The organism is Terriglobia bacterium, assembly GCA_020073085.1.
GTDB lineage: Bacteria > Acidobacteriota > Terriglobia > JAIQFV01 > JAIQFV01 > JAIQFV01.
The window spans coordinates 57,672-242,978 of the sequence record JAIQFV010000013.1 but is presented as its reverse complement, the minus strand read 5'-3'; the positions used below and the strand labels follow the sequence as shown (position 1 = coordinate 242,978).

General features: G+C 56.2%; 138 protein-coding genes, 3 tRNA genes, 3 rRNA genes and 3 pseudogenes. 52 read left to right on the top strand and 95 right to left on the bottom strand.

The window, feature by feature from the left end; translation table 11 throughout:
• Positions 1 to 128: 128 nt before the first annotated feature.
• From LAO21_15050 to rpiB, 10 genes are all read right to left on the bottom strand, one after another.
• Entirely contained in the window at positions 129 to 833 is a 705-nt protein-coding gene (locus tag LAO21_15050; GenBank protein ID MBZ5554031.1) for a hypothetical protein, read from the bottom strand.
• Positions 834 to 1,325: 492 nt separating this feature from the next.
• A complete protein-coding gene (locus LAO21_15045; GenBank protein MBZ5554030.1) occupies positions 1,326 to 1,559 on the bottom strand; it encodes a cold shock domain-containing protein in 234 nt (77 codons plus the stop codon).
• A gap of 587 nt (positions 1,560 to 2,146) precedes the next feature.
• Positions 2,147 to 2,263, bottom strand: a 5S ribosomal RNA gene (gene rrf, locus LAO21_15040).
• A gap of 97 nt (positions 2,264 to 2,360) precedes the next feature.
• Positions 2,361 to 5,306 (bottom strand): 23S ribosomal RNA (locus tag LAO21_15035).
• A gap of 163 nt (positions 5,307 to 5,469) precedes the next feature.
• A tRNA-Ala gene (locus LAO21_15030) sits at positions 5,470 to 5,545 on the bottom strand.
• Between the two features lie 96 nt (positions 5,546 to 5,641).
• Positions 5,642 to 5,718: transfer RNA gene (locus tag LAO21_15025), tRNA-Ile, on the bottom strand.
• 183 nt (positions 5,719 to 5,901) lie between these two features.
• Positions 5,902 to 7,429 (bottom strand): 16S ribosomal RNA (locus tag LAO21_15020).
• Together the 16S, 23S and 5S rRNA genes with 2 tRNA genes alongside form the textbook arrangement of a ribosomal RNA operon.
• A 366-nt stretch (positions 7,430 to 7,795) precedes the next feature.
• Positions 7,796 to 8,551 carry a rhomboid family intramembrane serine protease gene (locus tag LAO21_15015; protein MBZ5554029.1) on the bottom strand — a complete coding sequence of 252 codons (756 nt, stop codon included), beginning with the start codon at positions 8,549 to 8,551 and terminating at the stop codon, positions 7,796 to 7,798.
• 19 nt (positions 8,552 to 8,570) lie between these two features.
• Positions 8,571 to 9,848: a serine hydroxymethyltransferase gene (locus LAO21_15010; protein MBZ5554028.1), complete on the bottom strand. Its 1,278-nt coding sequence runs from the start codon at positions 9,846 to 9,848 to the stop codon at positions 8,571 to 8,573.
• Positions 9,849 to 9,980: 132 nt separating this feature from the next.
• Positions 9,981 to 10,451: a ribose 5-phosphate isomerase B gene (rpiB, locus tag LAO21_15005; protein ID MBZ5554027.1), complete on the bottom strand. Its 471-nt coding sequence runs from the start codon at positions 10,449 to 10,451 to the stop codon at positions 9,981 to 9,983.
• Between the two features lie 214 nt (positions 10,452 to 10,665).
• Here rpiB and LAO21_15000 point away from each other — a divergent pair, with 214 nt between their 5' ends.
• The 18 genes from LAO21_15000 (at position 10,666) to panC (ending at position 33,097) form a co-directional block, all read left to right on the top strand.
• Positions 10,666 to 12,306 carry a GWxTD domain-containing protein gene (locus tag LAO21_15000; protein ID MBZ5554026.1) on the top strand — a complete coding sequence of 547 codons (1,641 nt, stop codon included), beginning with the start codon at positions 10,666 to 10,668 and terminating at the stop codon, positions 12,304 to 12,306.
• A 5-nt stretch (positions 12,307 to 12,311) separates the two neighbouring features.
• The gene (locus tag LAO21_14995; protein MBZ5554025.1) at positions 12,312 to 14,177 is read left to right on the top strand and encodes a carboxypeptidase-like regulatory domain-containing protein; all 1,866 of its coding nucleotides are present in this window, start codon (positions 12,312 to 12,314) and stop codon (positions 14,175 to 14,177) included.
• Positions 14,178 to 14,189: 12 nt separating this feature from the next.
• The gene (gene ruvB, locus LAO21_14990; protein ID MBZ5554024.1) at positions 14,190 to 15,206 is read left to right on the top strand and encodes a Holliday junction branch migration DNA helicase RuvB; all 1,017 of its coding nucleotides are present in this window, start codon (positions 14,190 to 14,192) and stop codon (positions 15,204 to 15,206) included.
• 75 nt (positions 15,207 to 15,281) lie between these two features.
• Complete coding sequence (locus tag LAO21_14985; protein ID MBZ5554023.1) at positions 15,282 to 16,916, top strand: hypothetical protein; 1,635 nt, start codon at positions 15,282 to 15,284, stop codon at positions 16,914 to 16,916.
• A 91-nt stretch (positions 16,917 to 17,007) separates the two neighbouring features.
• Positions 17,008 to 17,505: a 2-amino-4-hydroxy-6-hydroxymethyldihydropteridine diphosphokinase gene (gene folK, locus LAO21_14980; GenBank protein ID MBZ5554022.1), complete on the top strand. Its 498-nt coding sequence runs from the start codon at positions 17,008 to 17,010 to the stop codon at positions 17,503 to 17,505.
• A 583-nt stretch (positions 17,506 to 18,088) separates the two neighbouring features.
• On the top strand, positions 18,089 to 19,450 hold the full coding sequence (locus LAO21_14975) for a porin (GenBank protein MBZ5554021.1): 1,362 nt from the start codon (positions 18,089 to 18,091) through the stop codon (positions 19,448 to 19,450).
• Between the two features lie 203 nt (positions 19,451 to 19,653).
• Positions 19,654 to 19,743, top strand: coding sequence for a K(+)-transporting ATPase subunit F (kdpF, locus tag LAO21_14970; protein MBZ5554020.1), 90 nt, complete (start codon positions 19,654 to 19,656; stop codon positions 19,741 to 19,743).
• 1 nt (position 19,744) lies between these two features.
• Complete coding sequence (gene kdpA / locus LAO21_14965) at positions 19,745 to 21,544, top strand: potassium-transporting ATPase subunit KdpA (protein MBZ5554019.1); 1,800 nt, start codon at positions 19,745 to 19,747, stop codon at positions 21,542 to 21,544.
• Positions 21,545 to 21,555: 11 nt separating this feature from the next.
• Positions 21,556 to 23,619 (top strand): potassium-transporting ATPase subunit KdpB, encoded by a 2,064-nt coding sequence (gene kdpB / locus LAO21_14960; GenBank protein ID MBZ5554018.1) that lies wholly within the window; start codon positions 21,556 to 21,558, stop codon positions 23,617 to 23,619.
• 12 nt (positions 23,620 to 23,631) lie between these two features.
• A complete protein-coding gene (gene kdpC / locus LAO21_14955; GenBank protein MBZ5554017.1) occupies positions 23,632 to 24,222 on the top strand; it encodes a potassium-transporting ATPase subunit KdpC in 591 nt (196 codons plus the stop codon).
• Between the two features lie 118 nt (positions 24,223 to 24,340).
• On the top strand, positions 24,341 to 26,206 hold the full coding sequence (locus tag LAO21_14950) for a HAMP domain-containing protein (protein ID MBZ5554016.1): 1,866 nt from the start codon (positions 24,341 to 24,343) through the stop codon (positions 26,204 to 26,206).
• 2 nt (positions 26,207 to 26,208) lie between these two features.
• Positions 26,209 to 27,372 (top strand): universal stress protein, encoded by a 1,164-nt coding sequence (locus LAO21_14945; GenBank protein ID MBZ5554015.1) that lies wholly within the window; start codon positions 26,209 to 26,211, stop codon positions 27,370 to 27,372.
• Between the two features lie 28 nt (positions 27,373 to 27,400).
• Complete coding sequence (locus LAO21_14940; protein MBZ5554014.1) at positions 27,401 to 27,622, top strand: hypothetical protein; 222 nt, start codon at positions 27,401 to 27,403, stop codon at positions 27,620 to 27,622.
• A 50-nt stretch (positions 27,623 to 27,672) separates the two neighbouring features.
• The gene (locus LAO21_14935; GenBank protein MBZ5554013.1) at positions 27,673 to 29,229 is read left to right on the top strand and encodes a DUF4118 domain-containing protein; all 1,557 of its coding nucleotides are present in this window, start codon (positions 27,673 to 27,675) and stop codon (positions 29,227 to 29,229) included.
• A 116-nt stretch (positions 29,230 to 29,345) separates the two neighbouring features.
• Positions 29,346 to 30,053, top strand: a complete 708-nt coding sequence (locus LAO21_14930; protein MBZ5554012.1) for a response regulator transcription factor — start codon at positions 29,346 to 29,348, stop codon at positions 30,051 to 30,053.
• 132 nt (positions 30,054 to 30,185) lie between these two features.
• A complete protein-coding gene (locus LAO21_14925) occupies positions 30,186 to 30,860 on the top strand; it encodes a deoxynucleoside kinase (GenBank protein MBZ5554011.1) in 675 nt (224 codons plus the stop codon).
• Between the two features lie 553 nt (positions 30,861 to 31,413).
• The gene (panB, locus tag LAO21_14920; GenBank protein MBZ5554010.1) at positions 31,414 to 32,283 is read left to right on the top strand and encodes a 3-methyl-2-oxobutanoate hydroxymethyltransferase; all 870 of its coding nucleotides are present in this window, start codon (positions 31,414 to 31,416) and stop codon (positions 32,281 to 32,283) included.
• A complete protein-coding gene (gene panC, locus LAO21_14915) occupies positions 32,249 to 33,097 on the top strand; it encodes a pantoate--beta-alanine ligase (GenBank protein MBZ5554009.1) in 849 nt (282 codons plus the stop codon). Before panB ends, panC begins: the two co-directional genes overlap by 35 nt.
• Positions 33,098 to 34,149: 1,052 nt before the next feature.
• On the opposite strand, the gene LAO21_14910 is transcribed toward panC, so the two are convergent.
• From LAO21_14910 to LAO21_14900, 3 genes are all read right to left on the bottom strand, one after another.
• Complete coding sequence (locus LAO21_14910) at positions 34,150 to 34,842, bottom strand: CPBP family intramembrane metalloprotease (GenBank protein MBZ5554008.1); 693 nt, start codon at positions 34,840 to 34,842, stop codon at positions 34,150 to 34,152.
• A 1,410-nt stretch (positions 34,843 to 36,252) separates the two neighbouring features.
• Entirely contained in the window at positions 36,253 to 36,534 is a 282-nt protein-coding gene (locus LAO21_14905; GenBank protein ID MBZ5554007.1) for a hypothetical protein, read from the bottom strand.
• 140 nt (positions 36,535 to 36,674) lie between these two features.
• Positions 36,675 to 39,263 (bottom strand): hypothetical protein, encoded by a 2,589-nt coding sequence (locus LAO21_14900; GenBank protein MBZ5554006.1) that lies wholly within the window; start codon positions 39,261 to 39,263, stop codon positions 36,675 to 36,677.
• A gap of 156 nt (positions 39,264 to 39,419) precedes the next feature.
• Between LAO21_14900 and LAO21_14895 the strand changes: the two genes are divergently transcribed.
• The gene (locus LAO21_14895; protein MBZ5554005.1) at positions 39,420 to 39,749 is read left to right on the top strand and encodes a PilZ domain-containing protein; all 330 of its coding nucleotides are present in this window, start codon (positions 39,420 to 39,422) and stop codon (positions 39,747 to 39,749) included.
• 82 nt (positions 39,750 to 39,831) lie between these two features.
• Positions 39,832 to 40,170: a hypothetical protein gene (locus LAO21_14890; GenBank protein ID MBZ5554004.1), complete on the top strand. Its 339-nt coding sequence runs from the start codon at positions 39,832 to 39,834 to the stop codon at positions 40,168 to 40,170.
• Between the two features lie 306 nt (positions 40,171 to 40,476).
• Here LAO21_14890 and LAO21_14885 read toward each other — a convergent pair whose 3' ends face one another.
• The 3 genes from LAO21_14885 to tyrS all read right to left on the bottom strand — a co-directional run bounded on the left by LAO21_14885 (position 40,477) and on the right by tyrS (position 44,698).
• Complete coding sequence (locus LAO21_14885; GenBank protein ID MBZ5554003.1) at positions 40,477 to 42,378, bottom strand: zinc ribbon domain-containing protein; 1,902 nt, start codon at positions 42,376 to 42,378, stop codon at positions 40,477 to 40,479.
• A 56-nt stretch (positions 42,379 to 42,434) separates the two neighbouring features.
• A complete protein-coding gene (locus LAO21_14880; protein MBZ5554002.1) occupies positions 42,435 to 43,280 on the bottom strand; it encodes a patatin-like phospholipase family protein in 846 nt (281 codons plus the stop codon).
• An 86-nt stretch (positions 43,281 to 43,366) separates the two neighbouring features.
• A complete protein-coding gene (gene tyrS, locus LAO21_14875) occupies positions 43,367 to 44,698 on the bottom strand; it encodes a tyrosine--tRNA ligase (protein MBZ5554001.1) in 1,332 nt (443 codons plus the stop codon).
• 341 nt (positions 44,699 to 45,039) lie between these two features.
• Between tyrS and LAO21_14870 the strand changes: the two genes are divergently transcribed.
• Positions 45,040 to 45,924: a Rho-binding antiterminator gene (locus LAO21_14870; protein MBZ5554000.1), complete on the top strand. Its 885-nt coding sequence runs from the start codon at positions 45,040 to 45,042 to the stop codon at positions 45,922 to 45,924.
• A gap of 156 nt (positions 45,925 to 46,080) precedes the next feature.
• Here the strand turns inward: LAO21_14870 and LAO21_14865 are convergent, their stop codons facing one another.
• The 4 genes from LAO21_14865 to purM all read right to left on the bottom strand — a co-directional run bounded on the left by LAO21_14865 (position 46,081) and on the right by purM (position 54,671).
• A complete protein-coding gene (locus LAO21_14865; protein ID MBZ5553999.1) occupies positions 46,081 to 49,113 on the bottom strand; it encodes a tetratricopeptide repeat protein in 3,033 nt (1,010 codons plus the stop codon).
• 90 nt (positions 49,114 to 49,203) lie between these two features.
• The gene (locus LAO21_14860) at positions 49,204 to 52,863 is read right to left on the bottom strand and encodes a carboxypeptidase regulatory-like domain-containing protein (GenBank protein ID MBZ5553998.1); all 3,660 of its coding nucleotides are present in this window, start codon (positions 52,861 to 52,863) and stop codon (positions 49,204 to 49,206) included.
• 93 nt (positions 52,864 to 52,956) lie between these two features.
• A complete protein-coding gene (purN, locus tag LAO21_14855; GenBank protein MBZ5553997.1) occupies positions 52,957 to 53,583 on the bottom strand; it encodes a phosphoribosylglycinamide formyltransferase in 627 nt (208 codons plus the stop codon).
• Positions 53,584 to 53,618: 35 nt separating this feature from the next.
• Positions 53,619 to 54,671: a phosphoribosylformylglycinamidine cyclo-ligase gene (purM, locus tag LAO21_14850; GenBank protein MBZ5553996.1), complete on the bottom strand. Its 1,053-nt coding sequence runs from the start codon at positions 54,669 to 54,671 to the stop codon at positions 53,619 to 53,621.
• Between the two features lie 336 nt (positions 54,672 to 55,007).
• Here purM and LAO21_14845 point away from each other — a divergent pair, with 336 nt between their 5' ends.
• From LAO21_14845 to LAO21_14830, 4 genes are all read left to right on the top strand, one after another.
• The gene (locus tag LAO21_14845) at positions 55,008 to 55,877 is read left to right on the top strand and encodes an acyltransferase (protein ID MBZ5553995.1); all 870 of its coding nucleotides are present in this window, start codon (positions 55,008 to 55,010) and stop codon (positions 55,875 to 55,877) included.
• Positions 55,878 to 56,015: 138 nt separating this feature from the next.
• Positions 56,016 to 57,833 (top strand): tetratricopeptide repeat protein, encoded by a 1,818-nt coding sequence (locus tag LAO21_14840; protein ID MBZ5553994.1) that lies wholly within the window; start codon positions 56,016 to 56,018, stop codon positions 57,831 to 57,833.
• Between the two features lie 491 nt (positions 57,834 to 58,324).
• Positions 58,325 to 59,095 carry an SIMPL domain-containing protein gene (locus LAO21_14835; protein MBZ5553993.1) on the top strand — a complete coding sequence of 257 codons (771 nt, stop codon included), beginning with the start codon at positions 58,325 to 58,327 and terminating at the stop codon, positions 59,093 to 59,095.
• A 300-nt stretch (positions 59,096 to 59,395) separates the two neighbouring features.
• Complete coding sequence (locus tag LAO21_14830) at positions 59,396 to 60,388, top strand: VWA domain-containing protein (GenBank protein MBZ5553992.1); 993 nt, start codon at positions 59,396 to 59,398, stop codon at positions 60,386 to 60,388.
• 202 nt (positions 60,389 to 60,590) lie between these two features.
• Here LAO21_14830 and polA read toward each other — a convergent pair whose 3' ends face one another.
• Both polA and LAO21_14820 read right to left on the bottom strand, forming a co-directional pair.
• A complete protein-coding gene (gene polA, locus LAO21_14825) occupies positions 60,591 to 63,248 on the bottom strand; it encodes a DNA polymerase I (protein ID MBZ5553991.1) in 2,658 nt (885 codons plus the stop codon).
• A gap of 496 nt (positions 63,249 to 63,744) precedes the next feature.
• Positions 63,745 to 63,993, bottom strand: coding sequence for a hypothetical protein (locus tag LAO21_14820; protein ID MBZ5553990.1), 249 nt, complete (start codon positions 63,991 to 63,993; stop codon positions 63,745 to 63,747).
• A gap of 84 nt (positions 63,994 to 64,077) precedes the next feature.
• Between LAO21_14820 and LAO21_14815 the strand changes: the two genes are divergently transcribed.
• Entirely contained in the window at positions 64,078 to 66,591 is a 2,514-nt protein-coding gene (locus LAO21_14815; GenBank protein ID MBZ5553989.1) for an SIR2 family protein, read from the top strand.
• A gap of 182 nt (positions 66,592 to 66,773) precedes the next feature.
• Here LAO21_14815 and LAO21_14810 read toward each other — a convergent pair whose 3' ends face one another.
• The 9 genes from LAO21_14810 to LAO21_14770 form a co-directional block, all read right to left on the bottom strand.
• Entirely contained in the window at positions 66,774 to 69,788 is a 3,015-nt protein-coding gene (locus LAO21_14810; GenBank protein MBZ5553988.1) for a type I restriction endonuclease subunit R, read from the bottom strand.
• Between the two features lie 36 nt (positions 69,789 to 69,824).
• Positions 69,825 to 70,916 carry a HigA family addiction module antidote protein gene (locus tag LAO21_14805; GenBank protein ID MBZ5553987.1) on the bottom strand — a complete coding sequence of 364 codons (1,092 nt, stop codon included), beginning with the start codon at positions 70,914 to 70,916 and terminating at the stop codon, positions 69,825 to 69,827.
• Entirely contained in the window at positions 70,906 to 71,208 is a 303-nt protein-coding gene (locus LAO21_14800) for a type II toxin-antitoxin system RelE/ParE family toxin (GenBank protein ID MBZ5553986.1), read from the bottom strand. Before LAO21_14800 ends, LAO21_14805 begins: the two co-directional genes overlap by 11 nt.
• Before the next feature lie 119 nt (positions 71,209 to 71,327).
• Entirely contained in the window at positions 71,328 to 72,746 is a 1,419-nt protein-coding gene (locus LAO21_14795) for a restriction endonuclease subunit S (protein MBZ5553985.1), read from the bottom strand.
• Positions 72,743 to 73,201 (bottom strand): GxxExxY protein, encoded by a 459-nt coding sequence (locus tag LAO21_14790; GenBank protein ID MBZ5553984.1) that lies wholly within the window; start codon positions 73,199 to 73,201, stop codon positions 72,743 to 72,745. Before LAO21_14790 ends, LAO21_14795 begins: the two co-directional genes overlap by 4 nt.
• Positions 73,198 to 75,198, bottom strand: a complete 2,001-nt coding sequence (locus LAO21_14785) for a type I restriction-modification system subunit M (protein ID MBZ5553983.1) — start codon at positions 75,196 to 75,198, stop codon at positions 73,198 to 73,200. The genes LAO21_14790 and LAO21_14785 overlap by 4 nt, the downstream gene beginning before the upstream one ends.
• Positions 75,199 to 75,538: 340 nt before the next feature.
• Positions 75,539 to 76,363, bottom strand: a complete 825-nt coding sequence (locus LAO21_14780) for a nucleotidyltransferase domain-containing protein (protein MBZ5553982.1) — start codon at positions 76,361 to 76,363, stop codon at positions 75,539 to 75,541.
• Positions 76,360 to 77,592: a hypothetical protein gene (locus tag LAO21_14775; protein ID MBZ5553981.1), complete on the bottom strand. Its 1,233-nt coding sequence runs from the start codon at positions 77,590 to 77,592 to the stop codon at positions 76,360 to 76,362. The genes LAO21_14780 and LAO21_14775 overlap by 4 nt, the downstream gene beginning before the upstream one ends.
• Positions 77,593 to 77,962: 370 nt before the next feature.
• Positions 77,963 to 81,373, bottom strand: a complete 3,411-nt coding sequence (locus LAO21_14770; GenBank protein MBZ5553980.1) for a glycosyltransferase — start codon at positions 81,371 to 81,373, stop codon at positions 77,963 to 77,965.
• A gap of 91 nt (positions 81,374 to 81,464) precedes the next feature.
• Between LAO21_14770 and LAO21_14765 the strand changes: the two genes are divergently transcribed.
• The gene (locus LAO21_14765; GenBank protein MBZ5553979.1) at positions 81,465 to 82,889 is read left to right on the top strand and encodes a glycosyltransferase family 39 protein; all 1,425 of its coding nucleotides are present in this window, start codon (positions 81,465 to 81,467) and stop codon (positions 82,887 to 82,889) included.
• Positions 82,890 to 83,292: 403 nt separating this feature from the next.
• On the opposite strand, the gene LAO21_14760 is transcribed toward LAO21_14765, so the two are convergent.
• From LAO21_14760 to LAO21_14710, 11 genes are all read right to left on the bottom strand, one after another.
• Positions 83,293 to 85,698, bottom strand: a complete 2,406-nt coding sequence (locus LAO21_14760; GenBank protein MBZ5553978.1) for a PBP1A family penicillin-binding protein — start codon at positions 85,696 to 85,698, stop codon at positions 83,293 to 83,295.
• Positions 85,699 to 85,771: 73 nt separating this feature from the next.
• Positions 85,772 to 87,088, bottom strand: a complete 1,317-nt coding sequence (locus LAO21_14755; protein ID MBZ5553977.1) for a bifunctional folylpolyglutamate synthase/dihydrofolate synthase — start codon at positions 87,086 to 87,088, stop codon at positions 85,772 to 85,774.
• A 162-nt stretch (positions 87,089 to 87,250) separates the two neighbouring features.
• A complete protein-coding gene (gene accD / locus LAO21_14750) occupies positions 87,251 to 88,099 on the bottom strand; it encodes an acetyl-CoA carboxylase, carboxyltransferase subunit beta (GenBank protein MBZ5553976.1) in 849 nt (282 codons plus the stop codon).
• A 168-nt stretch (positions 88,100 to 88,267) separates the two neighbouring features.
• Positions 88,268 to 88,699, bottom strand: coding sequence for a 23S rRNA (pseudouridine(1915)-N(3))-methyltransferase RlmH (locus tag LAO21_14745; GenBank protein MBZ5553975.1), 432 nt, complete (start codon positions 88,697 to 88,699; stop codon positions 88,268 to 88,270).
• Positions 88,700 to 89,068, bottom strand: a complete 369-nt coding sequence (rsfS, locus tag LAO21_14740) for a ribosome silencing factor (protein ID MBZ5553974.1) — start codon at positions 89,066 to 89,068, stop codon at positions 88,700 to 88,702.
• A gap of 29 nt (positions 89,069 to 89,097) precedes the next feature.
• Entirely contained in the window at positions 89,098 to 89,775 is a 678-nt protein-coding gene (gene nadD / locus LAO21_14735) for a nicotinate-nucleotide adenylyltransferase (GenBank protein ID MBZ5553973.1), read from the bottom strand.
• A gap of 80 nt (positions 89,776 to 89,855) precedes the next feature.
• Complete coding sequence (gene obgE / locus LAO21_14730; GenBank protein ID MBZ5553972.1) at positions 89,856 to 90,884, bottom strand: GTPase ObgE; 1,029 nt, start codon at positions 90,882 to 90,884, stop codon at positions 89,856 to 89,858.
• Positions 90,885 to 91,006: 122 nt separating this feature from the next.
• Entirely contained in the window at positions 91,007 to 91,270 is a 264-nt protein-coding gene (gene rpmA / locus LAO21_14725) for a 50S ribosomal protein L27 (GenBank protein MBZ5553971.1), read from the bottom strand.
• 121 nt (positions 91,271 to 91,391) lie between these two features.
• Entirely contained in the window at positions 91,392 to 91,703 is a 312-nt protein-coding gene (gene rplU, locus LAO21_14720; protein MBZ5553970.1) for a 50S ribosomal protein L21, read from the bottom strand.
• A gap of 214 nt (positions 91,704 to 91,917) precedes the next feature.
• Positions 91,918 to 92,403: a transcriptional regulator NrdR gene (nrdR, locus tag LAO21_14715; protein ID MBZ5553969.1), complete on the bottom strand. Its 486-nt coding sequence runs from the start codon at positions 92,401 to 92,403 to the stop codon at positions 91,918 to 91,920.
• Positions 92,404 to 92,661: 258 nt separating this feature from the next.
• Entirely contained in the window at positions 92,662 to 93,744 is a 1,083-nt protein-coding gene (locus LAO21_14710) for a flippase-like domain-containing protein (protein MBZ5553968.1), read from the bottom strand.
• A 323-nt stretch (positions 93,745 to 94,067) separates the two neighbouring features.
• On the opposite strand from LAO21_14710, the gene LAO21_14705 reads away from it, so the two are divergent.
• The 5 genes from LAO21_14705 (at position 94,068) to LAO21_14685 (ending at position 97,895) form a co-directional block, all read left to right on the top strand.
• Complete coding sequence (locus tag LAO21_14705) at positions 94,068 to 94,643, top strand: sigma-70 family RNA polymerase sigma factor (protein MBZ5553967.1); 576 nt, start codon at positions 94,068 to 94,070, stop codon at positions 94,641 to 94,643.
• 50 nt (positions 94,644 to 94,693) lie between these two features.
• Positions 94,694 to 95,362 (top strand): zf-HC2 domain-containing protein, encoded by a 669-nt coding sequence (locus tag LAO21_14700; GenBank protein ID MBZ5553966.1) that lies wholly within the window; start codon positions 94,694 to 94,696, stop codon positions 95,360 to 95,362.
• Positions 95,359 to 95,997 (top strand): DUF5668 domain-containing protein, encoded by a 639-nt coding sequence (locus LAO21_14695; protein ID MBZ5553965.1) that lies wholly within the window; start codon positions 95,359 to 95,361, stop codon positions 95,995 to 95,997. Before LAO21_14700 ends, LAO21_14695 begins: the two co-directional genes overlap by 4 nt.
• An 85-nt stretch (positions 95,998 to 96,082) precedes the next feature.
• The gene (locus LAO21_14690; GenBank protein ID MBZ5553964.1) at positions 96,083 to 96,412 is read left to right on the top strand and encodes a DUF5668 domain-containing protein; all 330 of its coding nucleotides are present in this window, start codon (positions 96,083 to 96,085) and stop codon (positions 96,410 to 96,412) included.
• Between the two features lie 94 nt (positions 96,413 to 96,506).
• Positions 96,507 to 97,895 carry a DUF4097 family beta strand repeat-containing protein gene (locus LAO21_14685; GenBank protein ID MBZ5553963.1) on the top strand — a complete coding sequence of 463 codons (1,389 nt, stop codon included), beginning with the start codon at positions 96,507 to 96,509 and terminating at the stop codon, positions 97,893 to 97,895.
• Positions 97,896 to 98,184: 289 nt separating this feature from the next.
• Here LAO21_14685 and LAO21_14680 read toward each other — a convergent pair whose 3' ends face one another.
• The 14 genes and pseudogenes from LAO21_14680 to LAO21_14615 form a co-directional block, all read right to left on the bottom strand.
• Positions 98,185 to 99,528 (bottom strand): ABC transporter permease, encoded by a 1,344-nt coding sequence (locus LAO21_14680; protein MBZ5553962.1) that lies wholly within the window; start codon positions 99,526 to 99,528, stop codon positions 98,185 to 98,187.
• Positions 99,529 to 99,627: 99 nt separating this feature from the next.
• Positions 99,628 to 100,344: an ABC transporter ATP-binding protein gene (locus LAO21_14675; protein MBZ5553961.1), complete on the bottom strand. Its 717-nt coding sequence runs from the start codon at positions 100,342 to 100,344 to the stop codon at positions 99,628 to 99,630.
• A gap of 100 nt (positions 100,345 to 100,444) precedes the next feature.
• Positions 100,445 to 100,609, bottom strand: coding sequence for a CcmD family protein (locus tag LAO21_14670; GenBank protein ID MBZ5553960.1), 165 nt, complete (start codon positions 100,607 to 100,609; stop codon positions 100,445 to 100,447).
• Positions 100,610 to 100,720: 111 nt separating this feature from the next.
• Complete coding sequence (gene ccsA, locus LAO21_14665) at positions 100,721 to 101,398, bottom strand: cytochrome c biogenesis protein CcsA (GenBank protein MBZ5553959.1); 678 nt, start codon at positions 101,396 to 101,398, stop codon at positions 100,721 to 100,723.
• Between the two features lie 146 nt (positions 101,399 to 101,544).
• A complete protein-coding gene (locus LAO21_14660) occupies positions 101,545 to 102,219 on the bottom strand; it encodes a heme exporter protein CcmB (protein ID MBZ5553958.1) in 675 nt (224 codons plus the stop codon).
• 65 nt (positions 102,220 to 102,284) lie between these two features.
• Positions 102,285 to 102,842, bottom strand: a complete 558-nt coding sequence (locus LAO21_14655; GenBank protein ID MBZ5553957.1) for an ABC transporter ATP-binding protein — start codon at positions 102,840 to 102,842, stop codon at positions 102,285 to 102,287.
• A 90-nt stretch (positions 102,843 to 102,932) separates the two neighbouring features.
• Positions 102,933 to 104,189, bottom strand: coding sequence for a hypothetical protein (locus tag LAO21_14650; protein ID MBZ5553956.1), 1,257 nt, complete (start codon positions 104,187 to 104,189; stop codon positions 102,933 to 102,935).
• A 115-nt stretch (positions 104,190 to 104,304) separates the two neighbouring features.
• The gene (locus LAO21_14645; GenBank protein MBZ5553955.1) at positions 104,305 to 104,556 is read right to left on the bottom strand and encodes a DUF2442 domain-containing protein; all 252 of its coding nucleotides are present in this window, start codon (positions 104,554 to 104,556) and stop codon (positions 104,305 to 104,307) included.
• A 9-nt stretch (positions 104,557 to 104,565) separates the two neighbouring features.
• Positions 104,566 to 104,826 (bottom strand): annotated as a pseudogene (locus tag LAO21_14640) (DUF4160 domain-containing protein).
• 101 nt (positions 104,827 to 104,927) lie between these two features.
• The gene (locus LAO21_14635) at positions 104,928 to 105,413 is read right to left on the bottom strand and encodes a hypothetical protein (GenBank protein MBZ5553954.1); all 486 of its coding nucleotides are present in this window, start codon (positions 105,411 to 105,413) and stop codon (positions 104,928 to 104,930) included.
• Positions 105,414 to 105,453: 40 nt separating this feature from the next.
• Complete coding sequence (locus LAO21_14630; protein ID MBZ5553953.1) at positions 105,454 to 105,798, bottom strand: hypothetical protein; 345 nt, start codon at positions 105,796 to 105,798, stop codon at positions 105,454 to 105,456.
• A gap of 95 nt (positions 105,799 to 105,893) precedes the next feature.
• Positions 105,894 to 106,451, bottom strand: a complete 558-nt coding sequence (locus LAO21_14625; protein ID MBZ5553952.1) for a cytochrome c-type biogenesis protein CcmH — start codon at positions 106,449 to 106,451, stop codon at positions 105,894 to 105,896.
• Positions 106,444 to 108,507, bottom strand: coding sequence for a heme lyase CcmF/NrfE family subunit (locus tag LAO21_14620; GenBank protein MBZ5553951.1), 2,064 nt, complete (start codon positions 108,505 to 108,507; stop codon positions 106,444 to 106,446). Before LAO21_14620 ends, LAO21_14625 begins: the two co-directional genes overlap by 8 nt.
• A 170-nt stretch (positions 108,508 to 108,677) precedes the next feature.
• Positions 108,678 to 109,094: a cytochrome c maturation protein CcmE gene (locus tag LAO21_14615; protein MBZ5553950.1), complete on the bottom strand. Its 417-nt coding sequence runs from the start codon at positions 109,092 to 109,094 to the stop codon at positions 108,678 to 108,680.
• Positions 109,095 to 109,461: 367 nt separating this feature from the next.
• On the opposite strand from LAO21_14615, the gene selB reads away from it, so the two are divergent.
• Positions 109,462 to 111,357: a selenocysteine-specific translation elongation factor gene (gene selB / locus LAO21_14610; GenBank protein ID MBZ5553949.1), complete on the top strand. Its 1,896-nt coding sequence runs from the start codon at positions 109,462 to 109,464 to the stop codon at positions 111,355 to 111,357.
• Positions 111,358 to 111,438: 81 nt separating this feature from the next.
• On the opposite strand, the gene mqnC is transcribed toward selB, so the two are convergent.
• The 25 genes and pseudogenes from mqnC to LAO21_14485 all read right to left on the bottom strand — a co-directional run bounded on the left by mqnC (position 111,439) and on the right by LAO21_14485 (position 135,734).
• The gene (gene mqnC, locus LAO21_14605) at positions 111,439 to 112,551 is read right to left on the bottom strand and encodes a dehypoxanthine futalosine cyclase (protein ID MBZ5553948.1); all 1,113 of its coding nucleotides are present in this window, start codon (positions 112,549 to 112,551) and stop codon (positions 111,439 to 111,441) included.
• 176 nt (positions 112,552 to 112,727) lie between these two features.
• Positions 112,728 to 113,555: a menaquinone biosynthesis protein gene (locus tag LAO21_14600; GenBank protein MBZ5553947.1), complete on the bottom strand. Its 828-nt coding sequence runs from the start codon at positions 113,553 to 113,555 to the stop codon at positions 112,728 to 112,730.
• 270 nt (positions 113,556 to 113,825) lie between these two features.
• Positions 113,826 to 115,088, bottom strand: coding sequence for a DUF3999 domain-containing protein (locus tag LAO21_14595; GenBank protein ID MBZ5553946.1), 1,263 nt, complete (start codon positions 115,086 to 115,088; stop codon positions 113,826 to 113,828).
• A gap of 56 nt (positions 115,089 to 115,144) precedes the next feature.
• Positions 115,145 to 117,391 (bottom strand): DUF2339 domain-containing protein, encoded by a 2,247-nt coding sequence (locus LAO21_14590; GenBank protein ID MBZ5553945.1) that lies wholly within the window; start codon positions 117,389 to 117,391, stop codon positions 115,145 to 115,147.
• Positions 117,392 to 117,579: 188 nt separating this feature from the next.
• Complete coding sequence (locus tag LAO21_14585; protein MBZ5553944.1) at positions 117,580 to 118,848, bottom strand: rhomboid family intramembrane serine protease; 1,269 nt, start codon at positions 118,846 to 118,848, stop codon at positions 117,580 to 117,582.
• A gap of 162 nt (positions 118,849 to 119,010) precedes the next feature.
• Positions 119,011 to 119,988: a tyrosine recombinase XerC gene (locus tag LAO21_14580; protein ID MBZ5553943.1), complete on the bottom strand. Its 978-nt coding sequence runs from the start codon at positions 119,986 to 119,988 to the stop codon at positions 119,011 to 119,013.
• Positions 119,989 to 120,255: 267 nt separating this feature from the next.
• Entirely contained in the window at positions 120,256 to 122,976 is a 2,721-nt protein-coding gene (locus tag LAO21_14575) for a PAS domain S-box protein (GenBank protein MBZ5553942.1), read from the bottom strand.
• Positions 122,977 to 123,295: 319 nt separating this feature from the next.
• A complete protein-coding gene (locus LAO21_14570) occupies positions 123,296 to 123,652 on the bottom strand; it encodes a gas vesicle protein (GenBank protein ID MBZ5553941.1) in 357 nt (118 codons plus the stop codon).
• An 11-nt stretch (positions 123,653 to 123,663) separates the two neighbouring features.
• Positions 123,664 to 123,981: a gas vesicle protein K gene (locus tag LAO21_14565; GenBank protein ID MBZ5553940.1), complete on the bottom strand. Its 318-nt coding sequence runs from the start codon at positions 123,979 to 123,981 to the stop codon at positions 123,664 to 123,666.
• Positions 123,982 to 124,027: 46 nt separating this feature from the next.
• On the bottom strand, positions 124,028 to 124,315 hold the full coding sequence (locus LAO21_14560) for a gas vesicle protein (protein ID MBZ5553939.1): 288 nt from the start codon (positions 124,313 to 124,315) through the stop codon (positions 124,028 to 124,030).
• 359 nt (positions 124,316 to 124,674) lie between these two features.
• Positions 124,675 to 124,953 carry a gas vesicle protein GvpG gene (locus tag LAO21_14555; protein MBZ5553938.1) on the bottom strand — a complete coding sequence of 93 codons (279 nt, stop codon included), beginning with the start codon at positions 124,951 to 124,953 and terminating at the stop codon, positions 124,675 to 124,677.
• 23 nt (positions 124,954 to 124,976) lie between these two features.
• Positions 124,977 to 125,780 carry a GvpL/GvpF family gas vesicle protein gene (locus LAO21_14550; GenBank protein MBZ5553937.1) on the bottom strand — a complete coding sequence of 268 codons (804 nt, stop codon included), beginning with the start codon at positions 125,778 to 125,780 and terminating at the stop codon, positions 124,977 to 124,979.
• Complete coding sequence (locus tag LAO21_14545) at positions 125,777 to 126,070, bottom strand: hypothetical protein (GenBank protein ID MBZ5553936.1); 294 nt, start codon at positions 126,068 to 126,070, stop codon at positions 125,777 to 125,779. The genes LAO21_14550 and LAO21_14545 overlap by 4 nt, the downstream gene beginning before the upstream one ends.
• Before the next feature lie 93 nt (positions 126,071 to 126,163).
• Positions 126,164 to 126,367, bottom strand: a complete 204-nt coding sequence (locus LAO21_14540) for a hypothetical protein (GenBank protein MBZ5553935.1) — start codon at positions 126,365 to 126,367, stop codon at positions 126,164 to 126,166.
• A gap of 109 nt (positions 126,368 to 126,476) precedes the next feature.
• Positions 126,477 to 126,791: a hypothetical protein gene (locus LAO21_14535; protein ID MBZ5553934.1), complete on the bottom strand. Its 315-nt coding sequence runs from the start codon at positions 126,789 to 126,791 to the stop codon at positions 126,477 to 126,479.
• A gap of 2 nt (positions 126,792 to 126,793) precedes the next feature.
• Entirely contained in the window at positions 126,794 to 127,807 is a 1,014-nt protein-coding gene (gene gvpN, locus LAO21_14530) for a gas vesicle protein GvpN (GenBank protein ID MBZ5553933.1), read from the bottom strand.
• Positions 127,808 to 127,890: 83 nt separating this feature from the next.
• A complete protein-coding gene (locus LAO21_14525; protein ID MBZ5553932.1) occupies positions 127,891 to 128,376 on the bottom strand; it encodes a hypothetical protein in 486 nt (161 codons plus the stop codon).
• 116 nt (positions 128,377 to 128,492) lie between these two features.
• Entirely contained in the window at positions 128,493 to 128,783 is a 291-nt protein-coding gene (locus LAO21_14520; protein ID MBZ5553931.1) for a hypothetical protein, read from the bottom strand.
• A gap of 116 nt (positions 128,784 to 128,899) precedes the next feature.
• Positions 128,900 to 129,118, bottom strand: a complete 219-nt coding sequence (gvpA, locus tag LAO21_14515; protein ID MBZ5553930.1) for a gas vesicle structural protein GvpA — start codon at positions 129,116 to 129,118, stop codon at positions 128,900 to 128,902.
• A 298-nt stretch (positions 129,119 to 129,416) separates the two neighbouring features.
• Positions 129,417 to 130,121: a GvpL/GvpF family gas vesicle protein gene (locus LAO21_14510; protein ID MBZ5553929.1), complete on the bottom strand. Its 705-nt coding sequence runs from the start codon at positions 130,119 to 130,121 to the stop codon at positions 129,417 to 129,419.
• A complete protein-coding gene (locus LAO21_14505; GenBank protein MBZ5553928.1) occupies positions 130,118 to 130,936 on the bottom strand; it encodes a GvpL/GvpF family gas vesicle protein in 819 nt (272 codons plus the stop codon). Before LAO21_14505 ends, LAO21_14510 begins: the two co-directional genes overlap by 4 nt.
• 30 nt (positions 130,937 to 130,966) lie before the next feature.
• Complete coding sequence (locus LAO21_14500; GenBank protein MBZ5553927.1) at positions 130,967 to 133,090, bottom strand: CDC48 family AAA ATPase; 2,124 nt, start codon at positions 133,088 to 133,090, stop codon at positions 130,967 to 130,969.
• Positions 133,091 to 133,100: 10 nt separating this feature from the next.
• Positions 133,101 to 133,628 carry an Hsp20/alpha crystallin family protein gene (locus tag LAO21_14495; protein MBZ5553926.1) on the bottom strand — a complete coding sequence of 176 codons (528 nt, stop codon included), beginning with the start codon at positions 133,626 to 133,628 and terminating at the stop codon, positions 133,101 to 133,103.
• A gap of 18 nt (positions 133,629 to 133,646) precedes the next feature.
• A pseudogene (locus LAO21_14490) lies at positions 133,647 to 135,038 on the bottom strand (sigma-54 dependent transcriptional regulator).
• 45 nt (positions 135,039 to 135,083) lie between these two features.
• The gene (locus tag LAO21_14485) at positions 135,084 to 135,734 is read right to left on the bottom strand and encodes a hypothetical protein (protein ID MBZ5553925.1); all 651 of its coding nucleotides are present in this window, start codon (positions 135,732 to 135,734) and stop codon (positions 135,084 to 135,086) included.
• Between the two features lie 889 nt (positions 135,735 to 136,623).
• Between LAO21_14485 and LAO21_14480 the strand changes: the two genes are divergently transcribed.
• Positions 136,624 to 136,857, top strand: coding sequence for a transposase (locus LAO21_14480; GenBank protein ID MBZ5553924.1), 234 nt, complete (start codon positions 136,624 to 136,626; stop codon positions 136,855 to 136,857).
• A 104-nt stretch (positions 136,858 to 136,961) separates the two neighbouring features.
• Here the strand turns inward: LAO21_14480 and trmFO are convergent.
• The 7 genes and pseudogenes from trmFO to LAO21_14445 form a co-directional block, all read right to left on the bottom strand.
• Positions 136,962 to 138,491: pseudogene (trmFO, locus tag LAO21_14475) on the bottom strand (methylenetetrahydrofolate--tRNA-(uracil(54)-C(5))-methyltransferase (FADH(2)-oxidizing) TrmFO).
• Positions 138,492 to 138,875: 384 nt separating this feature from the next.
• On the bottom strand, positions 138,876 to 139,175 hold the full coding sequence (locus tag LAO21_14470; protein ID MBZ5553923.1) for an outer membrane protein assembly factor BamE: 300 nt from the start codon (positions 139,173 to 139,175) through the stop codon (positions 138,876 to 138,878).
• Between the two features lie 84 nt (positions 139,176 to 139,259).
• Complete coding sequence (locus LAO21_14465; GenBank protein ID MBZ5553922.1) at positions 139,260 to 143,195, bottom strand: AsmA family protein; 3,936 nt, start codon at positions 143,193 to 143,195, stop codon at positions 139,260 to 139,262.
• A 9-nt stretch (positions 143,196 to 143,204) separates the two neighbouring features.
• A complete protein-coding gene (locus LAO21_14460) occupies positions 143,205 to 143,591 on the bottom strand; it encodes a DUF2269 domain-containing protein (GenBank protein MBZ5553921.1) in 387 nt (128 codons plus the stop codon).
• A gap of 75 nt (positions 143,592 to 143,666) precedes the next feature.
• Positions 143,667 to 145,673, bottom strand: a complete 2,007-nt coding sequence (locus tag LAO21_14455) for a gamma-glutamyltransferase family protein (GenBank protein ID MBZ5553920.1) — start codon at positions 145,671 to 145,673, stop codon at positions 143,667 to 143,669.
• Between the two features lie 207 nt (positions 145,674 to 145,880).
• Positions 145,881 to 147,050, bottom strand: a complete 1,170-nt coding sequence (locus LAO21_14450; protein MBZ5553919.1) for an aminotransferase class V-fold PLP-dependent enzyme — start codon at positions 147,048 to 147,050, stop codon at positions 145,881 to 145,883.
• A 135-nt stretch (positions 147,051 to 147,185) separates the two neighbouring features.
• Complete coding sequence (locus LAO21_14445) at positions 147,186 to 147,572, bottom strand: ACT domain-containing protein (GenBank protein MBZ5553918.1); 387 nt, start codon at positions 147,570 to 147,572, stop codon at positions 147,186 to 147,188.
• Positions 147,573 to 147,622: 50 nt separating this feature from the next.
• Here LAO21_14445 and LAO21_14440 point away from each other — a divergent pair, with 50 nt between their 5' ends.
• The 7 genes from LAO21_14440 to LAO21_14410 all read left to right on the top strand — a co-directional run bounded on the left by LAO21_14440 (position 147,623) and on the right by LAO21_14410 (position 157,383).
• A complete protein-coding gene (locus LAO21_14440; protein ID MBZ5553917.1) occupies positions 147,623 to 147,931 on the top strand; it encodes a hypothetical protein in 309 nt (102 codons plus the stop codon).
• 122 nt (positions 147,932 to 148,053) lie between these two features.
• Entirely contained in the window at positions 148,054 to 149,877 is a 1,824-nt protein-coding gene (locus LAO21_14435) for a long-chain fatty acid--CoA ligase (protein MBZ5553916.1), read from the top strand.
• Positions 149,878 to 150,057: 180 nt separating this feature from the next.
• Positions 150,058 to 151,362, top strand: a complete 1,305-nt coding sequence (gene fadI / locus LAO21_14430) for an acetyl-CoA C-acyltransferase FadI (GenBank protein ID MBZ5553915.1) — start codon at positions 150,058 to 150,060, stop codon at positions 151,360 to 151,362.
• A 35-nt stretch (positions 151,363 to 151,397) separates the two neighbouring features.
• Positions 151,398 to 152,567 carry a CoA transferase gene (locus LAO21_14425; protein ID MBZ5553914.1) on the top strand — a complete coding sequence of 390 codons (1,170 nt, stop codon included), beginning with the start codon at positions 151,398 to 151,400 and terminating at the stop codon, positions 152,565 to 152,567.
• Positions 152,568 to 152,658: 91 nt separating this feature from the next.
• Positions 152,659 to 154,806: a fatty acid oxidation complex subunit alpha FadJ gene (gene fadJ / locus LAO21_14420; protein MBZ5553913.1), complete on the top strand. Its 2,148-nt coding sequence runs from the start codon at positions 152,659 to 152,661 to the stop codon at positions 154,804 to 154,806.
• Between the two features lie 327 nt (positions 154,807 to 155,133).
• Positions 155,134 to 155,346, top strand: a complete 213-nt coding sequence (locus tag LAO21_14415; GenBank protein ID MBZ5553912.1) for a hypothetical protein — start codon at positions 155,134 to 155,136, stop codon at positions 155,344 to 155,346.
• A gap of 6 nt (positions 155,347 to 155,352) precedes the next feature.
• A complete protein-coding gene (locus LAO21_14410) occupies positions 155,353 to 157,383 on the top strand; it encodes a hypothetical protein (GenBank protein ID MBZ5553911.1) in 2,031 nt (676 codons plus the stop codon).
• Between the two features lie 144 nt (positions 157,384 to 157,527).
• On the opposite strand, the gene LAO21_14405 is transcribed toward LAO21_14410, so the two are convergent.
• Positions 157,528 to 158,358, bottom strand: a complete 831-nt coding sequence (locus LAO21_14405; GenBank protein MBZ5553910.1) for an IS1 family transposase — start codon at positions 158,356 to 158,358, stop codon at positions 157,528 to 157,530.
• A gap of 400 nt (positions 158,359 to 158,758) precedes the next feature.
• Positions 158,759 to 158,831: transfer RNA gene (locus LAO21_14400), tRNA-Asp, on the bottom strand.
• Positions 158,832 to 159,441: 610 nt separating this feature from the next.
• On the opposite strand from LAO21_14400, the gene LAO21_14395 reads away from it, so the two are divergent.
• From LAO21_14395 to LAO21_14365, 7 genes are all read left to right on the top strand, one after another.
• Complete coding sequence (locus LAO21_14395) at positions 159,442 to 162,318, top strand: hypothetical protein (protein ID MBZ5553909.1); 2,877 nt, start codon at positions 159,442 to 159,444, stop codon at positions 162,316 to 162,318.
• 29 nt (positions 162,319 to 162,347) lie between these two features.
• Positions 162,348 to 163,553 (top strand): hypothetical protein, encoded by a 1,206-nt coding sequence (locus LAO21_14390; protein ID MBZ5553908.1) that lies wholly within the window; start codon positions 162,348 to 162,350, stop codon positions 163,551 to 163,553.
• Between the two features lie 400 nt (positions 163,554 to 163,953).
• Positions 163,954 to 165,036, top strand: a complete 1,083-nt coding sequence (locus LAO21_14385) for a hypothetical protein (protein MBZ5553907.1) — start codon at positions 163,954 to 163,956, stop codon at positions 165,034 to 165,036.
• A gap of 277 nt (positions 165,037 to 165,313) precedes the next feature.
• A complete protein-coding gene (locus LAO21_14380; protein ID MBZ5553906.1) occupies positions 165,314 to 166,366 on the top strand; it encodes a transposase in 1,053 nt (350 codons plus the stop codon).
• A 123-nt stretch (positions 166,367 to 166,489) separates the two neighbouring features.
• A complete protein-coding gene (locus tag LAO21_14375) occupies positions 166,490 to 167,221 on the top strand; it encodes a hypothetical protein (GenBank protein MBZ5553905.1) in 732 nt (243 codons plus the stop codon).
• A 237-nt stretch (positions 167,222 to 167,458) separates the two neighbouring features.
• Positions 167,459 to 168,556 carry a hypothetical protein gene (locus LAO21_14370; GenBank protein ID MBZ5553904.1) on the top strand — a complete coding sequence of 366 codons (1,098 nt, stop codon included), beginning with the start codon at positions 167,459 to 167,461 and terminating at the stop codon, positions 168,554 to 168,556.
• A 251-nt stretch (positions 168,557 to 168,807) separates the two neighbouring features.
• Positions 168,808 to 170,658 (top strand): acyl-CoA dehydrogenase family protein, encoded by a 1,851-nt coding sequence (locus LAO21_14365; protein MBZ5553903.1) that lies wholly within the window; start codon positions 168,808 to 168,810, stop codon positions 170,656 to 170,658.
• Positions 170,659 to 170,677: 19 nt separating this feature from the next.
• Here LAO21_14365 and LAO21_14360 read toward each other — a convergent pair whose 3' ends face one another.
• Complete coding sequence (locus tag LAO21_14360) at positions 170,678 to 171,409, bottom strand: MBL fold metallo-hydrolase (GenBank protein ID MBZ5553902.1); 732 nt, start codon at positions 171,407 to 171,409, stop codon at positions 170,678 to 170,680.
• A gap of 552 nt (positions 171,410 to 171,961) precedes the next feature.
• Here LAO21_14360 and LAO21_14355 point away from each other — a divergent pair.
• The 4 genes from LAO21_14355 to thiC all read left to right on the top strand — a co-directional run bounded on the left by LAO21_14355 (position 171,962) and on the right by thiC (position 178,794).
• Entirely contained in the window at positions 171,962 to 173,575 is a 1,614-nt protein-coding gene (locus LAO21_14355; protein MBZ5553901.1) for a radical SAM protein, read from the top strand.
• A 111-nt stretch (positions 173,576 to 173,686) separates the two neighbouring features.
• Positions 173,687 to 175,327 (top strand): radical SAM protein, encoded by a 1,641-nt coding sequence (locus LAO21_14350; protein ID MBZ5553900.1) that lies wholly within the window; start codon positions 173,687 to 173,689, stop codon positions 175,325 to 175,327.
• A gap of 333 nt (positions 175,328 to 175,660) precedes the next feature.
• Complete coding sequence (locus tag LAO21_14345; protein MBZ5553899.1) at positions 175,661 to 176,761, top strand: glycosyltransferase family 9 protein; 1,101 nt, start codon at positions 175,661 to 175,663, stop codon at positions 176,759 to 176,761.
• 161 nt (positions 176,762 to 176,922) lie between these two features.
• Positions 176,923 to 178,794 carry a phosphomethylpyrimidine synthase ThiC gene (thiC, locus tag LAO21_14340; GenBank protein ID MBZ5553898.1) on the top strand — a complete coding sequence of 624 codons (1,872 nt, stop codon included), beginning with the start codon at positions 176,923 to 176,925 and terminating at the stop codon, positions 178,792 to 178,794.
• Positions 178,795 to 178,950: 156 nt separating this feature from the next.
• Here the strand turns inward: thiC and LAO21_14335 are convergent, their stop codons facing one another.
• The 4 genes from LAO21_14335 to LAO21_14320 all read right to left on the bottom strand — a co-directional run bounded on the left by LAO21_14335 (position 178,951) and on the right by LAO21_14320 (position 184,839).
• A complete protein-coding gene (locus tag LAO21_14335) occupies positions 178,951 to 179,478 on the bottom strand; it encodes a DinB family protein (GenBank protein ID MBZ5553897.1) in 528 nt (175 codons plus the stop codon).
• A 106-nt stretch (positions 179,479 to 179,584) separates the two neighbouring features.
• Positions 179,585 to 179,914 carry a tetratricopeptide repeat protein gene (locus tag LAO21_14330; GenBank protein ID MBZ5553896.1) on the bottom strand — a complete coding sequence of 110 codons (330 nt, stop codon included), beginning with the start codon at positions 179,912 to 179,914 and terminating at the stop codon, positions 179,585 to 179,587.
• 120 nt (positions 179,915 to 180,034) lie between these two features.
• Complete coding sequence (locus LAO21_14325) at positions 180,035 to 180,877, bottom strand: isocitrate lyase/phosphoenolpyruvate mutase family protein (protein ID MBZ5553895.1); 843 nt, start codon at positions 180,875 to 180,877, stop codon at positions 180,035 to 180,037.
• Positions 180,878 to 182,343: 1,466 nt separating this feature from the next.
• Positions 182,344 to 184,839: a bifunctional YncE family protein/alkaline phosphatase family protein gene (locus LAO21_14320; protein ID MBZ5553894.1), complete on the bottom strand. Its 2,496-nt coding sequence runs from the start codon at positions 184,837 to 184,839 to the stop codon at positions 182,344 to 182,346.
• Between the last annotated feature and the right edge of the window lie 468 nt (positions 184,840 to 185,307).

Sequence of the window (185,307 nt, the reverse complement as noted above, 5' to 3'; positions counted from 1 at the left end):
TGCTTTTTGCATATCGCTTGCTCTGGACATGTGACATATATATACAACTTATTGTGACACAAGTCAAGCGTTTTGTTTTCTTCTCGTGAACTTCACTTTCCGGGAAAACTCGAAGTTATCTTTTGCGTTCAGGGGGTAAGCGGACCGCCTTGGGGGGTCCCCTCTGACCGCGCCATCACTATCCCACCGAGCATCATCCCCGCTTGCAGGTATCGACGAACCAGTCGCAAGACGCGCTTGTCCTTAATCCGGCGGGCCAACCGCGACATCAAAATGTCGTGATTGACCCGGTCGAAAAACTTCTCCAAGTCCAGGTCCACGACCCAGCGTCGGCCTTCCGCCACCCATCGGCGGGCTTCGAGCACCGCTTGTTGGGCGCTTCGGCCGGGCCGGAAACCGTAGCTCCACTCGGAAAAGTCCGGATCAAACTGCGGACTCAGCACCTGATGCAACGCCTGTTGGATCAGTCGATCCACCACCGTCGGAATGCCCAACTGCCGCATCCCCCCGCCCGGCTTTTCGATCTCCACGCCCCGGACGGGTTGGGGGAGGTATCGTCCTCCCAACAGTTCCTCTCTGATCCGCGCCCAGTGTCCCTTCAGGTAGGGCTTCAGCTGCTCCACGGTCATCTCATCGACGCCCGCAGCGCCTCGGTTGCTCACCACCCTCTGGTAGGCGCGTTTCATGTTTTCCCGTTCGACCACTGCTTCCATCCACCCCTCGTGCTCCGGGCTGGAGTCTCCTCCCCTTGCCGTGACGTTTGACGCACCCACTCGGTCCTCTCGCCGATTCCGTCGGCTACCCTCGCGGTGGGATTCGGACATCTCAGTCATACTCTCTGCGTCTCCTGCCGTCCTCGAAACGGAAGGCTCCTTCCCGTTCTTTCTGTTTGGGCCTTCGGTCGGGTCGAGCGACCTACTGTGCCCTCGGCTGACTTCTGTGACTCCTTCCCCCCGCCTCGCGACGGAAGTAGCCTTGGAGCAGAATCACAGATCTCCCCGGGTAATGCGCACTCACCTTCCCGCTTATGCCCGCCGCATCTACGACCCGGTGTTCCGGACAGGGTTAGGACTTTGAAGATATGTGCCTTCTCCTCCCACCGGGCCGCCTTTTATGCGATTCCTGTACGTCGGGCCAGCGTTTTGCCTGCGGCTTCCTTCCGATTCCACCTCACGGTGGACACCCTTGCCGTCCAGCTAACGATTCCTCCTGTCAGGCTCGTAGAAGACTTTCACTTCCAAGTGAGTGCGCCCTGCCGGGCGCACACAAAAAAACCCGAGGGCGAAATCCCTCGGGTAAAATATCGTTTAGATTGTGGTGACGATTTACTGTTGAGGAGGTGGAGTCTGAGCGCCCAGTCTTTCGACCTTATCGGCCTGGAGACCTTTCGGGCCCTCGGTTACTTCAAACCTCACCAGTTCGCCTTCAGCCAGGGTGCGGTAGCCTTCAGCGAGGATCGCCGTGTGATGCACAAAGACATCGCTACCCGACTCACGCTCGATGAATCCGTACCCCTTGCTGTTATTGAACCACTTCACCTTACCAGTTTCTTTTGCCATTGAGAGATTGCTCCTTCGTTGCTGCTAGGTTTTTGAAGAACCCCGACTAGCAAGATCGAAGCTCTTTGCAATCACGTTTTGTGCTGCCTTGTTTGCCCGCGAGGCTGAGCGACCCTGGTCTACCCGACTGATCCCCTGACCCAAAATGAAAAAGGCCGCTGAGTTTAGTTGTGCCAATTCAGCGGCCTCTGTTTCATATTGAATCAGTCCTGAGCCAACAAAAACACAAAACAACTGCACTAAAAAAAATACTTGAACCAAATTTTGCTGTCAACTAAAAAATACGATAAGCGTCTCTTTTTGCCAAACCTTACGTGCCCGGCGGGTTTTAAGTCCAAGTTCACCGGAGGCAGCCGATATGCATTTCCCACGGCAAACGCGGTTTACTGAAGGTGACTCGTGGAATGAGAATCTCCACCGGGTGCCGGGGCTTTTCTGCGCTTCGGGAATAGATCGCAAAGCCCGGAGGAAGTGAAATCCGGCCTTCAGGTCGCGGGGATCCTGAAGCTGAGCCGATAGAACCTTCTTCGCTCCCCAAGCAAAATGGCCCCGCCTGAAACACTCAAGCGGGGCCATTCTAGATTTATTCCTGGCAGCGTCCTACCTTCCCGCACGGTTTCCCGTGAAGTATTATCGGCGCTGTGGGTCTTAACTACCGAGTTCGGGATGGGATCGGGTGGTACCCCCACGCTATGGCCGCCAGGAAGCGGATGAGTCGTGGACCGGGGGTTCGCCGGAGTTGAAAGCGTTCCGTCGAACCGGGTGGTTCTGACAACTCAATATTGATGGGTAATTAATATAAGATTCAAGCCGAACGGTCAATTAGTATTGGTCAGCTAAGTCCATCACTGGACTTACACATCCAACCTATCAAACCAATCGTCTCTTGGTGACCTTCATATCCACCGAGGTGGATTGGGAGATCTGATCTCGGGGGGTGCTTCACGCTTATATGCATTCAGCGTTTATCACGGCCGAACTTCGCTACCCAGCCATGCCACGGGCGTGACAGCTGGAACACAAGAGGTTCGTCCATCCCGGTCCTCTCGTACTAAGGACAGATCCCCTCAAATCTCCTACGCCCACATCAGATAGGGACCGAACTGTCTCGCGACGTTCTGAACCCAGCTCACGTACCGCTTTAATAGGCGAACAGCCTAACCCTTGGAACCTTCTACAGCTCCAGGATGCGATGAGCCGACATCGAGGTGCCAAACCTTGGCGTCGATATGAACTCTTGGCCAAGATCAGCCTGTTATCCCCGGCGTACCTTTTATCCGTTGAGCGATGGCCCTTCCATACGGGACCACCGGATCACTAGGTCCGACTTTCGTCTCTGCTCGACTTGTAGGTCTCGCAGTCAGGCTAGCATATGCCCTTACACTCGAGGGGTGATTTCCAAACACCCTGAGCTAACCTTTGAGCGCCTCCGTTACCGTTTAGGAGGCGACCGCCCCAGTCAAACTACCCGCCTGGCAGTGTCCCTCTCCACGTCGAGTGGAGTAGGTTAGAACCACAGAACAATCAGGGTGGTATCTCAACGACGGCTCCACTGAGTCCGAGAACCCAGTCTCAAAGCCTCCCACCTATTCTGCGCAGACCGCACCATAGTCCATTGCCAAGGTATAGTAAAGGTGCACGGGGTCTTTCCGTCTAGATGCGGGAAACCGGCATCTTCACCGGTGCTACAAGTTCGCTGAGCCACTCGTTAAGACAGTTGCCAGATCGTTACGCCATTCGTGCAGGTCGGAACTTACCCGACAAGGAATTTCGCTACCTTAGGACCGTTATAGTTACGGCCGCCGTTCACTGGGGCTTCAGTTCAAAGCTTCACCCGCTTGCGCAGGTTGACCTCTCCCTTTAACCTTCCAGCACCGGGCAGGCGTCAGCCCCTATACGTCGTTTTCGACTTTGCAGAGACCTGTGTTTTTGTTAAACAGTCGCCTGGCACTATTCACTGCGGCCCCGATTGCTCGAGGCACTCCTTCTTCCGAAGTTACGGAGCTAATTTGCCGAGTTCCTGAACGAGTGTTCTCTCAAGCGCCTGATCACATTAGTGACCGTCTACCTGTGTCGGTTTGCGGTACGAGTACCTTATCAACTCCTTAGAGGTTTTTCTTGGCAGGGCACTTAATGACTTTGGAGCCTTACGGCGTCGTCGCACTTCACCATGTGATTGCGGTGGATTTTCCTGCCGCCATGGATCCATGTTCATCAGCACGACCAATCGCTGACCCATCTTGCACTCTGCGTTACCCCATCGTGATAACGTCAACAAGGTAGTAGCCGAATATTAACGGCTCTCCCATCGCTTACGCCTTTCGACCTCAGCTTAGGGATCGACTAACCCTGAGCGGATTAACCTTTCTCAGGAAACCTTAGACTTACGGCGCGGGGGGTTCCCACCCCCGTTATCGCTACTTATGTCGGCAGGGTCTCTTCCCAACCGTCGACCGGTGCTTGCGCTCCGGCTTCAAACTATTGGGAATGCTCCTCTACCAGTGCCCGCCCGAGGGCGGACAATCTACAGCTTCGGTACGTTGCTTGAGCCCCGTTGAATTGTCGGCACAGAGCCGCTTGACCAGTGAGCTATTACGCTTTCTTTAAAGGATGGCTGCTTCTAAGCCAACCTCCTGGCTGTCTCGGCGCCTCCACTTCCTTTCCCACTTAGCAACGATTTTGGGACCTTAGCTGGTAGTCTGGGCTCTTTCCCTCTCGACAATGAAGCTTAGCCCCCACTGTCTGACTCCCATGCATTCGTTTGTGGCATTCGAAGTTTGATTGGATTCAGTAGAGCGGTAACTCCCTTAGTCCATTCAGGTCTCTACCACCACAACGATTCACATGAGGCTAGCCCTAAAGCTATTTCGAGGAGAACGGGCAATCACGGAATTTGATTAGCCTTTCACCCCTATCCTCAGCTCATCCAAGCTGTTTTCAACCAACACTGGTTCGGGCCTCCAGTAGGTGTTACCCTACTTTCACCCTGGCCAAGGATAGATCATCCCGCTTCGCGTCTATACCCAGCAACTAATCGCCCTATTCAGACTTGCTTTCGCTGCGGCTCCTCCGGAACGGATTAACCTTGCTGCTGAGAATAACTAGCCGACTCATTATGCAAAAGGCACGCGGTCAGGCCCCGAGAAACTCCGAAGAGGTCCTCGAGACGCCCTCCCACTGCTTGTAAGCAAACAGTTTCAGGTACTTTTTCACTCCCCTCGCAGGGGTTCTTTTCACCTTTCCCTCACGGTACTGGTTCACTATCGGTCGATAGGTTGTATTTAGCCTTGCCAGATGGTCCTGGCGGATTCCCACAGGGTTCCACGTGTCCCGTGGTACTCAGGATACCGCTCGCCCACTCCGGTTTTCGCTTACGGGGCTATCACCCTCTTTGGCCGACTTTTCCAAGTCGTTCAACTAACCTTCGCGGTGCTAAATGCGGTCCTACAACCCCGCCCGTATCGCTACGAACGGTTTGGGCTGTTTCCATTTCGCTCGCCACTACTCCGGAAATCGCGATTGTTTTCTTTTCCTCCAGGTACTGAGATGGTTCACTTCCCTGGGTTGCCTCTACCCCGCCTATGAATTCAGCGGGGAGTCCCCCGGTTTTACCGGAGGGGGTTCCCCCATTCGGAAATCTGCGGATCAAAGCTTGTTTGCAGCTCCCCGCAGCTTATCGCAGCTTGCCGCGTCCTTCATCGACACCTATCGCCAAGGCATCCACTGTTTGCCCTTAGTAGCTTGAAAATTCTTAACATCAACTACCCATCAATATTCAATTGTCAAAGACCCAACACCCGATTTCGGACTTCGGATTTGCGATTTCGGAGGATGGAAAACCCCTTCCCCTTCCCTCATGCCGAAATCAAAAATCCGCAATCCGCAATCGAAAATTCCGCATTCCGAAATCTGGTGGAGCTGATGGGGATCGAACCCACGACCTCGTGAATGCAAATCACGCGCTCTCCCAGCTGAGCTACAGCCCCACACATCATTTCGGATTGCGGATTGATGATTTCGGAATGAACCCTCGCCCCTCAAGGCTGTTCCAATCCAAAATCCGCAATCGGCAATCCGAAATCTGGTGGGCCTAGGTAGAGTTGAACTACCGACCTCACCCTTATCAGGGGTGCGCTCTAGCCAACTGAGCTATAGGCCCATCCCTTTAGCCTATAGCATAAAGCGCTCAGCAGGAACCCCGACGACCGGCCGCTGGACGGCCGCCTTCCCGGCTTTACGCCTTCAGCTTCTCGGAAGAGCTTTGAGGTAGATTGAGGTGCCGAACTCTGAAAAACTCAGGCTGAGTGACCGAGCGCCATAGCGCCCAATCGATTTCTCTTAGAAAGGAGGTGATCCAGCCACAGGTTCTCCTACAGCTACCTTGTTACGACTTCACCCCAATCACCAGCCATACCTTGGGCGTTTGCTTCTCTTGCGAGTTAGCTCAACGACTTCTAGTACAGCCGGCTTTCGTGATGTGACGGGCGGTGTGTACAAGGCCCGGGAACGTATTCACCGCAGCGTTCTGATCCGCGATTACTAGCGATTCCAGCTTCATGCAGGCGAGTTGCAGCCTGCAATCCGAACTGAGGTCGGTTTTTTCCGATTAGCTCCCCCTCGCGGGTTTGCGACGGTTTGTACCGACCATTGTAGCACGTGTGTAGCCCTGGACATAAAGGCCATGAGGACTTGACGTCATCCCCACCTTCCTCCGATTTGTCATCGGCAGTCTCCTTAGGGTGCTTCCCTTTCGGGCGAGCAACAAAGGACAAGGGTTGCGCTCGTTGCGGGACTTAACCCAACATCTCACGACACGAGCTGACGACAGCCATGCAGCACCTATGCAAGAGTCTGTTGCCAGACGTCAACATCTCTGCTGACTTCCCCTGCATTTCGAGCCCAGGTAAGGTTCTTCGCGTTGCGTCGAATTGAACCACATGCTCCACCGCTTGTGCGGGCCCCCGTCAATTCCTTTGAGTTTCAGACTTGCGACCGTACTCCCCAGGCGGGTCACTTAATGCGTTAACTTCGGCACAGGCCCAGTAAAGGACCTACACCCAGTGACCATCGTTTACGGCTAGGACTACCAGGGTATCTAATCCTGTTTGCTCCCCTAGCTTTCGCGCCTCAGCGTCAGTTGTGGTCCAGAGCGCCGCCTTCGCCACTGGTGTTCCTCCCGATATCTACGCATTTCACCGCTACACCGGGAATTCCACGCTCCCATCCCACACTCGAGCCCGGCAGTATCCGATGCAGATCTGCAGTTAAGCCGCAGGGTTTCACATTGGACTTGCCGAACCGCCTACGCGCCCTTTACGCCCAATAATTCCGAACAACGCTTGCCCCCCCCGTATTACCGCGGCTGCTGGCACGGAGTTAGCCGGGGCTTCTTCTTCGGGTACCGTCAGACCCTTGCGGGCGTTCTTCCCCGTCGAAAGGACTTTACGTTCCAAGGAACTTCATCATCCACGCGGCGTTGCTTCGTCAGGCTTGCGCCCATTGCGAAAAATTCCCCACTGCTGCCTCCCGTAGGAGTCTGGACCGTGTTTCAGTTCCAGTGTGGCCGTGCTCCCTCTCAGGACGGCTACTGATCATCGCCTTGGTAGGCCATTACCCTGCCAACTAGCTAATCAGCCGCGGGCCCCTCTTTAAGCGATCTTGCGACCTTTCAAAACCCCAACCGAAGTCAGGGTTTGTTATGCGGTATTAGCCCGCCTTTCGACAGGTTATCCCCCACTTGAAGGTAGGTTACCCACGTGTTACTCACCCGTGCGCCACTCTACTTACCCTTGCGGGCTTTCGCGTTCGACTTGCATGTGTTAGGCACGCCGCCAGCGTTGATTCTGAGCCAGGATCAAACTCTCATATATAGCTTGATCGGTTCGTACGTCTCAAACCTGAAATTCTCCAGAATTCAGGCACTCTCAATCTATTGTCAAAGAACATGACCTCAAAGCTTTAGAAATATAAAGAAAGAAAACGATTCAGTCAAGTGGTAATTCATAAAAACTCGGATGCCTCATTAACCGCACAATGTGGCCCTCTCCGTTTGACTCGGCGGAGCACCCATTCTCAAGCCCTTGGGGGGCCTTCCCATTTCGGATTGCCGAATTCGGATTGCGCCATAAAACCGCTGAAACCCCCGCGCTGCGGCCTCGCCCCGTCCTTCCGAGCGTTGCCGGTTCCGCGCGGACGCCCGGGAATTGTCCATTCGTTCCCCGCCCCCGCGGCCGGCCTCACTGGATCATCGTCTTCTTGTCCTCGTGATTGCGCGGGTCCGCCTTCTTCTCTTTTTCGACCTCACTCAGATAGATGGTGAACTTTCGCCGGGCGCGTTCGAGCTTCCAGCGGGCCCACATCTCGCCCCATCCGAGCGACCACCGGCCGCGGCGAAGGTAGAGATATCCAAATATCATTCCCCCCAGATGGGCGGTGTGGGAGACGCCGGACCCCGACGTGGCGATCGCCGCGTAAAACTCCAGCGCGCCCATAATCAGGACGAAATACTTGGCCTTGATGGGAAACAAGAAATAAAGATAGATGATCCGGTCGGCAAACAAGATGCCATAAGCCAACAGCAGTCCGTAGATCGCGCCCGAAGCGCCCACCGTCGGAATCACGGAGGACGGTCCCACAAGGTAGCTGCAGAGGCCCGCCCCCACACCTGACAGAAAATAATATTGCAGAAATTTCTTCAGTCCCCAGAGCCGCTCCAGGTCGCAGCCAAACATCCACAGGACCAGCATATTGAAGAGAATGTGAAACGGGCCTGCATGGACAAACAGGTAGGTCACAAATTGCCACCCATAGAATCGCGCCGTGATCAGCGCCGGAACCAGACCAAACCACATGTCAAAGGGAACATCCGCCACGTTCTGCACAAGAAACCGCAGTGCGAACGCCGCGACATTCGCGAGGATCAGCCATTTGACCCCGCGACTCATCGGGCCTCCGAACGAGAGGGTCCGGGTTTGATATCGGGAAGAGTTCATGGAAAATCAGCGATCAGCATCAAGCGGTCTGATGCTCACGCAGATATCTCTCTATTCGTGGGCCGTAAATCGGGAACCGGGATGCCAGCAATTCGACATCCTGACGGACCTTCTGGCGTGTCACTTCACTCTCCGGTTCGAGAAGGACCGCGGTGATCAGCGCGCCGATGCGTTTCATTTCCTCCTGCTTCATGCCCCGCGTGGTGACTGCCGGAGTCCCAATCCGAATCCCACTGGCGGTCATGGGAGGGTTCGTATCAAACGGAATGGCGTTCTTGTTCACAGTGATCCGGGCTGCCTCAAGGGCCTTTTCCGCCTGCTTCCCCGTGAGGTTCTTCTTGGTCACATCCACCAGCATCAAATGGGTGTCCGTTCCATTGGAGACAATCCGGAAGCCGTTATGAGCGAGGACCTCTGCCAGGGTCCGGGCATTCTCCAGCACCTGTTGAATATAGACACGAAATTCCGGCTGCAAGGCTTCAAAAAATGCCACCGCTTTGGCCGCGATGACATGCATCAGCGGGCCCCCTTGGACCCCCGGAAACACCACACGATCGAGATCCTTGGCAAAAGCCTCTTTGCACATCACCATGCCGCCCCGGGGGCCGCGCAAGGTCTTGTGGGTGGTTGTGGTCACGAAGTCGGCGTACGGCACCGGGGACGGATGCAAGCCGGTGGCAACCATCCCGGCAATGTGGGCGATATCCACCATCAACAGGGCGCCGCAGGCCCTGGCGATCTCGCTCAACCGCGGAAAATCAATGATGCGCGGATACGCGCTGGCTCCCGCCACAATCAAACGGGGATGGTGTTCCATCGCGAGCCGCTCGAGTTCGTCATAATCGATGGTTTCAGTGTCCCGGCGAACCCCATAGGGGACGATGTTGTACATCTTTCCGGAGAAATTCAAAGGGTGACCGTGCGTGAGGTGACCGCCATGCGCCAAATTCATGCCGAGCATGGTGTCGCCGGGTTTCAGGACCGTCAGATAGACGGACATATTGGCCTGGGCCCCGGAATGCGGTTGGACATTGGCGTGGTCGCAGCCAAACAGCTGCCGGGCGCGCTTGATCGCCAGAGACTCCGCCACGTCGACAAACTCGCAACCCCCGTAATATCGTTTCCCCGGATACCCCTCGGCATACTTGTTGGTCAACACGGAACCCAGCGCCGCCAGCACAGCCTCACTTACAAAATTCTCAGAGGCGATCAGTTCAAGTCCTTCGGCTTGACGGCGCGTCTCTGCCAGCAGCGCTTCGGCAATCTCCGGGTCCGTCTCTCCGACTGCCTGGTTCATCCAATTTTCATTCCCGCTCATAGGCATTCATCCATTTCTTTTTTATCTTCTCCGCAGCCCGCCGGAGAAAAACATGGAAACATAAAGCGTATCAAGGTCGCCGCCCGACAGGGTGCCGGCCGGCGGAGCGTACTAGTCATCTCGCGCCGGGGGACCCTTGAGATTCTGTCGCTCGATTTCCCTGATCTTCTCAACCCGCTGGGCGTGTCTTCCCCCCTCGAACGGAGTGCTCAACCAGATCTCCACCATCTTCCGGGCCACATCCTCGCCCACGACCCGACCGCCCAAACACAACACATTAGCGTCATTGTGCGACCGGCTCACCTCCGCCATGTAAGGATCCACGCACTCGGCCGCCCGGACCCCCGCCACCTTATTGGCGGCGATGGACATGCCGATTCCAGACCCGCACACCAGAATTCCCCGCTCGACCTCTCCTCTCGACACCTTTTCAGCCACGACTTTCGCGAAATCCGGATAATCACAACGCGCCTCGGAATGAGTCCCGACGTCCTGAACTTCGCATGCCTTTTCACGCAACCACGCCAAAACCTTCTGTTTGAGCTCAAAACCGGCGTGATCGCTGCCGATTGCAACTTTCATGGTCAAAAAATGGTAGCCCACGGACAGGGGATTTGCAATCAAAATAAAGACCGCACCACCGTCGACAATCGCCCTTCCCTTGCCCCCAAACATCTCTGACACAACACATTGGGGTGGACTTGCATCCTAACTTAAGGGCGAAAGGGCTTGACTCAAACCAGCCCGGAAAATACAATACATCCTGTCAATCGTAGTCCGCGAGGGAGAGTTCCCTATGAAAGCATCAAAGCTGATTTTTTTGGCCGTGGTGGGATGTGTGATAGCACTCCTGCTGACGGGATCTGCATCTTTGGCAGACAAGAAGTCCAAGGAACAAAAGGAACGGGAAAAATCACTCAAGGCTGAAAAGGAAGGGAAGTTTTACAAGGACTGGCTCCAGAAAGACGTCACCTACATCATCACGGATGAAGAGCGAAAAGCCTTTAAGAACCTGAGCACGGACGAGGAACGGGACCAGTTTATCGAGCAGTTCTGGCTGCGCCGGGATCCCACTCCGGACACTCAGGAAAATGAGTTTAAAGAAGAGCACTATCGCCGGATCGCCTACGCCAACGAACACTATGGCTCGGGAATCCCGGGATGGAAAACGGACCGTGGCCGCATCTATGTCATGTACGGACCCGCAGATGAGATAGAGTCCCATCCCAGCGGCGGCTCCTATGAGCGCCCCTCCGAAGAAGGGGGAGGATCCACTTCCACGTATCCTTTTGAAATCTGGCGCTACCGCTATATCGAAGGGATCGGCAATGAGGTCCTGCTGGAGTTTGTCGACCCCACGATGAGTGGCGAATACCACCTGACCATTGACCCCAGTGAGAAGGATGCTTTGTTGTACGTCCCCAATGCCGGCCTGACGATGATGGAGCAAATGGGTCTGGCCAGCAAGGTGGACCGCTTCAACAACACGGACGGCACGCACATGGGCAAATCCATTGGCGGACAGACGATGGGGCAAAACGAATTCGAACGCCTGGAACTGCTGTCCAAGATTAACCGTCCGCCGGCGGTGAAATTCAAAGATCTCGAAGCGGTCGTGACCACCAAGCTTTCGTATAACCTCCTGCCCTTCGAAATGCGCAGCGATTTCATCAAGATCACCAATGAAACCGTTCTGACGCCGATCACGCTCCAAATTGACAATAAGAACCTCACCTACGTGGAGAGGGAGGGGATCCATCAGGCCGTGGTCAACGTCTTTGGCCGCATTACCGGCGTGAATGGCCGCGTGGCGCAGACCTTCGAACAGGTCATCGACCGGCGCATCCCGGACAGTGATTTCCAGCGGGAACTTGCAGGCGTGTCCGTCTTTCAGAAATCATTCCCGATGAGACCGGGCCTTTACAAGATCGACCTCGTGCTCAAAGACGTCAACAGCGGCAATCTGGGGAGCTATACGACGCGCTTGAGGATTCCTTCATTCAACGACGAGAAGCTGGAATCCAGCACTTTGATTTTGGCCGACAAAATTGAGAAAATACCCTCGAAGTTAGTGGGCTCGGACCAGCAGTTTGTGATCGGCTCCATGAAGGTGCGGCCCAGTGTGAATGTGACTTTCGACCGTCAGCAGAACCTCGGGATTTACTTGCAGGTGTATAATCTGGCGGTGGATGAACAGACCAACCGGCCTTCGGTTCAAGTGGAGTACACCATCACCAACGACAAGGACAAATCGCAGGTTTTGAATTATGTGGAAACTCCCGAGAAGGTCGAAGGCGCATCGTCTCAAATGACCATTGAAAAGCTGATGCGCTTGGACACCCTGCCGCCGGGAAAGTATAACGTTCAAATCAAAGTAAGTGATAATATCAGCAAGCAGACCATCGTCCCGACGGCGACGTTTGAGGTCAAGAACTAGGATCTGTGAATTTAAGAAATTCCCGCGGCGTGACCGGAAGCCCCGAAGCGGAAGGGCAGGCGCGCGAGGTGTTCCCGGGGGGGCGTTTCCCCGGGCAGGCGCTGCGACAGGGTTGGCTCCAAATTGATCCGGATGACCACCTCATGAAACATCGAGCCCTCATTGGTTGTCTCTTGTTTTTTCTGAGCACGACGTGTGCCCAGGCGCTGGAATTGGGATCCCTGAGCGGCGTGGTGAAGGAGCCCACCGGTCAACCCGCCGTCGGGGTCGCCGTGGCTCTCTACAGCACCGGCTCGACGCTGCCCATTGAGCGAAAGACCCTGAGCGACCTGAAAGGTCAGTTTCAATTCACAGCGCTCTTTCCGGGCAGTTACATCCTTCAGGTTTTCACCGTTGCTCCGTGGAGTGAAGTCTCCAAAGCGCTGGTCGTCACTCCGGGCAGAAATGACTCACTGGTCATTCACCTTTCCGACATTCTCACCCTGGCGTTTAAACCGCCGCGAATTACTGCGGAGGGGGACGACCGGCTCGAAGATGCGAAGTGGGTTTTAAGAACATCGCGAAGTACCCGCCCCATCCTGCGGTTCAGGGACAATCCGGATTTGGAAGCCGTGGCTGAGAACTCCCCGAACGGCTCCTCTCTCCCGTTTCGCGGCGTGCTGGAAATCTCTTCGGCGAGCGAGGTTTCAAATGCGAGCCTCGACGCCAATTCCTTCAATTCCACGTTTGCCTTTATTCATACCCTCTCTCCCACCACTCAGCTGCTGGTCGCCGGGGGAGTCGGGTTTTTGGGTTCAAATCAGGCCAGCGTGAGCAGTGCTCTCAACTTTAAGCTCGATGACACCCACACGGCCACGGTCACACTCGGATTGCGGCAGTTCGGATTGCCCCTCATGACGAGTTCCGAACTGTCGCAGGTGCTGGCTTCGATCTCTGACGCCAACGGCACCCTTTCCCAGAACCAGAATCTCCTGGTCTCCCTGGACTTGCAGGATCGGTTCAAATTAGGCGATCACATCGAGATGATGGGGGGGTTGACCTTCGACCACCTCGAATCGGTCCGAACGCGAAACATGGTGCGCCCCCGCGTCGGGATCACGGCCGACCTCTCTCCCACGCTCACCGTGCGCGCCCTGGCGATGAACACCACCCTGGAACGCGCCAAGACATTTAATATGCCGGAGGGCGAATCCATCAGCTTGCCCTCGATCGCCCGGATGACCCTTTCCCCCAACTCCACGCGGGCCGAATCGGTGAACCATGTTGAGATGAGTTTTGACCGGAAGATCACTGAACGGACCCGGGTGGTGGTGAGCTTCTTCCAGGACCAGTTCAGGGACCGGACCCTCCTGCTTTCCAATTTTGATTCCATCGATGTGGGAGGATCCACCCAGCGCGGCTACGGTGTGGCGTTGCTCTCTCACCCCACGTCGAAGCTCTCCTTCTCTCTCGGTTACAACTATGCCGGAGGATTGGAAGAATCCGATTTGACTGCCTCGATGACTGAGCCCGGGGGCGAAGGGACGCCGATCTTCAAAAACCGCTATTATCACATCGTCACGGGGGGCATGGGATTCCAGCTCCCTCGGGCTCAGACCCAGGTCAACATACTCTATCGCAAGATCCTGGGTCTTCCGCTGACCCTCATCGATCCCTTTCAGTCCAATTTTTTTGCTTCAGAGGCCGGGCTCAACGTGGTGATTACGCAACCGCTCCCCAACTTCACCCTGCTGCCCGGTCAGTTGGAGGCCCAGGCCGATTTTCGAAATTTGTTCTCGGAAGGGTCTTCCCGCCCCGGAAACTCCCTCCCCATCGACTTCCTCTCACAGCAAGCCCGAGTAATTCGAGGTGGATTGAGCCTCAAATTCTGATAAGCTGTACGCATGCCCCGTCTGATATCAGGCCAACCCCTCGACGACGACGTTAACTTTGAATTACCCCTTCGTCCTCGCTTCCTCAAGGAATTCATCGGACAACCCAAGGTGCGCGAGAATCTTTCAATCGGCATTGAAGCCGCAAGGGCGCGGAAGGAATCGATGGATCACGTCCTGCTTTACGGCCCACCCGGTCTCGGGAAGACGACTCTGGCGAGCATTATCGCCAATGAGCTGGGTGTGGGTTTCCGGTCGACTTCCGGACCGCTCATCCAGATCAAGGGTGATCTGACGGCCGTGCTCACCAATCTTCAACCGCACGATGTGCTTTTCATCGATGAAATTCACCGCTTGCAGCCGGCCATTGAAGAGATCCTTTACCCGGCGATGGAGGATTACAAGCTGGATATCATGATTGGGCAGGGGCCGAGCGCCCGCGCCATCACGATGCCCCTCTCGAAATTCACGCTGATTGGGGCCACCACCCGGGCCGGCCTGCTCTCGGCGCCCCTGCGTTCCCGCTTCGGAATCATTCACCGGCTCAACTATTACGAAGAGTCCAGCATCGCCGAGATCGTGACCCGCTCCGCCTCCATCCTCGGCGTCGAAATCGAGGCTTCGGCCATCGCGGAACTAGCACGCCGCTCCCGTGGGACTCCGAGAATCGCAAACCGCCTCCTGCGCCGGGTGCGCGATTTTGCGCAGGTCAAAGGAAACGGCGCCATCACCCATTCTCTGGCGGTCGATGGACTGGGCATGCTGGATGTGGACGAACGCGGGTTGGACGAGATGGATCGCACCGTGCTGCAAACCATCATCCATAAGTTTAACGGAGGGCCGGTCGGCATCTCCACCATCGCCGCTGCCATGAGCGAGGAGGAGGACGCGATCGAGGAGATTTACGAGCCCTTTTTGATTCAGATTGGATTCCTGGATCGGACCCCCCGGGGACGGGTGGTCACCCCGCTGGGCTATCGCTATTTCGGGATGGCTCCCCACGGCGGGCAAACGCCTCTCTTCCATTAAGTGAACACAGAGCGGCCCGGCAACACGGGGGAGCCTGATCGTTCCGCTGTCCTTTGCCACCGCTCCCGTCAAACCATGTCACTGCTGAAAAAATTGTTCGCACCCATCTCCTTCCCCCTCACATCGCTCCTCCTCATTTTCCCGGGAGGAACTTCGGGGCAAGTCGTGACGCATCCGGGGGCGGGCAGGCCGGCAGCCCCGAGACAGGAATTCTCTGAGGCGGACTTGAAGGTATTCATCAATGCCATTTTTGCCACGGCCCAGGGAGTCCGCCCCGAGCTTCGTGCTGCCGGATTAAGGCATTTGGCCTCCGTCATCGTCTCGATGGACTCGAGCCGCGCCTTGTGGGTTTATGACCAGGCCTTCCGGTCCGCCGAACAGTTGTCTGCCCCTGACAAACGGACTCTGCGGGAGTCCCTGGAACGGGACATCATCCTGGATGAGGCTAAACTCGACCTCTCTCGCGCGGTTGACCATGCTTTGACACTCCAACCCGAACCCGCAACGGCCGCGACCGCCCGTTCCGGAGAACAGATGAAGTTGATTCTCCTGGCGGACCTAATGCGGAGGGTCCCCGCTGATGACCGGGAAACCCTTTTTCAGAAAATCGCTCCTGTGCTGGTGCAAGAGGATGTGGATTTCGACCAGACGCTCACCATCGCCCAGTTCTTCCAAAAAGACTTGCCGGAACGCACGCAGCAGCTTTATACCCAGGCGGTCGGAAAATTCGATCTCCTTCCCGCCGATGAAGCCCTGATCAGCACCTTCGCCTCGCTCACAAGGGTTGTGGGCAGTACCAATCCGATTCTTGCCGAAATGGGAGTGGACGTTCTCTTGAAGAAAGCTGATGAGGTGGATGCGAAGCTGGAGAAAGAAAGAGCCGGGGATCCGCAGTATTTGCCTTCCCAGGAAGGCGTCTTCGGCCCAACACATCTCCTCATGCTGAGTCAGTTTCTCCCCCTCATGCAAAAGACCAATCCGGCCCGGGCCAGGGAATGGACGGAGACGCTTCAGGATAAGAGGAATCAGGAGAATCTGAAGCAATCGTCCACACGGCGCGCTTTCCGAGCGGGCACCTCAGCGGATGCCCCCAGTCCATTTACACCCGGATCTGCTGCCTCCACCCCCCCCGCACCGCGCCAGGCGTCTGCGGGCCCTCCCGGGACGTCTCCAAAAGGGACTCCGGACCGTACCGTCGAAGACCCGAATCAGCCCACCACACCCGAGCAGATGATGACCCTGGCAATGCAGCCACCCTCGGCCTTTTCTCTCGCCCTGACCCGGGATTTGGTCAAGGCTCAAACCCTCTCCAAGAACCAACCGGTTGAGTATTCGCGTCGGCTCGAAGAAATTCTGCCCCGCCTTCAACTCGAGAATAACCCTCAAGCAAAGGGTTCGGCCCTTGCACAGATTGCCCTGGCTTATTTCCAAATGGGCGACCCCGTCCAGGCTCGGAAATACTTGAGCGAAAGCCTGGCCCAAAGTGAACAAGGCGATTCGCCCTTGCTCAGAAATTCGACTTCGCCTCCCCTGTTCTTTACAATGTATTCTGCCACCTCGAACGCCGTGGTCAAGGTGGCTCCTCAGTTCCCGCATGAAGCTGTTGATGCCATGAAGTCCATTTCCGATAGTCAACTTCGCCTCCGGGTGATGATTGACGTCATTCGTTCTTTAGGACCTCTCATTTCCACCTCCGCACGGCGCCCTTAACCGGCGGCGCGGAGCTCCACCCTTTTTGCCGGCGAAGCGAGTCGGGATCCCGCGAAAGATGCTAGAATCCTGAAGAAGAAGGATCGTGATTGTGGAGCCATCAGAAATTCACACGGCCTATCTCGGCCTCGGAAGCAACGTCGAAGACAAGCGGGAGAACCTTCGCCTGGCCCGGGTCTGGCTTCGGACCCCGAAGGTCAAGATCATTCGGGAATCCTCCATCTACAAAACATCTCCGGTGGATTACCTTGAGCAGGACTGGTTTTTCAACCAGGTCCTCGCCATCGAAACCTTACTCTCCCCCGCTGAGTTACTGGCACACTGTCTGAGCGTCGAATACAAAATCGGGCGGGAGCGGACCTTCGACAAGGGCCCGCGGACGATCGACGTCGACCTCCTGTTTTACGAAAGCGAGGTCATCAACCGTTTTGATCTGGTCATCCCTCACCCGTGCATCGCCGAACGAAAATTTGTTCTGACGCCGATGGCTGAATTAGCCCCCGACTTTATTCATCCCCTCCTGAAGAAATCCATTCGCACCCTGCTTGCGGAACGGGTCAATGATCCTGCCACCGTAGAGCTTCTCTGAGATCTTTCGGATTTTAAATTGCCATTAGATCACCGCGTTGGACCCTGACCCCGCCGGCTGGGCTTTCCCTGTTGATCATCTTTTTACGCATTCCTTATGAACTCTTTATTTCTCATTTATGACTTCCTTATTCTCATCCTGATAACGTACCCGCGTTGTGATGCGTCAAGGATCGAATTTCGTCAGATGCGCGTTTCAATCGGCCCAAGTTCTTGTGAGATTCAACACAGGCACCACAGTCAAGCCACTCCCTCTTATCAAAGACAGGTTCGACGAAAAACCACGTAACGAAGACCTCTTACAAAATCCTTAGGAGACAACGATGGGAAAGCTGCTAAAGTCTGCCTGCTTCTGCCTGCAATGTGCCGTGCTTATCCTGGCGGGATCGATGTGGACCCCTGCGCAGGAATCAAGTCAACCGGCAAAGGCGGGGGAACCAAAAACTCAAAATCAAGGTTCACCAACCGATCGGGAAAAACAGCTGCTCGATCGAATCGGCAAGCTGGAACAACGACTGGCCGCACTCGAATCCAAAGCGGGCGGAGCGTCCGACCCTGCGGATCAAACCGCCTCACTTTCCAAACTGACCCGTGAGCTCAAGCAGGAATCTGCCTCGTTCGTGCCACCAGAGAGAGAGGCCACGCCCGCCCCCTCTGCGCCCGCCGAACCCGACAAAAAGAAACCGGCAGAGCCCTTTGCGTTCGCGGACTTCACCTGGCTGAATGGCAACCCACGCACCAAAGAACCGGCGATGGACACGAAGTTCTTTACCCCGGAGATCCGCACCGATGTGGACTACATCTTCGACTTCAACCATCCCCAGGACCACACGGTCAGTGGGTCAAGCGAGGTTTTTCGATCGAATGAATTCCAGATGACGCAGTTGGGTGTGGGAGGCGATTTCCATTACGACCACGTTCGGGCCCGGATGATGACGCAGTTCGGGATGTATTCGCAAACGACACCGCGCAACGATGCCAGCCCGGCACGCGGCCAGTGGAACCTGGCCGACGCTTACCGCTACATTTCTGAAGCATACGGCGGCTACCACTTTGACGCCCTGCATGGAATCAATGTCGACGCCGGAATCTTCATGTCGTATGTCGGCCTTTTCAGCTACTACAACTTTGACAACTGGGCCTATCAACCGTCGTATGTCTCTTCGAACACGCCGTGGTTTTTCAATGGCCTTCGGGTCCAAATTTTTCCCACGGACAAGCTGAAGATCGAGCCGTGGATCGTCAACGGTTGGCAATCGTACGGAAAATTCAACAAGCGTCCAGGGGTGGGCGGGCAGATCCTTTGGCGTCCGAATGGCTGGTTGTCGATTCTTGGCAACCAGTATGCCCTCGGCCGAGACACTTTGGGTGTAACCGGCCGCACACGCTTCCACACGGACGACAGCATCCAAGTCAAATACTACGACACGCCGGAGAAGATGCTCGACAAGGCGGCGTTTTCTTTGACCGTAGATGCCGGATGTGAAAGCGGCGGCGGTGTAAGCTGCTTTGGAAATCGCCCGGGCGGGCCGAAGCAGAGCTTCCTCGGCTTTATGATTTACAACCGCGTTTGGTTCCACCACGATCTCTATGCCGTGACGGTGGGGGGTGGCGCCATCAACAATCCGGGTCGGTACCTGGTTCTGCTGCCGCCGATTAACGGGGCGACCGCGGCCTCGGGCACACCCTATTTCACGGAGAATCCCGGCGACCCGTACAAAGCGTGGGACGCTTCCGCGACGTTTGATTACATGCCCAGCCAGTACATCACCTTCCGCTGGGAGTACAACCATCGTGCGGCCAATGTCCCCTACTTTTCGGGGCCGGGTGGCGTGACACCTCCCGGCGGCAACACGAGCGCGCCCGGCTCCTTGGTGCCAGGCTTTGCGCCGGATCTCCGCAAGACGGAGAACCGGCTTAATATCGCTATTCTGGTGAAATTCTAGCGGGCTCAAGAGAGGGTGGGGCAGGTGCCTCCGGAGGTGGCAATTCCCCACAATAGCATTTCGGTGAACCGGGTTGCCTTCGACATTCTTCTTGGGAGATCGAGCATGCAGGACTTCATTTTCGTAATCATCACAATCGCATTCTTCGCACTGTCGCTCGGATACGTGCGTTTTTGCGACCGCGTGAAATAAGGTGGGGGGACATGAATCTCGAGTCGATCATCTTGCTGGCCGTGAGTGTTCTGGTGATGGTGTACCTCCTTTACGCGCTGTTGCGACCGGAGAAATTCTGACATGACCGCCAATGGATGGCTTCAGATAATCTTCTATCTTGTGTTGATTTTTGCCGTCACCAAGCCGATGGGTGTCTTTATGGCCCATGTGTTCAGCCGCGAGCGGACATTTATGGATCCCGTGTTGCGGCCGATGGAGCGCCTGCTCTACCGTCTCACGGGGGTGGATGAAAATCACGAGATGCGCTGGACCGAGTATGCCGGGGCTATGCTCCTGTTCAGTGTCGTCTCGATGCTGCTGTTGTACCTGATCGAACGGCTGCAAGGTTTCCTGCCATTCAACCCGCAACAGCTCGGCGCAGTGTCACCCCCTCCTCTGGCGTTCAACACGGCGGCTTCCTTTACGACGAACACGAATTGGCAGAACTATGGCGGCGAAACGACGATGAGCTATTTCACTCAGATGGCGGGGCTCGCCTACCACAATTTCGTCTCGGCGGCGGTGGGCATCGCACTGGCCATCGCATTCATCCGCGGCATCGCGCGTCGACAGATGGAGACCATTGGCAACTTCTGGGTCGACCTGATTCGGAGCTGCCTGTGGGTGCTGCTGCCGTTCTGCTTCGTCGGGACGTTGCTGCTGGTCTCGCAAGGCGTCGTTCAGAATCTTCGACCGTACGAGAAGACTGCACTGGTCGAGCCGTTCCAGGTGCAGAAAGTCGGCCCAGATGGGAAGCCAATGATCGGGCCCGACGGCAAGCCTGTGATGGATACGGTAGCCGAACAAACCATCGCGCAGGGTCCGGTGGCGTCGCAGGAGATCATCAAGGAGTGGGGTACGAACGGCGGTGGGTTTTTTAATGCGAACAGCGCACACCCCTTTGAGAATCCGACTCCGCTGTCAAACCTCATCGAGATGTTTTCGATTTTTGCCATCGGAGCGGGGCTCACTTACACCCTCGGCCGAATGACAGGCTCACAGCGCCATGGCTGGGCCGTGTGGGCGGCGATGGCGATCCTGTTCCTGGCCGGTGTGACGGCCGCCTATTGGGCAGAGGCACACGGAAATCCCCTCCTGCCGGGGGTGGATCAGCGGGCAGGCGCTCTCCAACCGGGCGGAAACATGGAGGGAAAAGAGGTCCGCTTTGGCATCGCCAACTCGTCGCTGTTCGCGACCGTGACCACCGACGCCAGCTGCGGGGCGATCAACGGGTGGCATGATTCATATACGCCGCTGGGAGGCATGGTTCCGCTCGTGAACATCATGTTGAGCGAGGTCATCTTCGGAGGAGTCGGGGCGGGGATGTACGGCATTCTGATTTATGTGGTGCTGGCCGTGTTTATTGCGGGGTTGATGGTGGGCCGTACGCCGGAGTATCTCGGAAAAAAGATCGAAGCCTACGACGTCAAGATGGCGATGCTGGTAGCACTCGTATTTCCACTTGTCATTCTTGTTTTCACGGCAATCTCCTCGGTCGTGGGATTCGGCACCTCGAGCATCAGCAATCCGGGTCCGCACGGCTTGACACAAATCCTGTACGCCTTTACGTCCCAGGCGGGCAACAATGGCTCCGCCTTCGGTGGTCTCACCGGGAACACGCCCTGGTACAACACCTCTGGTGGCATCACCATGCTGGTGGGCCGGTTTTTCATGATCATCCCCATGTTGGGAATTGCCGGCAACCTGGCGCGGAAGAAATATGTTCCTCCTTCGCTGGGTACTTTTCCTGTGACCACCCCGCTCTTCACAGTGCTCTTAATGGGCGTGATCTTGATTGTCGGGGCGCTGACATTCTTCCCGGCGCTCAGTCTCGGCCCGATCCTTGAGCATCTGCTCATGAGCGCGGGCAAAGTCTTCTGAAGGATTCTACGATGACGGCTAAAACAAAGAAGAAAGCAGTTTGGGATTGGGGAATTGTCCGGAGGGCCATCTGGGATGCCTTCCTGAAATTGAATCCACGAAAGATGATGGGGAACCCCGTCATGTTTGTGGTGGAAATCGGAAGCGTGATTACCACGGCGCTGCTCCTGCGCGATGTCCTTCAAGGGCACCCCGGCTTAAGGTTCAACTTGCAGATCACGCTGTGGCTATGGTTCACGGTGTTGTTTGCAAACTTTGCCGAAGCCATGGCCGAAGGACGCGGCAAAGCCCAGGCGGATACGCTCCGCAAGGCCAAAACTGAGACGTTGGCCAATCTCGTTTTCAAAGACCAGGGACCCGGGGTTGAAGGAGTTCAAACCATTCAAACCCCCGCCTCCAAATTACGGAAGGGGGACGTTGTCCTGGTGAAGGCGGGTGAGTTCATTCCCGGTGATGGAGAGGTCACCGAGGGCGTCGCCTCCGTGGACGAGTCGGCCATCACGGGCGAAAGTGCGCCGGTGATCCGTGAGTCGGGGGGCGACCGTTCGGCGGTCACGGGCGGCACGCGAGTCATCTCTGACTGGATCAAGATCTGCATCAGTTCCAATCCCGGAGAAACCTTTCTCGATCGGATGATCGCCCTCGTCGAGGGGGCGGAGCGGCAGAAGACGCCCAACGAAATTGCGCTGAACATCCTGCTCGCCGGATTAACTATCATCTTTCTTCTCGCAGTCGTCACGTTGCAGCCGTTCGCCATTTATTCGGGCACTCCGCAAACCGTGTTTGTCCTGGTCTCGTTGCTCGTGTGTTTGATTCCAACAACAATCGGCGGATTGCTTTCTGCTATTGGCATTGCCGGCATGGATCGCGTGATTCAGCACAATGTTCTGGCTATGTCTGGTCGCGCCGTGGAAGCGGCCGGCGACGTAAACACATTGCTCTTGGACAAGACGGGGACCATCACCCTCGGCAACCGTCAGGCGGTCGAGTTCATTCCGCTCCCCGGCATAGAGGAGAATGAAATCGCTGACGCCGCACAGCTCTCCAGTCTTTCCGACGAAACCCCGGAGGGCCGCTCCATCGTTGTGCTGGCCAAGACCAAATACGGATTGCGCGGACGGGAACTGGCCGCCCATGAGGCGCATTTCATCCCATTCTCCGCGCACACCCGGATGTCGGGGGTCGACCTCAACGGCCGCAGCATCCGTAAAGGCGCCGCCGACGCTATCATTGAATACATCGTTTCCCAGGAAGGCACGGTACCCAAAGAATTAAAGGCCTTCGTCGAGAGAATTTCAAGCACGGGCGGAACACCGCTTGTGGTCGCCGACCGGAATCGGGCGCTGGGGGTGATTCACCTGAAAGACATTGTCAAAGGGGGCATGCGAGAGCGGTTTGACCACCTGCGGCAAATGGGCATCCGAACCGTGATGATCACCGGCGACAATCCCCTGACAGCCGCGGCCATCGCTCGCGAGGCGGGCGTCGATGATTTCCTGGCGGAAGCCAAACCCCAGGACAAAATGGATTTGATCCGGCGCGAGCAGGCGCAAGGAAAGCTGGTGGCCATGACGGGCGACGGCACCAACGATGCGCCCGCCCTGGCGCAGGCCGACGTCGGCGTCGCAATGAATACCGGAACCATGCCCGCCAAAGAGGCCGGCAATATGGTCGACCTCGATTCCAACCCCACCAAGCTCATCGAGATCGTGGAAATCGGCAAACAATTGCTCATGACGCGAGGAGCGTTAACTACATTTTCCATCGCCAACGATGTGGCAAAATACTTTGCCATCATTCCCGCAATGTTCGCGGGAACCTTCCCCGTCCTGAATGCGCTGAACATCATGCGCCTGCGCACCCCCGAGTCCGCGGTGCTCTCCGCGGTGATTTTTAACGCCCTGATCATCGTCGCTTTGATTCCCCTGGCACTGCGCGGGGTGAAGTACCGCCCGCTCGGCGCCGCAGCGCTCCTGCGACGCAATCTGTGGATCTATGGCGTCGGTGGAATCATTATCCCATTCATTGGGATCAAACTGATCGACATGCTGATTACTCGTATGGGACTGGCCTAAGAGGAATTCGCCATGAAGAAGAACCTTCTCACTGCAGTATTAATGACCCTGGCCACGACGATTCTGCTGGGGATCATCTATCCGCTGGTGCTGACAGGGATTGCGCAGTTCTTATTCCCGAAACAGGCCAATGGGCAGTTAATTCAAAAGGATGGCAAGGTTGTCGGATCCGCGATCATCGGACAGGGGTTCACGGGCTCGGGGTATTTCCACTCTCGCCCTTCGGCAGCCGGAAACGGCTATGATGCTGCCAATTCCAACGGATCGCAATTCGGCCCCACCAATCACCAATTGATTGATCGAGTGAAAGCAGATGTCGCCGCCCTACAGGCAGAGAATCCGGGTGTGCCGGTTCCGATCGATTTGGTGACGGCTTCAGGTTCAGGCCTGGATCCGCACATTTCCCCTGCCGCTGCTGCATTCCAAGTGCCGCGCGTCGCTAAAGAGCGGGGTGCCGGGCGGGAGGATCTCCAAGGGCTCGTGGCCAAACACACGGAAGGCAGGCAATTGGGATTTCTCGGTGAACCGAGAGTGAACGTTCTGGAACTCAATCTTGAATTAGATGAGAAATTCCCTGCATCAAGGCAGCGGGTAGCGAAATAGGAATTAGACCGCTTCGGTGACATGATGGATGATCCAAGACCCATCTCGGCGCCCCCGGCACGCAGAGGGTCCATGCATCGTGAGAAGGGGCGCCGGGATCTCTCAGTAAGGATAGACCATGAAAACCCTGAGGAAAAAACTTGCGTATAGTTATGGATTACTGACCCTTGTCATATTGGGGGTCAGCGCGGTAAGCATTTATCATTTTATTCGCCTCGGCCGAAACGTGGATACCATCCTCTCCAACAACTACAAGAGCATTGTCGCTGCTGAAAACATGAAGGAAGCGCTCGAGCGGGAGGACTCGGCCGCCATGTTTTTTATCGCGGGCCACCAGGACAAGGCCAGGCAGCAGTTCTCAGCCAATGCACAGAAGTTTGCGCAGCAATTCCAAATTGCCGCTCACAATGTCACCGAACCCGGCGAAGATAGAATCATAAGTGATATCGAGACAAAGAATTCCGGGTACAGCCGCCTGCTGGAAGATTTTCTGGGTGTGAAGGAAGCCCGCCCACCGACAGGGGATTCGAAGGTTTACTTTGACCGGCTTGAGCCCTCCTTCATCGACCTGAAAAACCGGCTGGATGACCTGCTGCATCTGAACCAGCAGGCGATGGTGAATGCCAACGGGCGCGCCTTGTCCGAATCCTGGAATGCCCAGGCCTCGACCGTGACGGTTGTGTTTTTCGGCGTCCTTTTTGCCCTCGCGTTCGCGTGGCGTTTTTCCGCGTATATCGTCGATCCCCTCCTCGTGTTCACGGAAAAAGCCCAGCAGATCGCCGAGGGCGATTTCGACCAGCACATTGACATTTCTTCGGAGGATGAAATCGGAATCTTAGCGGCTGAGTTCAACCGTATGGCCGTTCACCTCAAAGACCTGAGGAAGTCCAATTACTGGCAGTTGCAGATCGAACAGAAGAAATCGAACGCCGTGATCGAATCCATTTACGAGCCCGTCATTGTGACGGATGCGCAGGGCCGGGTGATCAAGTTGAACCACACCGCCGCTCAACTGTTTGGTGTCTCCAAGAGTGCCGAAGACATCGGCCGGGGTCTATCACTTGCTGATTTTAGTGCCGGGGGACCCATCTTGCGCGCGGTCGAGGCGGCGGTCTCCATGCAACGCCCGGTCGCGGAAGAGACCGAGGCGGCGTTGGTGCCTGTGAAAGTGGGGGGAGCCGACCGGAGTTACCGCTTGCGAACCACGCCGATGCGGGATGAGAACGGGAGACTCCTCGGTGCGGTCACACTTCTGGAGGACATCACCGCCCTTCGCGATGTGGACCGGATCAAGAGCGACTTCATTTCCATCGCCTCGGGCAAATTGCGCACTCCACTCCATTCGCTTCAATTGGCACTGCATACCCTGGCGGGACACTATACCGGCGAGTTGACTGACCAGCAATTGGACTTGTTGATGGACGCGCGCCGTAATGCCGAACAGCTCGATGATTTGATGGGGGATCTGCTCCAACTCGCCGAGATTGACTCGGGAGCACATCAGATGTCTTTGGAGGCATGCCGGCCCGTTGATCTGGTGCGGGAGGCCGTTCTCCAACATGCCGCCCTGGCCGATAGTCGCCATTTAAAATTGGATCACACCGTCGCGCCGGATCTGCCTTACATCCTGGCCGATCGGCAAGCGGTGAAACGGGTCTTTGACAATCTGCTGTCAAATGCGCTTCGACACACCCCTCGCGACGGACAAGTGACGATCTCCGCAGAGGAGCGGGAGAACAATGTGGTATTCTCCGTTCGGGACACCGGCGAGGGAATACCCGAGGAAGACCTGCCCAACATTTTCAGCCGGTTCGTCCATGCCCAGGGAAAACCAGGGGGGGGAACGGGATTAGGTTTGGCCCTGGTGAAACGATTGGTGCAAGCCGAGGGTGGACAGGTAGCCGTCTCCAGTGTTGTGGGCTCAGGGACTGTGTTCACCTTTACCCTTCCTTTAGGCGGTTCTACAATGGGTGCGCGAGTATAGACATGAGCGTGAAGACCCCCGACGCCACTTCACGGCCGAGCGCCGAATCGCTGCTCGCCAAGCTGGGTGAGTCGGAGCGGGCCCGTCTGCGCATTTATGTTGGCGCGGCACCGGGCGTGGGCAAGACCTACGAAATGCTCCAGGACGCCCACATCCTGCGCAAACAGGGGTATGACACGGTCATCGGATTCGTCGAAACATACGGACGGGCCGAGACCGAAGCCAAGATTGCGGATCTGGAGATTATCCCTCGAAAGAAGATTGGCTACCGCGGGGTCGTGCTCGAAGAGATGGATGTGGACGCCATCGTGGCTCGCAAGCCGCAGGTTTGCCTCGTCGACGAACTGGCGCACAGTAACGTGCCGGGATCCAAAAATCGCAAGCGCTATGAGGATGTGCTGGACATTCTCGAGGCGGGAATCCATGTCATGACGGCGGTCAACATCCAGCACCTCGAAACCCTCAACGATGTGATTGCCCGTTCTTCCGGGGTGCGCGTCCGCGAAACCGTCCCGGACAGCTTTCTCAAACGCGCCGACGAAGTGGTCAATGTGGATGTGACCGTGGAGGAACTTCGCAATCGACTCCGGCAGGGGAAAATTTACAAGCCCGAAAAAATTGAACAGGCGCTGACGAACTTCTTTCGAAAAGGAAATCTTTCCACCCTGCGCGAGCTGGCACTACGTGCGGTCGCCGAGGAGGTGGGAGCCAAGGCTGCCCAATACCGGGCACGCGAAGGCCTTGAACCGGCCCAGATTCCTGAAAAAGTCATGGTCTCCATGTCATCGAGTTCGACGGCGCTCAAATTGCTCCGAACGGGTGCGCGCATTGCGGGCCGGCTGGGTGCCGTGTGGTTTGCGGTTCATGTGGATACCACCGGCGCCTCTGCAACTCCATTGAAACCTGAAGATGCCGCTCAGTTGCAGCAGAACACAATGCTGGCGGAGGACCTGGGCGCCACGGTGGTGAATCTCAAGTCCGGAAAAGTGGCGGACGCCCTTATTGAATTTGCAAAACGGGAAGGGATTACTCATGTCATCTTCGGGCAGTCGGCGCGCTCACGGTGGGAGATTCTGTTGAGGGGATCGATCATCAACCGGTTTCTTTCTGCCGTGAGAGATGCTGCCGTCCAGGTGATCCCCCCAGGAGATATCCCGCGCCGATAACACACAGGGAGGGAACAAGCGAGCCCGTATGAGCCCACTTTCGGCCTTTGGACTGTTCGCCGTTGTCGCGATGCTGGTATGCTACGCCCTGGAGCACCGCAGTCGCTGGTTCATATTGTCCTTCGCTGTAGCGTGTGCGCTTGGGTCGGTTTACGGGTTCCTCCAGGGCGCCTGGCCGTTTGGATTGGTGGAGGCTGTTTGGTCCCTGGTGGCCGCCCGGCGATGGCATCAGGCTCGACGAACAGGCTGAGCCGGGGGCAGGTAACAGGATTTCTCCAATCCGGTATATAATCACCCTTCGTGAAGGTGACTACTCGTCAGAACTGGATCGACTATGCCGCCTCAGCAGCGGGTGTGGCCGTCGTTGTCGCTCTCTACAAGTTCCTCATCCCGAGAGTCAACAACACCACGGTGGCGCTCAGTTTTCTGCTGGTCGTGCTCCTCTCCGCCTCGGCTTCCGGACTCGGCCCCGCCATCCTGGCCTCGATTGCAGGCATGTTGTGCTTCAACTACTTTTTCCTCCCCCCCCTGGGAACATTCACCATTCAAGACCCGCAAAACTGGATTGCATTGACCGCCTTCCTGGTTACCGCGATCATTGCGAGTCATCTTTCCTCGACCGCCCGCTCCCGGACGCAGGATGCCGAGGACCGAAGGCAAGAGATGTGGAAGCTGTTTCAACTGGGTCGAGCCATCATTATGAGTACGGAAACCGAGACCGCGGTTTCGTCGATCGCCCGCCAGGTGGTTGAGATTTTCCACGCCGGTCATTGCTCGGTTTTTATCCGGGACGATGAGGGTGACTGGCAACGGGCCGCGACCGCTGCCGATGCGTCGGACCTCAGCTCCTTTCCCCCGTCGGAACGGGTATTGGATGAGGTGTTCGAATCCGGCGAAACCCGATTGATGCCCCACCGAATTGACCTGCAGGACGATAAGCAGGCGACACGGGGTGGCGAAACAATCGCATGTACGCCTCTGCGGGTGGGTGTGAAATCCATCGGTGTGCTCGTCATGATTTCGCGGCCGGTGGAACGAGAAACACTGGACGCCATGGCGGGACTGGTGGCGCTCGCCCTCGAGCGGGCTCGTTTCCTCAAAGAACTCAGCCGGACCGAAGCCTTGCGACAGAGCAATGAATTGAAATCGGCGTTGCTGGCATCGGTTTCACATGACTTGCGGACGCCCCTCACTTCGATCCGGGCCTCGATTGACAACCTGCTTCAAAACGAGGTGGAATGGGATAAAGCCACCCTGCGGGAGTTTCATCTTATCATCAGCGAAGAGGTTGGCCGACTGTCCCGCCTGGTCGACAACCTGTTGGAGATGGCCCGGATTGAAGCGCGAGAGCTGCGCCCCTCAAGGCAATGGGGGGCAATCTCTGAGGTCATCACGCAAGTGCTCAACCGGTGCTTCTCTGTCACCCAGGATCATTCGGTGGATATTGATTTGAAGGAGAGCTTGCCGCTGGTGGAGATGGACTCGCGCCTCATCGCCCAGGCACTCTCCAACCTGGTCGAAAATGCAGGCCAGTATTCTCCGCCGGGCACGAAGATTCTCCTGCAATCCCGCATTGAGAGTGGGCATTTGATATTTACAGTCCGGGATCACGGACCGGGGATTGCGCACGAGGAAATGGAACGCATCTTTGACAAATTCTACCGCGGCCGGCATTCTTCGATGCGTCGCGGCGAAGGGACCGGCATGGGCCTCCCCATCGCCCGAGGCATCGCTGAAGCCCACGGGGGCAGCATCGGGTGCGAAAACAATCCTGAAGGCGGCGCCACGTTTACCTTGAGGATCCCGGTCGAATGCAAGGAAACCCCCGAGGTGGTGGCTGCGGGTGAGGAGCCTTAACCCAGACACCTCGGCAACACCTGAAGTCGTTGATTCGAGAAGGAGCAATTCTCGATTTTCCCCAAGGGAGACCTCATTCGAGGGCCCTCGTGGGGACTGGAACTTTTCGGAAACTCATGTCGCTTCCCTCTCTCGCCCGCAAGCCCATTCTGCTCGTCGTCGATGATGAACCGCAAATCCTGCGGGTCATGCGCACCAGTTTGCCGGTGCGAGGGTTTGACGTCCGGACAGCGGCTTCAGGGGAAGAGGCATTGGAGGAGATTCGCAAGGAACTGCCGGACGTCATCATCCTGGATCTGATGATGCCGGGCATGTCCGGGCTGGAGGTGTGCCGTCGATTGCGCGAGTTTTCAGACGTGCCAATCATTGTGCTCTCGGCCCGCGGCTCCGAAAAGGATAAAGTCTCGGCGCTGGATTTGGGGGCGGATGACTATGTCACAAAACCGTTCAGCATGGAGGAGCTCCTGGCACGACTGCGGGCCGTGCTGCGTCGCGTTTCGTCTTCGACTCCGGGAAGCGCCACCTGGACGGTTGGCGACATTACGCTCAATACCGACGAGCGTCGCGTCACGGTGGCGGGAAGGGAAGTCAAGCTCACTCCCAAGGAATTTGAGGTGCTCAAGTATCTCGTCAGCAACGCCGGCAAGGTGGTGACCCATCGCTCCCTGCTTCAGGCCGTGTGGGGGTGGGAATCGTCGGATCAAACGGAATACCTCCGGGTGTTCATCAACCAGTTGCGGCGGAAGATCGAACCTGCTCCCCAAAACCCACGATATATCCTGACTGAACCCTGGGTGGGCTATCGCCTGAATCCAGGTGATTAGGTACCAGCACGTTGGGGCCGAACCCTTGAAGGATCGAACTCCCCTCTTCCGGCAGCAAGGAAACCCAAAGGTCAAACGTCCTCCAATTCGACGTTGCGTTAAGATTTTGACTTCCCTATAATCCCGGCACGTATGCCACCCCGTGCGTTTTTCGGCTCACAGACGCAGGCCCTTCATCCCCGCTACATTGCCATTGAAGGTCCGATTCACGTTGGAAAATCGCGGCTGGTCGAGATCCTGGCTGAGCGCGTCCACGCCCGCCGGATCCTGGACTGCAGGGACAATCCCTTCTTGAGAGATTTTTATGAGGATCGGTCGGGAGCTGCCTTCGCTTCCCAGATGTACTTCCTGATGCAGCGGTATCGGTTGCTCAAGGAGTTCGACTCTTCCTCCCCCTATGCCTCGACCATTCTGAGCGATTTCATTTTTGAAAGAGATAAGATTTTTGCCTTCATTAATCTCGGCGATGAGGAACTGCGCATTTACGAACAGTACTTTGCTTTATTGAGCGAGCAGCTTCCCAAGCCCGACCTGGTGATCTACCTTCAGACCACAACCGAAGCGCTCATGCGCCGGATCGAGAAAAGCGAGAAGAACTTCGAAGGTCAGATATCATTCGATTATCTGACCGAAGTCGTCAAGGCCTTCGACCACTTCTTCTTTCACTATAGCGCCACTGACCTGCTGGTGATCAATACCGCGGAAATCGACTTCGTGGAGCGAAATGAAGACCTGAATGATTTGCTCCATCGCCTCCAGCAACCGGTCAAAGGCACCCAATATTACCTGCCGCTCAAATCCAAATGATCCAGGAAGAAGCAAGAACTCAAACCCCAATTTCCTATTGATGATGATCATATATAGTGAAACTCGTCCTCCCATGAAGGTTGGGTTGCACAAGCTTTGGTAGCCGTGATCCCGGTTTTGGGGATCGCGGGGTTTTCCCGGCCGGTCGCAAAAACCCGTGATCCGCGGAAAAGCGAGCGGATCACGGCTACCAAAGCATGCCACTTCATGCGAAGCTGTCATCTGTCAGTATTATTTACCATCCCCAGTAGGTTCGACCGAACTTCAATGATCAAAGCCCACAAAGAGCACCGCGGCATATTAGGAGGCCTGAGCAGTCATGTAAAAATGTCATGTAAAAATGGCTTTTGCGCGAGGGCCATTTGGACTAGAATAGGTCCCCGAAAAGCTCGACCGGCTGAAGATCTTGAGTGGCGACGGACAGCTGAGGTGACCGCATCAATCCGCATTATTGAGCGGGACGCCGGCAGGGATGTCCTTTGGGTTCTTCAAGCTCTCCAGATCACCGGCCAAGCCCGTGAAGGTTCTACCAGTCCTTTTGGAGGATACTTCGATGAGTCAACAGACTACTTCTCAACCCGCCAAGGTTACCGTCCCGAAGATTTACCAAAGAAAATTCAAGCCTGAAAAGATCACCTGTCTCACGGCGTATGATTTCACAATGGCCCGCATCGTCGATGAGGCCGGGATCGACATCATCCTGGTCGGCGATTCGGTGGGGATGGTTCAACTCGGATACGACTCCACATTGCCCGTAGGCATGGAGGAGATGTTGATGCATGTGCGGGCGGTGCGGCGAGGTGTCGTACGGGCCTTATTGGTCGCCGACATGCCCTACGGCTCCTTCCAGATCAATGAGGAAGAGGCGGTCCGCAATGCTCTCCGTTTTGTCAAGGAAGGCGGCGCTGAGGCCGTCAAACTGGAAGGCGGCGTGAAGCGCGCTTCCCTGGTGAACCGCTTGATGGACGCGGAAGTCCCCGTGATGGGACACGTCGGGCTGACGCCCCAGTCCCTGCTCAATTTCGGCGGCTTCAAGGTGCAGGGACAGACCGAAGCAGCCGGAGAGCGGATCCTCGAGGATGCCCTGGCCCTCGATGAAGCGGGTGTGTTTTCGATTGTCCTCGAAGGAATTCCCCGAGACCTCGCCCAGCGGATCACGACAGCCGTCAAGGCCCCCACCATCGGCATTGGTGCAGGACCTGACTGTGACGGCCAGGTGCTGGTCCTGAACGATCTGCTCGGCCTCAACAGCGGGCGTGTTCCCAAGTTTGTGCGGCAATACGCGCACCTTCGCGAATCCGCGGCCGCGGCGATTTCCGAATTCATTGACGATGTCCACAACTCCCGCTTCCCTTCCGACCAGGAATCCTATCATTCGGAAACTTCGCATGGAAATCGTATCCAAAGCATCTCGAATGCGTGAGGTGGCCAAAGCCCTCCATGCCCGCCAACAGTCCCTCGCATTCGTCCCCACCATGGGGGCCTTGCACGAAGGTCATCTGAGCCTGGTTCGTCGGGCCCGGGAACTCGCCGACACCGTCGTCGTGTCGATCTTTGTCAACCCCACCCAGTTTGGTCCCAACGAGGACTTCACCCGATATCCCCGCGATCTCGAAAGTGACTGCCGAATGCTCTCTGCCCTGGACGTTGAATATCTGTTCACCCCTGAGGTGGAGGAAATGTATCCGGAGGATTCACGTACCTTTGTCGAAGTGGAAGGCTGGGGGGGTTACCTCTGTGGGACCACTCGTCCCGGCCATTTCCGCGGTGTAACGACCGTGGTCGCGAAACTGTTTAACATTGTCACGCCCGACTTTGCGGTGTTCGGACGAAAGGATGCGCAGCAGGCAATCCTCATCGAACGGATGACCCGCGACCTGAAATTCAATGTCCAGATTGTAACCTGTCCCATTGTGCGCGAACCCGACGGTCTGGCCATGAGTTCAAGAAATCGGTATTTGAGCCCTGCCCAACGCCAGGCGGCCTTGGTCCTTCACCACAGTCTCTTGCGGGCGCGGGCCATGATCGAGAGAGGCGAATCTAATGCGGATGTGATTCGCGGAGGCATGAAGAAGGTTTTTGACGGCGAGCCGCTGGCCAGGGTCGATTATATCGAATTGGTCGACCCCGCCACCCTGCGTCCGGTTGATACGATTCGGAAGGGGACTTTGATTGCCGTCGCCGCTTACCTCGGAACGACGCGTCTAATCGACAACTGGTCGGCCGAAACACCTTAAACAAAATCACTGGCGGGTGCCGCAGGCATGCGTTCTTTGCATGCTTGCGAGGGACGACGCTCATTTCACAGCTTCGGTTTTAGTTGGATTTTGGGTTCTATTTGGATATTGGACTTTGCTGGGTGCCGCAGGCAATGCGATCAAGGTCGGGTGCCGCGGGCTGTCGGGTGCCGCAGGCATGCGTTCTTTGCATGCCTGCGAGGGACGACGCTCATTTCACGGCTACGGTTTTACTTGGACTTTGGGTTCTATTTGGATTTTGGACTTTGCTGGGTGCCGCAGGCAATGCGATCAAGGTCGGGTGCCGCAGGCATGCGTTCTTTGCATGCCTGCGAGGGACGACGCTCATTTCACAGCTTCGGTTTTAGTTGGACTTTGGAATTTGCTCTTCTGAGACAGCGACGAGCGGATGATTGCAGAGACCAAAAAGGAACAACCCTCCTGCGAGCGATGCAAACGCGGCCGGATTTTGCGGGGGTGGTTCGCATCGTTGAGAGAATGAAGAAAGAGCCCAGGGAAGACTCTTCCCGTCGGTACGGAGGGCTGAGACTCAAACCGCCGGGCGCTCTCGCGGTCGGGTTGAACTATGTCAGTTTCTCCGGCGTCATCCGCTAGTTCGAATGCAAAATGTATTAAGACCAGTACTTATCCGAAATCATCCAGAACACCCAATCTCAATTTGGAGATTGGGAAGACGTGACCCCAAGCATTTTCTGGATGGGAGAACGCTTTTGTCGGGAATGCGCGGAGGGAAAACGGCAACCACAAAACGCCAAATAGGATCAGGTCTAAATTTTCAATCTTGATACCTGTGCAGGAGAACAATTGAAAATTTAGACCTGACCCGAAAATCTTAATACCTGAAAAAACATCGAGTCCTGACAGGAATCGTCCCGTTGTCGGAACCGATCCCCTCTCCCGCTACAAATCGGTCCTGAAAAACAGGGGGTTTTGCAGCAGAATCAATTGAAAAGATCTGACGCTAAATTTTTTACCCTTTTTCGATCAGCGACAACCTTTTCAGGGAGTTGCCTTGGTCCGACCCCAAACATTCACCGTTGAAGTGGAAGCTGGGCAACCCCTCGGCGGGCCCAGTAGAGCGAGCCGATGTTACCCACGAAGTGGAATAGAAACGACGGTAGCAGGGAACTGCGCCATAGGAAGAGCATTCCTGAAAGAGCGCCGTAGGAAGCTGTGGCAAAGGCTCCAAAGCCATATGGAAAATGAGCCAGGCCGAAGGCAATGGCCGTCAACAGAATTGACAAGGGAATGGAATGACATGTCCGCCTCAATCCGACAAGGCAAAAAGCCAGCCAAAGTTCTTCGGAAAATGCGCCAAACAGGAATTCCAATAACCACAGGGATGCTGGGCCTCTTGCACATTCAGCATCATCCAGACTTCCCATCCTCCGATTCATCAACCTCCAAAGTAATCCTTGGATGACAACTAGCATGAGCCCGGTACAGATACCAAGTGCTGCATTCAGCTGCCAAACGTCCAAATGCAATCCTGTGGCTCGAGGCGACACACCCTCATGTTTCATCAGCAAAATGACAGGGGCAATCGTTAGTAGTTTATGGAACGGCCAAGTGAACCGGTCAACCTTCTCAGCCCTTTCCCGCACATCATCCGGCATTTTCTGAAGGCCGTGGTGGTAACCCCAGGAAAAACGGAATAGGTTGAAGGGCACAATCGAAGCTATCGGGAAAATTGCCAAGGCCAGGTAGGGGATGAACGATGCCATGGTTAGCGGCTTTGAAGATTTCTACAGGTTGCCACGCCGTGCACCTCGCCTGTTTCGTTGCAATACTCCAAATCCTCGGACAGGTTCAACGGCGCTGGTTATCCCTCAGATGGAGGGACAATTCACCATCACGAGATGAAGGGCGTCTTGGTACAAACTTTCGGAGTCTGGTCCGGGTCCCGACCAAACCCATGACGAAACCGGCCATAAGGTATAGGAACGGCGAGCCAAACAGTCCTGCGAGGAACAACAAGAGCCCGCGAAGCCCGCAACTATAAGAGATTGTGCCGCCGACCAGAATGCTTGATATCCAAATTGCAAGGGAGTGTGGTTCGACAACCTGAAGTAGATCGCCACAGGAGGGGCATGGGAAACACGAGGCTTTCCCAAATGGAATTTCTGTCGGTACGATAGTTGCACCACAATTTGGACATTTGTGTAGGTACCTTGACATATTCACGGACCTCATGGAAACAGTGTCTTTAGGAGCCTCTCAGCAACGACTCGGACAATGGCCCCGCCCATGCCTGCATTACCATCGATCCAGTTCCCATGAACATAACCATCAAAGGAAGGATAACCCTATTTAGAAGACGGATCATAACGCCTCTTAAGTGGAATTTCTGAAAAACGTTTTTTGTGTCTATCGAAGTGCTCCCCTGCTCGAACATCCGAGTTCGCGGGCTTCGAGTGTCCGTTAAATAAGACATTCGGGAAATCTTTGGACTCGTAATCGACATCTATATCCGCCCGCCTACCATCCTTAGAGAAACAAAATTGAATGCTTGGTTCTCCTCCCTTCAACTGGCGGCTGTCAGGATATCCTTCATGTCCCAGCGTCCATCTGAAATTCTGTGCCTTTAGGATAGCGTCTGCAGTGCCTTCTTTCGTGGTGACATAGAGTCGAAATTGCTCAGAGCCCTCAGAGCTACCTTCCTTTTTTCCTGCTATTCAGCTGGATTTGACGCGATGTCACTCCCGGGTGCCGCAGGCATGCGTCGTTGGCATGCCTGCGTAGGGATGACCTTTTTGAAACAAAAGGGATCAGGCCGCGACAATCGACAATTCGTTTGCTGCCTGGGCAAAGAGCGTGGCCATGGAATAGAAGAAATTTGTCGAATGTCGCGGCCTGATCCCTTTTGTTCCTTCAAGGCCGTTTGCGAAGCCGTCCGGCGCTTCCGGCACTTGCTGGAAGCCGACTGGGCTGTCGCCCTCGCTCTCGACCGCGACTCAAACCTTTTGAAAATTCACGCCAATACTCAACACCGAGACGAAATATGGATTATGGAGATGCGACCCCAGTTTCTTTTCTGACCCCCGCTTTTCTTGAAGACGGAAGCAAAAATAGGGACGAATGGCACTGGATGAATGGGCTCTGGCTCCCTTTTTGATTTGTCAACAAAGTCATAATTAGTCAAGAACCAAACCAGCAATGAACAACGTAATCGACAGGAGCGCAGCAACTGAAACTATGAGCCAGCGCTTGCGGCCTGTTAAACCTGCAACCGTTGTTAGTATCAATGAGGCGAGAAATTGGATAAAAATCTGCTGCGGGAATATTCGCCCAAAGAACCCCTTGATCGATGCGCCTACGAACGGCATCAGAGCCAACTGTACCCACATTCCCACGAACAGCAGTAGGCCGGCCCAACCGCACCATCGGCTAAAAGTACGATCCGTTGATTCGTTCATTTTGGCACCTCCCAGATGTGCGGGAATATCCCGAGTCCAAGAGGAGAGTGTTCTCCGAAATGCATATTCCCGAGGGTCTGTGGCACGGTAGCCCTCGGATCAACACTGAGTTGCAGGAGATTGAAATGGGTGGCATTCGCTCAGAAGAGCCCATGACCGGTGGTGCGGTATTCGTCATAACCTGCGTGCACGCCAAGAGCGTGCATATTCCATAACCCGGCTCTTTCTAGAGCAGCCCCGGCTTGCTCGGGAGTTCCCGCAAAGCTGAAAATTCCTGCTGCGGTTTGGTTGGATTCAAGCTGACTATACTGGAACGTAAAAGTGAACCCCCGGAAGTCGCCCGAACCCTGAATTGTGGTGGGACTGGTTCCATTTACGAACACGCCGCTCGAAGAGGTTGCATTTTCAACCCCAGCTGGCGAAAAGGACACCCCATTCGGCCCTACTTTTGCGGTGTACTGGATGCCATTTTGGTCTACAAGGTTTCCACTCTGATCGTTACTGATCTTCGTGGCCGTGAAGTTTCCCTTATCGTCCAACGTGCCTTGCACTAGAGCCGTCTGTGCTTCGCCGTTCTTATCATACCCAACTGTTTGTTTCTTACAAGTATCGGATTCTTTCTGGCAAGTGAGATAGAAATCCAGGCCTGTCGGGTCTGTGAGGGTTACCGGATTGTTGCGAGTGTACAAGTACTTGTTCAGGGTTTGGGGATCCTCGAGATGTCCGCCGAGTAAATCCGGGCACGCGAATCTTCCCAGGGCTGAACTGTGATAGCGCGCCAGAAAGTAATCGAGCCCGGACTCACTGTCTCGCTCCTTGCCAGTGAACTTCTGATTGATCCCGTCAGGATCTTCGTAGCCCATTGCCCCCGTTCTTCCGCCTATGCCCGTTGAAATGGCTTCTCCAAACGGCAAATAGTCATGACGAGAGATCACGCCGCCCGACGCATCCGTCACCACCCGCGTGCTCCCCAGATGATCCGCCGTCAGGAATTCAGTGCCGCTAATGCTATTGCATCCTGATCCGCTGCAGTATTCCGCCACCAACTGTCCTAGCACGTTGTAGACAAACACGGTGGTGGCAATTGCTGATTGAACGGTTTTCTTTACTCTTCGTCCATCGCCATCATAGGCGTACGTCGCGGTACCGTTGCTGAAATTGGTCAACCTGTTCTCGGCGTCGTAGGAGTAGCTCACACCACTTGGTGCTTGAGTCAAGTTGCCCGCATTGTCGTAACCAAAGCCGGTTCCTGCCTGGAATCGATTGGTGGAGCTGTCAATCGCGGGCGCCGGAACCACAGTGGGCGGGTTTGAAAGATACGGAGGGGATTGCACATTCGTCCGGTTGCCGTATTGATCGTAGTCGTACATCTGACTCCAACCCGAGGTCTGGCATTGGCCGGACACCACCGGCTCGTAAATCCCCGTCAAGCGATTCAGCTTGTCGTAGCAGTACCCCTGCGTCACATTCAATGCAGGCGTAATGATCTGCTGAGTAACCACATTCCCGTTATTGTCGCCCGTCCCGTACGTGTATCCAAAACTCGCGAGATTCCCCAAGCTGATCTGTGTCGGCTGGAGCCGGTTGTTATAAATGGCGCTCTCCACCAGTCCATTGCCCAGATTCATGGACTGCACCGCTCCATGCGGCCAGAAGTTCGAGCTGTTCGGCATGGCTGTATAGCTCCTGTTCGTCTCCCCGGCCTTTTCGCCGGTCACTGCGTTGACCCGCCCCGCCGGATCGTAAGCTGTCGTAACCTTTCTCCCCGACGGATACGTCTCTGCGGTCAACTCCCCAGCCAGATTATACGCGTAAGTGGGGTTTGGCGAGGATCCGTAAGTCTGGCCATCGGTGACATGGTGGGTCATTGTCACTCGACCCATCTCATCGTACGCGTCGAAATAGGAGCCGTCCCCGGTGCAGCCGCTGGCCAGCGTCACCGATCGTGGCCGACCGACCCCATTGGATGCCGTGTCGTAACAGTAGGACACCGGAGCCGTCGGGGCGACGCCCGATCCCTGAGGAATATCATACGACTTGGTCAGTATCCGATTCAATGCGTCGTAGGTGTAATGGGTGGTGACATTGCGCGCATCGGTCTTGGTCATCAGGTTGCCGTTGCCGTCGTAGAGCGGATACGATGTTGTGCCGCTCTCGGGGTTGCCGGCGCTCGTCAAGCGCTTCAGGGAATCGTAATTGAAAGTCCGGTGTTGGCCGCTGGGGCCGCCCTGGTTCACTGTCGTCAAATCATCCAGCACGTCGTATCCGTACGTCGTTGTGGCATAGACCGCTGTGCTCGGATATTCCTGCATCTCATCGACTTGAGTAAGCCGCCCCAAGGCATCCGTGGTGTTGCGACGCTGCTTGTTCGCAGGGTCCCAAACAGTCGTTTGATTCCCCCAATAGCTGGAATTGGTGACCGAGCCGTCGGGCGCCGTCACCGTGCGCACGCAGGAGAGCGCATCGTAGCCGTAGGTGGTGATCCCATCGGTTGCCAAAGGAGTGACTCGATGTGGATTGGACACCGAGTGTTTCCGCCCCATCGCATCGTAGGTCGTGTCGACTACAATGTAATTCGATGCCGTTTCGTATTGGCGGGTCTGAGAGACACGGCCCAAGCCGTCATACACGGTCTCGCCCCTCAAGGCCCCATCCTGATAGCCGTACGAGGTTTCCGGGGCCGCTGTCCCGTCCACCCTATTCCTTGTGATGATATCGTTGATATACACAAGATAATCTATTTGTGGTAAATTAAGTGTGCGCGGGGTCACCCCACTTGGCGGGACCGCGGATCAGAATGGCCCACGATCGATGGACCATCGAAGAAGAGGCGCAACCCGAATGACATTTGCTGAGAATTCAAATCTCTTTGAGGGTAGATCGACGTGAGCCCATCCACGCCCAGTGCCGAAAAGAACGCGCGCAAGTCCATCCGCATGACCCTGAAATTCCCCATGACCATCCTGGGACGGGACCGCAACGGAAAGGAATACGCGCTGGTGGTCGAGACCATTGATGTCGGCCCGCGCGGGTTCTGCATTGAATTGCCGAGGGACTGTGCCGCCTCCGGAGATGATGTCTTCATTTCAATCGCGACCAAGTTCAATGCCCGGGCAAGGATCCGATGGCTGGACAAGGGAAGTAAATCGAGCGATTCAGTGCGGTGCGGGATCGAGCTGGTCGAACCGTACAACAATTGGGTACTGACCGAATAGAACAGCTCGAATCCACAATGGCATTGAACAGAACTGCTCGGCGCGGCGGACACGGCACTGCGGCTCCCGGACCTTTGACTTCATGTTTTCCCTCATCCTCAACATTCTTCTCTGGATTGCCGCGGCCTGGCTCCTCTACCCTTTGGTGTTCATCCGGTTTGATCTCGGGGATGTTCAAACCTCTTTCTTCCGCTCCATTGCCGGTGTGGCCCTGCTCATCATCATGTTTGGAAAGAACATGGTGGACATTATTTTTCTCAAGATGGAGCAGAAGGAGCTTCAAATCCGGACGGCCGCAATGAACGTGGCTTTGACTTACATCTTTATCATCGTCAGCGTCATCTCATTTGCCATCTCCGTGCTTCTGATGCTGGCCACCCAGCAGCAGTCCTCCTCTCCAACTCAACAACCACTGTATTGAAATTGCGGATTTCGGAGTGCGGATTTTGCATTGTGAAATTCCCATTGCGGAGTGCCGATTGTGGATTTTGGGTTCCGTTGAAAGAAGGTAGACGCGAGAAGGACGGAGACCCAATTCCGCAATCCGCAATCTATTGATGACATTGTGTGACACTTGATAGGGGAACCCGCGGCGCGGAGCGACCTGAGCCCGGATAGGACAGGAGGGCGGACGGGGACGGCTGAAAGCACCCCTCGGTGGGCTTTCTTGTTGAGAAAAGGATGGCAGGGCGGACGAGGACGTCCGCCCCACACCTGAAACGAGAAATCAGTTCGAGCGCATCTGGAAACTGGTGACGGTGGCTTGTTCCACGGTGCTGCAATTAAATCCGAAGGCGCCTTGCTTGAAGGTGTTGTCCTGCCAGGTATCTACGGCCTGCCCGTTGATGGAGGTCCGGATCGTGCCCCCTGAGACACTGATCATCACATGGTAAGAATCGTTGCGTTTGATCTTGAAAGGGAGCGTGACGATATCCAATGCCCCCGCCGCCTCATTAGAGGCCGGCCCACTCAGGTATTTTCCGCCGACATAGAGGTATTTGATCAGGCTGTTCTTCGGGTATTCCCGGGCCTTGTCATCCGTCAACTTGAGGAAATAGAAATTCTGGTGATCGCGCGCGCGAATAATGAAATTCACGCCCTCCTTCTGGATCTTGACGTCGAATGTGGCCGTATAATTCTCCCAGTCGGACGCGTCCTTGAGCAGTCCAAATCCGTTGATCCGCATGCCGGGTTTCCCCTTCTCCGTCACCGTCTCAAAACTCGCTGCCGACCAACGCGACAATCCTGCGCCGAAAGTCTCCACGAAGTTCATTTTCTCCTGCCGGGCTTTGCGCTGGGCTTCGGCCTGTTGCCGGGCCCGTTCTTCGTCAAGGCGGCGCTGGGCTTCCTGTTGCAGTCGTTGCTGTTCTGCCAGTTGGGCCGCTTCCTGTTGCTTCCGCTTCTCCTCGTCGGCTTTGCGTTGCGCCGCCTGTTGGGCTGCCTGCTGAGCCGCCAGCGCCTCTGCCTTCGCCTTCTCGCGTTCCGCTTTCTTGCGCTCGAGTGCCGCTTTGGTGTCCGTCGTAAACTGCTCACTGGACAGTTTCTGAAACAGATCGAGATTGGCGACACGCCATTCATCGACCGCTTCATGATGCTGGTCGCGCCACTGTGCCACGCTGTCGTCGGTCACCCGGATGTCGTCTTCCGTGTCCTTCTTGCCGTCCGGGCCAACCGATCTCAAAACGAACGTGTTATTGGATAGATCCACCAGATAGATCATTGGATTTCCCCAGCCATCATTGCGCATCTGGGCGTCATCCATCACGCTCCCGAGATCCTGCAAGGACTGGGGCAATTTCTTTCGGGCGGTTCGGTAATTCTCGACGGCAACAAGGATTGCATTCATCCTGCCGAGGGTGTCATTGAGCTTCTCATCCTGGGGCGGAACTTCCGGGGTCACGACGGGCGGTGGAGGGGCCGGCGTAGTGACCTGGGTCTGCTCAGCCAGCTGGGCCGCCTGCCGTTTTGCCCTGATTCTCTGAATCACCATCGCGCTTCCCAGGATAATTCCAAGCAGAACGATCGCCACCACCACTAGTATTCCGACACGGCTCTTTCGCTGTGGTGCCGGCGCTAGCGGTGGTTCTGTCACGGCAGCTGGGGGCAACGGGGTCCCCAGGCCTGGTGGAACCGGTTGTGGGGTCATGGGGGCCCCCATGACGGTCTGATCCGCGTCATAGGAGCGGGGCACGGCCGGCACCCCCGCCGGCACTGAGGAGGGAGGAGCAACCTGCGGAGTTGAAGACTCAAACAGATCCTGTGGAGTGAAGGCCTGCGTTTCCGGCGGAGGCGCAGGCCCTCCCCCCGGACTTGGCGGGGGCGTGGGGGTATAGAAATCCTGCTGCGTAAAGCGCTGCGTAATCTCTGTGGCCATCGCAGCTTCCGGGGGCGCAGCCGCTCCACCTGGAATGGTCACTTCAAACGGCACCGAGGACACAATACGAGCCCCGCACTGGGGACAAAATCTCTCGCTGCGTGGAAGGGTCCACCCGCAGGATGCGCATCGCACCGGCCCCGGGCCCGCCGAAGGGGAGGGGGTGATGGGGTCTTCCAAGAGCCCGCTGCCGCATTCTTTACAGAATCTCTTATCCGGAGGATACGTTAAACCACAGTTAGCGCAATAAGCCATGAGCCGCTCCAAAACAATGGATTGAATGGGAACTATAGAACCGGATGGGTGAGAAATCAAGCTTCCGGTACAGGGTGAAAGATGGAGCGGACCCAACCCCAAACCGATTTCTTTCCGGCTGGCACCCAGGCTTGAATTTGGGGCAGGCACCGGCGCATCGCCTGCTCCCCCGCCCATGCGATCTCGCGACAGTGTTCGAAGTCATCCCAGGCAAAGTCATTCACCTCCGGCTCGATGATGACGTCAGCGTTTTCCCGAGCCGAGCGCATGGCCGCGTGGCCCACGATAAACATGGACTGAAGCACGATCTGAAAGAAATTCTGCGGGGGGTGGCGGGGATCGAGCCGCGTGGACGCATTGACCGCAATGATCTTGTCGACGCCAAGTTGTCGCAACGGTTGCACGGGGAGATTGGCAGCCAGACCCCCGTCCACCAAAAAACGACCCTGGAGTCCGACCGGGATGAACAGCCCGGGGATGGCGCAACTGGCTTGAACGGCGAGTTTCAAATTCCCCCGTGAAAGCACGATGGTCTCGCCCGTTCCGATGTCTGTCGCCACGGCATAGAATCGCTGCGGGAGCTCCTCAAAGGTCTCTACCTTGATCAAGCGGTCCAATACGCGTTGGCTGTGGTGGATGGACGCCAACCCGCGCCTGGAGAGCGTCAGTTTGGCAATGTCCCTCCAGCGCATGGTGCTGCACACCTCGACCATCTCATCAAACGAGGTCCCGCTGGCATAGGCGGCGCCAATGACACTGCCCGCGGAGGTCCCCACCAGGTGGTCGATGGGAATTCCGGCCTCATGTAAAACCTTGAGAACGCCGATATGCGCGAATCCGTGCGCGGCCCCGCCACTCAGGGCCACTCCAATCGTCGGTCTCTTCTTGCCCGGGTCACTCATGGGAATGCCAGTACAGGAACCACTTTGTGCTTCTGAGGACTTCGATGCACGGACTCACTGGAGGGATGGTCGCTATTGTCCCGAGCCTACTCCACCAGAACTTTCAGGAATTTTCTCTTCCCCACCCTGATAATAAACTCCCCCGCGACGGAGAGGTCGAATTCCGCGGTGACGCTGGAGGCGCGCACTCCGTTGATTTCAACGCCTCCCTGCTCGATCAGACGATTCGCCTCATTCACCGAGGCGGTCAGGGAAAGCTGCGCCAGCCACTTTGGGAGGCGAATTCTTTCAGGAGACCGGGAAACCCTTCTGACCTCCATCTCGGTGGGCACATCCTTTGCAGAGAAGACACGTGTGAACTCCTCGCCGGCCTTTTCCGCCGCCCCGGGCGAGTGGAAGTCCGAGATAATGCGCTTGGCCAGTTCCACCTTCAGTTTCATGGGATGACGTCCCCCGGAGCTCACCTCCTGCCGCCACCCCTTAATCTCATGCACGGAGGCATCGGTGAGCAACTCCCAATAGCGAAACATCAAGGTATCGCTGATGGACATGATTTTCCCAAACATCTCATTGGGCGATTCCTCGATCCCCACATAATTGCCAAGCGACTTGGACATCTTCTGGACGCCGTCAATCCCCTCGAGCAGCGGCATGGTCAATACAATCTGCGGGGGCTGCCCGTAGCTCCGCTGAAGCTCCCGCCCCACCAGGAGATTGAATTTCTGATCAGTCCCCCCCAGCTCGACGTCCGCATTCAGGGCCACCGAATCAAATCCCTGAGTCAACGGGTACAACAATTCATGCAGCAGGATCGGGGTTTCCTTTTCAAAACGGGCGTGAAAATCCTCGCGCTCGAGCATCTGGGAGACGGTGTATTTTGAGCAGAGGCGGACCCAATCTTCTCCCCGCAGGGCTCCCAGCCAGCGCGAGTTGTAATCGATCACGGTTTTGTGGGGATCGAGGATCTTAAACACCTGCTTCTTGTACGTTTCCGCATTCTGGGCGATCTGCTCGGGAGACAGGGGCGGTCGCGTCGCGTTCCGCCCGGAGGGGTCGCCAATCAGGGCCGTGAAATCACCAATCAAAAAAATGACCGTATGCCCGCAATCCTGGAAATGCTTGAGTTTCCGAATCAGGACGGTGTGACCGAGATGAATGTCAGGGGCCGTGGGATCGAATCCTGCCTTGACCCGCAAGGGCTTCCCGCTCTGAACCGCCACGGCAAGGCGCGATCTCAACTCATCGGCCTGAATGATCTCAACCGCTCCCTTGGAAATGTACTCGAATTGTTCTGCGGCCGTCCTGCGTGAAAGGCTGTCCAACGAAGACTCCTCGACTCTCGCAATGCATTGCCCGCTCAGCGATCTGTTGGAACGATAACCTATGAGGCCAATCCGGAATCCCCGCGAGTGTATCATCCGCAATTTTTCACTGTCAACGAAACGAAATTCCAATATCCAAATGCCAAAATCCAAATAAAATTCAAATTCCAATAGCCAAGGGCCAAACCGGTACCGAGGATCAGAAATTTAGGTGTCAGATGAAATTCGTATCCTATTCAGCTCCCGCAGTCTAAAATGATGTCTCTCCAACGAAGCGGGCTGTGTTGCGAATTATCTATCCTTGGTTGTTTGAGGTTTGCCCTTTCGATTTTGGTGCTTATTTGGATTTTGGACATCGGAATTTGATTCTCTGAGAAAACTCCCTGCGCCTGTTTGTCATCTCAAAGGGCTGAGGAGGAATCACCAGGAGGACATCCATGAAAATCTTACATCGCGTTTTTCTCGTCATGACCGTGCTGCTGTTCTCGTCAACATTCCTGAGCGCGGACACAGTCGAGCTGAAGAACGGAGAGGTGATTCGCGGCCGATTTGTCAGTGCGGACCAGAGTTTTGTGAAAATTAAGGTGGGCACTGAGGTCCGCACCTTTCGGACCGAAAAGGTGACATCCATTCAATTCGACACGCCCGGTGAAGGGGTGCCGGCACCTCCCGGAAATGAAAACGTGCCCTCGCAGGGCAGTGTGCCTGTTCCAGCCGCGGCTGCGCCCGAACCGGCCCCGGAAACCCCGGCCATGCAGCCGGCGTCGCCCGCTGTGGCTGCCCAATCCGGCCCCACGAATCATGAAGTCACCCTCCCCGCCGGAACCCTTTTTCCAGTCCGGATGATTGATTCTATCGACACCGACAAGAACCAGGTGGGCGATCATTTCAGCGCCAGCCTGGATGATCCTGTGGTGCTCGATGGCGAAACCATCGTGCCCAAGAACACCATCGTTCACGGACGCATCATTCAAGCCAAGGAATCGGGGAAGATTTCCGGGTCGCCGGAGATGCGCCTCGAACTCACCGATTTTACATTGAACGGGCGGCAGATCTTCCTTCGTACGGGGGAATATGAACAGACCGGAGAAGGCCGGGGAACGCGCAGTGCTGAGATGATCGGGGGTGGGGCCGCGCTCGGCGCGGTGATTGGGGCCATTGCGGGAAAGGGCAAGGGAGTGGCCATCGGGGCCGCCTCCGGCGCCGCCGCAGGAACCGCCGTGCAGGTCCTCACCAAGGGCAATCAGATCAAAATACCCTCGGAAACGCGACTGAGCTTCCGACTTGATCAACCCGTGAAAATCCCTCCACGGGAGGACTGACCAAGCCTATTTCAGGACTGATTCGGATTAGCGGCGAGGAACCTCCTTGCCGCTTTTTTGTTATTGGAGTTAAAAGAATGGTTCACCGCAAAGACGCCACGGTCACCGGGACCTTCATCCTACTCCGCGATCCCAGCGACTCCGCGGTACACCCGGCTACCGCCAGTCTCCCAGCATGATGAAGGGCGCCCAGAAATAGGGATTGGCGTACTTGGGATTATGGAGGATCGCGATTTGGGCGTGTTGTAAGGCTTCCGCTTTGGGGACTCCCTTGCGCAATTCGTGGTAGAAACTATCCATGATCTCGGCGGTGGAAGGGTCATACACGGCCCAGAGGCTGGCCACCACGGTATTGGCTCCGGCAATCGAAAAGGCCTGTGCCAGGGAAGCAATCTCGGTTCCAGGATCCTTTTCTCCCAGTGCGGTCTCACATGCGGAGAGGGTGACAAGCGAGGTGTTCTCCAAGGGCAGGTCGTAAATTTCCGAAAGCCTCAGTTTACCCATCCCTTTTGTGCCTTCACTGGCCATCTTGATATAGCTCTCATTGACATCGGCGCTATCCAGGCGGCCGTGCGTGGCGAGATGCAGCAGATCGGTCCCTTTCGGGAGATCAAAGAGCCGTTCTTTCTTCGCTTCCCACAGCATGTAGACTTTGGAATTCGGATAGATCAGCTTCAGCCGCTCCACCTCATCGAGCGCCGAGGGGAGAGTCCCATCCGGATTACCGAAAGCCACCAGGTTGTCACGCTCATCGCTGTGATTCTTGACGAACACGAGATCAAAGAGATCGGACGACGAGAGATAGGACACCGCTTTCGATTCGATCAGGTACTTGAGACTTCCGTTCTCTTCCTTGGCCAGGGCCGGGAACGGGAGATAGTAGAGCAAACCCGAAGGGATAATCGTGATCACTTTCTTGGTGGCCATGTCTTCTTCGACAGGTGTGATCAGGTCCCTGTAGAGTTGGACGACCGCAGCCCTCACGGTTGGCATGGAGGACTGTCCCACCTCGGCGGGGGCGGGACCGCGGATGCGGCGGGTCCGTGTCAGCATGCGGGCGCGGAGCTGATCCACCGTACTGCGCATCTCGCCCCGATAGGTCTTAACGAGGGAGTTCAGCTGCTCCCGTGACACGGCCACGCTTCGCAATTTGAATTCGGTGTTGGTAATTTCGAAGATATAGAGGGCCGTCTCCGAGGGAAAGTATTCCAGCACGAGCGCGTCGGCCGGAATCAGGCGCTGAACCTTGGCGAGCGACGGCGGTTTCACAGTGACGAACCGCTCATAATCGGGATGAATCTGCCGCAATTCATTCACCACCCGGAAAAACTGGGATTTGTTGGCGGCGAGCAGTTCGCTGAGATGATCGATCTTCCGGGAGGAGCGCAAGGGCTCGGTCTTTGCCCGTTCGGCCACCAACTGTTCCCGCAATCTCGCCTCCGCGTCGAAAAGGTCTTCGGCCTCATTCATCAGTCCTCGAACCTGGGCGCTCTTGAAGGGAATCGACGTCAGCTTGATCTTGTCCTGAAGCTGTTTGGATTTGGACCGCTCCAGGTACTCGTAAGCTTTTTCATGATCTCCCGTTTCGATCAGCAACTGGATCAACAGTTCGTAAACGCCCTGTTTGTTGGCGAAAAACATGGCGTCCGCCAGCGTATTCGGGGCCACGCTGCGCCGGATCTCTTCAATGACATCCACCGAATCCTTGAGGGCGGTAATGGCGTCGGTTTTCTTATCTTGTTCCTGAAGCACGCGGGCCTTCCCCCATTCCGCGCGCCAGAGCGTCTCGGGATGCCCGATCGCCTTGGCTGTCGAAATGGCTCCGTCAAAATGCCTCGCCGCAGCTTCGAAATGTTTCGCTTGAAATTCCAGCATGCCGAGGTACATCAGCGTTTCGGCTTCCCCCCGCTTGTCCCCGATCTCGCGCCGCACTTGAAGGGCCCGGTCGAAGTATTCCCTCGCCTTGGCCGGATCTCCCTGGTCAAGGTAGAGGGCGCCCAGGTCATTCGCCGCAAAGCCCTTCAAACTCCGGTCTTTTTCTTTTTCCGCCAAGGCCAGCGCCTCAGACAGGGTACTGATGGCCTCGCCCACTTTCTGGGAATTCGCGTAGTCCCCCGCCACGTTGCGCAAAAGCAGTCCCGTGAGAACGGGGCGGTTGAATTCCCGCACTTTCTCAAGGGCCCGCTGATGGTAGTTCGCGGCCGTCTTGAAATCACCGAGCCGAAAATATGCTTCCCCGATTGAATTCAAGATGTCACCCTCATTGCGTGAATCCTTGATGGATTGGGCGAGGGCCAGGGCTGCCAGATAATTATCGATAGCCGCCTTGTAGTCACCCCGGTAATGCATCGCCCATCCCAGGTTGTGAAGCGCGTTCATCTCCAGCGGGGCAAGCGCATTTTGCTGCGCCATTTCGTATGCCTGTTTGGCGGCATCCCGCGCCTTCAGGTACTCGCCCACCGAGAGGTAGGCATCGGAGAGATTAATGAACAACCGGGCCATCAAGGAGGGATTGTTCAGCTCTTTGTACAAGGGGAGCGCCTTGTCGAAGTACTGAAGGGCGGAAGTGTAATCTCCCATGCTGGAATAGAGCAGGCCGGTATTCTGCAGGACGGCGGCTTGTCGCCGCTTGTTTCCGACCGAAACGCTCAGGTCGAGGGCCCGCCTGTAATACTCGAGCGACTTGTCAAAGTCGCGACGGTCCGCGAAGACACCCGCCAGTCCGTTGACGGCCACCAGGGTCCCGTTGGGATTTTTGATCTCCTCGGCCACCTGCAAAGCGCGGGAAAAATTAACTTCAGCCTGTTGCGATTTTCCGAGGGCGGAGTAAATCGCGCCCAGATGATTGCTGACTTCAACGACGGACGCGGGGTTCTTATGCTCCTGGTAGAACTTCAGAAGAAATTCATCCAGGGTGATGGCTCCCTGGTAGTCACCCTGGGCCGTCTTTGCGCGGGACAACAGGAACGAGGCGGTCGCGGTATTCTGCTCATCGTGTTGTTCGCGAAGTTCACTCAGGAGAGGGAGGAGAATCTCTTCGACCGCCTTCCAATCGCCTTTTTCCACCAGCGCAGCCGCCTGCTTCAGCCGCGACTCAACGCCCGGACTCCCTGCCGGAGGCTGCGCCCAAAGAGCGGCAGACGCCACAAGAAGAAAACTCAGAAGGCCACAGGAGATTAATTTTCGCATTGAGAAGACTTCGTTTCGAGAAGCGATTTAGATTTTCAAGCCCTCTGAGCCGTCATGCCTCTCGTCAGACTGTCTGCAACAATTCATGGACTAAGGAATTCGGATTGGACCATTGTCGGACGTTCCCACGATGGAGAGGGGAACACTGTTGGACCTTCCGCCTCCGGGCGGCGGATTAAAAACATCGAGAGTGATCCGGGAAGGCACGCCCAGCAGATCCGCACCTGGAATCAAAACCTGGATCCCGGCCGGCGACAGGACCGTCACAGTGGCAAATCCAAGCACTGAGGTCAGCCGCTGTGGTCCCGCGCCATCCCCGAGATCGACCTCCACGATGGATTGATCGTTGAATCCTTTTCCCGAGATCAGCAGTCGGTTCGTCAAGTTGCGCGTCAGGAGGCGCGGGACGATGGCGTCAATCGACGGCGCAACGCCCTGCTGGCCCTCCGGCAAGACCACAAAGAACTGTTCGTTGCTGGAGGCACGCCCCACGTTGACGGTAACGGGGCCGGAAATCGCGTCCACCGGGACCTCGACGGTAATCTCATGGCCCGAAGGCATCGACAAGACGGGAGCCGGGATGGTGGTCTGAGACTTGCCGCGAAATCGCACTACATTATTCTTGGAATCAGGGCTGAACCCGGTTCCGATGAGCGTCACCGTTTGCTTGACCTGCGATCTCGACAGCGACAGGGTATCGAGGGACACACTGCCCGGCACAGGGTTGAACACGGACACGTTGCCGAGGCGCGGGTTTGCCACCATGATCGAGGAGCTATTGGGTCCTATTGTCACCGCCGAAGTTCCCGCCCCGGACGGGAGCACCTGAACGAACGCCACTTCCGGGACCCCTTCCAGAGAGAGGATGCTCAAGTACGCATTCCCATCAGGATCGCGACTGGTCACGATGGCATAACTGCCATTCGGCGCCAAGGCGACACTGACGGCCGAGGGAGGGCCGGGCGAGAATTTCGGAAGCGTGAAAGTGGTGACTGCGGAATCGTCGGCGGGGCCATCCAGATCAAGGATAGACGCGGTATTATCCGCATTCGCGGTCACCCCGCGGGCAGCGTCCAGATTGATGGCCACGCTGTTGGGGCGCGAATTCAGGAGAAAATTACGGGTGAGGACGGGTTGTAGATTGCCCGAAAGAAATCCCCCGGGGGTCGCCGCAAATTCGACGACCGAAACCGAATTGGTCCCGGCGTTGGCAACCAGGGCCCGGGTGCCATTGGCGGCCACGGAGACCGACACGGGCTGACTTCCAGGCGGCAGACTCAGCGTTCCCCGAAGCGTGGGATTGAGCTTGCCGATGAACTCCACGAAGGAAATACTATCCGTCCCCTGGTTTGCCGTCATTGCAAATCGACCAAAAGGCTCAAACGCCAGAGACACCGGATTGCTTCCCCGGGGAAGTTGTACGAATTGCACGTCGGAAGTCGTGAGAAGCACCTGATCGCCCTGAGTCAACTCCGGACGATCGAACTTCGCCCCCAACTTGGCCACCTTTGCCCGGAGGGCCTTGAAGGCCACCTCTTCGATATTGAAAAAACCGATATCGTCATCCCGCGAGGTCCCGCCCCCTCTGCCGTCGTCATCCGTGGCGACCGACAAAATCTCCGCATTGTTTGCCGTCGAAAGGGTCAGATCCTGAACCAGCCCGGGGTTCGGTGTTAATGACACCAGGCTGATGGTCCCCCGCTCACTGTGCCCGACCAAAGCCAGATTCCCGAGACCACTGATGGCCACCGACGAGGGAGCGGCGCTGGGGATTTGCACCGAAGTGGAATTACCTTCCGTCACACTGAATTGGATTTGATTGCTTACATTGCTCCCGACGCTGACCACCACTCCGCCCGTCCTCGCGGAGCCCGGCACCAATACGGTAATGGTATCGTCAGTGGGGGGAGGACTCTTCAGCACCGTGGCAGCGCCCAGCGTCCCGAAGAAGTGAACGAGATTCTCCGACACATTCAAGCTGAATCCCGCTCCATGCAACGTCACCGGAGAGCCCACGGGGCCGTTGGGCGGAGAAATAGAAGTGACTGCAAGGACGGGAAGCCGTTTCCCTTGGAAGTCCGCGTCTCCCACGTTCGAGTTGTTGACCGAAGCCGAGAGGGCCGTCGGTGAAAACTCAAAGTTTTTGAGGGTGGGTTCCACCGCGTAGTTTCCATTGGGGACGTTCAGAAAGACATACTCCCCTCCCTCATCGGTGGTGACCGTCGTTCCTTGAACCGAACCGCTCAACCGGACGGCCGCCCCCGGGAGGGGAGCACCATTCTCCTGCGTGAGTTTTCCACTCAGCACGAACTTGCCCAGATCCAGCGGGACGTACGAGGCGGTGAGGTCGTCGGGAGGCACGTTGGCCAACACGCTGAAATTCGTTGATCCAAACAGCTCCACGGCAAAGAGGGATTGATCCGAAACAACCACCAGCGATCCGCCTACCTGATCCTTCGCCTCGGGGAGCAGGTCAGCGACCGTTTGAGCGATCTTCTGATTGGGATCCAAACGGAGATTTCGAACGGCTACCGTCACACCGTTCCGGTCAATGGCCGTCAACCGGACCGAAGCAGCGGCCGAATTCACGTTCAGCAAGGCAACTCCCGTGAAATATCCGAGTGCTTGCGGGGCGAGATGCGAAAACACCATCTCATTCAACGGGCGCACTTGCGGGGCCACGGCCGCCAGCGTGGGGTTAGAGAAATTCCCGTAGGCAATAAACCCGCTGATGGGACCGAAGTTCGCCTCCACCTTGACCCAGGCACCCGTCACTGAGGTCAGCGACGATCCTAACCCAAACAGATCAACCAACGACTTGCGGAGGGAGGCCTTCGGGTTGAGCGTGACCGAAACGGGATTGGGAATCGAACCGGTGTTCAACAGGACGCCATCCTGCTGGTACAACGAAATGCTGACCGATTGCGCGATGTCCAGCAGATTGATAACGCCCAGGATGGAAAAATAGTCCCCGCCCAGCACCGCATGGGGAAAGTTCATCACACGCCCCGCCGCATTCACGTTCACACCATTCAAACAAGCCAGGGAGGGTTCGGCGTGATTCTCCACCAATTCCATCGCCAGCAGCGCGACGTTGGAGGTTATGGAAAAATAAGAACCATCTGCATAATTCCGGGAGCTGAAGATGTCCTTCGTGCTCCTCCGAAAAACGGCATGCGGTTGCAAGGTAAGCCCGACCGTCCCGAACACGGACACGGTTCCATCGGAGGCAATGGTCCGGAGACTGACGGATGCGATCTGATCACTGGGATTAACGACATTGATTTCGGTATCGGTGTTGGCGTCGTTCGCCAGGAAGGGCAGGATCTGTTCTCGATATGCCTGGGCGCCGTTGGTCCCATCGAGCACTGTCACGGCCTCGTCTCCGACGAGGTAGAAGCCGCGTAAATTGGAATTGTCGTCCGAGATAATCTGAGCCCAACCGCGAAATCCCGTCTGAAGGGGAAACAACTGGTTATCGAACTGAGCCATTTGAGCGCCCGGGCCCAACTTCAAAACCGCTCCCTTGGCGGGAAGTCCGATCGCATTGCCTCCTTCATCGTAGAGCTGGAGCCGGATGGCCGCAGATCGATTGCTGGGATTGGCAATGGCAATCCCGGTAAAACGGCCCCCCTGTTCCACCAGCCGAGGGAGGTTCAGAGTAGACTGCGCCTGCACACTCGTCGATCCCCCCACGAGCAGGAAAAGCAAGACATAAAGAATCACGGACACTCTTAGAACGGCTCGCATAAAGACACTACAACCCTCATCCCATTGGACGGAAAAAAGTTCCGATTTGAGCCACAATCCTCACGGCAATTCATTGAATTCATAAGGAGGTTGTCACCTTGCATTGACCGAGGGCGATTGGACGCGGACGCATCGACCTTCGACCCTGCATCGTCCCTGCAAGACCAGCGCGATGGCCTTTGAGTAGAGGAGATGTTCTTCTCGAAGAATCCGACCGGCAAGCAGGTCCTCGGTATCATCCTCCCGCACCGGAACGGTCGATTGAAGGACGATGGGCCCGGAATCGACCCCTTCATCCACGAAATGGACGGTGCATCCTGTGATCTTGACGCCGTATTCCAGCGCCTGTTTCTGGGCGTCAAGCCCTTTGAAGGCCGGCAGCAAAGCGGGATGGATGTTCAAGATGCGGTACGGAAACTGTTGAATGAAGTACGTACTCAGGATCCGCATGTAACCGGCAAGGCAGATGAGGTCAACCTTGTGTTTCAACAGGAGGGCAACGACTTCGCGGTCATACTCTTCACGGGATTTCCCGCGGGGATCTACAAAACACGCATTCAGATTCCTCCGTCGCGCCACCTCCAGCCCGCGCGCGTCGGCGACATTCGAAATAACAATGGCGATCTCGGCTTCCAACACCCCCTTTTCGACGTTGTCCGCAATGGCCTCAAAATTCGATCCGCGCCCCGATAACAGAATTCCGAGCTTTTTTTTCGGCATGAGGCAGATTCCATCCGGCTCCCCAAAAACCGGGACTAGACATACACTACCTTCTTATCGCCACGAATGATCTTTCCGATTACATAAAACTTCTCCCTGACTTTCTTGAAGTGGCTGACTGCCGTCGCCACCTTCGACTCGTCGATGACAATGACCATCCCGATTCCCATGTTGAAGGTGCGGTACATCTCGTTAAATTCAAGGTTTCCCAGCCGTTTAAGGACATCGAAAACCGGCGGAACCGGCCACGTGGCCACATTGATTTGAGCCTGGCAGTTGCGGGGCAGGATTCGGGGGATATTGTGGGTCAACCCACCTCCCGTGACATGCGCCAAACCGCTGACCACCCCCCGGTCATTCAATCCCCGCAGAACCTTCAGGTAGCTCCGGTGCGGCTGGAGAAGCGTTTCCCCTATGGTGTCGTCCAAGCCCCGGATTGACGAACTGGCCTTCAACTTGGCATGGTCGAAGAAGATCTTGCGGGCGAGAGAATAGCCGTTGGTATGCAATCCGGACGAAGGCAGCCCCAAGAGCACATCGCCGGCCTTGATATTGCTTCCATCAATCAGTTTCTTTCGACTGACCATGCCCACGATAAACCCGGCCAAGTCATACTCATCGGGGGGATAAAAATCAGGCATTTCAGCCGTCTCTCCACCGATCAGGGCACACACGTTGGCCTTGCAGGCCACCGCAATGCCATCCACAACCTGAGCCACGACAGCCGGCCTCAACCGCCCGGAGGCGATATAATCCAGGAAAAAAAGCGGTTGCGCCCCATGTACGAGGATGTCATTGACGCAGTGGTTGACCAGGTCCTGTCCCACGGTATTATGAATGCCCATGGCAAAAGCAACCTTGAGCTTGGTCCCCACCCCATCCGCCGAAGACACGAGGACGGGGTCCTCGATCTTCTTGATTTCGCCGGCCAGGGAATATAATCCGCCGAAGCTGCCGATCTCGCTGAGGACCCCCTTGGTGAAGGTCTTCTGGGCCAACCGCTTGATGTGATTCTTGGCCTCACGGGCCGCCTCAAGATCTACCCCGGCTGATTTGTAATTCAGTACAGTCTCCACGGATTTTTCCAGTTAAAGAATGAGATTTGAAATCATGAATCAGGTGAAGAGCCTGATGAAGAGGCCGATCCGCGCCCCCCGCCTCCCAGGCTGGATGGATTGAAAACCAACCCGATCTTGCAGTGGTTCCGATGACACGAGGTGCTGAAAACTCAAGCGTCGCAGAAGGCTTGTGGTTCTTTTAGCTTGATTGCACACCCTACCGGATTATACTATAAAATCGAGCTAAGCGAAAGACGCTCCAAGTGCGCGCCTGGCGGTTCACGCCGCCATCCGCGGTCGCCTGCTTTCTGAGAACCATTCCAGGGGAGGCGGTGCCGCCCACGGAATCCACCAAGGAGTTTCTCCATGCCTCGTAATGTGCGCTGTGGTTTGATTCAAGCCTCCAACGCCGTCCCTGCTGACCACCCCCTCCAGGAGATCAAAGACGGAATGATCGCCAAGCACTTGAAGATGATCGAGGAGGCGGGCAAGAAGAAGGTGCAGATCCTTTGCCTCCAGGAAATCTTCAGCGGCCCTTACTTTTGCGCGGAACAGAAGGAGCATTGGTACAAGTCCGCTGAAAAGATTCCCGACGGCCCGACCGTCCAATTGATGCAAGAACAGGCCCGCAAGTACGGGATGGCACTCATTGTTCCCATTTACGAGTTGGAGATGGATGGGCTCTATTACAATACCGCCGCCATCCTGGACGGAACGGGGAAGTATCTGGGGAAATACCGAAAGACCCATATTCCGCACGTGGCGCCCGGATTTTGGGAAAAGTTCTATTTCCGGCCGGGCAATCTGGGATATCCGGTATTTGATTTGGGCTTTGCCAGGATCGGCGTTTATATCTGTTACGACCGCCATTTCCCTGAAGGAGCGCGCGCCCTCGGTCTGCATGGAGCGGAGATCGTGTTCAACCCTTCCGCCACCGTGGCCGGACTCAGTGAATACCTGTGGAAGCTCGAGCAGCCTGCCCACGCGGTGGCCAACGGTTATTTTGTCGGCGCCATCAACCGCGTCGGCTATGAAGACCCCTGGCGCATCGGGGAGTTCTATGGAACCTCCTACTTCTGCGATCCCCGCGGCCAGATTATTGCCGAGGCATCCCGCGACAAGGACGAACTGCTGGTGGCCGATCTGAATCTTGACAAGATCCAGGAGGTCCGCTCCACCTGGCAGTTCTTCCGTGACCGTCGCCCCGAACTTTACCACGACCTCGTGGATCTATAATCCCGACGAATTAGATGGAGGGGCAGCCTCAAATCCCCTGAGACGCAGGGGGGCGCGCAATCGGGTTGACTGAGGTTCGGGGGCCCGGGACAAACGAGGCGGATGGGTAATCGTCAAACGTTGAGCCTCCGGGGCTTCATGGCAAAGAGATCAAAGGTTAAGAAACCTGAGAGGAATTCTTCACACCCCGCCTTCCTGGATCGTCTCCGCAAACCGGAATGGCTCCTGGTCCTCGCGGCACTCTTATGTGACCTCAATGGCTGGGGCCACCAGTTTGTGGTTGACGATCGAGCCCGCATTCTCTCAAATCCGCTGGTGACCGACGCCAGCCGTTTTATTGACATTTTCTCCCGCCCCAGCGATCCCACTTCGGAAGTGGCCACGGGTCTTTACCGGCCCCTCACCGTGCTCAGCTACGCGATCAATTCATGGGTGACCGGTCCGCATTATGATGGATTTCATCTGGTGAACCGGCTTCTGCATGTTTTGATTACCTTGATGGTGTTCTGGTGCATCCGGCTCTTGATCGCGAAACCTCCGGAGGTCGCCCTTTTCTCCGCCTTGATCTTTGCGGCCCATCCGATCCAGACCGAAGTCGTCACCTACGTCAGCGGCAGACCGGACGCCCTGGCCATGCTGTTCTTTGCCGCAGCCTGGTTCTATTTTCTGCGGCTACGCACCAGCGGCCGACCCTCAGGGAAATACCTGTGGCTATCGACGATTTATTATTTTCTCAGCCTTCTCTCCAAGGAAAATGCCGTTACCTTTCTGGGCGTCGCATTCCTGACGGACTGGCTTTATGAAAACCGGCGAGACGGAAAGTCCTTCTGGAGTCTGCTTAAGGAAGGGGGATGGAAAGCCTATGCAGGGTTGGCCGCGGCGACCAGCCTGATTCTGATGATCCGTGTGGCGGTATTGAAGGGTTTGGCGCCCATGCAAGTGGATTTCTACCTCAATCCCCTGGCGTATGCCTCCATTTTCCCGCGAACCTTGACCGGCTCGAAAATCCTGTTTCAGAATCTCGCCCTTTTCTTTTATCCCCGCTCGCTCTCGGCGGATTATTCCTATAATCAGGTCCCGCTGATCACGCCATGGAATTCTGTTTCTTCCCTGCTGGTTCTCGCGGGCTTGGGACTGCTTGTCGTTCTCCTCCTGTGGAGTTACAAGCGTTGTCGTGAGGCTTTTTTCGGCCTTGCTTTCTTTCTGATCACTTACTCCATTGTCAGCAACTTGGTTATCCCCATCGGAACGATCCGAGCCGATCGCCTGCTTTACCTGCCCTGCCTGGGCTTGTGCGTGATCGTGGGAGTTGCCCTGACCCGGTGGCAGTCTCTCGCAGAAAAAACGGGTGGGCGCCGTGTTTTCCAGGGATGTCTGGTCCTATTGATTCTGATCCTCACGGCCCGCACTGTTGCACGAAACCCGGACTGGAAAGATGAATTCACCCTCTACTCCCAAACCGCGCAGACGTCTCCGGGGAGCACCAAGGCGCACCACGAACTGGGGAATCAATATTACTCCCGCAAACAATACGACCTTGCCCTCGAGCAATACCGGATGGCTGAATCCATTCAGCAGTCATCGGATCATGCCGAATCGCTTCCACTCCTCGTGAATCTCGGCAATTTGTATCTAAGGATCGACCGTGCCGGGGACGCGGTTCAGAGTTTCCAGAAGGCCCTGGGACTCGAGCCTGCAAATCGGATGGCGCGTGGCGGCCTGGGGCTCGCTTACCTCAAGCTCAACCAGCCCGACGCCGCGATTTCCGAATTCGATCGATTGATTCACAACGATCCCTCGGACACCGAGGCCCGTTTCAACAGAGGTTACGCGCTGCGGATGATGCAAAGAATCCCCGAAGCCATCGAGGAATATCAGAAGGTGCTCGAAATCAATCCCAATTTCCCCAAGGCCCGTGCGGCTTTGAATCAACTGACAGCACAGCCATCAAAGTGAAGGGACGACGAATAGCCTGGAGGAGCGGGGAGTCCAGATCTGCCATATAAGAGAAGGGCAGATGGCGAACCGTATCGATCAGGTTCTCTGTGCTGGATGGGCGGTTGCGTCAACTGATTTTCCAAGAGCGTGGAGGACCGTTTCAATGGAACGACTGACGAAAGCAAACTCCTTTCGTTCTTAATGCGCCACTTGTCCAGACCTTCTTCCCCTCCGGGTGCCACCTGTTGTGATAGGATGAACGCAGGAGCGTGACCGTTTCTCTCAACTGGAAGGAAGATAGCCCCAAAGCTGAGGCGTGGCGGTTGCAAGCCCTGTAAGTCCCTGTGCGAATTGATTTGGGCAACAGCCTGAGGGCACCTGCCCACGTTGTCCATGCTGCGCAATCCTGACCATCGAATTTGAGCGGGCATGGCACCGCCGACTATTTCCGGGCATCGATTACTAAAGAGTAGGTCGTTGTCCCTAATTGTTAAATTCTGGAGGCATCCATGAAACGGAACCTGATCTCGTTTCTCTTCGCCGCAGTGTGTTTGTTTATCTCCGGTCATCCCGAACAAGCTCAAAACACGGAAATCAAGTTCATCGCAGATACCCTGATCGTTCAGGCCGACGGGACGTACCAAGCGGATCCTGACCTCGCGACGCTCCTGTTTGACATTTCCGTGCAGGATAAAGACCTCAAGACAACGTATGGCCGCGCCTCTGAATCGATGCGGAAGATCGTGGCACTGGCTGAGCAGAACGGCCTTCGGAAGGACGATATCTCCTCGGGGGTGCTGACGGTCAGGCCGTACTATGATAATGAAAAGAAGAGAAAAGCCAAATATTACTCCGTGCAAGGGCAGGTCACCCTGCGGGTGAGAGATTTCACCAAACTCGGACCAATTCTGGATGGGTCGGTTGAGGACGGGATCACAGATTTCCGGTCGTTGACCTATTCGTTGGCCGATGAAGAAGCCGCAAAACAACGGGCTGTGGCAGAGGCGATGCGACGCGCCATCGGTCGCGCCAGCGCGGCGCTTGAGCAGAAGGGTCAGAAGGTCGGCGCGTTGCGCTTTGCGAATCTGGACGTAAAGCAGCTGGTCGGGGTTTCGCAAATGGATGTCTATCAAATGGCGCTGACAGAAACGGTATCGGTTTCAAGCGAGGGCGGGGGCGGAAGAGCCAAGAAAATGCCGCCGCCCCCTCCCCCGCCCTTGCCGCAGCCGGAAAAGATCACTGTGAGTGCCACTGTACAGTGCGCCTTCCAGATTCAGTAGTCGAATCCGGAGCAAGAGACGATGGCAGGGGCGGGGTAAGGGTCGAATGATGATGTGAGCCCAGGAGGGGCGAAAGAATCTCTTCCTTTCACAATATATCGACGGTCCACTCAAGCAAAGTGTCGTCATGAGAAGTGTCAAATCGAATGGGGGGTTTCCACCCGGGTTTCCCTGACTGAATGGTATCGGGACAGCCTTGTATGGCACTTAGTGAAGGCCTTGGCAATCTGAATCAACCCACTCCTGCTGCGGCGGGATGGCATTTGCTCTCGCACCCAGAACCAGGAGAAATTGAGAACCATGAGCTTCGAAATCAAAAAGGCGTTCCATGGCCCCTGGTTGATAAGCCTGTTGCTTGCCGCCATGTTGTCGTTCTTCGCCCTGGCGCAGCAGATGCCCACACTCCACGTTGATGTCTCCCTGGTGACGGTAGGGGTTCAGGTAACTGACGCCAAAGGACGCGAAATATCCAGCCTCACCGCAAAGGATTTCGCGGTCTTTGAGGATGGCGTCGTCCAAAACGTTAATTTCTTTTCAAACGAAGCGCAGCCGGTCAGTCTCGGCATCCTGCTCGACCGGAGCACCAGCATGTTGGAGGGAGACAAACTGAAGCGGGCCAAGGCAGCGGCGGAGTTGATGGTTGATTCCGCGCACACCGGGACGGAATTCATGTACATCCCCTTCGACGACCGCGTTGAGGTCTCGGTTGAATTCACCGAGGACCGGGAGTCCGTGAAACACCGGATCGCGACGACGACCGTGGGCGGCGGAACGAGCCTCTACGATGCCATCTTGATGGCCCTGGAACGCTCGAAGCACGCGAAGAATGGAAGGCAGGCGCTTGTCATCATCAGCGACGGCGCCGACGAGCACAGTGAGCACACCCTTGACGAAGTAATCCACGCGGTACAGGAATCCCTCGTACAGGTCTACGCGATCGGATATTTCAGCACGCGGGAAGAGGAAATCTTCCTGAAAGGCGGCGACAGATTGATGTTGGCCATGGGAGGTTTCATCGATAATCCCCGCGCAGTTTTTGAGCGCCTTGCCGAGCAGTCCGGAGCGAGCGTCTTCTTCCCCAGGTCTGACAAATCACTGCAAACCGCCGCCGAGCGAATCTCCAGGGACATGAGTACCCAATACACATTAGGGTACTATCCCTCCAACCCCGTGCCGGACAATCACTATCGCCGGATCAAAGTGACGCTTCACTCCAAGGGGCTCAAGGTCCGTGCCCGCCAGGGCTACATCCTCCCCAACACCGCGGGAGAGTCGCCATCAGGTCCGCCCTAAGATTGAATTATTGATGGTAGGCGGCGCAAACCCGGATCCGTGGGGGTGTGCGAGGTTACGTTGTTCGGCATTCTAGTTGGATTGGGCCCATGATCCCGGCACGGTAAACACCGCTTCAAGCGGTTCCTGGCGTCCGGCGTCTGACTTCCTACCTCTGGCTTCCGACGTCTGCCCACTGCACACCGCCCACTGCCCACTGCTTCTACTCCACATCCCGCCAGTTCTTGCCGACCGAAATATCCACGATCAACGGGACCTGCAGCTTGTAGACATGTTCCATCCCCTGTTTGACGAGCTTGCGCAGGAGGGCCACCTCGCTCTCATGAACTTCAAAGATGAGTTCGTCGTGGACCTGGAGGATCATTTTCGCCTTCAAGTCTTGTGACAGGAGCTGGCGGTCGATTTGAATCATCGCCAGCTTGGTCAGATCAGCGGCGGTTCCCTGCAGCGGGGTATTGATGGCGGTGCGCTCCGCAAATCCACGCATGGTGGGATTTCTGGAATTGATATCAGGGATGCGTCGGAGCCTTCCCAGGAGCGTGCGAACTTCCCCGGACTTCCTTGTTTCCGCAAGCACGCGTTCGATGAATCGTTTGACTCCCTTGTAGCGCGCAAAATAGGCCTCAATATAACTCTTGGCGTCGGCATTCGAGATGCCCAGCTGTTGTGCCAGGCCGAACGGGCTCAACCCGTACACGATCCCGAAATTGATGGCCTTGGCCTGGCGGCGATGATCGGGGGTCTGCATCAACCGGGGCACGCCGAAAATCTCTTCCGCCGTTCGGGCGTGAATATCTTCGCCGCGTTGAAAGGCGTCCACCAGCACCGCATCTTCGCTGAAGTGGGCGAGCAGTCGCAATTCAATCTGCGAGTAGTCTGCCGATAGGAGCAGAAAATCCGGCTCCGCGACAAACGCGGAGCGGATTTTCCTTCCCACCTCCGTGCGGATGGGAATGTTTTGAAGGTTGGGCTCCGTGGAGGAGAGCCGTCCCGTTGCCGCCACTGTCTGGTTGAATGAGGTGTGAAGGCGGTGCGTGTTCGGATCGATCAGCTTGGGCAGGGCATCCACATAGGTGGACTTGAGTTTCGCGATCTGCCGGTACTCGAGGATCACCCGCGGCAGCTCGTAGCTGGCGGCCAGCTCTTCGAGGACATCGATCGCCGTGGAGTATTGACCCGATTTCTTCGATTTCTTTCCGGAGGGCAGGTTGAGCTTCTCAAACAGGATTTCGCCCAGTTGCTTGGGGGAGTTGATGTTGAATTCTGTGCCGGCAAGTTGATAGATGTTCCGGGTGAGCTCAATAAGCTTGGACTCGAATTCCGAGGAAAGGCCGGCCAGGACCTTCTCATCCACGCGCATCCCATTCTGCTCGACGCGGACGAGAACATCCGCCAGGGGGAGTTCGACCGTTTCATAGACCTGCTTCAAGCCGAGGGCTTCGATTTCCCGGCTCAACACCGGAACAAGGCGCTGCGTGCAATCGGCCGCCGCAGCTGGACGGGGGGACAGGTCCGCTTCAAGATGGGCGCGCACCACGCGCTCGAGCGCGTGGTTGCTCTCATTTGCATTGATCAGATAAGACATCAGCATGGTATCTTCGCCGACGCCGTTCAGGGCCACGCCGGCTGCCAGTTGCAAGTTCAGTGCAACCGTCTTGCTGTCGTGGATCTGCTTGGAAACTTCCCTATCGCCGAGGAGTTCAGCCAAACCGCTCGTCTTCCAGAAATCCCTGCTTCCCGTCTCTACACTCGCTGCACCCAGCTTCCCGCTGGCCAAGCCGATCTCAGCAATGGAACCATGCAGCTGGCCGGGTGGAACCTGGGCCAGGGAGACGGCGATCGATTTTTCCTTCTTAAGCCTCGCAACAAATTCTTTCACTTCATCGAGCCCTTTGAGGGATGGATAAGAGGTTTCCTCTTTTGGCGGCGCGTCGAGGGACACCGCAACCTCCGGACCCGCACCCGACGATTTCGACTCCCCTTCAAATTCTTTAAGCAGGGTATTGAATTCCAGTTCCCGGAACACCTCCATCACGGCCTGGCGATCGGGTGGATCAAGATGGAGCTCATCGAGGTTCAACTCCACGGGAACATCGAGTCGAATGGTTGCCAGTTCCTTCGACTTCATAATGAGGTCCCTGTTGTCCCGTAAAGACTCGCTGTAACGTTTATTCGGCACCTCATTCCATCGCTCCAGCAGGGCCTCTACGGAGCCAAATTCCGTCAGCAATTTCCGGGCGCCTTTTTCCCCGATCCCCGGCGCGCCTGGAATGTTGTCGACGGCATCGCCACAGAGGCCGAGATAATCGATGATTTTCTCCGGAGGCAGCCCCATGAACTCCTCGACTCCGGAAGAGTCATAAACGGTTTCATCGCCCTGACGCGAAGCCCGCATGACTCGCACGTGATCGTTCACCAGTTGAAACATGTCTTTGTCCTGGGTGACGATGACGATGTCGAGATCCTGTCCTTCGCCCTTGCGCGCGAGGGTCCCAATGACATCGTCGGCCTCAAATTTCTCGGATTGAATGATGGGGACCCGCAGGGCCGCACACACTCTCCGGATGTAGGGCAATTGAACGGAGAGATCCTCTGGCATCTCCGGCCGATCTTTCTTGTAATCCGCAAAGGAGTCATGCCGAAAGGTGGGCTCGGCCGTGTCGAAGGCGACCCCGATGTAGTCCGGCCGATGCGTTTGGATGATCTTGCGGAGTATGGCAGTGAACCCGCGAATGGCATTGGTGGGCAGCCCTTTGGAGGTGGCCAGGGCCGGCAACGCAAAAAAAGCCCGGAAGATCTGCGACATGCCGTCAATGAGGTAGAGCGTTTTCCGATGGTCCGGTTCCGGAGTTGTATTCATGGGCCTCACAGTCAAGGGAGTTACCGTTTGTGCGTGAAAACACGTGCTCCCATTAAGGGACCGTCGATACTCTGTGATTGCGATGAAAGACCAATACCATTGTAAGCGAAGGTCGGATGGATGGGAAGCAGACACGGGTTCATTTCGAATCTGCCATAATCCAACTCCGTAGGAGTGGCATATTTATAGACCGGCCGCCCCCTTTTCTTCTTCTTAGGTCTAACCCCGTCAGGGGTGCCATATGGGCTGCTAACCTTCCATCACCCTCTCTCTACAAGCTTGAAAATGTATCCCTCGTCTTGGGAGAGAATAGTAATTCAGATGTCACCCCTGGCGGGGTTTAACCAAATAGGGAGGGAAGGGGTTTGGTGAGGCTATAAGTAGGCCACTCTTACGGAGTTGGGTCCCGGCCGCATCAGGATGAAAGCAGGTTCTCAGCGCTGGCGACGCTTTGTTGCACAGGAATGAAGGCCGATGAATCGCCCGGGGGTGGGCCTCACCCCATCGGCACGGTGGCTTTGCGTTCCACCTTGGCCCAGGCGACGGAGCGGCCCCGTATCGCGGCCACCACCGATTTCGCCGCGATGTAGTACATCACCTGCCGGTAGAGCAGAATTGCTATTCGACTCAGATCGGGACATAACACAAACCGGAGATAACTTGGCCAATGTCCATTCCTGCACAGCACTTCACCTTCAGGTTCCTGCCGTTTCATCCTGGTGTCCGGATTGTCCCTAATTTTCAATGACTTTCAATCTCCCTCTCTTCTTGTATTATAATCGCCATGCAAGAGTAAATCTGGTCGATTTCATTTTCAGAAAGGTCTAGGGTGATTGACGGAAACGATCTCGAGTATCTCGAACGTCATTTGCATAGGAATGACGTCGTCCTTTTCTTGGGAGCTGGTTTTTCCACGGATGCAGTAAATTTGTTGGGCGAGAAGATTCCCACCTCACGTGAGCTTGCCAAACAAATGTGGAAATACCTCGAATATAAAGGCGATTATGATGGCACATCTCTTGGCATCCTTTATCAGGCAGCACTGAATCACAAAAAAGGACGGGACACTTTGATCCAATTCCTTAAAAGCCATTTATCAGTGTCATCAGTTCCGGCTTGGTACGCAAATATATCAAAGTGGTTTTGGTACAGGATATACTCAACTAACATAGATGATCTTGTGGAAAACATTTATCACAAATACAGCGGTGGCACTGGGATAATGAGTGTTGTCGCTCCGTGTGAATACCATGACAGAGATGCCTTTCTTCGAAGCATACAATTTATAAAACTGCATGGATCGTTGAACGATCCAGTACATGGCCTTACTTTTGGTCCATTGGAGTATGGGCGTAGAGCTGCTGAACAGGACGTTTGGTATGACCATTTTGTGCGAGACTTTACCACCTATCCTACGCTGTTTATCGGCACAGAACTGGACGAGCCACTCTTCTGGGAATACATTGCGATCCGTCAAAGACGTACTAAAGAGGTGGCTGAGAAACGGCCAAAATCGTTTATTGTTTGTCCGCAGATTTCACCCGCAAAAAGGATGGTTTTGACTGATTTCAATGTCATCCCCATAGAAGCCACGGGAAGAGATTTTTTTGAAGAGCTGACATCCTCAAGTGCTTCAATTCCACACCGGGAAGACGTCCTTCGGAACATTGACCCTTCTCTCGAAGAATTATTCGAATTCCAACGGTCCGGAATCCAATTCCCACAAATTAAGAATGCAGAGAATTTCTTTTCTGTCTTCAGGCCAGTAAAGAGCCGAGTGGTGGAAAGGACGGTCAGGAGTCATTTCCTTTTGGGGAGTCCTCCCCGGTGGGACGATATTTTTGCTGGATTCGACGCTCATAGAGACATTAACACTGAAGCAGTAGAGTTGATCAGGAGGGTTCTCTCTTCTGACTCGAAGAATACTCCAGTTGTACTTCTCAACGGGGCAGCAGGATCCGGTAAGAGCACCATCGCAAAACGCGTTTCTGCCACCTTAGTTGCTGAAGGCTTTTCCGTCTTCTTTGCCGACGGGGAGTGTCGCCCATTACCTGAATATATAATCGAATACTTGCGGTTTCTGGACCGTCGCGTGGTACTTGTCTTCGACGGGGCAACTGCTGATTTACGACTAATCTGTGAGGTGATCGCCAGATGTGACGAACTCACATCCATGCCAGCTGTCCTATTGGTAGCAAGGACTAATGAGATCGCGGTGAAGAGATACCAACTGCAGGGCGTACGAAATCTCCAAGAATTGAAAGTTCCAGATTTATCGATGTCCGATATTAAGGCAATTTTGCAGACATTGGAAACTCATGGTCTTTTGGGTTGGCTGAGACATCTCGACGTGGAAGAAAGAGTTAGGGTTTTCCAAACCAAGGCGAAGAAGCAAATCTTGATTGCAATGCGCGAGGCGACCAGAGGCAAAGGGTTCGATGAAATCATTGAGGAAGAATTTAACGAGATTCAGCCGTACAGGGCTAAATTGCTGTACCTAATTTCAGCAATTCCTTCAATGTACAATTATGCAGTCTCGCGTGGGCAGTTGATTGCATCAATGGATACCTCACCAAATGAGACTTCCAGTTTAATTGATGAAAATCTATCAGGGATACTCATCCCGACGGCGGAAGATCCACTGAAATTTCAAATTCGTCATCCATTGATCGCTGAGCATGTTATTTCTAATGCTGCGCCTAGAGATATTTTGGCCGAAGCGTATATTCGGTATTTGGAATTGTTGGCTCACGACCTCCCCCCCTCCAAGGAGCGTAGGGCAAGCAGAACATTTAAACTGTACAGAGATGTCATCAACCACAGAAGCTTGCATTTGATCTTTCTTAGACAGCAGGATATCTGCAGGAGAATATACGAATCAGTCCGCCAACACTTCGTTGGAGACGGCCAGTACTGGCTCCAATACGGGTCTTATGAGCTTGAGTTCGGAGATCTCGATTTTGCAGAAAACTACTTGCTCCAAGCCGAGGCTTTGATGCCTGATCACCCATGGGTCGGAACAGCTATGGGCTATCTATTGATGAAGAAGGGGGTCGAAGCCAAGTCGTTGATGGAAGCTAATGACCTTGTAAGACAGGGGCTTGCTAGGCTTAGACAGCAGATTGTACGAATCGGGTCCAATGACCCATATCCGTACCATGTCCTCGGAAGTCAAATGCTGGCATTTACAAATGCTTGGATTGTAAAAGAACAAAAGGCTGGAAAACTACGTGAACTGCACGCCGAGGTATTAGAGGGATGCAAAAGACATCCTCTGGACACCCAATTAAAGGTTCTTGCGGATGATATCAAGATGGCCGAACTTCAAACGGTCATCCATTGAGACCCGATTTATTGAAAGGAGATCGATGATGGGCGTCGGGTCCCTGGAAATAGCTAAGTAGCATTGGGGGATTGCAGAGACCCACCACTTTTCATAGAAACTGCCTATTCATGTGATTATTTCGCCAGTTTCTTGGGGAGAAATAGACCCCCCGTTACATGGACACTGGCAGCAGCTTGGGCTCATGTCGCCGGGGCAGCGTAGGTCACTGAGAAGATTGTGTCCGCAAGCCACTTCTTAAAAGCCGGGTTGTCTTGGAACTGTTTGAACAGTTCTGTGTGGTCCGAGAGCAACTCGACAAGCACCCGCTGCAATGCGCTGTCGTGTTCGATGCGGGCATTTTCTTTGTCGGAGTTCTTCATCGCGTTTTGGTAGGCTTTATCTGCCGACACCTTCGCTGGGATTTCCTCACTGATGACCTTCCGGATCTTGTCTGCGTCCTTCCACTCGATGTTGCCGAAAAGGTCGTTGAAGTCCCGGATGATATTGCTCAATCGGTCCATTTCCGGCTCCGGCATGCGGCCCCCACCACTCGTCGGTACGGGTTCTATCTCCGCATCCTGGTCGGGCAAGGCAATGCTCATCGAGGATTGGACTTCTACCCGATAGCTTTCCATGTCAATGGCTTCCAAGATTCCCTTGGCCATATCCGGTTCCACAGGCGCAGGCAGCTTGGGAATGAGAAAATTCAGGAAGATGGACAGTTTTTCCCATTCGGCGTTTGCGAATGGCAAGATCGAAGCCAGAAAGCCATAGGTCCGGACAAACGCTTTGGCCTTGCCCTTGAAATCCACTTGCCCATCTTCGTCGAGCGTCTCAACATAAATCGCAACACAGGCATCCAGGATCGGATCCAGTTGGTCTCTGTCGGCGCCGTTCAAATAGAGCCTCACCAGCTGGTCCACCTGATCGCTGGCATAAACCTGAAAACCGTCCAGATCCGACTTCAGATCGTGCAGTTTGTTTGGGTCAGTTTCCTCGCTCAGGATCGTCGTCCTGTAGTATGGCTCGAATGATACCCGGATCACTTCGGCGTCGTTCATGAAGTCGAGCACGAAGGTGTCATGCTTCTTGGGATGCGCCCGATTGAGGCGAGAAAGCGTCTGGACTGCCTTGATTCCCGACAGTGGTTTGTCAACGTACATGGTGTGCAGCAGCGGCTCGTCGTAACCAGTTTGGTATTTGTCAGCGCAGATCAAAAAGCGGTATGGATCCTCCTGAATTCGGTCCACAATTGTGTTGCTCGGGAACCCATTCAAAGAACTCTCGGTCACCTTACGTCCGCCGTACTCATGTTCGCCGGAAAACGCCACGATCGGCTTCCAGGGGCTCTTGCGCTCTTTCAAATAATCGGTGAACGCGTGATAGTACTGGATGGCTCTGTCAATCCCGCTGGTCACCACCATGGCCCGGGCCTTGCCGCCGATCTTACCCTTGGCAAGCACCTGGTCGTGGAAGTGATCCACCATAATCTCGGCCTTTTCGCGGATGGCCTGCTCGTGCGATTCGACGTATCGCCGAAGCTTCTTCTGAGCCTTTTTGACGTCGAACTCCGGATCGTCTTCCACCGTTTTCATCAGCCGATAGTAACTCCCCACCGGTGTGTAACTTCGCAGCACGTCCAAAATGAAGCCTTCCTGTATGGCTTGCTTCATCGTATAGCTGTGAAAGGGCCGATGCTTATGCTTTTCGCCTTCTGGAACGGGTTCGCCAAACACTTCCAAAGTTTTGTTCTTGGGAGTCGCGGTAAACGCGAAGTAACTGGCATTAGGAAGCATCTTTCGCGCTTCCATGATCCGATTGATGGCATCCTCGAAGGTTTCTTCGTCGACCTCCCCGCCTTGCTCTGAAAGTGCGATGTTCATTTTGGCCGCTGTGCGTCCGCCCTGGCTGGAGTGGGCCTCATCGATCAGGATGGCGAAGGTATGTCCCCGGTGTTCGTTGCCGATCTCGTCGAGGATAAACGGGAATTTTTGCACCGTGGTGATGATGATCTTCTTGCCTGTGGTTAGGAACTTCCTGAGGTCCCCGGAGTGTTCGGCGTGACCCACCGTTGCCGTCACTTGAGCAAACTGTTTGATTGTGTCCCGAATCTGCCTGTCGAGCACGCGGCGGTCCGTGACGACGATTACCGATTCGAAAAGGGATTTGCTCCCCCTTTCGAGGCCGACCAGTTGGTGCGCCAGCCAGGCGATAGAGTTGCTCTTGCCGCTGCCTGCCGAATGCTCGATGAGGTACCGACGACCAGCCCCCTTTTGTCGGGTATCGGCCAGAAGCTTCCGGACCACGTCAAGCTGGTGGTATCGCGGAAAGATCTGCACCTTCCTCTTTCGCCCCGTGCGCTCGTCTTTTTCCTCCACCACCTGGGCGTAGTTTTCAATAATGTCGGTCAGGCCTTCACGCGTGAGGACTTGTCGCCACAGGTAGTCGGTCTTAATCCCATTGGGATTGGGGGGATTGCCGGCGCCGTCGTTCCAGCCTTTATTGAAAGGCAGGAACCATGAGTCCTTGCTTTGAAGATGGGTGCAAAAGCGCACTTCCTGATCGTCGACGGCAAAGTGCTCCAGGCAGCGAGCAAAATGGAAGAGCAGCTCTCGCGGATCGCGGTCCCGCTTGTATTGTTGTACCGCATCGTCCACAGTCTGCTTCGTCAATCGATTCTTGAGTTCAAAGGTGGCTACGGGCAGGCCGTTGATGAACAAGCACAGGTCGAGGGCGAGCTGTGTTTCGTCCTTGCTGTAGCGCAGTTGGCGGGTAACACTGAAGATGTTGGCCGCGAACCGTTCCGCGGCCTTCAGGTTTCCGGGCGATGGAGTGCCGTAGAAGAGATCAATCTGTGCCGGCCTGTGCCTGAAGCCGTGGCGGAGCAAGTCCACCACGCCGCGCCTTTCCATTTCCCCCTGCAGCCGGCTCAGAAACTGCTGTCGCTTGGGGCCATCGGTGCTGAGAGCATATTGTTCGATAATCTTGGGTTGTGTGGCTTCGAGAAATCCCAATAGTTTCGCGAGGTCCACTGCATGGTCGCGGTCGAAATCCTTTGAATCGCCCAGCTCATAACCTGCTCCTGCGCGACTCTCGGTCAGCTCTTGAGCGCCAACAATTCGTCCAGAGGCTGGGGCGTCCAACGGGGCCCGGCCGGTAAGATGTTCTACAATGAGAGTTTCGAGCCCGGCTTCGGAGGTGTCCGTATATTTCATCGGCCAGGTTCCCTTTAAGCGACTGTCAATACGTCGTCATTGATCGGCCCATTTGAATCGTACTCGCAGGCCATTATGCCAGTTCGGTTTGAGCAGCTTGTCATGCTGCAGACGTCCTACCACAATCCCTGGGTGAACCCCAGCGCGTTTGGCGAACGTTTCAATATCAGTCGGATAGAATGCCCGCCTTCTGACAAATATTTTGTACTCTTCAGGATTGATTAACCTATCACCAGCGAATTTGTCGGCCCTCTTTTCCTGGTCGTCTTGGGCGCCAACTTCCACGCACACGGCCCTCCAGTTTTCCAGTAGAAGGTGCCCGATTTCATGAAACAAACTGAACCAGAAGATGTCGGCCCACTTCCCTCGATTGCTCATCATGAGGACAGCCTTGTCGCGCCTCAGCCAGAAGGTCGCCCCGTGGGTCCGGGTCTTCGAAAAATGGGGACACAACACCATGGCCACACCGGCTTCAGCCAGTGTCTCGCGCAGAGGTTTCAGAAATTTATCGGGAGATTGAATGGTCATTTCACGCAAGTTGTCAATCGCCTGTTCCAGCCGTGCCCGATCAAAGGGCTGACATTGAATTCCCTGTCCTCTGACCTCCCCAAATCGAAGCCATGCCGCAAGCGCCTCGGGAGAAGGCGCCCATTTGTCCGATTTCCCGCAACGAAATGCCGCCTGGTAACGGCGGAGATCTCGAACACAGGTCAGCGAGGTCACACCGAAGAAGCGCTCAAGTTCTGTAACCTTTTCGGCAAGAGTCACGCGCTTCTCCACTGCTTTGAGCCTCACCAATTCTGTATAGCAAAATCTCTTCAAAAGTCCCGATGCATCCTTCGTCTCCTGTGGCTTACCAGATTCCTGCTGTCGCGCCAGGGACAGGCGGTATTCCGCCTCCAGCCCAATCCAGATATGGGCAGGAACCCCGACCACTTTTTCAAGTTGCAGCGCGGTATCAGCGGTGATGGCCTTATCCCCCTTGAAGATTTGGCTTAACTTTGTGGCGGGTCGATCCATGCGTGCCGCCAGCTCATCCTTGGTCATACCCAACTCGCCCACGACCTCCTCCAAGTATTCTCCTGGAGGAATCGGCAGATTGGAATGAACTGCTTCTCTAGTCATCATAATGTTTGCTGACCTCCTGGATCCTAACAATCTCCAAACGCTTGCCTTCGAGGGTGAAGATCAGGCGGTATCGTCCTGTGAGATTCACTGCCCAGAACCCTCGCCGGTCCCCTTTCAGTTCGTGGCACCGGAGTCCGGGAAGTCGCTTGAGGTCCTCAATGTCCAAAGTCTCCTTGATGAGATTGATGCGCCCAATATAGCGCCGCGCCACATCTGGCCCATAGGCTTTATCGGCTCGTTGATGGTCACAGTATTCTTTTTCCAGCTTACGCGTTCGAAAGATAACTTCCACGTGATGTGCCTTGACTTGGGCTGCCGATCTTCACCTCTTGGGTAAAGATAATGACATAGGGACCCTTTGAATGTCAAATGGATTATTTACCTTTTGGGTAAAGGTCCTTTCCGCCAAGATCACTCGCTGACTTCGGCCGCCTCTTCAGTCTCAATCGCCTCGTCCACTTCGATTTCTTCGCCAGTGGCGGAGTCGTCCAACTCCTCGGCCTCCTCTAGCGCCTCCGGCTCGGCGACTTCCTCGGGCAGATTCGCAACCGCTTCACGCACATCCAGCTTGCCGGTCACCACGTCGCCGATCAGACGGGTGCGATATTCGCGGAGCAGGGCAATTTCACGCTCCATCTGATCGATCGCGCAATTCAGGCCTTGCGTGCTTTCCTCGATGGCATCAGCAATCTGCGTTTGCTCGCCCACGGGGGGATATGGGGAATAAATCTGCTTGAAATCCTCCCAATACAATCGATTGCGGTCCTTGACGATGCCACGCGAGCAGTTGTCCACCTCACTCATATAGGAGGCTGTGCGGAATAGATTGTTGAAGTAGCGGACCTCAACGCCGGCAAGCGGTCTGGCAATGACATAGGCCGGGCTCACCAATCCATCGACCGGGGCGATTCCAACCGCGCCTTGCCACATCCGCATCATGTTGTAAGCAATGTCGCCTTTGTGTGCGACCTTATACTTGGCGCGGTCGGACATAATCTGCTTGCGTATCGAATTCTCGAAGTCACGCACGCGGACGCCCGTTTTGAGCGAGACCTCCAGGATAGGAAGTTCGGCGAACCCAGTTTGGTTGCGCTGGGCAAAGAGTTGACCGTTGCGACGAACCTCCCAATGCTGCGGCACGTCGCGGAGCCATTCCACGCCAGACGGTCTCAGGCGGACGTTCGGGTCGAGGCCGCGGGTGACGGCGTGGTGGATGATGGCCTGCTTTTGCTCCTCCAGCAGTTTGATTATTTTCTGCTTCGCGCGCATGTAACGCCGGATGCGCCGGTCTGTGTGGTCGAGGAACCGGACGATGGTGGATTGTTCGTCCTTTGAAGGCATAAGGCAAGGGAGGTACTTAAAATCGTTCCAATTCAGATTCTGACGTAGACCAGAGCCGAGCCCATAGAACACTTTTTTCAAGTCGTATGCGTGAAGCAGGACGTAGCCATAGTTTCGGTCAAGAGAGTCTTTTGTGTCGAAGCACATGTAAGCCGATGTGATGATGCCCCGTTGCTGGGAGAGGCCGAAACGCAAGCTGTTCCAATCATTCTGGAGATCAGTCGGGCGAATGACGATGTCGCCCGGATCAACGATCTGGTATGTCTCAAACGAGGCTGGAACGAGGCCGTGAAGTTTCTCTGCCGGCTTGACGACGATTTGTCCATAGCTGAGGGAAAGGACGGTCGCCTCTCTCGATGCTAAGTTGGGCACCTTTTTCTCGCGATAGCAGGCACGCCCCGGAACGATTTTCCAGTGCTCCGGCACCTCCCCCAGCCACGGAACGCCGGAATCCTTCATCGCAGGATAGGACTTGAGGTCGGCAATCATGATTCTTTCCCTTCGCGTCCTTCGCGGCTTCGCGCGAGTTCCTGGTTCACGCGAAGGCGCGAAGACGCGAAATCGCGATGGTTGTTCACAACCCTCTTTACGTCTTCTTTGAAGGTGGCCGCGCCGAAATTGATCAGCAAGCCCAGCGGGAGATTCAGCAGCCGCAGGTAGGTCAACAATTGTTTGCCTTGAGCCGGGGCAAACGTTTCAACGGACTTCAGCTCCACCACAACCTTCCCCTCAACCAGCAGATCAGCCCGAAACCCCTCATCGAATTGCAATCCCTCATAGCTGATTGCGATAGGCTTCTGACGCTCGACCCGCAGCCCCCGCCACTCCAGCAGTCGGGCCAGGACAGCCTCATACACCGATTCGAGTAGGCCGGGTCCCAAGTCCTTGTGAAGGTGAAAAGCCGCGTCCACGATCTCCGAGGAGACTCCTTCGATGTTCTTCACCCCTTCTCCCCTCGCGCCTTCGCGTCTTCGCGTGAGACCCCGACGATCTCGTCCAGCAACCCTTCGGTCTCCTTCTCCAGCGCCAATATGTCGGTGCGGATCTCCTCCAGCGTTCGCAGCGGTTGCGGCTTGTAGAAGTAGCGCGTAAAGCTGATCTCGTAGCCCGTCTTGACGCTGTCGCGATCGTACCAAGCATCCGGCACGTGCGGCAGCACTTCGCGGCGGATGAACGCTTCGATTCCGCCTTTCTCCAGCAAGGGCACTTGTTCAGTGTCGCGGAGCTCGGAGTCCGGTTCATATTCGACTACGGACTTCTTGCCGTCCACCGTCGCCTCGAACAGCCCACACAGCGGATCGGCCTCGGCCCCTTTCTTGTGAATCCGCCGGACGATCGGCTGAGCAGACTCATCACGCCTGGCGCTCTCCATGAGCGCCTTTATTTCTTTCGGAATATAAACGTGGTTTGGGTCCGCATCCTTGAGCCGGAGCGGTCGCTCCACCGTCACCTTCCAGTAGCCGAAGGCGGCGTTCGGAAAAATCTTCGACTGCTCGGTCTCCTTGAACGCGAGGAACGTATCGCAGATGCGCTGGATGTCCTCTTCCGACAACTCGCAGTTCTTCTTGCCGAGGTTCTTGCGTAAAGGCTTGAACCACTGAGTTGCATCGATAAGCTGCACCTCACCCCGGCGGTGCGCAGGCTTGCGGTTGGTGAGGACCCAAACGTAGGTGGCGATGCCGGTGTTGTAAAACATGTTGAGCGGCAGCGCGATGATCGCTTCGAGCCAGTCGTTCTCGAGAATCCATCGGCGGATGTTGCTCTCGCCCTGTCCGGCATCCCCGGTGAAGAGCGACGATCCGTTGTGCACTTCCGCGATGCGACTGCCAAGCGGCGTGCCATGTTTCATCTTGGACAGCTTGTTCACCAAGAACATGAGTTGCCCGTCGCTCGAGCGGGTGATAAGACTGAACTCCGGATCGCCTCCATGTTCAATAACAAAACGCGGATCTCGAATATCGCCTTTGCCGCCCATCCGCTCGAGATCGGTCTTCCAGCTCTTGCCGTAGGGCGGGTTGGAAAGCATGAAGTCGAACTCGCGAGCGGGAAACCCGTCCAGCGAAAGGGTGGAACAATGGCGAAAGTTCTCCGCCTCTTCGCCTTCGCCCTTCAACAGGAGATCGGCTTTTGTGATGGCGTAGGTCTCGGCGTTAACCTCCTGGCCAAAAAGATGGATCGAGACCTCCTTTCCATGTTCTTTTGCCAACTCGGTGAGCCGTTGCTCCGCGACTGTGAGCATGCCACCCGTGCCACAGGCGCCGTCATAAACCAGGTAAGTGCCTGACTGGATCTGGTCGGCGATGGGCAGGAAGACCAGATCCGCCATCAATGTCACCACATCGCGCGGGGTGAAGTGTTCACCGGCCTCTTCGTTGTTCTCTTCGTTAAAGCGGCGGATTAGTTCCTCGAAGATGGTCCCCATGGCGTGGTTGTCGAGTCCGGGCAGTCGTTCCGAGCCATCCAGGTTAGGGACCGGTTGGGGTCCCAAATTGACGGAGCTGTCGAGAAATTTTTCGATCAGGCTTCCAAGGATGTCGGCTTCGACAAGCGTTTCGATCTGGTTGCGGAGTTTGAATTTGTCGAGAATCTCCTGGACGTTGGGCGAAAAGCCATCGAGATAAGTTTCGAAGTCGGCCTTGAGCTGCTGCTGCCTGGCGCGGGCCTTCAGATCGCGAAGGGTAAATGGTGAGGAATTGTAGAACGCCTGCTTTGCAGCGTCCCGAAGCGCAGCGTCCTGATTCGTGATACGGGACTTGTCGAGGCGCTTCTTCATATCCAGCACCGCCTGTTTCGTCGGTTCCAGGACGGCATCGAGGCGCCGGATGACCGTCATCGGCAAAATCACGTCGCGGTATTTTCCGCGAACGTAAATGTCGCGGAGCACGTCATCGGCGACGCCCCAAATGAAATTGGCAATCCAATTGAGGTTATTGCTGCTCATGCGCGACTCGTCCTACCTTATTGTGTTGATCTGATGATTAATCGCAGACATTTCCGAAGGGTCATCCGAGCGACTTTTCCGATCGCCCGGGCCGGGGTCAAGCCCAAGGGCTTGTCAAGCATTGTAGCGCCAAAGCCTCCGAAAAGTAATATGTTTGAAGAACGCAAATACGCTGGGGTGTCTGCTGAGCCCAGAGGGACTGTGCCCCTCTTCCAGTGACTGTCACTGTAATCAACCCCTATATGTATGAGAATGGTTTTCACTTTTCGCGTACCGGGATGGCTCTCAAGAATTGAGGGCATGAAACGCTTGCAGTTTGATTGGCATCCCCCAGGCGCACTCAACCAAAGACTTGTTTCAATCCCCAATTACAAATCTCGCGAATCCGTTCTGGAGAAAGGCTCCTGCCGCTGGCGATCAGGGCCGCTTCGCGGACGGGGTCGGTGACTTCATGGAAGAGGCTCTCTGCTGAGCGCTCTATCAGCCTGACGTTTTTCGGAGATAGTATCGGTCCGATATGATTCTTCCATTCCGCGTTCAACTCTTGAAGACGTCCGCCAAAGGTTTCAAGTGTGTCATGTATGTACAAGATGTCCTTCGGATGCCTGGTACTAGTTCGCCTCTTTTCGATCAGAAGTTTATGTGCCAGGAAAGCGGCCGGATTGGCAATTCTCACTCGTATCGCTTCCTCGAACGGAAAGCCATTCGTCTGATCCAGATCCACTGTCCAAGGAGCATTCAGTAATATTTCAATGAATCTGAGTTTCTGGGAGACCACCCCAGCGATCGTCATGGTCGAATTGCTCGTTCCGTCGCGCCGATGTTCACCCCCGGTCGATGGGGTCAAGAATTCAGCGTAGAAACCGGTCCCATCCTCCGCGAGATGATAATGGGTGACCGGAGGCTTGTCCTCCCCCATTCGATCCTCTTTGAACCCATGGTCGACGAGACATTCCCGAATATCCTTTCTTTCAACTTTCAGGTTGGATGGGAGCGCAATGTCCGCATCTACAGTGAATACTGGCATGTAGTCAAGCAGTTGTGCGCGGGCATCGAGGCGGTAAAGTCTGTGAGCCCACCCACCGATGATCACTACCTCTCCCAGCCATGGCTCAATTGAAGTGATTAATCGCGCAAATTGATCGTTCTCGCTGTTACTCCTCATTCTTCTGCCTTATGGATGGCTGGTGCAAGGACTCGGCGCCAGATCTCCTCTGCCTGTTCTTTTCCTCTGGCAGGGTGATTGGACACGTCGAGCCATACCTGGATAATGTCAGAAACTGGAACACCCTGCTGTCGGACTAGAGCACGAAAGATCGCCTCATCATTCTGAGGGATTCTCAGATAGACGTCAGGATGCCGGTCGGCGTCCTCAGTAGAGAGTCCGAGCAGTTTCAGAGCTTCGGATTCCAGCCGCTCCAGGTAAAGATACGGTGGCACGCCCCGCACAAATCCGAAGCCAAGCGCATCAGCAGCCGCATAAAGTCCTAAGCAGATTCGAGGTGGAACGCGGGGGAGTCGGCCTTCACGAGATTTTCGAGGCCGTGCTGCAGTCGCGTCCATATGTGCAACGTAGGAGCGAACCGCAAGGGAGATCTGTTCCTCGCGGCCTCTGATGATCCAGTGAGCAGGGACCTCCCGGACGCTCCTTGGGTTTGCATTCAGCCAACGCTTCATCAATTCATCAGTCCGCACGAGGCGCAACCAGCCTTTGCGTACGTCCAGAAATCCCTCAATCGATAATTGTCTGAGAAATCGGGAGGCGCTCATCACCGAAACATCCGCTGCCTGCGCGAGTTGCGTAGCATTCTGGCACCGCGCTCGGGGTGCGGACAGAAGGGATTCCGGGATATTCGCAGAGAGCAGAATTTTCAGCATCCATTGGTTGAGATCGGAGAAGATATGTGAGGGCCGCCAACGCTCCTCTGACAAAACCTGCGCGGAAGAGCCAGATCTCTCGCTGTTGAACGCTTCCAGTCCATACCCGAAAAAGACTCGGAAGCCTTCGGAGTCAATCATTCCGATTCCCACTGAGGGAACGTGGCGCATGGCGAACTGTTTGACCTGGTCCGCCGCTGAATCGGGGATATGCTTGGAAACGACTACCGCGACCGGGGCGACGGACTCAGGAAACTGCCGCGCAGCCGACTGCGCCTGCAGGATGGCTTGAGATAAAAGGGGAATTAGCCGGTCGCGCCGGCTTTCTGGGGCCCTTTTGACTTCGATGATATATTTTTTGTCTCCTGAATCAACGACAAGATCCGGGCGCCAATCTTCCGGGCCTGGTTTGAGTTCGCGCACAATGCGCCAACCCGCTCGACGAAACAGATTGGCAAGCAGGCGGACGAAATCACCCTCTCTTGACGCAGGTCGGTCCTGAAGATTGATTGGCATATGGCCACCATGGCCATGATATATAACATGGCCATGTTAATTACCACGGCCATGTTATAACTGAAACCATTGATTGTCAAGCTCAGTAAGTGTTTTAATATCATGATAGTTAAGACCATTCCATGGTCTAACCCTGTCAGGGGTGCCATTCTAGGCTGTTAACCTCCCGCGTCATCTCTCTACTGGCTTGAAAATGTATCTCACGTCGTGGGTAAGAATTGCAATTCAGATGTCACCCCTGACGGGGTTCAACCCAATAGGGAGAGAAGGGGTTCGGTAAGGCTATAAATATGTCACTCCTACGGAGTTGGGTTACCGCCGCATCAGGATGAAAGCAGGTTCTCCGCGATGAATCGCCCGGGGGTGGGCCTCACCCCATCGGCACGGTGGCTTTGCGTTCCACCTTGGCCCAGGCGACGGAGCGGCCCCGTATCGCGGCCACCACCGATTTCGCCGCGATGTAGTACATCACCTGCCGGTAGAGCAGCCGCTGCCAGAAGAGCCAGAACAGAAGTTTCCAATCTTCCTTCCACTCCAGGACAAAAGCAAGCACACAGGTGAAGTAGTCGACGGCGAGAAAGATGGCATAGAACAAAGCGATGCGCAGCAGATTGGTGGCGGAATAGGACGTCCCATGATAATGATGCTGGAGTCCGGCGAGCGCGACCGCCACGATCATAAGAAAATCCATCAGCGGCGAGATCAGCGGGAATAGGATCTGAAAGGTCACGATGTTCGGCAGCGCGATCCAGCCGAGCGAGCCGTAGCGCCGGCGCAGCAGGGTGTCTCGATGCTTCCACACCGATTGCATCGTCCCAAACGTCCAGCGGAAGCGCTGTTTGATGAAGTTCCGAATGGTGTCCGGCGCTTCCGTGTATGCCATCGCTTCGTCTTCGAAGACAATGTCGTAGCCGAGGCGCCGGATGGAGATGGTCAAATCCGTGTCTTCCGCCAGGGTGTCATTGGCGAAGCCACCCACTTTCTGAATCAGATCGCGTCGCCACGCCCCCACGGCGCCCGGAACCACCGTAATGCAGTTCAGGGCATCAAAGGCCCGGCGGTCCAGGTTCTGCGAAGTGATGTATTCCAGGGCCTGCCACCGGGTGAGCATGTTGACACGGTTGCCCACCTTGGTATTGCCGGCCACCGCTCCCACTTCCTTCTCCTCGAAATGACGCACCAGCTTGCGCATCGTATCCCGGTCGAACAGCGTGTCCGCGTCCAGGGCGATGATGATCTCAGAGACCGATTGCTCCAACCCGAAGTTCAGGGCGCCCGCCTTTCCCGTGTTTTCCTGGACAAAGAGCCGTACCCGCGGGTCCTTGCCGAAAACTTCCGTCACGCTGGCGGCCGTGGTATCCGTGGAGCCATCATCGACGACGATGACGTCGAAGCGGGGATAGTTTGAGCGGAGCAGGGTGGCGATGGTCCGCACGATCACCTTTTCCTCGTTATGCGCCGGCACGATGACGCTCACGAAGGGCGTGAAATTCTCGTTGAATTTTTCACGGTGGCGCAGGATCTCCTGGATGATGGCAAGGGTCCCGATGAAAATGAACCGGCCGATGCCAAAGACAATTCCAATCAGGAACAGCCAGTGAAAGGCGTGATCCAGCACGCTGAAAAAGGTGAAGGCGACATCATCGAGACGAGCCCGCCATTGCTCATTGCCGGGCACGGGAGGCATGACGGCATCGCGGGTCCGGCCCAGCAGGGCAGACAGTGACACCAACTCGTACCCGTTCCGGCGGAGCTCGGTGATGATACGGGGAAGCGCCACCACTGTGGCATCACGATTTCCGCCGGCATCGTGAAGGAGCAGCACGTTTCCGCGGGACGCCTGTTCGAGTACCGTCTTGACAATCTGATCCGGGTCTCTGACATACCAGTCATTGGAGTCCGGCCGCTCCCCGACCAGCAGATACCCCATATTCTGCACGACTTCGAGGGGCTGAACCTCGGCCGGGACCTCCGGTTCCGAATCGACGCCGTACGGCGGCCGGAAGAACAGCGATTCCCTTCCCAGCTTGCTTTCGAACAGCCTCTGCGTCAGGTTCAATTCAATCCCCAGCTGCCGCGCGGAAACATCCCCAATATTGGGATGCGTGAAGGTGTGGTTCCCGATCTCGTGGCCCTCCTCCACCATCCTTCGGACGATTCCAATGTTGCTCTCCGCCTCCAGACCCACCAAAAAGAAAGTGGCGGGGGCCTTGTACTCTTTCAGGACATCGAGGATCTCAGGCGTATAGTGTGGGTCAGGTCCGTCATCGAAGGTGAGCGCCATCTTGTTTTTTTGCCGGCCCCGCCGGTCAATGAGATAGCCCAACGGGAGCTTCGGGAAGGACTCATCCGTCACCAGATTGATTTGGGGATCGAGAGTCAGATCGCGCTCTCCCGTCTGGGGAACGTTCTGGATTGTCAGCAACTCGCCGTCCCCGTTGTAGTCCACATCGTACCCGTACTTCAGGGGTCGTAACTGATCCGCCACCTTGGAGTCTGTTTGGAATTCTGCAAGGACGTGCCACACCGAGGGATCCTCCGAACCGAGACGCCAGAGCGCATAACCGTGCGGGGACAGCGCTTTTGTCTGCGCAATCTGGTTGAAGATGGTCACCCCGTCGAGGAACCACACCTGGTGGACTCGATTACTCTCGTCGTAGTACTCGAAGTTTGGATTCAGGGAGTCTGGATCCAGCTCGGGACTGGCGTCGGACTCCTTGGCTGTGCGCATGGCATCCTGGAAGGTGATGGACTTCCCGGAGTAACGCTTCTTCCCCAGAACACCCCAATCATATCCATAATTCGCCAAGGCAATGACCAGCTTGTCGTGCGGGATCTTCTCAAGGCGGTCCTGAACATTGCTGAGAAACCAATCCTGCGAGGCCACCGGGCCGGGGTCCGAGTTTTCCCAGTGTTGGTCGTAATTCATCAGGACGATGAAGTCGTTCACGGCGGCATAGAATCCATAGTCGAATTCACCGTCGGAAGCGGGCAGGTCCTGCGAAACCAGGAGGTTTTCGGTGTGCAGTGCGTGATAAAGTTCCTGCATGAAGGCGTGCAGATCTCGCTGGGACTTGCGCGGGACATTCTCGAAATCGACGTTCACTCCGATGAAACCGTTCTCCTTCAGGAAGGGAACGAGGTCGTCAATCAGCCGCTTGCGGGCGTGTGGGTTCGCCAGGAATCGGGCCAGCAATTCGCTTTCCCAGACCTGCCCATTGAAATTGTTCAGCAGCGGCATGATCTTGACATCAACCTGGCCATGCTTGATGAAGTCACGGACGATCCTGGCTTTCTCCTCATCATCCTTCTTGATGAGGGTTCCGTTGGCGTCTCCGAGTTGGAGCCATTCGGGGACAAGAACGTCGATCTTATCGTAGTGGGCGAGAAACGAGGTCAAGCTGGTTGCATCCCAGTTGACAAAGAATGCGATCATGAGAGCGGAGAACTCTTTGATCGAGGTGTCGACCTGGGACTGTTTGGCCCCTTGACCCTTGTTCAGGTTTTCCAGTCGGGTTATCATCCGGTTGAGCCGGCGCTTGCGACGTTCCTTGGGCGACATTCCCGGCTTTGAGAGTTCCCCTGGGACCGGACGGTAAGCCCGCGTCAGATCCGGAAGCCCTAACGAAGTCAGGCGAGGCTGACTCAAAACATTCGCAACAAAAATCACCATGACAACCGCCAGCAGGGCGGCCAGGGAGAAGAAACCCTGTCGCCATTTCCACCAGCGGCGTTGGTGGGGATCAAAGAAAACCGGTCGATGTGAGTTCAGATCTGCCATAGGATAGGTCCGGCACCCAAACCGGCCCAGGGCACGCACGGCCACCACCAGTTACTACCACAAGATTATATCCCAAACCGGGTCCAGAAACATGAAAGAGGCCTTTTCGGGGCATCGAAAGCAAACCTACGCGTTGGTTCTACTCGCCCTGACCCTTCGAATCCTTCTGGCGCTCGCCTTTCCCCACGTGGGAGGCGATTCGCCCATCTACGAAGCGTATGCCCGAAACCTGCTCCAATATGGCGTTTATTCTCATCTGGAGCCGCAGGACCAGCAGCCGCCGGCGCCGACCCTGACCCGCGCGCCGGGTTATCCCCTCTTTCTTGCTGCCCTGTTTGCCCTCACCGGCCACGGAAATGAAACGGCGGTTCGTATCGTGCAAGCATTACTCGATACGCTCACCTGTGTCCTGATCGCTATAATTGTTTTTAGCCTCTCCACCGGCGAGTTGGCCGGGCGGAGACGCCTCGCACAGCGGGCGCTCTTGTTGGCCGCGCTATGTCCCTTCGTGGCGAATTACGCGGCATCGATTCTCGCTGAGGTGCCCACAACTCTTCTCCTGACTGCCGCGACCCTGTTTGCAGTCCGGGGGCTCCAACCTTCGATGCCAAAAAGAAACTGGCTCTTCTGCGGCCTGTCGGCCGGATTGGCCACCCTGTTCCGGGTCGAGAGCGGGCTCTGGCTGGTTGCCATCGGCCTGGTCCTCGTCCTTCGAAGAGTCTCCCATCACCGCTGGCGTGCGATTGTTGCGGATGGCTTCCTTGTCATCCTTGGATTGGCCCTGGCGCTTTTTCCCTGGACCGTTCGAAACCTGGTCACCTTCAAGACGTTTCAACCTCTCGCCCCTGCGTACGCCCAGGATCCCGACGAATTCGTCCCACGTGGATATTACAACTGGTGCCGGACATGGCTGTGGAGATTCGGGGATGTCTATAACTTCATTTGGACGGTCCAGGATTCGGACATCCCCCTGGGGGCCTTGCCCGGCAGCGCCAGCGATACTCCAGCAGAGCGCGAGAGAATCCTGCTCCTCCTCCGCGGCCACAACGAATCGCACTCTCTCGACTCCGCCGCCGACTCTGAGTTCGAGGGCATGGCTCGCGAGCGCCTTCATCGGCATCCCTTCCGCGTTTTCGTGATCACTCCTGCCCTCCGCACCCTGGCACTCTGGTTTACACCGCGGGTCGAAATCCTCCCGCTGGAAGGGAGACTGCTTCCCATCAGGGAGGCCTGGGAGAATGATCCACGGGATTTTCTCTTTTCACTCCTTCTCTTCCTCGTCAACCTGGTCTACCTTGCGTTTGCACTGGCGGGCGTTTGGAGAATCTTCCGCCACCACCGCTCCCCCGACGACCCGGAGGTCGTCGGCGCATTCTTGCTGCTCTCCCTTATTTTCCTTCGCACCGTTTTCCTCTCTTATTTCGCCTTTCCCGAACCCCGTTACGTCGTCGAGGTTTTTCCGGAGGTCATTGCCCTCGGAGGATTTGCAATCGCCCCACGGAAATTGAGGTTTTGATTTTCGCCATGAATGTGAAATCCGTTCATAAAGGATTCCCGGTGAGACGTCTCTGCGGAGGTGGGGGCACAAACCTCGGTTCGAAAATCAACAGCCCGGGGGTCAAGGCACAGGTCAATCGCAGCGCACACAAATCTCGACTGACCGGTTCGCAACCTCTGAAATCTCAAATTTGAAATCTCCGATTGCCTTGCGACGGAACGGAAGGGCAGCGATGAGAAAAGCTTTCATGATGGCTCCCGAGCCTTGAACACAAGGGGGAAATCCCATCCCCAGGAAAAATGGAGGCAATCAGGAAGTCTTTTCCGACTCCAGCCAGTCCCCTTGAAGGATTTCAAACCACGGCTCCAGATTTGTTTTGAGAGACGAGGTATCGACTTCAGAACCAGGGATAACGGCGGGGCTACGGTTTGGGTGGGGGTTGAACTTCCTTGTGGCCGAAAATCCCGAACAGTCTCTGCAGGAATCCTCCTCCGTGGAGGTGGCAATGCTGCAACGGGGCGGTTCCCGCAATGAAGGCTTCATCATGGGTCGTGGGGCACTTGTCGTTGGCCAGTTCCCCACTTTCCGGATCAATTTTCACAAACTCGATCCCCTCGGGCGGGGTGAACGGCTGTCCTCCTACGGACCTTGGACGCAGGGCGGCGGCTTTCTTCATGAATTCCGTCCAGATAGGCAATGCTGCCTTGGCGCCTTCAATCTTGATATCATGATTATCGTCGTAACCGACCCACACAATACACAGCAATCCGGAAGTGTATCCCGCAAACCAGGCGTCGTGGGAACTCCCGGTCTTGCCCGCCGCCGGCAGGGAGAAACCCCTGCCGCGGACTCCCGCGGCCGTTCCGTTGTTGACCACTCCCTCCAACAAGTACGTGAGAAGATAAGTGGTCCTCGGATCGAGGACGGGACGGGTTTTCATTTGGGCACGTTCCAAGTCCTGGCCGCTCTGGTTGCGAATCCTTCCGATCATAATGGGATCCACCCGCACCCCTCGGTTCGCGAACACCGTGTAAGCACCTGCCAATTCCAGGGGTGTGACTTCATAGGCGCCAATCGCCATGGAGGGGGTTGCTTTGATCTTGTTATTGAGTCCCGTCTCGATTGCGAACGCGGCCACCTTGGGAAACCCCACCATCTCCGCAATCTTGATCGTCGCGACGTTCAGGGAATGAGCCAGTGCGAACCGCACGGAGACGGTCCCGTAGAACTCCTGACCAAAATTGTCCGGCTCGTACGTTTTATCGTCGAACGTGAACACCGTGGGTTCATCCACCACGGTCGTCACCGGCGTAATGAGCGGCTGGGACCCGTCGACACCGGAGTTTAAGGCCGTGGCATAGACGAACGGCTTGAACGAAGATCCGGGCTGGCGTTTGGCCAGCACGTGATTCAGCTGGCTGAGACCGTAATCGGTCCCTCCCACGAGGGCCTTGATTTCCCCAGAGTGAGGATCTAATGCAATCAAGGCGGCCTGGGGAAGCTTGGAAAACTCCAAGGGAGGTGCCGTTTCGCCCTTTTTTAAACGACGGCGCGTTCGCTGTGCCACCAGGTCATCGACCTGTTTCATCCCGTCCCGCACCGCCTCAAAAGCGGCCCTTTGAAGCACCAGATCCAGCGAGGTATAGATTTGAAACTGCTGGGTGACCAAGTCGCTCTCGCTGTATTTCTCCAGGAGTTGGTCCTTGACGAGGTCCACAAAGTAAGGGGCGTCCCCGTAATCATAATTGGGAGGCATGACGGCGATGGACGTTTTCGTCGCCGCTTCCCTCTGGCTCTCGTTGATAAACCCGTTCTCCTTCATCTGGCCCAGCACCCAGTCGCGGCGGACGTGCGCCTTGTCCGGATGACGCCAGGGTGAATACCGGTTGGGTGACGGAATAATGCCTGCGAGCAGAGCGGCTTCGGGGAGCGTGAGGTTCTTGATATCCTTGTTGAAATAGGCGGCTGCGGCTTCACCGAAGCCATTAATGGAGAAACTCCCCCGCTGACCCTCATAGGTGTTGTTGGCATAAAGTTCAAAGATCTCCTGCTTCGACAGCTTCCGCTCCAGCAGAATAGCAATATAGAGTTCTGCCAGCTTGCGTCGCCAGGACTTCACGGGAGTAAGAAAGAATCCCTTGGCCACCTGCTGGGTAATGGTGGAACCCCCCTGGGCCATTTCCATTCTCGAAACATCACGAAAGGCGGAGCTCAAGGTCCGCAGGACATCAAAACCGCTGTGACTGAAAAACCGTTTGTCCTCGGCCGAAATGACGGCGGCAATCAGGTTGGGAGGAAGATCTTCATACTTGAGCAGGCGCCGCTTTTCCCGTCGCTGGTCGAAGAGGTTTGTGATCAGTTCAGGTTCGAGCTGAGCAGTCGAAACCTCGGCACCATCGTCGACCCGCGTGAGGTGTGAAATTCTCCCTTCCTGGAATTCAATCCGGACGTGGTCCCGCTTGGGATCCAGGGCCGATTCAGGTCCGGGAATAATGTCCAACCCCGTGCGAACATACCGAAACTCGCCCCGACGCGAACTCCCCTTCCCCTGCTCCACATACCCGGACCGGCGCAGCTCGGAGGTGATCTCGGAAGGACGGCCCGGCCAACCCACCCCGATCACGGTCGGGGAGGCAAAAATCTGGGATGTCTTTGCAAAAATCTCACCGCTGAACCGCTGGTCGATCATGTTGGAGTATTTCACGTAGAAGTACACCAGCGGCACGGCCGCCGCGAGGACCAGCAGGAGGAGTGTGGCTAAAAGGATTTTAGTGCGGGTCCAGATGAAGTGGGAAGGCTTGGAAGGAAGGCGGATTTTTAATCGCATAAGACGCGGCAAGAAAGTATATCACAACGGCGCGTGATGGCTCGCCCTCTGTGGTGAGGATTTAAGGGACATGTCATCCTTCGGTGTCCCCTCTCCCCAGTATTCGTTTTGCCTCACCGACAAGGTAGAGAGAGCCCGTGATGAGAATCGTCGAGGTTCGTCTTGCCAGGTGCCGTGCCAGTTTGAGGGCAACCGGCAGATTTCGGGCAAGATACGAGGGGCAACCCGGCTCGCCGGCCTGGCAGAATATCTCCTGCGGCGTCGCCGCCCGGTGAATCGCCGGGTGAGTGAAAATGACTTGAGTGGCGAGCGGCTCCAATTGTCGAAATACCTTTCGGATGGCCTTGTCCCGCATCGCGCCGTAAATCAGAATAATTTTACGGCCGCGCAAAAGATCTTTGACGACACGCCGAAGAGCCCGCGCGCCCGCCGGATTGTGCGCCCCGTCAACAACGATCTCGGGACGCGTGCTGATTCTTTCGAATCGTCCGGGCCATCGGACCGTTCCCAGACCCGTGAGGATGTCTGCGCGCGAAACACTCAATCCGCGTCCGCGACATTCCTCCAGACCCCGTATGGCGAGGACGGCATTATCAATTTGATGCCGTCCCGTCAAGGGAAGTTCCACTTTTTCATATGGGCCATCCGGGGTGGTCAAAAAAAAACGGGAGCGGCCTAATTCCAGGTGAATCCTGGAAAGCCTGGTTCTGTGGCGGGCTTGGTGGAAGGGCGCCTTTCGGGAACGCGCTACTCGCCGGATCACCTGCAGCGCGTCCGCACGGCGAGCGGAGGTCAAAACGGGTACTCCTTTTTTTATGATCCCCGCTTTTTCTCGAGCAATCCCTCGAATGGTGTTTCCCAGGAAGCGCTCGTGGTCGAAATCAATATTGGTAATCAGGGAGACAACGGGAGTGATGAGGTTCGTTGAATCCAGCCGCCCTCCCATGCCCACTTCCACAACGGCGACGTCGACCTTGGCGCGCGCAAAGTAATCAAAGGCCATCGCGGTAATGGTCTCAAAATAAGTTGGGTGGGACGGCAGATGGCGCGTTCCCTGCAGTGAGCGAATGGTGCGGGCCACGCGCTCGTAAGATTTCGTGAATTCCGCGGGGGAGATGTCCCTCCCATTGATCTTCATGCGCTCGCGAATCGAGATGAGATGGGGCGAGGTGAATAGCCCCACCCTACGGCCGCTGGCGCGCAAAATGCTGTCCAGCATGGCGCACACGCTACCCTTGCCATTCGTCCCAGCCACGTGGATTGAGGGATAGGCGTGGTGCGGAGAGCCCAGGGCATGAAGCAGTGTCCGCATATTGCGGAGTCCAAACTTCATGGTCAGGACTTCGTCCCCCAGGGCCAGCAACTGCTTCTCTGCACGGATAAGAGGCATCACAACAGAAAACGGCCGCGAGGGCCGTCGCGAAAATTAAGGTCTGGATGGAGGCGGGGCGAGCAGGATCCGGGAGGCCTTGGCCGCTCTGAATCAACACCTTGAAGACTCTGCACACGGACTCGTCGCCGCGCCAGATTCGATTATTCCCTCAAGCTCGTTCTACGCCGCCACCATGAACTCCAGCGACTGAATCAGGAATTGGCGCATATCCTTGCGCGAGACGATGCCGTCAAGCATGCCGTGTTCGAGCAGAAACTCGCTCCGCTGGAAACCTTCGGGCAGCTTTTGCCGGATGGTCTGGTCGATGACGCGCGGACCCGCAAAGCCGATGAGGGCGCCGGGTTCCGCGACGTTCAAGTCTCCCAACATCGCGAAGCTGGCGGTGACCCCCCCCGTGGTGGGATCGGTCAGGACCGAGATAAAGGGAACCTTGGCCTCGTCCAGCCGGGCCAGTCCGGCGCTGATCTTGGCCAGTTGCATCAGGCTGATGGCACCCTCCATCATGCGGGCGCCTCCTGAGACGGAGATGATGATGAGCGGACATCGGCGCTGAAGACAGGCCTCGATGGCCCGGACAATTTTTTCTCCCACCACCGCTCCCATGCTGCCTCCGATGAATCGATACTCCATGGCCTGAATGAGGGCGGGGCGCCCTCCCAGGGCGCCGTCCCCGGTAATGATGGCATCCTTGAGGCCGGTCGCCTTGGTGGCATCCCGCAAGCGGTCGCGATACGCCTTGATGTCTTTGAAATGAAGCGGATCGTTGCTTGCCAGGTCGCTGTCCAGCTCGAAAAACACCCCGTCGTCGAACAGCATCTTCAAGCGCTCGCGAGCATCCAACTTGAAATGAAAATTGCACTTCGGGCAGACATTGAAGTTCGCAGCGAGATCCTTCTTCCAGATAATCTGCTTGCAGGATTCACATTTTGTCCATAAGCCTTCCGTCTTGACCCGCTTCTCTTCGACAGAGGCGATCGGTGTTTTTTCTTTTTTGAACCAAGCCGCCATGGTGGAATGCCTCAACAATCTTCAGATTGGTCAAATCTCACGGGTTCTCCGAAAGTGGAAGACGACAATCAACCGAGGCCAGAGGTCAGAAGCCGGAGGCCAAAAGAAATCCCTCGGCTCTCGCTGACACCCGACACCTGGCACCTGACCCCTCGCCTCCCCGCTGTCTCACCGCGCATACGGGTGTCCTTTGATGAGGGTCATGGCCCGGTACAACTGCTCGGCGACCATGACTCGCGCCAGATCGTGCGGAAAGGTCATCGCCGAAAGTGAAACCAGCAGATTGGCGCCGGCCTTCAGGTCCTCCGGGAGGCCGTCGTGGTCCCCCATGAAAATCCGAAGTTCCTGGACCGATCGATCCTGAAGACGCTTGATGACCTCGGCAAATTCGCTGGATTTGAACTGCCGTCCCCCTTCGTCAAACACGATCGAAAAGGAATTGACGGTCTCCTTTTCGGCCCCTTTGAGCAGGGCGGCGTTATCCCGCACCTCCACGACCTCGCACGGAGCCATCTGGCCCAGGCGCGACCAGTATAGTTCAAACAGCTCGCGACACTGTGCCTGCTTGATCTTTCCCACCCAGAATGCCCGGATCTTCACTCAACCCTGCTTCCGCGAGGTGCCGCGACGGGCGGCGGAGACTTCGAGACGCCGGGCCCCGCGCCACAATCGCTCCAGATCATAGAATTCGCGCGCCTTCGGCGAAAACACATGCACCACAAAATCGGTGTAATCCATCAGCACCCACTCTCCCTGTGAGTATCCTTCAATGTGCGTGGGCCGGAAGGATTGCTTCCGCAATTTCTCTTCAATCCCGTCCACGATGGCCTGGACCTGGCGCGACGAATGACCGGTACAAATCAGGAAGTAGTCAGTGAAAGAGCAGATAGAGGAAAGGTTGAGAATGACGATATCTTCCGCCTTCTTATCCTCGGCGGCTCGTACTGCTTGAGTAAGGGATTTTTTCATTTCCCCAGTGGGGACGCTCGATTGAGTCTTCAGGTTCTTTTTGTGTACAAGCGGTTTTTCCGAATGTAATCGGCGACTGCGGGATCGAGTACTCCACGAACCCATCTACCCGCGGATATTCTATCACGGATGGAAGTGGACGAAATGTCGATTTTCAGGTCCGAAACAAGGAAGATTACGGGAGGGGTGGCGGAGAGCCGCCGCGAGCGCCCTGCCCGCTTCCGGGCGTTTCCCGGGAGACGTTTGATGGCGCGCTGAATCTTCTGATCACATTTCTCGATCAGCTCCTCGATGGCAAGGCCGGGCCGGGACACGACCACGAGGGCCACGGACTCGAGCAGACGGTCGGAGTCCCTCCAGGTCCGGAATTCGGCGAATTGATCCGCCCCCATAATAAAAAAGAGTTCGTCGGACGGGTGGAGTTGGGTCCGGACCTGGGCCAGGGTGTCGATGGAGTAGTTTTTCTCAAGGGGTGACAGCAACTCAAGATTCGAAGCCACAAACCGCCGTTCGCTACGCAGGGCCAGGGCGACCATGGCGTGGCGATCGCACGCGTGGGTCAGTTGGGCGGCCGCTTTGTGGGGAGGGCGCGCAGCCGTGACGAAGAGAACGCGCTCCAGTTGGAGCAGGCGCGTCACCTGCCGTGCAATACGCAGGTGTCCGCGATGGATGGGATCAAAAGTGCCTCCAAAAATAGCGACCCGCAAGAGAACCCCCGTCTGTTTCCAAAAAGCGCAGCCGCCGGCCTCCCGAAGGCCTGCAATTCGTTTCGAACGATCACCCTGACTTACATGACCTTGACCGGATCGGCCTGATTTGCAAGCCTTCGGAGTTCTCCGTCCACGGTGTAGACCAACTCCGGAATGCCGGCGCCGCTGACCGAGGATATCTTCAGCAAGGTCAAGCCTTCATCCCGACAGTACCGTTCGACCGCTTCCAGCCGCTTCCCATCCTCCATGATATCGATTTTGGCGGCCACGATAAATTGGATTTTCTGAAGAAGGACAGGGTTGAAGGAGGCCAGTTCGCAGTTAATGGTTTGGAGGTCGTGGACGGGGTCTCTCCCGCTGCTTTCCGAGACATCCACCAGGTGCAGGATCAGGCGCGTGCGCTCGATGTGCTTTAAGAACTGAACGCCGAGTCCCTGTCCCAGATGGGCGCCCTCGATGAGACCGGGGATGTCCGCTACAACGAAGCTGCGCTCCTCGTCGACGGCCACGACCCCGAGGTTCGGCACGAGCGTGGTGAAGGGGTAATCGGCAATTTTGGGACGCGCCGCCGAAATGCGCGAAATGAGGGTCGATTTGCCGACGTTGGGAAAACCCACCAGTCCCACATCCGCCAGGAGCTTCAGCTGAAGCCGGAGATGTCGCTCCTCTCCCGGCTGGCCCGCGTCATGGCGTCGCGGGGCCCGGTTGGTCGAGGTGGCAAAATGGGCATTGCCATATCCCCCGCGCCCCCCCGTAGCGATCAGAATTCTTTCGTCCGTGCGGGTGAAATCATGCAGAGTCTCCCCGGTGGATTCATCCAAAAGGAGCGTTCCCAGAGGAACCTTTAGAACCACGTCCTCCCCATCAGCCCCATGCCGGTTCGAACCCTCCCCGTGCCGGCCACGCTGCGCTTTGAACTCCCTGTTGTAACGGTAATGAAGGAGGGTGTTGTGGCGTTGTGAACTCTCCATGAAAACGTTCCCACCCCGCCCCCCGTCGCCCCCGCTGGGCCCGCCCCGCGGGACAAACTTTTCGCGGCGAAAGGCGAGACAGCCGTTCCCGCCGCCTCCGGCCTTTACAAAGATCCTGGCTTCATCGAGAAAGATCATGCGACCCAAAAGAAAAAGCGGATGGAACCGAGCCAGAAGCCAGACGATGATACGTTGGCGACCCGCTTTGAGCCATCCGCCGTCCGTGACGAGACCACACAGAGTTCCTGAATAGAATCCTATGCCTGAGCCTGCGGCGAAATACTGATGAAGCGCCCCAGGTTGCCCTTGTCGTGGAACTGCACGATCCCGCTCACCTTGGCAAACAGGGTGTCATCTTTTCCCCGGCCCACGTTGGGGCCCGGCTTGAACTTTGCGCCGCGCTGGCGCACCAGGATCGATCCCCCGGTGACAAATTGTCCTGCAAAGCGCTTCACACCCAGCCGCTGCGCGTTGGAATCGCGGCCATTCCGTGAACTACCTACACCTTTTTTGTGTGCCATAAGCTCCCACCTGCAAATTCAAATGTCGTTCTCGATCGGCACGATGACCCCCGGGATAACTCCGTCATCGGTGGTTCGTTCATTTCCAAAAGGCATCCCGAAACGCCCGGCCGAGCTGCTTCTATCCAACAATGTCCGCAATCTTGACGGCGGTAAAATCCTGTCGGTGTCCGGTCGTCTTTTTGTACTGCTTCTTGCGTTTAAACCTGAAGACGATAATTTTGTCTCCCCGCCCGTGATTCACCACGGTCCCGCTCACACTGGCGCCGGCCACCCACGGCGTTCCCACCTTGAAATCGGTGTCAGTCTTGACGGCCAGAACCTCATCAAACTTCACATTTTGACCTACTTCGGCCTCCAGCCTTTCAACCTCAATGGTCTCTCCGGGCTGAACCCGGTATTGCTTTCCACCGGAACTGATGACTGCGTACATGTAGGCGCTCCTTCACCGCAAATCGAAAACGCCGATTATAGGGGCGAGTTCGGCAAATTGTCAATGCGAAGGGAGAACAACCCTTGTTTGCAGCCCTCGGTGGCAAGAAGAGGATGCAGAGGTGCCGGGTGTCAGGTTTCGGGTGTCGGGAACAAATACAGACCCTCCCCGACCGCTGGAGCTTCAGCCTTGACCTGTTGTCTTCCTGTCCCTCTTATTCTTTGTCTTTCTGGGATTCTTTTTTCACTCGAGCCCCGAGGAGTTCTTTCACTTCCCCCATGAACTCGGTCACATCTTTGAAATCCAGATAAACGCTGGCAAACCGGACATAAGCCACTTTATCGAGTTTCTTCAGGTTCTTCATCAGGATCTCGCCGATCTCTTTGGTCAATCGTTCCCGCGTGGGCGACTCCATGACATAACTTTCCACCTGATTGACGATCTCCTCCATTTTGGCCATGGAGACCGGTCGTTTCTCACAGGCGTGTAACAGCCCGGCTAAAATCTTGCCGCGATCGAATTTCTCGCGCCGGCCATCCTTTTTGACCACCATGTATGGGATTTCATCGATCCGCTCGTACGTCGTGAAGCGTTTCCCGCACCGCAGACATTCGCGACGCCGGCGGATCGCCTCACCCTCTTTGCTTTCGCGCGAGTCCACAACTTTGTCTTCAATATGAGAACAATAAGGGCATTTCACGGGTAGACCTCCTTGAACTTGGGTAAAGAAGCTGTCAGCGATTAGCGCTCAGCCATCACCTATTAGCTATCAGACGTTAGCCTTTTGCAATTAAAGTAAAGAAAATATAAACCTTCTTGATCTGTGAATTGAGGTGGTGCAAGGATGACGGTATCGAACGTTTCATCCATTACAAATAGGGGCCTGACAATAGCTGACCGCTGATAGCTAAAAGCTGATGGCTGTTCGCTGACCGCTGATCGCTTCCCGCTCTTCGCTCTACTTCTTAAACGCCGGTTCCGGCCCTGCAAGCGCTGAAGCGGCTTCCTTCTCCGCTTCTCGAGCCAGAGAGGTCAATGACCAGCCTCCCCGGATCAATTCTAGGAGACCGATCAGGGCGACCGGCAAAAAGGCAATCACCCAGGCGACCAGGGTGATCCCCGAAGCGACATTGGGATCCACGCCGAGAAAACTCACCAGCGTAAACAGAATCAGCGCCTGGTAGCCTCCTCCCACGCCCGGAAGTTGCACGATGGCCCCGATCGCCGAAAAAGTCAGCAGAACAATGCCCATGGAAAACGAAAACCCGATTCCAAACCCCCTGACAATGAAATAAATGCCGGCCGTTGCCCCCAACCACAGCAACAGGGAGTAGAAAAGAGAAAAAAACAGCGGGCGCGGGTGAGCGATAAACGCCAGACCTTCAACGAAGGATTTCAGCGCCTGCTCCGTTTTCACCAGGATTCTTTGCGGAACGATGTGCAACCGCTCCATCAGGAAGTCAATCCATCGTACGGCATTCATCTGAAACAAAAAAAGGAAGACGGTGATGCCGACCAACACCGCCAGAACCAGGGCCGAGGCCCGCGAGAAGAAGTGGAACACGGCGACATTTTGCGAAGAAACGGAAGCGCCTAAATGGAAAAATGCCAGGTTCCCCAGAAACAAGATTAGAATCGTACCGAAATCAAAAAGCCGCTCCACGATGACGGTCGTCAGGGAAATTGAAAGTGGCAAGTTTTCCTTTCGCGACAGGATGAAGGGGCGGGAAAACTCGCCGGCCCGGCCCAGCAGGGTCACGGCAGCAAAACCAATCAAAACAGCGGAGAACAGATTCCTCAGTGAAACCACCTTCACCGGGAAAAGAAATTCCCTCCACCGGAGGGCTCGAATGAAATAACCACTGAGCGAGAGCACCAACCCCGCGAGCAAGTACCCGAGATGAACATGGACGAGGTAACTCAGGAACAGGCGCCAGCTGAAGGCATGCCATTCAGGATTGTTTTTCGCCCCCCAAACCACTAGAATAAGGACACCGAGGAGGAGCGCCACCCAGACAAACGTGCGAAATCTCAAGCTCATGGAAAGTCAAGTGCTGAAGACCGGTATGAGAAAGCGAGCCCACTTCGTTTTGGGGATTGGATCACTCGAGGCCAGCCATCACCCTAGGGATACGTACCGCGGGCTCAACCTATACTACAAATTGTGATTAAGTCAAGCACATTTGGCCCTCCCACGCAGCCGTGGCATGCCCTCCAAGGAACTCTCACCAATGGCGATTTCGGTGTCCCGGTCTGCGCACGGAGGCTCTCTTTCCACCGCCTCGTCCGTTGAAGGAAATGGAACTTTTTGGCCCTCGCTTTCGTTTCTGATAGTGGAACCGAGAACGAGAAGGAGCAGGCGCTTTGGTTCACGTTGATGCGGAGGTGATCAGCCGGTGCCTGAACGGCGACAACGCAGCGTGGGAGGAAATCGTGAGGTTGCACACCAAGCGCGTGTATAACTTCTGTTATCGATTCACAGGCAGTTGGCACGACGCGGAAGATCTGACCCAGGAAGTTTTCATGAGAGTCTATAAAACCCTCAAGAGCTACAACGCGCAGGAAGGTTCGTTTTCCACCTGGCTGATGAGTGTGACCCGCAACCTCCTGGTCGATCATTACCGCAAACACAAAAAAGAGGCAGGGGACGTTGCCCTGGAGGAAGTCTTTGAGAGCGTGGAGAGCAATCCTTCACGGACGAAGACGGCGATGGATCAGATCTCCACCAACGACAAGATCGAGATGGTCCGCTGGGGTTTGAGCCGGTTGTCTCCGGACCTGCGCGAGGCCGTCGTGCTGCGGGACTGCGAGGACATGCGGTACGACGAGATCGCAACCGTGCTTCACGTTCCCGAGGGAACGGTCAAATCTCGAATCAACCGGGGGCGCATCGAACTGGCACGCATCCTGGAGCGGAAGCGAAGTCAGGTTGAAATCTAAGCAGAAACCCGGGGGCACCGCCCTGGACAAAGGAATGCGGTGAAATGACTATGAACTGCAACCACTTTGAAGATCTCTGGATCGATTATCTCGACGAAACACTGGATGGCGCCACCCGGCGGCAGGTGGAGGAGCATCTCTCCCATTGCGAACAGTGCACGGCGCTCGCGGCGGAGATGCGCGGCAACCGCTTTCTGGCCAGTGCGATCCCGGAAGCCGAGCCCCCGCTGGGACTGATCACCCGGATCATTGCGGAAACTTCCGGAGCTCCGGCGGTTCCTGCATGGTACGATTTCATCTTTGATTTTATCCGCCCGCAGCAGCTTCCCAAGCTCGCCATGGGGTCGCTGATGGCTGTCGCCTCGCTGGCAGTCGTACTTTACGCGGTGGGCCTCGACTTCCGGCACCTCACGACCGCTGACCTGAAGCCCTCCCGCTTGTGGGAACACACCAACCGGGAAGTGCACCTCGCCTACAGCCGCGGGGTGAAGTACTACAATGCCCTGCGAATTGTCTATGAGATCCAGTCGCGGGTCGATAGCCTGAACGCATCAACTACGGATCAGGACCAACCCAACCCCGTCGAACCCCAGGAGAAAGCCGCGCCCACTCCCCCGGCGAAATCGGGATCGCAGCGCACCATCAGCGAGGGGCATGATACGGGACCCATTCTTGTACAGAATTTCCATCGTTCGGAGAACCCGGGAGGCCTCTCATGAAATGCGCTAACCATGCTGAAGTCGATTCTTCCTATTTCTGCCGCCATTGCGGCAAGCCCATGTGCCAGACATGCACTCACCTTATTCAAGGCCAGGCATTTTGCGAGGCCTGTCTCGCCCGAAACGTGGGAACTCCGGCCGGTCCGCCACCCGACTTTGCCCACCCCTGGGTGGCTTTCGGCCTGGGATGGATTCCGGGCGTGGGGGCTGTCGTGAATGGCGAATACACCAAGGCGGCTGTGCATGTGGCCATCTTCGCCGGCACGATCGCGCTCCTGGCCAGTGGCAACCTCCCGGATGCCGGTGACGCTTTCGTGGGAATTTTTCTGGGGTTCTTTTGTCTGTACATGCCCTTTGAAGCGTATCAGACGGCACGCCGCAAACAACTTGCGGGCATGAGCAGCCCGACCGCGGCACAGCCGTCCCTGGCCCAGCCGCAGTTCTACCAGGATTTCTGGAGCGACTGGAAGTTGAACGCGCCTATTGGCGGAATCATCCTGGTGGTGATCGGAGTGCTCTTCCTGCTCGATAACATGAACATTTACAACTTTGGCAGGCTGTGGCGCTTGTGGCCTGTGATACTGGTCATCTGCGGCATCCTCATGCTGCGGAACCGGCTGAGCAGACCGAGATGATTGGTGAGGGGGTGGACCACGACGGTCGACCTGCCTCAAGACAAAATTCAAGAACCTTTAGTCAATCCTTAGGAGTAAGACGACCATGTCAAACGGCTATTATCCTCGGCGGTTAATGGGACCCATCGTCGTGATCACAGTAGGACTGCTATTCCTTCTGGATGAGCTCTTTCCCTACCGGGGTTGGGGAATAGGTCACACCTGGCCGGTGATCCTGGTGGTAATTGGGGCGGTGAAAATTCTGGAACGATTTTTCGCGCCCGCTGCTCCCCCTCTCGTTCCGCCACCGGCCGGCCCTGGTACGCCCCCCGGGAATCCCACTTGGCAGGCGTCTCCCCAGACGCAGGCAACCCCGGCTTCTCCGGGCGGGGGACAAAATCCATCGGCGGGCGGCCCGGAGCCGCCAAAGCCGTAGATGAACAGCCCCGAGACTTCGGGTCACGCAGAGGGAACGAATAACGGGGGCGTTTACAAAGGAAAATTCACACCCTGGAAACAGGAGACCCTATATGGCAAACGGATATCGAAGGGATTCGATCTTTTGGGCATTGACGCTGATCGCGATCGGGGGGTTGTTTCTTTATACCAACTTTCATCATGACGTCCGGCCCTGGCACATTGTCGGGAAGTATTGGCCGATCCTGATCATTTTTTGGGGGTTGAGCAAGCTGTATGCCTATTTCAAGTTCCGCCAGGACCCGAACGTTCCTCCGGGACCCTTCATCACGGGCGGCGAGATTGTCGCGCTGGTCTTCCTCCTCATCATCGGAACGGCCATCTCCAGCGGCGTGCGGAACTCCGACCGGTTCTTCCGCGGACCCGGAATCCATATTGGAGACGATGATGAAACCATCTCCTTCGAGGGGCTCTTCGGCAATCCCTACGACTATACAGAACAGGTTGAGTCTGCCGCCGGCCCGAAGGCGGTGATCGAAATTCCCGATGTCCGGGGCAATATCAAGGTCACCGGATGGGACCAACCCAAGATTCAGGTCCAGGTGAAAAAGCGCGTCTATGCCGACAATGATAATGACGCCAAGGCCCGCGCGGATCTGAATAAGACGACCATCTCGGAGGAGGGTGGAAAATACAAGATCGTGACAAACCGTCAGGATGCCTCGAACAAGGGGTATCGACTCAACGTGGACCTTGAGATCAATGTCCCCAAGGACTCCCAGGTGACAACCAACCAGCAGCGTGGCGACGTTAGCCTCACCGGACTGGTGGGCGATCAATCCGTGGACTCCACCCGCGGCGATGTGGAAGTTTCACAGATTGTGGGAAACGTTGTGATCGCAATGCGACGGGGCGATCTCAAGATTAATGATGTCACCGGAAATGTGGATCTCTCCGGACGCGGGAATGATGTTGCTCTCGTCAAGGTCGGAGGGAACGGGTCGGTCAAAGGCGAATTCTTCTCGGTTGATTTCCAGGATGTGAAGAAGCAAGCGCGCTTCCTCTCCAGTCGAACCGATTTATTGGCGGACAAGGTCGAAGGGGAAATCCGGCTGGAGTCAGGCAATCTGACGGTGCGCAATATTAAGGGACCCTTTACCGTGAAGACAAGAGACAAGGACATCCGGCTCGAGGAGGTGGTGGGGCCGGTCCGGGTCGATAACAGCCGGGGAAATGTACAATATCGCGCCTCGTTGCCTCCAAAGGCCGATATTGAAATCCGGACCCAATCCTCATCGATTGACCTTGAATTGCCACGCAATGCATCGTTTCAAATCGATGGTAAGACGAGATCAGGGGATATTCAGACCGATTTTAAGGCGCCGACTCTAAAGGTCACCCAGGATCAACCCACGAACGAAATTTCGGGTTCGGTCGGCAAGGGGGGCCCTCATGTGCGGCTTGAAACGACTTACGGCAACCTGAAGGTCGCCCAACTCTAGCAAACAGCTCCCTTCATCCTGCGAGACATTAAGAAAGCCCCGAAGTCCGGGGCTTTTTTATTTGGGTCCCTGCAATGAGCTAAATTACCAACCAAGCATAATTGATCTCGCAGGGAGAGATCGGTTCACCGTGGGGGACAACTCGGGCCCGCTGCTTTAGCACAAGAGCCGCGCCGTGCTGTTCTGAAATCCGCAATCTGTAACTGCGATCTTCCACAACCCGCAATCCGCAATGGGGGGCCTCCTTTGCGCTCTTTGCGGTTAGTTCTTATCTTGGCTGTGGCGGTCGTTAATCGTGCCGCAGCGCCTTGATCGGATCCACTCGCGCCGCCCGGCTTGCAGGATAGCTTCCGGCAATCAGGCTGACCAGAATAGAAAACCCGATCCCTCCCGCAACCAGCCACCACGGGGTAAAGAACATCTGGGCTGGAAATCCTCCCTGGCGCTGGATGTAGATGTTCGCTCCAAAATTAATGATCTTGTCCACAGACCATCCCAGCGCCACCCCAACGGCCCCCCCCAGGATGCCGATCAGGGAAGCCTCCACGAAAAAGATCTTTCGAATGTCCCCATCGCCCGCGCCAATGGCCTTCATGACTCCGATTTCGCGGGTACGCTCCAGGATCGACATGACCATGGTGTTGACAATACCCAGGGATGCCACGGCGAGGGCGATGGAGCCCACCAGGCCCAGAAGAATATCCAGGATGATGAAGGCTTTCTTGGCGCCTTGCAGTGCATCGTTGATCGAGAATGCGTTGAATCCGAGATCCTTTATTTTCTTCTCCACGTCTTCCGTGTCCTGGAGGTGTTTCACCTTGACAGTCACCGCGCTGTACGAGGGCTTATTAGAAAGACCACGCAGGAAGGCCTGGGGGTTCGTGAAGTCCTGAAACCCGGCCTCCTGAATCTTCCTGAGTGGAACCATAATGGATGAAAAAAACCCTCCTCCGAAGTTGGGGCCGGGTTCGCGCTCTACGATGCCAACGATCGAATATTTTTTTTCAGTCCGCTGAATGGTCATCTGTCCGAGGGGGCCACCCATCACGGCGTTGGCTAGATCGGCTGCCGTCGCGTAGCTCAAAGTGATCTCTTTTCCGACGACGTTCTTCGGATCTTCCGAGGTCATATTGTGTACAAAATCCAGGCTCAACATGCAACCATCCTCGGTCTCGTTCTTCAAAAAGGATCCAAACGTAATTTTTTGGAATACCCCCTCACCGCGCGATGAAAGCGGCACACCCACCGCGGTGACAAATTCAGAGTAACTTCCGTACTTCACCTCCACGGGCATACGCAGATTGGGGTAAACTTCCTTCACATTCGGGAGGGCTTGAATCTTTTCGATCGCCTTGTCATCCAGCGGCTCCGGAGGCTTTTCCGGACGGGCGGGCTCGCTGGCCGAAGCCGCCGGATTTCGTCTTGCCGGACGCACCCGCGTGTTGCGGCCAAAGCCTTGACCCGCGGAAAACACCGTAATCGTGTCAAAAAGCCCTGATTTTTTGAATTGCCCGACGGTGAGCTCCTGCAATCCGACCCCGAGTGACACCATGCCGACAAGTGATGCGATACCAATCGAGACACCGAGGGTGGTCAGCGAGGTCCGCAGCTTGGCCTCACGAAGATTTCTCAATGAGAGTTGAAGGACGTCAGGAAAGATCATTTGTACGACCTGCGGCCTTGCAAGGCAACGAGACGCGTCGCCCTGTTGAGTGAACCATATTCAAACCAATCATGCAGAGCCCCCTGACGGCAAGGCCGGTGAAATTCCGTCATCCGCGATCCTTCCATCTTTCAAGCGAATGCTGCGCTGGATATATTTCGAGGCCAGCTCCGTGTCGTGCGTGACCCACAGGATCGTCTTCCCTTCGCGTTCGTTGAGTAGCTTCAAAATCTCCAGTATTTCGCGGGCGGTCGTGCTGTCCAGATTCCCCGTGGGTTCGTCCGCCAGCAGAATGGCAGGACTGTTGGCAAGCGCCCGGGCGATGGCGACGCGTTGTTGCTCTCCGCCCGAGAGTTCCGCGGGTCGATGAAGTTGGCGGTCTTGAAGGCCCACGGACTCGAACAGCTCCAGCCCGCGCCGTTCTCGCTCTGCGCGAGGGACACCGGAAAACATCATCGCCAGTGTGACATTCTCAAAGGCAGTCATCGTCGCAATGAGATTGAACGACTGGAAGATCATACCTACGTTCTTGCGTCGATGCTGGCTCAGGGCCTCCCGGCTCATCTGGTCCAGCTGTTGGTCGAATATCTTCAGGGCGCCGCTGGTCGGGCGGTCCAAGCCTGCAATCAAGTTGAGCAGAGTGGATTTCCCCGAACCGGAGGTCCCGAGCAACCCCACGAACTCGCCCTCCTGGATGGTGAAGGACACTCCATCCAGGGCGCGCACCACGGAGCGACCCATGGGGTAATGCCTCTTCAGATCAACACTTTCAAGAATGGCTGTCATCTCTGGATGATACGATTCAGGGTATGGAAGGTTTCGGTGAACTTCTAAACGGGCCTTCAGGATGAACACCCGATTCAAGAAGCCGGCGTGGAGGCAGCCGCTACCGTTTTTCCTGTTCGATCTGCTGTTTCAGCCGCTCCAGTTCCTCCGTCAGCCGTTTGCACTTGCGGGCAAGAAGGAAAGTGTAAACCAACAGGACGATCCAGAGGACAGCATAAGCAGCGACCAGATAATTGTTCATCACAGGCTCCGTGAATAGGTTCAAGTAGGAGGACGATTTCAACTCTCAGATCTGCCGGCCAAACCGGGGCTCACCCAGAAGATAGTCATTGGTCCAATGGAGCGCCTTGGGTCCCAGTGAGACCCGAACGTATCCCTACCGTCTCGTCCAGCGTCTCTTCAGTGAGCTCAAAGTTTCCTGCGCCTGGGCGAGTTCGATCCGCCGGCCTAACATGAAGAAGTAAAGGAGTGTGAAGGTCAGGAGGCACACAAAGAAGGCCAGACGCATCTGCGGATCCAGGTAACCTCCGCCTCCCATGACGGGTTGAGGGTGCTGTGTCCGCCACCAGCGGATTGAAAAATAGACGATGGGGACATCGAGCGCCCCCAGGATGCCAAAGACTGCCGAGAGATTGGCGCGCTTGGTCGGCTCCGGGACATTGGCGCGGAGCATCAGGTAAGCCACGTAGATCAGCCACTCGACCAGCGTCGACGTCAGGCGCGCATCCCAGGTCCACCAGATTCCCCAGACGGGTTTGGCCCAGATGGGTCCCGTGGTCAATGAGATGGAGCAGAAGACCACGCCCAATTCGGCGGAGGAGGCCGCGAAGGTGTCCCATACCTGCCGCTGCGTGATCAGATATCCGACCGAGCCCAGGAACACGAGCCCGAAGGCCAGCATGAACACCCATCCGGCGGAGACATGATAGTAAAAAATCTTCTGCACGATCCCCATCGTCTCTTCTTCCGGCGCGTAAACAAAAACCATGTAGAGCGAAAACGGAAAAAGAATCACGAGGGGATAGAAAAAATATCGCGAGATCCTGGCTAACATAAAAGCACCTCTAAGGTCCTGCATCCGTCCGCCGCGGATTCTGACTTCTGATCTCCCATGAATAGGTTCGGTCGATCCTGCGGAGTATGACTTCCGACATCTGATTTCCTGTGCCTCTCCGGTGGCGGGTCGAAATGTGCCGACTCTCATTCCTCAAGTACAAACTCAAACACCAGGAACGACGTCGTAATGAAAATGACGTCAAACACGATGAGAATTTTGATCCAATCCATCATACCACGCAATGGCTCTCCGGCGAGGGTGCGCACTGACGTCTCCACCGCGCCGATCAGCACCGGGACAACCACCGGCAGGAACAGGATCGGCAGCAGCACATCGCGCATCTTGGTATTGACGGCAATGGCCGAAAAAATGGTCCCCACCGCCGAAAAGCCGAGGGTCCCCAGCACGAGGATCAACACAAATTGGCCAAAGTGGGCGGTAAAGGAGAAGTTGTACAGGACAGCAAAGAGCGGGACGATGAGCAGCTCGCTGACCATCATAAACACAAAGTTACCCAGCATCTTCCCGAGATAGATTCCCCCCCGGTCGACGGGCGCCAGCATGAGCGCCTGGATGGACATATTCTCGCGCTCGATGGCGATGGACCGGTTCAGGCCGAGCACCCCGGAAAAAGTGAAGGCCACCCACAACAATCCCGGGGCCGCCTGGAGAATGGACTCTCGCGGGGCACTCTCAAAGGCGAAGTTGAAGATGACGACAACCAGCAGCGCAAAGACAAACATGGCGCTGAACAACTCGCGCGTCCGAAATTCGGTGACGACGTCTTTCCAGAGGATCCTGAGGATTTTTTTGAACATTGATAATCGCGGGTTTGGATCGATTCGCGGCCGCCGGCCGCGCGAGAAGCGGACTCTCCTCCCGGCTACTCTTCAGCCTCGTCCACGTGAGTGCGGAAGATCTCGGTAAACTCCTTCGGCGAGAACCCGGTCCCGCGCTCATCAAACACGACGTTCCCTTTCTCGAGCACCAACACATGACTCACGCCGCGCAGTCGCAGATCCAGGTTATGGGTGGTCAGAATGACCGTGCGCCCTTCCCCCTGACACCGCTCAATCAAGCGGTCCAGCATGTCCGCGGCAATGGGATCGAGCCCGGTGTAAGGCTCGTCGAGCAATAAAAGCGATGGATTATGCAGGAAGGTGCGAGCCAGCGAAAGTCGCTGTTGCATGCCGCGGGAAAATCCGCGAACGCGCTCTCCGCGACGGTCCCACAACCTGACATCATCAAGGGCGCTTCGAATTCGCCCCTCGAGGTCGTCTAAACCGTAGAGCGCGCCAAAAAATTTCAAGTTCTCATATGCAGTCAGGTCAGCGTAGAGATAGGTGGAGTGGGAAATGAACCCGATTTGGGCCCGGGTTCGGTCCGGCTGGTGCCGCGCGTTTTCACCCAGCAACTGGTAGTCGCCCGAGGTGGGCCGCATTAAGAGGCAATCGAACAGGTGACCCGGTCAAGCGCCGTGAAATGGCCGAAGGATTTGTGAATGACGGCAAGGCGGACATGGGGCGCGGACTCAGGCAACGGTCTTCTCTCGCTTCCTGGTGGGAACCGGTTGAAGGCGCCGCATCAGCTCGGCGCACTTGCTTTTCAGGCGGCTGCGCTGGAGGTGATAATCCCGTTCCACGATCTCTTTGGCCGCGAAACGCTGGTCGAGTTCAATGATCCGCCGGACCAAATAGTCCTTCTGTTCGGACAGTTGTTTTTTCTTGCCCGGCGATGGCCCGTCCGATTTTTTGGATGGCTCGCGGCGCTGGAAAATGGCAAAGCTCAGCGACCAGAGCATCAGCAATCCCAATAGACCGACGAGCGGAACCTGGATGGATCCAATGGCATTCGGCAACTGGGTTACTGACGACGAGCCACTGCCCTCCCCAATGCCCGAGTCCGATCCTTCGACCGGCGCCGTCCCGCCCGCGACGTTGACCGTCACGTCGTCTCCTGCGCGCTTGCCTCGCGCGGCATACACCTGATAGCCCTGGGTGTCGGCAGAACTTTTCTCGAGGCCGACGCTGGAATTGACCTGCATATCCTTGGGGAGGAACAAGTCAATCTCTCCCGGCGCGTTGGCAAGCTTTTGGGAAAAGGAAAAGCTCTGCGAGCTGTAATCAGCGGTCAGGTGAATGCCAATGCGCGTCGTGCCCGGCTGGATGGGGTGATCAATGGCAAACAGCTTCCCGGGGACGATCTCCCGTGGCGTCTGCGGCAGCGGCATCCCCGCCGACTCTTCCAGGCTCGCGTTCTCGACGGTAGCCCCGGCCGGAGCTGCGAACTTGAATGATCCGTCGCTTCGCACCAGCGTCCGCGGGGGATCTGTTCGATTCACCACTTCAAACACTTCGTCGATATTCAATTTCCCCGATTCCGGAACCAGCCGCCATTGCGCCCGGGTCACCGAAACATTGGCATCCGAGGTGGTGGCGTCATACACCGTGAGGGTAGTCCGGGTCAGGCCCCTCTCCTGGGGCTGAACAGGCTGATTGTAGTTGGCGCCCTGGTAGTGCGTCTGGACCACGAAAAACGGGCCTTGCACTCTTTCGAACTTGAATCGTCCTTCGCCGTCTGACTCGACGCTCGCCACCTCTTCCATTCCCCTGGAGGGCGAGATCAGGAGAATCCGCTGGCCCTTGACGGGCTTGCCGCTCGTCCCGTTCTTGATCGCACCTTCGATCTCGACAGAGGGCTGTGCGAAGAGAGGGCCAGACAAAAGCACTAGGCCGCACAAGAAGATGAAAGATGCTTTAGTTCCAAAAGCGCTCAATCGTTCATTCATTAGAGTATTCGAATAATCACAGCAAACCTCTTGCCACAATGGAAGCCAATCGACGAACAGGGTCTCATCCAACCACGCGCGTCCGAGACCCGCAACGGACCAGAATATTGGCCAGCTAAGCCGCCTCCTCCGCCTCTCGGCACTCGTAAAGAGTTTCGGGGGCAATATCGGCGCCGTTCGGCCACGCCACGGTCCAGCCATCGAGGATAAACCGTTTGAAATATTCGGGGGACTTTAGGGGCTCGAAGACAGGTCCGTGCAACCAGTTCTCAAAATCAATGGTTTTCTGCATACCATCGTTGAAGGTTACGCGAATTCGATATCCGCCTCGATACTCTGCTTGGACGACCATCGGCATGAATGTCATGACAATCCCTCACTCCAGGGGCTCGATCCGCTCCAGCGGGCAGCCAGCCCTCATGTTCTCCCAATTGGCCTCGATCTCTCGCCGGTGCAGTGATGCCCAGTCCTTGATAAGCCGCAGCGCTGTTCTCGAGTGAACGTTCCCTGCAACCATCTCGCCATTGAGATCGAATTTCCCCCGCTATCCCTGGTACTCGGCATGGAAGTGCGGAGGCTCGTGTTCATTGTAGAACATCCGGATCACAATTCCGAAAAACATCGAGATTATTGGCATCGGTGGATTATATCCCATCCATCTGCCTACGTATGGCGTCGCCAAAGCTCATTCATCATCCGGCAGCGTGGTCCCGAGTCCCGCTCGGAGAGATCAGACAGCTAAGACTTGCTCCGCTGGCCTCGAATTCTACGAAAGTTCTTATCAACGTCAACGTAGCTGTCAAGGGGGCCTTGCCGCTTTCCGCTGAACCGGATGTAACGAAGCCCGCGATACTTCCCCGTCCTGGTGGGCTTCGAATTCTTTTTGAACTCCTCGGATGTCATAATCCACATCCTGTCGAAGCGTTCAGAATAAAAAACGTACCAGTAGTCCTTGCGGCCCTTTTCAGGTTCAGGCCGGCGGACTGAAAACTGAGCCGCGCCTTCGGGGACGACCCCCTCGGAGTGCGCTTTGACTTGGATCAGTGCTGTCGTTCCGTCAGGGCGTATTACCACTGCGTCGACCGCGTGGTCGTCGACGAGCGGCACGTAAACCTCCATGCCCTCCTTTAGCATGAGTGAGATTATCCAATGCTCGATCCGCTTGCCGAAGCTAGCAGGGCTCTTTCCCCGCATTCCACTCCCTCCTTCTGCAAGTCTTAGCATGAATCATTCAGTTGGTTTGAATCCAAAGGCAGGCCAAGGGTCAACGTTTGGGGCCGCGGCGTTTTGCTTCCACTTCTTTTTCGACCAGGGCATTGTAATCTTCGCCGTGCTCGATGAAGTCGATCCGGTCGAGGACCAGCGCGGCTTCCATCTTGTATTCGTCTCGCAGCTTGTGAAAGTCCTCTTCCGAAAGTTTACCCATTTTCCACTCAAATTCGAGGTCCTTCATGTTCTCATAGATGGAGTCCTTCTTCTGCAACAGGCCCTCCAACTCCGTCTCGCCGAGGTTGTCGATGTAGACCAGCGATTCACTCTGCCGAAACAGGGGCTCCAAAGCATAGGCCAAAACCAAAATTCCCAGCAGCGCACAGAAGGCATAGATCATAAATCAGGTTCCGATCGTAAGAATCAGAAGTTTCTGAGAGCAGTTGTGGAACGGAAGGCGATTCTCGAACCAAACATCATTTTTGCAGACGCGGGCTAGGAGTCTCCAAACTCCTTCAATTCCATCTCGACGCGATCCTCGAGGTCTTTGGAACTCGCGCGCGTCGCCGTGGTCGGGGGAAGTTCACCCGCCCCGGCCGGGGAGGTCGCCGGAATCTCCATCGGACGCCTTCGCATCATGATTTTCAGAACGACGATGACCAGGACGGTGCCCACGCCAAGCATGGCGAATGGCATGATCCAGGCGCTCCAGTTAAATCCTGAAGTGGGAGGGACCGCCAAGACCTCTTCTCCCATATCCCGGACGAAGCCGGCAATGATCTCGTCCCGAGTCTTCCCTTGGGCAATCTCTCGCGTGATGCGCTCCCGCATGGGGATGGCCGAGCCGCATTGGACGTGATTACAGCGATTCAAGACGAGATTACATCCGCATCGGCAGGAAAGCTTTTCGGATACATCATCGAGGGTGGTTTTCGGGGTAATCGCCGGGCCGGGCCCGCCCTGCGCCATGAGCATGGAACCGAGCAATACCATCAAGAAGGCAAACCCTAAAAATTGCTTGGAGCGAGGAAAGAAGATCGGACCGTTAGGCACGGGGGTTTTCCTTTGTCGCCTCGACCAGTTCAGCTTCCCGCGTCGTGATGATTTTTTCCCATTCCGTTTCCCACGCGGCACGCCGCTCCATCTCGCCTTTGCTCGGGATCATGGCCACGACGGTGCCAAACACCACCACCAGGCCCCCAATCCAGATCCACAGCACCAGCGGATTCACGAACGCCTGAATGATCGCCTTATCGGAGTTCACCGTTCCCGAGAACACGACGTATAAATCCTCCACCAGCGTGGAATGAAGCGCGACTTCGGTAGTGGGCTGGCCACTGGCCTTGTAAAACCGCTGCTCGGGTCGTAGCGTGTAGTTCTGTTTCACCCCGTTGTGGAAGACGCTGAGGACCGCGTGCTGGGAGGCATAGTTCGGATTGTCGGCATCCTGAACCGCATCGCACTGGAGGGTATAAGAGCCAATCTGCGTGCGTTCTCCCACCGCCATATCCGCTTTGACCTGCTTGTTAAACGCCGCCCCGGCAACCCCCATGAAGATGAGCACGATGCCGAAATGGATGACGTAGCCGCCGTAGCGGCGAGTGTTCCGATGCGTCAGGTTGATTACAGCGGTGACAAAATCCTCTCCGCTGCTTCTTCCCCGCGCCCGGGCGCCCTTGTAAAACTCCGCCACGATGGTGACGGTCACAAACAGGCACAACATGAAGGCCATCAGTGCGTAAAGATCGTGGACGCCCAGGGCGAACAAAACTACACCCAGACCCAACGACATAGCGGTCGGAATTATGAAATTCTTCTTCAGACTCTTCAGGGAAGTATTCCGCCACGCAAAGAGCGGGCCGACACCAGTGAGGAACAGAAGAAAGAGGCCGATCGGCAAATTGATCTTGTTGAAGTAGGGCGCGCCGACGGTGATCTTGACTCCCTTGACGGCCTCCGAGATAACCGGGAACATCGTTCCCCAGAAGACAGCAAAACAGGCCGCCAGCAGGATCAGGTTGTTAAAGAGGAAGCTCGATTCGCGGGAGACCACGGAATCCAGCTGGTTCTCGCTCTTCAAATATTTCAGCCGGTCGAAAAGCAGGGTCAACGAAAAGGCCAGGATCAACGCCAGGAAAGTCACAAAATACGTCCCAATGGACGATTGGGCGAAGGCATGGACCGAGGAGACCACCCCGCTGCGCGTGAGAAAGGTCCCGAATATGCACAGGAAGAAAGTCAGGATGATGAGCACCATGTTCCAAACCTTCAACATCCCTTTTTTCTCCTGGATCATCACGGAATGGAGGAAGGCGGTCCCCATCAGCCACGGCATGAGGGAAGCATTCTCGACCGGGTCCCAACCCCAATACCCACCCCAGCCCAGGACGTGATACGCCCAGGCCGCTCCCAGCAGGATGCCGCACCCCTGAAAGAACCATGCCACCATGGTCCATCGCCGGGTCGTCTTGATCCAGGTATCTCCCAGCTGCTTGGTGACCATTGCCGCGATGGCAAACGCAAAGGGTACGATGAATCCCACATAGCCCAGGTAAAGCATCACGGGGTGAATGACCATCATCGGATACTGCAGCAACGGGTTGAGTCCGTTGCCATCGGGCGGGGCGTAAGATTGCAGGCCGCCGCTGGCGCCGGCCACGGCGAGCGTGGAGAAGGGGTTCGCCACAAAAAGATTGAGGATGGAAAAGAAACACTGTGTCGTCATCAGCACTGCGATGACGTAAGGCATCATGGCACGATGGCGGTTGCGATTCTGGAGAACGCACACAAAAGAGTAAATGGAAAGCAGCCAGCCCCAGAACAGGAGCGATCCTTCCTGCCCTGCCCACAGCGCGGAAAACTTGTAAAAGAAAGGAAGGTCCCGGTTGGAGTGTGCCGCCACATAGGCGATGTTGAAGCTATTGGTCAAAAGCAAGGTCCACAGGATGACGACTGCCAGGGTCACCATCGCAAAGCTGATGATGACCGCGCGTTCAGAACTCCGGACCAGCTTGCGATTATCCAGCCTCGCTCCGAGGACTCCACCCAGTACCGCGTAGGCGGAAAAAACAAAAACCAGGATGACTGCAAAATTGCCGATCTCGGGCATGGGTTACCTCGATGTTACGGTGTCGTTAGCCGGCGGACTTTTACAAAGGGATTTGGAACTCAGACTGGAGGTGAAGCCAGATGTCAGAAGCCAGAGGCCGGAACCCAATTCTCAACTCACACATCAGAAATTTCACGTGAACTCTTCCGCAATCCGAAATCCGCACTCGATTAGGTCTTACTCGGGGGCGTCTCCCCCTTCTGTTTCGCCTGATATTTGGATGCGCATTTGGCCTGAATCTTGTCAGCCTGGAAGACCCCCGACCGGTCATATTTCCCTTCCACGACAGCCTGGACGCCGTCGACAAAGGTGTCGGGCAAAGTCTCATCACCCACGTAATTGACCGGGACAACGATGCCCTTCTGCTCGATTCTGAACCGGAGCGTGCGACCCTGGCGCTCAATGGAGCCCTTGACCACGTCACCGGCCACCTTGAGACGCACGTTATGCGCCTGGTCCTTCATGGCCATCAGTTCATCGACCGTCTTGTAATAGGCCTTGCTTTCATTAAATCCGCTGAATGCAAGCCAAACCACAGCGGCGACGATGATGACGGCGCCCACGACAAATTTTCCCTTCCCCTTCATAAGATCAGAACCTCCTTGGCCCCGGGTCAGAAATCCTCTTAACGTGAAGAGTGCTCCGCCGCATCAAAATGAGCCGAGATTATATCACTCGAGCGACCCGCGGGTGCAATTTTTTAGTCAGCGCCTTTAGGCACAACAACATGGACGCTGATGCGACTCGGCCCCCGGGCCTCATGACGTATTGTCTCATATGCCGCTTGGGACGCTATAACTTATGTCACTCTTCCTTTCGAGAACGGTCCGTCTTGGCGGAGCGCTTCCCTCGGGGCCGGTAAGTAAATACAATCCATGAGACTTCCTCGTTTGAAAGGAGTGGTCCGCCCTAGCGGACCAGACTCCACAACAATGGTATGATATCCCTTCAATCATGAAGTACGTTATTGTCGGAACAGCGGGACATATCGATCATGGGAAGACGGCACTGGTCAAAGCGCTGACCGGGGTGGACTGTGATCGATGGGAAGAGGAGAAGCGACGCGGGATTACCATCGACATTGGATTTGCAGCTCTGGACCTCGATTCCGATACGCACCTCGCGTTTGTGGACGTCCCGGGCCACGAGCGCTTCGTCAAGAACATGCTGGCGGGCGCTCACGGGATCGATATCCTGATGCTGGTGGTGGCAGCGGACGAATCCGTGATGCCGCAAACCCGAGAGCATTTTGAAATTGCGAAGCTTCTCAATGTGAAGGCGGGTCTTACCGTCGTGACCAAGTGTGATCTTGTCGATGCCGAAACCCAGGAGGTCGTCGTTCGCGAGCTGAACTCCTTTTTTCAAAACTCTTTCCTGGAAAACCGGCCGATCCTTTCTGTCAGTTCCAGGACGGGGCAAGGACTGGAAGCACTGAAGGAGCACTTGCGGCGGCTGGCGAGCGAGGTAACTCCTAAGGACTCCGGAAGCCTTTTTCGTCTTCCCATCGACCGTGCCTTCACGATGAAGGGATTTGGAACGGTCGTCACGGGAACATTGATCTCCGGGCAAATCAATCGCGAGGATGAAGTGGAGGTTCTTCCGAAACGGAAGCGGGCCCGCGTCCGGGGAATTCAAGTCCATAACCGCTCGGTCTCTAGCGCCACGGCAGGCCAGCGGACGGCGATCAATTTGCAGGGAGTGGAAGTCAACGAACTCGCCCGGGGAATGGTCCTTGCGCCGGGCAATACCTTTCAACCCACTTCCCGCCTCGATGTCGAACTCCACTTGCTCGATTCCGCACCGGCGCCGCTGAAATCACGGAACCGCGTCCACTTTCATATCGGCACGGCTGAAATGGTGGCGACCCTGCATCTGCTGGATCGGCAAGTCCTGGAGCCGGGCGATACGGGGATTGTCCAGGTGGTTTTGTCATCGCCTACCATAGCCCAACCCATGGACCGATTTGTTGTCCGTCGTCTCTCGCCGGTGGTGACCATCGGAGGAGGCATGGTATTGGATCCTATCCCGCCCCGGCGGGTTCGCGCAGACCCCCAGGTTCTCAGATTCCTCGAGGCCATTCGCGCGCGAGAGCTGGAAAACATTGTCCACCATGTGATGGAAGAATCCGGAACCGTCGGAGTCACGGTCAAGGAGCTGACCCTCCGAACAGGACTTTCCCCGGAGGTTCTCCGGACACAGTTGGGAACCTTATCGAGTCAGGGAAAGGCCGAGCAACTGCCGGCGCGAATCGTCTCCACCGAGCACCTGCGCCGACTGCATCAACACATCGCCACGCTGGTGAGCGAGTTTCACTCCCGTAATCCCCTGGCCATTGGCATCTCAAGACAGGAATTGAAGGAGCGACTCGGCCCGAGGGTCTCCGATGAAGTATTCGAATTCATGTTGAAGAAAGCTCAACAGGAGAAGTCACTGGAACTCTCCAAAGACCTGGTTCACTCGGCGGGTCGAAGCGTATCGCTGTCCACAGAAGAAGATGCCGGCAAGAAAGTCATTCTGGACGCCTTTCGGGTGGCCGGACTTTCGGTGCCCTCCGCGAATGAGGTGCTGGCCCAGGTGAAAATCGACCGCAGCCGGGCCGGGCAGATTGTTCAGTTGCTGGTCAGAGAAGGCCGACTCGTTCGTGTGACTTCGGAGCTGATGTTTCATGCCGACTCGATTCAGGAGCTTCGCAACAGGCTTCTGGCACGAAAATCAACGGCGCCTCGAATGACCGTCAGCGAATTCAAGGAATTGACAGGGATCACCCGGAAGTACGCCATTCCCCTGCTGGAGTTCCTTGACCGGGAACGCGTGACGCGCCGCGACGGCGACGTGAGGGTGATTCTGTGAGCGGTTGGGGCTTTAGGAAGGGTTGTCGGTAGGGGGGTCGGGAGGTCCCACGGCGGACGGCCGATCCAAATCCGAAAGTCGTCAGACAGTCAATGCCTGCCCCGCAGACACAGCGCTTTCATCCACGGGGATGATCACCTGCCCCACGCCATGAAGGGAATCTGCCTTCATAGTGTAAAGAGTAGTCCGCTGCATCGGGATGAAACCCGCAGCCGTTATCATCGAACGGAGTTCCCCCTCCGTCGTCCGGTAGGTCGTTCCCGCGGCGGAGACCACGTTTTCTTCAATCATAATCGAACCCACGTCGTTCGCGCCAAAGCGCAGGCCGAGCTGGCCGGTGCCCAGCCCCATGGTGACCCAGGACGACTGGATATTGTCGATGTTGTCGAGGTAGATTCGAGAGATGGCTTGATTCATGAGATATTCGATGGCCGTGGTCCGGTGGGAGTATTTTTTGCCCAGCGGGGTGTTGTCGGGCTGAAATGGCCATGAAATAAAAGCTGTGAATCCCCCGTACTCATCCTGCAAATGGCGAATGTGCTCGAAGTGATTTAGCCGGTGGTCCAGCGATTCGCCGCAGCCGAACATCATGGTCGCCGTCGTGCGCAGGCCAAGACGGTGGGCCGTGCGGTGGACATTGAGCCACTCCTCGGAGGTGCATTTGAGCGGAGAGATCCGCTTGCGCACCGCGTTATCGAGGATCTCGGCCCCTCCCCCGGGAATGGAATCCAGGCCGGCGCCGACCAGTCGCTTCAACGTTTCCTCGACTGACAGGTGGGCGACATTGGCAAGATTGACCAACTCGGGCGCCGAAAAACAATGGGTGTGAATCTTATAGCGCCGCTTGATCTCGCGGAGCAGCGTTTCGTAATACTCCAGCGGCAGATCCGGATTATCGCCGCCCTGCAGCAGGATGCCGGTGCCGCCCAGCGCTATGGTCTCCTCAATCTTCTTGAAGATCACTTCATTGGGGAGGACGTATCCCTCTTCCTTATCTCCCGGCGGGCGGTAGAAGGCGCAGAAAGTGCAGTAGGCGTTGCAGAGATTGGTATAGTTGATGTTTCGATCGATGATGTAAGTAACGATGTTGTCGCGGTGTTTCTCGCGCCGCACGGAATCGGCACGCTGGCCCACCTCGAAGAGATCGGCGTGAAAGAGCCCCAAGGCTTCCTGTCGTGTAATCCGCTCGCTCATATTCCTCGAAACCCGTCAAGCACCCTTTAGATGATGACCCAGCGGGTCATCTCGGCATCGTCATTCCCGCTGCCTTATAGTCGCTGTACAACCCAGTTTATGTGGGGAAACCCCGAAGACGCAAGAACCCAGACAAATCCTCCAGATCCTGGAGATCCTTGTCCAGCCATTCAAGATCAGGCCTTGCTGCCGGCCAGGCTTGAAACGCCGGGGAGGAATTCGAACTGGCGGGGCGGACCAATTAACCCCAGCTTCTGAGCCAGTTCGAAGAAGAGTTTCAGGCCGGCGAGACTCTCTTCCTTCATCGAGTAATCCAAATCCTTGGTGTAATACTCCCGGATATCCTCTTCTGTCCAGCCCGACCGGCTCGATTCACTGCGAATGATCTCTTCGAGGTGGGCCATCCCGAAGGCCCGGGAGTCAAAGAAGGTCCGGGAAGAAACACGATCCGCGACGGCACGGCGAAGCGCCCACACGGCCATCACGAGCGGCTTGCCGGAAAACTCGTGCCATTGTTCAGCGAGATCGTAAACCAGCAGGTTGTTTTGCGGCGCGCGCATCGCCGCATCCCCGATCAGCAGCGCCGCGTCGTGATACCGCAGCATGCTGTCGAGATCAGGGGCGCAATCATCAAATTTCGGCTGAGTCTTGTAATACTCCGAAAAGAGGATCCGCGTAATGGCCACCGAAGTGCGGGACGAGGTATCCAAGGCCACGGTCCGGGCCTCGCGGATGTCACCCTTGGAGAAAATCAGCAGGCTTCGAACGCGCTGGCGGCTCACGATGGCAATCTCCGGCACCACCAGCAGATCGGGAATCCGTTGATACTCAATGACCGGAATGATCCCGACATCCACCGTCCCCCGCTTCAATGACTCGGCGCAGACCGAAGGTGTGGAGAAGGAGAGTTCAAACGCGTCCTGCTCCTGCCCGTGCAGCATTCCCCACACGAGCGGCAGGGTGTTCAAATAGTGAATTACAGCAAGCCTGGGTTTGTCGGTCATCAGTGCCCCTCAAGAATCGGCCATTATACTGCATTTTAAAAAAACGACAGGATTTTTTGAGAAGATGCGCCTCCGGCATGTCGCAAGGGCAGCCCAACTTCTCGCAAAAGCATCTCAAATCTCAAATTTGAAATCTCAAATGCTGAAAACCAAATGGGGGAGACTGCGAAGAACACAGAGATGAAATACGTAAGTCCGCGCTCATCCCCCTTGTGAGGGGTGAACCGCTTTCGGATCTTCAAACTCGGAGAGTTGTTGTTGAATGTCCCTTTACGACTTCTTCCCCATCATCTTTGCGCTCCTGATCAACAGGGTCCCTAACAAAAGGACGACGATGAAAAGGACAGCCCAGAGCAGGCGCGGGTGTCGCTCACTCCACGGAAGTCGATTGAGGGGCTCCAGGTAAGAAGGGTTGACCTCCTGGCGGGCGAGGCTTCCCTTGGTAAGAGAGCCAGGGCCGGATCGGGATTCCAGGGCTGTGAGATCATAGCTGGGATGCTGAGCAGAGGAGTTGCCGTAAAACAACCGGTAGGACCGTGCGGGGTCGAATTCAAACACAACGCGGCGCACAAACCGTCGAAAGGAGATGGCGGTGACTTCCAGGGGACGGTCATCTCCATTCAGGATGCGAATTCTCAGATAACGGTGGTTCAGCGCGTTAGTCTCCAGCGTCGTGAATTCATCCTTGAAATCCCCTAATGTGGTCCGAAAGATCTCAAGAGCCGGTCCCGGTTGCCATTGGGTGATGTCGTCACTGACCGCCAACTCAACGCGCCGACGAAAATTTTGCTTTGTCACCTCAAAGATACAGCGGTTGACGAGCGGCCGATCATGTCCGAAATCATAAATCCATTCGCTGAACTTCTGTGGTGTTTGAGGCAGTCGTGAGTGCAAAGCCACCGGGACCGGCTCCAACTCACCGCTTATCTTCTCGTGCCGCGAGACCCCCGCCCCCTGAATGTCTAGAGGGGCACCGCCGTCCAGCCACAGAAGTACTTTCAAAAACCGATACGTGGAATCCGGAAATTCGAGCTTCAGACGGCGGCCTTCCGACCAGTCAAAGATGTGGAGGCCTTTTGCCAGAGACAGCCAGTTTCGCCCGTCTCCACTCCCCTCCACGTCAGCGCGCCGAACAAAATTGTGACTCGAGGTCTCCAGAACCAGCCGGTTTGTGATTCGCCCCGCTGCTCCCAGATCACAGATAAACTGCTGGTACTTCTCACCGAGGACCGCCTTGTTCAGGATCGCCACATTGATCTGGTTCTCCTCAAGGATCTCATCGTTGTCGGCTACCAGGTTGAATGCCACTTCGGAGGCTTGCCCTTCGATGAGGCGAACCTCATGCTCAAGAAAGGCAGTGTGGGAGATGAGCTCATTGTCCAGGGCAACAGACACAACTTGTTTCGATGAAACCCCCGTCAGCTGAATGCTCTTGAAGTATTTCCAATGGGTCAGCTCAAAGTCAGCGACGAGGAGAGCGGACGGCAAGATGAGAAGAAGGATTCCGAGAAAAAAATCTCTCTTTGCGACCATAGCTTCAGCCTTGTTGTTCCTCTTTCTGTCTTTGCGTCCTGGCGTGATGGCCCTTGTCACTCAAAGATCGCCTTGCGGTAGCGTTGGTAGAGATAGGCCGCCAGAAGCAGGATGGCCCCCAAGACAATCATGGAGAGCACACGATAGGCCCTCTCCAGGGAGCTGAGATCAACCAGAAACACCTTGGCGATGGTGACGGCAAACAAGGCCATGGCAAACCAGCGGATATCGCGGAACCGTTTGATGATGCCCACGACGATCAGGGTGACCGAATAGATCCCCCACAACACCGAATAGGCCAGTTGCTTCCCGTTCTCGAGGGCCCGGAATCTCCTGCCTGGATCGTAAAACCGCGATCCTTCAGCCCGCAGCAGGGACCATTGCTTGGCGTCATAGTAACTGGAGGCCTCCATGCTCATCAGGATCACCGTCAGGAAACTGGCCAGAAGAAGGAACACCCGGAAGTTTTGGGGCAGTCCCGGGTCCAGGGTCGCGGGCATCTTCTTCAGCAGCCAGGCAATAGCATAGCAAGCCAGAATGACGCTCAGGAAAGTAAAAAATCGTTTGTTGAACACCAGCTGGAAGGTGTCGCTGGAAATGGCCTTGTCGAAAGCAAACAGACGGAACACCGCCAATACCATAACGGCACACGAAGCCAGATGCATCCGGACACTGGACGTTCGAACGGCCACCCAGGTGAGCACTACCGCTTCCACGGCCCATGACAGGGTAATCCAGTTCTGTTTGAGTTGAATCGGGATGGCCAGGGTGACAAAGGTGATCGCCACCCCAAGTGTTATCAGAGCAAACCGCTTCTCCTGTTCCGCCTTTCTCCAAATGGCATTCGCCGTCACAAAATACACCGCACCCATGGAGACGGCAAGGAGGCCAAGGATGCCGTGATGATGCTGCTCCAAAAGAAAGTACAGGGCACCGAAGTATCCCAAGCCATTCGCGACTGTTACACCCAAATCCAGGCTGGAGGTTGCCACCTTCCTCCGGAAGATGAATCCCAGCGGCCAGGACAGGAAGAACACAAAAATAATAGTGAGCGACCACAGCGTGAGAGCGAGGTGCTCTTCGCGATATTGGACCAACAGCCACGGATAAATACTCAGGGCATTCAGAAGAAACGCGGCCCAGCCGAGGCCTTTCAGGAGGAATTTCATCGCAACGACCAGCACGATCACATCGAAGAGCACGATGAAGAGAAACACCTCCGTGCCGTGGTCAAAAAGATTAACAACACTGAACACGTAAAACAGAATCGACGAGGCGCCCATTAAGACCCGGGCCAATAATTGCCTGGGGCCATCGGCTTGACGTTGGGATTCAGCCCCCACAAATAGAAACAAGCCCGCAAAGAGGCATAGAAAAAACTCGGTGGTGCCCCGCTTCTCTCCGCTATAGAACCGGATGGCCCATCCCAGGAAGATGACCAGTGTCAGGATAAAACTCGAAGAGTTCAGGACCGCCCAATTCCGCGCACGCGCCAGATAAGCCACCCCGGCGACCAGGAGCGCTATGTAACTGAGCAGAATCACCTGATGGTCCTCGCCCGTGCTCAACCAGATGGGAGTCATGAAACCGCCCACCAGGCCGATGAGTGCCAGGGCCAGCGAGGAATACCGGGCGGCGAGAACCGAGATCGTCGCCGTAACCAGGATCATCAGAAAGAATGCCGCAGGGGCCGGGATCAAGTGATAAAAATTGAAAGCCGCATAGATCGATAGATAAAGGATCGCGTTTCCTCCACCCGTGACCGTCTGCCCATAGATGGGATACTCCCGCTTCTGAAGCTCTTCACCCCAATAGACGAACCCGATGCCAAAAAAAGCGCCGATGGCGACGCGCATGCTCGGTCCCACCCAGTTGTTTTCGAACGCCAGCTTCAGGAAATAGACCGTGCCCAGGACAATTGCGACAATGCCCACCCACAGCAGCCAGTTCCCCCCGATGCGCGCCTCCAGGCTGGTCGCTGATTTGTCCGACGATGGGATAGACTCTCTGAACAACGGTACGGGAACTGGAGGGGGTATCGGGGCCGTGGTCCCCTGCCCTGCGCCCGGGCGGGGCGACCCCAAGCTTGCCGGCGCAGGACCAGGCCCTCGCTCAACCGGAACCGCCGGTTTGGTTCTCTGGTCGCTCCTGACGCTTGACGAGGTCGGAACGCCCCGCTGGGATTCCAAGGCGAAGATGCGTTGTGTCTGTCGCGCCACAATCTCTTCGAGGTCAGTAAGACGCCGAAGCAACTCATCGATCTTTGGTTCGAGGGGAGAAGGCACTCGAGGATCATCGTCCATCACAACACCTCGCCGACAGGAATGGAATTTCTTTTACTGAGGGTGGTGGGTCGGAAACCAACAGGAAAAGCAGTCAGCCTGAACCCAGTGTCAGACTGTGCGCAATCGAACTCGATTCTAGCGGGGCAAAAACAAAAAATCAAGGTGACTGAATTCCAGAGGTGCCGTTCATCACTCCCCATGCCCACTCAAGGCAGGGACATTTCCGGGGCAATATGATGGCGCAGCGCCTCAATCTGTTTATCAGCCAGCACATCGGCGGGGCGAAGCTCTTTGACCTTCAACCATTCTCGAATGGCGTCCCCAGGTCTCTGCTGATCCTGGTAGATCGCCGCTAAAGCGGCGTGTGACTCCGCATTCTTCGGATCGAGCTCGGCGGCGCGGAGGTATTGATCCGCGGCGTCCTGAAGTCTCTGCTGATGCCACAACACGGCTCCCAGCGTTTGATGATACATGGCCTCCCCATCACCCAATCGCACCGCCGCGCGGGCTTCCCGTTCCGCCTCCTCAAATTTACCCTGGCGGGTATAGATGACCGCGAGATTATTATGAATGGAAGGAAGATCCGGACGCACCTTGAGGGCGCGCTGATACAGGGCCGCCGACTCGTCATAGCGCCTCTCTTTCTCAAGGGAGAGCGCCATCTTAAAGTCAGCCTCCACCCGCTTCATCTCAAAATGGGCCCTCAAAGGGAAGAAGAATGACCCCAGGATGACGGCGAATGGCAACAGCAAACCGTAAGAGAGCACCCTGCGATCCTCAATTGAAGAGCCTGCATGTTCCGGAGGAACTAGAAAGGCCAGGACCGCACCGGTGATCAGACCTCCGAGATGCGCATAATTGTCAATCCCCCGGTTGAGCAGCCCGTAGGCAAGGTTGAACAGGACAAAGGGCACAATCCCCCGTCCCACGACACTTCTGAAGTTGGAAGAGATGCGGTCCCGGTGGCGATAACCGACAATCAACGCCACTCCTGCAACACCAAAGATCGCTCCCGAGGCCCCGGCAGACACGGCCGTAGAGAACAAGGCACTGGCCACCGCTCCCCCAATCCCGGAAATCAAATAGAGATAAAGAAACCGCGTCGAGCCGTAGATCTGTTCCACGACATTCCCGAGGATGAGAAGCGCGTACATGTTGAACATGAGGTGCAGCAAACCAATATGGAGGAAGAGAGGCGTCACCAAACGCCAGTACTCTCCTGCTGCAAACAACGGACGGTACATGGCCCCAAATTTTAGAAGGGTGTTGATGTCAGTCGAACCGCCCATCACTGTCATCAGAAGAAAAATCAGGACGCTGAGGGCGATCAAAAAGAACGTTACGGTCGGCCTTCCCCGGGGTCGTGGGGCCATCGACGCAACGTCAATCGGCTGTCCTGAAGAAAGGCCGCCCGCCGTAGTTTCCCCCATGGGCTGGATAGCGGTCCAATCGAAGCCGCACGCACAAACGTCCATCCCTGCCTCCATGGGTCGACCGCATTGAGGGCAGGAAGGTGGGATGTGGGTTTTGATCGTCATTTGCAACCGTTCCGGGCTGGAATTGGAAGAATATCTTTTGAGGTGACGATGGTTCTCGCAAGGGTGTCGAAGGAGTGGAAAATCGCGCTAGTCATGGCGCTAAGCCTTGGGGTGGGTCTTGTCGTAGACCTCGAGAAGCTGCTTGATGGACGTGTGCGTATATTTCTGCGTTGTCGAGAGGGACTCGTGTCCCAGCATTTCCTGGATGGCCCGCAGGTCCGCGCCCTCGTATAGCAGGTGCGAGGCAAAAGCGTGGCGGAGACCATGCGGCGAAAGTTTCAGGTTTCGATCAAATTGGCGGATGTAGCCATCGAGGAGACGGGCCACCGAGCGGGCCGTGAGACGCCCCCCGCGAAAATTCACAAAGACCGGGGCGCGATTCCCTCCCACCTGGTGGGAACCAAATTTCTGGTCGCGCCGTTCCAGGTAGGTCGTCATGGCCTGCTCCGCCTTTGTTCCAAAGGGAACCATTCTCTCCTTTTTGCCTTTTCCCCGTACCCGCAACATCCGCTCGTCAAAATTAATGTCCTCAAAATTGAGTCCCACTAATTCACTGACGCGCAGCCCCGCGGCATACAACAGCTCGAACATGGCCACATCGCGCTTAAGGAGAAAGTGGGGGTCCGGGCCCGCCTCCGCGCTTTGTGTATCGAGGGCATTCAGAAAATTCCCCACCGTTTCAGCCGTCATCACCTGGGGCAGTTTGCGCGGGATCTTCGGGCCGGCCACCATCAGGGCCGGGTTCTTCTCAATGGCGCCCTCCCGCTCAAGAAAACGGAAGAAGGACCGGATCGCAGCCGTTTTACGGGCGATAGAACTCTTCTGGTTTTCGCGCTGGTAAAGGGACCCGAGGAATTCCCGGATGCGAAGATTGTCGATGGACTTCACATCCGGACCGGCGGATTGTTCCACACCGGCGTCCGGGCCGGACATCGCTGTTGATTTTGCGGATCCTTCCTGCCGCAGCAAGAAGTCGCGAAACTGCGCGAGGTCACTGGCATAGTTGCGCACCGTGTGCGGCGAGGCGTTGCGTTCAAACCGCAGAGAAGTCAGGAACTTCTGTATCCAATCCTCCATACCTTGCGAATTATAACAGGGATGTTGAGGTTCAGAGAGGATATGATCCTCGCGGGCACCCCGAAATTCGGACTGCGGGTTGTGGACACCCCGATCCATCGGGGCGCCGTGAATGTCTTCCCGGAGGAAAACCTTCGAGCGCCACTCCCGGAATCGTCAAGGGCGGTTCTATGGCCAGGGAAGCCGCGACCCTGCCGTCCACTCACGCTGGCGCCCAAGACCGATCCTGTTGGTGCTGGCAAAGGGGAATCTTGATGAGAAATGGCCTCAGGTTTCGACTCTCTCGATCAAGTCACGCACCTTGCGGACCAAGGTTTGTTTGGTGAACGGTTTTTGCAGGAAATCCACGCCGGACGGAAGCACCCCCCGCTGTGTAATCGCCTCCTCAGTATACCCGGAGATGTAAAGCACCCTGGCGGCGGGGCGTGTGAGGGTCAATTGTTCGGCGAGTTCCCTCCCACTCATTCCCGGCATCACCACATCGGTGACCATCACGGAAATCGGTCCTTTGTGGTTTGCTGCGAACGAAATCGCGTCCTGCGGATTGGCGGATTCGAGGACGATATATCCGCAACTCTTCAAAATCTCTCGAGTCAGCCGCCGGAGGTGGTCATCATCCTCGACCAGCAGGATGGTTTCGTTGCCCCGGAGCAGCTCATCCACAGACTTCGTGCCCTTGGTTCCCCCGCCCACATCCTCTTCCGAGCATGGCAGGTAAATTCTGAAGGTCGTCCCTTCGCCCAGTTCGCTGTAAACCCCGATGGAGCCATTGCACTGTTTCACGATGCCATAGACCGTCGCCAATCCCAGCCCCGTCCCTTTACCCTCTTCCTTGGTCGTAAAGAAAGGCTCGAAGAGGTGGGATTGAGTCTCCCGGTCCATCCCCGTTCCTGTATCACTGACGGCCAACATCACGTATAAGCCGGGTTGCATTTCCGGATGGACATCGGCAAAGTGCTCGTCCAGTTCGACGTTGGAGGTCTCTACGATCAATTTTCCACCGCGGGGCATAGCGTCCCGGGCATTGACCACCAGATTCATGATGACCTGTTCAATCTGGCCGGGGTCCGCCTTGGCCAGCTTGAGATCAGGATCAAGGAGAGTTTCCAAGGCAATGTCCTCGACAATCATGCGTCGCAGCATCTCTTTCATTTCCTCGACGACCTCATTAAGATTGATCGATGAGAGCTGCAATGTTTGTTTCCTGCTGAAGGCCAAAAGCTGCCGGGTCAATGCGGCGGCTCGGTCGCCGGCCTTGCTTATTTCTTCAATCTTCTGATAGATGGGATCCGCCGGATTGAGTTCCTGCAACATCATCTCGCTATACCCGATGATGACCCCGAGCAGGTTGTTAAAGTCATGGGCCACGCCACCCGCCAGACGGCCCATCGCCTGCATTTTTTGGGCTTGACGGAGCTGTTCCTCCAGAAGGTGGCTGCGGGTGATATCCTCGATGATCGCTTCAAAATGCGTCACCTTGCCGTTCTCATCGGAAATGGGCCGGCCGCTGATGTGTACGGTGATCGGTGAACCGTCCTTGCGCTTCCATTCCTCGGCCGATCGATCGAACCGGCTCTTCTGGGTAAACGGAGCCATCAATTCCGCCCGATCGCTTGGACGCCGATAAATGTGGGTGACCATATCGACCCCGAGAAGTTCTACTTTGGAATCATAGCCCAGCATGGCAACGAGGGCGGGATTGACCTCCAGAAACTTCCCCTCCACTGACCAGATGGCAATCCCGTAGGTGGCCCCCTCAATCAGGGACCGATAGCTCGCTTCGGAGCGCCGAAGCGCCTCTTCCGCGTGCTTCCGTTCGGTGACGTCTTGGATGGTCCCCACCATCTTCAGGGGGGTTCCCTTTTCGTCGAAGACAAGCTCTCCGCGGCCGTGAAGCCAGCGTTCCTGCCGATCTGATGGCCGGATGATTCGATATTCCCGGTCGAAAGGGACTTTTTCAGCCAAAACCTTTTCGCGAAGATAGACTTTCACCTCCTCGCGATCCTCGGGGTGTAGGAGGCTCAGCCAGCTCTTGACGGTTCTGGGGTGCGACGCCTCGATCCCGAAGATTTCATCCATCACCGGCGTGGTCTCAAACTTCTTGTTGTCGAGATTAATTAGATAGCTGCCGATTTGAGCCGCCCGCTGGGATTCCTCCAGCCAGAATTCCGATTTTCGTAACGACTCACCGGCGCGCTTTCGCTCAGTAATATCCAGGATGATCCCGCGCACCCCGACGCGCTTGTTGGCGCGAACGATTGGGCCGGAACAGATAATTGCTGAAAAGGGGGTGCCGTTCTTTCGGTGGATGACGTACTCCCCTTCCCTCCGTTCCTCCCCGGCCAACAGCCTGCGGATATTGTCTTCAGCTTTTTCTCGATCCTTGGGATCAATCGTTTCCAGAGCATTGATCCCTCTTTCAAAATCCTCCTGGGAGTAGCCCATCGAAGAGAGCGCATAGCGATTGGCGAACGTCAAAGTCCCTTTTTCGTCGATCTCAAACACTGATTGCGGCAACAACTCCGTCAGCTCACGAAACTTTCGCTCGCTGTCCTTCAGCACTTGTTCGGCTTGTTTATGTTGTGTGATGTCACGGACAACAGCATGAATGAGTCCGGTTCCTCCTGCCCGATTGATCCGGGCACTCAATTCAACCGGAAAAGTGGTCCCGTTTTTCCGGCGATGCACGGTCTCAAACAACAACCCGTCCCTCTGTTCCGCCTCCCGAAACCTGGTCTCGATCTCGTCTTTCTTTTCGGGGGACCACAAGTCACGCAGGTCCAACTGGAGCAGTTCGTCGCGGGCGTATCCGTAGGCGGCGACCGCACGGTCATTCACGTTCACGATTTTCCCGGCCACCGATGCCAACAGGACAGGGTCGTTGAGGTACCCGCTGATGGATTCCAAGTAGCTGGCAAAGTCTTTGTACTCCAGCGCCTCGTTGTGACCCCTGCCGTAGAGTTGCGGCCGTTCTTGCGCCCCCGACATGCTCGCGCTCCCTCTTCTCCCTCATCGGGCCACTCTCATGAGCGCGCCGACGCCGGGCGACCAAGAAGAGTGGCATTGAACTCCAGATTGAAATCAACAACCGGACTCGTTCCGTTCCGGACCCTTCAGTTTTCTCTTCTCAGTGGTCGCCTGACGGGGAAGGATATCCCCCGAGTCGACCGTCATTCGAACGCTCTACTCCCGTGCACAGGCTTTGAATAGGGCTTTTTCTCTCGGGGGGAAATAATGGGGCCACCCAGGGGAGGAAAAAGGGAAATGGGTCTCATCGGCCAGGGCCTCGATTCCTTCGATCCGCCGATTACAGCACCGGGGAGGGAATGACCGAGGAACTTTGCGGGACCTGGACCGGAGATCGGCTGAACGAAGCTTCCAGCTTCCCCATCCGTTCTTCAATGCTCGCCAGAGAAGATGTAATCGCGTTCTGATCCATCTCGCGGCGAAAGATCGGGTTGTTCACCCACCAGTCCATCCCCATCTCCTTGGCCTTGTCGACCGAACAAATGACCAGCCGGATCTGGATCGAAAGGAGTTCGATGTCCACCAGTTTCACTCTGATGTCGCCGGCAATGACGATCCCCTTGTCCAGAACGCGTTCCAGCACATCCGACAAAGTGGAGCTTTGGACCGAATGCGACATACCTTGCTGCTGAAGCATGCTATCTCCTCTTAAAGAAGTCTTCCGAGCGGACCAAGATCCAGATTGAGATCCTCTTCTTCGAGACCAAATTCGCACCGGAGCCGTTCAATTTCCTGGGCCTGTTTAATCAGCGTCAGGCCGAGCCTTTCCACCTGCTGGTCGCTCAGGGAACCGCTTTCCACGCGACGGACGGCTTGGCGTTCCAGTAGTTCATGCAGGAGTTTCACCAGAGTCAGGACCAGCTGTCCCAGCCCGTTCTTGGTACTGTTCGCATCCAGGTTCCACCGGGAACCTTTGCCCAGGGCCACATTGGAGTGTTGGGGTCCCAGCAGATTCTCCATCTTCATCACCCGGGCAAAATCGCCGACGGATTCAGATTCCACGTGGCCGAATTCAGGCAACCGCATTCGGATTCTCCTCTCCGAGACATGCTGAGGTGGGAAGGGCCAGGGGCAGCGAGTGCGACCCTTGCTGTCTCGCCTCAATGGAGGTCAGGACCATTTGCAGTCCAAGATAAATGAGATCGATATCAGCGACAGAGATGGTCGCTTCGCCCGTCAACACAATACCTTTGTTCAGGACCCGGTCCAGTACCTCGCACAGAGAGATTTTCTGGGTGTCTTTCAGCGCCAGGTCAGAAATCCCCGTGGGTCGTTTTCCGCTGCTGCTTTTACGAGGCATTGGCCCTCAATTCATTGCGGTTATGTCCCACGACGACTTGACCGTGGAGCGAGCGAAGCGTCAAGCGTCGGGGACCAGGACAAACCAGGTCTGGCGGAAAAGAGGAGAGTCTATTTTTCGGATGCATTCGTTGTCCATGAGAGGCTGTGGCGCAAGCCCACACCGCCCTACCGGAGTCCCACTGACCTCTGAAGATTGGTCGCGTGGCGTTCTTACGGACGGGTTCTTCCCTGGCCGGCTTCCACATAACCCCCATTGACAAGGCGTTGCATTTCTCGGGGCTCCCGGAAGGTTGGAGCTCCAATCCCTTTATTACCTCTGCTGCGGCCCTCACCCGACCCTCTTCTTGAGGTTGTTTTTCAGGCCACTGGGCTTGGATCTTCATCGCCGCTCTCCTCTTCACCGCCCCTTCCAGAACTCTGTGCTGCTTCCAGTCGATCGAGAAGGACTTTCTCCCGTGCTGAGAATTCCTCCTCGGTAATCCCGCCCGCCTCCAGGGCCATATAGAGTTCGCTCAATTCCGTCGCGGCAAATTGCGCTTCGCTGGCAATCTCTTCCATGGCGGCGTTGTGAATTTCCTTGAGGACCCAGAGGATCCCATGGACTGGAAACAAAACGATGTCATCGACGACTAGCATGAACTTCTCAGTGCTCGCCCATTCTAAAACTGAACCGAGGCCTCTACGAAGTTGTGAGGCGCCCACGGGCCGTTGTAGTTCAGTGCGAAATTGTTATCAAAGTGTTTCGCCACCTCAAAGACGTCGGCTTCGAACTGTGGCGTGGACTCCCGTTTGACCAGGCAGGCAACGTTTAACACCTCGCGTTCGCTCCGGCAGTTCAACTGCATCACTTCGGTGTCCCGCCGCGAGAGGATCTCATCCACCAGCTCCAGATGAGATTGCCGATCATCATTGAGCAACCGGTCGAACAGCCTCCCGACTTCGATCTTGTCTTCTTGGGTCGGCTCTCGAGGACCTCCCAATAGTTGGTCTCTCGCCTGCCGGAGTTCCTCGTGGGTAATCACGAAGTACTCAAAGATGTTGGGGACGTCCCAGCTGATGCGCAAGCCCATTTCGACCTTTCCTTCGACCCGACGGAGTTGTTCGAGCAGCATCTGCTGATTGCGGGAAAGCATCTTGCGAATCGCCTGAGGGCTGTCCGCCAGGACTCCAAAGGACATGGGGAGGGGGGTGGTGTGGACCAAAAGCCGTTTCAGAACCTCCTGATGAGCTGCCAGGCGGGCACGTTCCGGTCGAACCCGCTCGACTGCCAGGTTGCTGACCACCGCCGCCACCTTTCCCGAAGGGATGGAATAGACGTCGCTTCCATCGATCCCAAATTCCCCGTATTTTTCCTCGCCGGTGTTTCCGACCACCGCGTACAGATACGTCCTCGCAGCCGCTGTGGGCAGATGGATGGCATGCTTCTCTCCGGCCCTGGCCAAAGTGGTGTGGCTGGTGCTCATAGTATCCTTTCAAGTGCCTGCCGGTTGGCGTATTGGAGAATGATCTCGATCAGAATCTTGGAGCGAAACAGGACGTTTTCGGGTTCGGTGGTCAGGATCCCCCCGGCGATTTCCTCGGCGCTGAGCCCGCTGCTGTGGAGTTCAAGGATTCGCGTCAGCAACACTTGGGAGGGTCCGGAATGACCGGGTTCCATGAACCCGGAAACCTGAAGGTCGGGGCGGCCCGAGACCTCCTCCAGGGTTTGTCCGTTCCACGGCGCCGCTCCACTCTCTCGAAACTGATCCGTCATGAATTTGGCCTCCAGAGGTGCGATCCGTCCGCTCCCCTCCTCGTTTAGCACATGCAGCGAAGAAAAAGGTGGCAAGAACACAGCAGCCCTCCATCAAGGGACAAAGGGAACTTCAATGACCTGCTCGACTGGAACGAGTGGGATCTTTTTCGCCAGGCGGACGTTCTTGATCCGGCCTTCTTCCGTGCGGACTTCGAGGGTCGTGCTGCATACGAAGCATTTGACTTCGCCTTCATAATCGTCATAGTCGTCTTCCAGGTCCACCATATGTCCGCAGGACAGACAGTTGATTCTCATCGTTTCTCCTCCCGACGTCTAAATTCAACCGGTACCTTGATTCACCGCTCATGCGAATTGGTCCCCATCCTGGAGACCAGCCCCCGCCGGTAAGTGGCACACGGGGGGTTCAATATTTGATCTTAAAAGGAACCGCGCTCCGATGATGTGGCGTCCTGAAGCCTGCGGGCAGTCCGTCACCGCGCTTCATCTTGCTTCGGTCACTCAAGGCTTGCATCAGGGCCGCCTGTTCAGCTTCGATTTCCCGCAATCGGGAGTCCAACTCTGCCAATCGCCGCAACTCGTTTGTTCTTTCCGTGGCGCATCGCGTCTTTTCGATCTCCAGGCAGGCGATCTGCAAATGGGCTTTATGGGGGACAAAAGTCCGGCTCGTTTTCCCGGCGAAGGTGCGAATTGTCTTAAGACCGCGGATAGGAATAGGCATGATTACTCCTTTGAGGTTGAACTGGCCCGATGATTGTTCCTGCGCTGTCTTCCCTGCTGGTTTCCGCAGACCTTCCGGATGGCCTCTTCCACCTTCTCTCTCATGAGCGGTTGTCCTTCGCGCGTGACTTTTGCCGTGTCGGTGTTGAGCACGTCATGGCAGATGGCCGAAAAGGACGGGTCATCGATCAGGGCAGACGCGCTCGCTTGAGAAAGGATCCGGGCCAGGGCGATGCTCGCCCGGATGGTGGGACGATGATTATTGACTCCCACGTCCCGGAGCTCTCTGACGATATCGACAATTCTCTCGACATCGGGACGGGCCAGGCCTGATTTCGCCATGGCCACCTCAATCTCGGTCTCCCGGTCAAAGTAACTCAGGTTAATCGTGATCATGCGATCCAGCAGGGCGTCTTGCGTTTTATGCACGCCGGCGTACTCTTCAGGGTTCGAGGTCAGGATGGCATGAAAATCTTCGTGAACCCGCAGGTATCCCTCTCCGGAGCGGCGCATCTTGGGCAGATTCAAAATCTTTCCCTCGAGCACGCTGAGGAGCACGTTGTTCGCCTCCGGGCGAGAACGATTGAATTCATCGTAAATGAGTGTGTATCCGTTCAGGCAGGCGGTGGTCAACCGGTGGTCCTGCCACAGGGTGCTCATGCTCTCTTCGGTCTTGACCACGGAGTGGATGTAGTTGTCGACCAGTTTGGACTTATGATAGCCGGAGTCTTTCCCCACCAGGTCCGAGCTCGCAAACTCGTCATCGCCATGGATCAGCACGACCGGGCGCCCGAGCTTCGCGGCCACATGGAAGGCCAGAGTCGTCTTTCCCGCCCCGGCCGGACCTGCGAAATGCAACGCATATCCGGCATCGAGGTAGGTCATGCCGCGGGCCGTTAAGGCTTGAATATAAGGCGTAGAAACAAACGACTCGCTGGGCTCGGGCTGGACATTGGATTCTTCCGGCAGGATTTGCAGGCTCGGCTCGGCGATCAAATTGGAAGCTTCAACACTCATGGGTCGTTTTTCCCTTCGTTGGAGCGTGGCTTGAAAAGGGCCCGGGGGGAGGCTTTCATGCGCATATTGCTTCTCTGCGAGGTTCATTTTCGATTCCGCCTCAGCGCAGAGAGCTTGGATTTCTTTGGCGTGGCCTCATCCTTCCGGCCTCCCGGTTCATGGTCACGCCCCTCAACCGCTTCGTTGCGGCCCACCGGTCGGTTTTCCTTGCCCTGCAGGGTTGTTCTGGTTTCCTGGTTCCTTCGTGCCTTCGATGGTTCCAAACCCTTTGGTCCCGACATTCGCAAGGTTGCCAGTGCCTGCTGGGCCTCTCCCAGTTCAAGGCGCACTTCCTGCTGTAGGTTGGACACCGTTTCCCGGAGATTCGCCATAAAGTCCGTTCGATTCTTTCTATTTCTCCGGACCGTTTCCGAAAGATCCTTTGAAAACGTCGCGAGCATCTGAGACACCGCTGACTTCCGATCGGTGGCCTCCTGGTGCAAGTCACCGATCAGGTCTCCGCGTTCTTGTCGCAACGCCAGGATCTCGTCGTGAATTCTTGTCAAGCCTTCTGTCAATACGTTTATCATGATTCTCCTTGCCCTCTCCTGTGATTCCTTGCGGTCCAATCGGGGTGGCGTCTGATTCCGCCGGAGCGCCCCGACTTTCATTCTGGGAGATGATGCCCCGCAGCACGGAACGTCAACTACGCCGCCTTACCCACCCACACGCGGCGGGCCATGGCGAGATCGGCCCTGACATTCTGCTTTTGCTCGGCCACTCCCTGCTTCAAATTTCTCAAGAATGCCAGGCGGTTCCCGCGGGCACGTTTCGCTCTCCCGGCAAGATTTTCTGCAATCTCCACGCACATTTCGACGACTTCCGTTCGACGTGCTTTCTTTTGTTCATTCAGTTCACTCCGGAACTCCCGGCGGTTTGTTCTCAGGTTCTGGATTTCTCCGCACAATCGGTTCATGTCTTCTGCAAATCTTCCCACTGTCGTCCTCCTTATAGTTATTGGCTGGGTGTACCTGATTTGTTCTGTCTAGAGGAGGGCCGGATCTCGGCCCCCCCACTTGACAGTTTCTTTAGCGCTCGCAACGCTCTGGCATCCTACGCCGGAACGGCAGCACTGGCTGTGAGGCCGATGGCCTCGGCATACTTCAGGTAGGTCTCAACTGAAGCGATCACAACGCGGGCTTCGATTGAAAGCAGCTCGATTCCAACCAACGACACCTTTGCCCATGCGTCAATCACGATACCCTTATCAAGAATCCGATCGACCACTTCCGCCAAGCTCGAAGAATCTGTAGACTTCTGAATCTTTGCCATCTGTTTTATTCCTTTCCGGGTAACTTGTTACCCTGTTTGGATCGGGCTCCTTTGTGTAGCCCGTGTTCGTTCTTAGTTAGTGCACGGCGGATGCCAATCGAAAGACAATCTGCTGATTATGTGCGTGGCCTTGAATCCAAGGGAGTAACGCGAGTGAGACGGAACCACCCCTCGCGGCGCAAAACGGATTGAGGATTTCTTTCCATAGCGGGAATGGGCCAGGTGAGGCAATGAATCCTGTATTCTGAATCACCTCGGGCAGTATCATTCAGGATTCCTCGGAACTGTCGTGCGGGAATTAAACAAAGTTGTACGGCGGCCAGGGACCGCTCAGGAGTAATTTGGCGTTCTGTTTTTTGAAAATTTCTTGCGCAGTCTGACGGAACGATGCGATCGCGTCGCGGGGAACAAGGAAATAGATCGATTGAAGCCGGCCATTGGCCAAAGGTCGTGCTTCGATTTTGTGATCGGCATACAAACCCTCGAGCATACTGCACAGGGTTTGCACGAGCCTGCTCTGCTGCCGCGTTCCACGGTCAATACTGAGATAATGCAACCGCTTCGCCGCCAGGTAGTCGGTTCCGGACAGACCGGGGAGAAGTGATTCGGCCGCCACCCCGGAGCCGTTCGGGTCAGCTTGGTCGCCCAAATTTTCAGACAAGACCTGAATACCCATCTCGACCGACCCTTCGAGTTTCCGAAGCAGAACTTCATATTCGCTGTAATGTTCCTCTAACAGCCTGATGGCCTCGGAAGCAGTCTGGGGTCGACATCCATAGCGCATGGGAATGACCGTCCGCTGGCGATGAAAGAACTCAACCACTTGTTCATAAGCGAGGATTTCGGAGATGCCCGGAGGAGAGTCGGATGGGGGGAGTTCAGAGAGCACGGCGGATAACCCTTTGTGCTCCACAAGAAACACCGGGGGTCCCCCTACCCCGGCGGGCATTTCGAGGTCGGGAGGAAGCCCACCGGGAAAGACACAATAAAGAAGACAACTCATGCGACGGCATCCATTGAAAGAGGAGGAACAAAGCGATAGGGAGGCCAGGGTCCGGAGAGTTCAAAACGCAACCCTTGCGGCCCGTGCTCGAAGTTCATCCGCCGAATGGACTCTCGAAATGCGGGAAGGGCCTCCTCCGGCAGAAGAAATGCCCAGTTCAAGACCTCCTCGACTCCGTTCTCTTGCCGCTCCCGAGGCACCTTTTCACACTCACAAAAATCCGACGCATGATTCTGGAGATCTCCCGCCACCTCTCGGCAGGTCTGGTTGAGCCAGTGTGTGAATTCCTTGTCGGCCTCTTGCTGAATCCGCCGTTCTTCAAAATACCGGGTCCCTGGAGGCAAGACCGCGAGATCATCGCGCCGATCCGTCAGGCCTTTGGACAACAATGCCTGCTGGGCCTGCTTTCGATGAAGCAGGCCCTTGACCGACCATTCACTTCGCCCCCTGATCCGGTCAAGATAGTGGGTTATGATTTCGCCATGAACGTCCAAGAACTTTCTCAACTTCTCTTGCGATGAGAACAACGTGCCAAAACGCGCCGGAAGCACCGGGGAACAGGCCATGACTTCCTCGACCACGGCCTCGTGATTGACTGCGCGCGGTCCGATCCAGCCGAGTTCCTGCAAGCAGAGTTCGGCCTCCGGGCCGCAGAAATCCTTTAGTGCCACTTCGCTCACCACAGCACAGAGGTCGGGTGAATGGCGAAATACGGAAAGAGGGTGTTGAACATCCAAGCCCGATGCGTTGAGCTCCCCCACAAGGTTCGATCGGGCAATGCAGAACAAATAGACTCCCGTGGCATTCTTTTCCACTTTGTGGAACCCCCCCTTTCGGTAGGTCGATCAACGCACCTGCAGGAAAGCCTCTTCCAAATCGCTCGCCTCAATCACCACCCGGACACCGGATGGATTTGATTCCGAAATTGTACTGACCGCCCGGCGGATGGCCTGCAAGGCAGCATGGTGGCAAACGGAACTGATGTCCGCGCCGCTGAAATCCACCGCGCGCGACGCCAACCCCTCGATGTCGATCCCCTTCCCCAGGGGCTTTTCACGCAAATGAACCTTGAAGATCGCGCGACGCCCGGCTTCGTCCGGAACCTGGATTTCCAGGATTTCGTCAAACCGGCCGGGCCGGAGAATGGCCGCATCCAGGATATCCAACCGATTCGTGGCCCCCAGCACCAGGACCTTCTTCAACTCCTCCACCCCATCCAGTTCCGCGAGGAATTGGCTCAAGACGCGCTCACTGACGTGCGAATCGGCGGTCCCGGCGCCTCGGCTGGGAACCAGCGCATCAATCTCATCGAAAAACACAATGCATGGTGCCGCTTGCCGCGCCTTGCGAAAAATCTCCCGCAAGGCTTTTTCAGATTCACCAATGTACTTGGAAAGCAACTCCGGGCCTTTCACCGAGATGAAATTTACCTTGGTCTCGCTGGCGACGGCTTTGGCGAGCATGGTCTTGCCGCAACCGGGTGGGCCGCTGAGCAGAATCCCCTTGGGAGGCCGGATCCCGGCCTGCGCAAACAGGTCAGGGAACTGAAGCGGCCACTCAACGGCTTCCACGAGGCGCGCTTTGACCTCATCCAGTCCGCCCACATCCTCCCAGCGCACATTGGGAACTTCCACGAACACCTCGCGCATGGCGGAAGGCTCGATGGTTTGGAGGGCCTCGGTAAAATCATCCATGACCACTTCGAGCTTGGAGAGCTGATCATACGGGATGTGGGCCATTCCAAAGTCCACATCAGGCATGATGCGCCGCAGACAGATCATCGCGGCCTCCCGGCACAATGCTTCGAGGTCCGCCCCGACAAAACCGTGGGTGATTTCGGCCAGATGAGGCAGATCCACCTTCTCGGCCAAGGGCATCCCCCGGCTGTGGATTTCAAGGATGTCCTCGCGTCCGTGACGATCGGGTATGGGGATAGCAATTTCCCGGTCAAAACGCCCCGGCCGTCGCAGGGCAGGATCGAGGACCTGAGGCAGGTTCGTTGCGGCGATGACGATCACCTTGCGCCGCTGCGAAAGCCCGTCCATGAGCGCCAGCAGTTGAGCGACCACCCGCTTCTCCACTTCTCCGACAACCTGCTCCCGCTTCGGGGCAATCGCATCAATCTCATCCAGAAAGATGATGCTGGGAGACTTTTGGCTGGCCTCTTCGAAAATCTTGCGCAAATGCGCTTCACTCTCACCATAAAACTTATGGATGATCTCGGGCCCGCTGACGGCGTAAAAATTCGCCTGGGTTTCATGCGCAATGGCGCGGGCAATCAACGTTTTGCCGCATCCCGGAGGCCCGTAAAGAAGCACGCCCTTCGGAGGATCAATACCCAGGCGCTCGAACACCTCCGGATAACGCAGCGGCAGTTCAATCATTTCACGGATGCGCGTCAGATGAGGCTTCAAACCGCCAATGTCTTCATAGGAAATGGCACGCTGGTCCTTCCCCTCGACGGCTGCGCCTTTGGAGATGACCAGTTGAGTGGTTGGGTCAATGAGAACAGGTCCCTTGGGAACCGTGCTCTCCACCTTGAAGTCCGCCCAGCGCGCTCCAAAGAGGGTGGCGCGAATGCGATTGTCCGCCAATACGGGCAGGCCATCGAGGCGACTCCCGATGTAATCCAAATCCCGTTCCGAAGGAGTGATATTGGTAGGAGCCAGCACAATCCGCTGGGCGCGCGGACAGGAGATCCGGCGCACGTCCACATGCTCATCCAGCCCGGTCCCGGCATTCTCCCGGGTGAGACCGTCCAACTGAATTCGGGATTGGTCTCGTATCTCCTTATAGGCCGGCATGACCTTGCACACCGTCTTCGACTTTCCATTCACCTCGACGATGTCGCCGACCTCGACTTGCAACCGGGCCATGTCTTCCGGCCCCATGCGGGCGAAGGCCCGGCCTACGTCTTTGCTCAGCGCTTCACTGACTTTGAGCTTGAGCAGCTTTTCCGCTGTTTCCATGGTTGCTCCTTCATTTCGACGACTTCGGGCACTTGATCTCGAGGATCCCGTTGTTGCAGCTGACCTGCATCTTCTCTTTGGACAGAACACACGGCAGGAGGACTTCCTTCTGATATTTCTTGTCTCCTCGCTCCGCAAAAAGGGTGAGCACATCGTCCTTGAGATCGACGCGAAGATCTTCCTTGCTGATGCCCGGTAACTCCGCCAGTATCAAGACATGGTCTTCTTCTTCAAAAACGTCCAACATGGGTTCGCGGACTTCCCGGACCTCGGTCCGGCCCGACTTCGTGTCTCGACGGATGTTTCCAAAGGGTTCGATACGCGGCCCCTGGTCACCCAGTCCCACCTTGACCGTGAATCCGTAAATTCCGCGGAGCTTTTTCCCGGCGTCGTTGATTTCGCCGGTCTTGGAAAGTTCGCCGTTGTTTTCGGCAAGTTCCCCCAGCTTTTCCACCAGGTCGCCCAGCCCTTTCAACATCCCTCCCAGGCCCCCCTCTAATCCCGTACTCGAGTTCTTCCCTCTTCGACTTTCTTGCATAAGCCTCCTTCTCCTTTTTTAGTCGATCGAAATGCCGTATTGTTTGACTTTCGAATGCATTGTCTTGTAATCGATCTGAAGCAAGCGGGCCGCCTTGGCTTTGTTTCCGCCCGTCTCGCGCAAGACCTGAGTCAGGATTTCCCGCTCAATCGCCGCCTTCTTGCACTCCATGACTTCCCTCAGAGAAAGACTCCCTTTGGATGAGTCGAAGACGGTCGATTCGCTGTCCGCCTCCGGCGTTTTCGGCCCCTGTGGCTGCGCTCTGATCCCCAGGTGCTGCACGGAAATACTTTCGTCCGCCAGCAGGACGGCCCGGCGGATCATCGAGCGGAGCTGCCGTACGTTTCCGGGCCACTCATAGGCCAGCAAAGCGTCAACTGCCGATTGGGTAAAACCATGAACCGTCTTCTGTAACTCGAGGTTGGTGGAATCCATGAATCGCTTGGCGAGGTATAAAATATCCTCCTGACGCTCACGCAAGGATGGAACCACCAATGAAAATTCGTTCAGTCGAAAATAAACATCACGGCGGAACGCCCCTTCCTCGGACGACTTGTTCAGGTCCCGATTGCTGGCCGCCAGGACCCGCACATCTGTCTTAATCGGTTGGTTCCCGCCGATCCGGTAAATGGTCTTCTCCTGCAACACGCGCAAAAGCTTTGCCTGGGAGCCCCACGGCATATTGGAGATTTCATCCAGAAAGAGCGTTCCCCCGTGCGCCATTTCGAACCTGCCAATCTTCTGCTTATCGGCCCCTGTGTAGGCGCCTTTCTCGTGCCCGAACAGCTCGCTCTCCAGGAGCGGCTCAGGGATGGCCCCGCAATCCACTGCCATAATCGGACCTTCACTTCTCGAACTGAGCTGGTGAATGGCGTGGGCGACCAGCTCTTTTCCGGCCCCGGTCTCGCCCAAGATCAAGACGCTGAAGTTCGTTTTGGCGACCCGGTCAACCTCGGCGGCCAGCCGCCGGATCGCATCACTCGGGCCCATGAATTCCAGCAATGAGGAGGCTCCTTCCAGGACATGCGATGAGAGTTGTCGGACCTTGCGCCTGAGTGCTCGTTCGTTCAGTGCCCGGAAGACCACTCGCAGCACCTCATGGTTCTTGAGGGGTTTGGCAAGGTAGTCGTGAGCCCCCGCACGCATGGCCGCGACCGCCGTCCGGATCTCCGGATATCCGGTGATGAGGATTACCGGGAGATCTTCATCATGCCCTTTAACCTGCTTCAACATTTCCAGGCCATTGCTATCCGGCAGCTGTATGTCCAGAAGCATGGCGTCAGGATGTTCCGTGCGTATCTTCTCCAAGCCAGCTTCTCCCGTATGCGCCACCACCGGGATCATGCCCTCCCGCTCCAGACACCAGGACAGAACGGAACAGACTTCGTTTTGATCGTCCACAATCAGAATCTTGCTGGCAGGTGTTGACTCAGATGACACAGTCGTTATCCTTCTTTAAGCAGGGAGTGGATGAATCGGTTGGACAACATGAATATCCCTGTCAAGCCAGGGCCCGACGGAATGGAGCATCCCTATGAAGAGCAGTCCTGTTTCCAGGGGTTGGAGAGTCGTGTTGATGCGTTGCGCAATAAACTGATCGCGCCGCACCAGCAAAGGATCTCTCGATGATTTCCGGCGTATCTCTCCTTGGAGGGAAATTCCAGTTTTCTCCGTGGCAAATGTCTGTTTGGCTTGCTGATACTCTTCAACGAGGAGGTCGGGAGATTCTGTCCCCATCAACGTGGCCCCTTTTTGCCCCAGGCGCACCAGCAATTGATAGTTTCGACTTCCTCCCTTTGCCAGATCGGTGACAATCTCGGCTTCCCTGCCGCAAACCGGCAAACCGTCCTGGTAGAGGCGAACTTGTTCATAAGCAAGAGCAAGACTCTCGATGGTCTGTTCAATTTGGCTCCACAATTTGTCGACGAGGTCCAAGTTGCGCTCCCAACTCTTTCGGCCCAGCTTCTTGATCTTTAAGCGATTAATGGATTCGGCCAATGCACCCATGTCGGCCTGTGTGTGAACGATAGGAATGTAAATGAGCGTCCTCTTTGGATTCGTCTCGCTGCGGGCTGCCCTGGCAGCTTCTATTGTTCCTCTCGGCATGGCTCTAATGGGGAACTTGCTCTAGGGTATGGACTCCATATATTTAGGGGGGAGTCTCCATTCTACGGGCGGCAGTTCCGATGATTTCATGCCCCAACTTCCTTATCCCGAGGGACCGCCGGGATGCTGAGGCGGTCAAAACAAAGCGATTTCAACCCTAAAATCTCTCCAAATATTGTCAACGGCCCCTGATTCTGAAACTAATCGCCCGCCTCCTCCTTGAAGCAGCACCGGTCGTCAATCTATGGCGCTTCTTCCCTAAGACCACAGAATAAGACCGGTCGCCTCCATGTTTGCACTTCAGTGGCCTTCTTGCCGAAGACTGCAAGACTGAGGGGGCCGTCAGCTGCATCTAGCTCAATGGGCGACCTTCATGCTGCTGAAATATCAGGATTCCCCGGTTGAGAATTCGACCCGCGAACAACCAAGAGACAGGATAGATCTCTAGGATCTACACTCAATTTAACTCTCGATGAACCTCGAATATGGCGGGATCTTGTTGAAGCCCGGCGAGAGGACCCCGCATGGAAGCACCTGATGTGATTTCAATCACGACTCTCATCCTTGTGACTCTGTTTCTTCGTCCTCAATCCGCGCAACCCGACGATTCTCTGAGTCGGACGACCGTCCTTGAACGATTTGGACAAAGGGATTCCTTTAATCAGGAATTTGAATTTGCGAAATGACGACGCACCGTCTAGATGTCACCAGAATGGAGGGGAGAATTGGGTGCGAAGTTCTTGCTCCAAATGTATCGGCAGGAATCCGTTTTACTTTAGTTAAAAGTTTTGGACTGGGGAGGCAGAGATATTGCGGGTCCGCTGTTCTTCAGTGAAGCCTTTATGGATTGGGCATCCGCTGCTTTAGCAAATCCCATCGGTGGCAGCCGGTGCGCCGCTGTGCCGCCGGGACCGAACTGGCCCGAGCTCAGGTCAGCACCCTGCGAGAGCGATTGCTCAAGCTGGGCGTGTGGGTGAAACGCTCGGCGCGTCGCGCGGTGCTGCATCTGCCGGTGCGTTATCCGTGGTTCGTGGTTCTGCTGTTGGAAGCGAATCGCGGCTGCCCTCGGAGCCACGTCATGAACGCGAAAGAGCAAAACTTTCGATTCTCCTCTCCCTTCTGAAGAGAACAGTGTGCACGCCACGACCCCGCCCTCGCGCCGCAAAGATAAAAAGCGCGGGGCTCAGACGGGGCTACAATCTAAGTGTCTCCAGGCCTCTGCAATGCCTATGATGAATCATCCAGATTTCGTTTCCATTCTTCAAACTCGTGGAGCGCGATCTCGCACTGGTGTTGGTGGCGCTCAGCCTTCGGGATCTTGGTTCCCTTGGGCGTGCGCATTTCAACCGGAGGAAGGAGGCTGAAGACGATGTTCATGGGCTGGAAGTTGTGTGGAGGGGCGTGGGTGATGTAATGCAATAACGCCCCGCATGCGGATCCGGCCGGGGGGGAGCTGGGGTTTTGACCGAGGGCCAGACGCACCGCGTTCCGCCCGGCGATTAAACCCGTCATGATGGACTAGACGTATCCTTCCACTCCCACCAGCTGGCCAACAAAGAAGAGGTTGGGCCGCGTCCGCATTTGAAGCGTCTCCACAAGCACGCGGGGCGAGTTCAGGTAGGTGTTCCGGTGCATCTGTCCGAATCGGATGAACTCCGCTTGGGCAAGAGCGGGGATCATGCGGAAGATCTGCTCCTGCTCCGCAAAGCGCAGGTGGTTTTGAAAACCCACCAGGTTGTAGCTGTCGGCCAGCAGAGTTTCCTGGCGCAACTGCACACAGGCCCAGGGCATGCGGCCGGTCCGAGGATCGACTAGTCCCACCGGTTTCATGGGTCCAAATCGCAAGGTGTCGCGCCCGCGCCGGGCCAACTCTTCAATCGGCAGACATCCTTCAAAGTAGGGAATCTCTCCGGCTGGCATCTCTTCCTCGGCCGGCGCCTTCCCTTCCTGTGCTGCACTACTCAACAGCGCCAAGGTCGAAGCGGCTCCCTTCGCTTCATCCTCTGTTGCAGTCATATTCAAAGGGAATTTTTCTCCGCCCAGCTTCTCAGCGGAAACTCCGGTCAGGATCTCCTTTTCGAACTCATGGGTCGGAACGCACTGCGCCGTGACGAGCGCATCATAGAATGCATCATATTCGATGCGCGAGAAGGGACAATTCACATAATCCTCTCCGCCTTTGCCGTAGCGAGAGGCCTTGAACGCGATCCCAAGGTCAATCGTTTCGGCCTCGACAATCGGGCTGATGGCGTCGAAGAAATAGAGATGATCCTGACCCGTTGCCCGTCGAATACTTTCGGAGAGGGCCGCCGACGTGAGAGGCCCCGTGGCCACAATCACAATCGAATCCTCATCTTCCGGCAGCTCCACGAACTCCTCGCGCCGAATTCGAATGCGCGGGTGAGCGGAGATCCGCTCCGTCAGGAGGATCGCAAATCGATCGCGGTCCACCGACAGGGCATGGCCGCTCGGGACACGTGTCTCCTCGGCCACCGCCATCAGCAATGAATTCAGCCGCCGCAGCTCTTCCTTCAGCAGCCACGGCGCAGAGAATTGTGAGTCGCTCTTGAGGGAATTACTGCATACCAGCTCGCCCAGACGGTCGGTTCGATGCGCCGGCGTCCTCACGCAGGGACGCATTTCCCACAGCTCAACACCCGCATCGGATGCGGCCCCACGCACGTCCAGTTGCGTGACGATTTGCCAGGCGGCCTCGCATCCCGCGAGCCCGCCTCCCACCACGATCATTCTTCGCATGGAAAGCAACCCGATTTAGTCCAAAGTCCAAAGTCCCAAGTCCAAGGTCCACAGTCCCAAGTCCAAGATCCAAAAAAACCAGTTCAAAGTTCCAAGCTCAAAGTCTGAAACCCAGTTCCAAGTTCAAAGTTCCAAGTTCAAAGTGCAGTTCAACTCTGACTTCTGACCTCCGGCTTCCTGCGTCTGGCTCCTGGCTTCCGGTTATTTCCTCTGAGAACTGGGAACTGACAACTGGTTCTCTGACTTCTGACTTCCGACCTCATTCTTCTGATGGTCTTCTCTGAAATCTGAGAACCGAGAACTGACAACTGGTTCTCTGAACTCCGGCTTCCGGCCTCTGGCGTCCGGATGTCTTCACTGGCAACTGAGAACTGACAACTGGTCCTACTTCGACGCCTTGTCGATGCCCACGAGCTTGTCCTGGCAATCGAACCAGATCTGGACATACTTGTAGTGACCGACATTTTTGTAGATGAACCAGCTACAAGGATCTTCGCCTTTCTTCTCGCCCTTGGAATCCGGTTTCCCCATGGTCTGGATGACATCGTCCTTGGCCATCCCAGGCTTCAGCCGCGCCAGATCATCTTCGGTGGCGGCGAAGAGCTGAACGGTGCTCAACACGACCACTACAAAGATAACCAGTGAACAACCCCTCTGCCAATTTCTTTGCCTCAATCGTTTCATGCTCTCCTCCTGTTTCTAGCTTGGATGTCGAATCACGCCCCGGCGTTGTGACATCCCAATTTGCTCAGCCTCACTTCAGGTTGGTCATCTGACGAAACGAAAATCTTCAATCGACTTGATCCCCTCTAGATTGCCCGTCAATTTAAATTCAAAGTTATAACGGCGCGGCTTGATCCTTTTGCGCTGGCCCACAATCAAGAGTGTGATATCCGCGACATTCCGGTAGAGGTCGCGGATGGAGATCCGCCCGAAGATTTGGGCGAGAAAATTCGAGCCTCGGGGAATCTCAGGCAGGGACCCCTTGACGTTGATGACCATATCCTCCGTCTTGGTGTTCACGGTGCCGGTGGCAGTCAAATCGAACAACTCCGATTTGAAATCACTTCGCTCCAGGCGCGCCGAACCGTCCGGCGAGAAGGTGACATCAGCAGACCAGGATTTGAAACGCTTGAACTGGGGGGGATCGATGGTTTGAAAAATGCGTCCCAGGTTAAATCCGAACAATCCCTCGTGCACGAGGGTGGCCATGGAGAGGAGGCGCTGGGGTAGACCGGCATAATGCAGGTTTCCCTGAGAGGCCTCAAAATGCGCATTGCCCGCGAGCGACGCCAGTAAATTCTGGGGATCGGTGTTCCGGGTGGTCAAGTCCCCCCGGACCGTAAGCTTCCCTTCCACCGGAATCTGAATATCGAGAACCTCGTCGAGGAACGTTCCCATGGGCACATCCCTGGACTCAAACTTCAGATGCTCCTCATTCGATTGCGAATCCCAGCTGACAGTAGCGGTGCTCGTGCTGCCACCCGCGGCCACCTCCATCGGGTTCAGCAGAATAATGGCGGAGTCCCAGGTTCCATGCGCCACGAATTGCTTGATGGGCTGATGAAAAAACACCCCGCTCGAAGCTCTCACATCGATGGTTATCACCTTGCCGGCGGCCACGGAGGGAGGCGATCCAGCCCCCGGCGACATACGGGCCAGAGTGGTCACCAGGGCATCGAGATTCAGGTTGTTCACCTCGGCGGTCAGGCTGGGGTTGGGTCCCTTCAGATTCAGCGTGCCCGTAACGCGCATGGGAAGTTTATTCACAATGGCCAGAAAATCCCTGGCGGAAACGCCCTCTGTTCCCACAGTCAGATCTCCCGTCAGACTCGTCGGTCCCCAGGGCATTCCGTCCACCGAGACGTCTGCAAGTCTTAAGGTCGAGCTCAATTGGGGATCGCTCGGGCTCCCCTTCAGCGTGATGGAGCCGGACGCCGAGCCGCCGCGGACTCTCAGCGGGGTCGCTGGGAGCTTGACGAACTTCACGAGCGTTGTCACCGGAGCGAACTGGGCCATCGCCGCGGTCAGGGACATCTCAACCCCATGAGACTCCGAAAAATCCAGGTATCCATGGACCGTTAAAGGAAGTTCGTCGAGCGTGACTTTTCCTTCATTGACGGTAAAGATCTGGTTTTTCCAGATGCCTTCAAGAGCTAGTTGGCTCGAAGTGCCCACCGGTTTTTCGAACGAACCGGCGAGTTTGAGCTGAGTCGATTCGGGAGAATGGACCTCGGCTCGGACCTCGAGCTGGTCATGTCGTTCACCCAGGATTGAAAGAATGACCGGGAACTGCCCTTCCGCAGTAATCTGGTTCTTCCATGCCGCCGGAAGCAATGTGGACGCTTGCGGAAACAGGGCGTTCATTTGTGCTTTGAGATCCCATCGTTCACCCAGCTCGTTGAGCTGTTCGATTCCCCCATCCAACGACAAAGAAGAGTCCCCCACGGATCCGATGAAGCGATGAAACCTCAGCCTATCGCCGCTGTAGGTGAGCCCGCCAGAGAAGCCCTTGAGCGGCAGACCGAAGTTGGAAAGCACGGCACTGCCATTTCGCAGATTTCGCAGCTGCAGGGAAAAATCCGGAACTCGACCATCTTCTTTCCGCGCGACCGGATCGTCCTCGGCGTCAGGAACGGCATCCCGTGCCAAATCAGGAGCATTCGATCTCAGGATCGGACCGGCACGGTGGGCACCGCCCGCAGGATAATCCAGCTGAATCTCGGCGACCCCGCCCGCTTCCTTGACCTGCCCGACTATCGGCAAATCCACTCGATCAATCCAGCGCGAAGACGTCAATTCATCGTATCGGCGCAAGTTCATGGACGGCGACCTGAGGTGCAAGGCCAACAGGGAGAGATCCTCCGGATCCAGTGCCGCCTCCAGTTCAAAGGGCGAGTCCCCCAAGGAGCCGGAAATCTGCTCCGCGCACAGGGCCCTGCGGTAAAACTGATGCGTGCAAACGATCCTGTCCTTCAGTACCACCTGGCCCCCCACGTTTTCGAGCGGGAAAGGGAGGCCTGCAAGCTGTATGCGAGTCCCGGCCAAACTCATGGTCCCAGCCACCTCCGGGTGATCCAGCCCCCCGGCCACCAGTAACTCCGCGTGCCCTTGACCACTCATGCTGGAGACCCGATCCAACCATCGCGCGAAGTCCAGGTACCCCTCGCTTCTCAGCCGCTTCAGATAGGGGTAGATTTTGCCGAACGGAATCGCTGGCATCGCGACCTTCAAGTTCATTCGGTCCTTCTCATCGACCCAGCCCGAGGCCTGCAGTGGGGAGCCGAAGAACTGTGCTCCCAGCGAATCGATCTGGGTCTTCTTGCCGCTGGACCGCATCACGGAAACAATGTCCTTCAATTGGAAGTCATACCGGTCGTTCCGATATTGCCCTTTCTTCAGATCAGCCCTCCAGTCGAATGTCGGGTCATCGAGCCTTCCGGTCCAAACCAATTGTGCCTGAGCAGACCCGGTGAGTCCCGCGAAGATCCGTCTTCCGAACTCATCCAGTTGTGCATCGATCAACGACCGGAAGGGGTCAACAATCTCAAATTCCCCCGTCGAAACGGTGGCCTCTAAGCGGGGCATCATGCTGTGGAGGTTGTACACCCGGCCGTTCATCTCAAAATGAGTGGACGCCAGCTCTCCATTGAGTTTATTGAACCGAATTTCCCCGGTGGCCAGACCCAGCAGTCCCTCCAGCGAAGCGGTTTTTAGATCGATCCATTTTCTGCCACGGTTCAAGCCCTCCGGGCCGGGATGACTCGACCCTGCGGGGCCCAAGGTTCCAGGCGACGTTGTGTCAACCGCCACTTTCAACTGGTCGGCCTTTGACCGCAGACTGATGGAGATGGGGGAAGATCCCTGTCCTTCCATCTTCAACTGCAAATCATAGAAACCCTCGAAGCCTTTCACCTGAAACTGGGTGGATTCCAGATAGGAATTCAAAATATGGAGGTTGAAATGTTTCAGGGCCAGATCGAGATTTCCGCTGAGGGTGCTGAGGTCATCCGGAACAAACACGGCAAAATTTCCCTTGACCTCGAGACTGGATTCCGGATGGTCGTCATCGATGGCGTCCACTTGCAAGCGCGTCTTGCGGCGGATGTCCAGGGTGGAGATGGAAAAATCTCGAAGGCGGATATGTTGCACCAGGGGGAGGGGCAGGGCCTGATCCTGGATGGTGGCCACCATGTTCCTCATCTCGACGGCGGTCTTTTCGAGATCGATGGCCCGATCGGGATCATTTCCGGCTGACACGAGGTCGGCGATGTTCCAACGCCCATCGGGGAGGCGGGCCGCCAGAAAATCGCCGTCCACCACCCGGATGAGATTCAGCACAATGTGTCCGCGCAGCAGCGCCCAGAGGCTCAACTCCATTTTCACCTCGTCGCCTCTGAAGAAAGGATGACCCTCGTGATCCTGGATGTTCATACCTCCCACCCACAACGCCGGACGGCCGAAGAGGTTCGTATTAAGGCGATCGAAGGTCACGGGATACCGGAGCGCGTCGCTGAGGTGTTTTTCAAAGAAACGCTTGGAGTACTGGCTGCCGAGGAGCATGGGGACGACGAATTCAAAGAACAGAAACACAAGAACCAGCAGTAAAAGCTCCAGGCGTGTCGCCCTTGAGCGATGATGCCAGAAATCCACGGCCTTCGCTTTGGCGCCGGATGCTGTTTTTTTCTGTTCTGTCTCAACCATCTTTGATCTCTATTGCCGAGAGCCGTGGTGGGGCAGACGTCTCGTCTGCCCGTGTGTAGCAATGACCGAATACAACAACCAGGGATTGGCGCTCAGCTTCAAGGGGACTGGCCCGGCGAATGCCATCCAGAATCCGCTCATCAAAATCAGGGCGGCCCCCCGATGTAGAGTCCAGGTGTTCATTCGGTGCATGACCTTGAGTGCAAAAAAGACCACCTTCGCCTCGCCCGCAATCGCCGCCTGGCTCATCGAGACCCATCCCGCAATAACACCCCCTATCACGAGCACCGTGCCGAGAACATGAGCCCACAACAGCCATGGAACCATTCTGCTCTGCTCCTTTAGATGCTTGTCTTGCCAGTCCGGGCATCGATCCAGCCATTGTGAAGTGCTCATACCCGGGTCGCCTTCGCACTTCCCGCATGAAATATTGAAATGGGCCGGAACGATGGAACCGGACAGAGCGGTCTTCTACCACCCCATGAGGTAACGCTCTCGCCGCACGTCCGCGCCTCCGAACAAAGTCCCGAATTTCGGATCCACCCCCACCGCCGTCATCCCTGTATACATCCCATACGGTCCGAGGACGGTCACCAAGTGTCCCTTGGCTCGAAGGGCATCGATGACTCCCGGGGCGACTCGGCTTTCCAGGGTCAAATCACCCGGCTTGTCCTGATGATTATCAAACGAACTGAAAGGGTGGTCCGTGTTCAGCCGGGGTGCTTCGATGGCCTGCTGGATGGGCATTTTAAAATCGATTAGATTCAGCAGGACATTCAGCACCTGCTGATCCTGGCTATCTCCCCCGGGGGTCGAAAGGGCGAGGTAAGGCTTCAGCTTCCGTGCAGACGGGGGCTCTCCCGCGGGGCCATTGGGATTTGTTTTGCCGATCTGTGCCGTCGGCTGATCCGGACCCGGGAGTGCATCAGAATCCGGGACCAGGACGAGGGTCGGAGTCAGGGTCGTCCGCGGGTGCTTTCCCCCGACCAGATAATTCGGGGATTTCTCGTCCAACGAAAAAACCTGGGCGCGATTAGAAAGCGGCACGCCGGTGTCGCCGGCAATGAACGCGCCTCCGAGAATCCACCCGGAAGAAGGGGAGGCAGAAAACAGGTTCCCGTCCTTATCGACTGCATTCACACAGGTCGTGTCGCCGGAAACAAACCCGACCGTGGGATCGCCCTCGGCGTGAGGAACATAAATCTGCCGGCCCGGGTCCGAATCGGCAAAGTACCGCGATCCCGAGGCGTCAGCTCGTCGGCCCGCAACACCTTCATATTTCCAGGGGTCTCCCGGTCGATGGTCGAGCGCCGCCTTGCGGGGATTAATGAGAGCGCGGCGCGTGGCGGCATACTCCTTCGACAGCAGGCCTTCTGCGGGCACCTTCACAAAGTCAGGATCACCAAAATAGGCATTGCGGTCGTCGTAGGCCAATTTGACGGCCTCCGTCACGGTATGGATAAACTCGGTGGAGTCGAGTCCCATATCGGCCAAGTCGAATCCCTCAAGAATGTTCAGGGTCATCAAAAGAACCGGGCCTTGATCCCAAAAACCCGCCTTGTAAATCTGGTATCCGCGATAGTTGGTCGTGGTGGGCTGCTCGAGCTTTCCGTGGTACTGCGCGAGATCTTCGAATGTGATAACCCCGCCAGCCTTCAGATCAGCGTCGGCAATGCGGCGCGCAATGTCCCCCTTGTAAAACGCATCGCGCCCCGCCTCAATGGCTTTGCGGCGGTCGTGCGAACGGCGAAACTCCTGGCGTTCAGCAGCCACCAGCGCCCGGAAGGTCTTTGCCAGGTTGGATTGCCGGAACATCTCCCCCACCTCCGGCGTCTTTCCGCCCGGAAAATAGGCGGTCATCGTATCCGGGTACTTCTCGCAGAATTTCCGGTTTTGTTCCCAGTAGTGCTCCAATCCCTCAACGAAAGGAAATCCGTCGGCGAGTTCGATGGCGGGCTGCATCACCTGTTCCAGGGACATGGTGCCGTAATTTTCCAGGGCAAGGGCCAGCGAATCCATCACGGCGGGCAGGGTGGCGGCGAGCGGCCCATTGCCGGGGATCTTTCCCTGCCCAATATCGGCGAGCGGAAGCTCCACACCGGCGCTGTTTTTGAAATGGGCGGCCTTCTTTTCATCATCCGTCATCTTCCTAAAGAATTCCGGTTTCAGATCCCGGGGCGCTGTTCCCTGGCCGTTAATCACAATGACTTTCTTCGACCTCGCGTCATAAATCATGAGGGGAACTTCTCCGCCAAAACCGAAGTGGGACACCTCCACCACTGAAGAGGCAAATACCGTCGCCACCCCCGCGTCGATGGCATTGCCTCCGAGTTCGAGCATCCGGATCCCCGCCGCCACGGAATAGTAGCGGCCGGAGCCGACGATCCCATGGGAACCCCGGATTTCCGGGCGGAACGTCTGCGCGTGGAGCGGTGAGGCGACTAGAAATAACGCAGCTGCAATGATCCTCTTTATCATGGTGTTGTCCTTGTTGGAGAAGAAGTCAGAAACTCGATGGAGGCGTTGTAAACCCCTGGGACGCACGGGTGATCCTGGTCTTTGTCCACTCCTTAAGGATGGGTGATTCAACCTGATTCGGACGGTTCATCCCGCGAAGCCGGGGTCACAGGACCGCAGCCCCAGGGTAAGATCGAATCCAACCCGGAGTCCGGCGGACAACCCGGATTATCTCCGCACTGAGGAAACCGCCTGCGAATTGGAAACCTTCTTGATCTCACCCACGACGGCGTCGATCTCGTCATCTGTGTTGTAGAAGTGAGGTGACAAACGGATGCCGGCTCCGGGGCGATAATCCACGAGAAAATCCCGGCGAACCAGCTCGCGGGCCACTTCCATGGCCCCGGGCAGATCAACCGAGACCGTCCCCCCGCGCTGGTCAGGATCCCTCGGCGAATTCACCGTTAAACCTGCTTCATCGGCCAGCGCTATCAGCCGGGCGGTCTGACGAACGGAATTCTCTCGGATGGCAGACACTCCAATCCGGTTAACAATCTCCAGGCCGGCCCGGGCTGCATAGTGAGCCGGAATAGGGGGGGTTCCCGATAAGAACCTCCAGACGTCGTGACGACGCCGAATGGGGGGCGGCTCAAAATCAAACGGCGATTCGTGCGACAGCCAGCCGGTCAGGGCTGGTTCCAGCTTCTCGTACAAATCGGGCCGGACATAAAGGAACGCATTGCCGGGTCCGCCACACAGCCATTTCAAGCAGCCGCCGATGACCACGTCCACATTGAGCGCTTTCACATCGATGGGCAAGATGCCGGCGGATTGGTACACATCCAGGATAACCAGGGCGCCCACCTGATGAGCGTGATCGATTATTTTTTGAACGTCCTGGACGTAGGCACTCTTAAAAATCACATGAGACATCGGAACCAGCAGGGTCTCTTCGTCGATCGCCTGGAGCATCGCCTCGGTGGGGGTGTGGATGCCGTCGTGACTGGGAACCGTTTCGAAGCGAGCCCCCCGTCGGGTGGCCTGCTGGTAAAGGTACATCACGGAGGGAAAATTCATGGCTTCGCAGACGATCTTGTCTCGGGGCGGCTTGAACTCAAAGCAAGAAAGAATCTGGGCCTGAGTCAAGGTCACGTTGGTTTGCATGATTACTTCCCCGCTCCCGGCCCCGATGAGGGGTGCCATCAAGTCTCCGACCTCAGCGGGAATCATCCACCACGCTTCTTCCCAGGCCCGCACACCACGCCTTGCCCACGTGTCGGCATATTGGCGCAGGTCATCGTAGGTCTTGCGCGGCATGGCGCCGAGCGAGTTGGAAATCATGTAGCAAGTCGATTCCAGAATGGGAAACTCCTTGCGCCATTGGAGAAGGGAACTCATGGAGTCGTTCCTCAATTTAAGTTGAATTCAGGGGGTAGCACAGCGAACTTGAGTTTCTGGTGTCCCCAGCCGGGTGCATCTTCAATGCGTCTCGATCCGACGTCTCGGCCATGCGGTTGGGCCGCCTTCTTGAGATCATACCAGCTTCGCCGCACGTTCGTTGTCCGATACGGCGACCACAATCAGAGCCTTGCCCATTCCCTTCACGATGGATCCATAGATGTACTCGATGTTGATCTCGTTTTCGGCCAGCTTGCGCGTCAGACGACCCAGCGAGCCGGGACGATCCGAAACCCGCAGGGTGAGCACCGACTCCTCGGTAAATTTCAAGTTCATCGATGTGAGCACACGTTTTGCGGTCTCGTGACTGCTGGTCACCATGCGGAGGGGGGTCTGCGATTTTGATTCAGGGGCCATGATCGCGGTGATATTGACCGCGAGTTTGGAGAGCTCCGTGCACAGCTCTGCCAGCGCCCCCGGCTTGTTCTCTAACACCACCGTAAGTTGTTTGCTGATCGGCATGGGCTCCTCTCGAATTCTTCACTCATCATTCGATCTGTTCTGGATGAAACATGCAAAACGATGCGGGGATTGTACTCGGTGGATGTATGAAATCACAAAGGGTTTTTGAGAAGAGCAGTTGTCAGTTCTCGGTTCTCAGTTCTCAGAGAAGATCATCCGAAGAAAGAAGTCGGAAATCAGAAGTCAGAGAACCAGTTGTCAGTTCCCAGTTCTCAGAGGAAATAACCGGAAGCCAGTGGCCAGACGCAGGAAGCCGGAGGTCAGAAGTCAGAGTTGAACTGCACTTTGAACTTGGAACTTTGAACTTTGAACTGGTTCTTTTGGACCTTGGACTTGGAACTTTGGACTTGCCTTTTTGAACTTTGAACTTGGAACTTTGATCTGGGTTCCAGACTTTGGACTTTGAACTTTGGACTTTATTTTTCTGATATACTGCATTCTCGATCCGGCTCCTATTATCCATCGAAATTGAGTATTGCCTATGCCCTCGGAAGCAACCATTGTCCATTGCTTCTGGAAACATGCGCGCACCCGGTCGGACCGGACTGCGCTCCGGGTGAAGCGCGGGGGTCGCTACATGGATATCACCTGGGGTGAGTTTGGCCGGTCGGTCCAATATTTCGCGGCGGCTCTCACGGACCAGGGGGTGCGGGCAGGCGATGTCGTTGCAATTCTCTCCAACAATCGGCCTGAATGGGCGATGGTCGATCTGGCCATCCTGGCCGTGGGGGCCATTTCTGTTTCAATTTACGCCACCAATGTCCCGAAAGACATGGCGTACATCCTCAGTCATTCCGAGGCCAGGCTGGTGGTGGTGGAGAATCGGAAGCAACTTGAAAAGATCAACGACGTGCGCGCCCAGGTTCCATCCCTCCAGAGGGCTGTCATCATTGATGCGACCGGGGTGAGTCGCGGAGACGAGTTCGTTGTCCCGTGGGATGACTTCCTCCAAAGGGGGGAGCGGCTCGCGGCCTTACAACCGGCGAATCTGGATCCTCCGCTCAGTGGCCTGCGTTCTGATCAGCTCGCAATCATCATATACACGTCCGGCACGACAGGGCCGCCCAAAGGGGTCATGCTGGCCCACGACAACCTGATGTTTATTTGCGAGACCGTGTCCAGCCTCAACATGGTTTCGGACCGGGATGTGTTCTTCTCGTTTCTCCCCCTAGCACACGCCCTGGAACGGCTCGGCAGTCTGTATCTCCCCGTCTACCTGGGAGCCCAGGTCGGATACGCCGAACGGATGGAGACAGTCCCGGAAAACCTGGCGGAGGTCGCGCCGACGGTGGTCACCGGAGTTCCACGTTTCTTTGAAAAAACCCACGAGCGGATCCTGGCGGCGGTGGCATCCAGCCCGGGGTTCAAACGGACGCTATTTCATTGGGCGATCAAGGTCGGACGGGAGGTGACACGCTATCAAATCTCGAAGCGCGCCCTGCCAGCGGGCCTTCGCTTTAAGCGCTGGCTGGCAGACCGATTGGCCTTTCAGAAGCTGCGCAAGCGGTTGGGCGGCCGCCTCCGTTTTTTTGTGTCCGGAGGGGCTCCCTTGTCGAGGGAAATCATGGAGTTCTTTCATGCGGTGGGATTGCCGGTCTTTGAGGCCTATGGAGCCACCGAAACGACCTCCCCCACCACCGTCAGCGATTTTGACCATTTCAAGTTCGGGACGGTGGGAAAGCCCTTGCCCGGAGTGGAGGTGAAGATCGCCGATGACGGCGAGATCCTGGTCCGCGGCCGTAATGTCTTCCTGGGATATTTCAAAGACCCCCGGACCACGCAGGAAGCCCTGGTCGACGGATGGTATCGGACCGGCGACATCGGGCGGATTGATGATGAAGGATTTCTCACCATCCTGGACCGGAAAAAGGAACTGATTATTACTTCGGCCGGAAAGAATATCTCTCCCCAAAACATCGAAAATCTCTTGAAGCACGATCCCCTCATCAGCCAGGCGATGGTGGTGGGTGATCGGCGCAATTACCTGACGGCCCTTCTGACGCTGAGCGTGGAGACACTCCCCCCGGTGGCGCGCCAGTTGGGTGCGGGCGAAGGGACGTATCGTGAATTCACGGAGCATCCGAGGGTGATTGAACGCGTCGCCGACATCGTGAACCGGGTGAATCAGCAATTGGCGCGCTTTGAGCAGATCAAGAAATTTCGGATCCTCCCGGTTGACTTTTCTGAAGCGACTGGCGAGCTGACCCCCACGCTCAAGCTCCGGCGGAAATTTATCGCTGAGAAATACTCCCGTGAGATCAGCAGCCTTTACGAAGAAACCCGGGCCGCACCGGCAGGACGATAAAGATTTGCCGGGCGACCCCGGAAGGCCAACCAGGCCAGAAAAATCCCCGGGCCCAATGGCCGGGACATGCGTCCTCACAATGCAGCGTCACATCGCATCACTGATGGAGGAAAACTCCTCCCTTGAAACCCCGAACCCTTTCCCCTATGCTTCTGAGTGTCAACCACAGGAGAACACCTCATGCCGCCTTCACTTTCGCCCGGACGACGTACTGCGATCGTGGCGGGATGTCGGACCCCGTTCATTAAGGCCTGGACTCACTTCAACCGCCTCGGCGCCGTCGACCTCGGAAAAATTGCGGTGACTGAACTGCTGGCGCGCAGCGGGATCGACGCCCCTCACATCGATCAAATGATCTTTGGCGTGGTCGTCCAGGCACTGAAGATGCCCAATATTGCGCGGGAGATCGCGCTGGGCTGTGGAATTCCCCCTCGAGTCCCGGCGTACACGGTTTCCCTGGCCTGCATTTCGTCCTTGGTGGCCATTGCCAACGGTGTCGATCAGATCGCGGCCGGACTGGCTGATGTCATAGTGGCCGGAGGAGCGGAATCTTTGTCCGATGTCCCCTTGACCTTCGGCAAGCGCGCCCGGGATCTGTTTCTCGAACTCAATCGTGGGCGCAACTTCAGACAGAAGCTCTCGACGGGGCTGAAATTCAAATTTCGGGATTTCATTCCCGATGCCCCGGCGCTCGAGGAACCCTCGACCGGGCTGACCATGGGACAGTCGGCCGAACAGATGGCGCAACTTAACGGGATCTCACGTCAGGAACAAGATGAGTTTGCCTTACTCAGTCACATCCGCGCCTCGGCCGCGCAGCACAAGGGGATTCTCAGAAGCGAGATCTCGCCCGCTTTCCTGGTCGAAGAAAAGAAAGTGGTGCAGGAAGACAATGTGATTCGCCACGACGCCTCACTGGAATCGATGGCGGGATTGGAGCCGGTCTTCGATCGCCGCTACGGAACAATTACAGCGGCTAATGCCAGCCCTCTGACTGATGGCGCGGCCGCGGTCATGCTAGTGAGCGAGGAGAAGGCGCAGTCCCTCGGAGTGAAGCCGCTGGCTTTCGTCCGATCCTACGCCTTCTCTGCACACTCGCCTAAAGATCAAATGCTGATGGGCCCTGCCTATGCCACCCCCGTGGCGCTGGACCGCGCCGGCATCAAGTGGGATGATCTTTCCGCCATCGAAATGCATGAAGCATTCGCCGCCTCGGTCTTGTCGACGATCAAAATGTTTGAATCGAGGAAGTGGGCGGAGGAGAAGTTGAATCGCAGCGAGCCCATAGGAGAAGTGGATTATGAAAAGCTCAATCGCTATGGCGGCTCGATTGCCATCGGTCATCCGTTTGCGGCGACGGGGGCGCGCATGGTCACGACCCTGGCAAACGAACTGGTGCGAACCCAATCAGAATTCGGCCTGGTGACTGCCTGTGCGGCGGGGGGACACGGAGGGGCAATGGTCCTCGAACACAATAACATTTGAAGGCTTCCTGGCGGGACATCTCCACACAACTCAACATGTTAAATGACCTCACTATCCTTGACCTTTCCCGCCACTTGCCGGGGCCTTATGCCACCATGGTGCTCGCAGATTGGGGAGCACAGGTCATCAAAATTGAAGAGCCGGCGCTGGGGGATCCGGTTCGACTGAGCCCCCCCTTTGTGGACGGGACATCGGCCCTGTTTCTCCAATTGAATCGCAACAAGAAGGGGTTGACGCTAAACCTGAAATCATCGCCGGCCAAGGAGGTCTTTCTGAAGCTGGCCCGGAAGGCCGACGTCCTGGTTGAGAGCTTTAGACCCGGGGTCACAGCACGGTTGGGGATCGATTATGACAGTCTGAAACAGATCAACCCCCGACTCATCTATTGCTCCATCTCCGGGTATGGTCAGGACGGTCCGTATCGCAACCGGGCCGGACACGACATCAACTATATTGCCCGTGCGGGATTGCTGGGATTGAATACGGATGCCGGCGGAACCCCCGTCATCCCGCCCGTTCAAATAGCCGACCTGGCCTCCGGCGCCATGCTTTGTCTTGCAGGTGTCTTGATCGCCCTCTTCGCGAGACAAAAATCAGGCGAGGGAAAACATGTCGATGTGTCCATGCTGGACGGGGTCCTGGCGCTGCTCCCGGTTGCCTTTTCTCGAAGCATGGCGGGCGATTCACTGGAGCGGGGCGAAAAGACGGAGCTCACAGGATCGGTTCCCTTTTACAACGTCTACCGGACAGCGGATGGGAGGTTCCTGGCCCTCGGGGCGATTGAACCCAAGTTCTGGGAGAATTTTTGCAGAGCGATCGGCCGGCGCGAGTTGACATCGAAGCAGTTTGCCGCGGGAGATGAGCGCGAGCAGGTCACCCGGCAGGTTGCCGGGACTCTGGCGTCCCGCACCCAAGCCGAATGGGTGGCTGCATTCGAAGGACTTGACGTCTGCTGCGAACCGGTGGAATCCCTGGACGAAGTTTTGTCAGACCCTCAAATCCAGCAGCGCGGTATGGTTCACGCGGCGGCCCACCCTTCTGGGGAAATGATCAAGCAGCTGGGGTCAGCGTTGAAGTTTTCAGGTAACGAGGTCCCTGTGTATCATCCCGCGCCAAAGCTGGGGGAACACACCGATGAGATTCTGGCTCGGTTGGGATATTCAAAACCTGAAATCTCATCTCTCAGAAGTCAGGGAGCAATTTAGCGGCACGGAAGTGGTTGTGCGTGAACAGCGCTCTTGAGATCTCAAAATCCTTCGCATCCTTTACAGATCAATTCAACCCTGCATACATCCTATGCCCGCATTCAAACTTTCCATTGATGAGAACCAAATAGCCCTTCTCCGCTTGGACCTCGAAGGGGAGAAGGTCAACAAGCTCACTGCCGCAGTGGTCCAAGAGGCCAACGAAATTTTTGAGGATCTTAAACGCCGCTCCGACCTTCGGGCGATCGTCATGATCAGCGACAAGGAGGATACCTTCATCGCTGGCGCCGACATCCACGAATTCCTGAAGTTCGAATCAGCGAGCCAGGCGGCTGAAGCGTCCCACGCCGGTCAGAGAGTCTTGCAAAAGATTGCGGATATGAAGATCCCCGTCGTGGCCGCCATCCATGGCGCCTGCCTGGGCGGTGGCATGGAGGTGGCGCTGGCCTGCCATTACCGGATCTGTGCCGATGACAGGAAAACTCAACTTGGACAACCCGAAGTGCAGCTGGGTTTGCTCCCCGGAGCCGGTGGAACCCAACGCCTGCCGCCTCTTGTAGGACTTCAGAACGCCATCGAGATTGCGACCAGCGGCCGTAATTACAGGCCTCAGCAGGCGCTCAGGAAAGGAATCGTCGACGAGGTTGTTCCCCGTCCCTTGCTTCTCCAAATCGCACTTACACGCGCCGGCGAACTCGCCGAGGGGAAGCTCAACCCGCGCAAGCATCGGCCCAAGGGACTGCTTGCCTGGGCACTGGAACGCAATCCGGTGGGTCGATGGCTGCTCTTCCGGCAGGCCGAAAAATTGATTCGGGAGAAAACGCATGGCCATTATCCCGCTCCTTTGCGCGCCTTGGAAGCGATCCGGGTGGGCCTCTCGCAAGGGCCCGTTAAAGGATACGTGGCGGAATCCAAGGGATTTGGCGATCTCGCCATGACCAGCACCTGCCGGCAGTTGATTCACCTGTTCTTTGCGACCACTGATGTGAAAAAGGATCCGGGGATCGATGACCTCTCCATCCAGCCGCAAGCAGTCGGCAAGGTAGGCATACTGGGCGCCGGATTCATGGGAGCGGGCATCGCCGCGGTTTCTTCCAGCGCCGGCTTGAGCGCGCGCCTGCGCGATGTTTCGGAAGAGGCCTGCTTGAAGGGCCTCACAACCTGTTTCAAAGTCTTCGAGGATCGCTTTCGCCGGAAATCAATCTCACGGTTGGAACTGCAGGAATTGAAGGATCGAGTTTCTGCCACCACGGGGTTGACCGGGTTTTCGACCTGCGGTTTGATTATTGAGGCGGTCTTCGAGGACATTGAGCTCAAGCATCAGGTAATCCAGGAAGTCGAGCCCCATCTCCGGGACGAGTGCGTCTGGGGCTCGAACACCTCCTCGATTTCGATCACCAAGCTGGCGGAAGCCTCGCGGCGTCCGGAGCAATTCATCGGGTTGCACTTCTTCTCGCCCGTTCACAGAATGCCTCTGCTTGAGATCATCATCACCCGACAGACCTCCAAGCAGACGATTGCCACTTCCGTGGAATATGGGAAAAAAATCGGGAAGTTCCCCATCGTCGTCAACGACGGCGTGGGGTTCTATACTTCCAGGATTTTAGCGCCCTACATGAACGAAGCGTCATTCATCCTGGAGGAAGGCGCACCAGTGGAGGCCCTGGACCAAGCCATGGTCGATTTCGGATTTCCCGTGGGGCCCATGACCCTGCTCGATGAAGTCGGCATCGACGTTGCGGCAAAGGTGGGGAAGATTCTGCTGGAGGCGTTTGGCGAACGGCTGAAACCACCCTCCAGCATGGAGTTGCTTGCAAAAGATGCCCGGCTCGGGCGTAAGAGCAAGAAGGGGTTCTATCTATACGTCACCACTCGTAAGGGCGAAATCAAGAAATCGGGAGTCGACCCGACGATCTACGATCTGCTGCCCGGCGGAAGAAATCGAAAACCAGTTGTCACGAGTGACATGCAATCGCGGCTTTCCATGGCGATGTTGAATGAATGCGCCCGTTGCCTGGAGGAAGGCATCCTTCGCTCGCCGCGAGACGGGGACATCGGCGCCGTCATGGGCCTGGGCTTCCCGCCCTTTCGGGGCGGCCCATTCCGGTACATGGACACGCTTGGCCTTGAGAATGTATTGCGCCAGCTCGAATCACTCCAGAAAAAATGGGGAGACCGGTTCACGGCGTCAGAACTGATTGTTCAGATGGCGGATTCAAAGAAATCGTTCTATTCGTAGGTTAAGAGCAAACGCGTTTATCGTTCCGGATGACGGCAAGTTGATCGATTGTGGGGGGCACAGACGTGTGCCCACGTTCAAACATAAAGAGAGAATCAAGTTTTACTGATAAAGAGTATCCCCCCCTTTGTTCTGATGCGGCGCTTACGCTCCTTCCGGTCGATTTTGGCTTCGATGAATGCATTTGTGAAAGATTTCTCTTGACTTCCACTTTTCTTTTGTGCTACGGTGGCGTTGCTAATTTCCCCCCGTCACTGAGAGTAGAAGTGTATCGCTGAAGATTCTTCCCTTCCCTCTGTTTCCTTGTGCTGCTCTCAGGAGGCTTGTATGTTAGCATCGGGACTTCTTCGGAAACCCACTCCATCATGGTGTGCATTCCTCTTCTTGTATTCTCTTTGCAACTCCCCGCTTTTGCTGCAGGCCACCGCGCCCAATCCCAACTCGCTGACGGCCGGTCCCAGCACCATTACCATGCCCGACACCATCCGGTTCTGTGCGGGCGGGGGCGCCAACATGACCGTCGATGTGAAATACTACTAGGACGGTGTGCTCTATGAAACCGATTATGGGGTGACCTTTGATGCCGCCGGGTGTGTCAACAACTACTACGACAGCGATTCCTTTGCCGGATATTATACCTTCGTGGGCATCCGGAATTCCCTGAACGGTCCCAACGGCCCATGGAAGACCATTTCCACCTCGATCACCCTGTACCCCCAACCCTCTCCACCCAGCATTTCCTATTTCTATGCCGACCAAAGCACCATCAACCGGGGTCAATGCACGTATTTGCGTTGGGGGTCGCAGAATGCGACGGCGGCGGACCTGAGCGGAGAGGATGTAGCGACCGAAGGTTGGGAAAACATGTGTCCCACCTCCACAACTCAATATGTGCTGACGGCGCAAAACGACTCCGGGCAGTCCGCCAGGGCTTTTTACACCATTCATGTCAACAGCCAGGTTGATGCCGCCAGCTTCGTGACCCAGACCGCCCTGCCCAATCCCATGGTGGCGGGCACCTCCTACCCGCTCTCCGTCACGATGAAAAACACGGGGACGACGACATGGAGCGAGGCCGGGAGTTACCATCTGGGCTCACAGAACCCGCAGGACAATGTGACCTGGGGGTTGGGCCGGGTGTTTCTCGGGCCCACGGAGACCGTCGCTCCCGGGGCGAGCAAGACGTTCACCTTCAATGTGAGGGCGCCCTCGACGGCGGGCAACTACAATTATCAATGGCGGATGGTGCGCGACGGGGTGGCCTGGTTTGGGAGTTCCACGGTCAATCTCGTCGGCGCGGTCAATCTCCCTCCTCCACCCCCGCAACCCACCTCCATGAGCTTTAGTCCCACCCAAGGAAACGCCGGCAATGACGCCTATACCCTGACGGTGGGGGGTGGCGCCAACATGAGCATCGGCTTGAAGTATGAATGGTCCGGCAACCCCGGCTATGTGACAACCGTTGACCAGTGGACACCCACCCTGGACAGCTCGGGTCAAGCCCGAAACATCAAGATCAATCACAATGACGCCCCGGGCACTTACTGGTATCATGCGATCAAGAACTATGCCGCGACGGACTGGGTGAATTTCTCTTCTCCCTACCCTGCCTTGACGATCTTGCCGCCAAGACCGTTTGCCGGTACTCTTTCGATGCCAAGTCCCATCACTCCTCCGAGTACTTTCACGGTGACGGCTGGGAATATGGGCGGCGTCGCAGCCGACACCCGCTACACGCTGAACAACACGGGGCCCTTCGAGGAGATCGGTTGGCCCATTTTCGGTTGGGCTGCAAATAATCCCCCGGGGGGAGAACTTGCGTATGCCACGATAAACGCTTCCATGTGTACTCCCACCGGTCAATATGTCTACACCGGGCTGCGGAATACGCTTCTTCCCAGTTCTGCCTGGTCAGATGAATATGCAGGGGTCCTCGTAAATTGTCCCGGAACTCCTGCGATCATTCCCAATGTCGTGGGGTCGGTTGTGGCGGGGACTACTGCCACCCTGACCCTCTCGGGGAATAAACTCTGCGGGCCGATGACCATTTGGAGTGATGAGACGGGCATTACTTTCCCGGTGGATCCCACTCCGAATTCAGATTACTCGGGCAGTCCCGCCACTGCTACCTTCACCGTGGCCTCTACCGTTTCCGCCGGCCAGCACGCCTTTCATCTGAGCACCCCGTGCGGCCAGACCACGGGATACGTCAATGTGGATACGAACAACGCCGAGTACATAAGCCAGTCCGTGCCAAGCGGGATGATGCCTGGATTATCGGCAATGGGTCAGTTTGAATGGCGCAAGGAAATAAAGCGGAAGCGAGAGCACATGGGAACAAATAGCAAAAATGGATTTCAGGGCCGATCGCATCGTACAAATGCTCACGGCCCCTTAACGGCGGATTCTGCCTGTCGCGACTTGGCTAGCGGCGTCCGACGTCCGAGTTTACCACTCAGCCGGTTACTTCGGCCACGGCAGGTCATGGGTTTGTGTAATACGCATGCTTCTCTGCATGAAATGTCCTCCGTGGTCTTCGGTGCGCGTGCGATCGACACGCGGCAAGACAGTGTTTGACCGTGGCTCGGCGGCGGTCACTTCCCGCACTGTCTGCGTGAATGGCGACGGGGTATTCGCACTAGGTATTCCATGAGTTTAGTCATGGATCAACCTCCTAGCGGGAAGTATCCCGCTTCGCCATTCATTATATCACCGAGTTTGTTAATCTGAATTAAGGAGGGATGCGATTTCTTCTAATGTCCAGACATGATCTGATACGCCAGCTTGCATGGCGGGAGTCACGCGCAATGTTTGATGGATACGACCGTAGTTATAATAGAAAAAATGGAGAGAGACCGCATGAGCGAGGTTTTCAATTTTTTTCGAGAACGCATTAGTCAAACGAGTAAACCTTCTCATGCTCATACGCATATTAAGGTTTTGCCGTTCGACGAAACTGGTAGAGATGTGCCTGGGGTCGGGATTTCCGATTATGGCCGCACTCTCACATCCAATACACTTTGGCGGACTGTATTTCGTGTCCTCGCTCCTGTCCTCGCCGTAGAGTTTTATAAGCATGGCGTAATCGATGTCTGCCCCAAACACTCCTTCAACGGCGGTCAGGTATACCCTCAGTCCGTCAGTTGTGAGTTGAACGCGGTGAGCAAGTCGGGACGAGAGATCGTCAATGAATGCCTTGGCGTATTCTGCGGTTCTTTTTCCAACGAGCCAGGAAATAGCCAATTTGCTGTCGGCATCAATTGCGACCCAAGTCCAAACATCTCCAAAACCAAATTGCCCGATTTTTTCTTTTGGTACGTTCTTACCTTTCGCATAACAGAACGACCAAATTTCATCACATTGAATATGGCGGCAATTCAATCCATTCAAGTGCTCGCGTTGATAGCGTTCACATGCCGCGCCAAGATCAACGAGCAATTTAATCACGGTGTTCTTGGCAACCCCCGTCATTCTTACGGTAGAGCGAATGGAGTTTCCTTCAACCAGTGCCGCGATAACTTGCGCTCTTTTTTGCGTGGTCAGTGTGTTCATGGTTGGATTGTGCTTGAGCGGTCAAGCAATTGTCAAGAAGTTTTTTGTAAAATTTAGAATTTCAGGATTTCTCTTGTTTGGGGGAGGTGGTGGTGGATGGGTGAGAAATCTATTATTGTTCATGAATATGTCTTGACATATTCATCTCAAGAAATATAGATTGTGCGGTAGTAGACAACCAATTTTGTTGGTTGTAATCAAACAAACAGAATTGGTTGTTTGTCAGTAAAAAGGGCTCCCACCCCTTGAAGGACAGGAGCCCGGCGGGGCTTATATCCAGATGAGGACAATTACAGTGTCCCCAAACTGGATAATCGCCACGATGAAATTAGGCTTCATCGTGACACCCCCTTTCTCTGGGGATGAAATTCGACCCCCAGAAAAAGAAAGCATGACGCAGGGCGTCCGGTGGGAGTTCAACCCACATCTGGCCCCTCGACAAAGAGCTGCTCTATTCATTGAGCTACGGACGCCCTGCGTACTCTATCACATCTCCCCATCAGCGCAACTCCAACATCAGTAGAGTATTTGTTTGTTATTCTGTAAGGCTGGCGTGTGTTTGATCTGGTGGGTGAGGGTTGTATGAGTGAATTACGACTTTTCAGCGCCCCATCTTGCGAGTGCGGCGCGTTTGGCGATTGCCTTTCGTTTTCTTGGGGAGAGTATCTTAGCCCTGGCTTTGCCACCTATGAGACCCCCACGGCGTCCCAATAGAACGGCGGCGGCGTTTTTTCCATCTGGCATGGTTGGGGTTTTGGTTGGTTTGTCGGACGTGGCGGCATCAACTATGCTTGCCGCGATAAGATTAATATCAGTGGTTGTGCTTGAGCGTTTATGCATGCTGGGAACATAATACTTTTCGGGGTTGAATGCAAGAAAATTCGATGGAATCAGATTTCAAACTGACCCACTACCGGATTATCCTACCCGGTATCAGTAACTTTCAAGAACACGGGAACCCTACCATGGAGGTCGAGTGGAAACTACCGCCTCGGCTCCCAATCGCCACCCGATAACACCATCTGGGGACTTACCCGTGTGTCCCTCGCTGCGGGTGAAACCGTGGCGCCGGGAGCGACCAAGATGTTCTCTTTCAATATCACTGCACCCACCACGATCGGGGCGTACAATTTTCAGTGGCAGATGGTGAAAGACACCAATCAGTGGTTCGGAATGCCGTCCGAAAACAGGGCCGTTGTGGTCGGTACGCCGCCCACGGTGACTGCGGTTACTCCAAGTTCAGGATACCAGAAGCAACACGACCTCCCGATTGAGATCACCGGATCCGGCTTCACGGGAGCAACGTTGAGCGTGCCCACGGATTCCAAGATTGCGATCGCTGATGTGCAAGTGCTCGATCCCACAAAAATTACGGCCATCCTGTATATTGGCTCGGAAGCTCCCTTAGGCAATGTTCCCTTGTCCGTCACCACCCCGACGGGAAGCGTGACCAAAAACTTTACAATCAACCCACCGAATTCAGCGGGCAAACCGGTGGTCGACTCCGTTTCATCCTCCATGATCCTGGCGGGATCGACAAAGACCTTCACCGTCACAGGAAGCAATCTCTCCAACGCGGAGGTCGATGGTGGATCCGACCTGACAATCACAGACTTGATCCATTCGGGTGACGCTCAGCTTCAGTTCACTTTGACGGCAGAAGCCTCGACCGCCGAGGGGACATATTTCATTGTGGTCGGGATTCCGGAATTTGAATCCACTGGGGTGCGCGTGCGGGTCCTAACTTCGACCACCCGACCGAGCGTGGAAGCTTTCACTCCTTCTACTCCTGTTGCTGGAAAAGCATATTTTTTCCAGATTGAAGGAAATAATCTCACGGGGGCCTCCATCGAGTCGGATGACCCGCGCGTTCACGTCGATCTGAATTCACTGGAAACCCAGGCCGAGAAGAAACCCTCTGACAACGATTCAATAGTTGGTGTGCTGGTCGTGGACCCTGATGTTCCACCGGATACGCCCGTTACACTGAAGGTGGGCACCGGAGAAGAATCCGACCGAGTGCAACTCCGGATCGCTTCCTTGGACGAGTCCAAGAGAGCTATCGAAAATATCAAGCCGGGTCAGCCGACCCAGCTTCTCACTCAACGCTTTGCGGCGGTGAAGATGCACAAGTTCAAACCCAAACCAAAGGGCCATAAACAAGGTCGCATCTCGAATTTCCCCGTGCCCTTCTTTCCTGTAGGGGGCTATTCGTGCGACGACGGGTGCAACACTTCCATCCCGATCCTCCGTGGCGGATATCTTCTTCGCGTTCTGGATTGCGGAGGGATTCTGGGCGATCAGAGCTGCTTCAAGACACTGAAACTGGGAGACCTCAAGAACCTTCGATTCACTTACGTGGGAATTTTGGGAGAATTAGAGATCGAGGTGTCCATGTACTCGATCCGGGACGACCAAATAAACTTGCACTTCTGCACACCCATCATTTGCGATTTCGGGGGGATCACAGGTGAGGCAATTGGCTTTTGGCCCGGGAAAACCAAGACGCTGAGTTACACGATAAAACCTGCCTTTTTCCTGCCGGGCACAGCACCTAACTGTGGCTCCTCGGATTATGATTGCACGGACACATTCACAATCACTGATCTGCCTGTTGATGACCAGCTCTGCGCTGAGATGAGTGGATTCACCATCTCTATCCCTTTGCTTGGTCTCGAATTCACAAAATCGGGCACCAAGTGCGTCAATACGGCTCCCGCGCTAAGCGCCAAACTGGAAGCCAGTCCCACCTCCATCGCAGCCGGCGAATCCACCACGCTTTCCTGGAGCATTGCCAACAGTGCAAGGAACACCATCCACGTCAGCCATGCCACCATAAGCCGGGACATCGCCGGGATTGTGAGCACCGTCTACGACTGTGCCTCGGCCTGCCCCGCCGAGGGATCGACGGTGGATTTTCCCCCGGCGACCGCTCGTTACAGCATCGCCGTGAATGGAACCGTCAATGGACTCAGGGATTTCTTTTCGTCTCCGGTACCGAATGTCGATCCCAACCACAACGCCAATCCGACGGTCACTGTATTGACCCCCTACGTAAGAATCACAGCCCCCGATCACCCCAACACCCTCAGCTTCGTGGCCACAAATATCAATGGCATTGAACAGGACGTCAGCAGTCAGGGAATTCTACGCCTGAATGGGGCAAACAACCCGATTCAACTAAGCGCCAGCACGAATGTACGGGATGGGACAATCACCTGGCAGGTCGTGGGCGACCAGCCTTCGAATAGCGGCAACCCTCTGACACCTAATCCCGGAGCCAACACCAGTTTCTACCCCACACCAAGTCACCCCGGGTATTCAAGAGGGAGCGGGCGCCCCAGTCCCATCTCCTATTTATATAATGTTACTGCCAGTGTTGCTGGAATCCATAGTGATCCAGTTACCATTTCCCAATTGGCTGAATACAAAGATATTTTTGTTCAGGAGTATATTAATCACTCTGTGATTACAAACCTTGAACACGGAGAGTACAGAAGTCTTGAGGTCGACAAGATACCTAGTCAGTTGGGACTTTACCCAGTCGATTGTAGCGAGCACTTCTGCGATAAGCTCAATAGCGGTGATTATGCCTTTGCCGTCGACAGAGGCATGGCCTCAGTCGCAGAACAGGTCTTAGCAAATTACATCTCTCTCATCCGCGATCTTGCTCACGATCAAACTTTGACTTTCGGGCTGCATGTAAATTCCGGATTTCGCAACCCGGAGCACAACGAAATCTATAGCACAACTATCAATAGCAACCATCAATTCGGCAGAGCACTGGACTTGAAACCAGACGCTTTTCCGGTAAACTTCAGTGAACTTGACACGTGGGGCTTAATCGTATTGGCTGCACAAGCTCGGCCAGGTACAAGTGCAATCTGTGAAAATCTGGCCGGCCCGATCCCATGCACTGGTGAGAGGGGACTTCCTAACCATATCCACATTAGCTGGTGAATTATGCACCGTTAGAATGGAGGGCCTTTATGCCGACTTGTGAAAAACCAAAGCTCTGCACTATTTTGTTTCCTAGCGTCCTAGCGTTGTCTCTCCTGACAATGACAACTCTGGCTTGGCAACTGTCACTGCCGCGGAATCCGAACCCAGAGCATCGCCAAGGCGCGTTAATGGAGCAGGAGCGTCGAGCTGAACAACATGCGCGCGATCCAAAGGTCATAAAAGCCCTTGCTGCACTCTATCCTTCTCTGAGCGGAGAGGCCTTGGAGCTCTTCCTAAAGGGGACCTGGTTATGCAACAGGAATGGATATGAGTGGTCTGATGACGGGGCTCCGACGGAAGAACTCAGAGCACTCGCATTTGACAAAGGAGTGGAATACATCAAACAAGCGATTAAGTTGAACCCCAATTCCCCTGCAGCATATCTTGTCTTGGGTGGGATCCTCTGGGAGAAATGCATTCGCTTAAGCAATACGCACCAACCGGAGCAATTCCATTTGGTCCAGAAAGAAGCGTGGGAGACTTATCAGAAAGCTCGCGAGCTTGACCCGACAAACCCTGACGCCTATTTCGGAATCGCAAGGACAGCATCAAGTTCCAATTTGGATGAAGTGATTCGCAACTTGCGCATCGTCCAGAAGCTGAATCCAGAGTATCCAACTGTTCATAGCTTCTTGGCATCAACTTACGAAATGAAGGAGGATTGGGAAAGCGCAAGTGAAGAGTACTTAAAGTCCTTTGCCGAGAAGGTCGGACCTGTCGAAGTGATTGATTGTCTCGAACGCGTAGCTCAGAAATCGAAACAATACTCACGGCTTCTGAAAGGTTATCTAATTCTCATTGACGTTGAACCCCGGCGCCAGAACTTTGACCGTGTGCTTTTCGCGATTTCTCCGTATCGACCGCGAGTGTTTGGTGACACGCCAAGCCTCAACTTGGTGTCACTCATCGATCGGAAAGAATTGGCAGAGTTTCTAATAAGGGTCGGCACGAAGGCGGCACAGAAGCAACAGGAGTGGTTGGGTTCTCCGCTAGAACAGACGTACAGTCGCAGTGCGAAGAAGGATGCATCTTTGGCCACCTCGAAGCCACCACAGGATCTGTCAGGAATGACACAGGAGTTTTTCAAAAAGGCCCTGGAATTGGATTCATCCAGGTCTGAGGAAGTTCGCAAGATCATCGAATCCAGTCAATTGGATGAGTTGAAGAAGTTTGCCAGAGAAATTTCTCCTTGACAAAAAATGTTCCTAGGCAGTTGGGAGATGCCTTGACCATTAGCTCGTCGAGACGCGCGCGGGGTGGAGCTTCAAGCATCAGCAATACGACTCGGCGGGATGAGGATCTTACCATGAGCGGATCACCGATCAAGTCCTCTGCTCCTCATGGAGAAATGTGACCATTGACAACGAGATTGAGGAGCCACTCAAAATGAAAACCCGGGGCAGACTGACATTCGACAAATCACTCGGTTTTTGTGAGATTTGATTGCATCCCGGGAGGCGTGCGGTGGAGCGCATTCTCGGTTGAGGTGATGGCACACTAGGCACGAATTGGTTTAGCCAACGATAGGGACTGGTTAGAGGAATTCATCGAAACGAAAGAAATCAGGAAAAAGACTTTATGTGGAGGCGGAACATGACAAATAAGAACTGCTTTGTCGGAGTCATCAGGGTGAGCGGTCATTTGATCGGGATCATCGCTCTATTTTTGTCCGCATCCATGACCTGTTGGGCACAGGGCAATTCTGCCGCGGCACATGCAGATCGGGCCGCGAAGGCACATGGCGACGGCTGGCAGAAGGGGGCCGTTAAGACGTGGGTGGCCAGCGGGACGGTGTCCGTCTATCGCTACGATAACGAGACTCAGCAATCGCAGCAGACGTTTCCGGTGACCGTGATTCACCAAGCCGATCTTGCGGGAGGCGGGTCCAAGGGCGATAAGCTGCAGCGACTCACTTTCAAGGCGCCCGATAGATCTCCCGACGGATCCACAGTACCTCAATCCTCTCTTGCCAATCCTCGCTCACCTGATCGGATTCTCACGCGCGAAGGGACCGACGGAACAGACCAGTGGCACTCGGCCGGCCCGCTCAGCACCAAGGCAGCCGGCCACGTCCAGCGCTTCATCGAATCCCAAACCGAACGATCACTCGAGGCCCTGTTCAACTTCCGCAAGCATGGCAAGACCCTCGCAGACCTCACCGACAGGTTTACTGCACAGGGGCAAGGGGCGAACGGAGCTGCGGATAATGGCAACGACAATGGAAACGGGAATGCAAATGGCCACCGCGATCGATCGCATCCCACTCCGGCCTTTGAGGCCGCCAGGAACAGGAAGGTGATTGAAGTCGATGATTCACCCGGAAACGGTCATGGTCCTCAAGGCGCCTCGCCGTCTCAGTCCACGCGCTATTACATTGACGACGCCACTTCGCTGGTCACGCGCATGGAATTTGACTACGACACCGCGACCGATCCGTTTTCAAATCAACCGGTCGCGCTCACCGAGGTCTATGAGTTTTCGGACTACCGTGACGTTCCCCTCGCGACCCCCGACCCGTTTTCAGCAAAGCCTGCGGCCAAGGCAGCAGATCCCGGCGCGACCGTCAAATTCCCATTCCGGATCGATCGCTACATCGCCGGCCAGTTGGCGGAATCGCTCGTCTTCACGCGCGTCATCCTCAACCGCACCCTGGCGCCGGAGAATTTTCGAAAATAGACCCTGGGACACAGCTTGAAGGGTCGCATCTCCAGAATCCATTTTCCAGCGGAAAACTGGGATAATCGGATAATGGTGTTCCATTCGAAGTCGCCACCGGCCAAGAGTCAGGCTTGGACATGAACGGCCGCCGTCGAACCGACAAGCCCTTTTTTCGCGCCACCTCCCGCTTATTGCAAGAAACCACCTTTTCTTAATGGTGTTCTTGGTCACAGAGTGCGGTATCATGGTTCCTCCCCCTGAGCCCCCCTTCATTGACCCCCGGAATGGTGCGCTTATGGCTCGCCCGCTACGGATTGAATGGGAGGGGTGTTGGTATCATATTACGTCCCGTGGAAATGAGAGACGACCGATTTACCTGGACGACGCGGATCGATCTGAATTTCTGAATCGGGTGAGGGAAATGACCTCGCGGTTCCAGGTACGATTGTACGTTTACGCTTTGATGGTGAATCATTATCATCTCCTGTTACAGACCTTAGAGGCCAATCTCAGCGCCGCGATGCGATGGCTCAACAGCGGGTATAGTCAGTGGTTCAACGCCCGACACCGGCGCTGCGGTCATCTGCTGCAGGGACGATTCAAGGGGATCGTCGTGGAGCCGCAGGCGTGGGGGCTGGAGTTGAGCCGGTATATCCATTTGAATCCCGTCAGAGTGGAACGCTTTCAGTTGGGAAAACGCAGTCGGGCGCGGAATCAAAGGGGAACCGGAGGAGAAGGAACCGACCTCCAATGGCAGGAGCGGCTCGAGTATTTGAGGAATTATCCCTGGAGCTCCTACCGGGCTTACGTTGGCCGGGTGCCCCAGCCTTCCTGGCTGGAGTGCGAACAAGTGCTGGGATGGATGGGGGCCGATACGCCAGATCCGGCTCGAGCGTACCAACAGTACGTCGAGGCGGCGCTCCGCGAAGGCTTGAAGCAGCAACCCTGGCAGCAATTGACGGCCCAAGTGGTCTTGGGAAGCGCGGCCTTTGTCACCCAACTGCAAGGCCGCGTCCATGGCAACGTCCAGGAACAGGGGAATGTGCGCCATTGGATTCCACGGCCGGCGGTGGAGCAGGTCATCCGGGTGGTGGAAACCGTGCGGGAAGAATCGTGGAACCAGATGTTGGACCACTACGGGGATTGGGGCAGGGATTTGGTCTTGTATCTGGCCAACGAGAATTGCGGGCTAAGTCTGCACGACCTCGGTCGTGCGGCAGCAGGGATGCGCTACAAGGCGGTATGCGAAGCCATCCGACGATTCAAGGCTTTGATGCGGGCCGATCCGACCATCGCCCCGTTTGTCGACCGCGCCTCGCGCCTATTGAAAACGTTGGCCGAGAATTAAGGCCGAATCGAAAAATGGATTATGGAGATGCGACCCCAATTTATTTGGATTTTAAGACGTCAGCTCATGTTAGGAGCGTCAATGCTTGATGGACGCCAAATCGAATATGGGAGGGCCAGTTCCATGTTTCTCTACTTTGCCTTATTCTCGATCACCTTATGCCCGGGTGGTTTGGAGGGAGCGACACCGTCACACCTTGACAAAGGGAAGAGTCTTTTTGAGGGGAACTGCAGTGACAGCGTAGCAGCCACAGAGGAGGGCAAGCGCGAGGCCCTTAAAGAGTTGCAGGCAGCTGTCGTATCGGACCCGCAATCTGCAGAAGCCCATCACTATCTCGCTAGGATTTACCTGTGCTTAGCTGCGGGCAAGAAAGGCGGTGAAGAATTTGAGGAGTATCAATCAGAAGCCTTGGATGAGCTGAAGCTTGCGGTAAGGTTGGATCCCAATAATCCCATAATACATTTTGACCTCGCGGGCGCACTTGGTCAAGACCGACAGGGGGCTATAAAGGAACTTAGAACTGCAGTGCAATTGTTTGAAAAGATGCCAAAGCGGCAATTGGATACAGTGTCATCGGGCTATGCCGATTACTATTCAGAGTCAGTATGGGTCTTGGGCAGAGCCCTATCTGAGAAGTCCACGACCCTTCAAGAGGGTATCACCCTAATGGAGAAGTCCATTTCGCTTACAAGAGGCCCTGATGACTCCAATGACAGGAAGCGGAGACTCGCCGATATATTAGCATATAGAGGTCGTTACGGGGAGGCACTCAAATGGTATGAGACTCTTCCTCACACACCAGAAACCGACGAGAAGATGTCTGAAATGCGGAAGAAGGCAAATAAGCAATATTAAGCGAGCAATTGCGGTTTCATGCATAAGGTAGGGAGGACCAGCCCGTGATCTTCAATGAATCACCCGCTCTCTCAGTAATTTGGAAGCATCTTGAGAGAAATGCGGTGGCCGCGACTGGTGGTCGAGAGGACGCCGCACACGACAGGGATGTGTAGTTTGACCAGGACCTTCGAGTGGCGAGAGGACCTCATCCAAATGGAAAGAAATCTGGAAAAAAACTCCATGGCGAGGTGAAACATGAGAAATAAGAAGAGCATTTTAGAGGTCATCGGGGTGAGTGGTCACTTGATCGGCATCATTGCTCTGTTACTGTCCGCATCCCTGACCTGTTGGGCGCAGGTCAATTCTGCCGCGGGACAGGCGGATCGGGCTGCCAACGCACATGGGAGCGCCTGGCAGAAAGGGGCGGTCAAGACGTGGGTCGCTCAGGGGACGGTGACGATCTATCGATATGTTTCAGATCCATCCACGGTGAATAGTGACAGTCAGCAATCCCAGCAGACGTTTCCGGTGACCGTGATTCACCAAGCCGATCTTGCGGGAGGCGGGTCCAAGGGCGATAAGCTTCAGCGACTCATTTTCAAGGCGCCCGATGCGTCTCCAGACGGGTCTACACCACTACAATCGTCTTTTGTCAACCCACGCTCGCCTGAGAGGGTCCTCACGCGCGAAGGAACCGATGGCAATGACCAGTGGCACTCGGCCGGTCCTCTCAGCACCAGGGCGGCAGGCCATGTCCAGCGCTTTATCGAATCCCAAACCGAACGTTCCCTGGAGGCGTTGTTCAACTTCCGTAAGCATGGCAAGAACCTCGCCGACCTCACCGACCGGTTTACTGCGCAGGGGCAGGGCGCCAGCGGAGTTCCGGATAATAGCAACGGAAATGGGAATGCGAGTGGGCACCTTGATCGAGCCCATCCTACTCCGGCCTTTGAAGCCGCCAGGAACAGGAAGGTCATTGAAGTCGATGATTCACCCGGAAACGGTCATGGTCCTCAAGGCGGCGCGCCGGGGAAATCGACGCGCTATTACATTGACGACGCCACTTCGCTGGTCACGCGCATGGAATTTGATTACGATACGGCGACGGATCCGTTTTCAAATCAACCGGTCGCACTCACCGAGGTTTATGAGTTCTCTAACTACCGTGACGTCCCCCTCTCGAGCCCCGATCCGTTTTCGGGAAAGCCGGCGGCCAAGGCCCCAGACTCGGGAGCGACCGTCAAATTCCCCTTCCGGATCGATCGCTACATCGCCGGCCAGTTGGCGGAATCGCTCGTCTTCACGCGCGTCATCCTCAACCGCACCCTGGCGCCGGAGAATTTTCGGAAGTGATCACTTGGACACGGACGCACACAGAGTGACGCGGATGAAGGCCTCCGGACAAATCAGCACGGGCATGCGCTAATACGAATGTCAAAAATAGAGTTCCTTGAGGCAATTGCGAAATCTTCGCTGCGGGGGCATCTGCGGCGGACTATGCGCCCTACCGGGGCAGCGCGCGCGGGCATCACCCGAATGTGATATCCTCGCAATGGGGGCGCACGGCTGTGCGCCCCTACAAGGCATATAACGAGGATCCCCGCATGCCCTCCAAGAACCTTTTCACAGAGAACGACGACCTCCAATTTCACTTTCATCATGCCGTTGACTGGAACCAGGTCAGTGCGGCCTGGCACGAGGAGGGTGACGGTCCGCTTAACGTCGAGGAAACGAAGCAGCAATACGAGGAAGCATTGAGTCTGGTCGGTGAATTCTGTGCCCGGGAAGTGGCGCCTCGAGCAGCCGGAATCGACCAGGCGGGGATTCAATGGAAGGACGGAGAGGTCATCCTCCCCGGCGGTCTCGTTGAAAATCTGGAGGCGGCGAAACAACTCGGGATCCTCGCGGTCAGCCTGCCCAAAGAGCTGGGGGGCTGGAACTTTCCCTACACCGTCAATGCCCTGATGGTTGAAATGATCTCGACCGCGTGTCCCAACACGCTCAGTTTCCTCGCCTTTTATCAAAGCCCCGCCATGATGCTGCTTCGATTTGCAAATGAAGAATTGAAAAGACGATACATCCCCAAATTGGCGAGCGGCGAAATTTCAGGGTCGGTCGCCATGACGGAACCGGAAGCCGGGAGCGACGTCGGCGCCCTTACCACTTCGGCGGTCGATGCTGGGGATGGCGCCTGGCGCATCACCGGGCGAAAACAGTTCATCACCAATGGTTGCGGCGACATCGCCCTGGTGCTGACCCGCACGGATCCCAACTCCAAGGGGCTGGAAGGGCTCTCTATGCATTTGGTCCCGCGCTTTATTGAGCGTGATGGCAAGCACGTGAAAAATTTTGAAATCGGGAAACCGGAACACAAGTTGTCGCTCCGCGGCTCGCCCACCCTGGAACAGTACTTCGACAACTCGATCGGGTACTTGATTGGAGAACCGGGCAAGGGCTGGGAGTACATCCTGTCGTTCATGAACGAGGCGCGCGTAGCGGTCGGCATCCAGTCCCTCGGGATTTGTCAGTCGGCTTACCGAAAGGCCTACGACTATGCCCGGCAGCGCCGACAAATGGGGAAACCCATTGCCCAGCACGAACTCGTGGCGGACATGCTGTTGGACATGGATCTGGAAATCCGGGCGCTTCGCGCCATGATTTACGATGCCACCCAGACGGAGGACCGGCGGGTCGGTCTGAAGAAACTCCTGGCCGAAGGAAAGTTAAGTGAAGCTGAAGGCAGGACGGTGAAGCAGCTTGTCAAAAAAATGGAACGATACGCCCGCGAGCTGACCCCTTTGATCAAGTACTGGGGGGCGGAGAAGGCGGTCGAGATCACCCGGAAGGCCCTCCAGATTCATGGCGGCTATGGCATTTTCGAATCATATGAAGTGGAGCGGCACCTGCGCAATTCGGTTATTACGGCCATTTATGAAGGGACCTCGCAGATCCAAGCACTCATGGCGCTCAAGGATCAACTCAATTGGGCCATGTCCCGCCCGAAAGACTTTTTAAGCGCCCGCCTGGCCCTGAAGGCGGCCAAGTCGCGGGCCACTGCCGCCACCAAGAACCTGCTGGCGATTCGGGACGAAATCTCCGGCGCGATTCAATACCTGGTCATGGATATTCTTCGCGAAAAAAAGAAAAGCGCGAGGGGGGCCGGGAAGGACTTGAGTTGGTTCCATCTGATCCGGCAAGGAAAGTCGGCCTTTTCACGGGAGGACCTAAGACACTTCAGCTATGCCTTGTTGAATGCTGAGCGGCTCGCCACGATGTTTTCCCTCTTTCATGGCGCCCGTTTGCTGAAAGCCCTGGCCGATCATTCGGACGACGAAAAACGAGCAACCATGGCGGATCGCTACCTGCAACGAAGATTGTCCGTCGCGCGATCCCTCGCCGCACAAATTCGAAGTGGGGATCGAACCACGCTGGAGTACATTCAGGAAAATCTATAGGGCAGCCGGGATAGTGGTCCTAGACCAACCCCTTTAGGAACGGATTCGATTCCCTTTCCCGACCGATCGTGGTTGGGGGTCCATGGCCGGGGTAGACGAGGGTAGAGTCGTCGTATTTCCCCAGAATCCGGGCCAGCGATTCCATGATCGTTTCGAATGAGCCTTGCCACAAATCGGTCCGGCCGATCGATGATTGGAAAAGCGTGTCGCCGGTAAAGAGGACCTGCCTGGGAACTTCGATCCGTCCTCTGGAAGCACCCGATCCGCCCGTCGACTCTGACAAGATAAGGTCGAGGGATGCGCTTCCCTTCATTTTCCCGCCGATCCATTCTGTTTCAAAGGTAAGACTGCCCGGTGTGTGTCCGGGTGTGTGAAGCACCCCACAACGAATTGACCCGCACTGAATCACGTCGCCCGATTCGAGGAAAGCATCGACCTTTGAGGAGGGTGGGGCCGGCAGGCCAATCATCGCTGCCTGCATTTTCAGGTTGTCGAGCAGAAATACGTCCGCCTTGTGGAGGCACACCTCAGCACCGGTACGCTCGCGCAATTCGGCGTTGGCACCCACATGATCGATGTGCGTGTGGGTGTTGATGATCTTGCGGGCCTTGAGGTCATACTTTTCCAGCGCCGCGAGGATACGCTCGACCTCGTCGCCGGGATCAATGACGATCGCTTCGCGCGTTTCTTCATCCCCCAGGATGGCACAGTTGCATTGCAGTAGACCTACCGGGAAGGTTTCGAAGATCATTCTTAAGACTCCAAGGGGTTCAAATTTCTCTGGGACACGGACTTGCACAGACGAACGCTACTCGAATATGTAAACGCCGGCGGCATCTTCTTACGTTTTCTCGTTCTCCCCCAATGCAAGTAGAACCAACTCTCCACCACCTAACTAAACTGAGAATTATATCACGTGGCCAACGAATCATGTCATAAGCTGACGTTGACGTTAGCTGTAACTTCAAGATAATTCACCACTTGACACCACGCGCTGGCGTTGTAAAATTCAGTCCTCGGTCGGGCCCTGCCCCATCGGGGCCAAGGAGACGATGTCTCGAGACCAAACCGCAAGCCAACTTTCGGCTGACTTTAGGCGTAAATCGCCACGCAGTTGCCGAGCGGGCGGCTGCCAAATCTGAACGAAACCCAGTCTTCCATATTCTCGGGGGGAGGCTTCTTCTTCAACTCAGGTTAGATTCAGGCGGTCCCTCAGGGATGCGATCCAGATCACGCAGAATGCGAATTCGAGGAGGAGTGAGTGAGTACACAGACAATTCAGGACCAACCCCAGACTATCGACCTGCCATCGGCAGAGGAAAAAGAGGATCGGTTTCAATTTGCACAACACCAGGTCATTCAACCCAAGACGACCTACACGGGGGCGCGCATTGACCCCCCCCATGTGGGGCTGCCGAAGGTGACTCAGTCCATTTGCCCGGAGTGCACCCAGCTGATTGACGCCCTGGTATTCGAGGAGGACGGCAAGGTCATGATGGAGAAGACCTGCCCCGAACACGGATACGTCAAGGACGTCTGTTATTCCGACGCGAAGATGTACCTCAAAATGGAGCGCTGGCACTTTGGCGATAACCGGGGCGTATCCAATCCGGCAATCCCAAACGCCACCCGATGCCCCGAGCAGTGCGGTTTGTGCTCGATGCACACCTCCCATACCGGTTTGGCAAACGTCGATCTCACCAACCGCTGCAATCTGACCTGTCCGGTCTGCTTTGCCAATGCCAATGCTTCAGGCTACCTTTACGAACCCTCCCTGGAGCACATCCGGAAGATGTTGCAGTCCTTGCGCAACGAACGACCGGTCGCCTGCCGGGTGGTCCAGTTCTCCGGCGGCGAGCCGACGCTGCACCCCCGGTTCCTCGATATCCTGCGCATGGCGCAAGAAATGGGATTCTCCCACCTCCAGGCGGCCACCAATGGCATCAAGTTCCTCGATTTAGATTTCGCCATGGCGGCCAAAGAAGCCGGTTTGCACACCCTGTATCTGCAGTTCGACGGGGTTTGCGACGACATTTACAAGCGCACGCGCGGTGAGTCCTTGTATGAGCAGAAACTCAAGGTCATCGAAAACTGCCGAAAAGCCGGATTGAAGATCTGCTTTGTCCCCACCATTGTAAAGGGGCTGAACGATCACCAGATCGGCGACATCCTCAAGTTGGCCATCGAAAACGTGGATTGCACGAGTGCGATCAGCTTCCAGCCGGTCGCCTTTACCGGCCGCATTGCCAAGCGGGAACGGGAAGCCAAGCGTTTTACAATGACGGATGTGGCCCGATGCGTCGAGGAGCAGACCGGCCTGGCGAATCGCTACGAGGACTGGTTCCCGCTGTCCTGCGTCACCCCGTTTTCAAAGCTCCTCAGCGCCGTCAAGGGCGAGGAGACCACCCAGTTGAGCAGCCATCCCCACTGCTCCATCGGCACGTATTTGTTCGTCAGCGAAGACCGCAAGGAAGCCGTGCCCATCACCCGTTTTGTCGACATCGGCGCCATGCTGCAAGCGATCGACGCCATCTCACGCGAGACGACCCGAGCGACCTTCAAGTTCTTCACCAAGATCAAGGTGTGGCAATCCCTGCAAAAGTACTTCAAACCGGAGTACGCCCCCAAGGGGTTGACCTTCCCCAAGTTCCTGCAGACGCTGCAAGGGATGACCGACAAGAAATACGGCCGCGGCGGCAATGACGGCACATTCACATACAGGACGCTGATGGTGGCCGGGATGCACTTCATGGATGCTTACAATTACGATGTCGAGCGCGTGAAGCGCTGCATCATCCACTATGCCGCGCCCAACGGCCTCATTTACCCGTTCTGCGCGTACAATTCCGGGCCGACGTTCAGGGAAATGATCGAGAAGAAATACTCGGTGCCATTCAAAAAGAATGGCTCACATTAAGATGCGAATTTATCAAGGCCGGCGACTGGCCGGCCTTGCTCAACAGAAACACGGGCCTCTCCCGAGAAAATCCCCCACGAGACAGCAACATGGAAGAAGGATTTTCCCGATATGTATACCCCCGACGGCACTCGTATCAAGACCGCCAAGCGGCCAACCGTTTCCAAGCTGACCCAGGCGGCGCCCGCCACTCCCCACGAATTTGAAGGGTATCTCGGCCATCCCATTACCCGGAGGATCCTGAAACATTTGACGCAGGGTCCCAATGGGCACACGCCCATGGAAAAAATCTTCTATTCCTACCGCAATCCTGACGCCTCGCTTTATGAGAAGATCAAATATGCTCCGGTCCACAAAGCCATCGATTACTTCATCGCCAGGACCCGGATATCGCCCGAGCGGGCAGTGGAGAAGGTCTTTCATCACAGGCCCACGACGCGGACGCTCCTGAACACCGCGCGTTCGGTGGCCATTCACGGTCTGCTGGCCCCCCAGCGATTTATCGCCCCCTTGCTGGTGGTCTGGAACATCACCAATGCCTGTAACCTGTCTTGCCGGCACTGTTATCAGGACGCGGTTCACAAGCGGGGTTCCGACGAGCTGAACCGGGCCGAGAAATTGAGCGTGGTGGACCAGCTTTCAGAAAACCTCGTTCCGTTGATCGCCCTGGCGGGCGGTGAGCCGCTGGTCGACCCCGATGTCTGGGCGGTATTGGAGCGAGCCCAACAAAAGATGGTGTATGCGACGCTCGCAACCAATGGAACCCTGCTCACTCCCCGCAACTGCGAACGTCTCGCTTCCCTCGGGGTCAAATACGTGGAGGTTTCGTTAGACTCCGTTGATCCTGCCGTCCATGACGATTTTCGCCAGATGAAGGGGGCCTGGGCCCGGTCCGTTGAGGGTATCAAGAATGTGAGTGCGGCGGGGATGCGATGTGGAATTGCCTGCTGCTTCACCCGCGATACCGTCGAGCATGCGCAGGAGATGATTGACCTCGCCATTTCACTCGGGGCGGACACTTTTGTCCATTTCAACTTCATTCCCGTCGGACGGGGCGTCGAAATGGCCCATGAAGACATGTCGCCGGCACAGCGTGAAGCCCTCTTGATCCTCCTTCAAAAAACCTTGAACGAGGGAAGGATCAGCGTCATGTCGACGGCGCCCCAATTCGGGCGGGCCTGTCTGATGTTCGGCGATCCCGAAGGCATGATGGCGATGGGGCACGGCGGGTCAGGCCGGGGCCAACAGGCGCGTGTCGTTTCCAAGTACATCGGGGGCTGCGGAGCTCATCGGTGCTATTGTTCGATCCAGCCCAACGGCCAGGTCAATCCCTGCGTCTACATGCCGACGCGGACGATCGGCGACCTTCGCAAGACCCCTTTCGCGGAAATCTGGAACCAGCCCCTGGAAGCGATTTTGAGCGACCGGGATGATCGCGGCGATCATTGCGGCGTGTGTGACTACCGCTCCTTTTGCGGTGGCTGCCGCGCCCGGGCTGAAAGCTATACCGGAGATGTCCAGGCGGGAGACCCCGGGTGCGTCTACAATGAGCATATGTGGAAAGAGGTCATCGCCCGTGGCGAGCGTGAATTGGGAATCTTGAATGAACCCACAGCCCGAAAAGTGGGCGTGGGTGGCCGAACAAAAATGACCTCTCCAATGGACGCTGAGTCGCGCCTGGATCCCCATCCAGAGATGCCGGCAGTCGATTCGAGCCGTCCCTCCAAGGTCAGTCCGAACCCCTCGCATTAAGCTCTACCAGCCCCTGTACCGCGACAGAGTCCTCCCATGCCTGACCGCGGGGCTTGTCTAAATGTTCTCGCATCGGTTCCATTTCTTGACCCTCGCCGGCGCCCCGCCGTTTGACAAAAGTTTTCCCTCTCCCTAACATCAAGGCTCCGGCTGGATGGGCATCCGCCAGGAGGGACCGTGCGCCCTCGTGGCGCCTCTGTTCACAAGGGGAAAGATGGATGCAGATCGTCCTTCCGACAGTCGATCAAGTTCGAGGTGTCTGTAAACCGCCCTATCACTCAGCCACTGAGGGGCACACGGCTGTGTGCCCCTACAACATTTTTCTTGAACTGAATGATTTCACCGAAAACCATTTTGATCGTTCGCTGGGCGCGTCTGGGGGATGTCATTCTCTCAGAGCCTGCCGTCCGTCTTTGCCGCCAGCTTTTCCCCGAAGCGCACATCAGCTACCTTACCGGACACCGTTGTGCGCCAGTCCTGAAGATGATCCCGGCCGTGGATGAGATCATCGCCTTGGACCGGGTGGCCCTGCGCGATGGAAGCAAGTTTTCGTCGATTCGCAGAATTTTTCAGTTTGCCAATGAAATGCGAAGGCGGAAATTTGATCTGGCGATTGACCTGGTCGGATTCCGCGAATCTGAGCTGCTCGTCCTTTGGACCGCGGCCCGGTGGCGGGTCGGCCTGAAGCGATTCCAAAAGCCCTACTGGGGGTTTTGCTTTAATCTCCCGCCGGTGGCCGAAGATAAATCTCTTCTCGTTGCTCAAATGTTCCGTAGGGTGGTCGAGAGTCTTGCCCCGGACAACCTGCATTTACCCGTGGCGGGGTTCCGCTCATCCGACCCCGCAGGGGGTGATCTTTCACGTCTGCCCCCCCGCGAGTCCGTTATCCCCTGTCTCAAAGTGCCGCCGGCTGCTGAAGCCATGGCCCTTCAATTCTGGGAAGAACATGGGTTGCAGGGGCTGGATGAGGTGTACGGATTTCAGATGTCGGCTTCCGGGGAGATTCGCACCTGGCCGGTGGAACGTTTCATCGATCTGGCCGGTCGAATCTCAAGCCATGCCCGGAGAAACGGGCGTCGTGCCGGCGTCGTGAACTTTTCTGCTGTCCACGAGGCCGCCTTGTGCCAAAAAATCACTCGGGCCATGCAGGAGGACGGAAACACCGCGGTCGCCGCCATCGGGCCAGGTGACCGTGCCGAAGCCATCCCGCAACTCGCGGGGTTGTTGAACCGTTGCACGGCGGTCGTAAGCAACGACACCGGACCCATGCATTTGAGTGCCGCCGTTGGAACCCCGACCCTGGGGCTGTTCAGCATTGGAGTCACAGATCACTACCGGCCGCTGGGCGCCCGCTGTCGATTCCTTCAGAAGAACCCCCTCTCCCAACTTACGGTTGACGAGGTTTTCAACGAATTGATTCTCATGGTGGAATGAAAGAGGATACCCACCTCAGCCCGTCCAGGGCGGCGTGACTTGTGATATACTTCAATTCTCCGTGCGGAGATTCGTGGGTTCGCCGAGCGAACTGTGAGAACGGGACGAGATCTGTCGCCGCTTTGACAGCGCGGGTCTCCCGATACATTGAGGAGTATGCCATGAGTGCCAGCCCGAAATTCCTCAGCGAGACAGCGCAGGTCGACGAGGCGGTCATCAAGCCTCTGCCCCGCTCCCGAAAGATCTACGTCCAGGGTTCCCGACCTGATATTCGGGTGCCCATGCGGGAAATCAGTCAGGCCGACACCCCCACGAGTTCCGGCGTGGAGAGCAATCCACCTATTTGCGTTTACGACACCTCAGGGCCATACACCGATCCCGAAGTACAATTGGACATTCGCTCCGGATTGTCGGGCCTCCGCTCGCCTTGGATCGAAGAACGGGGAGACACGGAAGGGCTGCCCGCCCCAAGTTCAGTCTATGGCCGGAAGCGGCTCGCTGATCCGCGATTGGCCGAGTTGCGCTTCAATCTCAGACGACTGCCTCTCCGTGCAAACCCCGAGGGCAATGTGTCGCAGATGCACTATGCGCGCAAGGGAATTATCACGCCTGAAATGGAGTTTATCGCCATCCGCGAAAACCAAAGACTTAACGGCCTGGCGGCGATCGACCGATGGCAACATCCCGGCGAAGATTTCGGGGCATCGATTCCGAAGACCATCACCCCGGAATTCGTGCGCAGCGAAGTCGCCCGGGGCCGCGCCATCATTCCGGCCAACATCAACCATCCGGAATTGGAGCCGATGATCATCGGGCGGAATTTCCTGGTGAAGATCAACGCCAACATCGGGAACTCCGCGGTCTCCTCCTCGATCCAGGAGGAAGTCCAGAAAATGACCTGGGCGATCCGCTGGGGGGGCGATACGGTGATGGACCTCTCCACGGGGAAGAACATCCATGAGACCCGCGAGTGGATTTTGCGCAATTGTCCGGTTCCGGTGGGCACGGTGCCGATTTATCAGGCCCTGGAAAAAGTGGAAGGCAGGGCGGAGGAATTGACGTGGGAGATGTTCAGCGACACGCTGATTGAGCAGGCCGAGCAGGGCGTGGACTACTTCACCATCCATGCCGGAGTGCGTCTCGCCTTCGTGCCCCTGACTGCAGGCCGCATGACCGGCATTGTGTCCCGCGGCGGCTCAATCCTGGCCAAGTGGTGCCTCGCTCATCATCAGGAGAACTTCCTCTACACCCACTTCGAGGAAATCTGCGAAATCATGAAGGCCTACGACGTCAGCTTCTCGCTGGGGGATGGGTTGCGCCCGGGCTCCATTCGCGACGCCAACGACGAAGCCCAGATCGCGGAATTGAAGACCCTGGGTGAACTCACCGAGATCGCGTGGAAGCATGAGGTGCAGACGATGATCGAAGGACCGGGTCATGTCCCGATGCAGCTCATCAAAGAGAACATGGACCTGCAATTGAGATATTGTCACGAGGCGCCCTTTTACACCCTGGGACCCCTGGCCACCGACATCGCCCCGGGCTATGACCACATCACTTCCGCCATTGGCGCGGCGATGATCGGATGGTATGGCACGGCGATGTTGTGCTACGTGACCCCGAAGGAACACCTCGGACTACCCGATAAAGACGACGTCAAGGACGGGATCATTGCCTACAAGATCGCGGCGCACGCCGCGGATCTGGCCAAGGGCCATCCGGGGGCACAGGTCCGAGACAACGCGCTTTCCAAGGCGCGCTTCGAATTCCGATGGGAAGACCAGTTCAATCTGGGGCTGGATCCAGACCGGGCGCGCACCTTCCATGACGAAACCCTTCCCAAGGAGTCTTCCAAGCTGGCGCATTTCTGCTCCATGTGCGGGCCACATTTCTGCTCCATGAAGATCACGCAGGACGTCCGGGATTACGCAGCCCAGCTCGGGATCTCTGAAGATCAGGCGATCCAGAAGGGATTGGACGATAAATCGGAGGAATTCGTCAAAAGCGGCAGCCAGATTTACCAGGAGATTTAATACGAACGTGACTGAAAATGCTGTAGATTGATGCACTGTTCAGCGTAGGGGCGCCCGCCCGGGCGGACTATGCGCCCCTACCGCGAAGATTTCACAGGCTTCCCCTTTAACTTTATTTCCAACAATCGTATTGGATCTACGCCCGACGCTGAGACGTCATTTTCGATCGACCCCTTCCCCCGGCCCTGCAAAACTATAGATTACCTTATCCGCCGTGTCCGCTGTCGGTCCATACACTGACGGCACCAGTATATTGAGCAGGCGAAGGTACACCACCAATTGCCCCCGATGGTGGGTGGAATGGGTGATTCTTCGAGTGAGTACCCACGCCCGCGACCGGGGCACGTCAAAGAAGGTGGTCATCCCCTGCCACCACGCGTCTGACTTCTCCTTCATCATCTCCAACCGCCGTCCGGCATCGGCATGGTATTTCTCGATGAAGCCCGTCTTGCTCCTCCGGGCCGGATTGGGGTCGCCCGTGTCGAGCCCGAGCATGTTTTTCATCCAGCGCCCCTCCGATTGAACCTGATGTTCCATTTGTTCCAGGACAGTGCGCGACTTGGGGTGGGGCCGAAAATCCATGGTGGATTCAGGAAAAGACGACCAGATTCCAAGAATCTTCAGCAGCTCCGTTTCGTAGGTCTCGAGCAAGAAATTGTAGGTGCCCTCTGATTGTCCACTCACAGAAACCTCCATTCGAAATTGCTGTCCGAGATCCAATCTCCTGTTCCGGGAGAAGATCATCACAGACGAACCCTGCTCCGACGCGGATCAGAACCGGGCGGGGTGCTTAATCCTTTTTCTTTTCCAGCCTTTTCAAGAACACATCGATCTCTTTGACTGTTTGTCCATCACCGTGGTGTTCAGCCAGCCGACGCCCCTCGAAGAAAGAGTCCTTCGCCTCCTCGGGATTTCCACCCCTTTCCAGGGCCTTTCCCAGCTCCCGGTAGGCGGCGGCATAGTCGGGTTTGAGTTCAATCACGCGCCTGAGGGAAGCAACTGCTTTCTGGAATTGTCCGACCTTCATGTACTCCTGCGCCAGACCATAGTGCACCAGTTCATCCTCGGGCGTGAGTTCTGCCAGCTCAAGGAAATCATTGATCTTGGATTCCGATTCCATGATGACTCTATAGGGATTCTTGAGGTTCGATTGGACACAGACGAACGCGAATGAACGCCGAGCCAAAAACTCCGAACTGCATTTCGAATTTGCACCCATCCAGGGTCGATAGGCACGCCTCTAATGAGGCTTCACAAAAAGCTGGTTCATGAAAGCGTAATTAACAGGGCTTTCCAGGGAGGTATAAGTTCCCTTCTCCAGAAGTTCGCGGGCGATTTGCTGGACCAGTCCCATCGTCGCGCACATCGGCTTAGAGCCGACACTCACGCGGGCGACACCCATCTCCTGCAGTTTTGGGATTGCAGGGCAACCCGGGCCCGCCAGGATATTCAGCGGCCCATCAATTAATTTGACGAGACGGGCGATGGTATCGGCATCCACCACTCCCGGCACAAAAAGGCAGTCGGCACCCGCCTTCCGGTACGCGTTCGCCCGGCGGACCGCGTGATCGAACCGGCCCGACGGATCCCCAATTCCCGCCAGGAAAACATCCGTGCGGGCATTGATTACAATGGGTACGCCCATAGACGCGGCCAACTGGCGTATCGCTTTGATCTTGTCCGTCTGGAGGTTGACATCTTCCAGTTCGGGGATGGTTTCTCCCTTCCCGTCTTCAAAGTTGATCCCCGCCGCCCCGGCCCCGATCACAGCCCTGACATTTTCAACGATGGCTTCGATCGTCCTCCCGTATCCCGCCTCAAAGTCTCCCGTCACCGGCAAGTCGACCGCCCGGGCGATGCGGCCCACCGCTTCCACCATCTCGGCGCAACGGATGTACTGTCCATCCGGATGTCCCAGGGCGAAGGCGATTCCGGCGCTGCTGGTAGCGATTGACCGCGCGCCGGCCTGCTCAACGATGCGCGCGCTCGCCACATCCCACACATTCGGGAGCACCAGGATCGGTCCGCCCTGATGAAGCCGGCGAAAAGAGTCCGCTTTTTCTCGTTGCGTCTGAAGGGTCACAGAGCAATCTTTCTTCAGTCGGGAAAGGAATTGTGATCGGCAGGTTTAAGGATAACGTTTTTTCAGCGCCGTCTCAAGAGGGCTGTAGGGGCGCACAGCCGTGCGCCCACTACCCGACTGCCATGCCCCTCCACCATGGGGGTGTCCGCCATGGCGGACCGTGAGCGCAATGCTCGACCGTCACGCCATTCCACTGTAGGGGCGTCCGCCGCGGCGGACCGTGCGCCCCGCTAGCTAGCGCTAGCCACGACTCATTCCCCTTAGGGTTGTTTTCAACGATCGGCTCATCGCACAGAACGTGGCGCCGGACAATCTTCTACCTAATCCAGTCCGGGGGCGCACGGCTGTGCGCCCCTACGAATCATCATCCCCATCTCCTGTCCGATGATTTTCATCGAATTCAAGGATGAACTTCAAGTCCTCATCCGAGAGATCATACATCTCAACAAACTCATGATCGATTTCATCAGGGGAGACAATTGTCCGCACCGGATTGTCTTTGTCATATTTCTACATCCATGGATTCGCTCTGATATACTTTCGAATCTGTCTCAATGATTCTTCACTTCGGATAATGTGTTCGTGGTAATTCACCTGCCAAACAGGTTTCCGAGGAGTACCACGAATCATGTTGACCCGCGTCGTCACTGCAGATTTGAAACCCCCGACGAACGAGGATAAGGAGCGTGGTTTGCGCTGCAATATTGCAGGACTTCGTGCTCCTGGCTTGGTGTTACATACCTGGGGCGCACGGTCCGTCGCGGCGGACGCCCCGACCTCGCTTTTCGGTACTTCGGGCGCATGGCTCTGCGCCCCTTCATGCACAGGGTCGAGCGCTGTGATAATGACAATTCCATGGATGTGATTGGGCATGACGGTCCTTTCGTCCATTTGAAGAGCGGGCCGAATATGGGGTGAACGAACCCACTCCTCAGCAACAACTGTCCCCATTTCGTTTAGAAACATCGCCCCGTCAACAATCTCTCCGAAAAGGCAGTGATGGAGGAAAGTGCAGATCGTGATGAAATAGGCACCCGGTAGAGCGTAATCGTATCCCTTAAGCCGAACCGAGCGGCGGTGGTGTTCCCTGGGATTGAAATTCAATTGAGTTTCCTGTTTTTGGGGGGAAACACATCATAGCAGACCCATATCGATGTGGGTATGAAACTTCGCTGTCGATAAATGAATCCGTAGGGGCGCACAGCCGTGCGCCCAATCCTCGGCTGTCATACCCTTCCATTCCTGGGGCGCATAGCCGTCCGCCCAATCTATGGCTGTCGTACCTTCCACCGTAGGGGCGCACAGCCGTGCGCCCAATCCCCGGCTGTCATACCCTTCCATTCCTGGGGCGCACGGCTGTGCGCCCAATCCCCGGCTGTCATACCCTTCCATTCCTGGGGCGCACGGCTGTGCGCCCCTACAATGACTCCCTGAATTTTTCGGGAACGGAATCCATCCTAGGCACCCTATCGATTTCTCACCCAGGCTGCGCGGACAGGGGCGGGCATTTCTGAATCGGCGCCTTTGATGGATTTCCAAATGATCTCATTCAATTCGATGTCGGGGGCGGAGTCCTCTTTTGAAAAATTGAAAGCAGCGCTGCGCTTGGCGCCGGGCGCAGATTCCGGGTTCTTCTCGTCGAGCGGCACCTGGGCCGCAAGTGCGGCAAAGGGCTCGAGGTCCGCACTATTCGTGAAGGAGTTCCACATCGGGGTGGCTGCGGCGTCGTACTGGCTCATGGGTGGCAGGCCAAGGATCAGTTCAATCGTGCGGAGCATGGAGGAGGTGGAATACAGGGTGGAGTCGACGAAGTGACGCTTGGTGTAAGGGCTGATCACCAGGGCCTCCGTGCGATGAGCGTCCACGTGGTCCGGGCCGTTTTGCGCATCATCTTCGACGACGAACAGGGCGGTGCTATTCCAGTATTTGCTGTGGGAGACCGCTTCCACCAGTCGGCCCAAGGCCAGATCGTTTTCGGCCACAAAGGCCCGTGGAGTCGGTTTCCCCGCCGCGGTTCCTTCGGTGTGATCGTTCGGAAGACGGAGGATCTCGAGGCGAGGAAGATTGCCCTTCTCCTCGAATTCATGAAACTCGCGTAACCATTCATCGACCCGTTTCCGGTCCGGACAATTGAGGTCCCAGGGGCGGTACATCGGATCAAAATGGCCTTCCAGGCTTCTTTCCCGCGCGCGGGAGGGAAGGTCCACCGACTCGGAGGCCTCGATGAACTCCCCGTAGCTGCGATAGCTCAGGCCGGCGCGGGCCGCGTAGTCCCATAGAAATCCCCGGGTGGGCCGGGAGACCTCCACGCCTCCTTCATAATCATATCCGCGACCTCGATCGGAGTAGTTGGTGGGCCACGTCTTTTCGACATAGTCTGTCGCATAAGCCGCCGTCGACCAATTGTGGCCATCGGCGCTGACTTCTGAATCGGCATAAAAATTATCGAGCAGAACAAACTGACGTACCAGCGCATGCAAGTTGGGCGTCACCGCCTCTCCGAACAACACCAGATTCGGATCTCCATTGCCCTCCTTGATGTCGCCGAACACCTGGTCGTAGGTCCGGTTTTCTTTGATGATGTAGATGACATGCTTGATGGGAGAGGCCTCCCCTGATCTTCGGGGAATGGCGGTCACGACCGGCGCGATCCGTGGAGTCGGTTTGTAGGGTGTGTTGGCATAAACCTGTGAGGTGAATTTCTTCAGGAGCGCAGGCCCTGGAATGGGGATAATGCTCAACACGCCTGAGAACATACGGCCAATGTACTCGGTATCCTTGGTCCGCTTGATATTGGGATTGGGACCGCGGGGATTTGCTCTTGAGGCCAGACCCTTCCCGCCGGTCACGTAGAGCGTTTTTTCATCCGGACTCAGCACCAGGGCCGTGGGATACCATCCCACGGGAATGAAGCCTTCGACGACACTCTGGGGGCGGCCTTGCGCGGCCAGGGCGATGACCGCGACCGCATTGTTATCGGCATTGGCGACGAATAACTTTTGGCCGTTACGCGTCAGGGCAAGCGCATTGGTGGTCGACCCGATGGGAGATTGGGGATAGAGCGCCACCGAGATGGTTTCAGTAGTCCGGTGCGCCGCGAGGTCGACGACCGATACGGAATTTGAATTGGCGTTTGCCACGTAAAGACGTTTCCCGTTTGCGGCGAGGGCAAGATCGTTGGGATGGTCGCCCACCGTGATCGTTCGAACTTCATTCAGGGCTACCGTATCCACTTCAGACACGGATCGAGAACCCCAGTTGCTGACATACACCCGGCTGCCATCGGGCGAGACCACGCAGGTGTAAGGGTGATCACCCACCGCGATGGTCTTGGCCACACTCCTGGTCTTCACATCGACGACGGCCAGTTCGTTGGAGAGGTTGAGCGCCGCGTAAAGCCTCTTCCCCGGGACATCCACGCACAGTCCGGAGACGAACAGGGATTGCTTGCGGTCTCCGATGAGAATCTCTTCAGCCTGTGGCTGGATCCCGCGGTCAGCACCATAAATGAGTATTTTGTTGTCGCCACCTCCGGAGGCATAGAGCTTCTTCCCGTCGCTCGAAAATTGCAGTCCCAGCCAGGCGCGCGCCATGGGAACCGTCAAGACCTTTTCCTGTTTCTCCACATCCACCACTGTCAAGCCTTGATCTCCGTAACCGTTGTTCGTGGCGACCACAAGTTTTCCATCAGGGCTGACTGCAATACGAAGTGGGAGGTCGCCCAGCGGCACCTGGGTCCCCGCGGGGGTCAGTTTCCAGCCATTCGGGAGCAGGTAACCCTCAGGCTCCCCCGGCTTGGAAGGCAATGGTGAGGGAATAGTGCGAGCAGGTTGGACCGAACCTCCCGCGCTCGACGATGGTTGTTTTTCCTGGGCGAGCAAAGAGACATCGACGAGGGTCAAAAACAGGCAGAGGAATAGGCTGGCACTTAAACGGATTTCAGTCCGTGAGCACGAAAACATTGAGCCTCCAGATTGATACTCAAAGGACGTGGCATTCTGCGGATGTTGGTTGCAGTTGCATTCTGAATACGGGGTGATCAAGTGGAATTTGCCCTGGTAGCCACGTCGGCGTCTTGTGCTGGCGGGACCTTTCCACGGATCCATCCACCAGCGTGGTCTTTCTCACCCTGTTCCGAAATGCCCCCGCCACACAAACCGTGGCGAGGCTACCAAAGCTTACCCCTTCCACTAGCACAGCCATACCGGCTGGATTAAAGGCTGGGTTGAAAGAATATTCAAGCAAAAAAATATGGGGGACGGAATATAGGGGCGCACAGCCGTGCGCCCCGTTAAACCATGGATATTTCATAGACGCCGTGGCGGACGCCCCTACAGTTTCTTGGTTATTCGTGAGTGGGTTTCAGATCAACCAGGAAGGAAAAAAGTCGGGGCACCGGTCAGCTTCAGCCACATGCTCTGAGATCATGT

What these genes read in the sequence shown, in the direction of transcription:
- LAO21_15050 (MBZ5554031.1), bottom strand. Translation starts at nt 833, where the DNA reads ATGACTGAGATGTCCGAATCCCACCGCGAGGGTAGCCGACGGAATCGG.
- LAO21_15045 (MBZ5554030.1), bottom strand. Translation starts at nt 1,559, where the DNA reads ATGGCAAAAGAAACTGGTAAGGTGAAGTGGTTCAATAACAGCAAGGGG.
- LAO21_15015 (MBZ5554029.1), bottom strand. Translation starts at nt 8,551, where the DNA reads ATGAACTCTTCCCGATATCAAACCCGGACCCTCTCGTTCGGAGGCCCG.
- LAO21_15010 (MBZ5554028.1), bottom strand. Translation starts at nt 9,848, where the DNA reads ATGAACCAGGCAGTCGGAGAGACGGACCCGGAGATTGCCGAAGCGCTG.
- rpiB (MBZ5554027.1), bottom strand. Translation starts at nt 10,451, where the DNA reads ATGAAAGTTGCAATCGGCAGCGATCACGCCGGTTTTGAGCTCAAACAG.
- LAO21_15000 (MBZ5554026.1), top strand. Translation starts at nt 10,666, where the DNA reads ATGAAAGCATCAAAGCTGATTTTTTTGGCCGTGGTGGGATGTGTGATA.
- ruvB (MBZ5554024.1), top strand. Translation starts at nt 14,190, where the DNA reads ATGCCCCGTCTGATATCAGGCCAACCCCTCGACGACGACGTTAACTTT.
- LAO21_14985 (MBZ5554023.1), top strand. Translation starts at nt 15,282, where the DNA reads ATGTCACTGCTGAAAAAATTGTTCGCACCCATCTCCTTCCCCCTCACA.
- kdpF (MBZ5554020.1), top strand. Translation starts at nt 19,654, where the DNA reads ATGAATCTCGAGTCGATCATCTTGCTGGCCGTGAGTGTTCTGGTGATG.
- kdpA (MBZ5554019.1), top strand. Translation starts at nt 19,745, where the DNA reads ATGACCGCCAATGGATGGCTTCAGATAATCTTCTATCTTGTGTTGATT.
- kdpB (MBZ5554018.1), top strand. Translation starts at nt 21,556, where the DNA reads ATGACGGCTAAAACAAAGAAGAAAGCAGTTTGGGATTGGGGAATTGTC.
- kdpC (MBZ5554017.1), top strand. Translation starts at nt 23,632, where the DNA reads ATGAAGAAGAACCTTCTCACTGCAGTATTAATGACCCTGGCCACGACG.
- LAO21_14950 (MBZ5554016.1), top strand. Translation starts at nt 24,341, where the DNA reads ATGAAAACCCTGAGGAAAAAACTTGCGTATAGTTATGGATTACTGACC.
- LAO21_14945 (MBZ5554015.1), top strand. Translation starts at nt 26,209, where the DNA reads ATGAGCGTGAAGACCCCCGACGCCACTTCACGGCCGAGCGCCGAATCG.
- LAO21_14940 (MBZ5554014.1), top strand. Translation starts at nt 27,401, where the DNA reads ATGAGCCCACTTTCGGCCTTTGGACTGTTCGCCGTTGTCGCGATGCTG.
- LAO21_14930 (MBZ5554012.1), top strand. Translation starts at nt 29,346, where the DNA reads ATGTCGCTTCCCTCTCTCGCCCGCAAGCCCATTCTGCTCGTCGTCGAT.
- LAO21_14925 (MBZ5554011.1), top strand. Translation starts at nt 30,186, where the DNA reads ATGCCACCCCGTGCGTTTTTCGGCTCACAGACGCAGGCCCTTCATCCC.
- panB (MBZ5554010.1), top strand. Translation starts at nt 31,414, where the DNA reads ATGAGTCAACAGACTACTTCTCAACCCGCCAAGGTTACCGTCCCGAAG.
- panC (MBZ5554009.1), top strand. Translation starts at nt 32,249, where the DNA reads ATGGAAATCGTATCCAAAGCATCTCGAATGCGTGAGGTGGCCAAAGCC.
- LAO21_14910 (MBZ5554008.1), bottom strand. Translation starts at nt 34,842, where the DNA reads ATGGCATCGTTCATCCCCTACCTGGCCTTGGCAATTTTCCCGATAGCT.
- LAO21_14905 (MBZ5554007.1), bottom strand. Translation starts at nt 36,534, where the DNA reads ATGAACGAATCAACGGATCGTACTTTTAGCCGATGGTGCGGTTGGGCC.
- LAO21_14890 (MBZ5554004.1), top strand. Translation starts at nt 39,832, where the DNA reads ATGTTTTCCCTCATCCTCAACATTCTTCTCTGGATTGCCGCGGCCTGG.
- LAO21_14885 (MBZ5554003.1), bottom strand. Translation starts at nt 42,378, where the DNA reads ATGGCTTATTGCGCTAACTGTGGTTTAACGTATCCTCCGGATAAGAGA.
- LAO21_14880 (MBZ5554002.1), bottom strand. Translation starts at nt 43,280, where the DNA reads ATGAGTGACCCGGGCAAGAAGAGACCGACGATTGGAGTGGCCCTGAGT.
- tyrS (MBZ5554001.1), bottom strand. Translation starts at nt 44,698, where the DNA reads ATGATACACTCGCGGGGATTCCGGATTGGCCTCATAGGTTATCGTTCC.
- LAO21_14870 (MBZ5554000.1), top strand. Translation starts at nt 45,040, where the DNA reads ATGAAAATCTTACATCGCGTTTTTCTCGTCATGACCGTGCTGCTGTTC.
- LAO21_14865 (MBZ5553999.1), bottom strand. Translation starts at nt 49,113, where the DNA reads ATGCGAAAATTAATCTCCTGTGGCCTTCTGAGTTTTCTTCTTGTGGCG.
- LAO21_14860 (MBZ5553998.1), bottom strand. Translation starts at nt 52,863, where the DNA reads ATGCGAGCCGTTCTAAGAGTGTCCGTGATTCTTTATGTCTTGCTTTTC.
- purN (MBZ5553997.1), bottom strand. Translation starts at nt 53,583, where the DNA reads ATGCCGAAAAAAAAGCTCGGAATTCTGTTATCGGGGCGCGGATCGAAT.
- LAO21_14845 (MBZ5553995.1), top strand. Translation starts at nt 55,008, where the DNA reads ATGCCTCGTAATGTGCGCTGTGGTTTGATTCAAGCCTCCAACGCCGTC.
- LAO21_14840 (MBZ5553994.1), top strand. Translation starts at nt 56,016, where the DNA reads ATGGCAAAGAGATCAAAGGTTAAGAAACCTGAGAGGAATTCTTCACAC.
- LAO21_14835 (MBZ5553993.1), top strand. Translation starts at nt 58,325, where the DNA reads ATGAAACGGAACCTGATCTCGTTTCTCTTCGCCGCAGTGTGTTTGTTT.
- LAO21_14830 (MBZ5553992.1), top strand. Translation starts at nt 59,396, where the DNA reads ATGAGCTTCGAAATCAAAAAGGCGTTCCATGGCCCCTGGTTGATAAGC.
- polA (MBZ5553991.1), bottom strand. Translation starts at nt 63,248, where the DNA reads ATGAATACAACTCCGGAACCGGACCATCGGAAAACGCTCTACCTCATT.
- LAO21_14810 (MBZ5553988.1), bottom strand. Translation starts at nt 69,788, where the DNA reads ATGAAATATACGGACACCTCCGAAGCCGGGCTCGAAACTCTCATTGTA.
- LAO21_14805 (MBZ5553987.1), bottom strand. Translation starts at nt 70,916, where the DNA reads ATGATGACTAGAGAAGCAGTTCATTCCAATCTGCCGATTCCTCCAGGA.
- LAO21_14795 (MBZ5553985.1), bottom strand. Translation starts at nt 72,746, where the DNA reads ATGATTGCCGACCTCAAGTCCTATCCTGCGATGAAGGATTCCGGCGTT.
- LAO21_14785 (MBZ5553983.1), bottom strand. Translation starts at nt 75,198, where the DNA reads ATGAGCAGCAATAACCTCAATTGGATTGCCAATTTCATTTGGGGCGTC.
- LAO21_14780 (MBZ5553982.1), bottom strand. Translation starts at nt 76,363, where the DNA reads ATGAGGAGTAACAGCGAGAACGATCAATTTGCGCGATTAATCACTTCA.
- LAO21_14775 (MBZ5553981.1), bottom strand. Translation starts at nt 77,592, where the DNA reads ATGCCAATCAATCTTCAGGACCGACCTGCGTCAAGAGAGGGTGATTTC.
- LAO21_14770 (MBZ5553980.1), bottom strand. Translation starts at nt 81,373, where the DNA reads ATGGCAGATCTGAACTCACATCGACCGGTTTTCTTTGATCCCCACCAA.
- LAO21_14765 (MBZ5553979.1), top strand. Translation starts at nt 81,465, where the DNA reads ATGAAAGAGGCCTTTTCGGGGCATCGAAAGCAAACCTACGCGTTGGTT.
- LAO21_14760 (MBZ5553978.1), bottom strand. Translation starts at nt 85,698, where the DNA reads ATGCGATTAAAAATCCGCCTTCCTTCCAAGCCTTCCCACTTCATCTGG.
- LAO21_14755 (MBZ5553977.1), bottom strand. Translation starts at nt 87,088, where the DNA reads ATGCCTCTTATCCGTGCAGAGAAGCAGTTGCTGGCCCTGGGGGACGAA.
- accD (MBZ5553976.1), bottom strand. Translation starts at nt 88,099, where the DNA reads ATGGCGGCTTGGTTCAAAAAAGAAAAAACACCGATCGCCTCTGTCGAA.
- rsfS (MBZ5553974.1), bottom strand. Translation starts at nt 89,068, where the DNA reads ATGAAAAAATCCCTTACTCAAGCAGTACGAGCCGCCGAGGATAAGAAG.
- rpmA (MBZ5553971.1), bottom strand. Translation starts at nt 91,270, where the DNA reads ATGGCACACAAAAAAGGTGTAGGTAGTTCACGGAATGGCCGCGATTCC.
- rplU (MBZ5553970.1), bottom strand. Translation starts at nt 91,703, where the DNA reads ATGTACGCAGTCATCAGTTCCGGTGGAAAGCAATACCGGGTTCAGCCC.
- LAO21_14710 (MBZ5553968.1), bottom strand. Translation starts at nt 93,744, where the DNA reads ATGAGCTTGAGATTTCGCACGTTTGTCTGGGTGGCGCTCCTCCTCGGT.
- LAO21_14700 (MBZ5553966.1), top strand. Translation starts at nt 94,694, where the DNA reads ATGAACTGCAACCACTTTGAAGATCTCTGGATCGATTATCTCGACGAA.
- LAO21_14695 (MBZ5553965.1), top strand. Translation starts at nt 95,359, where the DNA reads ATGAAATGCGCTAACCATGCTGAAGTCGATTCTTCCTATTTCTGCCGC.
- LAO21_14690 (MBZ5553964.1), top strand. Translation starts at nt 96,083, where the DNA reads ATGTCAAACGGCTATTATCCTCGGCGGTTAATGGGACCCATCGTCGTG.
- LAO21_14685 (MBZ5553963.1), top strand. Translation starts at nt 96,507, where the DNA reads ATGGCAAACGGATATCGAAGGGATTCGATCTTTTGGGCATTGACGCTG.
- LAO21_14675 (MBZ5553961.1), bottom strand. Translation starts at nt 100,344, where the DNA reads ATGACAGCCATTCTTGAAAGTGTTGATCTGAAGAGGCATTACCCCATG.
- ccsA (MBZ5553959.1), bottom strand. Translation starts at nt 101,398, where the DNA reads ATGTTAGCCAGGATCTCGCGATATTTTTTCTATCCCCTCGTGATTCTT.
- LAO21_14660 (MBZ5553958.1), bottom strand. Translation starts at nt 102,219, where the DNA reads ATGTTCAAAAAAATCCTCAGGATCCTCTGGAAAGACGTCGTCACCGAA.
- LAO21_14655 (MBZ5553957.1), bottom strand. Translation starts at nt 102,842, where the DNA reads ATGCGGCCCACCTCGGGCGACTACCAGTTGCTGGGTGAAAACGCGCGG.
- LAO21_14650 (MBZ5553956.1), bottom strand. Translation starts at nt 104,189, where the DNA reads ATGAATGAACGATTGAGCGCTTTTGGAACTAAAGCATCTTTCATCTTC.
- LAO21_14645 (MBZ5553955.1), bottom strand. Translation starts at nt 104,556, where the DNA reads ATGACATTCATGCCGATGGTCGTCCAAGCAGAGTATCGAGGCGGATAT.
- LAO21_14635 (MBZ5553954.1), bottom strand. Translation starts at nt 105,413, where the DNA reads ATGCTAAGACTTGCAGAAGGAGGGAGTGGAATGCGGGGAAAGAGCCCT.
- LAO21_14630 (MBZ5553953.1), bottom strand. Translation starts at nt 105,798, where the DNA reads ATGATCTATGCCTTCTGTGCGCTGCTGGGAATTTTGGTTTTGGCCTAT.
- LAO21_14620 (MBZ5553951.1), bottom strand. Translation starts at nt 108,507, where the DNA reads ATGCCCGAGATCGGCAATTTTGCAGTCATCCTGGTTTTTGTTTTTTCC.
- LAO21_14615 (MBZ5553950.1), bottom strand. Translation starts at nt 109,094, where the DNA reads ATGAAGGGGAAGGGAAAATTTGTCGTGGGCGCCGTCATCATCGTCGCC.
- selB (MBZ5553949.1), top strand. Translation starts at nt 109,462, where the DNA reads ATGAAGTACGTTATTGTCGGAACAGCGGGACATATCGATCATGGGAAG.
- mqnC (MBZ5553948.1), bottom strand. Translation starts at nt 112,551, where the DNA reads ATGAGCGAGCGGATTACACGACAGGAAGCCTTGGGGCTCTTTCACGCC.
- LAO21_14600 (MBZ5553947.1), bottom strand. Translation starts at nt 113,555, where the DNA reads ATGACCGACAAACCCAGGCTTGCTGTAATTCACTATTTGAACACCCTG.
- LAO21_14595 (MBZ5553946.1), bottom strand. Translation starts at nt 115,088, where the DNA reads ATGGTCGCAAAGAGAGATTTTTTTCTCGGAATCCTTCTTCTCATCTTG.
- LAO21_14590 (MBZ5553945.1), bottom strand. Translation starts at nt 117,391, where the DNA reads ATGGACGATGATCCTCGAGTGCCTTCTCCCCTCGAACCAAAGATCGAT.
- LAO21_14585 (MBZ5553944.1), bottom strand. Translation starts at nt 118,848, where the DNA reads ATGGACGTTTGTGCGTGCGGCTTCGATTGGACCGCTATCCAGCCCATG.
- LAO21_14580 (MBZ5553943.1), bottom strand. Translation starts at nt 119,988, where the DNA reads ATGGAGGATTGGATACAGAAGTTCCTGACTTCTCTGCGGTTTGAACGC.
- LAO21_14575 (MBZ5553942.1), bottom strand. Translation starts at nt 122,976, where the DNA reads ATGTCGGGGGCGCAAGAACGGCCGCAACTCTACGGCAGGGGTCACAAC.
- LAO21_14570 (MBZ5553941.1), bottom strand. Translation starts at nt 123,652, where the DNA reads ATGCTTCAGCAGCAAGGTATGTCGCATTCGGTCCAAAGCTCCACTTTG.
- LAO21_14565 (MBZ5553940.1), bottom strand. Translation starts at nt 123,981, where the DNA reads ATGAAGATGGAGAATCTGCTGGGACCCCAACACTCCAATGTGGCCCTG.
- LAO21_14560 (MBZ5553939.1), bottom strand. Translation starts at nt 124,315, where the DNA reads ATGCCTCGTAAAAGCAGCAGCGGAAAACGACCCACGGGGATTTCTGAC.
- LAO21_14555 (MBZ5553938.1), bottom strand. Translation starts at nt 124,953, where the DNA reads ATGCTAGTCGTCGATGACATCGTTTTGTTTCCAGTCCATGGGATCCTC.
- LAO21_14550 (MBZ5553937.1), bottom strand. Translation starts at nt 125,780, where the DNA reads ATGAGCACCAGCCACACCACTTTGGCCAGGGCCGGAGAGAAGCATGCC.
- LAO21_14545 (MBZ5553936.1), bottom strand. Translation starts at nt 126,070, where the DNA reads ATGACGGATCAGTTTCGAGAGAGTGGAGCGGCGCCGTGGAACGGACAA.
- LAO21_14540 (MBZ5553935.1), bottom strand. Translation starts at nt 126,367, where the DNA reads ATGAGAATCAACTGTCTGTCCTGCGGACATATGGTGGACCTGGAAGAC.
- LAO21_14535 (MBZ5553934.1), bottom strand. Translation starts at nt 126,791, where the DNA reads ATGCCTATTCCTATCCGCGGTCTTAAGACAATTCGCACCTTCGCCGGG.
- gvpN (MBZ5553933.1), bottom strand. Translation starts at nt 127,807, where the DNA reads ATGAGTGTTGAAGCTTCCAATTTGATCGCCGAGCCGAGCCTGCAAATC.
- LAO21_14525 (MBZ5553932.1), bottom strand. Translation starts at nt 128,376, where the DNA reads ATGATAAACGTATTGACAGAAGGCTTGACAAGAATTCACGACGAGATC.
- gvpA (MBZ5553930.1), bottom strand. Translation starts at nt 129,118, where the DNA reads ATGGCAAAGATTCAGAAGTCTACAGATTCTTCGAGCTTGGCGGAAGTG.
- LAO21_14510 (MBZ5553929.1), bottom strand. Translation starts at nt 130,121, where the DNA reads ATGAGTTGTCTTCTTTATTGTGTCTTTCCCGGTGGGCTTCCTCCCGAC.
- LAO21_14500 (MBZ5553927.1), bottom strand. Translation starts at nt 133,090, where the DNA reads ATGGAAACAGCGGAAAAGCTGCTCAAGCTCAAAGTCAGTGAAGCGCTG.
- LAO21_14495 (MBZ5553926.1), bottom strand. Translation starts at nt 133,628, where the DNA reads ATGCAAGAAAGTCGAAGAGGGAAGAACTCGAGTACGGGATTAGAGGGG.
- LAO21_14485 (MBZ5553925.1), bottom strand. Translation starts at nt 135,734, where the DNA reads ATGCCGAGAGGAACAATAGAAGCTGCCAGGGCAGCCCGCAGCGAGACG.
- LAO21_14470 (MBZ5553923.1), bottom strand. Translation starts at nt 139,175, where the DNA reads ATGAAACGATTGAGGCAAAGAAATTGGCAGAGGGGTTGTTCACTGGTT.
- LAO21_14465 (MBZ5553922.1), bottom strand. Translation starts at nt 143,195, where the DNA reads ATGGTTGAGACAGAACAGAAAAAAACAGCATCCGGCGCCAAAGCGAAG.
- LAO21_14460 (MBZ5553921.1), bottom strand. Translation starts at nt 143,591, where the DNA reads ATGAGCACTTCACAATGGCTGGATCGATGCCCGGACTGGCAAGACAAG.
- LAO21_14455 (MBZ5553920.1), bottom strand. Translation starts at nt 145,673, where the DNA reads ATGATAAAGAGGATCATTGCAGCTGCGTTATTTCTAGTCGCCTCACCG.
- LAO21_14450 (MBZ5553919.1), bottom strand. Translation starts at nt 147,050, where the DNA reads ATGAGTTCCCTTCTCCAATGGCGCAAGGAGTTTCCCATTCTGGAATCG.
- LAO21_14445 (MBZ5553918.1), bottom strand. Translation starts at nt 147,572, where the DNA reads ATGCCGATCAGCAAACAACTTACGGTGGTGTTAGAGAACAAGCCGGGG.
- LAO21_14440 (MBZ5553917.1), top strand. Translation starts at nt 147,623, where the DNA reads ATGCAAAACGATGCGGGGATTGTACTCGGTGGATGTATGAAATCACAA.
- LAO21_14435 (MBZ5553916.1), top strand. Translation starts at nt 148,054, where the DNA reads ATGCCCTCGGAAGCAACCATTGTCCATTGCTTCTGGAAACATGCGCGC.
- fadI (MBZ5553915.1), top strand. Translation starts at nt 150,058, where the DNA reads ATGCCGCCTTCACTTTCGCCCGGACGACGTACTGCGATCGTGGCGGGA.
- LAO21_14425 (MBZ5553914.1), top strand. Translation starts at nt 151,398, where the DNA reads ATGTTAAATGACCTCACTATCCTTGACCTTTCCCGCCACTTGCCGGGG.
- fadJ (MBZ5553913.1), top strand. Translation starts at nt 152,659, where the DNA reads ATGCCCGCATTCAAACTTTCCATTGATGAGAACCAAATAGCCCTTCTC.
- LAO21_14415 (MBZ5553912.1), top strand. Translation starts at nt 155,134, where the DNA reads ATGTTAGCATCGGGACTTCTTCGGAAACCCACTCCATCATGGTGTGCA.
- LAO21_14405 (MBZ5553910.1), bottom strand. Translation starts at nt 158,358, where the DNA reads ATGAACACACTGACCACGCAAAAAAGAGCGCAAGTTATCGCGGCACTG.
- LAO21_14395 (MBZ5553909.1), top strand. Translation starts at nt 159,442, where the DNA reads ATGTTCTCTTTCAATATCACTGCACCCACCACGATCGGGGCGTACAAT.
- LAO21_14390 (MBZ5553908.1), top strand. Translation starts at nt 162,348, where the DNA reads ATGCCGACTTGTGAAAAACCAAAGCTCTGCACTATTTTGTTTCCTAGC.
- LAO21_14385 (MBZ5553907.1), top strand. Translation starts at nt 163,954, where the DNA reads ATGACAAATAAGAACTGCTTTGTCGGAGTCATCAGGGTGAGCGGTCAT.
- LAO21_14380 (MBZ5553906.1), top strand. Translation starts at nt 165,314, where the DNA reads ATGGCTCGCCCGCTACGGATTGAATGGGAGGGGTGTTGGTATCATATT.
- LAO21_14375 (MBZ5553905.1), top strand. Translation starts at nt 166,490, where the DNA reads ATGTTTCTCTACTTTGCCTTATTCTCGATCACCTTATGCCCGGGTGGT.
- LAO21_14370 (MBZ5553904.1), top strand. Translation starts at nt 167,459, where the DNA reads ATGAGAAATAAGAAGAGCATTTTAGAGGTCATCGGGGTGAGTGGTCAC.
- LAO21_14365 (MBZ5553903.1), top strand. Translation starts at nt 168,808, where the DNA reads ATGCCCTCCAAGAACCTTTTCACAGAGAACGACGACCTCCAATTTCAC.
- LAO21_14360 (MBZ5553902.1), bottom strand. Translation starts at nt 171,409, where the DNA reads ATGATCTTCGAAACCTTCCCGGTAGGTCTACTGCAATGCAACTGTGCC.
- LAO21_14350 (MBZ5553900.1), top strand. Translation starts at nt 173,687, where the DNA reads ATGTATACCCCCGACGGCACTCGTATCAAGACCGCCAAGCGGCCAACC.
- LAO21_14345 (MBZ5553899.1), top strand. Translation starts at nt 175,661, where the DNA reads ATGATTTCACCGAAAACCATTTTGATCGTTCGCTGGGCGCGTCTGGGG.
- thiC (MBZ5553898.1), top strand. Translation starts at nt 176,923, where the DNA reads ATGAGTGCCAGCCCGAAATTCCTCAGCGAGACAGCGCAGGTCGACGAG.
- LAO21_14330 (MBZ5553896.1), bottom strand. Translation starts at nt 179,914, where the DNA reads ATGGAATCGGAATCCAAGATCAATGATTTCCTTGAGCTGGCAGAACTC.
- LAO21_14320 (MBZ5553894.1), bottom strand. Translation starts at nt 184,839, where the DNA reads ATGTTTTCGTGCTCACGGACTGAAATCCGTTTAAGTGCCAGCCTATTC.